General features: G+C 58.2%; 223 protein-coding genes, 7 tRNA genes and 4 other annotated features (2 of these 234 running past the window's edge). Of the genes, 157 read left to right on the top strand and 73 right to left on the bottom strand.

From position 1 onward, the window contains the following. A protein-coding gene (locus KPHS_39360; RefSeq protein ID YP_005228236.1) for an inositol monophosphatase crosses the window boundary here: on the bottom strand, positions 1-217 show its start. 587 nt of this gene lie to the left of the window's left edge; 217 of the gene's 804 nt are visible here — the first part of the coding sequence; its start codon is at positions 215-217; the stop codon falls past the left edge of the window. A gap of 120 nt (positions 218-337) precedes the next feature. Between KPHS_39360 and KPHS_39350 the strand changes: the two genes are divergently transcribed. The 11 genes from KPHS_39350 to KPHS_39250 all read left to right on the top strand — a co-directional run bounded on the left by KPHS_39350 (position 338) and on the right by KPHS_39250 (position 9,172). Next, positions 338-1,072 carry a tRNA/rRNA methyltransferase gene (locus KPHS_39350; RefSeq protein ID YP_005228235.1) on the top strand — a complete coding sequence of 245 codons (735 nt, stop codon included), beginning with the start codon at positions 338-340 and terminating at the stop codon, positions 1,070-1,072. 234 nt (positions 1,073-1,306) lie between these two features. Continuing rightward, complete coding sequence (locus KPHS_39340) at positions 1,307-1,798, top strand: DNA-binding transcriptional regulator IscR (RefSeq protein YP_005228234.1); 492 nt, start codon at positions 1,307-1,309, stop codon at positions 1,796-1,798. Positions 1,799-1,976: 178 nt separating this feature from the next. Continuing rightward, positions 1,977-3,191 (top strand): cysteine desulfurase, encoded by a 1,215-nt coding sequence (locus KPHS_39330; protein ID YP_005228233.1) that lies wholly within the window; start codon positions 1,977-1,979, stop codon positions 3,189-3,191. Positions 3,192-3,217: 26 nt separating this feature from the next. Continuing rightward, on the top strand, positions 3,218-3,604 hold the full coding sequence (locus KPHS_39320; protein YP_005228232.1) for a scaffold protein: 387 nt from the start codon (positions 3,218-3,220) through the stop codon (positions 3,602-3,604). Between the two features lie 17 nt (positions 3,605-3,621). Further along, positions 3,622-3,945 (top strand): iron-sulfur cluster assembly protein, encoded by a 324-nt coding sequence (locus KPHS_39310; protein YP_005228231.1) that lies wholly within the window; start codon positions 3,622-3,624, stop codon positions 3,943-3,945. Positions 3,946-4,019: 74 nt separating this feature from the next. Then, a complete protein-coding gene (locus tag KPHS_39300; RefSeq protein ID YP_005228230.1) occupies positions 4,020-4,535 on the top strand; it encodes a co-chaperone HscB in 516 nt (171 codons plus the stop codon). A gap of 15 nt (positions 4,536-4,550) precedes the next feature. Continuing rightward, positions 4,551-6,401 (top strand): chaperone protein HscA, encoded by a 1,851-nt coding sequence (locus KPHS_39290; RefSeq protein YP_005228229.1) that lies wholly within the window; start codon positions 4,551-4,553, stop codon positions 6,399-6,401. Between the two features lies 1 nt (position 6,402). After that, positions 6,403-6,738, top strand: coding sequence for a [2FE-2S] ferredoxin, electron carrer protein (locus KPHS_39280; protein ID YP_005228228.1), 336 nt, complete (start codon positions 6,403-6,405; stop codon positions 6,736-6,738). Position 6,739: 1 nt separating this feature from the next. After that, a complete protein-coding gene (locus KPHS_39270) occupies positions 6,740-6,940 on the top strand; it encodes a Fe-S cluster assembly protein IscX (RefSeq protein YP_005228227.1) in 201 nt (66 codons plus the stop codon). 70 nt (positions 6,941-7,010) lie between these two features. Then, positions 7,011-8,297, top strand: a complete 1,287-nt coding sequence (locus tag KPHS_39260; protein ID YP_005228226.1) for an aminopeptidase B — start codon at positions 7,011-7,013, stop codon at positions 8,295-8,297. Between the two features lie 98 nt (positions 8,298-8,395). Continuing rightward, positions 8,396-9,172: an enhanced serine sensitivity gene (locus tag KPHS_39250; protein YP_005228225.1), complete on the top strand. Its 777-nt coding sequence runs from the start codon at positions 8,396-8,398 to the stop codon at positions 9,170-9,172. A gap of 70 nt (positions 9,173-9,242) precedes the next feature. Here KPHS_39250 and KPHS_39240 read toward each other — a convergent pair whose 3' ends face one another. Then, the gene (locus tag KPHS_39240; protein ID YP_005228224.1) at positions 9,243-10,085 is read right to left on the bottom strand and encodes a hypothetical protein; all 843 of its coding nucleotides are present in this window, start codon (positions 10,083-10,085) and stop codon (positions 9,243-9,245) included. Between the two features lie 226 nt (positions 10,086-10,311). Then, positions 10,312-11,169 (bottom strand): 3-mercaptopyruvate sulfurtransferase, encoded by an 858-nt coding sequence (locus KPHS_39230; RefSeq protein YP_005228223.1) that lies wholly within the window; start codon positions 11,167-11,169, stop codon positions 10,312-10,314. Positions 11,170-11,374: 205 nt separating this feature from the next. Here KPHS_39230 and KPHS_39220 point away from each other — a divergent pair, with 205 nt between their 5' ends. The 12 genes from KPHS_39220 (at position 11,375) to KPHS_39110 (ending at position 29,578) form a co-directional block, all read left to right on the top strand. Further along, the gene (locus KPHS_39220; RefSeq protein ID YP_005228222.1) at positions 11,375-16,324 is read left to right on the top strand and encodes an alpha-2-macroglobulin family protein; all 4,950 of its coding nucleotides are present in this window, start codon (positions 11,375-11,377) and stop codon (positions 16,322-16,324) included. Next, positions 16,325-18,649: a penicillin binding protein 1C gene (locus KPHS_39210; RefSeq protein YP_005228221.1), complete on the top strand. Its 2,325-nt coding sequence runs from the start codon at positions 16,325-16,327 to the stop codon at positions 18,647-18,649. 160 nt (positions 18,650-18,809) lie between these two features. After that, complete coding sequence (locus KPHS_39200) at positions 18,810-19,241, top strand: nucleoside diphosphate kinase (protein YP_005228220.1); 432 nt, start codon at positions 18,810-18,812, stop codon at positions 19,239-19,241. Between the two features lie 483 nt (positions 19,242-19,724). Next, positions 19,725-20,891, top strand: a complete 1,167-nt coding sequence (locus KPHS_39190) for a bifunctional tRNA (adenosine(37)-C2)-methyltransferase TrmG/ribosomal RNA large subunit methyltransferase RlmN (RefSeq protein ID YP_005228219.1) — start codon at positions 19,725-19,727, stop codon at positions 20,889-20,891. 276 nt (positions 20,892-21,167) lie between these two features. After that, positions 21,168-22,163, top strand: coding sequence for a cytoskeleton protein RodZ (locus KPHS_39180; protein ID YP_005228218.1), 996 nt, complete (start codon positions 21,168-21,170; stop codon positions 22,161-22,163). Between the two features lie 26 nt (positions 22,164-22,189). Next, positions 22,190-23,311, top strand: a complete 1,122-nt coding sequence (locus KPHS_39170) for a 4-hydroxy-3-methylbut-2-en-1-yl diphosphate synthase (RefSeq protein ID YP_005228217.1) — start codon at positions 22,190-22,192, stop codon at positions 23,309-23,311. A gap of 121 nt (positions 23,312-23,432) precedes the next feature. After that, positions 23,433-24,677, top strand: coding sequence for a histidyl-tRNA synthetase (locus tag KPHS_39160; protein ID YP_005228216.1), 1,245 nt, complete (start codon positions 23,433-23,435; stop codon positions 24,675-24,677). A 34-nt stretch (positions 24,678-24,711) separates the two neighbouring features. Further along, positions 24,712-25,332: a YfgM family protein gene (locus KPHS_39150; protein YP_005228215.1), complete on the top strand. Its 621-nt coding sequence runs from the start codon at positions 24,712-24,714 to the stop codon at positions 25,330-25,332. Between the two features lie 10 nt (positions 25,333-25,342). After that, positions 25,343-26,521: a putative dehydrogenase gene (locus KPHS_39140; protein ID YP_005228214.1), complete on the top strand. Its 1,179-nt coding sequence runs from the start codon at positions 25,343-25,345 to the stop codon at positions 26,519-26,521. Between the two features lie 122 nt (positions 26,522-26,643). Beyond that, entirely contained in the window at positions 26,644-28,113 is a 1,470-nt protein-coding gene (locus KPHS_39130; protein ID YP_005228213.1) for a GTP-binding protein EngA, read from the top strand. A gap of 117 nt (positions 28,114-28,230) precedes the next feature. Beyond that, positions 28,231-29,310, top strand: coding sequence for a Gfo/Idh/MocA family oxidoreductase (locus tag KPHS_39120; protein YP_005228212.1), 1,080 nt, complete (start codon positions 28,231-28,233; stop codon positions 29,308-29,310). A gap of 49 nt (positions 29,311-29,359) precedes the next feature. After that, positions 29,360-29,578 (top strand): zinc ribbon domain-containing protein, encoded by a 219-nt coding sequence (locus KPHS_39110; protein YP_005228211.1) that lies wholly within the window; start codon positions 29,360-29,362, stop codon positions 29,576-29,578. Here the strand turns inward: KPHS_39110 and KPHS_39100 are convergent. Then, positions 29,562-30,953, bottom strand: coding sequence for an exodeoxyribonuclease VII large subunit (locus KPHS_39100; RefSeq protein ID YP_005228210.1), 1,392 nt, complete (start codon positions 30,951-30,953; stop codon positions 29,562-29,564). The genes KPHS_39110 and KPHS_39100 overlap by 17 nt on opposite strands. Before the next feature lie 158 nt (positions 30,954-31,111). Here KPHS_39100 and KPHS_39090 point away from each other — a divergent pair, with 158 nt between their 5' ends. The 3 genes from KPHS_39090 to KPHS_39070 all read left to right on the top strand — a co-directional run bounded on the left by KPHS_39090 (position 31,112) and on the right by KPHS_39070 (position 34,225). Continuing rightward, positions 31,112-32,188, top strand: coding sequence for an inosine-5'-monophosphate dehydrogenase (locus KPHS_39090; RefSeq protein YP_005228209.1), 1,077 nt, complete (start codon positions 31,112-31,114; stop codon positions 32,186-32,188). Beyond that, positions 31,112-32,580: a sequence feature (potential frameshift: common BLAST hit: gi|238895962|ref|YP_002920698.1| inosine 5'-monophosphate dehydrogenase), on the top strand. (Overlaps the previous gene by 1,077 nt.) Beyond that, positions 32,188-32,580 (top strand): inositol-5-monophosphate dehydrogenase, encoded by a 393-nt coding sequence (locus tag KPHS_39080; protein ID YP_005228208.1) that lies wholly within the window; start codon positions 32,188-32,190, stop codon positions 32,578-32,580. It overlaps the preceding feature by 393 nt. Before KPHS_39090 ends, KPHS_39080 begins: the two co-directional genes overlap by 1 nt. 67 nt (positions 32,581-32,647) lie before the next feature. Continuing rightward, complete coding sequence (locus KPHS_39070; RefSeq protein YP_005228207.1) at positions 32,648-34,225, top strand: bifunctional GMP synthase/glutamine amidotransferase protein; 1,578 nt, start codon at positions 32,648-32,650, stop codon at positions 34,223-34,225. 94 nt (positions 34,226-34,319) lie between these two features. Here KPHS_39070 and KPHS_39060 read toward each other — a convergent pair whose 3' ends face one another. The 3 genes from KPHS_39060 to KPHS_39040 form a co-directional block, all read right to left on the bottom strand. Next, positions 34,320-36,188 (bottom strand): putative phosphatase/sulfatase, encoded by a 1,869-nt coding sequence (locus KPHS_39060; protein ID YP_005228206.1) that lies wholly within the window; start codon positions 36,186-36,188, stop codon positions 34,320-34,322. Beyond that, positions 36,172-37,239, bottom strand: a complete 1,068-nt coding sequence (locus KPHS_39050) for a putative arylsulfatase regulator (RefSeq protein ID YP_005228205.1) — start codon at positions 37,237-37,239, stop codon at positions 36,172-36,174. The genes KPHS_39060 and KPHS_39050 overlap by 17 nt, the downstream gene beginning before the upstream one ends. 404 nt (positions 37,240-37,643) lie before the next feature. Next, entirely contained in the window at positions 37,644-38,876 is a 1,233-nt protein-coding gene (locus KPHS_39040; protein YP_005228204.1) for a major facilitator superfamily transporter, read from the bottom strand. Between the two features lie 73 nt (positions 38,877-38,949). Between KPHS_39040 and KPHS_39030 the strand changes: the two genes are divergently transcribed. Then, positions 38,950-39,861 (top strand): LysR family transcriptional regulator, encoded by a 912-nt coding sequence (locus KPHS_39030; RefSeq protein ID YP_005228203.1) that lies wholly within the window; start codon positions 38,950-38,952, stop codon positions 39,859-39,861. A gap of 96 nt (positions 39,862-39,957) precedes the next feature. On the opposite strand, the gene KPHS_39020 is transcribed toward KPHS_39030, so the two are convergent. Beyond that, a complete protein-coding gene (locus KPHS_39020) occupies positions 39,958-40,131 on the bottom strand; it encodes a putative inner membrane protein (RefSeq protein ID YP_005228202.1) in 174 nt (57 codons plus the stop codon). A gap of 370 nt (positions 40,132-40,501) precedes the next feature. Here KPHS_39020 and KPHS_39010 point away from each other — a divergent pair, with 370 nt between their 5' ends. Beyond that, the gene (locus tag KPHS_39010; protein YP_005228201.1) at positions 40,502-42,730 is read left to right on the top strand and encodes a putative cytochrome C-type biogenesis protein; all 2,229 of its coding nucleotides are present in this window, start codon (positions 40,502-40,504) and stop codon (positions 42,728-42,730) included. A 53-nt stretch (positions 42,731-42,783) separates the two neighbouring features. On the opposite strand, the gene KPHS_39000 is transcribed toward KPHS_39010, so the two are convergent. The 4 genes from KPHS_39000 to KPHS_38970 all read right to left on the bottom strand — a co-directional run bounded on the left by KPHS_39000 (position 42,784) and on the right by KPHS_38970 (position 48,236). Next, positions 42,784-44,244, bottom strand: coding sequence for an exopolyphosphatase (locus KPHS_39000; protein YP_005228200.1), 1,461 nt, complete (start codon positions 44,242-44,244; stop codon positions 42,784-42,786). Between the two features lie 75 nt (positions 44,245-44,319). Then, positions 44,320-46,380, bottom strand: a complete 2,061-nt coding sequence (locus tag KPHS_38990) for a polyphosphate kinase (protein ID YP_005228199.1) — start codon at positions 46,378-46,380, stop codon at positions 44,320-44,322. A gap of 180 nt (positions 46,381-46,560) precedes the next feature. Further along, positions 46,561-47,202, bottom strand: coding sequence for a phosphoribosylglycinamide formyltransferase (locus KPHS_38980; RefSeq protein ID YP_005228198.1), 642 nt, complete (start codon positions 47,200-47,202; stop codon positions 46,561-46,563). Further along, complete coding sequence (locus KPHS_38970; RefSeq protein YP_005228197.1) at positions 47,199-48,236, bottom strand: phosphoribosylaminoimidazole synthetase; 1,038 nt, start codon at positions 48,234-48,236, stop codon at positions 47,199-47,201. The genes KPHS_38980 and KPHS_38970 overlap by 4 nt, the downstream gene beginning before the upstream one ends. Before the next feature lie 263 nt (positions 48,237-48,499). On the opposite strand from KPHS_38970, the gene KPHS_38960 reads away from it, so the two are divergent. The 5 genes from KPHS_38960 to KPHS_38920 all read left to right on the top strand — a co-directional run bounded on the left by KPHS_38960 (position 48,500) and on the right by KPHS_38920 (position 53,861). Further along, positions 48,500-49,393 (top strand): putative beta-glucoside kinase, encoded by an 894-nt coding sequence (locus KPHS_38960; RefSeq protein YP_005228196.1) that lies wholly within the window; start codon positions 48,500-48,502, stop codon positions 49,391-49,393. A gap of 242 nt (positions 49,394-49,635) precedes the next feature. Next, on the top strand, positions 49,636-50,835 hold the full coding sequence (locus tag KPHS_38950) for a 6-phospho-beta-glucosidase (protein ID YP_005228195.1): 1,200 nt from the start codon (positions 49,636-49,638) through the stop codon (positions 50,833-50,835). Positions 50,836-51,052: 217 nt separating this feature from the next. Beyond that, entirely contained in the window at positions 51,053-51,679 is a 627-nt protein-coding gene (locus KPHS_38940; RefSeq protein ID YP_005228194.1) for a uracil phosphoribosyltransferase, read from the top strand. A 95-nt stretch (positions 51,680-51,774) separates the two neighbouring features. Further along, positions 51,775-53,061, top strand: coding sequence for a uracil transporter (locus KPHS_38930; protein YP_005228193.1), 1,287 nt, complete (start codon positions 51,775-51,777; stop codon positions 53,059-53,061). 122 nt (positions 53,062-53,183) lie between these two features. Next, on the top strand, positions 53,184-53,861 hold the full coding sequence (locus tag KPHS_38920) for a DNA replication initiation factor (RefSeq protein ID YP_005228192.1): 678 nt from the start codon (positions 53,184-53,186) through the stop codon (positions 53,859-53,861). Here KPHS_38920 and KPHS_38910 read toward each other — a convergent pair. The 3 genes from KPHS_38910 to KPHS_38890 all read right to left on the bottom strand — a co-directional run bounded on the left by KPHS_38910 (position 53,858) and on the right by KPHS_38890 (position 56,729). Continuing rightward, positions 53,858-54,769, bottom strand: a complete 912-nt coding sequence (locus KPHS_38910) for a putative transposase, YhgA-like protein (protein YP_005228191.1) — start codon at positions 54,767-54,769, stop codon at positions 53,858-53,860. The genes KPHS_38920 and KPHS_38910 overlap by 4 nt on opposite strands. Before the next feature lie 127 nt (positions 54,770-54,896). After that, the gene (locus tag KPHS_38900) at positions 54,897-55,256 is read right to left on the bottom strand and encodes a putative arsenate reductase (RefSeq protein YP_005228190.1); all 360 of its coding nucleotides are present in this window, start codon (positions 55,254-55,256) and stop codon (positions 54,897-54,899) included. 9 nt (positions 55,257-55,265) lie between these two features. Then, positions 55,266-56,729 (bottom strand): beta-barrel assembly-enhancing protease, encoded by a 1,464-nt coding sequence (locus tag KPHS_38890; RefSeq protein ID YP_005228189.1) that lies wholly within the window; start codon positions 56,727-56,729, stop codon positions 55,266-55,268. A gap of 51 nt (positions 56,730-56,780) precedes the next feature. Between KPHS_38890 and KPHS_38880 the strand changes: the two genes are divergently transcribed. Further along, entirely contained in the window at positions 56,781-56,897 is a 117-nt protein-coding gene (locus KPHS_38880) for a hypothetical protein (protein YP_005228188.1), read from the top strand. A 54-nt stretch (positions 56,898-56,951) separates the two neighbouring features. Beyond that, on the top strand, positions 56,952-58,013 hold the full coding sequence (locus KPHS_38870; RefSeq protein ID YP_005228187.1) for a putative permease: 1,062 nt from the start codon (positions 56,952-56,954) through the stop codon (positions 58,011-58,013). A gap of 61 nt (positions 58,014-58,074) precedes the next feature. Here KPHS_38870 and KPHS_38860 read toward each other — a convergent pair whose 3' ends face one another. Both KPHS_38860 and KPHS_38850 read right to left on the bottom strand, forming a co-directional pair. Then, entirely contained in the window at positions 58,075-58,545 is a 471-nt protein-coding gene (locus KPHS_38860; protein ID YP_005228186.1) for a thioredoxin-dependent thiol peroxidase, read from the bottom strand. A gap of 3 nt (positions 58,546-58,548) precedes the next feature. Continuing rightward, complete coding sequence (locus KPHS_38850; protein YP_005228185.1) at positions 58,549-59,115, bottom strand: transcriptional regulation of gcv operon; 567 nt, start codon at positions 59,113-59,115, stop codon at positions 58,549-58,551. A gap of 153 nt (positions 59,116-59,268) precedes the next feature. Here KPHS_38850 and KPHS_38840 point away from each other — a divergent pair, with 153 nt between their 5' ends. From KPHS_38840 to KPHS_38780, 7 genes are all read left to right on the top strand, one after another. After that, positions 59,269-60,147, top strand: coding sequence for a dihydrodipicolinate synthase (locus KPHS_38840; RefSeq protein ID YP_005228184.1), 879 nt, complete (start codon positions 59,269-59,271; stop codon positions 60,145-60,147). 16 nt (positions 60,148-60,163) lie between these two features. Beyond that, positions 60,164-61,198: a lipoprotein gene (locus KPHS_38830; RefSeq protein YP_005228183.1), complete on the top strand. Its 1,035-nt coding sequence runs from the start codon at positions 60,164-60,166 to the stop codon at positions 61,196-61,198. 215 nt (positions 61,199-61,413) lie between these two features. Then, positions 61,414-62,127: a phosphoribosylaminoimidazole succinocarboxamide synthase gene (locus KPHS_38820; RefSeq protein ID YP_005228182.1), complete on the top strand. Its 714-nt coding sequence runs from the start codon at positions 61,414-61,416 to the stop codon at positions 62,125-62,127. A 119-nt stretch (positions 62,128-62,246) separates the two neighbouring features. Next, the gene (locus tag KPHS_38810; protein ID YP_005228181.1) at positions 62,247-63,122 is read left to right on the top strand and encodes a neutral zinc metallopeptidase; all 876 of its coding nucleotides are present in this window, start codon (positions 62,247-62,249) and stop codon (positions 63,120-63,122) included. A gap of 9 nt (positions 63,123-63,131) precedes the next feature. Next, positions 63,132-64,391, top strand: a complete 1,260-nt coding sequence (locus KPHS_38800) for a putative acyl-CoA N-acyltransferase (protein ID YP_005228180.1) — start codon at positions 63,132-63,134, stop codon at positions 64,389-64,391. Next, positions 63,132-65,136: a sequence feature (potential frameshift: common BLAST hit: gi|238895934|ref|YP_002920670.1| putative acyl-CoA N-acyltransferase), on the top strand. It overlaps the preceding gene by 1,260 nt. Continuing rightward, entirely contained in the window at positions 64,552-65,136 is a 585-nt protein-coding gene (locus KPHS_38790) for a putative acyl-CoA N-acyltransferase (RefSeq protein ID YP_005228179.1), read from the top strand. It overlaps the preceding feature by 585 nt. A gap of 76 nt (positions 65,137-65,212) precedes the next feature. Continuing rightward, positions 65,213-65,908, top strand: a complete 696-nt coding sequence (locus KPHS_38780) for an esterase (protein ID YP_005228178.1) — start codon at positions 65,213-65,215, stop codon at positions 65,906-65,908. A gap of 48 nt (positions 65,909-65,956) precedes the next feature. Here KPHS_38780 and KPHS_38770 read toward each other — a convergent pair whose 3' ends face one another. From KPHS_38770 to KPHS_38740, 4 genes are all read right to left on the bottom strand, one after another. Next, on the bottom strand, positions 65,957-66,160 hold the full coding sequence (locus KPHS_38770; protein YP_005228177.1) for a YpfN family protein: 204 nt from the start codon (positions 66,158-66,160) through the stop codon (positions 65,957-65,959). A gap of 26 nt (positions 66,161-66,186) precedes the next feature. After that, positions 66,187-67,314: a succinyl-diaminopimelate desuccinylase gene (locus KPHS_38760; protein YP_005228176.1), complete on the bottom strand. Its 1,128-nt coding sequence runs from the start codon at positions 67,312-67,314 to the stop codon at positions 66,187-66,189. Positions 67,315-67,317: 3 nt separating this feature from the next. Further along, positions 67,318-67,671 (bottom strand): ArsC family reductase, encoded by a 354-nt coding sequence (locus KPHS_38750; RefSeq protein ID YP_005228175.1) that lies wholly within the window; start codon positions 67,669-67,671, stop codon positions 67,318-67,320. Positions 67,672-68,223: 552 nt separating this feature from the next. Next, positions 68,224-71,337 (bottom strand): aminoglycoside/multidrug efflux system, encoded by a 3,114-nt coding sequence (locus KPHS_38740; protein ID YP_005228174.1) that lies wholly within the window; start codon positions 71,335-71,337, stop codon positions 68,224-68,226. A 372-nt stretch (positions 71,338-71,709) separates the two neighbouring features. On the opposite strand from KPHS_38740, the gene KPHS_38730 reads away from it, so the two are divergent. From KPHS_38730 to KPHS_38700, 4 genes are all read left to right on the top strand, one after another. Continuing rightward, positions 71,710-73,692, top strand: a complete 1,983-nt coding sequence (locus KPHS_38730; protein YP_005228173.1) for a glutamate synthase subunit small chain — start codon at positions 71,710-71,712, stop codon at positions 73,690-73,692. Positions 73,693-73,750: 58 nt separating this feature from the next. Beyond that, positions 73,751-74,347: a MutT-like protein gene (locus KPHS_38720; RefSeq protein ID YP_005228172.1), complete on the top strand. Its 597-nt coding sequence runs from the start codon at positions 73,751-73,753 to the stop codon at positions 74,345-74,347. Between the two features lie 63 nt (positions 74,348-74,410). Further along, on the top strand, positions 74,411-74,887 hold the full coding sequence (locus KPHS_38710; protein ID YP_005228171.1) for a DUF1176 domain-containing protein: 477 nt from the start codon (positions 74,411-74,413) through the stop codon (positions 74,885-74,887). A gap of 74 nt (positions 74,888-74,961) precedes the next feature. Next, positions 74,962-75,456, top strand: a complete 495-nt coding sequence (locus tag KPHS_38700; protein YP_005228170.1) for a DUF1176 domain-containing protein — start codon at positions 74,962-74,964, stop codon at positions 75,454-75,456. Here KPHS_38700 and KPHS_38690 read toward each other — a convergent pair. Further along, complete coding sequence (locus tag KPHS_38690) at positions 75,446-77,440, bottom strand: transketolase (RefSeq protein ID YP_005228169.1); 1,995 nt, start codon at positions 77,438-77,440, stop codon at positions 75,446-75,448. The genes KPHS_38700 and KPHS_38690 overlap by 11 nt on opposite strands. Positions 77,441-77,456: 16 nt before the next feature. Then, a complete protein-coding gene (locus KPHS_38680) occupies positions 77,457-78,413 on the bottom strand; it encodes a transaldolase A (protein ID YP_005228168.1) in 957 nt (318 codons plus the stop codon). A 294-nt stretch (positions 78,414-78,707) separates the two neighbouring features. On the opposite strand from KPHS_38680, the gene KPHS_38670 reads away from it, so the two are divergent. The 18 genes from KPHS_38670 (at position 78,708) to KPHS_38500 (ending at position 96,084) form a co-directional block, all read left to right on the top strand. Then, positions 78,708-80,987 (top strand): malic enzyme, encoded by a 2,280-nt coding sequence (locus KPHS_38670; protein ID YP_005228167.1) that lies wholly within the window; start codon positions 78,708-78,710, stop codon positions 80,985-80,987. A gap of 218 nt (positions 80,988-81,205) precedes the next feature. Beyond that, positions 81,206-81,541 (top strand): putative carboxysome structural protein in ethanol utilization, encoded by a 336-nt coding sequence (locus KPHS_38660; RefSeq protein YP_005228166.1) that lies wholly within the window; start codon positions 81,206-81,208, stop codon positions 81,539-81,541. A gap of 12 nt (positions 81,542-81,553) precedes the next feature. Beyond that, a complete protein-coding gene (locus KPHS_38650) occupies positions 81,554-82,033 on the top strand; it encodes a putative ethanolamine utilization protein (RefSeq protein ID YP_005228165.1) in 480 nt (159 codons plus the stop codon). Beyond that, the gene (locus KPHS_38640; protein YP_005228164.1) at positions 82,011-82,700 is read left to right on the top strand and encodes a putative regulator of ethanolamine utilization; all 690 of its coding nucleotides are present in this window, start codon (positions 82,011-82,013) and stop codon (positions 82,698-82,700) included. Before KPHS_38650 ends, KPHS_38640 begins: the two co-directional genes overlap by 23 nt. Further along, positions 82,697-83,503: a putative cobalamin adenosyltransferase in ethanolamine utilization gene (locus KPHS_38630; protein YP_005228163.1), complete on the top strand. Its 807-nt coding sequence runs from the start codon at positions 82,697-82,699 to the stop codon at positions 83,501-83,503. Before KPHS_38640 ends, KPHS_38630 begins: the two co-directional genes overlap by 4 nt. Next, complete coding sequence (locus KPHS_38620) at positions 83,493-84,509, top strand: phosphotransacetylase (RefSeq protein YP_005228162.1); 1,017 nt, start codon at positions 83,493-83,495, stop codon at positions 84,507-84,509. Before KPHS_38630 ends, KPHS_38620 begins: the two co-directional genes overlap by 11 nt. 38 nt (positions 84,510-84,547) lie before the next feature. Continuing rightward, on the top strand, positions 84,548-84,838 hold the full coding sequence (locus KPHS_38610) for a detox protein (protein ID YP_005228161.1): 291 nt from the start codon (positions 84,548-84,550) through the stop codon (positions 84,836-84,838). Between the two features lie 128 nt (positions 84,839-84,966). After that, positions 84,967-85,254, top strand: a complete 288-nt coding sequence (locus tag KPHS_38600; RefSeq protein ID YP_005228160.1) for a detox protein — start codon at positions 84,967-84,969, stop codon at positions 85,252-85,254. An 11-nt stretch (positions 85,255-85,265) separates the two neighbouring features. Continuing rightward, positions 85,266-86,669 carry an ethanolamine utilization protein gene (locus tag KPHS_38590; RefSeq protein YP_005228159.1) on the top strand — a complete coding sequence of 468 codons (1,404 nt, stop codon included), beginning with the start codon at positions 85,266-85,268 and terminating at the stop codon, positions 86,667-86,669. Between the two features lie 9 nt (positions 86,670-86,678). Further along, complete coding sequence (locus tag KPHS_38580; protein YP_005228158.1) at positions 86,679-87,518, top strand: ethanolamine utilization protein; 840 nt, start codon at positions 86,679-86,681, stop codon at positions 87,516-87,518. Continuing rightward, on the top strand, positions 87,508-88,695 hold the full coding sequence (locus KPHS_38570) for an ethanolamine utilization enzyme (protein ID YP_005228157.1): 1,188 nt from the start codon (positions 87,508-87,510) through the stop codon (positions 88,693-88,695). The genes KPHS_38580 and KPHS_38570 overlap by 11 nt, the downstream gene beginning before the upstream one ends. Before the next feature lie 199 nt (positions 88,696-88,894). Next, positions 88,895-90,127 (top strand): ethanolamine utilization, putative transport protein, encoded by a 1,233-nt coding sequence (locus KPHS_38560; RefSeq protein ID YP_005228156.1) that lies wholly within the window; start codon positions 88,895-88,897, stop codon positions 90,125-90,127. Next, positions 90,124-91,527: a reactivating factor for ethanolamine ammonia lyase gene (locus tag KPHS_38550; protein ID YP_005228155.1), complete on the top strand. Its 1,404-nt coding sequence runs from the start codon at positions 90,124-90,126 to the stop codon at positions 91,525-91,527. The genes KPHS_38560 and KPHS_38550 overlap by 4 nt, the downstream gene beginning before the upstream one ends. Before the next feature lie 11 nt (positions 91,528-91,538). Then, the gene (locus tag KPHS_38540) at positions 91,539-92,900 is read left to right on the top strand and encodes an ethanolamine ammonia-lyase, heavy chain (protein ID YP_005228154.1); all 1,362 of its coding nucleotides are present in this window, start codon (positions 91,539-91,541) and stop codon (positions 92,898-92,900) included. A gap of 20 nt (positions 92,901-92,920) precedes the next feature. Next, the gene (locus tag KPHS_38530; protein YP_005228153.1) at positions 92,921-93,820 is read left to right on the top strand and encodes an ethanolamine ammonia-lyase small subunit; all 900 of its coding nucleotides are present in this window, start codon (positions 92,921-92,923) and stop codon (positions 93,818-93,820) included. A 9-nt stretch (positions 93,821-93,829) separates the two neighbouring features. Beyond that, positions 93,830-94,489: an ethanolamine utilization protein gene (locus KPHS_38520; protein YP_005228152.1), complete on the top strand. Its 660-nt coding sequence runs from the start codon at positions 93,830-93,832 to the stop codon at positions 94,487-94,489. Positions 94,490-94,500: 11 nt separating this feature from the next. Beyond that, complete coding sequence (locus KPHS_38510; RefSeq protein YP_005228151.1) at positions 94,501-94,986, top strand: putative carboxysome structural protein for ethanolamine utilization; 486 nt, start codon at positions 94,501-94,503, stop codon at positions 94,984-94,986. 24 nt (positions 94,987-95,010) lie between these two features. Further along, positions 95,011-96,084 (top strand): transcriptional regulator EutR, encoded by a 1,074-nt coding sequence (locus KPHS_38500; protein ID YP_005228150.1) that lies wholly within the window; start codon positions 95,011-95,013, stop codon positions 96,082-96,084. Positions 96,085-96,127: 43 nt separating this feature from the next. Here the strand turns inward: KPHS_38500 and KPHS_38490 are convergent, their stop codons facing one another. Continuing rightward, on the bottom strand, positions 96,128-97,027 hold the full coding sequence (locus tag KPHS_38490) for a coproporphyrinogen III oxidase (RefSeq protein ID YP_005228149.1): 900 nt from the start codon (positions 97,025-97,027) through the stop codon (positions 96,128-96,130). After that, positions 97,027-97,899, bottom strand: coding sequence for an N-acetylmuramoyl-l-alanine amidase I (locus KPHS_38480; RefSeq protein ID YP_005228148.1), 873 nt, complete (start codon positions 97,897-97,899; stop codon positions 97,027-97,029). Before KPHS_38480 ends, KPHS_38490 begins: the two co-directional genes overlap by 1 nt. 211 nt (positions 97,900-98,110) lie before the next feature. Between KPHS_38480 and KPHS_38470 the strand changes: the two genes are divergently transcribed. The 5 genes from KPHS_38470 to KPHS_38430 all read left to right on the top strand — a co-directional run bounded on the left by KPHS_38470 (position 98,111) and on the right by KPHS_38430 (position 101,000). Beyond that, positions 98,111-98,536, top strand: coding sequence for a putative acetyltransferase (locus KPHS_38470; protein ID YP_005228147.1), 426 nt, complete (start codon positions 98,111-98,113; stop codon positions 98,534-98,536). Then, positions 98,523-98,972, top strand: coding sequence for a DUF2919 domain-containing protein (locus KPHS_38460; protein ID YP_005228146.1), 450 nt, complete (start codon positions 98,523-98,525; stop codon positions 98,970-98,972). Before KPHS_38470 ends, KPHS_38460 begins: the two co-directional genes overlap by 14 nt. Before the next feature lie 61 nt (positions 98,973-99,033). Next, complete coding sequence (locus KPHS_38450; RefSeq protein ID YP_005228145.1) at positions 99,034-99,609, top strand: RpoE-regulated lipoprotein; 576 nt, start codon at positions 99,034-99,036, stop codon at positions 99,607-99,609. Positions 99,610-99,703: 94 nt separating this feature from the next. Next, positions 99,704-100,603, top strand: a complete 900-nt coding sequence (locus KPHS_38440) for a Dyp-type peroxidase (protein ID YP_005228144.1) — start codon at positions 99,704-99,706, stop codon at positions 100,601-100,603. Between the two features lie 244 nt (positions 100,604-100,847). Further along, complete coding sequence (locus tag KPHS_38430) at positions 100,848-101,000, top strand: hypothetical protein (RefSeq protein YP_005228143.1); 153 nt, start codon at positions 100,848-100,850, stop codon at positions 100,998-101,000. Positions 101,001-101,105: 105 nt separating this feature from the next. On the opposite strand, the gene KPHS_38420 is transcribed toward KPHS_38430, so the two are convergent. Next, entirely contained in the window at positions 101,106-101,243 is a 138-nt protein-coding gene (locus KPHS_38420) for a hypothetical protein (protein YP_005228142.1), read from the bottom strand. On the opposite strand from KPHS_38420, the gene KPHS_38410 reads away from it, so the two are divergent. The 5 genes from KPHS_38410 to KPHS_38370 all read left to right on the top strand — a co-directional run bounded on the left by KPHS_38410 (position 101,243) and on the right by KPHS_38370 (position 106,081). Continuing rightward, positions 101,243-102,259 (top strand): sulfate/thiosulfate transport system thiosulfate-binding component, encoded by a 1,017-nt coding sequence (locus KPHS_38410; RefSeq protein YP_005228141.1) that lies wholly within the window; start codon positions 101,243-101,245, stop codon positions 102,257-102,259. The two genes, KPHS_38420 and KPHS_38410, sit on opposite strands and share 1 nt — an antisense overlap. Then, complete coding sequence (locus KPHS_38400; protein ID YP_005228140.1) at positions 102,259-103,092, top strand: sulfate/thiosulfate transporter subunit; 834 nt, start codon at positions 102,259-102,261, stop codon at positions 103,090-103,092. Before KPHS_38410 ends, KPHS_38400 begins: the two co-directional genes overlap by 1 nt. Next, the gene (locus tag KPHS_38390) at positions 103,092-103,967 is read left to right on the top strand and encodes a sulfate/thiosulfate transporter permease subunit (protein YP_005228139.1); all 876 of its coding nucleotides are present in this window, start codon (positions 103,092-103,094) and stop codon (positions 103,965-103,967) included. The genes KPHS_38400 and KPHS_38390 overlap by 1 nt, the downstream gene beginning before the upstream one ends. Continuing rightward, positions 103,957-105,051: a sulfate/thiosulfate transporter subunit gene (locus KPHS_38380; RefSeq protein YP_005228138.1), complete on the top strand. Its 1,095-nt coding sequence runs from the start codon at positions 103,957-103,959 to the stop codon at positions 105,049-105,051. The genes KPHS_38390 and KPHS_38380 overlap by 11 nt, the downstream gene beginning before the upstream one ends. 118 nt (positions 105,052-105,169) lie before the next feature. Next, positions 105,170-106,081 carry a cysteine synthase B gene (locus KPHS_38370; protein YP_005228137.1) on the top strand — a complete coding sequence of 304 codons (912 nt, stop codon included), beginning with the start codon at positions 105,170-105,172 and terminating at the stop codon, positions 106,079-106,081. Here KPHS_38370 and KPHS_38360 read toward each other — a convergent pair. Then, complete coding sequence (locus tag KPHS_38360) at positions 106,078-106,473, bottom strand: DUF4440 domain-containing protein (RefSeq protein ID YP_005228136.1); 396 nt, start codon at positions 106,471-106,473, stop codon at positions 106,078-106,080. The genes KPHS_38370 and KPHS_38360 overlap by 4 nt on opposite strands. A 140-nt stretch (positions 106,474-106,613) precedes the next feature. After that, entirely contained in the window at positions 106,614-107,912 is a 1,299-nt protein-coding gene (locus tag KPHS_38350) for a putative regulatory protein (protein ID YP_005228135.1), read from the bottom strand. 82 nt (positions 107,913-107,994) lie between these two features. Between KPHS_38350 and KPHS_38340 the strand changes: the two genes are divergently transcribed. Both KPHS_38340 and KPHS_38330 read left to right on the top strand, forming a co-directional pair. Continuing rightward, complete coding sequence (locus KPHS_38340; RefSeq protein YP_005228134.1) at positions 107,995-108,861, top strand: pyridoxal kinase; 867 nt, start codon at positions 107,995-107,997, stop codon at positions 108,859-108,861. Continuing rightward, on the top strand, positions 108,858-109,097 hold the full coding sequence (locus KPHS_38330) for a hypothetical protein (RefSeq protein YP_005228133.1): 240 nt from the start codon (positions 108,858-108,860) through the stop codon (positions 109,095-109,097). Before KPHS_38340 ends, KPHS_38330 begins: the two co-directional genes overlap by 4 nt. A gap of 40 nt (positions 109,098-109,137) precedes the next feature. On the opposite strand, the gene KPHS_38320 is transcribed toward KPHS_38330, so the two are convergent. The 6 genes from KPHS_38320 to KPHS_38270 all read right to left on the bottom strand — a co-directional run bounded on the left by KPHS_38320 (position 109,138) and on the right by KPHS_38270 (position 114,009). Continuing rightward, positions 109,138-109,647 carry a glucose-specific PTS system component gene (locus tag KPHS_38320; protein YP_005228132.1) on the bottom strand — a complete coding sequence of 170 codons (510 nt, stop codon included), beginning with the start codon at positions 109,645-109,647 and terminating at the stop codon, positions 109,138-109,140. A gap of 42 nt (positions 109,648-109,689) precedes the next feature. Then, complete coding sequence (locus KPHS_38310) at positions 109,690-111,417, bottom strand: PEP-protein PTS family enzyme I (protein YP_005228131.1); 1,728 nt, start codon at positions 111,415-111,417, stop codon at positions 109,690-109,692. Between the two features lie 44 nt (positions 111,418-111,461). After that, positions 111,462-111,719, bottom strand: coding sequence for a phosphocarrier protein ptsH (locus KPHS_38300; protein YP_005228130.1), 258 nt, complete (start codon positions 111,717-111,719; stop codon positions 111,462-111,464). Between the two features lie 43 nt (positions 111,720-111,762). Beyond that, positions 111,763-111,888, bottom strand: a complete 126-nt coding sequence (locus tag KPHS_38290) for a hypothetical protein (RefSeq protein ID YP_005228129.1) — start codon at positions 111,886-111,888, stop codon at positions 111,763-111,765. Positions 111,889-112,099: 211 nt separating this feature from the next. Next, positions 112,100-113,071: a cysteine synthase A gene (locus KPHS_38280; RefSeq protein YP_005228128.1), complete on the bottom strand. Its 972-nt coding sequence runs from the start codon at positions 113,069-113,071 to the stop codon at positions 112,100-112,102. Positions 113,072-113,247: 176 nt separating this feature from the next. Beyond that, complete coding sequence (locus tag KPHS_38270) at positions 113,248-114,009, bottom strand: CysZ (protein ID YP_005228127.1); 762 nt, start codon at positions 114,007-114,009, stop codon at positions 113,248-113,250. 36 nt (positions 114,010-114,045) lie between these two features. Here KPHS_38270 and KPHS_38260 point away from each other — a divergent pair, with 36 nt between their 5' ends. The 4 genes from KPHS_38260 to KPHS_38230 all read left to right on the top strand — a co-directional run bounded on the left by KPHS_38260 (position 114,046) and on the right by KPHS_38230 (position 117,606). Continuing rightward, entirely contained in the window at positions 114,046-114,189 is a 144-nt protein-coding gene (locus tag KPHS_38260; RefSeq protein ID YP_005228126.1) for a hypothetical protein, read from the top strand. Between the two features lie 50 nt (positions 114,190-114,239). Continuing rightward, the gene (locus tag KPHS_38250; RefSeq protein ID YP_005228125.1) at positions 114,240-115,301 is read left to right on the top strand and encodes a cell division protein ZipA; all 1,062 of its coding nucleotides are present in this window, start codon (positions 114,240-114,242) and stop codon (positions 115,299-115,301) included. A 69-nt stretch (positions 115,302-115,370) separates the two neighbouring features. Then, positions 115,371-117,386, top strand: coding sequence for an NAD-dependent DNA ligase LigA (locus tag KPHS_38240; protein ID YP_005228124.1), 2,016 nt, complete (start codon positions 115,371-115,373; stop codon positions 117,384-117,386). 1 nt (position 117,387) lies between these two features. Next, on the top strand, positions 117,388-117,606 hold the full coding sequence (locus KPHS_38230) for a putative negative regulator (RefSeq protein YP_005228123.1): 219 nt from the start codon (positions 117,388-117,390) through the stop codon (positions 117,604-117,606). Here KPHS_38230 and KPHS_38220 read toward each other — a convergent pair. Further along, positions 117,603-118,601, bottom strand: a complete 999-nt coding sequence (locus KPHS_38220; RefSeq protein YP_005228122.1) for a bile acid/Na+ symporter family transporter — start codon at positions 118,599-118,601, stop codon at positions 117,603-117,605. The genes KPHS_38230 and KPHS_38220 overlap by 4 nt on opposite strands. Before the next feature lie 88 nt (positions 118,602-118,689). Here KPHS_38220 and KPHS_38210 point away from each other — a divergent pair, with 88 nt between their 5' ends. Next, positions 118,690-119,616 (top strand): putative LysR-family transcriptional regulator, encoded by a 927-nt coding sequence (locus tag KPHS_38210; RefSeq protein YP_005228121.1) that lies wholly within the window; start codon positions 118,690-118,692, stop codon positions 119,614-119,616. 84 nt (positions 119,617-119,700) lie between these two features. On the opposite strand, the gene KPHS_t00500 is transcribed toward KPHS_38210, so the two are convergent. From KPHS_t00500 to KPHS_t00470, 4 genes are all read right to left on the bottom strand, one after another. Next, positions 119,701-119,776, bottom strand: a tRNA-Lys gene (locus KPHS_t00500). A 4-nt stretch (positions 119,777-119,780) separates the two neighbouring features. Next, a tRNA-Val gene (locus tag KPHS_t00490) sits at positions 119,781-119,856 on the bottom strand. Positions 119,857-119,902: 46 nt separating this feature from the next. Next, positions 119,903-119,978 (bottom strand) — tRNA-Val (locus KPHS_t00480). Positions 119,979-120,023: 45 nt separating this feature from the next. Next, positions 120,024-120,099: transfer RNA gene (locus KPHS_t00470), tRNA-Val, on the bottom strand. A gap of 259 nt (positions 120,100-120,358) precedes the next feature. Between KPHS_t00470 and KPHS_38200 the strand changes: the two genes are divergently transcribed. After that, positions 120,359-121,777, top strand: coding sequence for a glutamyl-tRNA synthetase (locus tag KPHS_38200; RefSeq protein ID YP_005228120.1), 1,419 nt, complete (start codon positions 120,359-120,361; stop codon positions 121,775-121,777). A 51-nt stretch (positions 121,778-121,828) separates the two neighbouring features. Here the strand turns inward: KPHS_38200 and KPHS_38190 are convergent, their stop codons facing one another. Beyond that, the gene (locus KPHS_38190) at positions 121,829-122,221 is read right to left on the bottom strand and encodes a putative negative regulator (RefSeq protein YP_005228119.1); all 393 of its coding nucleotides are present in this window, start codon (positions 122,219-122,221) and stop codon (positions 121,829-121,831) included. 3 nt (positions 122,222-122,224) lie between these two features. Beyond that, entirely contained in the window at positions 122,225-122,578 is a 354-nt protein-coding gene (locus KPHS_38180; protein ID YP_005228118.1) for a putative negative regulator, read from the bottom strand. A gap of 219 nt (positions 122,579-122,797) precedes the next feature. Between KPHS_38180 and KPHS_t00670 the strand changes: the two genes are divergently transcribed. From KPHS_t00670 to KPHS_38170, 3 genes are all read left to right on the top strand, one after another. Further along, positions 122,798-122,873: transfer RNA gene (locus KPHS_t00670), tRNA-Ala, on the top strand. A 44-nt stretch (positions 122,874-122,917) separates the two neighbouring features. Then, positions 122,918-122,993, top strand: a tRNA-Ala gene (locus KPHS_t00680). Between the two features lie 209 nt (positions 122,994-123,202). Further along, positions 123,203-125,374 carry an EAL domain-containing protein gene (locus KPHS_38170; protein YP_005228117.1) on the top strand — a complete coding sequence of 724 codons (2,172 nt, stop codon included), beginning with the start codon at positions 123,203-123,205 and terminating at the stop codon, positions 125,372-125,374. Between the two features lie 48 nt (positions 125,375-125,422). Here the strand turns inward: KPHS_38170 and KPHS_38160 are convergent, their stop codons facing one another. Continuing rightward, on the bottom strand, positions 125,423-126,625 hold the full coding sequence (locus KPHS_38160) for a nucleoside permease (RefSeq protein YP_005228116.1): 1,203 nt from the start codon (positions 126,623-126,625) through the stop codon (positions 125,423-125,425). Between the two features lie 409 nt (positions 126,626-127,034). Here KPHS_38160 and KPHS_38150 point away from each other — a divergent pair, with 409 nt between their 5' ends. After that, complete coding sequence (locus KPHS_38150; RefSeq protein ID YP_005228115.1) at positions 127,035-128,213, top strand: manganese transport protein MntH; 1,179 nt, start codon at positions 127,035-127,037, stop codon at positions 128,211-128,213. Between the two features lie 57 nt (positions 128,214-128,270). On the opposite strand, the gene KPHS_38140 is transcribed toward KPHS_38150, so the two are convergent. Continuing rightward, entirely contained in the window at positions 128,271-128,630 is a 360-nt protein-coding gene (locus KPHS_38140; RefSeq protein ID YP_005228114.1) for a DUF2502 domain-containing protein, read from the bottom strand. Positions 128,631-128,760: 130 nt separating this feature from the next. Then, entirely contained in the window at positions 128,761-129,753 is a 993-nt protein-coding gene (locus KPHS_38130; protein YP_005228113.1) for a putative oxidoreductase, read from the bottom strand. Between the two features lie 180 nt (positions 129,754-129,933). Between KPHS_38130 and KPHS_38120 the strand changes: the two genes are divergently transcribed. After that, on the top strand, positions 129,934-131,595 hold the full coding sequence (locus KPHS_38120; RefSeq protein YP_005228112.1) for a putative pyruvate decarboxylase: 1,662 nt from the start codon (positions 129,934-129,936) through the stop codon (positions 131,593-131,595). Here KPHS_38120 and KPHS_38110 read toward each other — a convergent pair. Beyond that, positions 131,592-132,827, bottom strand: coding sequence for an ion channel protein (locus tag KPHS_38110; protein YP_005228111.1), 1,236 nt, complete (start codon positions 132,825-132,827; stop codon positions 131,592-131,594). The two genes, KPHS_38120 and KPHS_38110, sit on opposite strands and share 4 nt — an antisense overlap. A gap of 263 nt (positions 132,828-133,090) precedes the next feature. On the opposite strand from KPHS_38110, the gene KPHS_38100 reads away from it, so the two are divergent. Continuing rightward, positions 133,091-134,056, top strand: coding sequence for a glucokinase (locus tag KPHS_38100; RefSeq protein ID YP_005228110.1), 966 nt, complete (start codon positions 133,091-133,093; stop codon positions 134,054-134,056). A 53-nt stretch (positions 134,057-134,109) separates the two neighbouring features. Here KPHS_38100 and KPHS_38090 read toward each other — a convergent pair whose 3' ends face one another. Both KPHS_38090 and KPHS_38080 read right to left on the bottom strand, forming a co-directional pair. Next, the gene (locus KPHS_38090) at positions 134,110-134,862 is read right to left on the bottom strand and encodes a putative 2-component transcriptional regulator (protein YP_005228109.1); all 753 of its coding nucleotides are present in this window, start codon (positions 134,860-134,862) and stop codon (positions 134,110-134,112) included. Next, positions 134,859-136,538 (bottom strand): putative sensor protein, encoded by a 1,680-nt coding sequence (locus tag KPHS_38080; protein YP_005228108.1) that lies wholly within the window; start codon positions 136,536-136,538, stop codon positions 134,859-134,861. Before KPHS_38080 ends, KPHS_38090 begins: the two co-directional genes overlap by 4 nt. Before the next feature lie 16 nt (positions 136,539-136,554). Between KPHS_38080 and KPHS_38070 the strand changes: the two genes are divergently transcribed. Then, positions 136,555-136,668, top strand: a complete 114-nt coding sequence (locus KPHS_38070) for a hypothetical protein (protein YP_005228107.1) — start codon at positions 136,555-136,557, stop codon at positions 136,666-136,668. Here KPHS_38070 and KPHS_38060 read toward each other — a convergent pair. After that, the gene (locus KPHS_38060) at positions 136,665-136,850 is read right to left on the bottom strand and encodes a phytanoyl-CoA dioxygenase (protein ID YP_005228106.1); all 186 of its coding nucleotides are present in this window, start codon (positions 136,848-136,850) and stop codon (positions 136,665-136,667) included. The genes KPHS_38070 and KPHS_38060 overlap by 4 nt on opposite strands. Before the next feature lie 88 nt (positions 136,851-136,938). Here KPHS_38060 and KPHS_38050 point away from each other — a divergent pair, with 88 nt between their 5' ends. Next, positions 136,939-138,153, top strand: a complete 1,215-nt coding sequence (locus KPHS_38050) for an aminotransferase (protein ID YP_005228105.1) — start codon at positions 136,939-136,941, stop codon at positions 138,151-138,153. A gap of 480 nt (positions 138,154-138,633) precedes the next feature. On the opposite strand, the gene KPHS_38040 is transcribed toward KPHS_38050, so the two are convergent. Both KPHS_38040 and KPHS_38030 read right to left on the bottom strand, forming a co-directional pair. Further along, on the bottom strand, positions 138,634-139,830 hold the full coding sequence (locus KPHS_38040; RefSeq protein YP_005228104.1) for a putative cyanate transporter: 1,197 nt from the start codon (positions 139,828-139,830) through the stop codon (positions 138,634-138,636). Next, positions 139,827-140,285: a putative adenosine deaminase gene (locus KPHS_38030; RefSeq protein ID YP_005228103.1), complete on the bottom strand. Its 459-nt coding sequence runs from the start codon at positions 140,283-140,285 to the stop codon at positions 139,827-139,829. The genes KPHS_38040 and KPHS_38030 overlap by 4 nt, the downstream gene beginning before the upstream one ends. Before the next feature lie 132 nt (positions 140,286-140,417). Between KPHS_38030 and KPHS_38020 the strand changes: the two genes are divergently transcribed. Continuing rightward, the gene (locus KPHS_38020) at positions 140,418-141,326 is read left to right on the top strand and encodes a putative LysR family regulatory protein (RefSeq protein YP_005228102.1); all 909 of its coding nucleotides are present in this window, start codon (positions 140,418-140,420) and stop codon (positions 141,324-141,326) included. A 9-nt stretch (positions 141,327-141,335) separates the two neighbouring features. Here the strand turns inward: KPHS_38020 and KPHS_38010 are convergent, their stop codons facing one another. The 5 genes from KPHS_38010 to KPHS_37980 form a co-directional block, all read right to left on the bottom strand. Beyond that, on the bottom strand, positions 141,336-142,217 hold the full coding sequence (locus tag KPHS_38010; RefSeq protein YP_005228101.1) for a hypothetical protein: 882 nt from the start codon (positions 142,215-142,217) through the stop codon (positions 141,336-141,338). Positions 142,218-142,584: 367 nt separating this feature from the next. Next, positions 142,585-143,067 carry a WbuC family cupin fold metalloprotein gene (locus KPHS_38000; protein YP_005228100.1) on the bottom strand — a complete coding sequence of 161 codons (483 nt, stop codon included), beginning with the start codon at positions 143,065-143,067 and terminating at the stop codon, positions 142,585-142,587. 248 nt (positions 143,068-143,315) lie between these two features. Further along, positions 143,316-143,390: transfer RNA gene (locus KPHS_t00460), tRNA-Arg, on the bottom strand. A gap of 89 nt (positions 143,391-143,479) precedes the next feature. Beyond that, positions 143,480-144,082, bottom strand: coding sequence for a putative transport protein (locus tag KPHS_37990; protein ID YP_005228099.1), 603 nt, complete (start codon positions 144,080-144,082; stop codon positions 143,480-143,482). Next, positions 143,480-144,410, bottom strand: a sequence feature (potential frameshift: common BLAST hit: gi|238895859|ref|YP_002920595.1| putative transport protein). (Overlaps the previous gene by 603 nt.) Then, entirely contained in the window at positions 144,057-144,410 is a 354-nt protein-coding gene (locus tag KPHS_37980; protein YP_005228098.1) for a hypothetical protein, read from the bottom strand. (Overlaps the previous feature by 354 nt.) Before KPHS_37980 ends, KPHS_37990 begins: the two co-directional genes overlap by 26 nt. Before the next feature lie 289 nt (positions 144,411-144,699). Here KPHS_37980 and KPHS_37970 point away from each other — a divergent pair, with 289 nt between their 5' ends. After that, on the top strand, positions 144,700-145,461 hold the full coding sequence (locus KPHS_37970) for a lipoprotein (protein YP_005228097.1): 762 nt from the start codon (positions 144,700-144,702) through the stop codon (positions 145,459-145,461). Between the two features lie 61 nt (positions 145,462-145,522). Here the strand turns inward: KPHS_37970 and KPHS_37960 are convergent, their stop codons facing one another. Further along, entirely contained in the window at positions 145,523-145,969 is a 447-nt protein-coding gene (locus KPHS_37960; protein YP_005228096.1) for an OMPP1/FadL/TodX family outer membrane transporter, read from the bottom strand. Then, positions 145,523-146,851 (bottom strand) — a sequence feature (potential frameshift: common BLAST hit: gi|238895857|ref|YP_002920593.1| long-chain fatty acid outer membrane transporter). (Overlaps the previous gene by 447 nt.) Next, entirely contained in the window at positions 146,321-146,851 is a 531-nt protein-coding gene (locus KPHS_37950; protein ID YP_005228095.1) for a long-chain fatty acid outer membrane transporter, read from the bottom strand. (Overlaps the previous feature by 531 nt.) A gap of 367 nt (positions 146,852-147,218) precedes the next feature. Here KPHS_37950 and KPHS_37940 point away from each other — a divergent pair, with 367 nt between their 5' ends. From KPHS_37940 to KPHS_37910, 4 genes are all read left to right on the top strand, one after another. Continuing rightward, a complete protein-coding gene (locus tag KPHS_37940) occupies positions 147,219-147,503 on the top strand; it encodes a YfcZ/YiiS family protein (protein ID YP_005228094.1) in 285 nt (94 codons plus the stop codon). 159 nt (positions 147,504-147,662) lie between these two features. Next, positions 147,663-148,973 (top strand): acetyl-CoA acetyltransferase, encoded by a 1,311-nt coding sequence (locus KPHS_37930; protein YP_005228093.1) that lies wholly within the window; start codon positions 147,663-147,665, stop codon positions 148,971-148,973. After that, positions 148,973-151,117 carry a multifunctional fatty acid oxidation complex subunit alpha gene (locus KPHS_37920; protein ID YP_005228092.1) on the top strand — a complete coding sequence of 715 codons (2,145 nt, stop codon included), beginning with the start codon at positions 148,973-148,975 and terminating at the stop codon, positions 151,115-151,117. The genes KPHS_37930 and KPHS_37920 overlap by 1 nt, the downstream gene beginning before the upstream one ends. Before the next feature lie 308 nt (positions 151,118-151,425). Further along, positions 151,426-151,812 (top strand): phosphohistidine phosphatase, encoded by a 387-nt coding sequence (locus tag KPHS_37910; protein ID YP_005228091.1) that lies wholly within the window; start codon positions 151,426-151,428, stop codon positions 151,810-151,812. Positions 151,813-151,832: 20 nt separating this feature from the next. Here the strand turns inward: KPHS_37910 and KPHS_37900 are convergent, their stop codons facing one another. Continuing rightward, positions 151,833-152,384, bottom strand: a complete 552-nt coding sequence (locus KPHS_37900) for an endonuclease SmrB (protein YP_005228090.1) — start codon at positions 152,382-152,384, stop codon at positions 151,833-151,835. A 167-nt stretch (positions 152,385-152,551) separates the two neighbouring features. Between KPHS_37900 and KPHS_37890 the strand changes: the two genes are divergently transcribed. From KPHS_37890 to KPHS_37840, 6 genes are read left to right on the top strand one after another with little or no spacing between them, the layout of a single operon-like run. Continuing rightward, entirely contained in the window at positions 152,552-153,484 is a 933-nt protein-coding gene (locus tag KPHS_37890; RefSeq protein ID YP_005228089.1) for a protein-(glutamine-N5) methyltransferase, 50S ribosomal protein L3-specific, read from the top strand. Positions 153,485-153,525: 41 nt separating this feature from the next. After that, positions 153,526-154,611, top strand: coding sequence for a chorismate synthase (locus tag KPHS_37880; RefSeq protein ID YP_005228088.1), 1,086 nt, complete (start codon positions 153,526-153,528; stop codon positions 154,609-154,611). 2 nt (positions 154,612-154,613) lie between these two features. Further along, entirely contained in the window at positions 154,614-155,435 is an 822-nt protein-coding gene (locus KPHS_37870; RefSeq protein YP_005228087.1) for a penicillin-insensitive murein endopeptidase, read from the top strand. Further along, on the top strand, positions 155,435-156,244 hold the full coding sequence (locus KPHS_37860; RefSeq protein YP_005228086.1) for a TSUP family transporter: 810 nt from the start codon (positions 155,435-155,437) through the stop codon (positions 156,242-156,244). Before KPHS_37870 ends, KPHS_37860 begins: the two co-directional genes overlap by 1 nt. Then, the gene (locus tag KPHS_37850) at positions 156,244-156,792 is read left to right on the top strand and encodes a putative transporting ATPase (RefSeq protein ID YP_005228085.1); all 549 of its coding nucleotides are present in this window, start codon (positions 156,244-156,246) and stop codon (positions 156,790-156,792) included. The genes KPHS_37860 and KPHS_37850 overlap by 1 nt, the downstream gene beginning before the upstream one ends. Before the next feature lie 31 nt (positions 156,793-156,823). Beyond that, positions 156,824-157,105, top strand: a complete 282-nt coding sequence (locus tag KPHS_37840) for a YfcL family protein (RefSeq protein YP_005228084.1) — start codon at positions 156,824-156,826, stop codon at positions 157,103-157,105. A gap of 61 nt (positions 157,106-157,166) precedes the next feature. Here the strand turns inward: KPHS_37840 and KPHS_37830 are convergent, their stop codons facing one another. Then, positions 157,167-159,155, bottom strand: coding sequence for a bifunctional tRNA (5-methylaminomethyl-2-thiouridine)(34)-methyltransferase MnmD/FAD-dependent 5-carboxymethylaminomethyl-2-thiouridine(34) oxidoreductase MnmC (locus KPHS_37830; protein YP_005228083.1), 1,989 nt, complete (start codon positions 159,153-159,155; stop codon positions 157,167-157,169). A gap of 158 nt (positions 159,156-159,313) precedes the next feature. Here KPHS_37830 and KPHS_37820 point away from each other — a divergent pair, with 158 nt between their 5' ends. Then, on the top strand, positions 159,314-160,534 hold the full coding sequence (locus KPHS_37820) for a 3-oxoacyl-ACP synthase (RefSeq protein YP_005228082.1): 1,221 nt from the start codon (positions 159,314-159,316) through the stop codon (positions 160,532-160,534). 209 nt (positions 160,535-160,743) lie between these two features. Continuing rightward, complete coding sequence (locus KPHS_37810) at positions 160,744-161,919, top strand: MFS transporter (RefSeq protein YP_005228081.1); 1,176 nt, start codon at positions 160,744-160,746, stop codon at positions 161,917-161,919. Between the two features lie 86 nt (positions 161,920-162,005). Here the strand turns inward: KPHS_37810 and KPHS_37800 are convergent, their stop codons facing one another. Then, positions 162,006-162,896 (bottom strand): flagella biosynthesis regulator, encoded by an 891-nt coding sequence (locus KPHS_37800; protein YP_005228080.1) that lies wholly within the window; start codon positions 162,894-162,896, stop codon positions 162,006-162,008. A 197-nt stretch (positions 162,897-163,093) separates the two neighbouring features. Between KPHS_37800 and KPHS_37790 the strand changes: the two genes are divergently transcribed. The 10 genes from KPHS_37790 (at position 163,094) to KPHS_37700 (ending at position 172,895) form a co-directional block, all read left to right on the top strand. Then, positions 163,094-164,230: an erythronate-4-phosphate dehydrogenase gene (locus KPHS_37790; protein YP_005228079.1), complete on the top strand. Its 1,137-nt coding sequence runs from the start codon at positions 163,094-163,096 to the stop codon at positions 164,228-164,230. A gap of 63 nt (positions 164,231-164,293) precedes the next feature. After that, a complete protein-coding gene (locus KPHS_37780; RefSeq protein ID YP_005228078.1) occupies positions 164,294-165,307 on the top strand; it encodes an aspartate-semialdehyde dehydrogenase in 1,014 nt (337 codons plus the stop codon). Next, on the top strand, positions 165,307-166,119 hold the full coding sequence (locus tag KPHS_37770) for a tRNA pseudouridine synthase A (protein YP_005228077.1): 813 nt from the start codon (positions 165,307-165,309) through the stop codon (positions 166,117-166,119). The genes KPHS_37780 and KPHS_37770 overlap by 1 nt, the downstream gene beginning before the upstream one ends. 26 nt (positions 166,120-166,145) lie before the next feature. After that, the gene (locus KPHS_37760; RefSeq protein ID YP_005228076.1) at positions 166,146-166,805 is read left to right on the top strand and encodes a DedA family protein; all 660 of its coding nucleotides are present in this window, start codon (positions 166,146-166,148) and stop codon (positions 166,803-166,805) included. A 185-nt stretch (positions 166,806-166,990) separates the two neighbouring features. Next, complete coding sequence (locus KPHS_37750; RefSeq protein YP_005228075.1) at positions 166,991-167,911, top strand: acetyl-CoA carboxylase subunit beta; 921 nt, start codon at positions 166,991-166,993, stop codon at positions 167,909-167,911. Between the two features lie 75 nt (positions 167,912-167,986). Then, positions 167,987-169,255 (top strand): dihydrofolate:folylpolyglutamate synthetase/dihydrofolate synthetase, encoded by a 1,269-nt coding sequence (locus tag KPHS_37740; protein YP_005228074.1) that lies wholly within the window; start codon positions 167,987-167,989, stop codon positions 169,253-169,255. Between the two features lie 28 nt (positions 169,256-169,283). Continuing rightward, on the top strand, positions 169,284-169,934 hold the full coding sequence (locus tag KPHS_37730) for a cell division protein DedD (protein YP_005228073.1): 651 nt from the start codon (positions 169,284-169,286) through the stop codon (positions 169,932-169,934). A 216-nt stretch (positions 169,935-170,150) separates the two neighbouring features. Then, entirely contained in the window at positions 170,151-170,639 is a 489-nt protein-coding gene (locus KPHS_37720) for a colicin V production protein (RefSeq protein YP_005228072.1), read from the top strand. Positions 170,640-170,672: 33 nt separating this feature from the next. After that, complete coding sequence (locus tag KPHS_37710; protein YP_005228071.1) at positions 170,673-172,190, top strand: amidophosphoribosyltransferase; 1,518 nt, start codon at positions 170,673-170,675, stop codon at positions 172,188-172,190. Positions 172,191-172,325: 135 nt separating this feature from the next. Further along, the gene (locus KPHS_37700) at positions 172,326-172,895 is read left to right on the top strand and encodes a 3-octaprenyl-4-hydroxybenzoate carboxy-lyase (RefSeq protein ID YP_005228070.1); all 570 of its coding nucleotides are present in this window, start codon (positions 172,326-172,328) and stop codon (positions 172,893-172,895) included. A gap of 80 nt (positions 172,896-172,975) precedes the next feature. Here KPHS_37700 and KPHS_37690 read toward each other — a convergent pair whose 3' ends face one another. Then, positions 172,976-173,137: a hypothetical protein gene (locus tag KPHS_37690; RefSeq protein ID YP_005228069.1), complete on the bottom strand. Its 162-nt coding sequence runs from the start codon at positions 173,135-173,137 to the stop codon at positions 172,976-172,978. A gap of 40 nt (positions 173,138-173,177) precedes the next feature. Between KPHS_37690 and KPHS_37680 the strand changes: the two genes are divergently transcribed. From KPHS_37680 to KPHS_37640, 5 genes are all read left to right on the top strand, one after another. Further along, on the top strand, positions 173,178-173,960 hold the full coding sequence (locus KPHS_37680) for a lysine-arginine-ornithine-binding periplasmic protein (RefSeq protein YP_005228068.1): 783 nt from the start codon (positions 173,178-173,180) through the stop codon (positions 173,958-173,960). A gap of 267 nt (positions 173,961-174,227) precedes the next feature. Beyond that, positions 174,228-175,010: a histidine ABC transporter substrate-binding protein gene (locus tag KPHS_37670; protein YP_005228067.1), complete on the top strand. Its 783-nt coding sequence runs from the start codon at positions 174,228-174,230 to the stop codon at positions 175,008-175,010. 64 nt (positions 175,011-175,074) lie between these two features. Beyond that, complete coding sequence (locus KPHS_37660; RefSeq protein ID YP_005228066.1) at positions 175,075-175,761, top strand: histidine and lysine/arginine/ornithine transport system ABC transporter permease; 687 nt, start codon at positions 175,075-175,077, stop codon at positions 175,759-175,761. Continuing rightward, the gene (locus KPHS_37650; RefSeq protein ID YP_005228065.1) at positions 175,758-176,474 is read left to right on the top strand and encodes a histidine and lysine/arginine/ornithine ABC transporter permease; all 717 of its coding nucleotides are present in this window, start codon (positions 175,758-175,760) and stop codon (positions 176,472-176,474) included. The genes KPHS_37660 and KPHS_37650 overlap by 4 nt, the downstream gene beginning before the upstream one ends. A 7-nt stretch (positions 176,475-176,481) precedes the next feature. Next, positions 176,482-177,255 (top strand): histidine/lysine/arginine/ornithine transporter subunit, encoded by a 774-nt coding sequence (locus tag KPHS_37640; protein YP_005228064.1) that lies wholly within the window; start codon positions 176,482-176,484, stop codon positions 177,253-177,255. A 5-nt stretch (positions 177,256-177,260) separates the two neighbouring features. Here KPHS_37640 and KPHS_37630 read toward each other — a convergent pair whose 3' ends face one another. Next, entirely contained in the window at positions 177,261-177,788 is a 528-nt protein-coding gene (locus KPHS_37630) for a putative acetyltransferase (protein ID YP_005228063.1), read from the bottom strand. Positions 177,789-177,907: 119 nt separating this feature from the next. On the opposite strand from KPHS_37630, the gene KPHS_37620 reads away from it, so the two are divergent. Beyond that, entirely contained in the window at positions 177,908-178,024 is a 117-nt protein-coding gene (locus tag KPHS_37620) for a hypothetical protein (protein ID YP_005228062.1), read from the top strand. On the opposite strand, the gene KPHS_37610 is transcribed toward KPHS_37620, so the two are convergent. The 3 genes from KPHS_37610 to KPHS_37590 form a co-directional block, all read right to left on the bottom strand. After that, on the bottom strand, positions 178,004-178,897 hold the full coding sequence (locus tag KPHS_37610) for a putative cell division inhibitor, NAD(P)-binding protein (RefSeq protein YP_005228061.1): 894 nt from the start codon (positions 178,895-178,897) through the stop codon (positions 178,004-178,006). The two genes, KPHS_37620 and KPHS_37610, sit on opposite strands and share 21 nt — an antisense overlap. Before the next feature lie 18 nt (positions 178,898-178,915). Next, complete coding sequence (locus KPHS_37600; RefSeq protein YP_005228060.1) at positions 178,916-179,278, bottom strand: dihydroneopterin aldolase; 363 nt, start codon at positions 179,276-179,278, stop codon at positions 178,916-178,918. A gap of 65 nt (positions 179,279-179,343) precedes the next feature. After that, complete coding sequence (locus KPHS_37590; protein YP_005228059.1) at positions 179,344-179,973, bottom strand: glutathione S-transferase; 630 nt, start codon at positions 179,971-179,973, stop codon at positions 179,344-179,346. A 180-nt stretch (positions 179,974-180,153) separates the two neighbouring features. Here KPHS_37590 and KPHS_37580 point away from each other — a divergent pair, with 180 nt between their 5' ends. From KPHS_37580 to KPHS_37560, 3 genes are all read left to right on the top strand, one after another. Beyond that, a complete protein-coding gene (locus tag KPHS_37580; RefSeq protein ID YP_005228058.1) occupies positions 180,154-180,792 on the top strand; it encodes a putative glutathione S-transferase in 639 nt (212 codons plus the stop codon). A 62-nt stretch (positions 180,793-180,854) separates the two neighbouring features. Next, positions 180,855-181,406 carry a phosphodiesterase gene (locus KPHS_37570; protein YP_005228057.1) on the top strand — a complete coding sequence of 184 codons (552 nt, stop codon included), beginning with the start codon at positions 180,855-180,857 and terminating at the stop codon, positions 181,404-181,406. Between the two features lie 57 nt (positions 181,407-181,463). Further along, a complete protein-coding gene (locus KPHS_37560; RefSeq protein YP_005228056.1) occupies positions 181,464-182,015 on the top strand; it encodes a putative enzyme (Nudix hydrolase) in 552 nt (183 codons plus the stop codon). 92 nt (positions 182,016-182,107) lie between these two features. Here KPHS_37560 and KPHS_37550 read toward each other — a convergent pair whose 3' ends face one another. Next, positions 182,108-184,255, bottom strand: a complete 2,148-nt coding sequence (locus KPHS_37550) for a phosphate acetyltransferase (protein ID YP_005228055.1) — start codon at positions 184,253-184,255, stop codon at positions 182,108-182,110. A 200-nt stretch (positions 184,256-184,455) separates the two neighbouring features. Beyond that, positions 184,456-185,658, bottom strand: coding sequence for an acetate kinase (locus KPHS_37540; protein ID YP_005228054.1), 1,203 nt, complete (start codon positions 185,656-185,658; stop codon positions 184,456-184,458). A 337-nt stretch (positions 185,659-185,995) separates the two neighbouring features. Here KPHS_37540 and KPHS_37530 point away from each other — a divergent pair, with 337 nt between their 5' ends. The 4 genes from KPHS_37530 (at position 185,996) to KPHS_37500 (ending at position 189,613) form a co-directional block, all read left to right on the top strand. After that, a complete protein-coding gene (locus KPHS_37530) occupies positions 185,996-186,451 on the top strand; it encodes a DUF412 domain-containing protein (RefSeq protein ID YP_005228053.1) in 456 nt (151 codons plus the stop codon). Positions 186,452-186,538: 87 nt separating this feature from the next. Next, entirely contained in the window at positions 186,539-187,033 is a 495-nt protein-coding gene (locus tag KPHS_37520; RefSeq protein YP_005228052.1) for a YfbU family protein, read from the top strand. Positions 187,034-187,044: 11 nt separating this feature from the next. After that, positions 187,045-187,704: a putative phosphatase gene (locus tag KPHS_37510; RefSeq protein YP_005228051.1), complete on the top strand. Its 660-nt coding sequence runs from the start codon at positions 187,045-187,047 to the stop codon at positions 187,702-187,704. Between the two features lie 76 nt (positions 187,705-187,780). Beyond that, complete coding sequence (locus KPHS_37500) at positions 187,781-189,613, top strand: sodium/sulfate symporter family transporter (protein YP_005228050.1); 1,833 nt, start codon at positions 187,781-187,783, stop codon at positions 189,611-189,613. A gap of 44 nt (positions 189,614-189,657) precedes the next feature. Here KPHS_37500 and KPHS_37490 read toward each other — a convergent pair whose 3' ends face one another. Together KPHS_37490 and KPHS_37480 are read right to left on the bottom strand one after the other, a co-directional pair. Then, positions 189,658-190,257, bottom strand: a complete 600-nt coding sequence (locus KPHS_37490) for a 5'-deoxynucleotidase (protein YP_005228049.1) — start codon at positions 190,255-190,257, stop codon at positions 189,658-189,660. 81 nt (positions 190,258-190,338) lie between these two features. Beyond that, positions 190,339-191,556 carry an aminotransferase AlaT gene (locus KPHS_37480; protein ID YP_005228048.1) on the bottom strand — a complete coding sequence of 406 codons (1,218 nt, stop codon included), beginning with the start codon at positions 191,554-191,556 and terminating at the stop codon, positions 190,339-190,341. An 872-nt stretch (positions 191,557-192,428) separates the two neighbouring features. Here KPHS_37480 and KPHS_37470 point away from each other — a divergent pair. The 15 genes from KPHS_37470 to KPHS_37330 all read left to right on the top strand — a co-directional run bounded on the left by KPHS_37470 (position 192,429) and on the right by KPHS_37330 (position 209,031). Then, on the top strand, positions 192,429-193,355 hold the full coding sequence (locus KPHS_37470; protein ID YP_005228047.1) for a LysR family NADH dehydrogenase transcriptional regulator: 927 nt from the start codon (positions 192,429-192,431) through the stop codon (positions 193,353-193,355). 464 nt (positions 193,356-193,819) lie between these two features. Continuing rightward, positions 193,820-194,029, top strand: a complete 210-nt coding sequence (locus KPHS_37460) for a hypothetical protein (protein YP_005228046.1) — start codon at positions 193,820-193,822, stop codon at positions 194,027-194,029. Between the two features lie 64 nt (positions 194,030-194,093). Then, positions 194,094-194,453 carry an NADH-quinone oxidoreductase, A subunit gene (locus KPHS_37450; protein ID YP_005228045.1) on the top strand — a complete coding sequence of 120 codons (360 nt, stop codon included), beginning with the start codon at positions 194,094-194,096 and terminating at the stop codon, positions 194,451-194,453. Positions 194,454-194,468: 15 nt separating this feature from the next. Further along, positions 194,469-195,143, top strand: coding sequence for an NADH dehydrogenase subunit B (locus tag KPHS_37440; RefSeq protein YP_005228044.1), 675 nt, complete (start codon positions 194,469-194,471; stop codon positions 195,141-195,143). Positions 195,144-195,229: 86 nt separating this feature from the next. Then, complete coding sequence (locus tag KPHS_37430; protein YP_005228043.1) at positions 195,230-197,038, top strand: bifunctional NADH:ubiquinone oxidoreductase subunit C/D; 1,809 nt, start codon at positions 195,230-195,232, stop codon at positions 197,036-197,038. Positions 197,039-197,040: 2 nt separating this feature from the next. After that, positions 197,041-197,541, top strand: coding sequence for an NADH dehydrogenase subunit E (locus KPHS_37420; protein YP_005228042.1), 501 nt, complete (start codon positions 197,041-197,043; stop codon positions 197,539-197,541). Continuing rightward, the gene (locus tag KPHS_37410; RefSeq protein ID YP_005228041.1) at positions 197,538-198,875 is read left to right on the top strand and encodes an NADH dehydrogenase I subunit F; all 1,338 of its coding nucleotides are present in this window, start codon (positions 197,538-197,540) and stop codon (positions 198,873-198,875) included. Before KPHS_37420 ends, KPHS_37410 begins: the two co-directional genes overlap by 4 nt. Before the next feature lie 179 nt (positions 198,876-199,054). Next, positions 199,055-201,634, top strand: a complete 2,580-nt coding sequence (locus KPHS_37400; RefSeq protein ID YP_005228040.1) for an NADH dehydrogenase subunit G — start codon at positions 199,055-199,057, stop codon at positions 201,632-201,634. Continuing rightward, entirely contained in the window at positions 201,631-202,608 is a 978-nt protein-coding gene (locus KPHS_37390) for an NADH dehydrogenase subunit H (RefSeq protein YP_005228039.1), read from the top strand. The genes KPHS_37400 and KPHS_37390 overlap by 4 nt, the downstream gene beginning before the upstream one ends. A gap of 14 nt (positions 202,609-202,622) precedes the next feature. Beyond that, positions 202,623-203,165: an NADH dehydrogenase subunit I gene (locus tag KPHS_37380; protein YP_005228038.1), complete on the top strand. Its 543-nt coding sequence runs from the start codon at positions 202,623-202,625 to the stop codon at positions 203,163-203,165. An 11-nt stretch (positions 203,166-203,176) separates the two neighbouring features. Further along, complete coding sequence (locus KPHS_37370; protein ID YP_005228037.1) at positions 203,177-203,731, top strand: NADH dehydrogenase subunit J; 555 nt, start codon at positions 203,177-203,179, stop codon at positions 203,729-203,731. Next, positions 203,728-204,030, top strand: coding sequence for an NADH dehydrogenase subunit K (locus KPHS_37360; RefSeq protein YP_005228036.1), 303 nt, complete (start codon positions 203,728-203,730; stop codon positions 204,028-204,030). The genes KPHS_37370 and KPHS_37360 overlap by 4 nt, the downstream gene beginning before the upstream one ends. Then, positions 204,027-205,868 (top strand): NADH dehydrogenase subunit L, encoded by a 1,842-nt coding sequence (locus tag KPHS_37350; protein YP_005228035.1) that lies wholly within the window; start codon positions 204,027-204,029, stop codon positions 205,866-205,868. Before KPHS_37360 ends, KPHS_37350 begins: the two co-directional genes overlap by 4 nt. 169 nt (positions 205,869-206,037) lie before the next feature. Continuing rightward, positions 206,038-207,567, top strand: a complete 1,530-nt coding sequence (locus KPHS_37340; RefSeq protein YP_005228034.1) for an NADH dehydrogenase subunit M — start codon at positions 206,038-206,040, stop codon at positions 207,565-207,567. A 6-nt stretch (positions 207,568-207,573) separates the two neighbouring features. Then, positions 207,574-209,031: an NADH dehydrogenase subunit N gene (locus KPHS_37330; protein YP_005228033.1), complete on the top strand. Its 1,458-nt coding sequence runs from the start codon at positions 207,574-207,576 to the stop codon at positions 209,029-209,031. A gap of 54 nt (positions 209,032-209,085) precedes the next feature. On the opposite strand, the gene KPHS_37320 is transcribed toward KPHS_37330, so the two are convergent. Further along, entirely contained in the window at positions 209,086-210,006 is a 921-nt protein-coding gene (locus tag KPHS_37320; RefSeq protein YP_005228032.1) for a ribonuclease Z, read from the bottom strand. 57 nt (positions 210,007-210,063) lie between these two features. Here KPHS_37320 and KPHS_37310 point away from each other — a divergent pair, with 57 nt between their 5' ends. The 7 genes from KPHS_37310 (at position 210,064) to KPHS_37250 (ending at position 217,668) form a co-directional block, all read left to right on the top strand. Further along, positions 210,064-210,525 (top strand): putative transferase, encoded by a 462-nt coding sequence (locus tag KPHS_37310; protein YP_005228031.1) that lies wholly within the window; start codon positions 210,064-210,066, stop codon positions 210,523-210,525. A gap of 135 nt (positions 210,526-210,660) precedes the next feature. Continuing rightward, positions 210,661-211,950, top strand: coding sequence for a menaquinone-specific isochorismate synthase (locus tag KPHS_37300; RefSeq protein YP_005228030.1), 1,290 nt, complete (start codon positions 210,661-210,663; stop codon positions 211,948-211,950). 82 nt (positions 211,951-212,032) lie between these two features. Continuing rightward, positions 212,033-213,703 (top strand): 2-oxoglutarate decarboxylase, encoded by a 1,671-nt coding sequence (locus tag KPHS_37290; protein YP_005228029.1) that lies wholly within the window; start codon positions 212,033-212,035, stop codon positions 213,701-213,703. Beyond that, entirely contained in the window at positions 213,700-214,458 is a 759-nt protein-coding gene (locus tag KPHS_37280; RefSeq protein ID YP_005228028.1) for a 2-succinyl-6-hydroxy-2,4-cyclohexadiene-1-carboxylante synthase, read from the top strand. The genes KPHS_37290 and KPHS_37280 overlap by 4 nt, the downstream gene beginning before the upstream one ends. A 14-nt stretch (positions 214,459-214,472) precedes the next feature. Beyond that, on the top strand, positions 214,473-215,330 hold the full coding sequence (locus KPHS_37270) for a naphthoate synthase (RefSeq protein ID YP_005228027.1): 858 nt from the start codon (positions 214,473-214,475) through the stop codon (positions 215,328-215,330). Then, positions 215,330-216,295: an O-succinylbenzoic acid synthetase gene (locus tag KPHS_37260; RefSeq protein ID YP_005228026.1), complete on the top strand. Its 966-nt coding sequence runs from the start codon at positions 215,330-215,332 to the stop codon at positions 216,293-216,295. The genes KPHS_37270 and KPHS_37260 overlap by 1 nt, the downstream gene beginning before the upstream one ends. Beyond that, positions 216,292-217,668, top strand: coding sequence for an O-succinylbenzoic acid--CoA ligase (locus tag KPHS_37250; protein ID YP_005228025.1), 1,377 nt, complete (start codon positions 216,292-216,294; stop codon positions 217,666-217,668). The genes KPHS_37260 and KPHS_37250 overlap by 4 nt, the downstream gene beginning before the upstream one ends. 55 nt (positions 217,669-217,723) lie before the next feature. Here KPHS_37250 and KPHS_37240 read toward each other — a convergent pair whose 3' ends face one another. Next, positions 217,724-218,146, bottom strand: coding sequence for a nucleoside triphosphatase nudI (locus KPHS_37240; RefSeq protein ID YP_005228024.1), 423 nt, complete (start codon positions 218,144-218,146; stop codon positions 217,724-217,726). 137 nt (positions 218,147-218,283) lie between these two features. Here KPHS_37240 and KPHS_37230 point away from each other — a divergent pair, with 137 nt between their 5' ends. The 8 genes from KPHS_37230 to KPHS_37160 all read left to right on the top strand — a co-directional run bounded on the left by KPHS_37230 (position 218,284) and on the right by KPHS_37160 (position 225,709). Further along, entirely contained in the window at positions 218,284-219,237 is a 954-nt protein-coding gene (locus tag KPHS_37230) for a putative transposase, YhgA-like protein (protein YP_005228023.1), read from the top strand. Beyond that, on the top strand, positions 219,213-219,347 hold the full coding sequence (locus tag KPHS_37220) for a hypothetical protein (protein ID YP_005228022.1): 135 nt from the start codon (positions 219,213-219,215) through the stop codon (positions 219,345-219,347). Before KPHS_37230 ends, KPHS_37220 begins: the two co-directional genes overlap by 25 nt. 164 nt (positions 219,348-219,511) lie before the next feature. Beyond that, a complete protein-coding gene (locus KPHS_37210) occupies positions 219,512-220,054 on the top strand; it encodes a putative porin (protein YP_005228021.1) in 543 nt (180 codons plus the stop codon). Between the two features lie 102 nt (positions 220,055-220,156). Then, a complete protein-coding gene (locus tag KPHS_37200; RefSeq protein ID YP_005228020.1) occupies positions 220,157-221,353 on the top strand; it encodes a competence damage-inducible protein A in 1,197 nt (398 codons plus the stop codon). A gap of 204 nt (positions 221,354-221,557) precedes the next feature. Beyond that, a complete protein-coding gene (locus KPHS_37190; RefSeq protein ID YP_005228019.1) occupies positions 221,558-222,343 on the top strand; it encodes a putative regulator in 786 nt (261 codons plus the stop codon). A 10-nt stretch (positions 222,344-222,353) separates the two neighbouring features. Beyond that, complete coding sequence (locus KPHS_37180; protein ID YP_005228018.1) at positions 222,354-223,559, top strand: putative dehydratase; 1,206 nt, start codon at positions 222,354-222,356, stop codon at positions 223,557-223,559. Positions 223,560-223,601: 42 nt separating this feature from the next. Further along, positions 223,602-224,891, top strand: coding sequence for a major facilitator family transporter (locus KPHS_37170; protein ID YP_005228017.1), 1,290 nt, complete (start codon positions 223,602-223,604; stop codon positions 224,889-224,891). A 14-nt stretch (positions 224,892-224,905) separates the two neighbouring features. Beyond that, on the top strand, positions 224,906-225,709 hold the full coding sequence (locus KPHS_37160) for a putative aldolase (RefSeq protein YP_005228016.1): 804 nt from the start codon (positions 224,906-224,908) through the stop codon (positions 225,707-225,709). A gap of 21 nt (positions 225,710-225,730) precedes the next feature. Here the strand turns inward: KPHS_37160 and KPHS_37150 are convergent, their stop codons facing one another. Continuing rightward, the gene (locus tag KPHS_37150; RefSeq protein ID YP_005228015.1) at positions 225,731-226,909 is read right to left on the bottom strand and encodes a sn-glycerol-3-phosphate dehydrogenase subunit C; all 1,179 of its coding nucleotides are present in this window, start codon (positions 226,907-226,909) and stop codon (positions 225,731-225,733) included. After that, on the bottom strand, positions 226,906-227,276 hold the 3' portion of the coding sequence (locus KPHS_37140; protein YP_005228014.1) for an anaerobic glycerol-3-phosphate dehydrogenase subunit B. The gene runs 889 nt beyond the window's last position; only the last 371 of its 1,260 coding nucleotides appear in the window; the start codon falls outside the window, past its right edge; its stop codon occupies positions 226,906-226,908. The genes KPHS_37150 and KPHS_37140 overlap by 4 nt, the downstream gene beginning before the upstream one ends.

Below are 227,276 nucleotides of genomic sequence, written 5' to 3'. Positions count from 1 at the left end.
CGTGTTCACCGCTTTCTTCGGTGATAATGGTGTGCTGCGGGTAAGATTTGCGAATGGTTTCGATAATAATCGCTTCGGCGGCTTTATCGACGTTGGTCACAAAATCATTGCTGCCTTTCTGGCTGGTTTCTACGGTGTCTGGCGTTTCGTAGTGTTTGGCAATTAAATTACCCGCCTTGCGCGCGGCGCGCACGGCGATGTTCAGCATCGGATGCATCGGTCTCTCTCACTGGATGTTAAAGAACGGGAAAAAACGGCGCATATAATAGCAGCCAAATCTGCTTATGTCTCCGTTTTATGGTAGCATGCACGAATAATCTTTAGCCGAAGAACCATAATGCTGCAAAATATTCGAATCGTACTGGTAGAAACTTCCCATACCGGCAACATGGGCTCCGTAGCCCGCGCGATGAAAACCATGGGCTTAACTAACCTGTGGCTGGTCAATCCGCTGGTCAAACCCGATTCGCAGGCGATAGCCCTGGCCGCGGGCGCCAGCGACGTGATCGGCAACGCGCAGATTGTCGATACCCTTGATGAAGCGCTGGCAGGCTGTAGCCTGGTGGTTGGCACCAGCGCGCGCTCCCGCACGCTGCCGTGGCCGATGCTCGACCCGCGCGAATGCGGTCTGAAAAGCGTCGCCGAAGGTCAGCATGCGCCGGTGGCGCTGGTCTTTGGCCGCGAGCGCGTTGGTCTGACCAACGATGAACTGCAGAAGTGCCACTATCACGTGGCGATCGCCGCCAACCCGGAGTACAGCTCGCTGAACCTGGCGATGGCGGTGCAGGTTATCGCCTATGAAGTGCGGATGGCCTGGCTGGCGGCGCAGGAGCAAGCGCAGCCGGCGGTTGAGCATGAAGAGGCGCCGTACCCGCTGGTGGACGATCTGGAGCGATTCTACGACCATCTTGAGCAGACGCTGCTGGCGACGGGCTTTATCCGCCCGAATCATCCGGGGCAGGTGATGAACAAGCTGCGTCGTCTGTTCACCCGCGCGCGTCCGGAAAGCCAGGAGTTGAACATCCTGCGCGGCATGCTGGCGTCTATTGAGCAGCAGAATAAAGGTAAGTAACTGCGTTAACGCCGGATGGCGTTTCGCTTATCCGGGCAACGAATCGGGCTCGCCTGGCGGGATGAAGGTATCAGGCTATGCGGAAGTAAAACGGCACGGAAAGCCAAATACCTGACTAAAACAGTCAAGTAAATAGTTGACCAAATTACTCGGGAATGTCAGACTTGGCCCTGCTATGCAATACCCATATTAATAAAAAGCCCGGCCAGGGGCGAGTTTGAGGTTAAGTAAGACATGAGACTGACATCTAAAGGGCGTTATGCCGTGACCGCGATGCTTGACGTTGCGCTCAACTCTGAAACGGGCCCGGTGCCGTTGGCAGATATTTCAGAGCGTCAGGGAATTTCGCTTTCCTATCTGGAACAGCTGTTCTCTCGCCTGCGTAAAAATGGCCTGGTTTCCAGCGTTCGTGGCCCAGGTGGTGGTTATCTGTTAGGTAAAGATGCCGGCAGTATCGCCGTCGGCGAAGTCATTAGCGCCGTGGACGAATCCGTTGACGCCACCCGTTGCCAGGGCAAGGGCGGCTGTCAGGGCGGCGATAAATGCCTGACTCACGCGCTGTGGCGCGACCTGAGCGAGCGCCTGACCGGCTTCCTGAACAATATCACCCTCGGGGAACTGGTGAATAACCAGGAGATCCTCGATGTTTCCGGTCGTCAGCATCAGCACGAAACCCAGCGCAATGCGCGCACCCAGGACGCGATTGACGTTAAACTGCGCGCCTGAGTGACCCGTCCCGTTTCGGGCTGCGGCTGACAGGGCAAGGCGGCGCGAAACGGCGGGACAACGATTATAAAGAGCTTTCAGAATCAGGCCGGGATGCTCCGACATTCCGTGTACTCGGTCGTACATCAAGCCGGTTGCCTGATTCCTTGCATTGAGTGATGTACGGAGTTTAAGAGCAATGAAATTACCGATTTACCTCGATTACTCCGCAACCACGCCGGTGGACCCGCGTGTTGCCGAGAAAATGATGCAGTTCCTGACCATGGACGGGACCTTTGGTAACCCGGCCTCCCGTTCCCACCGTTTTGGCTGGCAGGCTGAAGAGGCGGTTGATATCGCCCGCAATCAGATTGCCGAGCTGGTCGGCGCCGACCCGCGCGAAATCGTCTTTACCTCTGGTGCGACTGAATCCGACAACCTGGCGATCAAGGGTGCAGCCAACTTTTATCAGAAAAAAGGCAAGCACATCATCACCAGCAAAACCGAGCATAAAGCGGTTCTGGATACCTGCCGTCAGCTGGAGCGCGAAGGCTTCGAAGTGACCTACCTGGCGCCGCAGAGCAACGGGATTATCGATCTGAAAGAGCTGGAAGCAGCGATGCGTGACGACACCATCCTGGTTTCCATCATGCATGTGAATAACGAAATCGGCGTGGTGCAGGATATCGCTACCATCGGCGAGATGTGTCGCGCCCGCGGTATCATTTACCACGTAGACGCCACCCAGAGCGTGGGCAAGCTGCCTATCGATCTGAGCCAGCTGAAAGTTGACCTGATGTCCTTCTCCGGTCACAAAATCTACGGTCCGAAAGGCATCGGCGCGCTGTACGTGCGTCGTAAGCCGCGTATTCGTATCGAAGCGCAAATCCACGGCGGCGGCCACGAGCGCGGTATGCGTTCCGGTACTCTGCCTGTTCACCAGATCGTCGGCATGGGTGAAGCTTACCGTATCGCCAAAGAAGAGATGGAAAGCGAGATGGCGCGTCTGCGCACGCTGCGCAACCGTCTGTGGAACGGCGTGAAGGATATGGAAGAAGTGTACCTCAACGGCGACCTCGAGCAGGGCGCGCCGAACATTCTTAACGTCAGCTTCAACTATGTTGAAGGCGAGTCGCTGATTATGGCGCTGAAAGACCTGGCGGTTTCCTCCGGTTCAGCCTGTACTTCGGCGAGCCTTGAGCCATCCTACGTGCTGCGCGCGTTAGGCATGACTGATGAACTGGCGCACAGTTCTATTCGTTTCTCTTTAGGTCGTTTCACTACCGAAGAAGAGATTGACTATGCCATCGATCTGATTCGCAAATCCATTGGCCGTCTGCGCGAGCTTTCTCCGCTGTGGGAAATGTTCAAACAGGGCGTGGATCTGAACAGCATTGAATGGTCACATCACTAATTCGGCACCAATAAGGAGAATTCATCATGGCTTACAGCGAAAAAGTTATCGATCATTACGAGAATCCGCGCAACGTCGGCTCTTTTGACAACAGCGACGAGAACGTCGGCAGCGGCATGGTCGGCGCGCCGGCCTGCGGCGACGTGATGAAGCTGCAGATTAAAGTCAACAATGAAGGTATCATTGAAGACGCGCGCTTCAAGACCTACGGCTGCGGTTCCGCTATCGCTTCCAGCTCCCTGGTTACCGAGTGGGTGAAGGGCAAATCGCTGGACGAAGCGCAGGCGATCAAGAACACCGATATCGCCGATGAACTGGAACTGCCGCCGGTGAAAATCCACTGCTCGATCCTGGCGGAAGACGCGATTAAAGCCGCGATTGCGGATTACAAAAGCAAACGTGAAGCAAAATAATTAGTTGAGGTTTTGTTATGTCGATTACTCTTAGCGACAGTGCAGCAGCGCGAGTCAATGCCTTCCTGGCGAACCGCGGTAAAGGGTTTGGCCTGCGCCTGGGCGTAAGAACCTCCGGCTGCTCGGGTATGGCCTATGTACTGGAGTTTGTTGACGAGCCGGCGGCTGAAGACACCGTGTTTGAAGACAAAGGCGTGAAGGTCGTGATCGACGGCAAAAGTCTGCAATTCCTCGACGGCACTCAGCTGGACTTCGTCAAAGAAGGCCTCAACGAAGGGTTCAAATTCACTAACCCTAACGTCAAAGATGAGTGCGGCTGCGGCGAAAGCTTTAACGTATAATCGGTACTCCTCAACCCCACCGCGGTCACGCCGCGCGTGGGGTTTTAATTTAGATGCATGACCCTGAGGTTACTATGGACTATTTCACCCTCTTCGGGTTACCAGCCAGCTATACCCTCTCGCTTGAACAACTGGCTGTCCGGTATCAGGATCTGCAGCGCCAGTACCATCCGGATAAATTTACCAGCGCGCCTGCGGCGGAACAGCTTGCGGCGGTTCAGCATTCCGCCACTATAAACCAGGCCTGGCAGACGCTGCGCCATCCGCTGACTCGCGCAGAATATCTCCTTTCGCTGCATGGCTTCGATCTGGCCAGCGAGCAGCATACCGTTCGCGATACCGCGTTCCTGATGGAACAGCTGGAATTGCGCGAAGAGCTGGATGAGATCGGCCAGGCGAAAGACGACGCGCGGCTGGAAGGTTTTATCAAACGGGTGAAAGCGCTGTTTGATACCCGTCAGCAGCTGATGGTTGACCAATTGCATAATGAGAGCTGGGAGGCGGCGGCGGACACGGTTCGTAAGCTCCGTTTCCTCGATAAACTGCGCAGCAGTGCTGAAGAACTCGAAGAAAAACTGCTCGATTTTTAATTTTCGGAAGCAATTATGGCCTTATTACAAATTAGTGAGCCCGGCCTGAGCGCCGCGCCGCACCAGCGTCGTCTGGCGGCCGGTATCGACCTGGGCACCACCAATTCTCTGGTGGCTACCGTGCGTAGCGGCCAGGCCGAGACTCTGCCCGATCATCAAGGCCGCTATCTGCTGCCGTCGGTGGTGAACTACCACGCTTCGGGGCTGACCGTCGGCTATGACGCCCGGCTTAACGCCGCTCAGGATCCTGCCAATACCATCAGCTCCGTGAAGCGGATGATGGGGCGCTCTCTCGCCGATATTCAAAACCGTTACCCGCATCTGCCGTATCAGCTGCAGGCCAGTGAAAACGGCCTGCCGATGATCCAGACCGCCGGCGGCCTGCTGAACCCGATTCGCGTCTCCGCCGATATCCTCAAAGCGCTGGCCGTCCGGGCGACCGAAGCGCTGGCCGGCGAACTCGACGGCGTGGTCATTACCGTTCCCGCTTACTTCGATGACGCTCAGCGCCAGGGAACCAAAGACGCGGCGCGTCTGGCGGGCCTGCACGTGCTGCGCCTGCTCAATGAGCCGACCGCGGCGGCTATTGCCTACGGCCTCGACTCCGGCCAGGAAGGGGTCATTGCGGTCTACGATCTCGGCGGCGGCACCTTTGATATCTCCATTCTGCGTTTAAGCCGCGGGGTGTTTGAAGTGCTGGCCACCGGCGGCGACTCGGCTCTCGGCGGCGATGATTTCGATCACCTGCTGGCTGACTACCTGCGCGAGCAAGCGGGCTTCAGCGACCGCAGCGATAACCGTCTGCAGCGTGAGCTGCTGGATGCCGCCATCGCGGCGAAAATCGCCTTGAGCGATGCCGAGGCAGCGCACGTCGAGGTCGGCGGCTGGCAGGGCGATATCACCCGCAGCCAGTTTAACGATCTGATTGCCCCGCTGGTAAAACGTACCCTGATGGCCTGCCGTCGGGCGCTAAAAGACGCTGGCGTTGAAGCGCAAGAAGTGCTGGAAGTGGTGATGGTCGGCGGTTCGACCCGCGTGCCGCTGGTGCGTGAGCGCGTTGGCGAGTTCTTTGGTCGCACTCCGCTGACCTCCATTGACCCGGACAAAGTTGTCGCCATCGGCGCGGCGATCCAGGCCGATATCCTGGTGGGCAACAAGCCGGACAGCGAACTGCTGCTGCTCGACGTTATCCCGCTGTCGTTAGGCCTGGAAACCATGGGCGGCCTGGTGGAGAAAGTGATCCCGCGTAATACCACCATTCCGGTGGCCCGCGCGCAGGAGTTTACCACCTTCAAAGATGGCCAGACGGCGATGTCCATTCACGTGATGCAGGGCGAGCGTGAGCTGGTCCAGGATTGCCGTTCGCTGGCGCGCTTTGCGCTGCGCGGTATCCCGGCGCTGCCGGCGGGCGGGGCGCATATTCGCGTTACCTTCCAGGTGGATGCCGATGGCCTGCTGAGCGTTACGGCGATGGAAAAATCGACCGGCGTGGAAGCCTCCATCCAGGTGAAACCGTCTTACGGTCTGACCGATGGCGAAATCGCCACCATGATTAAAGATTCGATGAGCTACGCCGAACAGGATATTCAGGCGCGCATGCTGGCTGAACAGAAAGTGGAAGCCGCGCGCGTACTGGAGAGCCTGACAAGCGCGCTGGCCGCCGACGCCGCGCTGTTAAGCGCCGCGGAGCGTCAGGCCATCGATGCCGCTGCGGAGCAGGTACGCGCCGCCGCGGCAGGCGACGACGCTGACGCGATTAAAGAAGCGATTAAAAATATCGACACACAAACCCAGGAATTCGCCGCTCGCCGTATGGATCAGTCGGTCCGTATCGCGCTGAAAGGCCAATCCGTGGACGAGGTTTAAAATGCCAAAAATTGTATTTCTGCCCCACCAGGACCTGTGTCCGGATGGCATCGTTGTGGAAGCTGAGACCGGTGAAACCATTCTCGATGCCGCGCTGCGTAGCGGTATCGAAATTGAACACGCCTGCGAAAAATCCTGTGCCTGCACCACCTGCCACTGCATCGTGCGTGAAGGTTTTGACTCGCTGGCGGAAAGTAGCGAAGATGAAGACGACATGCTGGATAAAGCCTGGGGGCTGGAACCTGACAGCCGTCTGAGCTGCCAGGCGCGCGTCACCGACGAAGATCTGGTCGTTGAGATCCCGCGTTACACCATCAACCACGCACGCGAGCACTAATATGGCACTGAAATGGACCGACAGTCGCGAAATCGGCGAAGCCTTGTATGACGCTTACCCGGATCTCGACCCGAAAACCGTTCGCTTTACCGACATGCATCAGTGGATTTGCGATTTGGAAGAGTTTGATGATGATCCAAACGCATCCAATGAAAAAATTCTCGAGGCGATTCTGCTAGTCTGGCTAGACGAGGCCGAATAATTTCGCGTTAAGCGAAAACATTTTAACGGGCTGCCATAGGGTGGCCCGTTTGCTAAGAAGGATAATGATAATGACCGAAGCTATGAAGATTACGCTTTCTACTCAGCCAGCCGATGGACGCTGGGGAGAAAAAGCGACCTGGAGCATCAATAACGACGGCATCGCTCTACATCTCAACGGTAAAGACGACCTCGGGCTTATCCAGCGCGCGGCGCGCAAAATTGACGGCATGGGCATCAAGCACGTCGCCCTGAGCGGCGAAGGCTGGAACACCGATCGCGCCTGGGCCTTTTGGGCCGGCTATAAAGGGCCGAAAGGTCAGCGTCAGGTCGAATGGCCATCCCTTGACGACGCGCAGCGCAGCGAGCTGGATAACCGCCTGACGATCATCGACTGGGTGCGCGACACCATCAATGCGCCGGCGGAAGAGCTGGGTCCGGAGCAGCTGGCGCAGCGCGCTGTCGACCTGCTGTGTGGCGTGGCGGGTGAGAAGATAAGCTATCGCATCACCAAAGGCGAAGATCTGCGCGAGCAGGGCTATCTTGGTCTGCATACCGTGGGCCGCGGCTCCGAGCGTCCGCCGGTCCTGCTGGCGCTGGACTATAACCCGACCGGCGATAAAGAGGCGCCGGTATACGCCTGCCTGGTGGGCAAAGGCATCACCTTTGATTCCGGCGGCTACAGCATCAAGCAAAGCGCCTTTATGGATTCGATGAAATCCGATATGGGCGGTGCGGCGACTATCACCGGCGCGCTGGCTTTCGCCATTACCCGCGGTCTGAACAAACGCGTGAAGCTCTACCTGTGCTGCGCCGACAACCTGATCAGCGGTAACGCCTTCAAACTGGGCGATATTATTCATTATCGCAACGGCAAAACCGTTGAAGTTATGAACACTGACGCGGAAGGCCGCCTGGTGCTGGCGGATGGCCTGATTGACGCCTCGGCGCAGAAGCCAGAGCTGATCATCGACGCCGCCACCCTGACCGGCGCGGCGAAAACCGCGTTGGGCAATGATTACCACGCGCTGTTCAGCTTTGACGATGCGCTGGCGAATCGCCTGCTGGCGAGCGCTCAGGCGGAAAACGAAGCCTTCTGGCGTCTGCCGCTGGCCGAGTTCCACCGCAACCAGCTGCCGTCCAACTTTGCTGACCTGAACAACACCGGCAGCGCGGCCTATCCGGCCGGCGCCAGCACCGCGGCGGGCTTCCTGTCCCACTTCGTGGAAAACTACCATCAGGGTTGGCTGCATATCGACTGTTCGGCAACCTACCGCAAATCTGCCGTTGAGCAGTGGTCGGCGGGCGCCACCGGGCTTGGCGTGCGTACCATTGCTAACCTGCTGACAGCTGAGTAATGGCCTTGCCGGGTGGCGCTGCGCTTACCCGGCCAGGAAAACCATATGCCCGCGTGGACGAATGGCCGCCGGGCAATTCATTGTGAAGTAGCCAAACTATGTCAGATACAAAAAATGAATTAGAAACCCTGCTGGAAAAAGCGGCGACTGAGCCCGCCCATCGTCCGGCATTTTTCAGCGCGCTGCTGGAGGCCACCGTCTGGGTGCCGGGCAGGGCAGCCGATGGCGAGCAGATTGTCGAAGATAGCGCGCTGGATCTGCAGCATTGGGAAAAAGACGACGGTACCTCGGTGATCCCATTCTTTACCTCGCTGGAGGCGCTGCAGCAGGCGGTGGCGGATGAACAGGCTTTCGTGATGATGCCGGCCCGCACGCTGATGGCGATGACGCTGGGCGAATCGTTATTCCTCAACCCGAAGCTGCCGAGCGGCAAAGAGTTCACCCCACGGGAAATCAGCCATCTGTTAGGCGAAGAGGGCAGCCCACTGAGCACCCAGACGGTACTGGAAGGCGGCGAAGCGCTGCTGCTGTCTGAAGTCGCCGAACCGCCGGCGCAGATGGTCGATTCGCTAACCACGTTGTTCAAAACGCTGAAGACCGTCAAGCGGGCGTTTCTGTGCTCGATTAAAGAGCGCGCCGACGCGCCGGCCAACTTATTGATCGGGATTGAAGCGGAAGGGGATATTGAAGCCATTATCCAGACCACCGGCAGCGTGGCCACCGATACCTTGCCAGGCGACGAACCTATCGATATTTGCCAGGTGGTGGAAGGCGAGAAGGGCATCAGCCATTTTATGATTGCCCATATCACGCCGTTCTATGAAAAGCGCTGGGGCAGCTTCCTGCGCGATTTTAAGCAGAACCGCATTATCTGACAGCGGGGGCGGCAGCCCCCGCTGTTTCTTTATGCTTCCAGTTCGAGGCACAAAAGCGGGGTGGCAAAAGCTAATGCAGGGCGGCAAAGATTCGCGGATAGGCAGACACCATGTGATAGAGGAGAAATCCCGTCACGCACAGCGTGACAATGCCGTTGAAGAGCGCCATATCCCCGCGCCAGGCCCGGCACCTCTCTTCGCCCAGCAGAGAACGTAGCGCTGCCACCAGCCCGCCGACCAGCATAAACGCCAGTAACACCCCTGCCATTTGCGCGATAACAATGTACCAGCCCAGCGGCGTATTCACGCCCCGGGCGCTCATCAGCGCGATCTGCGCCGGCAAAATCGTCTGGAACCCGAGGGTAAGTATCATGAGAAGACGCAGGTCCGCCAGCTGAGCGTCGAACGTGCGGGCCAGGCGCCGGGCGTCACGCAGGAGCAGCACCCCTGACGCCACCGCCGCGGCAACGCTGATGTGCTGGAGAATAAAAATATATAACGCCAGGGTTCCGGATAGGACCCGGGACAAAAAGAACAGATTGCAAAAGACAATGACCAGCAGGCCAAATTTTGTGACCCAGGCACGGAATACCTCGCCGGGCCAGCGACGGCTTGACGCTGGGTTATGCATCATCCACGCGGCAAGGGTCGACTTACCGTAACCGGGAGCGAGCAGCACCATCAGAAAACCCAGCAGCGCCTGATGGCAATAGGTGACTAACGGAACGTCTTCGAGAGTGACCCCGAGAAAGCGGGTATACACGGAGACTGGCGCAGGCACCAGGCTTAGCCATGTCCGGTTCCATTGCGGCCAAAAATAAAGGATCGCGCCGCCTGCCAGCAGGCCAGCTATACCTCCCAGCCAGGGAAGGCGCGGTGAATAAGCCGAATGTGGGTTAGAGACTAATGCCATTTTCACTCCTTGTGGTGACATCAGATTGGGATGGACTGGATGCGCTATCAGCCCTGAGGAATTCTGTACCAGTGCTCTGCCTCCCCATCAGGCAAAGCGAACTCGGCAGGAACAAGCCCTGCGGCAGCACAGAGTAACCGGTTTAGCGAGAAGCAGAAGAAAGTGGGAGAGAAAATCAGAAATTATTTAGTGACCGCGGAACGGGAGGCCCGCGGTCACGCTGTGTTTACGGAGCGGCAGGGGCCGGTTCAATCGGCAGATCGCTCCGCGCGCCCCATTCGCTCCAGGAGCCGTCATACAGGCAGACGCCGTTCACGCCAAGCGTGGTGAGCGCCAGCACGACCACCGCCGCCGTCACCCCCGAGCCGCAGCTGGCGATGATCGGCCGTTCAAAATCGACACCCTGACGTAAAAAGATGTCGTTCAGCTCGTCAACGGTTTTCAGTTCGCCGTTAATCACCAGATCCGTCCACGGTACGTTCAGCGCGCCGGGGATATGCCCGCGGCGCAGGCCCGGGCGCGGTTCGTCGGCCTGGCCGTTAAACCGGGCCGCCGGACGGGCATCGACAATCTGCGCCGATCCTTCATGGCTGACCAACAGGACGTCGGTCAGACGCTTAATTTGTTGAGGATCGAACCGCACGTCGAATTCCCCTTCGGCCACCTCCGGCATCCCTTGTTCCAGCGGCAGTTCGTCGCGCCGCCAGCCCTCCAGCCCGCCGGCCAGAATTGACACCTTCTCTACGCCAAAGGTGCGCAGCATCCACCACGCGCGCGGGGCGGAAAACAGATTGCCTTCGTCATAGACCACCAGATGCTTATCGCTGCAGACGCCCAGTTCGCGCATGGCGACGGCAAACGCTTCGGCCCGCGGCATCATATGCGGCAGCGGACTGGTGTGGTCGGATAGCGCCTCGATATCGAAAAACAGCGCGTTCGGCACATGGCCGGCGCGGTATTCCGCGGCCATATCCCGCAGGGCCTCCTGCCCGGCGGGCGCCATGCGGGCGTCGATAATCTGAATTTCCGGGTCATCAATATGTTCTGCCAGCCAGTCGGCAGCGACAAAAAACGAGGTGGACATAGGTGCCTCCGTTTTATTATTCATGACTGAATTGTCGGCGTTTTAGCTGGCGCTGACAAGTTAAGGACGCCAGAGTGGGGACGGCGTCACGGCACTTTTCTGATTAATCGGCAGAAACCCGCTTCGTCACTGTTGAGAAGCGCCGCCATAACGCATAATAAATGTGACAAATTGCATCAGGCTCATCGGCCGAGGGGTTAGAAGGATGAAACCATTTCGTTTAGCGGCGCTATCACTGGCGCTCCTTACCGCATTTTCATTAACCGGGTGTGATGACAGCGGTACACCGCAGGCCTCGGCCCCGGCGCCAGCCGCGGATAGCAACCCAGGCGCGACGGCAAAACCGGACCGCGCCCAGCTGGCGGCGCTGGCGGAAAAAAGCCAGGGTAAAGCGCTGACGCTCCTCGACGCCTCGGAGGTGCAACTGGATGGCGCCGCGACCCTGGTGCTGACGTTTTCCGTCCCGCTGCAGCCGGACCAGGATTTCTCGCGCAGCGTGCATCTGGTCGACAAGAAAAGCGGTAAGGTGGACGGTGCCTGGGAGCTGGCGCCGAATCTGAAAGAGCTGCGTCTGCGTCACCTTGAGCCAAAGCGCGAGCTGATTGTCTCAGTCGACCCGACGCTGACCGCCCTGAACAAGGCGACGCTCGACAAACCGTTTGAGAAGACCCTGACCACCCGCGATATCGCACCGAGCGTTGGGTTTGCCAGCCGCGGCTCGCTGCTGCCGGGCAACGTGGTCGCCGGGCTGCCGGTGATGGCGCTGAACGTCGATAATGTCGACGTTAATTTCTTCCGCATTAAGCCGGAATCGCTCTCCGCCTTTGTCAGTCAGTGGGAATACCGTAACTCGTTAAGCAACTGGGAATCTGATGAACTGCTGAAGATGGCGGATCTGGTCTATACCGGCCGCTTCGATCTCAACCCGGCGCGTAATACTCGCGAAAAGCTGCTGCTGCCGCTGAGCGATATCAAGCCGCTCCAGCAGCCTGGCGTCTACGTGGCGGTCATGAACCCGGCGGGCCGTTATAGCTACAGCAACGCGGCGACGCTGTTTACCCTCAGCGATATCGGCGTCTCGGCGCATCGCTACCATAACCGGCTGGACGTTTTTACCCAGAGTCTGGAAAACGGCGCCGCCCAGTCGGGCATTGAGGTGCAGTTGCTCAATGCCAAAGGGCAGACCCTGGCGGAAGCGAAAAGCGACAGCCAGGGCCACGTCACCCTGCAAACCGATAAAGAAGCCGCGCTGCTGCTGGCGCGCAAAGAGGGGCAGACCACGCTGCTCGACCTCAAGCTGCCGGCGTTGGATCTGGCGGAATTCTCTATCGCAGGCGCGCCCGGCTTTAGCAAACAGTTCTTTATGTTTGGCCCGCGCGATCTCTATCGTCCCGGCGAAACGGTGATCCTTAATGCGCTGTTGCGCGATAGCGACGGCAAGCCGCTGGCGGAGCAGCCGGTGAAACTGGAGGTGGTTCAGCCGGACGGCCAGGTGATCCGCTCGGTGATGAGCAAACCAGTGAATGGCCTGTACCAGTTTACTTATCCGCTCGACAGCGGCGCGGCTACCGGCATGTGGCACATTCGCGCCAGCGCCGGCGACAATCAGCCGCGCGAATGGGATTTCCACGTTGAAGACTTTATGCCGGAACGCATGGCCCTGAACCTGACGCCGCAGGCCGCGCCAGTCGCGCCGGATGCCGACGTCACCTTTGGCGTTAGCGGCGCTTATCTCTACGGCGCGCCGGCCAGCGGCAACCAGCTGCAGGGCAAGCTGTTCCTGCGCCCGCTGCGCGACGCCGTCGCTGCGCTGCCGGGCTTCCAGTTCGGCGATATTGCGGAAGAAAACCTCTCCCGTAGTCTGGATGAAGTCCAGCTGACGCTGGACGAAAAAGGCCATGGCGAAGTGACCACCTCAAGCCAGTGGCAGGATAGCCATTCGCCGCTGCAGGTGGTGTTGCAGGCCAGCCTGCTGGAATCCGGCGGTCGCCCGGTGACCCGTACGGTTAAGCAGCCGATCTGGCCCGCCGAGGCGCTGCCGGGGATCCGCCCGCAATTTACGCTGAAGGACGTTTACGATTACCGCACCGATACCACCGTCAAACAGCCGGTGGTGGATGAAAACAGTAACGCCGCGTTTGATATCGTCTATGCCGACGTCAAAGGCGAGAAAAAAGCGATCTCCGGTCTCCAGGTGCGGCTGATCCGCGAGCGGCGCGACTACTACTGGAACTGGTCCGACAGCGAAGGCTGGCAGTCGCAGTTCGATCAAAAAGATCTGCAGGAGGGCGAGGAGTCGCTGGACCTGCAGGCCGGCCAGATCGGCAAAGTGAGCTTCCCGGTGGAGTGGGGATCCTATCGCCTGGAGGTGAAAGGACCGGACGACGTGGTCAGCAGCGTGCGCTTCTGGGCGGGCTACAGCTGGCAGGATAACAGCGAAGGCGCCGGCGCGGCGCGTCCTGACCGGGTCACCATGAAGCTGGATAAACCGAGCTATAAACCGGGCGACACCATCAGGCTGCACATCGCCGCCCCGGCGGCGGGTAAAGGCTACGCAATGGTGGAATCCAGCGAAGGGCCGCTGTGGTGGCAGGAAATTGACGTCCCGGCGGAGGGGATGGACCTGTCGATCCCGGTGGATAAAACCTGGAATCGCCACGACCTCTACCTCAGCACGCTGGTGGTTCGTCCCGGCGATAAATCGCGCTCGGCAACGCCGAAACGCGCGGTGGGCCTGCTGCATCTGCCGCTGGGCGATGAAAACCGTCGCCTGACGCTGGCGCTGGAGGCCCCGGACAAAATTCGCCCCAACCAGCCGCTGACGGTGAAAGTGAAAGCCAGCGTCAAAGAGGGCGAGGCGCCGAAACAGGTCAATGTCCTGCTCTCGGCGGTGGATAGCGGGGTACTGAATATCACCGATTACGCTACCCCGGATCCGTGGAACGCCTTCTTTGGCCAGAAGCGTTACGGCGCAGATATCTATGACATCTACGGCCAGGTGATCGAAGGGCAGGGACGTGTGGCCAGCCTGCGCTTCGGCGGCGATGGCGACGAGTTAAAACGCGGCGGCAAACCGCCGGTCAACCACGTGACGATCGTCGCCCAGCAGGCGCAGCCGGTGGTATTGAACGATCAGGGCGAAGGCACGGTGACGTTACCCATTGGCGATTTTAACGGCGAGCTGCGGGTGATGGCCCAGGCGTGGACGGCGGATGACTTCGGCAGCAGCGAAGATAAAGTGGTGGTGGCCGCCCCGGTCATCGCCGAACTGAACACCCCGCGCTTCCTCGCCAGCGGCGATACCACACGGCTGGCGCTGGATCTCAGCAATCTGACCGATAAACCGCAAACCCTGCAGGTACATCTTACCGCCAGCGGGCTGGTAACGTTGAGCGAGGGCCAACTGCCGCCGGTGCAACTGGCGCCGGGGGCGCGCAGCACGCTGTTTATACCAGTGAGCGCGCTGGCGGGCTTCGGCGATGGTCAGGTTAATGCCTCCATCAGCGGCCTGAGCCTGCCGGGCGAAACCTTCGCCCCGCTGCAAAAACAGTGGAAAATCGGCGTGCGTCCGGCGTACCCGGCACAGACCGTCAACAGCGGCGCAGTGCTGCAGCCAGGTGAAAGCTGGCAGCCGCCGGCGGCGCAGAGCCAGGGCTTTGCCCCGCAAACGCTGCAGGGCCAACTGCTGCTCAGCGGTAAACCACCGTTGAATCTCGCCCGCTATATCCGCGAGCTGAAAGCCTATCCTTACGGCTGCCTTGAGCAGACCGCCAGCGGCCTGTTCCCGTCCCTGTATACCAGCGCGGCGCAGCTAAAGGCGCTGGGCATTAGCGGGGACAGCGACGAAAAACGCCGCGCGGCCATCGATGTCGGTATTTCACGCCTGCTGCAGATGCAGCTGGAAAACGGCGGCTTTGCGCTATGGGATAGAGAGGGGCCGGAAGAGTACTGGCTGACCGCCTACGCCATGGACTTCCTCGTGCGTGCCAGCGAGCAGGGCTATAGCGTACCGGTCAACGCCATTAATAAAGGCAACGAGCGCCTGCTGCGCTATCTGCAGGAGCCGGGCCTGATGACCGTGCGCTACAGCGACGACGCCCAGGCCAGCCGCTTTGCCGCCCAGGCATACGCCGCGCTGGTGCTGGCGCGTCAGCAAAAAGCGCCGCTCGGCGCCTTGCGTGAAATCTGGAGCCGTCACGACCAGGCGCGATCCGGCTTGCCGCTGCTGCAGCTCGGCATTGCGCTGAAAACTATGGGCGATGCGCCGCGCGGCGACGCCGCCCTGAAGCTGGCGGTTGCCACCCCGCGCCAGGATGAGAATCGTTGGCTGGGCGATTACGGTAGCCCGCTGCGCGACAACGCCCTGAAACTGGCGCTGCTGGAAGAGAATAAGCTGCTGCCGGAGGTGCAAAATCAGCTGTTGAGCACGCTGTCGGAAGAGGCCTATGGCCAGCGCTGGCTGTCGACCCAGGAAACCAACGCCTTGTTCCTTGCCGGACGTACGCTGGCGGACCTGCCGGGCAGCTGGCAGGCGAAAACCTCGCTGCAGGCGGAGCCGTTGGCCGGCGACAAAGCGCAAACCCGCAACCTCGACGGCGATCGGCTGGCGGCGCTGCAGGTGAGTAATACCGGCAGTCAGCCGCTGTGGCTGCGCCTCGATAGCAGCGGTTATCCGCAAAGCGCGCCACAGCCGGGAGGCAACGTGTTGGGGATTGAACGCGCTATTTTCGATACCCACGGCCAGCAGAAATCGCTGACCTCGCTGCGCAGCGGCGAACTGGTGCTGGTCAAGCTGGAGGTGACCGCCAAACGTAACGTTCCTGACGCGCTGGTGGTTGATCTGTTGCCAGCCGGTCTGGAGCTGGAAAACCAGAATCTGGCCAACAGCAGCGCCAGCCTGCAGGAGAATGGCGACGCGGTGCAAAACCTGCTTAACCAGATGCAGCAGGCGGATATTCAGCATATCGAGTTCCGCGATGACCGTTTCGTCGCCGCCGTCGCTGTCAATGAAGGCCAGCCGGTGACGCTGGTCTATCTGGCGCGGGCGGTGACGCCGGGCACTTATCAGGTCCCGCAGCCGCAGGTGGAATCGATGTATGCGCCGCAGTGGCGGGCGACAGGAGCGGCCAGCGGTCCGCTCACCGTGACGCCGTAAATGCGCGTATTGCCTCGGGTAAAACGCCGCTGGCGCTGGCTGGCGGCGTTTATTTTTCTGCTGTGGCTGGCGGTGCTGGCGGCCGATCGCCTGTGGCCGCTGCCGCTGCATGACGTCACGCCTGCCCGTGTGGTGGTGGCGGAAGACGGGACGCCGCTGTGGCGGTTTGCCGACGCGCAGGGCGTCTGGCGTTATCCGGTCACGCTCGCCGACGTGTCGCCGCGCTATCTGCAGGCGCTCATCCAGTATGAAGACCGCTGGTTCTGGCGCCATCCGGGGGTCAATCCCTTCGCGGTGCTGCGCGCCGCCTGGCAGGATCTTACTTCCGGGCGAGTTATCTCGGGCGGCAGCACGCTTACCATGCAGGTGGCACGCCTGCTTGATCCCCATCCACGCACCTTCGGCGGCAAGCTGCGCCAGCTGTGGCGAGCGCTGCAGCTGGAGTGGCATCTGTCAAAAAGCGACATTCTAACCCTCTATCTGAACCGCGCGCCGTTTGGCGGCACCCTGCAGGGGATCGGCGCGGCCAGCTGGGCCTATCTCGGTAAGCCGCCTGCCAGTCTTAGCTACGGCGAGGCGGCGCTGCTGGCGGTACTTCCCCAGGCGCCCAGTCGTTTACGTCCGGACCGCTGGCCGCAGCGGGCCCAGGCGGCGCGTGATAAAGTGCTTACGCGAATGGTCAGCCAGGGCGTCTGGCCGGAACAGGCGGTAAAGGAAGCGATGGAGGAGCCAGTATGGCTGTTTCCGCGCCAGATGCCGCAGCTGGCGCCGCTTTTTTCACGCCGGGCGCTGGCGACCAGTCGTGATGAAAAGGTGGTGACGACTCTGGATGCCGGACTGCAGCGGCAACTGGAAGATCTGGCGCTGAACTGGAAATCGCGCCTGCCGCCGCGCAGTTCGCTGGCGATGGTCGTCGTCGACCACACGGATATGAAAGTTCGCGGCTGGGTGGGCTCGGCGGATATCACCGACGACAGCCGCTTCGGCCATATTGATATGGTCTCGGCGGTACGCTCGCCGGGGTCGGTGCTGAAACCCTTTATCTACGCGATGGCGATGGATGAGGGGCTGATTCACCCGGCATCGCTATTACAGGATGTGCCACGGCGTTTTAGCGATTATCGCCCCGGTAATTTCGACAGCGGGTTTCATGGCCCGGTGAGCGCCAGCGAGGCGCTGGTTCGGTCGCTGAATCTGCCGGCGGTGCAGGTGCTCGAAGCCTATGGACCAAAACGCTTTGCGGCTAATTTACGCAACGCCGGGCTGCCCCTGACGCTGCCCGCTGGCGCAGAGCCGAATCTGTCGCTAATCCTCGGCGGCGCCGGGGCGCGGCTGGAAGATATTGTCGCGGCGTACAGCGCCTTCGCCCGCCATGGCAAGGCGGCGCGGCTGCGCCTGAAGCCGAGCGACCCATTGACCGAGCGCGCGCTGATGTCGCCCGGGGCGGCATGGATCGTCCGGCGTATTTTGGCCGGCGAAGCGCAACCGGTTCCCGATGCCTCGCTGCCGCAGGCGGTGCCGCTGGCGTGGAAAACCGGCACCAGCTACGGCTATCGCGACGCGTGGGCGGTCGGCCTCAATGCGCGATATCTGATAGGCATCTGGACCGGGCGCCCGGACGGTACGCCGGTGGTGGGCCAGTTTGGCTTCGCCAGCGCCGTACCGCTGCTCAACCAGGTCAATAATCTGCTGCTGGCCCGCCCGGCGATGAGCCGCGGCGGGCTGCCGAGCGATCCGCGCCCGGCAACGGTCAGCCAGGGGACAATCTGCTGGCCTGGCGGGCAGGATCTGCCGGCGGGCGACAGCAACTGTCGTCGTCGCCTGGCCAGCTGGCTTTTGGATGCCAGCCAGCCGCCGACTCTGCTGCTGCCGGGGCAGGAGAGCGTACGCGGGATCCGCTTCCCGGTGTGGCGCAATGAACACGGCGAACGGGTGGCGGCGGATTGTCCCGGCGCTCGGGAAAGCCAGGTCGAAGTCTGGCCGCTGCCGCTGGATCCCTGGCTGCCGGCCAGCGAAAGGCGGCGCGCGCGCCTGGGACCGGCATCGGAGTCATGCCCGCCGTTACAGACTCAGGATACCGCGCCGCTGGTGCTGTCCGGCATCCGTGATGGGGCAGTGATAAAACGTCTCCCGGGTGAGGCGCGGGTGATGTTGCCGCTACAAACCAGCGGTGGGGAGGGGCGGCGCTGGTGGTTTATTAATGGCGAACCGTTAGAGGCCGCCGGCGCAAGAACCACGCTAACGCTGGATAAACCCGGCGAGTGGCAGTTGGTGGTGATGGATGAAGCGGGCCAGACGGCAGCCGCCAGCTTTACCCTGCAATAACCAGGGTAAATTTGTTGTTGGCGGTTTGTGTTTTCAATACTCATCTTATTTTAACAAAATGTTACCTTCATCCGTAGGCAGGGGCGGGGATGCTCATTATAATGCGCGCCAGGCCATACAATCGTATGTGCAACAACAGAACATTTAATTAGAGGTAATCATGGCTATTGAACGTACTTTTTCCATCATCAAACCAAACGCGGTGGCAAAAAACGTTATTGGCAGCATCTTTTCCCGCTTTGAAGCTGCAGGGTTCAAAATCGTCGGCACCAAAATGCTGCACCTGACCGTTGAACAGGCTCGTGGTTTCTATGCTGAGCACGAAGGTCGCCCGTTCTTCGACGGTCTGGTTGAGTTCATGACCTCCGGCCCGATCGTGGTTTCCGTTCTGGAAGGCGAAAATGCGGTACAGCGTCACCGTGACCTGCTGGGCGCCACCAATCCGGCAAACGCCCTGGCGGGTACCCTGCGCGCTGACTACGCTGACAGCTTCACCGAGAACGGCACCCACGGTTCCGACTCTGTAGAATCCGCTGCCCGCGAAATCGCGTTCTTCTTTGCTGAAGGCGAGGTTTGCCCGCGCACTCGCTAATCTCCTGCGTCTTTCACGCCACAGCATTGTTGGCTTCCTTCGCGCACCCCGGTCACATAGTTATCTATGCTCCCGGGGATTTGCGAACTCGCCGTCTCGCTGTGACCTGAAATACTTTGGAGATACAAACCTCGTCTTTTCGACCGTCGCGGCGTTGGCTGCGCGCGTTCACCCCGGTCACATAGTTATCTATGCTCCCGGGGATTAATGAGAGGCTCCTGCCTCTCACCGGAGGCCAGCCTACGGCTGGTCAAATTCGTTCCCGACGAATTTGTCACTTGCTTGCCGCCTTGCGACAATCGAAAAGCCTTAGAGGATTGAGCAGTCAGTTACAGATTTTTTTTCATTGCTTTGTGCAAACGTGGCAATGATGCGCCAGAATTTGTAGAATATAGCGCCCCTGGACGAGCAGTCGCTCTCCGGGGCGTTTCTTTTTCAACCCACCTGGGGCCATAACGTGTAATAACGAGGCCGGAAAATATTATGTCTGAACAAATTGTCACGCCTGATACCGCCGCTCTGACGGTGCCGAACAAAGATGCCAAAATCAACCTGCTGGATTTAAACCGTCAGCAGATGCGCGAGTTTTTCAAAAACATGGGCGAGAAGCCTTTCCGCGCCGATCAGGTGATGAAATGGATGTATCACTACTGCTGCGACGACTTTGATGAGATGACCGACATCAACAAAGTCCTGCGCAGTAAACTGAAAGAAGTGGCGGAGATCCGCGCCCCGGAAGTGGTTGAAGAGCAACGCTCAACCGACGGGACCATTAAATGGGCGATTGCCGTTGGCGATCAGCGCGTCGAGACCGTCTATATCCCGGAAGAAGACCGCGCCACCCTGTGCGTCTCCTCCCAGGTAGGCTGCGCGCTGGAGTGCAAATTCTGCTCCACCGCCCAGCAGGGCTTTAACCGCAACCTGCGGGTATCCGAAATTATCGGCCAGGTCTGGCGCGCGGCGAAGATCGTCGGCGCGGTGAAGACCACCGGCGTGCGTCCCATTACCAACGTAGTAATGATGGGCATGGGCGAGCCGCTGCTGAACCTCAACAACGTCGTTCCGGCGATGGAAATCATGCTCGACGATTTCGGCTTTGGCCTTTCCAAGCGTCGTGTGACCTTGTCTACCTCCGGCGTGGTGCCGGCGCTGGATAAACTCGGCGATATGATCGACGTTGCGCTGGCGATCTCCTTGCACGCGCCGAACGACACCATTCGCGACGAAATCGTCCCGATCAACAAAAAGTACAACATCGAGACGTTCCTCAACTCGGTGCGCGGCTATATTTCGAAGTCCAACGCCAACCAGGGCCGGGTGACCATCGAGTACGTGATGCTGGATCACGTCAACGACGGCACCGAGCACGCCCATGAGCTGGCGGCGCTGCTGAAAGATACGCCGTGCAAGATCAACCTGATCCCATGGAACCCGTTCCCGGGCGCGCCGTATGGCCGCAGCTCCAACAGCCGCATCGACCGTTTCTCCAAAGTCCTGATGGAGTACGGCTTTACGACCATCGTGCGTAAAACGCGTGGCGACGATATCGATGCCGCCTGCGGCCAGCTGGCGGGCGACGTCATTGACCGTACCAAGCGTACGCTGCGTAAGCGGATGCAGGGCGAAGCGATTGACGTAAAAGCGGTCTGACAAATGATGACCCGTGCAGCGCAGGCGGCACGGGTCATATTTATGGCCGATAGCCAGGCGAAATACGCTGATTCGGTTAATAATTACGGTGCGTTTTTGTCGACTTTGAGGCAGTATGTAGCGGCACAACAACCGCTTAGCATTCAATTTTGATTCGTCTCTGTGATCGCGCGGCTGACAGTCCTATACTGTGAGGCTGACGTAGCACAGATGTCTCGCGGCGCCGGCTTTTTCCCGCGCTGAACTTTAAATTTCACGTACCAGTAGTTGTAGCGAATGAATACTGAAGCCACTCAAGATCATCAAGAAGCAAACACCACGGGCGCGCGTCTGCGTCACGCCCGCGAACAACTCGGACTTAGCCAGCAAGCGGTGGCCGAACGCTTATGCCTGAAGGTGTCCACGGTTCGTGATATTGAAGACGATAAGGCCCCCGCCGACCTCGCCTCCACCTTCCTGCGCGGGTACATCCGCTCCTACGCTCGCCTCGTACATATTCCAGAAGACGAGCTGCTGCCGATGATGGCCAAGCAGGCGCCCATCCGCGCGGCGAAAGTCGCGCCAATGCAGAGTTTCTCTTTAGGCAAGCGCCGCAAAAAGCGCGACGGCTGGCTGATGAGCTTCACCTGGCTGGTGCTGTTTGTGGTTATCGGTCTGAGCGGCGCCTGGTGGTGGCAAGACCATAAGGCGCAGCAGGAAGAGATTTCGACCATGGCCGATCAGTCTTCCGCTGAGCTGAACGGCGGCGACGCCAACAGCCAGAACGTGCCGCTGGATACCAGCGCCCCTGCAGCCCCGACCGCCGATAGCGCCGCGAACAGCGCGCCAACCGATACCGCCAGCGCACCGACCACCAGCGCGCCGGCCCAGACGCCAGCGGATAATAACGCTGTCGTGGCCCCTTCCCAGGCCAATGTCGATACCGCGGGGACGACGCCGGCAGCTCCGGCTACCACCCCAGCCTCGCCGTTGCCGACCGATCAGGCGAACGTCACGACTCCGGCGGCGTCGGCGCAGGATCTGGTGATGAACTTTTCCGCCGACTGCTGGCTGGAAGTGAGCGATGCCACCGGTAAAAAACTGTTCAGCGGCCTGCAGCGTAAAGGTGGTAACCTGAACCTGAGCGGTCAGGCGCCGTATAAGCTGAAAATTGGCGCCCCGGCCGCGGTACAGATCCAGTATCTGGGCAAGCCTGTCGATTTAAGTCGTTTTATCAGAACTAACCAGGTTGCGCGTCTGACCCTCAATGCCGAATCATCACCGGCGCAGTAACAGACGGGTAACGCGGGAGATTTTTCATGCATAACCAGGCTCCGATTCAACGTAGAAAATCTAAACGTATTTACGTTGGTAATGTGCCAATTGGCGATGGGGCTCCCATCGCCGTTCAGTCAATGACCAATACGCGCACCACCGATGTGGCGGCGACCGTAAATCAAATCAAAGCGTTAGAGCGCGTAGGCGCGGACATTGTCCGTGTCTCTGTTCCGACGATGGACGCTGCTGAGGCGTTCAAACTTATCAAACAGCAGGTTAACGTCCCGCTGGTCGCCGATATCCACTTTGACTACCGTATTGCGCTGAAAGTGGCGGAATATGGCGTCGACTGCCTGCGTATCAACCCGGGCAACATCGGCAACGAAGAGCGCATCCGCATGGTTGTAGATTGCGCTCGCGATAAAAACATCCCGATCCGCATCGGCGTCAACGCCGGCTCGCTGGAAAAAGATCTGCAGGAAAAATATGGCGAGCCGACGCCGCAGGCGCTGCTCGAATCCGCCATGCGTCATGTCGATCATCTCGATCGTCTGAACTTCGATCAGTTTAAAGTCAGCGTTAAAGCCTCCGATGTCTTCCTGGCGGTGGAATCCTATCGTCTGCTGGCGAAACAGATCGATCAGCCGCTGCATCTCGGGATCACCGAAGCGGGCGGCGCGCGCAGCGGCGCGGTAAAATCGGCGATCGGTCTGGGACTCCTGCTGTCCGAGGGGATCGGCGATACGCTGCGCGTCTCGCTGGCGGCGGATCCGGTGGAAGAGATCAAGGTCGGCTTCGATATCCTCAAATCTCTGCGTATTCGTTCCCGCGGCATTAACTTTATCGCCTGCCCGACCTGTTCACGCCAGGAGTTTGACGTTATCGGTACGGTGAATGCTCTGGAGCAGCGTCTGGAAGATATCATCACCCCGATGGATGTTTCGATCATCGGTTGCGTGGTGAACGGCCCGGGCGAAGCGCTGGTCTCCACCCTTGGCGTCACCGGCGGCAACAAGAAAAGCGGCCTGTATGAAGACGGCGTGCGTAAAGATCGCCTGGACAACAACGACATGATCGACCAGCTGGAAGCGCGGATCCGCGCCAAAGCCTCGATGCTCGATGAAGCCCGTCGGATTGACGTTCAACAGGTTGAAGCAAAATAACGTGTTGGGAAGCGATACGCTTCCCGTGTATGATTGAACCTGCGGGCGCGAGGCGCCGGGGTTCATTTTTGTATATATAAAGAGAATAAACGTGGCAAAGAACATTCAAGCCATCCGTGGCATGAACGATTATCTGCCGGGCGAAACCGCTCTCTGGCAGCGCATTGAAGGCTCACTGAAGCAGGTGCTCGGTAGCTACGGTTACAGCGAAATCCGTTTGCCGATTGTAGAGCAGACCCCGTTATTCAAACGCGCGATCGGCGAAGTGACCGACGTGGTTGAAAAAGAGATGTATACCTTCGAAGACCGCAATGGCGACAGCCTGACGCTGCGTCCGGAAGGGACGGCGGGCTGCGTACGTGCCGGCATCGAACATGGTCTGCTGTACAATCAAGAACAGCGTCTGTGGTACGTCGGGCCAATGTTCCGTCACGAGCGCCCGCAGAAAGGTCGCTACCGCCAGTTCCATCAGATCGGCGCCGAAGTGTTTGGCCTGCAGGGCCCGGACATCGACGCGGAGCTGATTATGCTGACCGCGCGCTGGTGGCGTGAGCTGGGCATCTCCGAGCACGTCAGCCTGGAGCTGAACTCCATCGGTTCGCTGGAAGCGCGCGCCAACTACCGCGACGCGCTGGTGGCATACCTGGAGCAGTTTACCGATAAACTGGATGAAGACAGTAAACGCCGGATGTATACCAACCCGCTGCGGGTGCTGGACTCCAAAAACCCGGACGTTCAGGCGCTGCTCAACGACGCGCCGGCGCTCGGCGATTATCTTGACGAAGAGTCGAAAGCCCACTTTGCCGGCCTGTGCGCGCTGCTTGACGATGCCGGGATCCGCTACACCGTCAACCAGCGCCTGGTGCGCGGCCTTGATTACTATAACCGCACCGTGTTCGAGTGGGTGACCACCAGCCTTGGTTCCCAGGGCACCGTCTGCGCCGGCGGTCGTTACGACGGCCTGGTTGAGCAGCTGGGCGGTCGCGCTACCCCGGGCGTGGGTTTTGCCATGGGTCTGGAACGTCTTGTTTTACTGGTCCAGGCAGTGAATCCGGAATTTAAAGCCGATCCTGTTGTCGATATATACCTGGTAGCCTCCGGGACCGATACTCAGTCTGCTGCAATGCGTCTGGCTGAGCAGGTTCGCGATGCGCTGCCCGGCGTGAAGCTGATGACCAACCACGGCGGCGGCAACTTTAAGAAGCAGTTCGCCCGCGCTGACAAGTGGGGGGCGCGCGTCGCGCTGGTGGTCGGTGAATCAGAGATTGCTGACGGAAACGTGGTAGTGAAGGATTTACGCTCAGGTGAGCAAACTACCGTAACGCAGGAGAGCGTTGCCGCGCATTTGCGCACACTTCTGGGTTAATCTCCCGGGAATTATTAGTCAGGAGAAGGACTGCGTGGAAACTTTTAACAACGAGAACGATCAGGTCGATGCGCTGAAGCGTTTCTTTGCCGAAAACGGCAAAGCGCTGGCGGTCGGGGTGATTTTAGGGATTGGCGCGCTGGTTGGCTGGCGCTACTGGACCTCCCATCAGCAGGATACCGCCAGAGACGCGTCGCTGGCTTACGAGAAGGCGACTTCCGCGCTGAAATCGAATACGCCAGAAGTGCTGTCAGGGGCAGAGAAATTCGCGGCTGACAATAAAAATACCTACGGCGCCTTCGCCTCTCTCGAGCTGGCACAGCATTTTGTTGAACAGAACGATCTGCCGAACGCTGAAAAGCAGCTGCAGCAGGGGCTGGCGGCCGCATCTGATGATAATCTGAAATCGGTTATCAGTATGCGTCTGGCCCGCGTTCAGCTGCAAATGAAACAGGCTGATGCGGCGCTGAAAACCCTCGACAGCATCAAAGGTGAGGGCTGGACCGCCATTGTGGCCGATTTGCGCGGCGAAATTCTGTTGAGCAAAGGCGATAAGCAAGGGGCCCGTGCGGCGTGGGAAGCTGGCGTGAAAAGCGATGCTTCTCCTGCGCTCAGCGAAATGATGCGTATGAAAATGAATAATTTGTCCATCTGAGAGGGACTCGATGCAATTGCGTAAATTACTGTTGCCAGGGCTGCTTTCCGTTACCTTGCTGAGCGGGTGTTCGCTGTTTAATAGCGAAGAAGATGTGGTGAAAATGTCACCGCTGCCGACGGTAGAAAACCAGTTTACGCCGTCCACGTCCTGGAGCACCTCGGTTGGCGATGGTATCGGCGAATTTTACTCTAACCTTCATCCGGCCTTTGCCGACGGCGTAGTGTATGCTGCTGACCGTAAAGGCACCGTCAAAGCGCTGAACGCCGACGACGGCAAAGAGGTGTGGTCGGTGAATCTGGCGGAGAAAGATGGCTGGTTCTCGCGCACGCCAGCGCTGCTTTCTGGCGGGGTGACCGTCTCTGGCGGCCATGTTTATATCGGCAGCGAGAAAGCGCAGCTGTATGCGCTGAATACCAGCGATGGTACCGTGGCCTGGCAAACCCGTGTCGCCGGCGAGGCGCTGTCGCGTCCGGTGGTGAGCGATGGCATGGTGCTGGTGCATACCAGTAACGGCCAGCTGCAGGCGCTAAACGAGACCGATGGGGCCGTGAAGTGGACCGTTAACCTCGATATGCCGGCGCTCTCCCTGCGCGGCGAGTCTGCGCCTGCGACCGCCTACGGCGCGGCGATCGTCGGCGGCGACAACGGCCGCGTCAGTGCAGTATTGATGCAGCAGGGGCAGATGATTTGGCAGCAGCGTATTTCTACGGCCACCGGCCCGACGGAAATTGACCGCCTGAACGACGTCGACACGACGCCGATCATCGTTAACGGTGTGGTTTATGCGCTGGCTTATAACGGTAACCTGACCGCGCTGGACCTGCGTAGCGGCCAGATTATGTGGAAACGCGAGCTGGGTTCGGTGAATGATTTCATCGTCGATGGTAACCGTATCTACCTGGTAGACCAGAACGATCGCCTGCTGGCACTGACCACCGACGGCGGTGTAACCCTGTGGACGCAAAGCGATCTGCTGCACCGTTTGCTGACCGCGCCGGTGTTGTATAATGGCAATCTGGTCGTCGGCGATAGCGAAGGCTACATGCACTGGGTTAATCCGGAAGATGGCCATTTTGTGGCGCAGCAGAAAGTGGACAGCTCCGGCTTCCTGACCGACCCGGTGGTTGCCGATGGTCGACTGCTGATCCAGGCGAAAGACGGTACGCTGTACGCGATTACGCGTTAATTACCGCTGTCGTGAGTGATTAAGAAACGGCCCCTGGCAGACAGGGGCCGTTTTGACTTTTTTAAAAACGTCGTTAAGACGATGTTGCTTAGTGATTGTATGAGGCATTTAACATGATACCTGTGGTCGCGCTTGTCGGGCGCCCTAACGTTGGAAAATCCACGCTCTTTAACCGCCTGACGCGCACTCGTGATGCGCTGGTTGCGGATTTCCCGGGGCTGACTCGTGACCGTAAGTACGGTCGGGCCGAAGTCGAAGGCCGCGAATTCATCTGTATCGATACCGGTGGTATTGATGGTACGGAAGAGGGCGTGGAAACCCGGATGGCGGAGCAGTCGCTGCTGGCAATCGAAGAGGCCGATGTGGTGTTGTTTATGGTCGATGCGCGCGCGGGCCTGATGCCGGCGGACATCGCGATCGCTAAACTCCTGCGCTCTCGTGAAAAGCCCACCTTCCTGGTGGCTAACAAAACCGACGGCATCGACGTCGACCAGGCAATGGCGGACTTCTGGTCGCTCGGCTTGGGCGATATCTATCCGATTGCCGCTTCGCACGGCCGCGGCGTGACCAGCCTGCTGGAGCAGGCCCTGCTGCCATGGGTCGATGAGGTTAATCCGCAGGAAGAAGTGGATGAAGACGCCGAATACTGGGCGAAATTCGAAGCCGAGCAGAATGGCGAAGCGGAAGAAGAGCCGGAAGACGACTTCAATCCGCAGGATCTGCCGATCAAGCTGGCGATTGTCGGGCGTCCTAATGTCGGTAAATCAACCCTCACCAACCGCATCCTCGGTGAAGATCGCGTGGTGGTTTACGATATGCCGGGCACCACCCGTGACAGCATTTATATCCCGATGCAGCGTGACGAGCGCGAATACGTGCTCATCGATACCGCCGGGGTGCGCAAGCGCGGGAAAATCACCGACGTCGTGGAAAAGTTCTCGGTGATAAAAACGCTGCAGGCGATTGAAGACGCCAACGTCGTGCTGCTGGTGATCGATGCTCGCGAAGGGATCTCCGACCAGGACCTCTCGCTGCTGGGCTTTATTCTTAACAGTGGCCGTTCGCTGGTGATCGTCGTTAACAAGTGGGATGGCCTGAGTCAGGAAGTGAAGGAGCAGGTGAAGGAGACCCTCGACTATCGTCTGGGCTTTATCGACTTTGCCCGGGTGCACTTCATCTCCGCCCTGCACGGCAGCGGCGTCGGCAACCTGTTTGAATCGGTACGCGAAGCCTACGACAGCGCTACGCGCCGCGTAAGCACCGCGATGCTGACCCGGATCATGAACATGGCGGCGGAAGATCATCAGCCACCGCTGGTGCGTGGCCGTCGCGTGAAGCTGAAATACGCCCACGCCGGGGGCTACAACCCGCCTATCGTGGTGATCCACGGTAACCAGGTCAAGGATCTGCCGGATTCCTACAAGCGCTACCTGATGAACTACTTCCGTAAATCCCTGGACGTGATGGGCACGCCAATCCGGATCCAGTTCAAGGAAGGGGAAAACCCGTTCGCTAACAAGCGTAACACCCTGACGCCGAACCAGATGCGTAAACGTAAGCGCTTGATCAAGCACATCAAGAAAAGCAAATAATCATTAAACCCGCTTCGGCGGGTTTTTTGTGGCCGCCATGCCGGTAAATGTCAAAACCTTCCGCCATAATCCCGAGATACTTCGCCGGGAACAGAGCGGCTCAAAGGTGGACTTACTATGCAGATTGGTTTTATCGGCCTCGGCGCGGTGGTGGAAACCGCCTATTTACCGGCGCTGCGTCGCCTGGGGGACGTCATCGACCGCTGCCAGGGCTATGACCTGGACTGCAGCAGAGCGCTGCCGGGGATCCAGCGCTGTAGTTCGCTGTCGGCGCTGCTGGCCGAACCCCTGGATACGCTCTTCATTACCACCTCATCACTTCAGCATCTGCCCGTACTGGAGAGGGCGTTAGCCAGCGGCATTTCCCGCATCGTGGTGGAAAAGCCGATCGTGGCCAACCTTGAGCAGGCCGCCCGGCTGCGGGCGCTGCTGGCGCCGACTGAGCAGGCCGCGCGGGTGCTGGCTCTTGACCACTGGATGGCGCGAGGCGTTGCGCTGAACGCTCCTGGCCCGCTGTGGCGGGCGGAAGGGGAGGCCAGCGGCCTGCCTCCGCCGCACCTGTCAGCGCAGGATATCGTCTGGATCGAAGGTTATTTGCAGGAGCCAAGCGGCTTTAACAGCGCTGGTGAGCCGGTCGCACTCAATTTTGCCACCGGGGAGCTGGATACCCGGCAGCTGCGTCACCCTGATGGGGTGATCCTCGATATCGGCACCCATGTCCTGGCGATGCTCCGCGAAACCCTGCACGCCAGCGGAGGCGATACGGCGCTGAGCCTTTCCCTTCGGGTGGCGAAAGACCGCCTCGGCCATGACATTGCTCCTGGGGATACGAGCACTGCCGAGGGGGAGGCGCATCTGCAGGGAACCCTGGGCACTATCCCGCTCAATATCTGGCTCAACAAATATGCGGGTCCCGCGGGCGGGCAAAAGGGAATGCGAATAGGACTGCGGGACGGGCGAATAATCACCCTCGATCGCGCCCCTGAGGGCGAAGTGGTGACGCTACAGGACGGCGAGCGGGTGCAGCGCTGGACCCGGCCCGGGGCGATCTATACGCACTGTCTTGATGAGCAGATCCTCGGCGCTGATAATCTGTTTATCCGGGCGCCGGACAGCGTGGCCGGGCTAACGCAGCGTAGGCTTGAGGAAGTGGAATGGCTGCTCAGGTTGCAGCAGCAATTACGCGGCCCGCATTAAACCCGGAACATGATAAAATAGGTGCAGATAAACGTTGAAAGGAATGGTTATGGAACTTGATTGCCCTCTGTGCCACGCGCCGTTAGATGTCAAAGGCAGTAGCGCGCATTGCGCCCAGTGCGAAAGGGTATTTACCCTTGAGGCCCGCTGCCCGGAATGCCACCAGCCGCTGGAGGTGCTGAAGGCGTGCGGCGCGGTGGATTACTTTTGCCAGCATGGGCATGGCCTTATCTCGAAAAAACGGGTGGAATTTATTCCGCTGGTTTAGTGGGCGAAGGCTTTCTGGCCCGCGTTTTTTTCACCGTCGCGATCTGCTTCACTTCGCTTTCGACCCAGCCGTCTTTCAGGCGGGTGGTGAGCAGATCGCCGGTTTTGACCTGTTTTGTCTGCTTCAGCACCGTACCGTCGCTCACCGAGGTGACGCTGTAGCCCCGCGCCAGGGTGGCTAAGGGGCTCACCGCCTCCAGATGGGTCACCGCGTTGCCAAACCGTTCACGCCGCTCGCTGAGGCGGCCACGCATAATTTCCGCCAGCCGGTATTCCAGCTGCTGGATCCGCGACTGCGCGCGGTGGATCCGCGGCTGCGGGTTGTAGTGATTCAGACGCAGAACGGTGCGCTTTTGCCGCTGTTCTGCGCGCTTAAGCTGTGACTCCACGGCGATACGCATCCGCTGGCGCAGGCGTTCCAGGGCGGTCTGCTGGCGGGCCAAGCGCAGCTGTGGATGCTGTTGCTGCAGGCGATGGAACAGCTGGGTAAAACGGCGCTGGCGACTGGCGAGGAAATAGTCCATCGCCATTTCCAGCCGCTGCTGTCCGGACTGCAGCTGGCGCAGCAGCTCCTGCTGGTTGCGGCTGACGATTTCCGCGGCGGCTGAGGGAGTCGGTGCCCGCAGGTCGGCAACAAAATCAGCGATCGTGACGTCGGTTTCATGGCCGACGGCGCTGACGATAGGGATCTGGCTGGCGAAAATAGCCCGCGCCACCCGCTCATCGTTAAAACTCCACAGATCCTCCAGCGAACCGCCGCCGCGTCCGACAATCAGTACGTCACACTCCTGGCGCGCGTTGGCCAGCGCGATGGCGCGCACAATCTGCCCGGGGGCGTCGTCACCCTGGACCGCGGTTGGGTAGATGATCACCGGCAGCCCGGGATCGCGGCGCCTGAGGACATGGAGAATATCGTGCAGCGCGGCACCGGTTTTCGAGGTGATGACGCCGACGCAGTGGGCGGGAGAGGGGAGCGCCTGCTTATGTTTTTGCTCGAAAAGTCCTTCCGCCGTTAACTGTGCTTTCAGCTGCTCATACTTCTGCTGCAGCAACCCTTCGCCGGCGGGCTGCATGCTTTCGACGATAATCTGGTAGTCGCCGCGCGGCTCATACAGCGTAATGTTGGCGCGAACCAGCACCTGCTGCCCGTGCTGCGGGCGAAACGTCACCCGGCGGTTGCTGTTGCGGAACATCGCGCAGCGCACCTGGGCGTTATCGTCTTTTAAGGTGAAGTACCAGTGGCCGGAAGAAGGCTGGCTGAAGTTAGAGATCTCGCCGCTGATCCAAACCTGGCCCATTTCGCGCTCAAGCAGCAGACGCACCGTCTGATTGAGGCGGCTTACGGTAAAAATTGCGGGGGATTGAGAGGGTAACATGTGAGCAAGATCAAACTTTAAATCAGCAGGTTATTCAGTCGATAGTAACGCGCTCAGAGGGGATGGCAAGTATTATTTGCAAAAAAGGGTAGATGCAATCGGTTACGCTCTGTATAATGCCACGGCAATATTTATCCACCCTGGTCGAGATATTGCCCATGCTACGTATCGCTAAAGAAGCCCTGACGTTTGACGACGTCCTCCTCGTTCCCGCTCATTCTACCGTTCTGCCGAATACTGCCGATCTCAGCACTCAGCTGACGAAAACCATTCGTCTGAATATTCCTATGCTCTCCGCAGCCATGGATACCGTAACGGAAGCGCGTCTGGCTATTGCCCTGGCACAGGAAGGCGGCATCGGCTTTATTCACAAAAACATGTCCATCGAGCGCCAGGCGGAAGAAGTTCGTCGCGTGAAGAAACATGAGTCCGGCGTGGTCACCGACCCGCAGACCGTTCTGCCAACCACCACCCTGCGTGAAGTGAAAGAGCTGACCGAGCGCAACGGTTTCGCCGGCTACCCGGTGGTTACCGAAGAAAACGAGCTGGTTGGCATCATCACCGGCCGCGACGTGCGTTTCGTCACCGATCTGAACCAGCCGGTCAGCGTCTACATGACGCCGAAAGAGCGTCTGGTCACCGTTCGTGAAGGCGAAAGCCGTGAAGTGGTCTTCGCTAAGATGCACGAAAAACGCGTTGAGAAAGCGCTGGTCGTGGATGAGAGCTTCCACCTGCGCGGCATGATCACCGTCAAAGACTTCCAGAAAGCAGAACGTAAACCGAACGCCTGTAAAGATGAGCAGGGCCGTCTGCGCGTAGGCGCGGCGGTCGGCGCTGGTGCCGGCAACGAAGAGCGCGTAGACGCGTTGGTAGCGGCAGGCGTTGACGTTCTGCTGATCGACTCCTCGCACGGTCACTCAGAAGGCGTTCTGCAGCGTATCCGTGAAACGCGCGCGAAATATCCTGACCTGCAGATCATCGGCGGCAACGTTGCCACTGGCGCAGGCGCACGCGCGCTGGCGGAAGCCGGCTGCAGCGCGGTGAAAGTGGGCATCGGCCCGGGGCTCCATCTGTACTACCCCGTATCGTCACCGGCGTGGGTGTGCCGCAGATCACTGCTGTTTCCGACGCGGTGGAAGCGCTGGAAGGGACCGGTATTCCGGTTATCGCTGACGGCGGTATCCGTTTCTCCGGCGATATCGCCAAAGCGATCGCCGCCGGTGCGGCGGCGGTGATGGTTGGCTCCATGCTGGCGGGTACCGAAGAGTCCCCGGGTGAAATCGAGCTCTATCAGGGTCGCTCTTACAAATCCTACCGCGGGATGGGCTCCCTTGGCGCGATGTCCAAAGGCTCCTCTGATCGCTATTTCCAGAGCGATAACGCCGCTGACAAACTGGTGCCGGAAGGTATCGAAGGCCGCGTGGCCTATAAAGGCCGCCTGAAAGAGATCATTCACCAGCAGATGGGCGGTCTGCGTTCCTGTATGGGTCTGACCGGCTGTGGTACCATTGACCTGCTGCGTACCAAAGCTGAATTCGTACGCATCAGCGGTGCGGGCATTCAGGAAAGCCACGTTCACGACGTGACCATCACCAAAGAGTCCCCGAACTACCGTCTGGGCTCCTGATTTCTTCGCCCGACCTTGCGTCGGGCGATTTATTTACTCTGTTTCACTTGCCTCGGAATTAGCGTCAATGACGGAAAACATTCATAAACATCGCATCCTCATCCTCGACTTCGGGTCTCAGTATACTCAGCTGGTGGCGCGTCGCGTGCGTGAGCTGGGCGTCTACTGTGAGCTGTGGGCATGGGATGTCACGGAAGCACAGATCCGCGAATTTAATCCAAGCGGCATCATTCTTTCCGGCGGCCCGGAAAGCACCACCGAAGAGAACAGCCCGCGCGCGCCGCAGTATGTGTTCGAAGCCGGCGTGCCGGTATTTGGCGTCTGCTACGGCATGCAGACCATGGCGATGCAGCTGGGCGGCCATGTAGAAGGTTCTAACGAGCGTGAGTTTGGTTACGCACAGGTTGAAGTGGTTAACGACAGCGCGCTGGTGCGCGGTATCGAAGATTCCCTGACCGCAGACGGCAAACCGCTGCTGGACGTGTGGATGAGCCACGGCGACAAAGTGACCGCCATCCCAGCGGACTTCGTAACCGTCGCCAGCACCGACAACTGCCCGTTCGCCATTATGGCCAACGAAGAAAAACGCTTCTACGGCGTGCAGTTCCACCCGGAAGTGACCCACACCCGTCAGGGGATGCGTATGCTGGAGCGCTTCGTGCGCGACATCTGCCAGTGCGAAGCGCTGTGGACCCCGGCGAAAATCATTGACGACGCCGTTGAGCGTATCCGTCAGCAGGTTGGCGACGACAAAGTGATCCTCGGCCTCTCCGGCGGTGTGGACTCTTCGGTGACCGCGATGCTGCTGCACCGCGCTATCGGCAAAAACCTGACCTGCGTATTCGTGGACAACGGTCTGCTGCGCCTGAACGAAGCGCAGCAGGTGATGGAGATGTTCGGCGACCACTTTGGCCTGAACATTGTTCACGTTGAAGGCGAGCAGCGTTTCCTCGACGCGCTGGCGGGTGAAAGCGATCCGGAAGCGAAGCGTAAAATTATCGGTCGCGTTTTCGTGGAAGTGTTCGACGAAGAAGCGCTGAAGCTGGACGACGTCAAATGGCTGGCGCAGGGTACCATCTACCCTGACGTTATCGAGTCTGCCGCTTCCGCCACCGGTAAAGCGCACGTCATCAAATCTCACCACAACGTGGGCGGCCTGCCGAAAGAGATGAAGATGGGCCTGGTTGAGCCGCTGCGTGAGCTGTTCAAAGACGAAGTGCGTAAGATCGGCCTGGAACTGGGCCTGCCGTACGACATGCTCTACCGTCACCCGTTCCCGGGCCCCGGCCTTGGCGTGCGCGTGCTGGGCGAAGTGAAGAAAGAGTACTGCGACCTGCTGCGTCGTGCGGACGCTATCTTCATCGAAGAGCTGCACAAAGCTGACCTGTATAACAAAGTCAGCCAGGCGTTCACCGTGTTCCTGCCGGTTCGTTCCGTCGGCGTGATGGGCGATGGCCGTAAATACGACTGGGTGGTTTCCCTGCGTGCGGTGGAAACCATCGACTTCATGACCGCGCACTGGGCGCACCTGCCGTACGATTTCCTCGGCCGCGTCTCCAACCGTATCATCAATGAAGTGAACGGTATCTCCCGCGTGGTGTATGACATCAGCGGCAAGCCGCCAGCAACGATTGAGTGGGAGTAATCCCCGGCGTTAGCTGAATGAAACGAAACCCTCTGTGTTTACAGAGGGTTTTTTTATAGCTGCTACATTAAGGTCTCCCACCTGACGGCAAGCGCTAATCGCGCATATATTGATGCATCTGGGCCGCCGACATGTCCCACTGGCTTCCTTCAAACGGGGGCATATAGCTGCCATCATCTTCGCCAATCTCAGCGGCAGTGAGCTGATTGAGTTTATCGTTCATTGTCATTAACAGATCCCGGTATTTCTCTGGCTCCCGGGCGAGGTTATGATTTTCTTCGGGGTCGTTAACCAGATCGAAAAGTTCAACATCATTATTCTCCAGCAGCTCGGCCAGGGTAGCAGGAATATGATGCTGCTTGAGCGAAAAGTAGCGGGCAAATTTATAGTGTCCATCGTTGATCATACGGATCCCTGAGCGATGGGAAAAATCAGGATGGAGTGACGCGATCGCTTTTTTAAATTGATCGTGCGGGAGTTTTTCTCCAGCCAGCTTTCTGAATTTTGCCGTGTATTGCGCATCCATATACAGGATCATGCCGTAACAATAAAGCGAACCCGGACGCAGCGCATTTAAGCCCGCTTGCTCAGGATGCGCCAGTAATGGGCTCATATCCCGGCCTTTTCTGCCCTCCAGGACTTTCTCTCGCAGCGAGCGATCGCGTCCAGTCAGACCAATCAGGGTCGGTACTAAATCCAGATGATTAGTCAAACTGTTGCAGCGGATGTTTCCCGGATACGCCGGATGGCGAATGATCATCGGCACATGGATCTGCTCTTTGTACACCGAGGAACCTTTACCATGCATCTGGTGGGAGCCTCCGAGTTCCCCATGGTCGGCGGTAAAGACGATAATCGTATTTTGCGTCAGCTGCAGGTTATCCAGCTCATTGAGAATCGCCTCAAGATGCTGGTCATTATCGCGAATACAGTTGAAATAATAATCCAGTAATTTGCGCCAGCGCCGGTCTTCATCGGGGAACTGTCCCTCCATCACCGCCCTGGCATTCTGGTACTCTTTATGGGCGGCAGGTCTGCCAGGCTCATCGAGCGGCTGGTGGCGGTTTGCAGGCAGCGGATAGTCTGGCCAGCTTTGCTGATAGATTTGGTTGTGCGGGGGTTGGGTTGGCAGCAGGGTGTGGTTTTCTTTATCCATTGGCCCTTTCCACTGCACCTGCTCACCATGCTCATCGGTGTCGATAAACATGACATCGTGGGGGTTAACCAGGTTTACTGCCGCGAACCAGGGCTTATTTTCATCATTCAGCGGGCGGCCGGTGTTACGTAGCCAACTAATGGTCTGCCCCGTGGTGACTGAATCAAAGAAATAGCCGCCCTTACTTTTCCCGATGACATCGCCAATGCCGTGATAATCAGAGAAACCATACTTTTCCATAATTTCATGCAGTCGCGGCGTCGGGATCTCGCCCAGGTCCATTTCTTCTACCGATTTACCAGCGACCGGCTGATCGATCTCCCGGGTAAGATGCCATTTACCTTTATACGCCGTGTAATAACCCAGTTCACGCATCATATGGCCCACGGTACGTAATTCCGGGTCCAGATCGTAATTCATCCAGGGGAAGCCAAGATTATCAAACATCCGGGTGTGCGGCATATGGAGCCCGGTGTACATGACAGAGCGCGATGGCGTACAAACGTTGGCCGTGTTCTGATGATTGGTAAAAGTGATACCCGTTTTCATCAGGCGTTCCCGGCCCGGCACCGGAAAGGGATACCGCTCGAAATAACGTTCCTGATCGCAGGTTATTAGTAAAATATTGTAGCCTTCGGGCAGTGTGTCAGGGATTTCGCCGGTGAAAGGAATATCCCATGCCGCTTTCGGGGCGGCATTATTTTGCGCGGCGTTTCCCGTCTCTGGTAACAGGCTCACGACAGCGGCAATCCCCAGACCTTTGAGGAGATGGCGGCGATTTCCATCTATTTTATTTGGTTCTTTCATCTTCAGACTCCGTTAATTGTAATATATTTTGCCGAATCTCCGGGATAAGACTCATAATGAGCGCGGGCGGCTGGCAATTTAATAAAAGCCTTCGCATGACGTTCATATAGGGCGTGATATGGCCGAAAAAGGCTAAATAGCCGCTGCACAGGTAATTCTGTGCTTCGTCGTCATGGATGGTAAAACGGTGTTTAGGGCATCCCCCATGGCAGGCAAAGCGCCAGTGGCAGCTCTGACAGCGGGCAGAGAGTTGGCCCTTTTGCTTCCCGAACTGTTGCTGAAATGGCGAGCTCGCCATCGCTGCCATAGCATCTTGCTTCAGATTACCCAGTTTATATTCCGCTGAGACAAAGTGATCGCAGCTGTAGACATCGCCGTTTTGCTCCACCAGTAAACTCTGCCCACAGACAGGCTGCATGGTGCAGAGCGTGGCGGGCTGGCCGGCCCATACGCCGAGCAGATTATCAAAGTACTGGATAAACACCCTGCCAACATCGTTTTCCAGCCAGTCGTCGAAAACACTGCACAAAAATTTGCCCCAGCCCTCAGGGGTAACTGACCAGGGAGCAGGGGAGTCAACGAGAGGAATAAACTGGAGATGGTGAAGGTTTAGCTCGCGGCTCAGGCAGCGATAGAGACTTTTCCCCTGGCTTGCAGACTGGCGGCTGACCACCACCATGGCATTTACCGGAACGTCATGCTGCTGCAGGCAGCGTATGGCCTGCACAACTTTTTCCCAGGTGGGTTTTCCGCAGCCCGTCGTACGCCAGGTGTCGTGGAGTGACGCAGGGCCATCAATGGATAATCCGACCAGAAATCCATGACGACGCAAAAAACGAGCCCATTTATCGTTCAGCAAGATGCCGTTGGTTTGCAGGCTGTTGGCGATGATTTTGTTACCACGGTAACGCTGCTGGAGCTCGACCACCTTTGCAAAAAAATCCAGCCCGCATAAGGTAGGCTCACCGCCCTGCCAGCAAAACTCGACGTTTTGCGAGGGGGTCGATGAAATGGTGTTGTGAATGTACGCTTCCAGCGTGAGGTCGTCCATGGTGGCATACCCTGGACGCGGAACCTCGTTTTCCAGATAAAAGCAATACCGACAGGCCAGATTGCATCGATTGCCGCCGGGTTTTGCTACGGTATTAAAATTAGCGCTCATTCTTTGCTATGCTCGAACGTTTTCGATGAGGAAGAGAGTAAAGCTAATTGTGTTACCGGAGGTGTGGCTAATGTTACCGATGGCGACTGGCTTTATTTTTTGGATCATTATGCAAGCGAAAAATACAGGCGGTATCGTTATTTTTCGCAGGTGACAGCATGCCCTGCTATTCTCTTAAAAATTTCATTATTGATTTGGTGAATGTATTTTCATTAAAAATTTATAGTATGAATAATGCCTGCCATATGGCTATAAGCGCAGGCGTAAATTATCAAGGGCGTAGTGATCCACGTTTACTCTTCAGCAAGGTTGTTTTTGGCTATCGGTTGGTCAACGGCCGCTGCCGGATATTCTACATTACGTTCATCCTGCGCCTTACCCGCCTCGCGCACCATCGCCAGCGCCAGTCCGGCAACGATCAACGTTAACCCGGTGGACACCCACATTCCGCCGATAATGCCCAGCCGGTGGTTCAGCCATGCGTAGGCAAAGGGTGAAACAGCTGCCATCAGTTGCCCGGGGATCAGCAGGAGACCCGTGCGGCTGGCGTAGCTTTCTGCGCTAAACAGCGCCAGCGGCAGCGTCGCTTTGACAATCGTCACCAGCCCGTTAATCGCGCCATAGCCCAGCACAAACCCGGCTGCGCATCCGGCAAAGGTCGTGCTGCTCAATCCAAGGAGAAAACAGAGCGGCATGGCGAGCGCAGTAAAACGCGTTAGCGTGAGTGAGGTGACCCGGGGACCGGCCAGCACTTCCCCCAGCCGGGCGCCGGTCTGGCCGAATCCCCACAGCATACCGACGGCAACCGGCAGACCAAAGTGGCTGATAAACTCCGGCAGATGGGTAGAGGTACCGTTAGAGATGAAGGTGATCAGCGCAATAAAGATCGCGTAACGCGCCCCGTTACGCCGGTCGCCCTCTGCTGTCGCTGGCGAGGCTGGTGATTTCGCCGCTGAACTGAGCCGCTGGCGAGGCAGTTGATAACTCAGCCATGCGCTCAGCAGGCCAAACAGCGCATAGATCCGCAGGGCATTCTGCCAGGGCATGATGGTTAATAACGCCTCGCCCAGCGGCCAGAAGAGGGCAGAGGCCAGACCGCCAGCGAGAGTGATATGAGAGATAGTTTTCCGCGCCTGCTGACCGTACAGATTCACCACTGCGGCGAACAGCGCATCATACAGTGAGAGCCGCATGCCGATGCCGGTCAGCAGCCAGGCGCCGTACCAGCCGGCCAGCGAAGGGCGCCAGGCCATCATGGCGCAGCTGGCGGCTATCAGTAAGGTACCGCTGGTGACCACCAGTCTTCCGCCAAAGCGAGCCAGCAGCCTGGCAACGAACGGGGAGACAGCGGCCATCATCAGCATCGCAAGCGTCAGGCCGAGATAGATCTGCGGCAAGGACCATCCTTTGTCGGCGGCGATAGCCCCGGCAAAGGTGCCGGGCATATAAAAAGAGATCCCCCAGTTGATGAGTTGCTGACCGCCCGCGGTGAAGGCAAGGCGTCGGGGAATAGCGTTTATTTCCATGGTTTTTCATTCCGTTAAGACAGTTGTCCTGAGCATACCCGGCAGGCTATTGTTCTGGCAGAGCGGCCACCTTATGCGCGGTATAAGAGAAACTTTTATGACAACACTGAACCTGGGAAATCTGGCGACCTTCCGGCTGGTCGTACAGCGCGGCAGCTTTTCTGCCGCCGCCGACGCGCTGGGGATCTCCCAACCTGCCGTCAGCCTGCAGGTACGTCAGCTGGAGCAGTTTTTACAGACCAGGCTGCTGGAGCGAACCGGACGTGGGATCAAGGCGACGGCGGCAGGAATGGCATTGCTGGCCCACAGCGAGCAGATCGATCGGGCGGTGAATAGCGCGGTGCAGTCGGTCAGCGCATTCAGTCAGGAGGTTAATGGATCGTTGACGCTGGGGACAGGCGCGACGGCCTGCATTCATCTTCTTCCACCGCTGCTGCAGCATCTTCGTCAGCAGCACCCGCTGCTGACGGTGGGGGTGACCACCGGCAACACGCTGGATATCGTCCGCGCGGTGGAAGAAAACCGGCTCGATCTCGGGCTGGTCACGCTGCCCGTGCAGGGGCGCAGTCTGGCGGTGACTGCGATGTTAGATGAGGAGTTCGTGACCATCTATGCCAGCCGCGAGACGGAGATGCCGGCGGTTTATACTCCCGCCGAGCTGCAGGCGCAGCCGCTCATTGCCTTCGAGGCGGGTAGCGGCACGCGGGATCTGATTGACCGCTGGTTCCGCTCGGCGGGACTGGCGGTGACGCCGGTAATGCAGTTGGGGAGCATCGAGGCGATTAAGCGCATGGTGCGGGCAGGGCTGGGCTACAGCATCGTGCCCCGCATGGCGGTGGAGCGGGTGGAGGATCGCGACGGATTACGCGTACACTCGCTGGCGCCGCGGCTATACCGACAGCTGGCGGTAGTCATGCGTCAGGACAAAATTGTGACAAAAGGTATCGCTGAAATGCTGCGCCTGCTGCATACCGTGCGCTTATAAATCGCCGACGGCAAAATTACCGCATCAAAGACAGTACTTCAGCAGCGAGCGGCTCTGCCTGCGGAGTGTGGCGCTTGCAGTATTAGAATCAAAGGATTACTCGCGGGGGGAGGGCTCGACGGTGAGCGATGACTCCTGCGACGCTTTTTTATCCTGATGATGGTACCAGGCGCCGATGGAGGAGTAGACAAAGCGTCCAAAGAAGAAGAGAAAGCTGATAAGCAGTACGATACGGGTCATGCGACGGTTAAATCGATGTCGTTTACGCATACTGGGTGCCTGACTCACAAAAGGATCCTTGAAGTATACCCGAAGATGGGCGATGGGGGTATTAAGGCACAGGAACGAGATGGGGTCAATTGATGCAGATGTAAAAGTGCGGCAGTGAAAACATTAATTAATGTTATATAAGATAATCGTCGTATTTACATGCTCACTTTATTAGCCGTGAAATGTCGGGAAAAATAAGATTTATTAATGTTGGCGTCAGCATTTGTTGATTTATATCAATAGTCTCCTTCTCTTGGCCACTAAAATCAGCGGACGTTACCGTGTCGTTATTATTTACGCGGTCAGCATGGGTGGTTGGATGCCTGCCTGAATATGCCTCGCGGGAGCAGAGGCACTCTGTAGAGCACCTATGAATTTATTAAAATACTATCAACAATATCGCGACAAGTGGTGGGCTTTACCGCTCGTTCTGCCTGCGCTGTTATTACCGGTCGCCAGATGGGCGAATACCTACACCATGCTCAATGGTCATATGGTATTTTTGTATTATCTTCCCCTGGCGCTGGTGCTCAGCCTGATGATGTTTTTTGGCTGGGCGGCGATCCCTGGCATTATTATTGGCCTGCTGTTAACTCTGGCCCACGGCATGATGTTTGAGCAGTCCATCGGTGTACTGTTCCATTTCCTTATCCCCTGCGTGCTCTGCTGGGGCGGCTACCGCATTTTTGTCCCCCAGCGTCAGCAGGTCTCACACGGCAACGTCCGACTGATGCCGCATCGTCTGTTCTGGCAAATGCTGCTCCCCTCGGTCATTTTTCTGATTTTGTCACAGATTGCCGAATATCTTGGACTCCATCCGCGCACAACGGAAATGACCGGCGTTACGCCATTTAGTTTACGTTCATTAATCACCTTTCAGGCGCTAATGGTAGGGTGCCTGACCGGCATGCCGCTGTGTTATTTTGTGTTACGGGTCATTCGTAATCCTTTTCATTTACGCGGCTTTATTTCTCAGGTTCGCTTACAAATTGATCCAAAAATAAAAAAAATTGAAATTATTTGCTGGGCGACGGTATTAATTCTGCTACTGTGGCTATTATTGATGCCGCTTAATGATAGCAGCACCATATTTAGTACGAATTATACGTTGTCATTGCTGATGCCGGTGATGCTCTGGGGTGCCATGCGTTTTGGCTATCGCTTTATCTCACTGATCTGGACGCCGGTGCTGATTGCCGTGATCCATTTTCATTACCGTTACTTACCAATTTACCCAAGCTATAACACCCAGTTGGCGATCACGTCATCAAGCTATCTGGTATTCTCGTTTATTGTCGCCTATACGGCGATGCTGGCGACACAGCAGCGGCTGATCTACGCTCGCGTCCGGCAGATGGCCTTCCTCGACCCGGTGGTTCATATGCCGAACTTGCGGGCGCTGAGCCGGGCGCTCAACGGCACGAGCTGGTCGACGCTCTGTTTTCTGCGCATTCCTGAGCTTGAATTGCTGGGGCGCCACTATGGGGTACTTTTGCGAATCCAGTATAAGCAAATGCTGGCGAACCACCTGAGAACGCTGCTGCAGCCCAACGAAGCGGTATATCATCTTGCCGGTCACGATTTAGTGTTCCGTCTCAATAGCGAAGGGCACCAGGCGCGCATTCACTTAATTGACCGCTCCCTGCGACAGTTCCGTTTCCACTGGGACGGGGTCCCCCTGCAGCCGCGGATCGGCATGAGCTATTGCAACGTTCGCTCGCCGGTCAAGCATCTGTATTTACTGCTTGGCGAGTTGAACACCATTGCCGACATGTCGTTAGCCAGCGGCCATCCGGAAAATTTACAGCGCCGCGGCGCGGGCCATGTTCAGCAGGATCTGAAAGATAAAGTCGTGATGATGAACCGCATTCTCAAAGCGCTGGAACATGACCATTTTGTCCTGATGGCGCAGCCTATCCAGGGCATTCGCGGCGATCGCTATCATGAAGTGCTGGTGAGGATGGAAGGGGAGTCGGGTGAGCTAACGGGGCCAAACGAGTTCTTGCCGGTGGCGCACGAGTTTGGGCTGTCCACGCGGGTGGACCAGTGGGTTATTGAGCATACGCTGGCCTTTATGGACGCCAACCGGCGGGCGCTGCCTGGTCTGCGGCTGGCGATCAATCTTTCTCCGGTGTCGCTGAGCCGCAGCCAGTTTCCTCAGGAGGTCGAAGCGCTGCTGCAGGCCTACAACATTGAGCCATGGCAGATTATTTTCGAGCTGACCGAGAACTACGCGCTCAGCAATCCCGAGCTGGTCTGCCAGACTTTAGAACATCTGCGGGCGCTGGGCTGCCGGGTGGCGATCGATGATTTTGGTACCGGCTACGCCAGCTACGCCCGGTTAAAAACAATGAACGTCGACATTCTTAAAATCGACGGCAGTTTTATTCGCAATCTGCTTGCCAGCAGTCTTGATTACCAGGTCGTGGACTCTATTTGTCGTCTGGCGCGTATGAAGAACATGCAGGTGGTGGCCGAATATGTGGAGTCGCCGGAAATACGTCAGGCGGTCATCACGCTGGGGATCGATTATATGCAGGGCTATGATATCGGGGTACCGGTACCTCTGACGCAGTTGGCGGAGGAGATGACCGGCTGAGCAGCAAAAAGCCGGGCGTAAGCGCCCGGCTCGGTTGATAGCCAGAGATACGATCAGGCGTCTGGCTCTTCTTCAGCAATCTTCAGCATCCATTCCGGCACGCCTTCCCAGTACTGTTGCTCTTTTTCCAGATCCAGCAGCACCAGCGCATTCTGGCTAAACCAGTTGTGCGGAAACGTCAGCGTCCAGTGGTGAGCTTCCGTCTGCAGGCGCAGCGTCGGCGGCGTAGTGGTAGCCTGACGCTGATTATTCAGCAGTACGCCCAGGCGCAGTAGCTGAATTAGCGGCAGAAACTGCTTTTTCCTGAATAGCGTAAAGCGCGGCAGATCGTCGAGCTTGATCGCTTTGCGATGATAGCGTACGAGGGTGGCCATCAGCATCTGCTGCTCCTGATTGAAGCCCGGCAGGTCGCTATTTTGGAGAATGTAGGCCGAGTGACGATGCATGCCGCTGTGGTTGATATTCAGCCCTACCTCATGGAGCATCACCGCCCATTTCAACAGCGCCGCGAGGTGCGGATTGGCCAGCTTGGGATTCTGCTCCTGCCACTGCTCCAGCATCTGGGTGGTAGTTTCCAGTACCCGGCGCGCCTGTTCGCGATCGATGTTGTACTGATTTGCCAGACTCTGTGCCGTGCGGCTACGAATATCCTGGTGGCGGAAGCGGCCTTCCATCTCGTACAGGACACCTTCGCGCAGCGCGCCATCGGACAGACGAAGTTCTTTGATGGCCAGCGCGTCAAACACACCGCAGAGGATCGCCAGCCCAGGCGCAAAGACCGCTTTACGGTCTTCTGAGAGACCGGGCAGACTGAGCGCGTCGAAGTTTTTATGCTTCAACAGCTCATTTACCAGCATCTCGAGGCGCTCCGGCGTAATAAATCCGTCCTTCTCGCCCATCGCCACCAGCACTTCCTGGGCGGCTTTAATGGTGCCGGAGGCGCCCAGCGCCACGGTCCATCCCTGAATACGGAACTGCCAGGCCAGCGTCTCCAGCTTCTGCACCGCCGCCAGGCGCGCGCGCTGGAAGTTTTCTTTATTGATAACGCCGCCAGGGAAATAGGCCTGCGAGAAGCTCACGCAGCCCATGCGGCGGCTTTCCACCAGGCGGGGCTCAAAATCTTCGCCAATGACCAGCTCGGTTGAACCACCGCCGATATCAATCACCAGCTTGCGGCCGCGCTCCGGCTGCGTGTGCTCAACGCCCATAAAAATCAGGCGCGCTTCTTCATTACCGGAGATGATCTCGATCGGGTAGGGGATCACTTTTTCCGCGCGTTTAAGAAACTCCGCCGCGTTGGTCGCCTGACGCAGCGTATGCGTCCCGACGATACAGACGCTGGAGGGGGAGAACCCCTGCAGGCGTTCGGCAAACAGCGACAGGCAGTTCAGCCCACGGGTCATGGCTTCTTCGCTCAACACCGAGTTTTCATCGAGGCCATCGGCCAGATGTACGCGCTGTTTCAGGCGTCCGATGATCTGCATGGCGCCGTCGACGACACGGGCGATCACCATATGAAAACTGTTCGAACCAAGGTCAACCGCAGCGAACTCCTGCGGCCGAGGGGTGTTATCGTTTATTGGCATAGGTTAGTCGGGTTGTTCGAGTGATTTGAGATAATCGTAAATCGCCATTTGCGCGCGCACTTTACGGCGATTGCCGCGCGGCACATAGCGGTTACTCAGTTCTTTATCAAGATAGCGCGCTTTTACCGTATCGTTGAACAGGATATCAAAAATATCCAGCACCCGCTGCTTCAGACGCGGATCGAGCAGCGGAGCGGCAACTTCGATGCGATAATCGATGTTACGCGTCATCCAGTCGGCAGAGGAGAGCCAGACCTGTTTATCGCCACCGTTTTCAAAACAGTAGACCCGGTCGTGCTCGAGGAAACGGTCCACAATACTGATGACGCGGATATTTTCGCTGATACCTTCCAGACCCGGGATCAGCGAGCACATGCCGCGGATCAGCAGATTAACCGGCACGCCGGAGCTGGAGGCGGCATACAGTCGGTCCACCAGACCTTTATCCACCAGGTTGTTCAGCTTCAGCGTAATCCCGGACGGTTGCCCGTTTTGCGCATTGGCGATCTCGCGATCGATCATCTCATACAGCAGACGACGCGAGTTCTGCGGCGACACCAACAGGTAGTCGAAGCTAACCGGACGATAGGGGTTCTCGATAAAGTTAAACACCCGGCGGACTTCATTGGTAATGCGCGCATCGGCGGTTAACAGCGAATAGTCGGTGTAGATCCGCGCCGTCTTCTCGTTAAAGTTACCGGTGCCGATGTGGGCGTAGCGCACCACCTCATCGCCTTCTTTACGCGAGATAAGGAACAGCTTGGCGTGGATCTTCAGACCTGGCGCAGAGAAGATAACGTGGACTCCGGCTTCCGTCAGGCGTTTCGCCCAGTGAATGTTAGCCTCTTCATCGAAGCGCGCCTGCAGCTCCACCACTACGGTGACTTTCTTACCGTTGTGGGCGGCGTGGATCATCGCGTCAATAATGCGCGAATCCTTGGCCACGCGGTAAATGTTGATTTTGATCGCCAATACGCTGGGGTCGAAGGAGGCCTGACGCAGCAGCTCCAGCACGTGCTCAAAGGTGTGATAGGGATAGTAGAGCAGCACGTCGCGTTCGCGAATGGCGTCGAAGCCGTTGCGGAATTTATCAAACCACAGATGACGCAGGCGCGGCATAGGCTTATTGACCAGATTGGCCTTACCCACATTCGGGAAGCCGATAAAGTCTTTAAAGTTGTGGTAGCGGCCGCCCGGCAGCATCGAGTCGTAGTTGGAGATGGAGAGCTTATCGCGCAGCATTTCGACCATCGCATCCGGCATATCGCGCTGGTAGACGAAGCGAACCGGCTCGGCGGTCAGGCGCTGCTTGAGGCTGGAGGACATCAGCTCCATCAGGCTCGACTCCATCTCATGCACCAGATCGTACTCGGCGTCACGGGTCATCTTCATCGAGTAGGCGTTCAGCGCATCGTAATCAAAGAAGCCTTTAAAAATATCGTCCAGGCAATAGCGCAGGATGTTATCCAGGAGGATCATTGGCTTGCGGCGACGCGGCGCTTCCGGCGGCAGGTTCACGAAGCGCGGCACTTTATCCGACGGTATTTCCAGCAGAGCATAGTTGATGTTTTCCCCGCGGATAATCTCCACCGCCAGATAGGTGTAATCATCTTTCAGGAACTGCACGAGGTCCGTTTCGCGGTTGATCAGGATCGGCGAGATATGCTGGCGTAAATACTGCTTGAAGTAGTTGCGCAGCCAGGCCTGCTGATTGACGGACAGCTGGCGCTCGTTGATCAGGAAGATCTGGTTACGCGCCATCTCCAGCAACAGTTCATTATACAGACTATCGAATTCCTGATCGGCCTTCAGAACGCGGGCCTGAATTTTGCCTAACAGGTGGCGAGAATGGGCGGTACTGCCTTGTTCTTCACTGATAATAATCCGGCGCTTCAGCTCAGCGAAGCGCACTTTGTAAAACTCATCCAGGTTGTTGGAGTAAATCCCTAAGAAGCGCATGCGCTCAATCAGCGGGTTACTCTTGTCCGCCGCTTCCTGCAGCACGCGTTCGTTAAAAGACAACCAGCTGAGTTCTTTTTCGATGTATAGCTTTTCCTGGCCCATTACCGCTCACACTCCGTTTTACTCACAGGACGTAGACTATTATGACGAATTTTTCTGCGTAGCGATTTACTGTGTCACAACAATATGACAGTAAGAAGAATTATTTCTGTGAGATGTTTGATTAGTAAACACTTTTAATTAAAAAAAAGCCCCGCGATGTGCTCATGCGGGGCTGGTTGTTCATTCGTCGGCGGCATAGCCCTGCGGGGGAAGCTGTCGCTCATCCAGCCAGGCGTGGTTGCCTGCCATGCGCAGACGTCCATCGACGAACCAGCTGATGACCAGCGGATAAATGGCATGTTCCTGGGCCTGAACCCGCGCCGTGATTTCCTCCTCGCTGTCGCCAACGAAGACCGGCACCTTGGCCTGCAGGATAACCGGCCCACCGTCCAGCTCATCGGTGACGAAGTGCACCGAGGTACCGTGCTCCTCGTCACCGTTCTCCAGCACCTGACGATGAGTATGCAGGCCAGGATACTTCGGCAGTAGCGAGGGATGGATGTTCAGCAGACGTCCCTGATAGTGGCTGACGAACGCCGGGCTAAGGATACGCATATAGCCTGCCAGCACCACCAGATCCGGGGCGTAGGCGTCGATTTCATGCATCAGCTGACGATCGAACGCTTCCCGGTCGGCAAACTGACTTTGCGCCAGCGCATGGGCCGGGATGCCGGCCAGGCGCGCGCGCTCAAGGCCGAACGCATCAGCCTTGTTACTGAATACCGCACGCAGGGTGCCGTTTATCTGTTTCCGGCCGCAGGCGTCGATGATCGCCTGCAAATTGCTGCCGCTACCGGAAATCAGCACCACGATGTTTTTCATGCAATGACCACACGCTGTTCGGAATCGGAGGCTTTGATATACCCGATTTTCCACGCGTTTTCACCTTTGTCATTCAGCAGGGCAATCGCTTTGTCCGCTTCCGCTGCCGGCAGGGCGATAATCATCCCTACGCCGCAGTTAAAGGTACGGTACATTTCATGCTGGCTGACGTTACCGGCGGTTTGCAGCCAGTTGAAGACGGATGGCCACTGCCAGGAGGACTCATCGATGATCGCCTGGGTGTTATCCGGCAGCACGCGCGGAATGTTTTCCCAGAAGCCGCCGCCGGTCAGGTGGGCAATAGCGTGGACGTCAACGCTGGCGATCAGATCAAGCACCGATTTCACATAGATGCGGGTTGGCGCCAGCAGATGGTCGGCCAGCGGTTTACCGTCAAGGTCGGTAGTTTGTGGGTCAACGCCGCTAACCTCAATGATCTTACGCACCAGCGAATAGCCGTTAGAGTGCGGGCCGCTGGACGCCAGCGCCACCAGCACGTCGCCATCGGTCACTTTGCTGCCGTCGATGATTTCTGATTTTTCCACTACCCCGACGCAGAAACCCGCCACGTCGTAATCTTCGCCGTGGTACATCCCGGGCATCTCTGCGGTTTCACCACCGACCAGCGCGCAACCGGACTGCAGGCAGCCTTCGGCGATGCCGTTGATGACGCTGGCTGCGGTATCGACGTCCAGTTTACCGGTGGCGTAATAATCCAGGAAAAACAGCGGCTCAGCGCCCTGAACCACCAGGTCGTTCACGCACATGGCGACCAGGTCGATACCGATGGTGTCGTGACGCTTCAGATCCATTGCCAGACGCAGCTTGGTACCGACGCCGTCGGTGCCGGAGACCAGTACCGGCTCGCGGTATTTCTGCGGCAGTGCGCACAGCGCGCCGAATCCGCCCAGTCCCCCCATCACTTCCGGGCGACGGGTTTTCTTCACCACGCCCTTAATACGGTCGACGAGAGCGTTGCCTGCATCAATATCCACGCCGGCATCTTTATAGCTGAGAGAGGTTTTATCGGTCACTGCGAAGTCTCCACGCGTTTGCGGTAAGCAAGAAAAATCGGCGCAATTCTAACAGGGAAAGCAAACGTTTGCGAGCCTGCTTTACAGTTGGCGTAAAACCGCTGATGAATGGTTAAATTTGATACTGCTCACGAAAATGAAACCGGGTACAGTCTGGTGCTTGCCTCTACGTAAAGGAATCCTCATTATACGACTGAAACCGGTTTCCGTGTTGGTTTGCCACGCATTTTGTCGGTGATTGACGCGGGTCAGGAGAGGGATGAATGAAGATTGCGGCATTTGATATCGGTGGCACCGCGTTAAAGATGGGCGTGATGGCCCGCGACGGCAGGCTGCTGGAAACCGCCAGGCAGTCAATCAATGACAGCGATGGCGATCGGATCTTACAGGCAATGCTGTCGTGGCTGGCGGCCCATCCGTCGTGTGAAGGAATAGCCATCAGCGCGCCGGGCTATATCGATCCGCACAGCGGTCTTATCACCATGGGCGGCGCTATCCGTCGATTTGATAACTTCGCCATGAAATCGTGGCTCGAGACGCGAACCGGGCTGCCGGTCTCGGTGGAAAACGACGCCAACTGTGTGCTGCTGGCCGAGCGCTGGCAGGGCAAAGCGGCGGAGATGGCCAATTTTCTGGTGCTCACTATCGGTACTGGCATCGGTGGGGCGATTTTCTGCCAACACCAGCTGATCAACGGGGCGCGTTTTCGTGCCGGCGAATTCGGCTATATGCTTACCGACCGTCCCGGCGGACGCGATCCTCGTCGCTATTCAATGAATGAGAACTGCACTCTGCGGGTGCTGCGCCATCGCTATGCGCAACATATTGGCGCGCCGCTGGATAGCGTGACAGGCGAACTGATTTTCGACCGCTATGACGCCGGCGACCCGGTTTGTCAGCGTCTGGTCGCCGAGTTCTTCAATGGCCTGGGCCATGGCCTTTATAACCTCGTCCATATCTTCGATCCGCAGACCATTTTTATCGGTGGCGGCGTTGTGGAACGCCCAGGATTTCTGACGCTACTGCGCCAGCATCTGGCCTGGTTCGGCATTGCCGACTATCTCGATACCGTCAGTCACGGTAACGATGCCGGCCTGATTGGTGCGGTTTACCATTTTAATCAGCTGTATCGTTCGCCAGACGACGATCGACATTAGGGAGAGACTATGTCCGGATTTAAAGCAGGTTTTCTGTGGGGCGGCGCGGTCGCAGCGCATCAGTTAGAGGGCGGCTGGCAGGAGGGCGGCAAGGGGATCAGCGTGGCGGATGTGATGACCGCCGGCGCCCACGGCGTGCCGCGGGAAATTACCGACGGCGTGGTGGCCGGGAAAAACTACCCGAACCATGAGGCGATCGATTTTATCATCGTTATCCACAGGACCTGGCGCTGTTTGCCGAGATGGGCTTCAAATGTTTTCGCACCTCGATTGCCTGGACGCGTATTTTCCCGCAGGGCGATGAGCTGGAGCCCAACGAGGCTGGCCTGCAGTTTTATGATGATCTGTTCGACGAATGCCTGAAACACGGCATTGAGCCAGTCATTACGCTGTCGCATTTTGAAATGCCTTATCACCTGGTCACCGAGTACGGCGGCTGGCGCAACCGCAAGCTAATCGACTTTTTCGTGCGCTTTGCCAGGGTCGTCTTCACCCGCTATCAACATAAAGTGAAGTACTGGATGACCTTTAACGAGATCAACAACCAGGCCAACTTCCATGAGGACTTTGCCCCCTTCACCAACTCCGGTTTGAAATATTTGCCGGATGAAGACCGGGAACCGGTGATGTACCAGGCCGCGCACTATGAGCTGGTGGCCAGCGCCCTGGCGGTGAAAGCGGCGCGCGAGATCAACCCGGCGCTGCAGATTGGCTGCATGATCGCTATGTGCCCCATCTATCCGCTGACCTGCGCCCCGGACGATATGATGATGGCGATGAACGCCATGCACCGCCGTTACTGGTTTACCGACGTCCACGTGCGCGGTCGCTATCCGCAGCATCTGCTCAACTATTTTGCCCGCCGCGGCTTTACTCTGGATATCACCGAAGCCGATCGTCAGGCGTTAACCGAGGGCTGTGTCGACTACATTGGCTTTAGCTACTATATGTCGTTCGCTACCAAAGCCACCGAAGACAACCCCTTGCTTGATTATGATGAAACCACCAGCCTGGTCTCCAACCCGTACGTCAAAAAGTCGGACTGGGGCTGGCAGATTGACCCGGTCGGCCTGCGCTATTCGCTGAACTGGTTCTGGGATCACTACCAGCTGCCGCTGTTTATTGTCGAAAACGGCTTTGGCGCGATTGATGTCCGCGAAGCGGACGGCAGCGTCAATGACCAGTATCGTATCGATTATCTCTCCGCCCATATCGCGGAGATGAAAAAGGCGGTGGTCGAGGATGGCGTCGATCTGATGGGCTACACCCCCTGGGGCTGTATCGATCTGGTTTCCGCCGGCACGGGGGAAATGAAAAAACGCTACGGCTTTATTTATGTCGATAAAGATAATGAAGGCAATGGCACGTTGGCACGCAGCCGGAAAAAGTCCTTTGCCTGGTATCAGCAGGTAATTGCCAGCAACGGGGAGAAGCTGTCGTAGTCGGGTGGCGCTAACGCTTAACCGACCTACAATACACGTAGGCCCGCGTAAGCGTATGGACTGCACCCCGCACCCAAGCCGGAGCCTCGCCTCCGGTTTTTTTGTCTCTAAATCACTTTGCTTGATATACGTCAAGCAAGATGGGTATGGCACAATCCGCAAAAAGCGGTATAATCCCGCGATTTTTTTTGTGGCTGCCCCTCAGAGGAGAAAGAGAATGAAGATTGTGGAAGTCAAACACCCACTCGTCAAACACAAGCTGGGCCTGATGCGCGAGCACGACATCAGCACCAAACGCTTCCGTGAACTCGCCTCAGAAGTGGGCAGCTTACTGACTTATGAAGCCACCGCCGATCTGGAGACTGAGAAAGTCACTATTGAAGGCTGGAACGGTCCGGTGGAAGTCGAGCAGATCAAGGGCAAGAAAATTACCGTTGTGCCTATCCTGCGCGCTGGCCTCGGCATGATGGAAGGGGTGCTGGAGCACGTGCCAAGCGCGCGTATCAGCGTAGTCGGTATCTATCGCAATGAAGAAACCCTCGAGCCGGTGCCTTACTTCCAGAAACTGGTGTCTAACATCGATGAACGTATGGCGCTGGTCGTTGACCCGATGCTGGCCACCGGTGGGTCGATGATCGCCACTATCGATCTGCTGAAAAACGCCGGCTGCACCAGCATCAAGGTGCTGGTGCTGGTGGCGGCACCGGAAGGGATTGCCGCGCTGGAGAAAGCCCACCCGGACGTTGAGCTGTACACCGCCTCTGTCGATAAGGGACTGAACGAGCACGGGTATATCATTCCCGGTCTCGGCGATGCCGGCGACAAGATTTTTGGAACGAAATAAAATATACCGCGAAAAAAGCCGACTTTGAGAGTCGGCTTTTTTTTGAATAAAAGTAATCCACAGCAAATAACAGACGACTCTCAGAGGAATACACTATGACGCGCCGTGCCATCGGGGTGAGTGAAAGACCGCCGCTTTTACAGACAATCCCGCTTAGTTTGCAACATCTGTTCGCCATGTTTGGCGCAACGGTACTGGTGCCTATTCTGTTCCACATTAACCCGGCCACCGTCCTGCTGTTCAACGGCATCGGTACGCTGTTGTACCTCTTTATCTGTAAAGGCAAAATTCCCGCTTATCTGGGATCAAGCTTCGCTTTTATCTCCCCGGTGCTGCTGCTGTTGCCGCTGGGCTACGAAGTGGCGCTGGGCGGCTTTATTATGTGCGGCGTGCTGTTCTGCCTCGTCTCCTTTATTGTCAAAAAAGCCGGTACCGGCTGGCTGGATGTGATGTTCCCGCCGGCGGCGATGGGCGCCATCGTGGCGGTTATCGGCCTCGAACTGGCGGGCGTGGCGGCTAATATGGCCGGGCTGCTGCCGGCCGACGGCCAGTCACCGGACAGTAAAACCATTATTATCTCGATGGTGACCCTGGCGGTGACGGTGTTCGGATCCGTGCTGTTCCGCGGCTTCCTGGCGATTATTCCGATCCTGATCGGCGTGCTGGTGGGCTATGCGCTGTCGTTTGTGATGGGCGTGGTCGATACCACCCCGATCGCCGAGGCGCACTGGTTCGCGCTGCCGACTTTCTACACTCCGCGCTTTGAGTGGTTTGCTATCTTCACCATACTGCCCGCCGCGCTGGTGGTGATTGCCGAGCACGTGGGGCATCTGGTGGTGACCGCCAATATCGTTAAGCGCGATCTGATCCGCGACCCGGGCCTGCATCGTTCGATGTTTGCCAACGGCCTGTCGACGATCGTTTCCGGCTTCTTCGGTTCGACGCCCAACACTACCTACGGTGAAAATATCGGCGTGATGGCGATTACCCGGGTCTACAGCACCTGGGTAATCGGCGGCGCGGCGATCATTGCGATTCTGCTCTCCTGCGTCGGCAAACTGGCGGCGGCTATCCAGATCATCCCGGTGCCGGTGATGGGCGGCGTTTCCCTGCTGCTGTACGGGGTGATCGGCGCCTCGGGGATCCGCGTACTGATTGAATCGAAGGTGGATTACAGTAAAGCGCAGAATCTGATCCTCACCTCCGTGATCCTGATCATCGGCGTTAGCGGCGCTAAAGTGCACATTGGCGCCGCCGAGCTGAAAGGGATGGCGCTGGCGACTATCGTGGGCATCGCCCTCAGCCTGATTTTCAAGCTTATCAGCGTCCTGCGTCCGGAAGAGGTGGTCCTCGACGCGGCGGATAGCGAAGAGTTTAAATAACGATCGCCTGACCGGGCGGCGATCCCGCCCGGTTCTCTCCTGACCTAAATCTGTGGTAAACTCTTCGCGTTTTTCTGTAAGCCTATGTTGAGGTCCATCTGAACGCACCGGCACAGCTCTCTTTGCCACTGTATCTTCCTGACGACGAAACCTTCGCGAGTTTCTGGCCGGGTGATAATCCTTCCCTACTTGCCGCCCTCCAGAACGTACTGCGCCAGGAACACAGCGGGTACATTTATATCTGGTCACGTGAAGGGGCAGGTCGTAGCCACCTGTTACACGCCGCCTGCGCGGAGCTTTCCCAGCGCGGGGATGCGGTAGGCTACGTGCCGCTGGATAAACGGACGTGGTTTGTGCCCGAGGTGCTGGAGGGGATGGAACAGCTGGCGCTGGTGTGCATCGATAACATCGAGTGCGTCGCCGGCGATGAGCCCTGGGAGATGGCCATCTTTAATCTCTATAACCGGATCCTGGAATCAGGCAAAACCCGGCTGCTGATCACCGGCGATCGGCCGCCGCGGCAGCTGAATCTTGGCCTGCCGGATCTGGCCTCACGGCTGGACTGGGGGCAGATCTATAAGCTGCAGCCGCTGTCGGATGAAGACAAACTGCAGGCGCTGCAGCTGCGCGCCAGACTGCGCGGCTTCGAGATGCCTGAAGATGTGTGCCGCTTCCTGCTGAAGCGGCTGGATCGCGAGATGCGTTCGCTGTTTATGACCCTCGATCAGCTGGATCATGCCTCGATTACCGCTCAGCGCAAGCTGACGATCCCCTTCGTGAAAGAGATCCTTAAGCTTTAGTCCGCCAGGGGAGTCAGCTCCTGCTCCGTCAGCCCGGTCAACCGGGCGACCAGGTCGCGCGGAAGGCCGCTGTGCAGCATAGCGACAGCGATGCGCTGCGCCTCTTCTTTCCGTCCTTCCTGACGGCCTTGCGCCAGGCCCCGCTCCAGCCCCTGTTGTTCCAGATATTCCGCAATCGTCATCAACGTCTCCTTATGCTGCGGCGTACGTAACGCCAGCTCGCGAATGAATTTAATCGGCTCGCGCGTGTTGCCTGCCTGTACCAGATAGTGCATCAGGGCTTGTACCTGCGATTCCGTCGCCAGTCCAGTCAATAATAATTCGCTCAGCTTGTCGAGGAGCTGCGCCAGATCGCGTTGTCGAATATGTTTTTGCAGTAACTCCAGCGTTGCCATGCGCTGGTGGGTGGCAATCTCGTCATCCGGAATGACGGTTATGTCCGCCAGCGGAAACGCCCCGTGATAAAGGTGGCCGGCCAGCTCCGGAGCGACGAATTCATCGAGCCAGCGCAGAGAGAACGGATAGGGGCTCACCAGACCGTGGTAGAAGAGAACAGGGATCACCAGCGGCAGGCGATCGTGGCCGGCATCGAGATGGCGCTGCATGGCGGCGATGGCGTAGCGCATCAGACGAAAGGCCATATGCCGGTCGGGCGTGCTCTGGTGTTCGATAAGCGCATAAATATAACCGTCGCCCGCCGTGGTTTTCAGGGAATACAAAATGTCGGCGTAAAAGGGACGCAGATCGTCTTCGACAAAATGCCCGGACTCGAGATGCAGTGTACGCAGATCGCACACTTTAAGCAGCGTCTCGGGCAGATACAGCTGCAGGAAATCACGGGCGGTATCGGGATGGGAGAGGTAGGTCTTAAACACGGCGTCATGGGGCGTGGAGGTCGGCTTTTTCATGTTCATCCGTCCAGTGGATTGAGCGATGGATGAACAGTAGCACCGTCCGGCGGGCGGGAGATATTGGCGTGAAAGATCTGGAATCGCCCACGTAAAAAAAGCGCCGCGCAAGCGCGGCGCGGGTGAGTTAGCTTACGATCTCAAGAACCTGTTCCGGCGGGCGGCCAATACGCGCCTGGCCGCGGCTGACGACGATAGGGCGCTCGATGAGTTTCGGATTGTCGACCATCGCCTGTATCAGCGCCGCGTTGCTGAGAGCCGGGTCGGCCAGATTGAGCGATTTATACAGATCCTCTTTCTGGCGCATGAGCTCGCGGGGGCTCTCCATACCCAGCAGCTGCAGCAGCTGGCGCAGCGTCCCGGCATCCGGTGGCGTCTCAAGATAAAGCACCACCTCAGGATCGATGCCGCGGCTCTGCAGCAGGCTCAGCGTTTCGCGGCTCTTGGAGCAGCGTGGGTTATGGTAAATTTTTACCGCGTCGGTCATGGGGTCTCCTTACATTTTTTGATAGGGACGGAAGCGAGCCTGCAGATCGCGTAGCTGATCGATACGGGCATCGTAACGTGCCTGCTGCAGGCTACCGAGTTTCACCTGCGAGCTGGCGCTGCTGAGCAGGGAAATCGCCTGCTCCAGCTGGCCGACCAGCGCCATGCTTTCAGCCCGCGCCGCCAGCTCCTGATCGCGATTGCCCAGCGCGCCTTCCGCCTGGGCCAGCAGGTCCCAGCCGTTGCCATCCTCTTTATAGGTAAAGGTATACCGGTTCAGAATGGTCGCCGCTTCCCCGGGCTGCCCGCCCTGCAGCAGGGCGTTGGCCAGGTTCAGCTGCAGCACCGGATTAGTACGCAGCTCGCGGGCGTTTTTAAGGCGATTGATGGCGTCGCTGGTTTTCTTCTGTCCGAGGTCGATATCGGTGGCCAGATCGAGATACCAGGCATTTTGCGGGTCGGCGTTGAGCAGCGGCTGCAGCGTTTTGCGTGCCTGGTCAAAGTTATTGCTTTCCATCGCCAGCAGAGCGCGACCATACTGGGCGGCATGCTGTTGGCGGATATTGCCTTTATCCCAGGCGTTCAGCAGATCGGTGCCCAGCTTGTTGTCGCCGTTGGTGTACATCCCGAGGGTACGCGCCTTCGCCAGATAGAAGTCCGCCGAGGACTGTACCACCACCGGGCGCATCTGGTTGGCGCGGTTACGGGCATCGGCCAGTCGGCTTTCCGGCAGGGGGTGGGTGAGCAACATTTCCGGCGGTCGCGTCGAGTAGCGCGACTCGTCAAGCAGTTTACCCATAAACATCGGCATAGCCTGCGGGTCGAAACCCGAGCGCTGCAGAACCTGAATGCCAATCCGGTCGGCTTCTTCTTCGTTCTGGCGGGTGAAGCTGATCATACCCTGCTGAGTACCGGCCAGCGTCCCGGTCAGGGCCGCCATTCCGGCCTGCGGGCTGGCCATCGCCAGCAAAATTGAACCCAGCGCGCCGACCCAGGTCAGCGGCGCGTTGCGCTTCTGATCTTCCATCGCGCGGGCGAGATGCCGCTGCGTCACGTGGGAGATTTCGTGCGCCATGACAGAGGCCAGTTCGCTCTCGTTATCAGAGTAGCGGAACAGGGCGGAGTGGAGGACCACATTGCCGCCGAAGAAGGCGAAGGCGTTGATCTGGTCGTTATTAATCAAATAGAAGTGGAACGGGGTACGCACCGAGTTGGCGTGAGCCACCAGACGCATACCCAGCCCGTTGATATATTGCACCAGCAGAGGGTCGTTGATCAGCGGCGCGCTACCGCGCAGTTGGCGGACGTAGTAATCCCCCATCTGCATTTCCTGACCGATTGACAGCGTGCTTCCTGCGGAGGTTCCCATGTCCGGCAGGGTATCTGCGGAGTCAGCAAAAGCAGGACCTATCGAACCCAGCGTCAGCGACGCGATCGCGGTCGCCACCAGCGTTTTCTTCAACTGCCTGAACATAACCTCTGTCCTGTAATGTGGGTGTGCCAGTTTGACCGATTGTGCGGCGTAATGTTCCCTGGCCGCATCCCAGCGAGTTTAGCTGGCGTTGGCCGCCTTGAAAATATGTTCTTCATGGCGGAGAACGGTTTGACTGCGGCGCATCAAAAAGCGAAGTCTTTTTTGTGACATTTCGATACAATTCCCCGGATTGTCGCCGCTTGGCCCTTCAGGGAAGGTTTTATGCTTGAGATGTTAATGCAGTGGTACCGCCGTCGATTCAGCGACCCTGAGGCGATAGCGCTGCTGGTTATTTTGCTTGCCGGTTTCGGCATTATGTTCTTTTTCAGCGGCCTGCTGGCCCCGTTGCTGGTGGCTATCGTGCTGGCCTATCTGCTGGAGTGGCCGACCGTTCGTCTGGAGCGCATCGGTCTGTCGCGCACCTGGGCCACCTCGCTGGTGCTGATCCTCTTTGTGGGCATCCTGCTGTTGCTGGCCTTTGTGGTGCTGCCGGTAGCCTGGCAGCAAGGGATCTACCTCATCCGCGATATGCCGGGCATGCTAAATAAGCTCTCTGATTTCGCCGCCACGCTGCCGCGGCGCTATCCGGCGTTAATGGATGCCGGCATTATCGATGCGATGGCGGAAAATATGCGCACCCGGATGCTGACGGTGGGCGACTCGGTGGTTAAGTACTCTCTGGCCTCGCTGGTGGGGTTACTCACCCTGGCGGTCTATCTGGTGCTGGTGCCGCTGATGGTCTTCTTCCTGCTGAAGGATAAAGAGCAGATGCTCAACGCGGTGCGCCGCGTTCTGCCGCGCAATCGCGGGCTTGCCGGGCAGGTGTGGAAAGAGATGAACCAGCAGATCACCAACTACATTCGCGGCAAGGTGCTGGAGATGATTGTCGTCAGCGTCGCCACCTGGATAGGCTTTATTCTCTTTGGCCTCAACTACTCGTTGCTGCTGGCGGTGCTGGTGGGCTTCTCGGTGCTGATCCCCTATATCGGCGCGTTTGTGGTGACCATTCCGGTGGTGGGGGTGGCGCTGTTTCAGTTTGGCGCTGGCACCGAGTTCTGGAGCCTGTTTGCGGTCTATCTGATTATTCAGGGGCTGGACGGTAACCTGCTGGTTCCGGTGCTATTCTCGGAAGCGGTCAATTTACACCCGCTGGTAATTATCCTGTCGGTGGTGATCTTTGGCGGACTGTGGGGATTCTGGGGCGTCTTCTTCGCCATTCCGCTGGCCACGCTGATTAAAGCAGTGGTGCATGCCTGGCCGGATGGTTTGGCGGTCGACGACTAAGGCAATGAGAATAAAAAAAGACGCCGGGCGAGGGCTTCCTCTCCCGGCGTCTTGCTTTGCATCAGGCGTTTTCTTTCAGCCAGTTCAGCACCACGTCGTGGTGATTGCTGGTTTTAAAATCATCAAAGACGTGTTCGATTTTGCCATCGGCATCAATGAGGAAACTAATCCGGTGGATCCCGTCGTAGGTTTTCCCCATAAAGGATTTTTCGCCCCAGACGCCAAACTGCTCGCAAACCTGATGGTTTTCATCAGACAGCAGCGTAAAGTTCAGCAGCTCTTTTTCGGCGAAACGGGAGAGTTTTTCCGGTTTATCAGTGCTGATGCCCAGCACTTCAACGCCGGCTTTTTTCAGGTCGTCCATATTATCGCGCAAGCCGCACGCCTGGACGGTGCAGCCCGGGGTCATGGCTTTCGGGTAAAAATAAACCAGGACACGTTGTCCCTGGAAGTCGGTTAAATTTACTTCCTCGCCGTCCTGGTCCGGTAAGCTAAATTTCGGTGCGATATCACCGGCTTTCAGTGGGGTCATGGGTTAAACTCCATCCTGTTCATCATGCTGTGAATAATTAACGATGTTAATACTGCCTTGTGCGTTCAGTTCTGTACATAGGGCTTTGAACGCTTGTTCGATATTTGCTGCATTTTGCGTCGCAGGACTGTGGGCAGTTATCTGGATAAAAAGCTGCGCGGAATCGCCGTCTCCCGGCTGCGTGCGGGACACCAGCTCCGCAATATTCATATTCCATGTATCGCACAGGGCAGTAAAGCGCTCGATGATATGCGGTGAGTCCGGCACCTCAACCTGGACCCAAACGGTGTTTGGCATGGCCTGCGGCGGGCGCGCAGTGGTGCGTTTCATCACGATCAACAGCTCCAGCTCCGCGCCTTTCAGCGGCAGAGTTGATTCGATCAGGTTAATCGCATTCCACGACCCGGAAAGCAGCATGATAAACGTAAACTCATCACCGAGCATGGCCAGCCGGCTGTCTTCGATATTACAACCGCAGCTGCTGACGTGGCGAGTGATCGTATTCACGATGCCGGGACGGTCAGCCCCCAGGGCGGTAATAACCAGATAGTGTTGTAATGAGGCTGTCAAACCTGTTCTTCCTTTAAAAAGGTGAGGTAACATTAGGAAAGCATAAAAAAAACCGCCATACAACATCCCTGATGGCGTCGGGTCTCTTGCTTTTATTACAGCTCCAAACGTAACATTGAGAATCTTGTCGCACTTCTGCTCTGAGGATGGCCCATGTTCACGGGAAGTATTGTAGCGCTTGTCACGCCGATGGATGAAAACGGTAATGTCTGCCGGACAAGCCTGAAAAAACTGATTGATTACCATGTCGCCAACGGAACCTCGGCGATCGTTTCGGTAGGGACTACCGGTGAATCCGCAACGCTGAGCCATGAAGAGCATGGCGACGTGGTGATGATGACGCTGGAGCTGGCCGACGGGCGTATTCCGGTTATCGCTGGAACGGGAGCCAATGCAACCGCAGAGGCGATTAGCCTGACCAAACGTTTTAACGATAGCGGTGTTGTTGGCTGCCTGACGGTCACTCCTTATTATAACCGTCCGACCCAGGAAGGCCTGTTCCAGCACTTTAAAGCTATCGCCGAACATACTGACCTGCCGCAAATTCTGTATAATGTGCCGTCCCGTACCGGTTGCGATATGTTGCCGGAAACCGTTGGCCGTCTGGCGGAAATTAAAAATATTGTCGGTATTAAGGAAGCAACAGGGAACTTAAGTCGCGTTCACCAGATCAAAGAGCTGGTTTCAGACGACTTTATTCTGCTGAGCGGTGACGATGCGACCGGTATGGACTTCATGCAGCTCGGCGGCGTAGGCGTGATTTCTGTCACGGCCAACGTGGCGGCGCGCGAAATGGCCGACATGTGCCGTCTGGCGCTGGCGGGTCAATTTGCCGAAGCTCGTGCGATTAACCAGCGTCTGATGCCACTGCATACAAAATTATTTGTCGAACCCAATCCTATCCCGGTGAAATGGGGATGCAAGGCGTTGGGTCTTGTGGCGACCGATACGCTGCGCTTGCCGATGACGCCTATCACCGATCATGGTCGTGAAGCCGTCACTGCCGCGCTGAAGCATGCCGGTTTGCTGTAAAGTTTAGGGAGATTTGATGGCTTACTCAGTACAGAAGTCGCGCCTGGCGAAGGTTGCGGGTGTTTCGCTGGTTCTACTCCTCGCGGCCTGTAGTTCTGACTCGCGCTATAAGCGTCAGGTGAGCGGTGATGAGGCCTATTTACAGGCATCACCGTTGAGCGAACTTCATGCGCCGGCGGGGATGATCCTGCCGATTCAGGTGGGTGATTACAATATTCCGGTGGCTAACAGCACCGGCGCGGTCGGTAAAGCGCTGGACATTCGTCCGCCGGCGCAGCCGCTGGCGCTGGTGAGCGGTGCGCGGACCCAGTTTAACGGCGATACCGCGACGCTGATGGTCGAGAACGGCCGCAGCGGTTCGCTGTGGGCACAGGTCACCAGTATTCTTCAGTCGAAGAACTACGTTATCGCCAAGCGCGATGATGCGAGCCAGACGCTGAACACCGACTGGGTTGAGTGGAACCGTCTTGATGAAGATCAGCAGTATCGCGGTCGTTATCAAATCTCCGTCAAACCGCAGGGTTATCAGCAAGCGGTGGTCGTTAAGCTGGTGAATCTGGAGCAGGCGGGTAAACCGGTTGCCGATCCGGCGTCTCTGCAGCGCTACAGCACCGCTATGCTGAACGTCATTTCGGAAGGCCTTGACATGAATGCCACCAGCGCCCAGAACGCCGCCCAGCGCAGCGCGGGGGCCACCTTCGACGTGCAGAGCGCCGCCGACGATACCGGCCTGCCGATGCTCGTAGTTCGCGCGCCGTTTAACCTGGTGTGGCAGCGTCTGCCTGGCGCCCTCGAGAAAGTGGGGATGAAAGTGACCGACAGCACGCGCTCTCAGGGCAGCATGGCGCTGACCTATAAGCCGCTGTCTGACAGCAGCTGGCAGGAGCTGGGCGCACGTGACCCGCAGCTGGTCTCCGGCGACTACAAACTGCAGGTCGGCGACCTCGATAACCGCAGTAGCCTGCAGTTTATCGACCCGAAAGGCCACACCCTGACGCAGTCGCAAAATGACGCCCTGGTAGCCGTATTCCAGGCCGCATTTAACAAGTAATCAAAAGGGCTGGAGCAATCCGGCCCTTTTAATATATAGTGACGCAAACGTGTGCGTGGCCATATAATCCTGTAAATCGCCGCGTTAAGGCTGCTCCAGTCGCCTGACTGCAGTTCGCCCCGCAAGCGTACAGCATCCGCTCCAACGCCCGTTGCAGGATGTTATGTAAGACCGACACGTCATTTTTTGGCTCAATATCACTGGAGTAGTGAAAGATGAAAAAGCAAGCTGAGTTGTATCGTGGTAAGGCGAAGACAGTATACAGCACCGATAATCCGGACCTGCTGGTACTGGAATTCCGTAACGATACGTCAGCAGGTGATGGCGCGCGCATCGAGCAGTTCGATCGTAAAGGCATGGTGAACAACAAATTCAACCATTTCATTATGAGTAAACTGGCAGAAGCGGGCATCCCTACCCAGATGGAAGCGCTGCTCTCCGATACCGAATGTCTGGTGAAAAAACTGGATATGGTGCCGGTAGAGTGCGTGGTGCGTAACCGTGCGGCAGGCTCGCTGGTAAAACGTTTAGGCATTGAAGAAGGTATCGAGCTGAATCCGCCGCTGTTCGACCTGTTCCTGAAAAACGATGCTATGCACGATCCGATGGTCAACGACTCCTACTGCGAAACCTTCGGCTGGGTGAGTAAAGAGAATCTGGCGCGGATGCGCGAGCTGACCTACAAAGCCAACGACGTGCTGAAAAAACTGTTCGATGACGCCGGTCTGATTCTGGTGGACTTTAAGCTGGAGTTTGGTCTGTTCAAAGGCGAAGTGGTGCTGGGCGACGAGTTTTCGCCGGACGGCAGCCGCCTGTGGGATAAAAACACCCTCGATAAAATGGACAAAGACCGCTTCCGCCAGAGCCTTGGCGGCCTGATCGAAGCCTACGAAGAAGTGGCTCACCGCCTGGGCGTTAAGCTCGACTAACCCGCCCGCCGCCAGAAGATGGCCTCATCTTCTGGCGTCTCTTGCTGTTTCCTGTGGTAATCCTGCGCTGAACCGCCTACGATCTCTGCTATTGATACATAACAGGGAATGAGGTGCTTATGCGCTGGCAAGGGCGTCGCGAAAGCGACAATGTTGAAGATCGACGTGGACAATCAGGCTCGCCGTTTGGCGGCGGCGGGGGCGGCGGCTTCCGTCTGCCGAGCGGGAAGGGCGGCATTGTACTGCTGATTATTGTGCTGGTGGCGGGCTACTACGGCGTGGATTTGACCGGCATGTTGACCGGCGAACCGATGCCGCAGCAGCAGACCTCCACGCAGCGCTCCATCAGTCCGAAAGACGATGAAGCGGCGAAGTTTACTTCCGTCATTCTGGCTACCACCGAAGATACCTGGGGGCCGATCTTTGAAAAGATGGGCCGCCAGTACCCGCAGCCAAAGCTGGTGCTCTACCGCGGCGCGACCCGTACCGGCTGCGGCACCGGTCAGTCGGTGATGGGCCCCTTCTATTGTCCTGCCGACAGTACGGTCTATATTGACCTGTCATTCTACGATGAGATGAAAAATAAACTGGGCGCCGACGGCGACTTTGCCCAGGGGTACGTCATTGCTCATGAAGTGGGTCATCACGTACAAAAACTGCTGGGCATTGAGCCGAAGGTCCGCCAGCAACAGCAGCATGCCACGCAGGCCGAAGCCAACCGCCTGTCGGTTAAGATGGAGCTGCAGGCAGACTGCTTCGCCGGCGTCTGGGGTCATAATATGCAGCAGCAGGATATTCTGGAAACTGGCGATCTGCAGGAGGCGCTGAACGCCGCCGAGGCCATCGGCGACGATCGTCTACAGCAGCAGAGCCAGGGACGCGTGGTGCCGGACAGTTTTACCCACGGCACCTCGAAACAGCGCTACACCTGGTTCAAACGCGGTTTCGATAGCGGCGATCCGGCGCAGTGCAATACCTTCGGCAGCGCGCTGTAATCGTCCCCCATGATGGACGCGCTGCTTAACCTCACCGCGCAAATGGCGCGGGAGGGGATCCGTCGCCTGCTGGTGCTCAGCGGCGATGAGAGCTGGACGCTGCAGCAGGCGCAGGCGCTACGGGAGAGGCTCGGCGGCGATGGCCTGTGGGTTGGCCCCGAGCCGGGTTCTGCGCCCTGCGTGGCGCCCGGCGCGCTGAAAACGCTGCTGGGGCGGGAAGTGATGCACGCCTTTTTCGATGCCCGGCGCGGGTTTGATGTGGCCGCCATGGCGGCCCTGAGCGGCACGCTGCGGGCGGGAAGCTGGCTGGTGCTGCTGACGCCCCCCTTCGCCGACTGGCCGACCCGGGCGGATGAGGACTCTCTGCGCTGGAGCGATACGCCTGACCCTATCGTTACCCCTAACTTTGTTCACCGCTGCTGTCGGCAGTTTATCGCCGATCCGGAGGTGTTGCTCTGGCGGCAGTCGGACCGGCCACGTTTCCCGCTGGCCGCCCCGCGTCCAGACTGGCATCCCGCCGATGGCCGCCCGCAGGCCGAGCAGGCGGCAATCCTTGAGCAACTGATACGCCTGCCGCCCGGTATCGCGGCGGTGACGGCGGAGCGTGGACGGGGGAAGTCCGCGCTGGCGGGCATGCTCTTGCGCCAGCTTGGGGGCGAGGCCATCGTCACCGCCCCAACGCGTAGCGCTGTCGAGGTGCTGGCCAGCTTTGCCGGGGAGACGTTGCGCTTTATGGCGCCCGATGCGCTGCTGGCGTCGAAAGAAAAGGCGGCGTGGCTGATAGTCGATGAGGCCGCGGCTATCCCGGCTCCGCTTCTCCGGCAGCTGGTGAGCCGTTTTCCCCGCACGCTACTCACCACGACGGTGCAAGGGTACGAGGGCACCGGTCGCGGGTTCCTGCTGAAATTTTGCGCCAGTCTGCCCCATCTGCAATCGTTCACCCTGAGCGCCCCGATCCGCTGGGCGGCGGGCTGTCCGCTGGAGTCAGCCATCAGTCAGTTGCTTATCTTTAACGATGAGGCATTTCGCGACGCGCCGATGGGGGAGATAGCCCTGGAGGCGGTCAATCAGTCCTGCTGGCAAACGCAGCCAGCGCTACCGGAGGCGATGTACCAGCTATTGTCCGGGGCGCATTACCGAACTTCCCCGCTCGATCTGCGGCGCATGATGGATGCTCCGGGCCAGGCTTTCCGCTGCGCTCGCGCCGGCGGCGCGGTGGCGGGCGCCCTGTGGCTGGTGGCCGAGGGGGGGACTTTCTCCCGAACTTAGCCGGGCGGTATGGGCGGGTTTTCGCCGGCCGCGCGGGAATCTGGTCGCCCAGTCGCTGGCGGCGCACGGCGGCAGTCCCCTGGCGGCGACGCTGCGCGGGCTGCGGGTCAGTCGGATCGCTGTCCATCCCACCCGCCAGCGGGAAGGCCTCGGGCGGAAGATGATCGCCGATATCGCCGCCGATGCCGCTGGCTATGACTATCTCTCCGTCAGCTTCGGCTATACCGCTGAGCTGTGGCGCTTCTGGCAACGCTGCGGGTTTACCCTCGTACGGCTGGGTACCCATCGCGAGGCCAGCAGCGGCTGCTATACGGCGATGGCCCTCTATCCGTTGACCGCGGCAGGGCGCCAGCTGGCGCAGCGGGAGGCGCAGCGGCTGCAGCGCGATGAATACTGGCTTCGCCCGTGGCGAGAGGAATCCGCGCCGCTGCCGGCCGTCGCAGACGCTATGCTTAGTGATGAGGACTGGCTGGAAGCGGCGAGCTTTGCCTTCGCCCACCGCCCGCTGGCTGCGGCGCTGGGCTGCCTCAACCGCCTGCTGATGCAGGCCGACATGCCGTTGCCGGCCCTGCGGGGACGACTGCAGGGCAAAGAGGAGGCCGCACTCTGCGCCGTGCTGCAGCTGACGGGGCGAAAAGCCTTGCAGGCGAGATGGCGTCGGGAGGCCGCTGACGCCTTGCGCTCCCTTGATGCAGCGCGCGCTGATGCGCTGCGTCAGCAGGTGGCGCATCTGCAATTTTTTTAACTAACTCATTCAGTTAAATGGCATGGTCATATCTGGCGAGCGGCGTACACTGCCCGCAAACACTAAGGAGACAGCCATGAAACACGATCATTTTATTGTTCAAAGTCCTGCGACGCCTGCGCAACAGCTGTTGCTGCTGTTTCATGGCGTAGGGGATAACCCGGTCTCCATGGGGCAAATCGGCAGCTGGTTCGCACCGCAGTTTCCTGATGCGCTGATCGTCAGCATTGGCGGGGTGGAACCTTGCGGCCCCAACGGTCGGCAGTGGTTTTCGCTGCAGGGGGTGACGGAAGAGAATCGTCAGCAGCGCATCGACGCCATTATGCCGACCTTTATTGAAATTGTACGCTACTGGCAGGAAAAGAGCGGCGTCAGTCCACTGGCCACCGCGCTGATCGGTTTCTCTCAGGGGGCGATTATGTCGCTGGAGAGTATCAAAGCGGCGCCGGATCTGGCTTCGCGGGTCATCGCCTTTAATGGCCGCTATGCGACGCTGCCGGAGACGGCAACGACGGCCACTACCATTCACCTGATCCACGGGGGTGAAGATCGGGTTATCGACCTGGCGTGGGCGGTGTCGGCCGAGGAGGCGTTACAGCAGGCGGGCGGCGACGTGACCTTAGATATTGTCGACGATCTCGGGCATGCCATTGACGATCGCAGTATGCAGTTGGCGATCGAGCGTCTGCGTTATACCGTGCCGAAGCACTATTTTGATGAGGCGCTGAGCGGCAGTACGCCAAAAGGGGATGATATCATCGAAATGCTGTAACCCCGGAGAGCGGGGTTACAGGCGGGCGGTACCGCGATAAAGGCAAACTTACGGTTTCTTCGACTGGTCGTGCTTCGGCCAGTCGTCGTCATCGTCCCATTTATCGTTAAAATCACGGTGCGGCGGCAGATCGGGTTTGTTGTTGAGGAATTTTTTGTGGTCAACGCGATTCAGATCTTTAATCACGTTGATAATTACCCCCACCAAAAAGACCAGCACCAGAATCCACCAGTGTTTAATAAGCCATTCCATGCGCGCTTCCTCTTTACGTCAATTCGTCAGGCGACCAGCTGTTCCATGACGCGTTGATACATCCGCGCCAGCAGCTGCAGGTCGGCGGCGTTCACACATTCATTAATTTTGTGAATCGTTGCATTTACGGGGCCCAGCTCAACCACCTGCGCCCCCATGCGCGCGATAAACCGTCCGTCTGAGGTGCCGCCGTTGGTTAACAGCTGCGGTTTGATCTCATTATAGTGCTCAATCGCGTTGACGACCGCATCCACCAGCTTGCCCCGTCCGGTGAGGAACGGCTGGCCGGAGAGCCACCACTCCACGCTGTAACGCAGCTGGTATTTTTCCAGCAGGGCGATCACCCGGGATTTGATCATCTCGTCCGTCAGCTCCGTACTGAAGCGGAAGTTGAACTGGACGAACATATCGCCGGGGATCACGTTATTGCTGCCGGTGCCGGACTGCACGTTGGCGATCTGCATGCTGGTCGGCGGGAAGAACTCATTGCCTTTATCCCACTCGATATTGACCAGTTCCGCCAGCATCGGCGCCGCGCGGTGGACAGGGTTATCGGCAAGGTGCGGATAGGCGACATGGCCCTGCACGCCGTGAATAGTCAGGTTGCAGGTCAGCGAGCCGCGGCGGCCGTTTTTCACCACATCGCCGACCACTTCGGTACTGGAAGGTTCGCCGACCAGACAATAGTCCAGACGCTCGTTACGCGCCATCAGCGTCTCCACCACTTTGACGGTGCCGTTTTTGGCGCTGGCCTCTTCATCAGAGGTGATCAAAAACGCCAGTCGGCCCCTGTGGTTCGGGTACTGCGCGACAAAACGCTCTGCGGCAACCACCATCGCCGCCAGCGAGCCTTTCATATCCGCCGCTCCGCGGCCAAACAGCATCCCGTCGCGGATGGTCGGTTCGAACGGGGGATTGATCCAGCGGTCGGCGTCGCCTGCCGGGACTACGTCGGTGTGGCCGGCGAAGGCCAGCGTCTCGCCGTGGCCGCGCCAGGCCCAGAAATTCTGCGTATCGCCGAAATCCATCGGTTCAACGGTAAAGCCGATCGCACGCAGGCGTTCAATCATTAACGCCTGGCATCCCGCATCATCGGGGCTAAGGGAAGGGCGGCGAATAAGCTGCTGAGCCAGCTCAATGACCGGGCAAGACATAGACTATACCTCGTTAAACTGCTGATAACTTGCTTCACTAAAACCCAGCAGCATAGGACGACCGGGCGCGCAGAGCAATGGGCGTTTGATAATTGCCGGCATTTCCAGCATCAATGCGGCAGCGGCGTCGGCATTATCGATGCTATTGCGCAGCGACTCGTCGAGTTTGCGCCAGGTGGTGCCACGGGTGTTCAGCAGCGCCTGCCAGCCCAGCTCGGCAATAAAGGTATCCAGTTGCGCGCGCTCAAGGCCATCGGCGCGGTAATCATGGAAGCGATACTCAATCTGATGCGCTTCCAGCCAGCGGCGGGCTTTTTTAATGGTATCGCAGTTTTTAATTCCGTACATGGTGAGCATAGATAAACCTTTTACATTCAATTAAGCGGTTAACTCAGATATTTCCGAATATATAAGTCTTACTGAAATAATACGTGATTCAGATGAATAAATATAACTTTTTACCGGGGATCTCATTCGATATATCGGGTGGTTAAATGTTGGCCACCTGTGGGCATGATGTGAGGGCTTTAACATTATTGCAAAAATGTTGTCTGAGGTTGCTCTACGTCACATTATGTTTACATACGAAGCGGCATAGTAGCGACAACCAGAGGTTTTATCTCTGTCAGCGGTCCATAAGACAATCAGAGCAATAGGGGAGCACAACTTCCCATCGGTAATGAAGTTATATAGAATCGACCATAATAATAAGAGAGGCTATTATGATTGAACATGAACTGGGGAACTGGAAAGACTTTATTGAAGGCATGCTTCGTAAATAAATTTCCGCAATGTGAGCAGGGGAATAACGCGAAGTAAATAAGCGCGCTAGGGTTCTGAACACATAAAGAAGGCGACCACCGTGGTCGCCTTTTCTGTTATTACGCCTCGCCGCCGAAGCTCGTCGGTTTATTGCGGACGCTCCTTTAGCGGAAAACGGCGACGCACCAGCACAAAGAACAGCGGCACGAAAAAGATCGCCAGCACGGTGGCGGAGATCATCCCGCCCATCACTCCGGTGCCGACCGCATGCTGGCTGCCGGAACCGGCGCCGGTGCTGGTCGCCATCGGCAGCACGCCGAAGATGAACGCCAGCGAGGTCATCAGGATGGGGCGCAGGCGCTGACGGCAAGCCGACAGCGTGGCGCTGAGCAGATCCTGGCCCTTCTCGTTGAGCTCATTGGCGAACTCGACGATCAGAATGGCGTTTTTCGCCGACAGGCCGATCACCGTCAACAGACCCACCTGGAAGTACACGTCATTCTCCAGCCCGCGCATCCAGGTCGCCAGCAGGGCGCCAATCACCCCCAGCGGCACCACCAGCATCACCGAGAACGGCACTGACCAGCTCTCGTACAGCGCCGCCAGGCACAGGAACACCACCAGCAGAGAAATCGCGTACAGGGCCGGCGCCTGAGCGCCAGAGAGGCGTTCCTGGTAGGACATGGCGGTCCATTCGAGGCCAAAGCCGGTGGGTAACTGCGCGGCCAGCTTCTCCATCATGTCCATCGCGGTACCGGTACTGATACCCGGCGCCGCCTCACCGACGATCTCCACCGCTGAGTAGCCATTGTAGCGCTCCAGCCGCGGCGAGCCGGTCTCCCAGCGCGAGGTGGCGAAGGCCGAGAATGGCACCATCGTGCCGCTGCTGTTGCGCACGTACCAAAGATTGATATCGTCAGGCAGCATCCGGTATTTCGCCGCCGCCTGGACGTAGACTTTCTTTACCCGGCCGCGATCCATAAAGTCGTTGACGTAGCTCGACCCCCACGCGGTTTGCAGCGTATCGTTGATGTCGTCAATGGAGACGCCCAGCGCCTGCGCTTTACGCTGATCGATATCGACCTGCAGCTGCGGACTGTCATCGAGCCCGTTATGCCGGACGCGGGTCAACAGCGGATTTTTCCCGGCCAGCTCAAGTAGCGTATCGCGCGCCGCCATCAGCGCATCGTGCCCCTTCCCGGCATGATCCTCCAGCTCCATATCGAAGCCTGCCGAACTGCCGAGGCCGCTGATCGCCGGCGGGCTGCTGGCGATAACCCGCGCTTCGTTAATCTGATTAAACGCTTTGGTGGCGCGTTCAATAATGGCAAAGGAGGTGCCGGTTTGCGGGTCGCGCTGGTCCCAGTCTTTGAGACGAACGAACATGCGGGCCACGTTCTGCCCATTGCCGCCGGGGCCGGAGCCAACGGTAGCGAACACCGACTCGACGTTCTGCTTCTCGTTATTGAGGAAGTAATCTTCCGCCTTCTGCACCACCTTCAGCGTCTGCTGCTGGGTGCTGCCGCTCGGCAACTGGACCGAGGTGGTGAACATCCCGCGATCCTCCAGCGGCAGGAACGAGGTCGGCAAATGCAGAAACAGGAACACCATCCCGCCGAGCAGGAGGACGTAGATCAGCATCCAGCGCAGCGAGCGGTGCAGTATTTTGCCGACGAAGGTTTCGTAGCGGCTGGCGCTGCGGTTGAAGGTGCGGTTGAACCAGCCGAAGAAGCCTGTTCTTTCATGGGATTCACCTGGCTTAACAGGCTTAAGCAGCGTGGCGCAAAGGGCAGGGGTGAGGATCATGGCCACCAGCACCGAGAGGACCATCGCCGCGACGATAGTGATTGAGAACTGGCGATAGATGGCGCCGGTGGTGCCGCCGAAGAAGGCCATCGGCACAAATACCGCCGACAGCACCATCGCGATCCCCACCAGCGCGCCCTGAATTTGTCCCATCGATTTGCGGGTCGCCTCGCGTGGCGACAGGCCCTCCTCGCTCATGATGCGCTCGACGTTCTCCACCACCACGATGGCGTCATCCACCAGCAGGCCGATCGCCAACACCATCGCGAACATCGTCAGGGTGTTGATGCTGTAGCCACAGGCATACAGCACCGCGAAAGTGCCCATCAGCACCACCGGCACGGCGATGGTCGGGATCAGGGTGGCGCGGAAGTTCTGCAGGAACAGATACATCACGAGGAAGACCAGCAGGATCGCCTCCAGCAGGGTTTTCACCACGTCGGTGATGGAAGCCTTCACGAAGGAGGTGGTCTCGTAGGCGACCTTATATTCCAGACCGTGGGGGAAAAACTGCGCCAGCTCATTGAGGCGATTGATCACGCGCTCCGCGGTGGCCATTTCGTTGGCGCCGGAAGCCAGCTTGATCCCGAGGCCTGAGGCCGGCTGGCGGTTGTAGCGGCTAAGATAGTCGTACTTCTCCGCCCCCATCTCGACGGTGGCGACATCGCCCAGCGTCACCTCTGAACCATCCTGATTGACGCGCAGAGTGATATTGCGGAACTGCTCCGGGGTTTGCAGCAGAGATTGCGAGTTGATGGTGGCGTTCAGCGCTTGCTTATCGACCGAAGGCGTCCCGCCAAGCTGGCCGACGGCAATCTGGGCGTTCTGCGAACTGATGGCGTCGGTAACATCCTTGGTGGTCATCTGGTAGCTGTTGAGCTTCGCCGGGTCGAGCCAGATGCGCATTGAGTATTGCGAACCGTAGGCGTCGATATCCCCCACGCCGTTGACGCGGCTGAGCGGGTCCTGGATGTTACTGGCGACGTAGTCGGCGATATCTTGTTTATCCATACTGCCGTCAGTGGAGACGAAGGCGAGCGTCAGGATATTGGTATCACCGGTCTTGCGCACCGTCACCCCCTGGTTTTGCACCGCCTGCGGCAGCTTACGCATCGCCGACTGTAGCTGGTTCTGAACCTGCTGCACGGCTTCATCCGGGTCGGTACCGGCGGTAAAGCTGAGGGTGATCGTCGCCTGGCCGGTGGCGCTGCTCTGGGAGGACATATACATCAGGTTATCGAGGCCGGTCATATTCTGTTCGATAACCTGAGTGACGGTATTCTCCAGGGTTTGCGCGGAAGCGCCGGGATAGTTGGCGGTGATCCGCACATTCGGCGGGGCGAGGTCGGGATACTGTTCAACCGGCAGCGACAAAATGGCAAGGGCGCCCGTCAGGCATAACAGGATTGCCAGCACCCATGCAAAAATGGGGCGATCGATAAAGAAATTCGCCATCAGAATAAAAACCTCATATGCACATTTTCTTGTTATTGCACAGCCTGTGCCACTTTAGCGCCAGCCTCTCCGGCAATCGTGGAGAAATTAAGGAGATAGTGTAATTTATCATGTTGCTTTTGCCGTATCGTAAAGAAACCTCGAGCTTTCCTGCCAGCAGGTAGCGAGTCTGCTTCGTCACCGCAGACCGGCGCATTATCCCTTGCCGGTGTGAAACCTCATTTCATTTAAGTCAAAAAAATTGATCCAAAACGGATTCTCTCCAGAAAAAGTTCATCCTGGGCAATTGGACATTGTTCCGGCGTCATCTTGTCGGGTAATAAATAGGCATGCGCATTGAGGGGTTATTCACCAAGAAGACAAAAGGAAGCCATGAACCACTTTATTTTGAGCGATAGCCGAAAGTGCATCGGCTGCCAGGCCTGCGAAGTGGCCTGCGTGATGGCGCATAACGAGGAGCAACACGTGCTGACCCCGCAGCGCTTTTTGCCACGTATCACCGTGATCAAAGCGGAGGGCCAGCGTAACGCCATCACCTGCCGCCACTGCGAGGACGCCCCCTGCGTCCGCAGTTGTCCCAACGACGCCATCGCCCAGTCCGGCGACAGCGTTCAGGTCCGTCAGGAGAAATGCATTGGCTGTAAATCCTGCATGGTGGCCTGCCCGTTCGGGGTGATGCAGGTGGTGGTGACGCCGCAGGCCGCAGGCCTGGTGAAAGCCAGCGCGCACAAGTGCGATCTATGCCAGGGCCGCGAGGCGGGGCCGGCCTGTGTGGAAAACTGTCCCGCGCAGGCGCTGACTCTCGCCGACGATGAGACGTTGATCACCCTGGCGAAGCAGCGGCGACTGCGCTCGGCATGCCAGGAGGTGCAGCCGTGGCAGCGCGCTACGCCGCTCTGCAGCCAGCCCAATGCTGGCGCGAAGGTCAGGCAAATGGCGATGACGCCCCCGCGCGGGGAGCCGGATAAGCTGGCGGCGGAGGTGCGTAAGAGCCACTTTGAGGAGATCTATCAGCCGTTCACCCCGCAGCAGGCGCAGCAGCAGGCCGCCCGCTGTCTCACGTGTGGGGAGCACAGTATTTGCGAATGGACCTGCCCGCTGCATAACCATATCCCGCAGTGGATCGAGCTGGTTAAAGCGGGGAATATCGCCGCCGCGGTCGCGCTTTCCCATCAGACCAACTGCCTGCCGGAGATCACCGGCCGCGTCTGTCCCCAGGACCGGCTGTGTGAAGGCGCCTGCACCCTGCGCGATGAAAGCGGGGCAGTCACCATCGGCAATATTGAGCGCTATATTTCCGACCAGGCGCTGGCCAGCGGCTGGCGTCCGGACCTTTCGCAGGTTAAGCCGAGCGGCAAGCGGGTGGCGATTATCGGCGCCGGGCCGGCCGGGCTGGCCTGCGCCGATATGCTGGTGCGCCACGGCGTCCAGCCGGTGGTCTTCGACCGTCATCCGGAGATTGGCGGTCTGCTGACCTTCGGCATTCCGGCGTTCAAGCTGGATAAATCGCTATTGGCCCGGCGGCGGGCGATCTTCAGCGAGATGGGTATCCGCTTTGAGCTCAATTGCGAGGTGGGGAAAGATATCTCCATGGCGACACTGCTGGCCGAGTATGACGCGGTGTTCGTCGGCGCCGGAACCTATCGCTCCATGAAGGCGGGGCTGCCGAACGAAGAGGCCCCCGGGGTCTACGATGCGCTGCCGTTCCTCATCGCCAACACCAAACAGGTGATGGGGCTGGCGGCATCGGCGCAAGAGCCTTATGTCAACACCGCCGGGCTGAACGTGGTGGTGCTGGGCGGCGGCGATACGGCGATGGACTGCGTGCGCACCGCGCTGCGCCACGGCGCCCGCCAGGTGACCTGCGCCTATCGGCGAGATGAAGCCAACATGCCGGGCTCGAAAAAAGAGGTCAAAAACGCCCGCGAAGAGGGGGCGCTCTTTGAGTTTAACGTCCAGCCGGTGACGCTTGAGCTGGACGAGAACGGGCGGGTTAACGGGGTACGCTTTTTGCGCACCGAGCTGGGCGCTCCGGACGCCGGGGGAAGACGCCGTCCGACGCCGATCCCCGGCAGCGAGTTTGTTATGCCGGCAGATGCGGTGATCATGGCCTTTGGCTTCCACCCGCACCGCATGCCCTGGCTGGAAGCGGCGGGGGTGGCGCTGGACAGTCAGGGGCGTATTAAAGCCGGAGTGGAGAGTCGTTACCGTTATCAGACCAGTCAGGAGAAGATCTTTGCCGGCGGCGATGCCGTGCGCGGCGCAGACCTTGTAGTGACGGCGATGGCGGAAGGCCGTCACGCGGCGCAGGGGATCCTGGACTATCTGGCGCGGAAAACGACGCCGCTTCACTGACGACAAACCCGGCTCCGCAGCGTAGTATGAGGGCGTCCTTTTACGCTGTGGGGTCGGTATGTCACTCAATATTCACGTCATTAAAGATAAAATCCTCTCTGAGAACTGGTTCGTACTACGCAACATGACCTATGAGCTGACGCGGGCGGACGGCAGCGTCGTGCGCCACAAGCGCGAGGTCTACGATCGCGGCAATGGCGCCACCGTGCTGCTGTATAACCGCCATAAGCAGACGGTGGTCCTGGTGCGTCAGTTCCGTGTCGCCACCTGGGTCAATGGCAATCATGACGGCATGCTGATTGAAACCTGCGCCGGGCTGCTGGACAACGACGAGCCGGAAGCCTGCATTCGTAAAGAGGCGGTGGAAGAGACCGGCTACGAAGTGGGCGAGGTGAGAAAGCTGTTTGAGCTGTTTATGTCGCCAGGGGGCGTCACCGAGGTAGTGCATTTCTTTATCGCCGAGTACAGCGACGCGCAGCGAACCACCAGCGGCGGCGGGGTGGATGATGAAGCCATCGAGGTGCTGGAGCTGCCTTTTAGCCAGGCGCTGCAGATGGTCGCTGACGGGGAGATCCGCGACGGTAAGGCGGTCATTCTGCTGCAATATCTGCAAACCTCCGGCCTGATGTCGGGGAACTCTGACAAATCCGATTGAGTAACCCGCTGCCGTTGTCCAGGATAGGCGCCGTGGTCGGGTTTATCTGGGGTCGGGCGGTTCATGCTTTTTCGCGTCATCTTTTTCCTTTTTCTGGCGGTGCTGCCTTGCTCGCAGGCATGGTCGGCACCGACGCAGCAGCGCTTCAACGACTGGCTGGTCACCTGTAACAACCAAAATTTCTGCGTCACCCGTAACGTGGGGCTGCATCATGGCCTGGTGATGACCCTCAGCCGCAGCGCTGGGGCAGTCACTGACGCCAGTCTGCGTATCGAGCTGGGCGGCACCGGCAATCCAGTGGCGACGCTCGCGCCGATAGCGCCGCGCCTGCTGCTGGATGGTAAACCGCTGTCCCTGACCGACAAGCGCTGGCACATTGAAGATAAACTCATTAAAACCGCCGACAGCGTGACGATCGATGCGTTTCTCCAGCAGGTTCAGGAGGGTAAAGCGCTCTCGCTGGCCAATGGCCTGCAGACCATCTCCCTGCAGGGGTTGAAAGCGGCTCTGTTTTTATCGACGATCGGCAAAAGCGGGTAGGTAGCGAAACGGCCTGGGTCGGCAAAGGGGAAGAGCCGCCGCTCAGCGTACCGCCGGCGCCGGCGCTGCGCGCGGTGGCGAGCGCGGAAACGGCGCAGTCGCCGCTGGGGCGTGAGGAGCTCAACGATCTGATGGACTATGGTAATGAGCGGATGACCAACAGCCACTGCTCCCTCGATCCCTTCCGCCGCGAAATTCGCGTTACAGCGCTGACGGATGACAAAGTGCTGCTGATGACCAGCTGCGAATCCGGCGCCTACAACACCGTCTGGCTGGCCTGGCTGGTCTCCCGCCAGCGCCCCTATGTCGCCCATCAGGTGCGGCTAACGTTGCCATTTCAGCCGCCGGGCGAGGCGCCGCGGGAGATTGAGCTGATCAACGCCAGCTATGATGACCGCCGCCATGAGCTGGTGACCCTGGATAAAGGCCGCGGGGCCGGCGATTGCGGGATCCAAACCCGCTGGCGTTTTGACGGCCAGCGGTTCAGCCTCTCCCGCTACGCGCAGCAGCCGACGTGCGACAACTGGCAGGGGCCAGATGCCTGGCCCACGCTGTGGATCACCCGTTAAGCACCTGTTCGGCGGTGGCGACGATATGGTCGACCGTAAAGCCAAAGAACGGGAACAACTGCTCTGCCGGGGCGGATTCGCCATAGCCGGTCATGCCGACGATCTTGCCTTTTAAGCCGACATATTTATACCAGTAGTCCGCTATCCCGGCTTCGACCGCCACCCGGGCGCTGACGTCCGACGGCAGCACGGATTCGCGCCAGGCCTCATCCTGGGCGTCAAACACATCAGTGGAAGGGAGCGAGACGACCCGCACATTTACCCCTTTGGCCAACAGTTTTTCCGCGGCCAGGACGGTGATCTCCACTTCCGAGCCGGTGGCGATGAGGATCAGGTCGGGCTTGCCGCCGGCATCCTTAAGCACGTAGCCACCCCGGGCGATATCCTGCACCTGTTCCGGGGTACGCGGCATCTGCGCCAGGTTTTGTCGCGACAGGATCAGCGCCGTCGGCCCGCCCTGTCGCGCGATAGCCGCCTGCCAGGCGACGGCGGTCTCCACCTGGTCGCAGGGGCGCCAGGTGCTGAAGTTGGGCGTCAGCCGCAGACTGGCCAGCTGTTCCACCGCCTGGTGCGTCGGCCCGTCTTCCCCAAGACCGATCGAGTCATGGGTATAGACCATGATCTGCCGGGCCTTCATCAGGGCTGCCATGCGCGCGGCGTTGCGGGCGTACTCCACAAACATCAGGAAGGTCGAGGTATAAGGAATAAAGCCCCCGTGCAGGGCAATGCCGTTGGCCACCGCGGTCATGCCAAACTCGCGCACGCCGTAGTGGATATAATTGCCCGCAGGATCTTCTTTAATCGATGTCGATCCAGACCAGATGGTCAGGTTACTCGGCGCAAGATCCGCAGAACCGCCCAGCAGTTCCGGGAGGTGCGGGCCGTAGGCGTTCAGCGCGTTTTGCGAAGCCTTGCGGCTGGCGATTTTCGCCGGCTCGGCCTGCAGTTTCGCCACGTAGTCGCGGGCGATCGCGGCAAAGTCTTCCGGCAGGGCGCCATTCATACGTCGGGTCAGCTCAGCGGCCAGCTCCGGGAACTGCTGCTGGTAGGCGGCGAATTTCTCGTTCCAGGCGTGCTCCGCTTTTTCCCCGCGCGGACGCGCATCCCAGCCCGCGTAGATCTCTTTCGGGATCTCGAACGGAGGATATTTCCAGCCAAGCTGCTGGCGGGCCAGCGCTACCTCTTTTTCGCCAAGCGCCGCCCCGTGAGACTCCTCTGAGCCGGCTTTGTTGGGCGAACCGAAACCGATGATGGTCCGGCAGATAATCAGTGACGGTTTATCTTTCACCGCCTGCGCTTCCGTTATCGCCTGTTTGATAGCCTGCGGATCGTGGCCGTCGATATCGCCTATGACGTGCCAGTGATAGGCGCGGAAGCGTTCCGCCGTATCATCGGAAAACCAGCCTTCGGTTTTGCCGTCGATGGAGATGCCGTTGTGATCGTAAAAACCGATCAGCTTGCCCAGTCCGAGCGTGCCGGCCAGCGAACAGGCCTCATGGGAGATCCCCTCCATCAAACAGCCATCGCCCATGAACACCCAGGTGTGATGGTCAATGATCTCATGGCCGGGGCGATTAAATTGCGCCGCCAGCGTCCGTTCGGCGATGGCCATCCCGACGGCGTTCGCCAGCCCCTGGCCCAGCGGACCGGTGGTGGTTTCCACCCCAGGGGTATAGCCATGCTCCGGGTGGCCGGGCGTTTTAGAGTGCAGCTGACGGAACTGCTTCAGTTCAGACAGCGGCAGATCGTAGCCGGTCAGGTGCAGCAGACTGTAGAGCAGCATCGACGCGTGGCCGTTGGACAAGATGAAACGGTCGCGGTCCACCCAGTCAGGGTTCTGCGGATTGTGCTTGAGAAAATCGTTCCACAGCACTTCGGCAATATCAGCCATCCCCATCGGCGCACCGGGATGGCCGGAGTTGGCTTTCTGCACGGCGTCCATACTCAGGGCGCGGATGGCGTTGGCAAGCTCTCTTCGGGACATATTTTTCTCCGTGAGACTAAAGTGACAGTTTGGCGGCAAGCAGATCTTCCAGTTTGCGCTGATCGACGGCGAACAGGCGGATCCCCTCCGCTAGCTTTTCGACCGCCATCGGATCCTGATTATGTTCCCAGCGGAACTCCGCTTCACTGAGCGGCACCGGACGCGGCAGGATCTGGCTGGCAGGGATCAGTTTGCGCACCACCGGGGTATCGCTGGCCTGCAGCTCTTTTAATAAAGGCGGGGCGATGGTCAACCGGTCGCAACCGACCAGCGCCAGGATCTGCTCGGTGCGGCGGAAGCTGGCGCCCATCACGATGGTGTTGTATTTATGCTGTTTGAAATAGTCATAGATATTGCGCACCGATTTCACCCCCGGATCTTCCTCCACCACGTAAGGCTCCAGCGGTTTGCGCGCCTGATACCAGTCATAAATACGCCCAACGAACGGGGAGATGAGATAAACCCCGGCCTCGGCGCAGGCCCGGGCCTGGGCGAAGGAAAACAGCAGCGTCAGGTTGCAGTGGATCCCCTCTTTCTCCAGCACCTCCGCGGCGCGGATCCCCTCCCAGGTGGATGCCAGCTTGATCAGGATCCGCGACTTATCAATGCCCATCTCCTGATACAGCGCCACCAGATGGCGAGCCTTCTCGATACTTTTCTCGCGGTTGAAGGAGAGCCGGGCGTCCACCTCGGTGGAGACCCGTCCGGGAATGCTTTTGAGGATCTCCGCGCCAAAATTGACCGCCAGCTTATCGCAGGCGTGAGTCACCTGCGCTTCGCGGCCGCCACCCTGTTTTTTGGCCCAGGCGATAGCGTCGTCGATGAGGCCGCTATAGGACGCCAGGCCGGCGGCCTTCAGCAGCAGAGAGGGGTTGGTGGTGGCGTCTTCCGGATGGTAGTGGCGGATGGATTCGATGTCTCCGCTGTCGGCGACCACCGTGGTGAACTGCTTGATGCTGTCTAACTGATTCATGGATAAGTCCTCCTGGAACAAGGTGTTACATGAGTGCTTGCCGGTATACGGTATAAACATTGATGAGGTACATAACCAAAAAGCATAGCAGACAGGGCTATTATTGGCGGCGAATCCGGGTAACATAACCGCTATAAATTGATAACAACAAAATCATAACGATGGCCAGAGTTTGGCGGTGTTCAAAGTTTATCGCCCCGCCAGGAGGGATACTGTCTGCCACTGAAAGGTGAACGACAGGATGGTCATCACGCTTTTCCCCTACGAACGATACGTGAAAGAAAGGAATAGAAAATGGATGAGCAGTTAAAACAGAGCGCCCTCGATTTCCACGAATTTCCGGTTCCCGGAAAAATCCAGGTCTCGCCGACCAAACCTCTCGCCACCCAGCGCGATCTGGCGCTGGCCTACTCGCCGGGCGTCGCAGCCCCCTGCCTGGAAATCGAAAAAGATCCGCTGGCCGCCTACAAATACACTGCCCGCGGCAACCTGGTGGCGGTCGTCTCCAACGGCACCGCGGTGCTGGGGCTCGGCAACATCGGCGCGCTGGCCGGTAAGCCGGTAATGGAGGGCAAAGGCGTCCTGTTTAAGAAATTTGCCGGTATCGATGTGTTTGATATCGAAGTCGATGAGCTGGATCCGGACAAATTCATTAACGTCGTCGCCGCCCTCGAACCAACCTTCGGCGGTATCAACCTGGAAGATATTAAAGCGCCGGAGTGTTTCTACATCGAGCAGCAGCTGCGCGAGCGGATGAATATCCCGGTCTTCCATGACGATCAGCACGGCACGGCGATCATCAGCACCGCGGCGATCCTCAACGGTCTGCGCGTCGTCGAGAAGAATCTGTCCGACGTGCGGATGGTGGTCTCTGGCGCGGGCGCGGCGGCGATCGCCTGTATGAATCTGCTGGTGGCGCTGGGGATGCAAAAGCACAACATCGTGGTCTGCGATTCGAAAGGCGTTATCTATAAAGACCGTGAGCCGAACATGGCGGAAACCAAAGCCGCCTATGCGGTGGAAGACGATGGCAAACGCACCCTCGATGACGTGATCGACGGCGCCGACATTTTCCTCGGCTGCTCTGGCCCGAAAGTGCTGACTCAGGAGATGGTGAAGAAGATGGCGCGCGCGCCGCTGATCCTCGCCCTGGCCAACCCGGAGCCGGAAATTCTGCCGCCGCTGGCGAAGCAGGTCCGCGATGACGCCATCATCTGTACCGGCCGCTCCGACTACCCTAACCAGGTCAACAACGTACTTTGCTTCCCGTTCATCTTCCGCGGCGCGCTGGACGTCGGCGCGACGGCGATCAACGAAGAGATGAAGCTGGCGGCGGTGCATGCGATTGCCGAGCTGGCCCATGCCGAGCAGAGCGAAGTGGTGGCCTCCGCCTACGGCGATCAGGATTTAAGCTTTGGTCCGGAGTACATCATTCCGAAACCATTCGACCCGCGGCTGATCGTCAAGATCGCCCCCGCGGTGGCGAAGGCGGCGATGGACTCCGGTGTGGCGACGCGCCCGATCGCTGATTTTGACGCCTATATCGAGAAACTGAGCGAGTTCGTCTATAAAACCAACCTGTTTATGAAGCCTATCTTCTCTCAGGCGCGCAAAGAGCCGAAGCGCGTGGTGCTGGCGGAAGGGGAGGAGACTCGGGTGCTGCACGCCACCCAGGAGCTGGTGTCTCTGGGACTGGCCAAACCGATTCTGGTGGGGCGCCCGAGCGTGATTGAAATGCGCATCCAGAAGCTGGGCCTGCAGATCAAGGCCGGCGTTGACTTTGAGATCGTCAATAATGAATCCGACCCGCGGTTTAAAGAGTACTGGAGCGAGTACTACCAGCTGATGAAGCGCCGCGGCATTACCCAGGAGCAGGCGCAGCGGGCGGTGATTAGCAACACCACGGTGATTGGCGCCATCATGGTGCATCGCGGTGAAGCGGATGCGATGATCTGCGGGACTATTGGCGAGTACCACGATCACTACCGCGTGGTGCAGCCGCTGTTTGGCTATCGCGACGGCGTCAGCACCGCCGGGGCGATGAATGCGCTGCTGCTGCCGAGCGGCAACACCTTTATCGCCGATACCTATGTCAATCACGATCCGTCGCCGGAAGAGCTGGCGGAGATCACCCTGATGGCGGCGGAAAGCGTGCGACGCTTTGGTATTGAACCGCGCGTGGCGTTGCTGTCGCACTCCAACTTTGGCTCTGCCGACTGTCCGTCAGCCAGCAAAATGCGTAAAACCCTGGAGCTGGTGAAGGCCCGCGCCCCGGAGCTGATGATCGATGGCGAAATGCATGGCGACGCCGCGCTGGTGGAAAGCATCCGCAACGATCGCATGCCGGACAGCCCGCTGAAGGGGGCGGCCAATATTCTGGTGATGCCGAATATGGAAGCCGCCCGGATCAGCTATAACCTGCTGCGCGTCTCCAGTTCGGAAGGGGTGACCGTCGGGCCGGTGCTGATGGGGGTGGCGAAGCCGGTGCATATCCTGACGCCGATCGCCTCCGTACGTCGGATCGTTAATATGGTGGCGCTGGCGGTTGTTGAAGCGCAAACCGAACCGCTGTAATTTTCTATTTCCCCCGTTAACGCGCGGATCCGTTTCCGCGCGCAATATCAGGCAGGCCGGTGAGTAAAAAACGCTGAGCCTGCCTTTTTAATTCCACCGCAATATTATTTTCTCTCCTGAGTGATCCACTTCACCTTTTAACCCCACTTGCCGAAATTTGTTATTTGCCGCGCTGAAATGTCGTCACCATGAGGACAGATTTCAGGGGGCAATCAGTCATGGATAAAGAACGCATTATTCAGGAATTCGTACCAGGCAAACAGGTCACGCTGGCGCATCTGATTGCCCACCCGGGAGCGGAGCTGGCGAAAAAGATCGGCGTACCCGAATCCGGCGCGATCGGCATTATGACGCTGACGCCGGGAGAAACGGCGATGATCGCCGGCGATCTGGCGATGAAGGCCGCCGACGTGCACATCGGTTTTCTCGACCGGTTTAGCGGCGCGCTGGTGATCTACGGCTCGGTCGGCGCGGTGGAGGAGGCGCTTCTGCAGACCATCGGCGGATTAGGCCGCTTATTAAATTATACCTTGTGCGAATTAACGAAAAGTTAATTGAGAGCGACCATGAAGCGTATTGCGATTGTCGGCGCCGTCGGTGCAGGAAAAACCACGTTATTTAATGCCCTGCAAGGGAATTATTCCCTCGCCAGAAAAACGCAGGCGCTGGAATTTAACGATCGTGGCGACATCGATACACCCGGGGAATATTTCAGCCATCCGCGCTGGTATCACGCCTTAATTACCACCTTGCAGGATGTGGACACCCTGATTTATGTCCATGCGGCCAATGATACCGAAAGTCGCCTGCCACCCGGGTTGCTGGATATTGGCAGCCGAAAGCACCTTATCGTGGCGATCAGCAAAACGGATCTGCCGGATGCCAATGTCGCCGCGGTGCGGCAGCTGCTGGACGGGATGGGGTTTCAGGCGCCGGTTTTCGCCCTCAACGGTTGCGATCCGCAAAGCGTTGCGCCGCTGGAAAATTACTTGAGTGAGCTCAGCCAAAAGGAGGAAGGGCCAGGTGAAGAAACTCATTACCGCTAACGATATTCGTGCCGCCCACGCGCGCGGCGAACAGGCGATGTCAGTAGTTCTGCGCGCCAGCATTATCACCCCGGAAGCGCGCGAAGTCGCCGAGCTGCTGGGATTCACTATCACCGAAGACGATGGCGCCGCGCCGGCGGCGACAGCGGCGGACAGCGACAAAACGGAAAGCCAGCGGATCCGGGAAACCATCCTGGCGCAGCTGCCGGAAGGCCAGTTTACCGAAAGCCTGGTGGCGCAGCTGATGGAAAAGGTGATGAAGGAGAAGCAGTCCCTGGAGCAGGAGGCGATGCAGCCGGGATTTGACTCCGTGACCGGCAAAGGCGGCATCAAAGTGATCGACGGCAGCAGCGTGAAGTTTGGCCGCTTCGACGGCGCCCAGCCGCACTGCGTTGGCTTAACGGACCTGGTGACTGACCAGGATGGCAGCAGCATGGCGGCCGGATTTATGCAGTGGGAGAACGCCTTCTTCCCGTGGACGCTGAACTACGACGAAATCGATATGGTGCTGGAGGGCGAGCTGCATGTGCGCCATCAGGGGGAAACGCTGGTCGCCAAAGCGGGGGACGTCATGTTCATCCCGAAAGGCTCCAGCATCGAATTCGGTACCCCGTCGACGGTGCGCTTCCTGTACGTCGCCTGGCCGGCAAACTGGCAATCGCTATGAACGATTTCATTACCGAAGCGTGGCTCAGAGCGAATCATACGCTCAGCGAAGGCGGTGAAATCCATCTTCCTGCCGATGCCCGCCTGACGCCCTCGGCGAGGGAACTGCTGGAAAGTCGGCATCTGCGGGTCAAATTTCTCGACCGCCAGGGGCGCCTGTTTGTCGAGGATGACGAACAGACGCCGCAGCCGGTGCATGTCCTGACCAGCAGCGACCATCCGCCCCAGGCCTGCTGCGAGCTTTGTCACCAGCCGGTGGGCAAAAAGCCGGACACCTTAACTCATCTGACGGCCGATACCCTGGTGGCGAAAAACGATCCGCGGCTGGCCTTCCGCGCGGTGCTGGACAGCACCATCGCCCTGACGGTGTGGCTGCAAATTGAACTGGCGGAGCCCTGGCAGCCGTGGCTGACGGATATCCGTTCGCGGCTGGGCAACATCATGCGCGCCGATGCGCTGGAGGAACCGCTGGCGGCGCAGTCGATAGCCGGATTCAGCGAGGCGCAGCTGCATCGTCTGTCCCATCAGCCGCTGCGTTACCTGGGTCACGATCACCTGGTGCCGGAGGCCCGCCATGGGCGCGATGTCGCGCTGCTTAATTTGCTGCGCGGCAAAGTGCGCGAGGCGGAGGTGACCGCGGCGCAGGTGTTTATTACGCCGCAATTTGCGGTCCAGCGTGCCGATATTCTACAGGCGCTCAACCGCCTCTCCAGCGCGGTCTACGTGATGATGATCCTGGGCGTGACGGACGCGCCGCCGGCGCTCAGCCAACTGCAGCAGCTGGGAGGTGAAGATGATCATTGACCAGTGTCGCAAACTGGCGCTGCGCGCCCCCGCCAGGGTGGTGTTCCCGGATGCGCTGGACGTCCGCGTGTTGAAGGCGGCGCATTATCTGCAGCAGCAGGGCCTGGCGCATCCGATCCTCGTCGCCAGCCCCTTCGCGCTGCGGCAGTTCGCCCTTGGCGAACGTCTGCCGCTGACCGGGGTGCAGGTCATCGATCCGCACAGCAACCTGGCGATGCGCGAGACGTTTGCCGCCGCCTGGCAGGCGCGCGCCGGCGATAAAGCGCCCGCTGACGCGGTCGACAAGCTGGCCGACCCGCTGATGTTCGCCGCGGCGATGGTCAGCGCCGGGCAGGCCGAGGTGTGTATCGCCGGAAATCTCTCGTCAACCGCCAGCGTGCTGCGCGCTGGTCTGCGCCTTATCGGCCTGCAGCCGGGGTGTAAAACGCTCTCTTCGCTGTTTCTGATGCTGCCGCAGTATACCGGACAGCCGCTGGGGTTTGCCGACTGCAGCGTGGTGCCGCAGCCGACCGCGGCGCAGCTGGCGGATATCGCGATTGCCAGCGCTGAGACCTGGCAAGCGATCGCTGGCGAAGCGCCGCGGGTGGCAATGCTGTCCTTCTCGACACACGGCAGCGCCCGGCATCCCTGTGTGGCTAACGTCCAGCAGGCCACGGAGATCGTGCGTCAGCGGGCGCCGCAGCTGATGGTCGATGGCGAGCTGCAGTTTGACGCCGCCTTTGTACCGGACGTCGCTGCGCACAAAGCGCCCGGCAGCCCGCTGCAGGGCCGGGCCAATGTGCTGGTCTTCCCGTCGCTGGAGGCGGGCAACATCGGCTACAAAATCGCCCAGCGGCTGGGCGGATATCGCGCCATCGGGCCGCTGATCCAGGGCCTGGCCGCCCCGCTTCACGACCTCTCGCGAGGCTGTAGCGTAGAGGAAATTATCGAACTGGCGCTGGTGGCGTCGGTACCGCGCCAGACGGACGCAAGCCGGATCCCCGACTCGTCCACGCTGGTTGAATGAATGGTCCCCTTCAGGACCCCTTATGAGAGGAAAACACAATGGAAGCATTAGGAATGATTGAAACCCGGGGCCTGGTTGCACTGATTGAGGCCTCCGACGCCATGGTCAAAGCGGCCCGCGTCAAGCTGGTGGGAGTGAAACAGATCGGCGGGGGCCTGGTGACCGCCATGGTGCGCGGCGATGTCGCGGCGTGCAAAGCCGCGACGGATGCCGGGGCGGCGGCGGCTCAGCGTATCGGTGAGCTGGTCTCTGTACATGTCATCCCGCGCCCGCATGGCGATCTGGAAGAGGTCTTCCCGATTAGCTTCAAGGGCGACAGTAACATCTAACGGGGGAGGGGGTGCCGGAAAGTTCTGGCCGGATAAGACGCCAGCGCGTCGCTATCCGGCCATGAAAAGGCATGAATGCCGGATGGCGTTGCGCTTTTCCGGCCTGCACATCACACGCGGAGACGGACATGAAGCTGGCTGTGGTAACCGGATATGTGGTCTGCACCGTACGCCATGAAGGTCTGGCCCACGACAAACTGCTGATGGTGGAGATGCTCAATGCCCGCGGCGAGCCCGACGGGCAATGCGCGGTCGCCATCGACAGCATCGGCGCGGGATGCGGAGAGTGGGTACTGCTGGTCAGCGGCAGCTCGGCGCGACAGGCGCACGCACACGGCGCCTCTCCGGTCGATCTGTGCGTGATTGGTATCGTGGATGAGGCCGCGGCCGATGGTCAGGTGCTCTTCCATAAGTAGGGTGAAAAATCATGAATCAACAGGACATTGAACAGGTAGTGAAAGCGGTACTGCTGAAAATGAAAGACAGCAGCCAGCCTGCCGGCACCGTTCATGATATGGGCGTTTTTGCCTCACTGGATGACGCTGTCGCGGCGGCAACGGTGGCCCAGCAGGGATTAAAGCGGGTGGCGATGCGTCAGCAGGTGATTCAGGCCATTCGTGAGGCGGGTGAAAAGTATGCCCGTGAACTGGCGGAGCTTGCGGTGACGGAGACCGGCATGGGACGCGTTGAAGATAAGTTTGCCAAAAACGTGGCGCAGGCGCGCGGCACGCCGGGCGTGGAGTGTCTGACTCCGCAGGTGCTCACCGGCGATAACGGCCTGACGCTGATTGAAAATGCGCCCTGGGGCGTGGTGGCCTCGGTGACGCCGTCCACCAATCCGGCGGCGACGGTGATCAACAACGCCATTAGCCTGATAGCCGCCGGCAACAGCGTGGTCTTCGCCCCCCATCCGGCGGCGAAAAAGGTCTCGCAAAGGGCAATTACCCTGCTTAACCAGGCGGTAGTGGCCGCCGGCGGCCCGGCCAACCTGCTGGTGACCGTGGCGAACCCGGATATCGACACCGCCCAGCGGCTGTTTAAGTACCCTGGCATCGGCCTGCTGGTGGTGACCGGCGGCGAAGCGGTGGTCGAGGCGGCGCGCAAACATACCAACAAACGCCTGATCGCCGCCGGGGCCGGCAACCCGCCGGTGGTGGTGGATGAGACCGCCGATCTGCCGCGCGCCGCGCAGGCGATCGTCAAAGGCGCCTCGTTTGATAACAACATTATCTGCGCCGACGAGAAGGTGCTGATCGTGGTCGATAGCGTCGCCGACGAACTGATGCGCCTGATGGAAGGCCAGCAGGCGGTGAAACTCACGGCGGCGCAGGCCGAACAGCTCCAGCCGCTGCTGCTGAAAAATATCGACGAGCGCGGCAAAGGCACGGTCAGCCGCGACTGGGTCGGCCGCGATGCGGGCAAAATCGCCGCGGCGATTGGCCTGCAGGTGCCGGCGCAAACCCGTCTGCTGTTCGTGGAAACCCCCGCCAGCCATCCGTTTGCGGTGACTGAACTGATGATGCCGGTGCTGCCGGTGGTGCGGGTGGCGAACGTCGAGGAGGCCATCGCCCTGGCGGTGCAACTGGAAGGCGGCTGCCACCATACGGCGGCGATGCACTCGCGCAATATCGACAACATGAACCAGATGGCGAACGCCATCGACACCAGCATCTTCGTCAAAAACGGGCCGTGCATCGCCGGGCTTGGGCTGGGTGGCGAGGGCTGGACCACCATGACCATCACCACCCCAACCGGGGAAGGGGTGACCAGCGCGCGGACCTTCGTTCGTCTGCGCCGCTGCGTGCTGGTGGATGCGTTTCGAATCGTATAAGGGATGAACATGGCGCACGACGAACAACGCTGGCTTTCGCCGAGACTGCAAAAAGCCGCTGCCCTGTGTAACCAGGAGCCCGCCGCCAGCGAGTCGCCGCTGTGGCTGGGCATCGATTTGGGCACCTGCGACGTGGTGTCGATGGTGGTTGACCGTGACGGCCAGCCGGTTGCGGTATGCCTTGACTGGGCCGACGTGGTGCTCGACGGCATCGTCTGGGATTTCTTTGGCGCCGTCACCCTCGTGCGCCGACATCTTGCGACTCTCGAGCAGCAGCTGGGCTGCCGCTTCACCCATGCGGCGACCTCGTTTCCGCCCGGCACCGATCCGCGCATTTCGATCAATGTCCTGGAGTCCGCCGGGCTGGAGATCAGTCATGTGCTGGATGAGCCTACCGCGGTGGCCGATCTGCTGCAGCTCGATAACGCCGGGGTGGTGGATATCGGCGGCGGCACCACCGGGATCGCCATCGTTAAACAGGGCAGGGTGACGTATTCGGCGGATGAAGCCACCGGCGGCCACCATATCTCCCTGACTCTGGCCGGGAATCGCGGCATCGGGCTTGAGGAGGCGGAGCAGTACAAGCGCAGCCACGCCGGGGAGATCTGGCCGGTGGTTAAGCCGGTGTACGAGAAGATGGCCGAAATTGTCGCCCGACATATTGCCGGACAAGGGATTGTCGATTTGTGGCTGGCAGGCGGCGCCTGTATGCAGCCGGGTGTGCATGAGCTGTTTCGTCAGCGCTTCCCGGCATTACCGGTGCATTTGCCGCAGCACAGCCTGTTTATGACCCCGCTGGCAATCGCCAACAGCGGGAGGGAAAAAGCGGAGGGGATGTATGCAAGCTGAACTGCAGACGGCGCTGTTCCATGCCTTTGATACGCTGAATCTTCAGCAAATGAAAAGCTTCAACGTTCCGCCGGTGACGCTGCACGGCGTCGGCGCGCTGGCGGCCTGCGGTCCGCAAGCGCAGTCCCGAGGCCTTAGGCATCTGTTTGTCATGGTTGACAGTTTTCTCCATCAGGCGGGAATGACCGCCGGGCTGGAGCGTAGCCTGGCGATGAAAGGGATTGCTATGACTCTCTGGCCCTGTCCCGCCGGCGAACCCTGCGTCACCGATGTCTGCGCCGCCGTCGCCCAGCTGCGGGACGCGCGCTGCGACGGCGTGGTGGCCTTTGGCGGTGGATCGGTACTGGATGCGGCGAAGGCGGTGGCGCTGCTGGTCGCCAATCCTGAGCAGACGCTGGGGGAGATGACGGAGCACAGCGAGTTGCGTCCACGTCTGCCGCTAATCGCGGTGCCGACCACCGCTGGTACCGGGTCTGAAACCACCAATGTGACGGTGATTATCGATGCGGTGAGTGGACGCAAACAGGTGCTGGCGCATGCCTCGCTGATGCCGGATGTGGCGATCCTCGACGCCGCGCTGACCGAGGGCGTCCCGCCGCATATCACGGCAATGACCGGGATTGATGCGCTGACCCACGCCGTCGAGGCCTACAGCGCCCGCCACGCCACGCCGTTTACCGACAGTCTGGCGATGGGGGCGATAGCCATGATCGGCGAGGCGCTGCCGAAAGCGGTGGGCTGCGGTCAGGATCTGGCGGCGCGGGAGAATATGCTGCTGGCTTCCTGCATGGCGGGGATGGCGTTTTCCAGCGCCGGGCTGGGGCTATGCCATGCCATGGCGCATCAGCCGGGGGCGGCGCTGCATATTCCGCACGGTCTGGCCAACGCCATGCTGCTGCCAACGGTGATGGAGTTTAACCGCATGGTACGCCGGGCGCGCTTCAGCCAGATCGGCCGGGCGTTAACCGGCAAGAAAACCGATGACCGCGAGGCTATCGCCGCCGTGCGCGAGCTGATCGCCGAGGTCGGTCTGACGATGCGGCTGACGGAGGCTGGCGCGACGTCCGCGCACTACGACGCCTGGGCGCAAGCGGCGCAGGAGGACATCTGTTTGCGCACCAATCCACGCACCGCCAGCCGGGAGCAGATTATCGAGCTGTACGCGGCGGCGCGATAAATGCCGATTTTCCCGGAGGCGTGTGGCTGTGGCTTTCCCGGCTCGTGCTGCGCTTAGCCGGGCTACAGGATCACAGCCGTCTGCTATGCCGTAGCCCGGGTAAGGCGTTCACGCCGCGGCCCGGGAAAGTCGCCTGAGTGCGGCTAATGTCCCGGTATTCACAGTATCTACAAATCATAAATGACAGGGAGTAAGGGCTATGGGAATTAACGAAATCATCATGTACATCATGATGTTCTTTATGCTGATTGCCGCCGTGGACAGGATCCTGTCGCAGTTCGGCGGCTCGGCGCGCTTTCTCGGCAAACTGGGGAAAAGCATTGAGGGATCCGGCGGTCAGTTTGAAGAAGGGTTTATGGCGATGGGCGCGCTGGGCCTGGCGATGGTCGGGATGACCGCCCTGGCGCCAGTGCTGGCTCATCTGCTTGGTCCGGTGATTATTCCGCTGTATGAGATGCTCGGCGCCAACCCGTCGATGTTCGCCGGCACGCTGCTGGCGTGCGACATGGGCGGTTTCTTCCTCGCTAAAGAACTCGCGGGCGGCGACGTGGCGGCCTGGATGTACTCAGGCCTGATCCTCGGCTCTATGATGGGTCCGACCATTGTGTTCTCCATTCCGGTGGCGCTCGGCATTATCGAACCTGCCGATCGCCGCTGGCTGGCGCTCGGCGTGCTGGCGGGCATTGTCACCATTCCCATCGGCTGTATCGCCGGCGGTCTGGTGGCGATGTATTCCGGGGTGGAGATCAACGGCCAGCCGGTAGAGTTTACCTTCGCGCTGATCCTGATGAATATGATCCCGGTGATCATCGTCGCCGTGCTGGTGGCGCTGGGGCTGAAGTTTATTCCGGAAAAAATGATCAACGGCTTCCAGATCTTCGCCAAATTCCTCGTGGCGCTGATCACCATCGGCCTGGCGGCGGCGGTGATCAAGTTCCTGCTCGGCTGGGAGCTGATCCCGGGGCTCGATCCGATCTTTATGGCGCCTGGCGACCAGCCCGGCGAGGTGATGCGCGCCATCGAAGTCATTGGCTCTATCTCCTGCGTGCTGCTCGGCGCTTACCCGATGGTGCTCCTGCTGACCCGCTGGTTTGAAAAGCCGCTGATGCGCGTTGGTAATCTGTTAAAAATCAACAATATGGCTGCCGGCGGCATGGTCGCTACCCTGGCGAACAATATCCCGATGTTCGGCATGATGAAGCAGATGGATACCCGCGGAAAAGTGATCAACTGCGCCTTCTCGGTGTCAGCGGCGTTCGCCCTCGGCGACCATCTCGGTTTTGCGGCGGCCAATATGAACGCCATGATCTTTCCGATGATTGTCGGCAAGCTGGTCGGCGGCGTTACCGCGATTGGCGTGGCGATGCTGCTGGTGCCAAAAGATGAAAACGTACCGGCGCCTGCCAACAACGAAGCGGAGGCGCACTCGTGAACACGCGCCAGCTGTTGAGCGTCGGTATTGATATCGGCACCACCACCACGCAAGTGATCTTCTCGCGCCTCGAGCTGGTGAACCGCGCGGCGGTTTCCCAGGTGCCGCGCTACGAATTCATCAAACGCGACATTAGCTGGCAAAGCCCGGTCTTCTTTACGCCGGTTGATAAACAGGGAGAACTGAAAGAGGCCGAGCTTGAGGCGCTGATTCTGGCTCAGTACCGGGCCGCAGGGATCGCTCCACAAGCGGTGGATTCCGGGGCGATCATCATCACCGGCGAAAGCGCGAAAACCCGCAATGCCCGCCCGGCGGTGATGGCGCTCTCGCAGTCGCTAGGCGATTTTGTCGTCGCCAGCGCCGGGCCGCATCTGGAGTCGGTCATTGCCGGACACGGCGCCGGGGCGCAGACCCTGTCCCGGCAGCGGATGTGCCGGGTGCTCAATATCGATATTGGCGGCGGTACCTCGAACTATGCCCTGTTTGACGCCGGAAACGTCAGCGCCACCGCCTGCCTCAACGTCGGCGGCCGCCTGCTGGAAACCGACGCTCAGGGGCGCGTGGTCCACGCGCATCCGCCGGGGCAGCGGATTGTCGATGCGCTGTTTGGCGCCGGCACTAACGCCCAGGCGCTGACCGCCGGGCAGCTGGCGCAGGTGGCGCGCCGGATGGCGGCGCTGATCGTCGAGGTGATCGAGGGCACCCTCTCACCGCTGGCGCAGGGGCTGATGCAAACCGAAGTACTGCCTGCGGGTGTTCAGCCGGAGGTGATTACCCTTTCCGGCGGAGTGGGGGAGTGCTACCGCCATCAGCCCGCCGATCCTTTCTGCTTTTCCGATATCGGGCCGCTGCTGGCCACGGCCCTGCACGAGCATCCGCGCCTGCGTGAGATGAACGTGCAGTTCCCGGCGCAAACCGTGCGCGCCACGGTGATTGGCGCCGGGGCGCATACGCTGTCCCTGTCCGGGAGCACCATCTGGCTGGAGGGGGTTCCATTGCCGCTGCGCAATCTGCCGGTGGCTATCCCGCAGGATGCCGCCGATCTGCCGAACGCCTGGCTCCAGGCGCTAACGCAGCTCGATCTGGCCCCCGAGGCGGACGCTTACGTGCTGGCGCTTCCCGCTTCACTTCCGGTGCGCTACGCCACCTTACTGACCGTAATTGACGCCCTGCTGGCGTTTGTCGCCCGCTTTCCCAATCCCCGTCCGCTGCTGCTGGTGGCCGAGCAGGATTTTGGCAAAGCGCTGGGCATGCTGCTGCGGCCACAGCTTCCACACCTTCCGCTGGCGGTCATCGATGAGGTGAGCATCCGGGCGGGAGACTATATCGACATTGGTACGCCTCTTTTTGGCGGATCGGTTGTGCCGGTGACGGTGAAATCACTCGCATTTCCTTCCTGAGGGAACGACTTATGAAACTAAAGACCACATTGTTCGGCAATGTTTATCAGTTTAAGGATGTAAAAGAGGTGCTGGCGAAAGCCAACGAACTGCGTTCGGGGGATGTGCTGGCGGGGGTAGCGGCGGAGAGTTCGCAGCAGCGCGTGGCCGCCAAGCAGGTGCTCTCCGATATGACGGTGGCCGATATCCGTAATAACCCGGTGATCCCGTATGAGGAGGACTGCGTTACGCGCCTGATCCAGGATGACGTGAACGAAACCGCCTATCAGCGGATTAAACACTGGACCATCAGCGACCTGCGGGAATACGTGCTCAACGACGAGGTCACCAGCGACGATATCGCCTTTGTCCGCAAAGGGCTGACCTCCGAGGTGGTGGCTGCGGTGGCCAAGATCTGCTCCAACGCCGATCTGATCTACGGCGGTAAAAAAATGCCGGTGATCAAAAAAGCCAATACCACCATCGGTCTGCCGGGGACCTTTAGCTGCCGCCTGCAGCCGAACGATACCCGCGACGATGTGCAGAGTATTGCCGCGCAAATCTATGAAGGGCTCTCCTTCGGCGCGGGCGACGCGGTGATTGGCGTCAACCCGGTCACTGACGACGTGGAGAACCTGAGCCGGGTGCTGGATACGGTGTACGGGGTGATCGACAAGTTTAACATCCCGACCCAGGGCTGCGTGCTGGCGCACGTCACCACCCAGATTGAAGCCATCCGCCGCGGCGCGCCGGGGGGGCTTATCTTCCAGAGCATCTGCGGCAGTGAAAAAGGGCTTAAAGAGTTCGGCGTCGAGCTGGCGATGCTCGATGAAGCGCGGGCGGTGGGGGCGGAGTTTAACCGCATCGCCGGGGAGAACTGTCTTTACTTTGAAACCGGGCAGGGCTCGGCGCTTTCCGCTGGCGCTAACTTCGGCGCCGACCAGGTGACCATGGAAGCGCGTAACTATGGCCTGGCGCGGCACTACGATCCGTTCCTCGTCAACACCGTGGTGGGCTTTATCGGGCCGGAGTATCTCTATAACGACCGGCAAATCATTCGCGCCGGACTGGAAGACCACTTTATGGGCAAGCTGAGCGGCATCTCAATGGGCTGCGACTGCTGCTATACCAACCATGCCGATGCCGACCAGAACCTCAACGAAAACCTGATGATCCTGCTGGCGACCGCAGGCTGCAACTACATCATGGGCATGCCGCTCGGCGACGACATCATGCTCAACTACCAGACCACCGCCTTCCACGATACCGCGACCGTGCGCCAGCTGCTGGGCCTGCGGCCGTCGCCGGAGTTTGAACGCTGGCTGGAAACGATGGGCATTATGGCAAATGGTCGCCTGACCAAACGGGCGGGCGATCCGTCACTGTTCTTCTGATGACGCGGGGATGACACATCATGGATCAAAAACAGATTGAAGACATTGTACGCAGCGTAATGGCATCAATGGGACAACCACAGTCGCAGCCGCAGGCCCCCGCAGCGTCGACTCCGGCCTGCCATGCCGCCTGCGCCAGCGAAGCGGTGGTGGAAAGCTGCACGCTGGACCTGGGCTCAGCGGAAGCGAAAGCCTGGATTGGGGTACAACATCCGCACCGCGCCGAAGTACTGACTGAACTGAAACGCAGTACCGCGGCGCGCGTTTGCACCGGCCGCGCCGGCCCGCGTCCGCGCACTCAGGCGCTGCTGCGCTTCCTGGCCGATCACTCGCGCTCGAAAGACACGGTGCTCAAAGAGGTGCCGGAAGCGTGGGTGAAAGCGCAGGGGCTGCTGGAAGTGCGTTCCGAGATTAGCGATAAGAACCTCTACCTGACGCGTCCGGATATGGGCCGTCGCCTCAGTCCGGAAGCGATTGATGCGCTGAAGGCGCAGTGCGTGATGGATCCGGATGTGCAGGTGGTGGTGTCCGATGGCCTGTCGACGGATGCCATCACCGCCAACTACGAAGAGATCCTGCCGCCGCTGCTTACCGGCCTGAAACAGGCGGGTCTGAAGGTCGGGACGCCGTTCTTCGTGCGCTATGGCCGCGTCAAGATTGAAGATCAGATCGGCGAGATCCTCGGCGCGAAGGTGGTGATCCTGCTGGTTGGCGAGCGCCCGGGGCTCGGCCAGTCGGAGAGCCTCTCCTGCTACGCGGTGTACTCCCCGCGGGTGGCGACCACCGTCGAGGCCGACCGAACCTGTATCTCCAATATCCACCAGGGCGGCACCCCGCCGGTAGAAGCCGCCGCGGTGATCGTGGATTTAGCCAAACGCATGCTGGAGCAGAAAGCCTCCGGCATCAACATGAGCCGTTAAGGAGGCATCATGCCAGCATTAGATTTGATTCGCCCCTCGGTCACCGCGATGCGCGTGATTGCCTCGGTGAATGACGGTTTCGCGCGCGAGCTTAAATTACCGTCGCATATACGTAGCCTCGGACTCATCACGGCAGATTCTGACGATGTGACGTATATTGCCGCCGACGAAGCGACAAAGCAGGCGATGGTGGAGGTGGTCTATGGCCGCTCCCTCTACGCCGGTGCGGCCCATGGTCCGTCGCCTACCGCCGGCGAAGTACTGATCATGCTTGGCGGCCCGAACCCGGCGGAAGTTCGCGCCGGGCTGGATGCCATGATGGCGCATATTGAAGGTGGGGCGGCATTCCAGTGGGCTAACGACGCGCAAGATACCGCGTTTCTGGCGCACGTGGTGTCGCGTACCGGCTCTTATCTTTCATCGGCCGCTGGCATCGCGTTGGGCGATCCGATCGCTTATCTGGTGGCGCCGCCGCTGGAGGCGACGTTTGGTATCGATGCGGCGATGAAGTCGGCCGACGTTCAGCTGGTGACCTACGTCCCGCCGCCATCGGAAACCAACTATTCGGCCGCCTTTTTGACGGGAAGCCAGGCCGCCTGTAAAGCCGCCTGCAATGCCTTTACCGATGCCGTTCTCGATATTGCCCGTCATCCTGTACAGCGTGTGTAATGGAGGGAGCGATGATCAATGCGCTGGGATTGCTCGAAGTGGAGGGCATGGTCGCGGCTGTAGACGCTGCGGATGCCATGCTTAAGGCGGCCAATGTGCGCCTGCTCAGTCATGAAGTGCTCGACCCGGGCAGGTTAACGCTGGTGGTGGAGGGCGACCTGGCGGCCTGCCGCGCCGCGCTGGATGCTGGGGCCGCCGCTGCCCGGCGGACCGGCTGCGTGATCAGCCGTCGGGAAATTGGCCGCCCGGAAGAGGATACCCAGCGGCTGATCGGCGGTTTTCAGCCACCGCCGCCAGCGCCCATGCCGCCAGCTGACCCGGCTTCATCGGAAGCCTTACTGACGCTGCTGGCTTCAGTTCGTCAGGGCATGACGGCCGGCGAGGTCGCCGCGCATTTTGCCTGGCCGCTGGATAAGGCCCGCCAGGCGCTGGAGCAGCTCTTTTCCGCAGGGACGCTACGAAAACGCAGTAGCCGCTATCGTCTCAAAAATCCATAACCTGTCGGAGGTGCCGGGAGCGGCTTGCCCCCGGCTTTAACGATTATGAAAAAGCGTCGTTCTGCAAATTTGCACCATCTCTGTTGCGAGGCGTTGCCGGAAGACACCAGGCTGACGCCTCAGGTTGAAATTGACAATATTCATCAACGACACACAACCGATGTGTATGAGCACGCCCTGACCATTACCGCCTGGCAACAGATCTACGATCAGCTGCATCCGGGGCAGTTTCGCGGCGAGTTTACCGAAATCCTGCTCGATGAGATCCAGGTCTTCCGCGAATATACCGGGCTGGCGCTGCGCCAGTCCTGCCTGGTCTGGCCGAACTCCTTCTGGTTTGGCATTCCGGCGACCCGGGGTGAACAGGGGTTTATCGGCTCGCAGTGTCTGGGCCGGGCAGAAATCGCCACCCGTCCCGGCGGTACGGAGTTCGAGCTCAGCACGCCGGATGATTACACCATTCTCGGGGTAGTGATTTCGCAGGAGGTGATTGCGCGTCACGCCAGTTTCCTGCACCACCCGGAGCGAGTGCTACATATGCTACGCAACCAGTCAGCGCTGGCGGTCCGCGAGCCGCATAAGGCCGCGCTGTGGGGGTTTGTCCAGCAGGCGCTGGCCACCTTTAGCGAGCATCCGGATACCCTTCATCAGCCGGCCGTGCGTAAGGTCCTGCGGGATAATCTGTTGCTGGCGATGGGCACGATGCTGGAAGAAGCGCAGCCGATGGTAAGTGCAGAGAGCGTCAGCCACCAGAGCTACCGCCGCCTGCTGGCGCAGGCGCGCGAATATGTGCTGGAAAACAGCGCGGAGCCGTTAACCGTTCTCGATCTGTGCCAGCAGCTGTACGTCAGCCGTCGCACCTTGCAGAACGCCTTCCATGCGATACTGGGGATTGGTCCTAACGCCTGGCTCAAACGGATCCGCCTGAACGCTGTGCGTCGGGAGCTGATAAGCCCCTGGTCAGAGCGCGAGACGGTCAAGGAGGCGGCCATGCAGTGGGGATTCTGGCATTTGGGGCAGTTCGCCACCGACTATCAGCAGCTGTTTGCTGAGAAACCGTCGATGACGCTGCACCATCGCCTGCGCCAGTGGGTGTGAGGGAAGAGACTCCGCTACCGGGTGGCCAGCCGCCATCCGGCCGTTACAGCCAGTCGCGCACCTGAATAAACTCGCTCAGCGCCGCCTCGGGGCTGCCGGGCTCGGGCTGATAATCATATTCCCAGCGCACCAGCGGCGGCATCGACATCAGAATCGACTCCGTACGCCCGCCGGTCTGCAGGCCGAACAGGGTGCCGCGGTCCCAGACCAGATTGAACTCGACATAGCGGCCGCGACGGTAGAGTTGAAAGTGGCGCTCGCGTTCGCCGTACGGCGTGGCTTTCCGGCGTTCGACGATAGGTAAATAGGCGTCAGCATAGCCGTTCCCGACCGCCTGCATAAAGGCGAAGCAGTGGTCAAAATCCGGGGTGTTCAGGTCGTCAAAGAACAGACCGCCGATGCCGCGCTGCTCCTGGCGGTGCTTGAGATAGAAGTAATCATCGCACCATTTTTTATAGCGCGGATAGACTTCCTCGCCGAACGGCAGACACAGATCGCGGGCGGTACGATGCCAGTGGACGGCATCCTCTTCAAAGCCGTAGTAAGGGGTTAAATCAAAGCCGCCGCCGAACCACCACACCGGGTCGGCGCCAGGCTTTTCGGCAATAAAGAACCGCACGTTGGCATGGCTGGTGGGCACGTAGGGGTTCAGCGGATGAACCACCAGCGAGACGCCCATGGCTTCAAAACTGCGTCCGGCCAGCTCCGGGCGGTGCGCGGTGGCGGAGGCAGGCATGGCGTCGCCATGGACGTGGGAAAAGTTGACCCCCGCCTGCTCGAACACCCGGCCTTCGCGCAGCACCCGGCTGCGTCCGCCGCCACCGCCTTCCCGCTGCCAGGCATCTTCAATAAACGGCGCGCCATCCACGGCGCTCAGCTGCTGACAGAGGTTGTCCTGGAGCTGGAGCAGAAAAGTTTTTACCTGCGCGGCATCGGGTTTCATTAACGTCTCTTCGAATGGGCTTTCTGGTTATCGAACCAGTGGAAATAGCTGATAATGCCGTTGGCAATCGCGGTGGCGATTTTCTGCCGGAAGGCGGTGGTGCCGAGCAGTTTCTCCTCGTTCGGGTTGGTGATAAACGAGGTTTCCACCAGCACAGACGGTATGGATGGTGACTTCAGCACCACGAACGCCGCCTGCTCGGTATTGCGGCTGTGTAGCTTATGTACCGGCTTGATCTTTTTCAGGATATGCGAGCCCAGCGTCAGGCTGTTTTTGATGGTGTCGGTCTGCACCAGATCGAACAGTACCTGCTGCAGCAGATGGTCTTTATCCGTCGCTTTCTTACCGGCGACCTCATCGGCGCGGTTTTCGCGATCGGAGAGGTATTTCGCCATGGCGCTACTGGCGCCGCGGTTTGACAGGGCGAACACCGAGGCGCCGGCGGCGCTCGGGTTGGTAAAACCATCGGCGTGGATTGACATAAACAGATCGGCGCCGTGCTGATGGGCGATCTCCACGCGGTCGTACAGCGGGATAAAGGTATCCCCGGTGCGGGTCAGGCGGGCGTCGATGCCGTTGCTGCGCAAAATGCTGCGCACGTTCTTAGCGATCGCCAACACCACATGCTTCTCTTTCGAGCCGTTATGGCCGATAGCGCCGGTATCGATGCCGCCGTGGCCCGGATCTAACATTACAATCCGGCGACCCCCGGCCTTTTTGGCGGCGGGTTTGCTATGTCCATTTGACGTTTTCAGTGGCTGTTCTTTTGCGCTGACCTGTGAGGCGACGCCGCTCAGCGTCATCGCAGCCAGCCCGGCTTTCAGCACCTGACGGCGCGAAGCAAGTATTTTTAAAGGTTTAAAAGTGCTCATTCGGCCTGAATTGTAAACAAGTGATGTCCAATGTTATATCGTATCGCGTTTGCCGTTACGACCATTCAAAATAAGAATTGTTTTACTTTTCATTTCAATACATGACAAAGTCATATTATGCCATTTTTTGTCGCTGATTTCGCCTGATATTGGCTATCAGTTATATTCGCGCCATAATCACTGTTTTTAACCGTCAATGGTGGGGAATACCATGGAGATTCGCGTTTTTCGCCAGCAGGATTTCGAAGAGGTTGTGACGCTGTGGGAGCGCTGCGATCTGCTGCGCCCGTGGAACGATCCGGAGATGGATATTGAGCGCAAGCTGAATCACGACGTCAGCCTGTTTCTGGTGGCGGAAGTGAATGGCGAAGTGGTCGGCACGGTGATGGGCGGATATGACGGTCATCGCGGATCGGCCTATTATCTCGGCGTCCATCCGGAATATCGCGGCCGGGGTATCGCGAACGCGCTGCTCAACCGTCTGGAGAAAAAGCTGATTGCCCGCGGCTGCCCGAAAATCAACATTATGGTCCGTGAAGACAACGACGTGGTGCAGGGAATGTACGAGCGGTTGGGCTATGAGTACGCCGATGTCCTGACCCTGGGCAAGCGCCTGATCGAAGATGAAGAATACTGAGTTTATCCCCGCCGATTTTGATGCCCATGGCCGTCTGCGCCTGCCTTTGCTTTTCTGGTGCGTGCTGTTGTTGCAGGCCCGCACGTGGGTGCTGTTTTTGATGGCCGGCGCATCGCGCCAGCAGGGCGACGCGATTCTTAATCTGTTCTATCCCGATCACGAGCGCTTCTGGCTTGGTTTACTGCCAGGCGTGCCGGCGGTGCTGGCCTTTCTGCTTAGCGGCTATCGTCAGCGCCTGCCGCGCCTGTGGCGGGCGATGCGCTGGCTGCTGGTGCTATCGCAAGTGCTGCTGTTGCTGTGGCAGCCGATGCTATGGCTGAGCGGCGAATCTCCCTCCTCGTTGACCATTGCGCTGCTGGTCGCGGATGGCTATGCCCTGTGGTGGCTGTTAACCAGCCGTCGCCTGGGCGCCTGTTTTCACCAGACCACCTTTTAATGGCACTTTTTGCCGATCGTGAACTCCAACATGCGTTGAATGACTCAGAAAGGATTGAGATATGAAATCGCTACGTGTAATGCTCTGTGCGCTTCCGCTGGCGCTGACCGGCTGCTCCACGATGAGCGCAGTCAACTGGTCGGCGGCCTATCCGTGGAACTGGTTTGGCGCTTCCACCGAGGTGACCGAGCAGGGAGTGGGTAAACTGACGGCTTCCACGCCGCTCAATGAACAGGCGATTAGCGATGCGCTGGGCAGCGACTACCGTTTACGCAGCGGAATGAAGACCGATAAGGGCAATATCGTCCACTACTTTGAAGCGCTGAAAAACAACAGCGTGGCGCTGACCATCAATGGCGACAACGGTGCTATCAGCCGGATTGACGTGCGTGATGCGGATATCAAAACCGCCAGCGGCGTGAAAATCGGCACACCGTTTAGCGACCTGTACAGCAAAGCCTTCGGCAACTGCCAGAAAGGCAGCCATGACAACGGGGCGGTCGTCGAGTGTCAGGCCGAGGGGAGCCAGCATATCAGCTATGCCTTCACTGGCCACTGGAGCGGTCCGGACGAGCTGATGCCCTCCGACGATACGCTGAAAAACTGGAAGGTCAGCAAGATTATCTGGCGTCGCTAAATTGATCTGAAGAGACACGACAGCTCTGAAAAACGGTTACAATGGCGCGTTAGCAACGCGACAGCGTTGTGGTTGCATCATTTCAGGAGGAGCGATGTCTCAGGTTCAGAGCGGCATTTTGCCGGAACATTGCCGCGCGGCGATTTGGATTGAAGCCAATCTCAAAGGGGACGTTAACGCCCTGCGCGAAGCGAGCAAAATTTTTGTCGATAACGTGGCCACCTTCCAGGCTAAATTCCCTGACGCCAAACTCGGTGCGGTGGTGGCGTTCGGCAATAACGTCTGGCGTCAGCTGAGCGGCGGCGAAGGGGCGGATGAGTTAAAAGATTTCCCGGTCTATGGCAAAGGGCTGGCGCCGTCCACCCAGTATGACCTGCTGATTCATATTTTATCCGCCCGTCATGAAGTTAACTTCTCGGTGGCGCAGGCCGCGCTGGCCGCCTTTGGCGACGCTATCGACGTGAAAGAAGAGATCCACGGCTTCCGCTGGGTGGAAGAGCGTGACCTCAGCGGCTTCGTCGATGGCACCGAAAACCCGGCGGGGGAAGAAACCCGCCGCGAAGTGGCGGTCATTAAAGACGGCGTGGATGCGGGCGGCAGCTACGTGTTCGTCCAGCGCTGGGAGCATAATCTCAAACAGCTGAACCGCATGAGCGTGCCGGATCAGGAGATGATGATCGGCCGTACAAAAGACGCTAACGAAGAGATCGATGGCGATGAACGTCCGGTCACGTCGCACCTGAGCCGCGTGGACTTAAAAGAAGATGGCAAAGGGTTGAAAATCGTCCGTCAGAGCCTGCCGTACGGCACCGCCAGCGGCACCCATGGCCTCTATTTCTGCGCCTACTGCGCGCGCCTGTATAACATCGAGCAGCAGCTGCTGAGCATGTTTGGCGATACCGACGGTAAACGCGACGCGATGCTGCGCTTCACCAAACCGGTGACCGGCGGGTATTACTTCGCGCCGTCGCTGGAGCGTATCCAGGCGCTGTAATTTTTCCCCTCACCCTAACCCTCTCCCCAAAGGGGAGAGGGGACGGTAAGGTGCGGCTATGGGATCTGCGTGCGGATTCTTTTACTCCCTCTCCCTCAGTCAGAGGGGAGGGGTGAGGGCATCGGCGACTCAGGCGCTTCAAGTATCCCCTCCATCACCGCATCACCATACTCTTCAAACTCAATATTCCAGAAGCGTAAAACTCGCCATCCCTCGCTCTGTTGCCAGAGGGTGCGGCGTCATCGTGTTGGCCGCCGTCCAGTTCAATCGCCAGCCGTATTGCGCAGCAGGCGAAATCGAGAATATAGGGGGCAACGGGGCGCTGGCGGCGAAACGTATCGCTAGCAAAACGGCGGTTGCCCAGTCAGTACCCTGGTCGACGTTCTGCGGGCGTTAAGCTACGTCTGAGCTGACGAGCAAATATCTGTGTGTTTTTCATATAAACACAGTGCACGCCTGGCTGCCGTTTGTCACAATGACCCGTCTAATCTGCGAGCCGCTTTCAGCTAAGCTTTGCCAGTTGCTTATTCCCTTTTCGACTTCCAAATCGCCAAACGGTATATAAAACTGTTACTCCTTTCGTACCCGTTATAAATATGATGATCATCAGAAAATGTTCAACGTTGATAAGGGTGCGCAATGGCCGTTAAATCACTGAAAAAAGGATATCTGGCGCTGGCGGCTTCCATGCTGCTGGTGGCGCAGGCGCAGGCGACGGAGCTGCTGAACAGCTCCTATGATGTCTCCCGCGAGCTGTTTGCCGCCCTTAACCCGCCTTTTGAGCAGCAGTGGGCGAAAGACAATGGCGGGGACAAGCTGACCATCAAGCAGTCGCATGCCGGTTCATCCAAGCAGGCGCTGGCTATTTTGCAGGGCCTGAAGGCGGACGTGGTCACCTACAACCAGGTGACGGACGTGCAGATCCTGCATGACAAAGGCAACCTGATCCCGGCCGACTGGCAAAGCCGTCTGCCGAACAACAGCTCACCGTTCTATTCGACGATGGGTTTCCTGGTGCGTAAAGGCAATCCGAAAAACATTCATGACTGGAACGACCTGGTTCGCTCTGACGTTAAGCTGATCTTCCCGAATCCGAAAACCTCGGGTAACGCCCGATACACCTACCTGGCGGCATGGGGCGCGGCGGATAAAGCTGATGGCGGCGATAAAGCTAAAACCGAACAGTTTATGACTCAGTTTCTCAAGAACGTCGAAGTCTTTGACACCGGCGGGCGCGGAGCGACCACCACCTTCGCCGAGCGCGGCCTCGGCGATGTGCTGATTAGCTTCGAATCGGAAGTGAACAATATTCGCAAGCAGTATGAGGCGCAGGGATTTGAAGTGGTTATCCCGAAAACCAACATTCTGGCGGAGTTCCCGGTAGCCTGGGTCGATAAAAACGTCAAAGCCAATGGCACGGAAAAGGCGGCGAAAGCCTACCTGAACTGGCTCTATACGCCACAGGCGCAAACTATCATTACCGACTACTACTATCGGGTAAACAACCCGAAAGTGATGGATGCTCTGAAGGATAAATTCCCACAGACCGAGCTGTTCCGCGTGGAAGATAAGTTTGGCTCCTGGCCTGAGGTGATGAAAACCCACTTCGCCAGCGGCGGCGAACTGGACAAACTGCTGGCGGCGGGGCGTAAGTAATGTTTGCTGTGTCGTCCAAGCGCGTGCTGCCGGGTTTTACCCTGAGCCTTGGCACCAGCCTGCTGTTTGTCTGTCTGATTTTGTTATTACCGCTCAGCGCGTTGGTGATGCAGCTGGCGCAGATGAGTTGGGCGCAGTACTGGGATGTGATCACCAACCCGCAGGTGGTGGCTGCCTATAAGGTGACGCTGCTGTCGGCGTTTGTGGCCTCGATTTTTAACGGCGTCTTTGGTCTGCTGATGGCCTGGATCCTGACCCGCTATCGTTTTCCGGGCCGCACGCTGCTGGATGCCTTAATGGACCTGCCGTTTGCGCTGCCGACGGCGGTAGCCGGTCTGACCCTGGCCTCGCTGTTTTCGGTGAACGGTATTTACGGGGAATGGCTGGCGAAGTTCGATATTAAAGTCACCTATACCTGGCTCGGCATCGCCGTGGCGATGGCCTTCACCAGCATCCCGTTTGTGGTACGCACCGTGCAGCCGGTGCTGGAAGAGTTGGGGCCCGAGTATGAGGAAGCGGCGGAAACGCTGGGCGCTACGCGCTGGCAGAGTTTCCGCAAGGTGGTGCTGCCGGAGCTGTCGCCGGCGCTGCTGGCGGGCATTGCTCTGTCGTTTACCCGCAGCCTCGGCGAATTCGGCGCGGTGATTTTTATCGCCGGCAACATCGCGTGGAAGACGGAAGTGACGTCGCTGATGATCTTTATTCGTCTGCAGGAGTTTGACTATCCGGCGGCGAGCGCCATCGCCTCGGTGATCCTGGCCGCCTCACTGCTGCTGCTGTTTTCCATCAATACCCTGCAGAGTCGCTTTGGTCGACGCGTGGTAGGTCACTAATGGCGGAAGTTACTCAATTGAAACGCTACGACGCGCCCCGTATCAACTGGGGAAAATGGTTTCTGATTGGCGTCGGGATGCTGGTCTCCGCCTTCATCCTTGTGGTGCCGATGCTCTACATCTTTATCCAGGCCTTCAGCAAAGGATTGATGCCGGTGCTGGAAAACCTGGCGAACCCGGACATGCTGCATGCCATCTGGCTGACGGTGATGATTGCATTGATTACCGTACCGGTGAACCTGGTGTTCGGTACCTTGCTGGCCTGGCTGGTGACACGTTTTACCTTTCCGGGGCGCCAGCTGCTGCTGACGTTGCTGGATATCCCGTTCGCCGTCTCGCCGGTGGTGGCCGGTCTGGTGTATCTGCTGTTTTACGGCTCTAACGGTCCGCTGGGCGGCTGGCTTGACGCGCATAATCTGCAAATCATGTTCGCCTGGCCAGGCATGGTGCTGGCGACCATCTTTGTTACCTGTCCGTTTGTGGTGCGTGAGCTGGTGCCGGTGATGATGAGTCAGGGCAGTCATGAAGATGAGGCCGCGGTGCTGCTGGGCGCGTCCGGTTGGCAGATGTTCCGCCGGGTGACGTTGCCCAATATTCGCTGGGCGCTGCTGTACGGCGTGGTGCTGACCAACGCCCGCGCCATCGGCGAATTTGGCGCGGTGTCGGTGGTTTCCGGCTCGATCCGCGGCGAAACGCTGTCGCTGCCGCTGCAAATTGAACTACTGGAGCAGGATTACAACACCGTCGGCTCGTTTACCGCCGCCGCCCTGCTGACGTTAATGGCTATTCTGACCCTGTTTTTAAAGAGTATGTTGCAATGGCGTCTGGCCAATCAGAAAGAACGCGCGCAACAGGAGGGAAATCATGAGCATTGAGATTGCCAATATTCAGAAATCGTTTGGTCGCACCCAGGTGCTGAATGATATCTCGTTGGATATCCCTTCCGGACAAATGGTTGCGCTGCTGGGGCCCTCGGGCTCCGGAAAAACCACCCTGCTGCGAATTATCGCCGGTCTGGAGCATCAGACCAGCGGTCATATCCGCTTCCACGGTACCGACGTCAGTCGGATGCACGCTCGCGACCGTAAAGTGGGCTTCGTTTTCCAGCACTATGCGCTGTTCCGCCATATGACGGTGTTCGATAACATCGCCTTTGGCCTGACCGTGCTGCCGCGCCGCGAACGCCCCAATGCGGCGGCGATTAAAGCCAAGGTGACCAAACTGCTGGAGATGGTGCAGCTGGCCCATCTGGCGGATCGCTATCCGGCGCAGCTGTCCGGAGGCCAGAAGCAGCGCGTGGCGCTGGCGCGCGCCCTGGCGGTGGAGCCGCAAATTTTGCTGCTGGATGAACCTTTCGGTGCGCTGGATGCGCAGGTGCGTAAAGAGCTGCGCCGCTGGCTGCGTCAGCTGCATGAAGAGCTGAAATTCACCAGCGTGTTCGTCACCCACGATCAGGAAGAGGCGATGGAAGTTGCCGACCGGGTGGTGGTCATGAGCCAGGGCAACATCGAACAGGCCGATGCCCCGGAGCGCGTATGGCGTGAGCCGTCTACCCGTTTCGTGCTGGAGTTTATGGGGGAAGTGAACCGCCTGCAGGGGGTCATCCGCGGTGGACAGTTCCACGTCGGCGCCCACCGCTGGCCGTTAGGCTATACCCCGGCATACCAGGGGCCAGTGGACCTGTTCCTGCGCCCGTGGGAAGTGGACATCAGCCGGCGGACCAGCCTGGATTCGCCGCTGCCGGTGCAGGTCCTGGAGGCCAGTCCGAAAGGGCACTACACCCAATTAGTCGTCCAGCCTCTGGGGTGGTATGACGAACCGCTGAGCGTGGTGTTAACGGGCGACGAGGCGCCGTCCCGCGGCGAACGGCTGTTCGTCGGGCTGCAAAACGCGCGTTTGTACAACGGTACCGAGCGTATCGAGCCGCGCGGCGAGCTTGCTCTGGCGGAGTCGGCCTGATAGCTTAAATCCATGTGCTTTTGCCGGGTGAGGCTCTGCTTACCCGGTCTGGAATTATGACGCGTCTGCCAGGCCGGGTAAGCGAAGCGCCGCCCGGCTTTTTTATTGAGTAAAAATCGTGAATACACTCGAACAAACCATCGGCAATACCCCTCTGGTCAAACTTCAGCGTCTGGGACCGGACAACGGCAGCGAAGTCTGGGTCAAACTCGAAGGCAATAATCCGGCCGGCTCGGTGAAAGATCGCGCCGCGCTGTCAATGATCGTTGAAGCGGAAAAGCGCGGCGAAATTCAGCCCGGAGACGTGCTGATCGAAGCGACCAGCGGCAACACCGGTATTGCGCTGGCGATGATCGCCGCGCTGAAAGGCTACCGGATGAAGCTGCTGATGCCCGACAACATGAGCCAGGAGCGTCGGGCCGCGATGCGCGCTTACGGCGCCGAGCTTATCCTGGTCAGCAAAGAGCAAGGGATGGAGGGTGCCCGCGACCTGGCTCTGGAGATGGCCCAGCGCGGCGAAGGCAAACTGCTCGATCAGTTTAACAACCCGGATAACCCCTACGCCCACTACACCACCACCGGCCCGGAAATCTGGCAGCAGACCGCGGGGCGTATCACCCACTTTGTCTCCAGTATGGGGACCACTGGCACCATTACCGGCGTGTCACGTTTTCTGCGTGAACAGAGTAGACCGGTGACCATTGTTGGCCTGCAGCCGGAGGAGGGGAGCAGTATTCCCGGGATCCGCCGCTGGCCGGCAGAGTATATGCCGGGGATCTTTAACGCTTCGCTGGTGGATACGGTGCTGGATATTCATCAGCAGGATGCTGAGAACACCATGCGTCAGCTGGCGGTGCGGGAAGGCATTTTCTGCGGCGTCAGTTCGGGCGGCGCGGTAGCGGGCGCGTTACGCATAGCCCGCGAAAATCCTGGCGCGGTGGTGGTGGCGATTGTCTGCGATCGCGGCGATCGTTACCTTTCCACCGGCGTCTTCGGCGAAGAACACTTTAGCCAGGGGGCGGGCATTTAATCATCAAGCAGGTCGGTGCCGTAGGAGTTATCGACGGTGCACAGCCAGCGTTCGCCCTGCTTCTGAAAGACATAGGTGGCGCGTCGCGTAACCTGGGATATCCCGTCCGCCGTCGGGATATCCAGCCGGGTCTCCATAATCACCAGCGCATTGCCGCCGCCTTCAATAACCTCCATTTTCCCCTGAGTCACCACCAGTCGGTGCTGGAAATAGTCGGCAATGGCGATAAAGGCTTTGCGGATATTCTCTTTCCCTCTGACCACCATGCCCGGTTTGACGACCAGCGCGGCGTCTTCTGCGTAATAACTCATCAGGGTATCGTAATCTTCCTGCGAGATAGCGCGATCGCAGGCTTCAATGACTGCTTTCAGTGCCAGGTCAGGGTGACGCATCTCTGGTGCTCCTTGTTGTGAGCGATTTGTCCGCCTCGGCGATCAGGGCATGCAGGTAAGACTAGCCTGCTGTCGTTTATTTTTCATTAATTTGTCGGCAGCTGCCATCACTCCCCGATACGTTCGGTGGACTGCCTGCGTCAGGGGGCGTCTAAGGCCTGCGCAATATCGGCCGCCAGGCGGGAAATCTCAGCGTCACTCAGACGGCCCAGCGACAGGCGTAGCCCGTGGGAGGGCGTACGGATGCCAAACACCTCTCCCTCCCGGACCAGCCAGCCGGCGCGGGCCAGGCGTAAGGCGTAGGGCTGGCTCGCCGCTGGCAGCGGCAGCCAGAAATTGAGGCCATCCCCTGGCGTAGCATGGCTGAAGCCGTGCCGGGCCAGCGCCGCCGCCAGTTTCTCATTCTGCTGGCGATAGTGACGACGAGTCTCCGTCATCGAGGCGATAAACGCCTCGTCGGTCAGGCAGGCCAGCGTCAGGTCCTGCAGCAGATGGCTGACCCACTGGCTGCCGGCGTTAAGCCGCAGGCGCAGCGCCGCTGAAGTAGCGGCATCGCTGGCGATAAAGGCCAGCCGCAGGTCTGGTCCGAGGGTTTTTGACATCGAGCGCACCAGCGCCCAGCGTTGGGTGCTTGCAGGAAGAGGGGAGTGCCATGGCGTGGCCGACAGCAGGGCAAAATGGTCATCAACAATCGCCAGTACCTGCGGATAGCGGGCTAGCACCTCCCGCAGGGCATGCGCCCGGGTTTCCGTCAGGCTACAGCCGGTAGGATTATGCGCGCGCGGGGTTAAGATCACCGCCCGTGCGCCGTTGCGTAACGCCTCCTCCAGGCCGTCAGGATCCATCCCTTCGGCATCCACCGCCACCGGGCAGGGGGTAAAACCGGCGTAACGCACCATATTGATGCTGCTGAGAAAACAGGGATCTTCCACCACAACGCCGTCGCCGGGGAGCAGCAGAGCGCACAGCAGGCGCTCCAGGGCGTCTATCGCCCCGCTGGCGAGATTCACCGCAAAGGGAACGGCTATCTCTCTGGCAAACCACGCCTCGGCCCATTGGCCAAGCCGCGGCTCGATGGGCGCATCGCCATACAGGCGGGGCGTGCGGGCAATCTGGCCCAGATAGCGGGGTAAATCAGGCAGTCTGGCCGGATCCGGATTGCCGCTGGAGATATCGTTCAGCGGGGTCGTTGGGTCACCTCCCTCCAGCGCCGGCAGTGTGTCCCGCGCTTTAATGGCTGTACCGTTGCGTCCCTGACTGACGGCCAGCCCGGAGGTCACCAGCCGTTTATAGGCGGCGGCGACAGTGTTGCGATTCACTGCAAGCTGGCTGGCGAGTTCACGTACCGGCGGCAGAACCTCTCCGGGCTGCAACCCGCCGCTCTGCACCAGATGGCGGATGTTATCGAAGATTTCGCTGGCGGTTTTTCCGGCTAACATTATTGACCTATGACAAAATGGAATTTAGCATAGGACGAATCATAATCAGTGCGTGACCCGCTGTCCAGCGGGGGGAGAAAAGATGGGCCAGCAGGATGATATACAATCAGTGCTCTTTCACGACAAAAGCCGGGCGTCGGAAGTGGATATCGTCGCCGTGCAGTCGCAGGTAGTCTATGGCAGCGTCGGCAACGGCATCGCGGTTCCGGCGATTAAACAGCATGGTCTGCGCGTGCTGGCGGTGCCGACGGTGCTGTTCAGTAATACGCCCCATTATGAGACGTTCTATGGCGGCATTATTCCGGAAGAGTGGTTTGTCGGGTATCTGCAGGCGCTGGAGGAGCGCGACGCGCTGCGCGAACTGCGTGCGGTCACCACCGGCTATATGGGCAGCGCAGTGCAAATCGAACGCCTGGCGCAGTGGCTGACGCGCGTACGGGCCCGCCATCCCGGGTTGTGCATTCTGGTGGATCCGGTCATCGGCGATGTCGACAGCGGCATCTATGTCAAGGCTGAGATCCCGGACGCCTATCGTCAGCACCTGCTGCCGCTGGCGCAAGGGATCACCCCCAATCTGTTCGAACTGGAGACGCTGAGCGGCCAGCGCTGTCGCGATCGGCAGGAGGCGGTCGCCGCGGCGCGAAGCCTGCTGTCGGACACCCTCAAATGGGTGGTGATCACCAGCGCGCCGGGAGAGGCCGATTCGACGATCAATGTGCTGGTGGTGACGGCCGATGCAGTGGAAGTGGTGGTTCACCCGCGGGTGGAGACAGACTTAAAAGGAACCGGCGATCTGTTCTGCGCGGAGCTGGTGAGCGGGTTGCTTTCCGGACTGGCGCTGGGGGCAGCGACGCAGGCTGCTGCCCAGCGCGTGCTGGAGGTGATGAACTGGACTGCCGCCCAGGGGTGTGACGAATTGATCCTACCGCCGCTGGAGCAAAGCAGATGAAAAGCTATCGGTTAGTGATCCGCCAGCAGGGACGCATTGTTGGTCATTTTGATACGACAGGTGAGGCGGCGCTGGAGGATGCCTGCGTGGCGCGGTCGCTGTTCGGCCTGGCCGGTGGATATCAGTGCGAACTGCTGGTCGCTGACAGCGAGCGGCGAATTCTGGAGAGCACCCCGGAGGGATTGCGCGTCTTGTCCCGCGAGAAGTGCTATCGACCGGTAACTTGCGCGGTATAAAAAAATGGCGCCTTTCGGCGCCATTTTTATGCAGCAAGCATTACTTCTTGATGCGGATTACCGGGGTTTCACCCACGGTCACGCTACCGGACAGTTTGATCAGCTCTTTGATCTCGTCCATGTTGGAGATAACCACCGGCGTCAGAGTCGACTTGGCTTTCTCTTCCAGCAGCGGCAGATCAAATTCGATAACCGGATCGCCGACTTTCACGCGCTGACCTTCTTCCGCGATACGCTTGAAGCCTTCGCCTTTCAGTTCAACGGTATCAATACCGAAGTGAACGAACAGCTCGATGCCGCTATCAGATTCAATAGAGAACGCGTGGTTGGTTTCGAAAATTTTACCAATGGTACCGTCTACCGGCGCGACCATTTTGTTGCCAGTCGGTTTGATGGCAATCCCATCGCCCACAATTTTTTCCGCAAAAACCACATCCGGCACGTCTTCAATGTTGACGATCTCACCGGAGAGGGGAGCAACAATCTCAATAGTTCCGGTGTCTTTCTTGTCATCAGAAACCAGAGATTTCAATTTATCAAACAAACCCATGATCTTCTCCTAAGCAGTAATTTGGGCCGCGCATCTCGTGGATTAGCAGATTGTTTTTTCTTCAATGAACTTGTTAACCAGCGTCATTAACTCGTCCGTTGTCGGTTGAGCAAGAGCCTGCTCTGCTAATACTTTCGCATCTTCGAAGTTCGTATTACGAATAATCTTCTTGATGCGCGGGATGGAAATGGCGCTCATAGAGAATTCGTCCAGCCCCATACCCAGCAACAGAAGTGTAGCACGTTCATCGCCCGCAAGCTCACCGCACATGCCAGTCCATTTACCTTCAGCGTGAGAAGCATCAATAACTTGCTTAATCAGATTCAGTACAGACGGTGACATCGGCTGGTAAAGATGTGAAATCATATCATTACCACGGTCAACTGCCAGAGTATATTGCGTTAAATCATTGGTGCCGATACTAAAGAAATCAACTTCTTTGGCCAGATGACGAGCAATAGTCGCCGCAGCCGGTGTTTCCACCATCACGCCGATCTCAATGGATTCGTCAAATGCTTTACCTTCGTCACGCAGTTCCTGTTTGTAGATTTCGATCTCTTTCTTCAGCGCACGCACTTCTTCAACAGAGATGATCATCGGGAACATAATGCGCAGCTTACCGAAAGCGGAGGCACGCAGGATGGCGCGAACCTGGTCGCGCAGGATCTCTTTACGATCCATCGCAATACGCACGGCACGCCAGCCGAGGAACGGGTTCTCTTCTTTCGGGAAGTTCATGTACGGCAGCTCTTTGTCGCCGCCGATATCCATGGTACGGACGATAACGGCCTGAGAGCCACAGGCCTCAGCCACCGCTTTATAAGCCGCAAACTGTTCTTCTTCAGTTGGCAGCGCGTCACGGTCCATGAACAGGAATTCGGTACGATACAGGCCTACGCCTTCGGCGCCGTTGCGCTCAGCACCTTCGACATCGCGAACGGTACCAATGTTGGCGCAGACTTCAACCTGATGGCCGTCGAGGGTAATCGCCGGCAGATCTTTCAGTTTCGCCAGTTCGGCTTTTTCTTCCGCAACCTGAGCCTGCAGACTACGCAGCGCTTCAATTTGCTCGTTAGACGGGTTGATAAGAACCTGGTTGTTCACCGCGTCGAGAATCAGATAGTCGCCGTTCTTCACCTGCGCCGTGATGCTGCCGGTGCCCACGATGGCCGGCAATTCCAGGGAACGCGCCATGATAGAGGTGTGGGAGGTACGACCGCCCGCATCGGTGATGAAACCCAGCACTTTTTTCAGGTTCAGCTGTGCGGTTTCAGACGGGGTCAGATCGGCGGCGACGAGGATGACTTCATCCTGAATCGCACTCAGATCGATGATTGCCAGACCAAGGATGTTGCGCAGCAGGCGCTTACCGATATCACGTACGTCAGCCGCACGTTCTTTCAGGTATTCATCATCCAGCTCTTCCAGGGCAGTGGCCTGACCGTCGATAACTTCATTGGCTGCCGCGTCGGCAGTCATGTGCTTATCTTTAATCAGGGCTATGATTTCCTGCTCAAGCTCCTCATCTTCCAGCAGCATAATATGCCCTTCGAAGATGGCTTCTTTTTCTTCACCGAAAGTTTCACCAGCTTTGGTTTTGATGACCTCCAGCTGGGCGGAGGCCTTGGCGCGGCCGCTCAGGAAACGTTCGACTTCCTGATCAACCTTATCGGCAGAAATTTTCTTCCGGTCGATGACAATTTCATCTTCCTTCAGCAGCAATGCTTTGCCGAAGGCGATACCCGGGGATGCTAAAATGCCTGAAATCATAACCCTACCTTACTTGTGACTGATATGAAAAAGAACCCGTGAACTTACTCGAGTTCAGCCATCAGTTTAACCAGATGCTCAACAGCTTTCTGCTCATCTTCGCCTTCAGCGGAGAGGGTCACTACGGTGCCCTGGGTCAGGCCCAGAGTCTGCAGTTTGAACAGGCTTTTGGCGCTGGCGCTTTTGCCGTTGGAGGTTACAGTGATCTCAGAAGTGAAGCCTTTAGCTTCTTTAACAAACTGAGCAGCAGGGCGGGTGTGCAGACCGTTCGGAGCGGTAATGGTAACTTCTTGCTGGAACATTATATTTCCCCAACTTATAGGTTTAGTGTTGTGGACCTAAAGTCTAGTCTAACGACTCGACTTTAGCCTGTATTGTTAGCGCCGGCGTTACGTTTCCGGCCTTGGCGTCGGCAGCGCCTGGCGCTGCGAAGACCTGCGGGCCATTGACGTCTAGCACGTCATTAAACATTATGCCGCGAAAGGAAGACTTGAACCAAATCATAAAATCGATTCAGCTGGCGGAAATCCTCTTCTGAATAATTTCGCGCATCAAAATAAATGTGCTGGTTAAATACCAGACCCTACGAGGTGAATCAATGCCAGGAGGGGTAAAACTTTGACGTGTGCCACAAAAAAGCACCCGAAAAGGTGCTTTTTTACACATTATTTACAAGCTGGCACTACTGTTGCAGCTCTTTCTCAGTGAAGAGATCGGCGAACAGCGCGGTGCTTAAATAACGCTCACCTGAGGAAGGCAGGATAACCACAATATTCTTATTGGTAAAGGCCTCATCTTCCTGCAGCTTCAGCGCGGCGGCAACGGCGGCCCCGGAAGAGATACCCGCCAGGATGCCTTCTTCTTCCATCAGGCGGCGCGCCGTGGAGATAGCTTCCTCGTTGGTAATGCCGATCACTTTGTCGACCAGCTTCAGATCCAGGTTGCCAGGAATGAAGCCGGCGCCGATACCCTGAATTTTGTGCGGACCCGGCTTGAGTTCTTCCCCCGCCAGCGCCTGGGCGATCACCGGGGAATCGGTCGGTTCAACGGCGACGGTGATCAGATCTTTTTTACCTTTGGTGTTTTTGATATAGCGGCTGACGCCGGTCAGCGTTCCGCCGGTACCTACGCCGGAGATAAACACATCCACCTGACCATCGGTATCTTCCCAGATTTCCGGGCCGGTAGTCTTCTCGTGGATTTCCGGGTTAGCCGGGTTGCTGAACTGCTGCAGCAGCAGGAATTGTTCCGGGTTGCTGGCGACAATCTCTTCCGCTTTCTGGATAGCGCCTTTCATGCCTTTGGCGCCTTCGGTCAGCACCAGGTTGGCGCCCAGGGCTTTCAGCAGCTTACGACGCTCGATGCTCATGGTTTCCGGCATGGTTAGCGTCAGTTTGTAGCCGCGGGCCGCCGCCACGTAGGCGAGGGCGATACCGGTGTTGCCGCTGGTCGGCTCGACCAGTTCCACGCCAGGTTTCAGAACGCCGCGCTTTTCAGCATCCCAGATCATATTGGCGCCGATACGGCATTTTACGCTAAAGCTCGGGTTACGAGATTCTACCTTTGCCAGGATACGGCCATTACCGATGCGGTTCAGTCGTACCAGCGGCGTATGACCGATAGTCAGGGAGTTGTCTTCAAAAATCTTACTCATGGCCCGTCCTTAACTGTATGAAATTTGGGGGTACGGCATCAGCATACCCGCTTAAAGAATATGCGGAAGTAAGGATTTAGCATATCTATATGCGGAAGGGAAATAATGATAAGCAAGAAGGAATAAGCGCGATATAAGGGAGCGGCCTTTGCCGCCCCCAAGTGAAGGTGTTACCGCTATTTCCAGCTGGCGTGTCTATCGCGATAGCAATCGACCCACATGGCGGTGGCGCCGCAGATAGCCACCGGAAGGATCACCAGGTTTAACACCGGGATCATTGTGAACAGGCTGGTGAGCGCCCCAAACTGCATATTCATCACTTTGCGACTGCGCAGCGATTCGCGCATGGTTTTGAAGGGAACCTTGTGATTATCAAAGGGATAATCACAGTATTGAATCGCCAGCATCCATGCGCTGAACAGGAACCAGAGTACCGGGGCTACCGTCTGCCCAACGCCGGGAATAAAGTAGAGCAGCAACAGCACGATGGCGCGCGGCAGATACCAGGCCAGCTTCTGCCACTCACGCTTCATAATCCGCGGAATATCTTTCATGATGCCAAAGACGCCGACGTCCGGCGGGGTAGCGCCGGTCAGGCGCGCTTCCAGCTGTTCCGCCAGCAGGCCGCTGAACGGCGCGGCTATCCAGTTGGCGATCGTCGAAAAGAAGTAGCCAAACACCAGCAGGATTGAGAGCACTACCACCGGCCACAGCAGGTAGTTTAGCCACTGCAGCCAGTCCGGCACATGGCTCATCAGCGAGGGGATCCAGCTGCCGAGACGGGTAAACAGCCACCAGAAGGCAGCGCCCATCAGCAGCACGTTAACCAGTAAAGGCAGGAAGACATAACGCCGTATGCCCGGCAGCCCGATGAGTTTCCAGCCCTGCGAAAAATAATAAACGCCGCTGCGCGGGGTCGGTGCGGATGATGAAACCATAGCCAGGCATTGCTCCTTTTTTAACATCCGGTGTGAATGCTCGCTTATTTTATCGGGTCGTCAGACAATAACCAGTTAGGAAATGTTCGAAAAAACAGCAAAAAGCACGATTTAGTTCATCTTTATGTGGTGAAAGCGACCGACGCACTTGCACTTGAGGTAATCGGCAAATACTCTTAGTGAGTAAATGTTTGCCGTGGTGGCAAGGTGTTAGAACAACAGAGAATATAATGATGCAGGATTTGCGTCTGATATTAATCATTGTTGGCGCGATCGCCATAATCGCTTTACTGGTACATGGTTTCTGGACCAGCCGTAAAGAACGTTCTTCGATGTTTCGCGATCGCCCACTGAAACGTATGAAGTCGCGCGACGATGAGTCGGAAAACGACGACTTTGATGATAATGTTGAAGGCGTAGGAGAAGTCCGCGTTCATCCGGTGACTCACGCCCCGCACGGCGCGCATGGGGAGCATGAAGCCCCTCGTCAGTCGCCGCAGCACCAGTACCAGCCGCCTTACGAGCGCCAGATGCAGCAGCCTGCGCGTCCTGAAGAACCGGTTCGCCAGCCGCCGCAGCCGCCGCGCCAGGCCCCGGTTCCACCGCAGCAACAGCCTGCGCCGCATGCGGCTCCGCAGCCTGGCTGGCAACAGCCGCAACCTGCGCAGCCGCCCGTACAACCGCAACACCAGCCGCAGCCTGTTGTGCAGCAGCCTGTCGCGCCGCAACCGGTGACGCCGACCGTCGCTCAGCCGCAGCCAGCCGCCCCGCAGCAGCCTGCGCCACAGCCTGTTGCCGCGTCGCAGCCCGCCGTCGCGGAACCGCAGCCGGTAGAGCCGCAGCAGCCCGCCGCGCCGCAGCCGAAAGAGCGCAAAGAGACGGTCATTGTGATGAACGTCGCCGCGCATCATGGCGCCCAGCTTAACGGTGAAGTGCTGATCAACAGTATCCAGCAGGCCGGCTTTAAGTTTGGTGAAATGAATATTTTCCACCGCCACCTAAGTCCGGACGGCAGCGGTCCGGTGTTGTTCAGTCTGGCCAACATGGTGAAACCGGGAACCTTCAATCCGGACAGCATGGCGGATATGATGACCCCTGGGGTGACTATCTTTATGCAGGTCCCTTCCTACGGCGATGAACTGCAGAACTTCAAGCTGATGCTGCAGTCTGCGCAGTATATCGCTGACGAAGTGGGCGGCGTGGTGCTTGACGATCAGCGTCGCATGATGACGCCGCAAAAACTGCGTGAATACCAGGATCGTATTCGCGAAGTGAAAGACGCGAACGCCTGACGTTCCGCGTTAACTCAATCCTTTCTCAACCCCCGCCTGTCGGGGGTTTTTTATCATTGATGGTGTGATATGGAACCAATCGAACAACAACTGACTGAACTGCGAACCACGCTTCGCCATCATGAATATCTGTACCACGTTATGGACGCGCCGGAAGTGCCGGATGCGGAATATGACCGCCTGATGCGCAAGCTGCGCGAGCTGGAGAGCCAGCACCCGGAGCTGATTACCCCGGATTCGCCAACTCAGAGGGTGGGGGCGGCGCCACTCACCGCCTTTAGCCAGATCCGCCATGAAGTGCCGATGCTGTCGCTGGATAACGTGTTTGACGAAGAGAGCTTTCTCGCCTTCAACAAGCGGGTACAGGATCGCCTGAAAAGCACAGATCATCTTACCTACTGCTGCGAGCTTAAGCTCGACGGCCTCGCGGTGAGCATTCTCTACGAAAACGGCGTGTTGGTGCAGGCGGCAACCCGCGGCGACGGCACCACTGGCGAAGATATTACCTCTAACGTGCGAACTATTCGCGCCATCCCCCTCAAGCTGCATGGCGAGAATATTCCTGCACGCCTTGAGGTACGTGGGGAAGTGTTCCTCCCGCAGGCCGGGTTTGAAAAAATCAATGAGGAAGCTCGCCGCACCGGCGGGAAAGTGTTTGCTAACCCGCGTAATGCGGCAGCGGGTTCGCTGCGCCAGCTCGATCCGCGCATCACTGCGAAGCGACCGCTTACTTTCTTCTGCTACGGCGTGGGCGTGCTGGAGGGCGGCGAGCTGCCGGCCAGCCACTCGGCTCGGTTGCTGCAGTTCAAAGCATGGGGGCTGCCGGTGAGCGATCGCGTCACCCTGTGCCACACCCCCGAGGAAGTGCTTACTTACTATCGTAAAGTCGAGGAAGAGCGTCCCCACCTGGGCTTTGACATTGATGGCGTGGTGATCAAAGTCGATTCGCTGGCGCTGCAGGAACAGCTGGGTTTCGTCGCCCGCGCGCCGCGCTGGGCCGTGGCCTTTAAGTTCCCGGCACAGGAGCAGATGACCTTCGTCCGGGACGTGGAGTTCCAGGTGGGCCGCACCGGGGCGATTACGCCGGTGGCGCGTCTGGAGCCGGTCCATGTTGCCGGCGTGTTGGTGAGCAATGCCACCCTGCATAATGCCGATGAAATTGAACGCTTAGGCTTGAAAATCGGCGACAAGGTGGTGATTCGCCGGGCAGGCGATGTGATCCCGCAGGTGGTTAACGTGGTGCTTTCCGAGCGTCCGGCGGATGCCCGGGATGTCGTCTTCCCGACCCACTGTCCTGTATGTCAGTCAGACGTTGAACGGGTGGAAGGCGAGGCGGTAGCCCGCTGTACGGGCGGCCTGATCTGCGGCGCGCAGCGCAAAGAGTCGCTCAAGCACTTCGTCTCCCGTCGCGCGCTCGACGTTGACGGCATGGGCGACAAGATCATCGACCAGCTGGTGGAGAAAGAGTACGTCCATACCCCGGCGGATCTGTTCCGGCTGACGGCGGGGAAACTGACCGGGCTGGATCGGATGGGGCCGAAGTCCGCGCAAAACGTAGTCAACGCCCTCGAGAAAGCCAAAGAGACGACCTTCGCACGTTTCCTCTACGCCTTAGGTATTCGCGAGGTAGGAGAAGCGACGGCGGCGGGCCTGGCGGCGCATTTCGGCACTCTCGAAGCCCTTGAGCAGGCTACCATTGAGGAGCTACAGAAAGTCCCTGATGTCGGCATCGTCGTCGCTACCCATACCTTCAACTTCTTTGCCGAAGAGAGCAACCGCGATGTCATTGCGCAACTGCTGGCGGAGGGGGTTCGCTGGCCTGCGCCGGTGGTGGTGAAGGCGGAAGAGATTGATAGCCCGTTTGCAGGCAAAACCGTGGTCCTTACCGGCAGCCTCAGCCAGCTGTCGCGCGATGACGCCAAAGCGCGTCTGGTGGCGCTGGGGGCGAAGGTGGCAGGCAGCGTGTCGAAGAAAACCGACCTGGTGATTGCCGGCGAAGCGGCGGGGTCTAAGCTGGCGAAAGCGCAGGAGCTGGGCATCGAGGTGATTGACGAGGCCGAAATGATGCGTCTGCTGGGAGAATAACGTGGATAAAGCGCAGCTGGTCGAGATAGCCAATACCGAAATGCCGTTCGGTAAATACAAGGGACGTCGCTTAATCGATGTCCCGGAAGAGTATTTATTGTGGTTCGCGCGTAAGGATCAATTCCCTGCCGGGCATCTTGGCGAGCTGATGGCGTTGACCCTGCTGATTAAAACTGAGGGGCTGAGCGATCTGGTCCAGCCCCTGAAGAAAGCGCGTTAGGCTTTGGCCGCGTTGGCCTTTTCCTCAGCGAGACGCGCATCGGTTTGCTGCTTGTAGCGCCGCGCCAGCACCGCGCAGACCATCAGCTGGATTTGGTGGAAGATCATCAACGGCAGCACCATGATGCCGAGGATGGAGGTCGGGAAGAGAATATTGGCCATCGGAATGCCGTTGGCCAGGCTCTTTTTCGAACCGCAGAAGACGATGGTAATCTCATCGGCTTTGTTAAAGCCGCAGCGGCGGGCGACAAAGACGTTGACCGCGATGACGATGGCCAGCAGCACCAGGCTGACCACCACGATAAACAGCAGCGATCCCAGACCGACTTTATGCCAGATGCCATTCACCACCGCCTCGCTAAAGGCGGAGTAAACCACCAGCAGAATCGAGGTCTGGTCGGTCTTACCAATCCACTTCTTATGCTTCGCCACCCAGTCGCCAATCCACGGCCGCGATAAGTGACCGAGCACGAAAGGCAGCAGCAGCTGCAGCATAATTTTACCGACCTGCTCCAGACTGCCGCCTGCGCCGTGAAGGTTCATCAGGACCCCCACCAGTAGCGGGGAAACAAAGATCCCCAGCAGGCTGGAGGCCGAGGCTGAGCAAACCGCAGCCGCGACGTTGCCCCCGGCCAGCGAAGTAAAGGCGATAGCGGATTGCACGGTGGCCGGCAGAATGCACAGATAGATAAAGCCGCTGTAGAGCATCGGATCGACATTCACCGGCGCCCACCAGGCAAACAGAACCCCGAGTAGCGGGAAGAGAATAAAGGTGCTGCACATCACCCAGAGATGCAAACGCCAGTGGCTGCCGCCGGCGATAATCGCCTCCCGGGAGAGTTTAGCGCCATGCATAAAGAACAGTAGCGCGATGGCGGCGGTGGTCAGATGTTCAAAGAAGGGGACGAAAGCGCCACGGGCCGGGAAGAATGAGGCCAGCAGGACAACGGTGATTAGCGTGGCCGTAAACGGATCGAGAATACGGAAAAGTTTCATAAACGCTCCTGAAAAGAGATGCGCTATTGTGCTTTTTTTCATTTGAGAAATAAAATTGATTTATTGCATCTATTCATGAATAAAAAAGATGAATTACTCTCTGCGTCAGTTAAAAGTATTTGTCACCGTCGCCCGGGCCAGAAGCTTCAGCCGGGCAGGGGAGATGATTGGCTTAAGTCAGTCGGCCGTCAGCCATAGCGTCAAGGAGCTGGAGCATCAGACCGGCGTCCGTCTGCTCGACCGTACTACTCGCGAAGTGGTGCTCACCGAGGCGGGTCAGCAGCTGGCGGGCAGGCTGGAACGTTTGCTCGATGAGTTGACGATTACCCTGCGCGACGCCGGGCGGGTAGGCCAGCAGCTGAGCGGCACCGTCAAGGTCGCCGCCAGTCAGACGATTTCCGCCCACCTTATTCCGCAGTGTATTGCTCACAGCAATCGTCGTTATCCCGATATCGATTTTGTGCTGCACGATCGGCCCCAGCAGTGGGTGCTGGAGAGTATCCGCCAGGGGGAAGTGGATTTTGGCATCGTGATTGATCCGGGCCCGGCGGCAGACCTTCAGTGTGAAGTGGTTCTGGCGGAACCATTTTTGCTGCTCTGTCGGGAGGATCATCCTTTTGCCAGCCTGACAGAAGTTCCGTGGCAGGCGCTGCAGGATGAAAGGCTAATCCTGCAGGATTATGCGTCCGGCAGCCGCCCGCTGATCGATGCGGCCCTCAGCAGGCTGGCTATCCGGGCGAACATCGTCCAGGAGATTGGCCACCCGGCAACGCTGTTTCCGATGGTAGAATCGGGAATTGGCATCAGCGTTCTGCCGGCGCTGGCGCTACCGTTACCGCAGGGGAGCCATCTGACGGTGAAACGGCTGACTCCGGTGATGGAGCGGCAGCTGATGCTGGCATGCAGGAAAAATCGCTCGCTGTCGACCGCCGCTCAGGCGTTATGGGAAATTGTGCGTGAAGAAGGGGAGAATTTAACCGCCGCCAGGGTTGAAGATCCGCTATATCAGCGCTGACAGGGGAGATTGCTGCGGAGGGACTCGTGGCAGGGCCATGTTCCGCGCATAGCAAAAAGGCGCCTTTAGGGCGCCTTTTTACATTGGTGGGTCGTGCAGGATTCGAACCTGCGACCAATTGATTAAAAGTCAACTGCTCTACCAACTGAGCTAACGACCCGAAGTGGTGGGTGATGACGGGATCGAACCGCCGACCCCCTCCTTGTAAGGGAGGTGCTCTCCCAGCTGAGCTAATCACCCACTTCGGTACTTCACATTTTGACAGAAAATCCAGCTGGCGAGAAAGTGGTGGGTGATGACGGGATCGAACCGCCGACCCCCTCCTTGTAAGGGAGGTGCTCTCCCAGCTGAGCTAATCACCCACTTCTCAATTTTCTGTTCTACACGGCGGAGACTACGTTAAGTAGTGGTGGGTGATGACGGGATCGAACCGCCGACCCCCTCCTTGTAAGGGAGGTGCTCTCCCAGCTGAGCTAATCACCCCCGCTGTGTGGAGTCGCATTATAGGGAGAGTTGAAAATGAGTCAACGCCTTTTCTAAAGAATTCGTTCGTTCGTCGTAAAATTAAACAAAGCGATCGCGAAACCGGCGCCATAGCATGATTTATAAACAAAAATGGCAAACCGTGACGTTCCGATGGGAACAACATTGAGGAATCAGCCCACGGTGTTAGAATATTGACCCATAATTTCCACCGGACATTGCCGGCTATCGGCATCTTTATTAAACGTAAGGCCAATTCATGAAAATCAAAACTCGCTTCGCGCCAAGCCCAACCGGCTATCTGCACGTTGGCGGTGCGCGTACTGCTCTCTATTCCTGGCTTTTTGCCCGTAACCACGGCGGTGAGTTTGTGCTGCGTATTGAAGACACCGATCTCGAACGCTCCACCCCGGAAGCAATTGAAGCCATCATGGATGGCATGAACTGGCTGAATCTGCAATGGGACGAAGGCCCCTATTTCCAGACCAAACGTTTCGATCGTTATAACAACGTAATCGATGAGATGCTGGAAGCCGGTACCGCTTACAAATGCTATTGCTCGAAAGAACGTCTGGAAGCGCTGCGCGAAGAGCAGATGGCGAAGGGTGAGAAGCCGCGTTACGATGGCCGCTGCCGCCATAGCCACGAGCACCATGCTGACGATGAGCCGTGCGTCGTGCGTTTCGCCAACCCGCAGGAAGGTTCGGTTATTTTTGACGATCAGATCCGCGGACCTATCGAGTTCAGCAACCAGGAACTGGACGATCTGATCATTCGCCGTACCGATGGTTCCCCGACCTATAACTTCTGCGTGGTGGTAGATGACTGGGATATGGCGATCACTCACGTGATCCGCGGCGAAGATCATATCAACAACACGCCGCGCCAGATCAACATCCTCAAAGCGCTGAATGCGCCGGTGCCTGTTTATGCGCACGTGTCGATGATCAACGGCGATGACGGTAAAAAACTTTCCAAGCGCCACGGCGCAGTGAGCGTGATGCAGTATCGCGACGACGGCTACCTGCCGGAAGCGCTACTCAACTATCTGGTGCGCCTGGGCTGGTCTCATGGCGATCAGGAGATTTTCACTCGCGAAGAGATGATTGAGTTCTTCTCGCTGGGCGCGGTGAGCAAATCCGCCAGTGCCTTTAACACCGATAAACTGCTGTGGTTAAACCATCACTATATCAATACCCTGCCGGCGGAGTATGTGGCAACGCATCTGCAGTGGCATATCGAGCAGGAAAATATCGACACTCGCAACGGCCCGCAGCTGGCTGAGCTGGTGAAACTGCTGGGCGAGCGTTGCAAGACGCTGAAAGAGATGGCCCAGAGCTGCCGCTACTTCTATGAAGAGTTCGCTGAATTCGATGCCGACGCCGCGAAAAAACATCTGCGTCCAGTGGCGCGTCAGCCGCTGGAAGTGGTTCGCGATAAGCTGGCGGCGATTAGCGACTGGACGGCGGAAAACGTCCATCACGCGATTCAGGCAACTGCTGATGAGCTGGAGGTGGGGATGGGTAAAGTCGGTATGCCGCTGCGCGTGGCGGTTACCGGGGCAGGGCAATCTCCTGCGCTAGACGTTACTGTCCATGCTATCGGTAAATCCCGTAGCGTAGATCGTATCAATAAAGCGCTGGCTTTTATCGCTGAACGCGAAGGCCCGGCGTCCTGACGGCGACGCAGCTGAAACAACGGCAGGTTACCCTGCCGTTTTTTTTGTCTGTTATTCCGGACTGGCGATGCCGAGGCGGGCAAGAAAACCGCTAATCCCTTCCCGGGCCAGCAGATCGCGGAGCTGCAGCTGTTCTGCCGGAGTCATCAGCTGTAGGGTTTCCGTGATTTGCCGCCAGATCGCGTCTGCCTCATTGACCAGGTATGCACCTGGCGATTCCGCGAGATGATTGTCGGTAAGCAGATGGCGTCTGGCAGGGATGTTGGTCAGAAACTCGCGTACCGGTTGGTCGATAACCACCAGTCGCGCTCGCCCCCCTTTAACGCCGGGTATTGCTTCGGTGCGCCATTGTTTCTCGCGAACCCAGCGATTGATCGTTTGTCTGGCCAGCCCCAGGCAGTCGGCAAGCTCTGCGGGCGTCATTTTATCTTTCAGTTTCATCATGGTTTACCGATCGCGGATCCCTAACCGAAGCAGTAACCCGGTGATCCCCTCGCGCAGCAACAAAGACATAAGCTGCTTCTGCTCGCTGGGGGTGAGTTCTTTACTGAGGGTCAGCAGCAGCGATTCCAGATCGCTATCATGGGGAGAATAGATGCCGGGCGTCTCCGCCACCCGCTGGGCGCTGCGGATAAACTCCCTGACTTGCTCATTGACATGGACCAGGCGCGCTTTGCCGCCCTGGACGCCAGGTCGCGGAGAGGTTTGCCAGCCTTCTTTCCGCACCCACTTATTGATAGTTTGCCGACTGTAGCCGGTTAGATGGGCAATTTCTTCAGGTGTCATTCGTTCCTTGAGCATACTATTTCCTGAGTAAATGTATGGGAATTAGCTGCCCATGTTATAGCATCCTTTTACGTGAAAAGGTGACCTGTTTAACTTCTGACTGCGATAAGGCTCGCAATGTCAGCAAGTTGCCTGCTTTTTCAGCGATTGAATCGGGAAGGATAATTTTGCCGTTGACACCTGAGCGAGGAATTCATATTATGCCGCCCGTCAACACGACACGCTTTACGTTACGGGGCTATAGCTCAGCTGGGAGAGCGCTTGCATGGCATGCAAGAGGTCAGCGGTTCGATCCCGCTTAGCTCCACCAAAATTCTGCACCCAGCGGAGTTTTGGTTCGTAAAGAAGTCCTGTGGGGCTATAGCTCAGCTGGGAGAGCGCTTGCATGGCATGCAAGAGGTCAGCGGTTCGATCCCGCTTAGCTCCACCAAAATTCAGAACCCTCGCTTCGGCGGGGGTTTTTGTTTTTAGCGGGTTTCATGTAAAGCACTTTCTGGTTACGTCAGTTAATCTCCAGCAATTAAAATCGAAAGTAATTTCAGACTTTTTCCTGATAATTCGCCTTGCCTGCCCTAAATAAGCAACATAACATTTCCCCCATTAAACGTGATGAGGTTTCTGGAGTTTTAATTAACAATAATGCTTGATAAAATTAACATTAATATCAAAAAAACTCTATTGGCCTTTATCATTTGTTTAGTCGCTATTCCGCTGGCTCGTTTTATTTCACCGCAAACGATAATTGACGGCAACCTTATTTATATTGCCTGGCTGCCAATCAGCGTGATGTTTTCTGTTATTTTTATCTTTGGCCGCTATGCAATTGCGCCATTAATTCTCGCGTTTGCCATCACCAATAGTTTTCTCATTAAATTAACGCTGCCGCAGGCGTTTATCTTACTTTTTTGTCAACTGTTCGCCGTGTTTGTCTCCTGCGCTATTCTGCGACTGTTGGTGGGGAAGCGCTGGCGCTGCGGTCCAACGGCAAAACATATGGGGGCGCGGATCTTCTGGGGCGGCTTCTTCGCGCCGGTGCTCCTGAAAATCACCATGTATCTCGCCGGACAATATTTTGCGTTTCCATTAGCTATTACCAGTTACTTTGGTAGTATGCCGTTGATTTATACTGTAATAGATATCCAAAGTTTAATCAGTGCGGCATTAATTTTTACGACGTTTCTTTATTATCCAATGCGGATGATTATCAGTCCGCGCTACGCCCGACGTTTCTGGCAGCAGGAATGTTTACCGTGGCTGGCACCGCAATATCGCTCCTTTACCCTATATTGGTTTATCGCGTTGGCGGTGATATTAACGCTATTGTGTGCGCCGTATCAGTCTGAATTTATTGCCGGTTATTTAGTTCCGGTTATTTTTATTGTCTACTTTATCGGTATCAGTCGAATAGGCCATGCGCTATTGCGTATTTCATGGTCTGTCTCGGCCTTTTTGCTGGTGGTATATAACAAAAACTTTCTCCAGGGGGTGCAAAGCGAGTATTCACTCTCCTTTGTGCTGTCGGTTCTGATCTCCTTTACTATCTGTTTGTTTTATATGGCCGACATCTATGCCCGCAGCGACCGCAACAAACGCCGCTGGCGTAGCCAGGCGGAAGAGGATCCGCTGACCGGCTTGCCTAACCTGCGCGCGCTGGAGAGCCATTTACAGAGCTGTCCTCAGCAGGCTATCTGCAGCCTGCGTATTGATAATCTCGACTTTCTCAGTCGGCATTATGGTCTGATGATGGGGGTGGACTGTAAACGGCAGATTATTCGGGCGCTGCAACCGCTGCTGGGAGCGGCGGATAAAGTCTTCCAGGTACCGGGCAGCGAACTGATCCTCGTGCTTGATGGACCGGAGCCGTCGTCCCGCTTGAACCATATGGTCGCGGTCCTCAACCACAAAAAGTTCAGCTGGCACAATCAGCCGCTGGATTTGGAGTTTGGCGCGGCCTGGGGCCGCGATGACGGTCAGGGTGAGGGACTTTACCAGATGCTGGGCCAGCTAAGCTGGCTTTCCGAACAGGCGGGCAGTGAACGTCGGGTGCTGGCGCTGGACGAGGAGCAGGATCTGGTGGTGGATCAAACTACCGAGCAGGTGCGCCTCCTTATGCGCGTCAAGCAAGTGCTCAAAGATCGCGCGCTGATGCTCTATGCGCAACCGATTCAGAATCCGGAGGGGGAGGGTTATCATGAGATCCTCACGCGCATGCGCTGTGGCGATAGCGTCATTATGCCCGACCGATTCATTCCGCTGATTGTGCAGTTTAACCTCAGCCAACGTTTTGACATGCTGGTGCTGGAGACCTTGTTCAGTATGCTCCATAAGCATCCCGGCCAGCGATTCTCGGTCAACCTGCTGCCTGCAACTCTGATGCAAAAGAACAGCGCAGGGCAGATTATCGCGCTGTTTCAACGCTATAGCGTCTCGCCAGAACTTATAACTATTGAGGTGACCGAAGAGCAGGCCTTCTCTAATGCGGACACCAGTCGGCAAAATCTTGAAGCGTTGCGCGCGTTTGGCTGCGCCATCGCTATTGATGACTTTGGCACCGGCTATGCGAACTATGAACGTCTGAAACATCTACAGGCCGATATCATTAAGATTGACGGCTGCTTCGTCCGCGACATCCTCACGGACCCGCTGGACGCCATCATGGTGAAATCGATTGTCGAGATGGCGCGGGCGAAACAGATGAGCGTGGTGGCGGAATATGTCGAAAGCGAACCGCAAAAAGCGCGCTTGCTGGAGCTGGGCGTGAATTATCTGCAGGGTTATCTGATCGGTAAACCACAGCCGCTGGGTGAATGACGGGCAAAAAAAAGCCGGGCATTGCCCGGCTCAGATGACTGACGTCTGTTACAGAACCAGCGCCGCAATCGAGGCGGACAACACGCTAACCAGCGTGGAGCCGTACACCAGCTTCAGACCGAAGCGAGAAACTACGTTGCCCTGTTCTTCGTTCAGACCTTTGATCGCCCCGGCAATAATACCGATAGATGAGAAATTGGCGAAGGAGACCAGGAAGATAGAGATAATGCCTTCCGCGCGCGGGGAGAGCGTCGAGGCAATTTTCTGCAGATCCATCATGGCGACGAATTCATTGGAGACCAGTTTGGTAGCCATAATACTGCCCACCTGCAGCGCTTCGCTTGCCGGCACACCCATCACCCAGGCGACCGGGTAGAAGATATAGCCGAGGATACCCTGGAAGGAAATGCTATAGCCGAACCAACCGGTCACGGTGGCGAACAGGGCATTCAGCGCCGAGATCAGCGCGATGAAGCCGATCAACATCGCCGCCACGATAATCGCGACTTTAAAACCTGCCAGAATATACTCGCCCAGCATCTCGAAGAAGCTCTGACCTTCGTGCAGATTCGACATCTGCAGATTTTCTTCGCTCTCTTCCACGCGGTAAGGGTTAATTAATGACAGAACGATAAAGGTGCTGAACATGTTGAGCACCAGCGCCGCAACGACATACTTTGGCTGCAGCATGGTCATGTAAGCGCCTACGATGGACATGGACACGGTGGACATCGCCGTCGCCGCCATGGTGTACATGCGGTTGCGCGACATTTTGCCGAGAATATCTTTATACGCGATAAAGTTTTCCGACTGGCCGAGGATCAACGAGCTCACGGCGTTGAAGGACTCCAGCTTGCCCATGCCGTTAACTTTCGACAGGACGGTACCGATCGCGCGAATGACAATCGGCAGGATACGAATATGCTGCAAAATGCCGATCAAAGCCGAAATGAAGACGATAGGGCACAAAACTTTGAGGAAGAAGAAGGCCAGGCCTTTATCGTTCATGCCGCCGAACACGAAGTTTGTCCCTTCGTTGGCAAACCCGAGGAGTTTTTCAAACATCTCGGAAAATCCTTTCACAAAACCCAGACCAATATCGGAGTTGAGGAAGAACCAGGCCAGCAGGACTTCAATGACAAGCAGTTGAACAACATAACGAATACGGATCTTTTGGCGGTCATGGCTGACCAACAGGGCCAGTATAGCCACCACAACGATCGCGAGGACAAAATGCAAGACGCGGTCCATAGTTGCTCCAAATATGAGGCAGGTTAAATTTCCGTGCACATTCTATGCAACGGCTTTAAAGAAAACGAGATCAATTGCACACTATTGCAAGGAACTGTGACCAATGGCAAAAATAGTGATCCAACATCCACTTTTGTTATGTTACGTAAAGGTTTTAAAAGTTGCATTCTTGTACTACTCTTAATAGCGGGCTGGATCTCGTTTTCTGACGCCCGTATTCGATTTCCGGCCAGCTATTGTTCCCTTCTATCACAGCAATCATTATCTCCATTCTAAATGAACTTGATAATCATTCGCATTTTGATAGCATGAAACATAGCAAAGGCTATATTTCCAGAGGCAGAAGATGACTAGCAGTCGCGTTGAGAATAGCAGTAGTCGCGCCGCGCGCAAGGTGAAGCTCGCCTTAATGGGCCCGGCTTTCGTCGCTGCCATTGGCTATATCGATCCGGGTAATTTCGCCACTAACATTCAGGCCGGCGCCAGCTTTGGCTACCAGCTGCTGTGGGTCGTGGTGTGGGCTAACCTGATGGCGATGCTGATCCAGGTGCTTTCTGCCAAACTGGGCATTGCCACCGGCAAAAACCTGGCCGAGCAGATCCGCGACCATTACCCGCGTCCTGTTGTCTGGTTTTACTGGGTACAGGCGGAAATTATCGCTATGGCCACCGATCTGGCTGAATTTATCGGCGCCGCAATTGGCTTTAAGCTGGTGCTCGGCGTGTCGCTTCTGCAGGGGGCGGTGCTGACCGGGGTGGCGACTTTTCTGATCCTGATGCTGCAGCGGCGCGGGCAAAAACCACTGGAGAAGGTGATCGGTGGATTGTTGCTGTTTGTCGCCGTGGCCTATGTCGTGGAGTTGATCTTTTCCCAGCCCGCGCTGGCTCCTCTGACGAAAGGGCTGGTGATCCCCACGCTGCCCAACGGGGAGGCGGTATTCTTAGCCGCCGGGGTACTGGGGGCGACAATCATGCCGCACGTCATTTACTTACACTCATCGCTGACTCAGCATCTGCATGGCGGAACGCGAAAAGAACGCTATAACGCGACCCGCTGGGATGTGGCGATCGCCATGACCATTGCCGGGTTCGTCAATCTGGCGATGATGGCGACCGCTGCGGCGGCATTCCACTTTAATGGCCATACCGGCGTCGCCGATCTCGATCAGGCCTACATGACGCTGGAGCCGCTGCTGAGCCACGCGGCGGCGACCATCTTTGGCCTCAGCCTGATTGCCGCCGGTTTATCGTCGACCGTGGTGGGCACTTTGGCAGGTCAGGTCGTTATGCAGGGGTTTATCCGCTTTCATATTCCGCTGTGGTTTCGCCGGGCGATCACCATGCTGCCGTCGTTTGTCGTCATTCTGCTGGGGCTGGATCCTACGCGCATCCTGGTAATGAGTCAGGTGTTGCTCAGCTTTGGCATTGCGCTTGCCCTGGTGCCGCTGCTGATATTTACCAGCAATGCGAAGCTGATGGGGGACCTGGTGAATACCCGTTGGGTGAGAGGCATCGGCTGGGCGATAGTCGCTATTGTGGTGAGCCTGAACGGCTGGTTAATAGTGGGGTCGCTGCTCGGGGTGGATTAATTGATTCCTGATGCTGAATAAAGTAAAGGGGAGCCGATGGGCTCCCCTTTTCGTTTGTTAGTGATGGCCATGTCCATGACCGTGACCGCGCCCACCCGGGCCGCGTCCCCAGCCGCCGCGGTGGTCATCGCGGTCGTTCCAGCCAGCACGATAGCCGCGCTCCCAGGCTTTATCTCTGCCTTTGTACCAGCCTTTGTGCCAGCCGTTGTCATGACGATGCCAACGGTTATCACGCCATTCATAGTGACGACGCCAGTAATCACGGTCGCGCCAGCTGCCACCGTCCCAGTAGTTACCGTAATTGTCACGATCGCCTATTTGTAATTTTACCGACGGCAGCAGGGTGATTTCACCAGCGTTAGCGACCAGTGGCCCTGCGGCCAGCAGTACTGCTGCCAGAATCAGTGACCTGAACATACTCTTCTCCTTCACGATCGGGGCCGTAAGCGGCCTGTTAACCTGATATTACGGGCCGGTAAAGACCCGCCGCATCGGACGAACTCCGAAAGCGCAGGAAAGAGCACTTTTTGCTAAAGTAACATTTGCTTTACAGCGCAAGGATGGCGTCGATGGCCGCGCACTCCTCGGTGGTGAAATGGCGATTCTGCAGCATGCCGACGGCATCATCCAGTTGCGCGGTTTTGCTGGCGCCGATCAGCACCGAGGTGACTTTCTCTTCGCGCAACACCCAGGCCAGCGCCATCTGCGACAGCTTCTGCCCACGCGCTTCCGCCTGCCTGTTAAGCTGACGAATTTTTTCTAATCGGGCAGGAGTCAGTTGTTCCGGCTGCAGAAAACGACTGCTGCTGGCGGCGCGCGAGTCGGCCGGAATGCCGTTGAGATAGCGGTCGGTAAGTTGCCCGCCGGCCAGCGGTGAAAACGCTATGCTTCCAATCCCTTCCGTCTGCAGAAAATCCAGCAGTCCTTCTTCCACGCCGCGTTCGAACATCGAGTAGCGAGGCTGGTGAATGATGCAGGGGGTGCCGAGGTCGTTAAGGATCTTCACCGCCTCCCGCGCCTGGGCCAGAGGATAGTTGGAGATCCCGACATATAGCGCTTTACCCTGATGAACCAGATGATCGAGCGCACGCATCGTTTCCATCAGCGGCGTCTGTGGATCAGGCCGGTGATGGTAAAAAATATCGACGTATTCCAGCCCCATGCGTTTAAGGCTCTGGTTAAGACTGGCTACCAGATATTTTCGCGATCCCCAGTCGCCGTAAGGGCCGTCCCACATCGTGTAGCCTGCTTTAGTGGAGATGATTAACTCATCGCGATAAGGCAGGAGCGACTCTTTCAGGATGCGGCCAAAGTTGCTTTCCGCCGAGCCCGGCGGCGGCCCATAGTTGTTGGCCAAATCGAAATGGGTTATACCGAGGTCAAAAGCGTGCAGGAGCATCTGCCGGCTGGTTTCCACTCGCGTTTCATCGCCAAAGTTATGCCACAGGCCAAGGGAAATAGCCGGTAGCTGCAGACCGCTGCGGCCGCAGCGACGGTACTCCATCGTTTGATATCGCGTGGTGCTTGCCTGGTAAACCATTCTTCCTCCGCCGACAAAACAGGATGTGTATACGTTTACACTAAACAATGTTCTGCGTGGAGTACACTGCTTTTTCTGCGTAATTATTGCTTTACACTGCCATTATCAGCTCCCATCTGGACAGGCGGATCGCTTATTCAATACTCAAATTACACCTGCACCAAAATGAGGATAATGGATATGCAACCGACCTACACTATTGGGGATTATCTGCTGGATCGCCTTGTCGACTGCGGTATTGACCGCTTGTTCGGCGTGCCGGGAGATTACAACTTACAGTTTCTCGATCGCGTCATCGCGCACAGCGCCTTGGGGTGGGTCGGCTGCGCCAACGAGCTGAATGCGGCATATGCCGCTGACGGCTATGCGCGCATCAAAGGGGCCGGTGCGCTGCTGACCACCTACGGCGTCGGCGAATTGAGCGCGCTGAACGGCATTGCGGGTAGCTATGCGGAACATATTCCGGTATTGCATATTGTCGGTGCGCCCTCTACCGGCGCCCAGCAGCGCGGCGAACTGCTGCACCATACCCTCGGCGATGGCGATTTTCGCCATTTCGCCCGCATGAGCGAGCAGATCACCTGTAGCCAGGCGCTGCTGACCGCCGGCAACGCCTGCCATGAAATCGACCGTGTGCTGCGCGATATGTTGACGCATCATCGCCCCGGCTATTTGATGCTGCCAGCCGATGTCGCCAGAGCGGCAGCGATTGCCCCAGCCCAGCGCTTGCTGGTGGAGCCCGCTCCGGCGGATGAAAACCAGCTTGCCGGGTTCTGCGAACATGCCAGCCGCCTGCTGCGGGGCAGCCGACGCATTTCCCTGCTGGCGGACTTCCTGGCGCAACGTTATGGCCTGCAGAAGACGCTCCGGGAGTGGGTGGCGAAAACGCCTGTCGCCCATGCGACGATGCTCATGGGCAAGGGATTGTTCGATGAGCAGCAGAGCGGGTTTGTCGGCACCTACAGCGGGATTGCCAGCGCGCCGCAGACCCGGGAGGCGATTGAAAACGCCGACACCATCATCTGCATTGGCACGCGCTTCACCGACACCATCACCGCAGGATTTACCCAACATCTGGCGCGGGAAAAGACTATTGAGATCCAGCCCTTCGCCGTCAGGGTGGGCGATCACTGGTTCAGCGGGGTGCCGATGGATAAGGCTTTGGCCGCGCTGATGACGCTTTCCGCCCCGCTGGCGGCGGAGTGGGCTACGCCTCAGGTCGTGGCGCCGGAGGCTGAGGAGGGCGCTGAAGGCGAGTTGACCCAGAAAAATTTCTGGGCGACGGTGCAGGGCGCCCTGCGTCCGGGGGATATTATTCTCGCCGATCAGGGGACGGCCGCCTTTGGCATTGCGGCGCTGAAGCTGCCCTCTGAAGCATCGCTGATCGTCCAGCCGCTGTGGGGCTCGATTGGTTTTACTCTCCCGGCCGCCTATGGCGCACAAACCGCGGCGGCGGAGCGGCGGGTGGTGCTAATTGTCGGCGATGGCGCGGCCCAACTGACCATTCAGGAGATGGGCTCCATGCTGCGTGATAAGCAAAAGCCGCTTATTCTGCTGCTGAATAACGAAGGGTATACCGTGGAACGGGCGATTCATGGTCCAGAGCAGCGCTACAATGACATCGCTCTGTGGGACTGGCAGCGGCTGCCGGAAGCCTTCGCCCCTGACGTTGCTTCGCGCTGCCGGCGGGTCACTCAGACGTCTGAACTGCGGGAGGCGATGACGGAGAGCATCACCTCCGATACCCTCACCCTGGTAGAAGTGATGCTGCCGAAAATGGATATCCCCGATTTCCTGCGCGCGGTGACGCAGGCCCTTGAGGAGCGAAACAGCCGCGTTTAATCGGTATGCCGTTTGGCAATCATCAACGGTCTCCCGGCCAGCAGCAGCCAGGCCGGGAGCATCACCATACACAACAGCGGCAGCAAAGTCGTATCCGGGACCACCACGGCGGCCATAAACAGGCTCAACCAGCCGTCGCGAGTGACGACCAGCACCATGCCGAGGATCGCGCAGGAAACGGTGATTGCCGCCGGCACTGCGTCAACATGAGCATGCAGCATCAGCCCCAGCGCTACCCCGACGAACACCGCCGGGAAAATTCGCCCGCCGCGAAAGCCGCTGGCTGAGGCAAGAACCAGGGCCGCCAGTTTGACCAGCGCGATAAGCAGAAAATCCGCGGCGGTTAGCGTCTGGCTGAAGGCCAGCTGCTGCATCTCATCCAGCCCTTTAAAGAGCGTTAAGGGCCCGCCTATCGTCCCCACGATCCCCAGCAGCAGCCCGCCGATACCGAGGGTCAGGATTGGATTTTTCAACCGATGCATCAGGGCATGCAGTCGCGGCAGACACCAGACGGCCACCATGCCGACGGCGATAGCGATCAGGGCGACGATAATGCCGCTGAGAATATCAACGAAGCGCATCTGACCATAGTGCGGGATCGGCAGCGAAAAATGGGGATGGAAAAACAGACCCGTCGTCAACGCGCCGGCGGCGGCGGCGAGGAGGGGAGCAAAGAGGCGATCCCACAGTGGCGTATCGTTGCTGCTATTGAGGGTTTGCGAAAAAATCAGCGCGGCGGCAACCGGGGTACCGAAGAGGGCGCCGATGGTGCCTGAGGCCGCGAGGATGGTCCAGTCCAGCGAGCTGACGCGCGGAAACAGTCGGGAGCCGACAGCGACAGCCAGCGCGATATTCACCACCATAATCGGATGCTCCGGGCCGAGGCTGACGCCGCCGGCGAGGCCGAGGATCAGCGCGGCCAGGAGTCCGGGCAGCGCGCCGGTGGCAATGGGAGCGCCGATTAACGACTCGGTCGCTGGATCCGGCCCGGCGTGCCCGGGGCTGTAACGAATGACCAGACCCACCGCGATGCCTGTCGCCGTCAGCATGGCGATGATCCACAGCGGGCTGTCGGCGCTCACCCCCAACTGCGCGGGCAGATTGCTCCACAGCACGCGCTGCAGCAGCGCGGCAACCTTCATCGCCACGATCAGGATCAGGCTGCAGGCGATGCCTATCAGGATGGCCGGCACCGACAGGATCAGCATTGTTCTGGCGCGAGGATGGAGCATGGAAATGTCCTTGTAAAAGTGCTGGAGCACTACTTTGCCTTCGTCAGCGGAGACCGTCGATGCAAATGGTGCTGAAACGATAAAGTTAAGGTGACATCTGATATCCGGCGCGTCCTTTACAGGCTACCTTGCATAGATTACAAACTAAATGTGACCTGTGTCGCTAAACAAGGGGCGTCTGCGCGTTGGACGTTGTTGTTAAGCCGCCATGAATTTACAGTGTGCCAAAAGATTTATTTTGACTTTAGCGGAGCCGTAACGGAATGACAAAATTTGCTTTAGTAGGAGATGTCGGGGGGACCAACGCCCGCCTGGCGCTATGTGATCTGGCGAGTGGAGAGATCTCTCGCGCAAAGACCTATTCCGGGCTCGATTACCCCAGTCTGGAGGCAGTGGTGCGCGTCTACCTCGAGGAGCACCAGGTAACGGTCAACGAAGGTTGTATCGCCATCGCATGCCCGATTACCGGCGACTGGGTGGCGATGACCAACCATACCTGGGCTTTCTCTATCGCCGAAATGAAGCGCAACCTCGGCTTTGCCCATCTGGAGATAATTAACGATTTTACCGCTGTTTCAATGGCCATTCCGATGCTGAAAGCTGAGCACCTTATTCAGTTTGGCGGCAGTGCGCCGGTAGCGGGCAAACCGATCGCCGTTTATGGCGCCGGGACCGGGCTCGGCGTGGCGCATCTGGTCCACGTTGATAAGCGTTGGGTCAGCCTGCCGGGCGAAGGCGGTCATGTTGATTTTGCCCCGAACAGCGAAGAAGAAGGGATCATTCTGGAAGAGCTACGCGCCGAGCTGGGGCATGTTTCCGCAGAACGCGTGCTCTCAGGTCCCGGGCTGGTCAACCTGTATCGCGCGATTGTCAAATCGGACGGCCGACTGCCGGAGAACCTGCAGCCGCGTGAGGTGACCGAGCGAGCGCTGGCGGACAGCTGCACCGACTGTCGTCGGGCGCTGTCGCTGTTCTGCGTCATTATGGGACGCTTCGGCGGTAACCTGGCGCTGACCCTCGGGACGTTTGGCGGGGTGTATATCGCCGGCGGCATCGTGCCGCGCTTCCTGGAGTTCTTTAAAGCCTCTGGTTTCCGCGGCGGTTTTGAAGACAAAGGCCGTTTTAAAGCTTATGTTCAGGATATCCCGGTTTACCTGATTGTGCATGATAACCCAGGCCTGCTGGGCTCCGGTGCGCATCTGCGTCAGACGCTGGGCCAGGTGCTTTAAGCATTCTTCTCCCGGGCTACCGTCGTAGCCCGGATGGCGGTGCTTTCCGCTCTCTACAGATTCATCAGCTGGCGAAACTCTTTCACTTTACTGCGACTGACCGGAACCTGAAACTCCAGGTCACGCAGGCGCAGCACATAGGTGTTGTTGAACCACGGCTCAATTTCCCGAATTTTGCTGAGATTTACGCAATACGAGCGGTGGCAGCGGAAGAAATGCGCGGTGGGCAGTTTGCTGCAGAATTCAGTAATGTTCATCGGCATGACGAATGACTCCCGGCGGGTATAGACGAATGTCATCTTTTCATGTGCCTCGGCATAATAAATATCATGAATACTGGTGACGATGATCCGCTCATCTTTGATCAGATTGATGGTGTCGTTTTCCCGTGGCGCTGCGCTGGCTAATCCTGAAGCAGCGTTATTTTGCTGCTGCCAGGCGGTGGTCAGCTTTTGCAGCATATTGATGATGCGCGACTCCTGGTAAGGTTTCAGGATGTAGTCAAAGGCTTCCAGCTCAAAGGCTTCCACCGCATGTTCTTTCCACGCGGTGATAAAGACGATAAAAGGTTTATGGGCAAACTGGCTGATGTTTTGCGCCAGCAGAACCCCGTCGAGCGACGGAATATTGATATCGAGAAAGATGGCGTCGACCTTGTTGTGCTGGAGAAATTTCAGCACGTCCAGGCCGTCGTCAAAGCTGCCGACGATCTCCATCTGGCTATGGGTGTTAATAAGCCAGGAGAGCTCCTGCTGGGCCAGAAACTCATCCTCCACAATGATAACTTTCATCTTTTCTCCGCTCATGACAACAGCGACTCCGTCAGCGCCTGCGGCGTAGAGTTATTGGGGACATAAAAGGCGATTTCGGTTCCCGGCGTCAGATTGCGGATATGCAAACCCTCGCCGTAGAGAAGTTTCACCCGATGATGCACATTGAGCAGGCCGATTTTGTTACCCGGCATCTCATCGGCTTCCACGCGGGCGACCACGGCGGGATCGATACCGTTGCCCGTATCGCGAACGCTGATGCGTACCCGATTGCCGCACTCGTTAATGCCGATCGTCACCACGCCTTTGCCTTTACAGGGTTGAATACCGTGAACGATGGCATTTTCCACCAGCGGCTGGATAAGCAGGCTCGGGATCACGCAGCTGACGTCGTCGTCAATATCGTAGATGACCGTCAGCTTGTCGCCGAATCGCGCCTGTTCAATAGCGATATAATCTTTGATCTGATACAGCTCTCGTTTGATATCAATCTGCTCATCGTCTTTTAATTCGATGTTATAGCGCAGGTAGCGCGACAGATTAAAAATGAGCTGGCGCGCGGTGTCCGGATTAAGGCGAATCGAGGAGGAGATCGCGTTCAGCGCATTAAATAAAAAATGCGGGTTAATTTTGCTTTGCAGGGCGCGCAGCTCCGCTTTGTTGGCCATCTCCCGCAACTGTTCGGCGCGGGAGACTTCCAGCTGGGTGGAGATTATTTGCGACAGGCCAATCGCCATCTCCTGCAGCGTCGAAGTGATGCGATGGGCGTGGCAGTAATAGATTTTTAGCGTGCCGGTCACCACCCCTTTTTCCCACAGCGGGATCACCATCAAGGAGTGGATCTCCGGGGTACGGTGGGCTTCGTCATTGTTTTTTATGATGATTTTCCCATAACGAATCGCCTGCCGGGTGGTGGGGCTAATCATATCGTCGTGGCGTTGATAGTTGGCTTCACCGACGCCCACGTAGGCCAGCACGTGCTCGGTATTGGTGATCGCCACCGCGTCGGCGGTAATGTCGCGGCGGATAATCTCGCAAACCTGGCGCAGAGAATCGCTGTTAACGTGTCGAAACAGCGGCAGGGTTTTGTTGGCGATATCGAGCGCCAGTTTCGCCTGCCGCGCCGCGCTGGCCTCCTTTTCCCCTTCAACGCTCTGCACCAGCAGCACGATAAAGCCGATGCAGACGCTGCCGAGGATCATCGGGATACCAATTTTCGAAACAATATCTACGCCGAGACTCAGGGAAGGCGCCCAGACCACCACCAGGATCATGGTCAGAGTTTCACACATCATCCCCGCCAGAATGCCGATTTTCCACCGTTGTTCGCGGGCCACTTTACGATTAATCAACCCCGACAGCAGGCCGGCGACAATGCTGGTGATAAAGCAGGGCACCGCGGTCACGCCGTCGATATCAATCAAATAGCGGTGCACGCCGGCAATCGCCCCGACAATCGCGCCCACCCAGGGACCAAACAGGATCCCACCGGACATCACGGCGATAATGCGGACGTTCACCAGGGACCCCTCAACCGGGACGCCGGACCAGGTACTAAATAGCGCGAACAGCGAGAAAATGGCTGTCACCGCCAGCAGCTCTTTCGGAGTATGGGCCGACTTATGCAACAGTTCGCGGAACAGGCGCAGGCGAATAAGGAAAAAGAGGCAAATAAGCATCAGGGCCGCACGATCATAGACCGCCAGCATCATAGTAAAGATTTCGTGCATGGGTGCGCCGCGTCAGTGGCCAGAAAGGGACATGATAAAAAACCTGACGGCAGAAGACCAGCCGTGGAACCATAAAGCGGAAAAGTCACACTTTTTAAAGGGGATTAATTAAAAAGCATCGCGATAGCGGCGGTCTTCGCCATTAACGATAATATTCTGTGTTAAGAAAGATATCAGTGTGTTACCACTTTTATACAACCCGGGATTATTCCGCCAATGAACTGCCGCATTTAGCGCAGTCGATACCCGTTTTATATGCCAGGGAATATTTTTTAACGGGCCTCTCGACAACATGAATTTTTTCAGGTTATTTTCTAAACGAGCCGCAACAGCGGCAGCGTCGCTCGGACGGTCCGGGCGCTAACGTTAATTAGAGGAACCTATGGCTGAATCCAGTCCTGAACGCCGTTTTACGCGTATCGATCGTCTCCCTCCGTACGTTTTTAACATTACTGCTGAACTGAAAATGGCTGCGCGTCGGCGCGGCGAAGATATTATCGATTTCAGTATGGGTAATCCCGATGGCGCGACGCCGCCGCATATCGTGGAAAAACTCTGCACCGTTGCTCAACGGCCTGACACCCATGGTTACTCTACCTCGCGGGGGATCCCGCGCCTGCGTCGCGCCATTTCACGCTGGTATGAAGAACGCTATAACGTCGATATCGATCCGGAATCGGAGGCGATCGTCACCATTGGTTCGAAAGAGGGGCTGGCGCACCTGATGCTGGCGACGCTGGATCATGGCGACACCGTACTGGTGCCGAACCCCAGCTATCCGATTCATATCTATGGCGCGGTGATTGCCGGGGCGCAGGTGCGCTCAGTGCCGCTGGTGGAAGGGGTGGATTTCTTTAACGAGCTGGAACGCGCCATCCGCGAGAGCTATCCGAAGCCGAAGATGATGATCCTTGGCTTTCCCTCAAATCCGACCGCGCAGTGCGTCGAACTGGATTTCTTTGAAAAGGTTGTCGCTCTGGCGAAGCAGTATGACATTCTGGTCGTCCACGATCTGGCCTATGCCGATATCGTGTATGACGGCTGGAAAGCGCCCTCCATCATGCAGGTGCCCGGCGCGCGAGATGTCGCCGTCGAGTTCTTTACCCTGTCGAAAAGCTATAACATGGCCGGCTGGCGCATTGGCTTTATGGTGGGTAATAAGACTTTGGTGAATGCCCTCGCTCGTATCAAAAGCTATCATGACTACGGGACTTTTACTCCGCTGCAGGTGGCGGCGATAGCTGCGCTGGAGGGCGATCAGCAGTGCGTGCGCGATATTGCCGAACAGTATAAGCGCCGTCGCGATGTGCTGGTCAAAGGGCTTCATGAGGCCGGCTGGATGGTGGAGTGTCCGAAAGCGTCTATGTACGTGTGGGCGAAAATACCGGAACCTTACGCCGCCATGGGGTCGCTGGAGTTTGCGAAAAAGCTGCTTAATGAAGCGAAGGTTTGCGTCTCGCCGGGGATTGGCTTTGGCGACTATGGTGATACCCACGTCCGCTTCGCGCTGATCGAGAACCGGGACCGTACGCGCCAGGCGATCCGCGGTATCAAGGCGATGTTCCGCGCGGATGGTCTGCTGGCCTCCGCGAGCTAGCGCTGCGGGCAGTACGGCAAAATAAAAACGGGAGCATGAAGGCTCCCGTTTTTTTTGACACCGCTGCAGTCTAGATCATCAGGGCAAAAGTACCGGCCCAAACGATGACCATAAAAGAGAGGCCCATAAAGAAGTATTTCACGACTCATCACTCCACGCGCTTGTGCGACGTTCAAATGAATTAATTGTTCTGTTTTTCAAGGGCTGTCGCCAGTGTAACTTCACCCTGCAGCAGCCCGTAATTCTGTGCGTTTAGTGCTCCAGATGGCGCTAATGTACGCCTAAAAAATCAGGGAAACAAGAGGCATTTTTTTATTAATTTTTAGTTACTTACGAGTGTCGTGATTCGGCGACACATTAATTTCACAGGGTAATAAATTTAGCGCCAGCGACGCGAAGGAAACGGGTTTTAGCGATGGGGCGGGCGGAGAAGGCCAACGAGAGCGCGCGGCATTATCTTTGCCACGCGCCGCCGTCGGTTCAGGGCAGGTCTGAGGCGCGCTGTCGCCACTCGGCCGGGTAGTGTGCCGGGATAAAGCGCAGCGTCAGCGCCATGAGTAGCAGGACGCAGATCGCATGCCAGGACCAGTCAAGCGTGTAGTTCCCGCTCAGGCTACGCAGCAGGCCTGAAAGCCAGGGCGACAGACCGGCGATGATAAATCCGATCCCCTGCATAAAGGCTACCAGCCTGCCGGCCACCGCCGGTTGTCCGGCGTGATCCAGCGCCAGCACCAGGCACAGAGGAAACGCGCCGCCCAATCCCACGCCGCAGGCAATGGCCCAGAGCGCAGAGAAATGCTCTGGCAGCCAGATAAAGCCGCAGAAGCCAATCAGCTGTAGCGCCAGCGCTAGCAGAAGAAGCTGGCGCCGATCCTCCTGGCGAGCCAGCGCCGGGAGCAGCAGCGCGCCGGCGGTTTGCCCGACGGTCAGCAGCGCCAGCAGCGAACCGCTGTACTGGGCGCTGTCGCCTAGCTGGATGTAGTAAGGAGGCAGCCAGGCGATCAGGCTGGCGTAACCGGCATTGATCAGTCCGAAATAGAGTCCCAGCGTCCAGGCGCGGCGCTGGCCAATAATCGCGACCCGGGAGGAAGCGCTGGTCTGATGCGGTGCGCGAGGCAAATGCCGACAAATCGCCAGCCAGCTGAGCAGAGCCAGGAGCGCAGGGAGCGCCCACCAGGCTAGCGCATCATGCCAGGCCGCGCTATGTGACGCCAGCCATGGGGTGAACGCGGCGCCTAACCCGCCGCCGCCCATCAGCGCCGCTGACCATAGTCCCATCACCAGCGGCGTCCGTCGGGGAAAGAGGTGCTTAATTACCGCCGGGATGGCGGCCTGAATAATGCCGATGCCAATTCCTCCGGCCAGAGCGCTGGTGAGCAGTAAGCCACTATTCGGGGCGATTTCCCGCAGCAGGGCGCCTGCCGCGATAATCAGCAGGCTCAGCGCAATACTGCGCTTTTGACCGATATAGCGATCGACCCAGCCAGCGGCCAGCGCCAGCACCCCCATCGCGATCACCGGCAGCGCGGTCAGGAGTGCGGCCAGGGTATAGCTCATGCCGCTGGCTGCGCGGATGTCCGGCAGCAAAGGACCAATGGAGGTAAGCAGCGGCCGCATATTGATCCCAGTCAGTACCAGGACTGCCAGCGTCAGGTTCTGTCGCAGCGCTGGTGTCATGACTGCCGTTCCGCCCAGCGCTGATAAAGTTCAGTTCCCTCCGGCTGCGGGCGATGATGGATCGACAGCGTTTGCTGGGCCAGCGGCTGCTGCAGCTGCTGATAAATCGCGGCGGTCGAGAGCTGAAAAGGCTCCCCGTCCTGATTGCTATTGGCGAAAAACACTTCCCGCACGCCGGTTAAATAGAGCGCGCTCAGGCACATAGGGCAAGGTTGTCCGCTGGCATAGATGACGCATTCGCGCAACACCGCGCTTCCCAGTCTGGCGGCAAGATCGCGAACGGCGTTCAGTTCGGCATGCGCCGTTGGGTCACCGCTCAGATGAAAGGTATTGACGCTTTCAGCGACAATCTCATCATTCCGCACCAGCACGGCGCCGAAGGGGCGCCCACCGTCAGCAATGTTTTGTTTTGCCAGCACTAATGCGCGCTGAAGATAACGATCGTGAGCGGACATAGTCACTCCTGCATAAAACGATGTTAAAGGTGAAATATGTTGAGGGTCGTGCGAAGAGGGTACGTCTCTTGTTTTATAAGTTAAAAGACTTATTTATGATAATGCCTATTGGAATTTCTTATAGGTGGGCCGATGCTTCTGCGCCAACTTTCCTACTTTATCGCTGTGGCTGAACATTGTGGCTTTTCCCGCGCCGCCGCGGCGCTGCATGTCTCCCAGCCTGCGCTGTCACAGCAGATACGCCAGCTGGAAGCGATGCTGGAGGTTCAGCTTTTCGACCGCTCTGGCCGACGTATTCGCCTGACCGATGCCGGTGAGATCTGGCTGGAGTATGCCCGTCGCGCGTTACGCGAGCTTGAGGAAGGTCGGCGCGCCTTGCATGACGCAGAAGATCTCCAGCACGGTAAACTCCGCATTGCAATGACGCCAACTTTCACTACCTATATGCTGGGCCCGCTGATGGAGGCGTACTACCGACGCTATCCTGGAGTAAAAGTGCTTATCCAGGAGATGAACCAGGAGCGGATGGAGGCGATGCTGCTGGAGGATGAACTGGATGTGGGGATTGCCTTTGACGATTGCCGGTCACAGGAGATTGTGGTTCAGCCGCTACTGACGGAAACGCTTGCGCTGGTGGTGAGCCGTGCGCATCCGCTGGCAGGAGAGCGCGACTTGCAACTGCAGGCTCTCGACGCCCAGCCGCTAATTTTACTGAGCAGCGAGTTTGCTACCCGCGAGCAGATTGATCGTTATTGCCGCCTTCATCGGCTCGAACCAGACGTGCGGATGGAGGCCAACTCCATCGGGGCCGTTCTGTCGGTTATTCGAAGCACAACGTTAGCAACGCTGCTGCCGGCGGCGATCGCCGGACAGTTTGATGATGTGGTGGCGATTGAGCTAAGACCTGCGCTGCTGCAGCGCACGGCCTGTTTATTGCAGCGGCAGGGCGCCTGGCAGAGCGCCGCAGCGCGCGAATTCATCACCCTGGCCCGAGAGAATGCGATAACGATTGAGCAGGAAAACCGCCAGTCCCTTGCCTGAAGGATTACGTTACTCGCCGGCGAACTGCGACTCACGGCTGGCTTCGCTGCCGATATCGCCTTCATCGGGCTGGGCATTCTCTATAAGCATGCCTTCTTCCTTAAGCCTTTCCAGCACGTGATGAAAGAGCTGAGTCTTGTCTGGCTCAGCCATACTCTGCAACTTCTCATTAAATACAGTATGGGACTGAACAAGATAATGGATAAATTCCAGCAATACCTCACTTTGCGGCAGGACGGTTAATTCCTGCTGGATGTAACGGGTTTGATCCAGTAGCGGATTTTTCGTCACGTCCATAGGCCGGGCGCTAATACTGTGGGCGTATATTTTCTCAATGGCCTGGCTGGTGATATAGATGCGGTTCAATGATATCGAGGGGCGTTCGTCTTCCTCTGGAATGAAATGACAATAAACAAATGGTTTATCCGGCAGCATCATGCTGAGGCGGTTTTCGAAAAGAATATCATCTGGCGCCTCCAGCAGCGCCATTAGGTTCCGACAGTGTGGATGCCAGAGCTCTGAAGCAAATACCTTTACGTTGAACTGGGTTACCGTATTTCCGCGCAGGGTTTCCATCGTCGGAATATCGCCTTCAAGCCGCAGAATGCTGCGGATATGGGAGTGTTGCGACCAGACTGTTTCTCCTGCCTCGACTGAGGTAAATGGATTAAACGCGCTGGTTACCTCTTTTTCCTGATGGGAGAGGACGGCGATTTTTAATATTCCCGGCGTTGGGTTAAGCTTAAGACATAGATTGATTGCGCCTATATCATGCCAGTGAAGAATGTCTTCGAGTTCGCAGTTTAATAATTTTTGCGCCCGCGCCAGAGAGCAATACTCCATTGGCGGTAAATTATTTAGCTTCCAGATATTCCGTTCTGTAATATTCATAAGAATTGTATGTCGATGAAAAAATAAATCGCCATGGTGAGCAAAAGTATCAATGACAATGATTTATTTTTTCTGCTGACTTCCTTTACCTGATTAACAAAATCCATTCACATTGAGAATAATATATCGATAAATTGGCTGTTTTTATTGTTTTGCTGCCGCATATTTACTCTTTCCCGTTATCTTATCATCTCTTATTCGTAGAGAAAAATAGTTTGCTGAATATAAGCGTTTCTTCCTGTTTAGCAGCAATATTTAAGGTGAGTATGAGCGGAGCACGAAAAAAGGGACGGTCAATTTGGCAAACTTTGTGGTCGGCAGGAAGTATCAAACAGACGCCTGCGGCGCCTGTCGAACCTACCTGTGGTTATTGCGGCATAGACAGGAAGCGGTCACCCGGTTGCGCGATGGCATACCAGGCCATCATTTCGGCAGTGCCTGGCTGGCCTTCAGCAGGCGCCCAGGCCATAGTGTCCATTTCGGCAAGCGGTTGATAAGCGCCTTGTTTGACTTCAAATACCATGCCGCCTGCGTCGAGCGAGAGCACCGTATGCCAGGTGCCAGCCTCCATTTCCAGCGCCGTGCAGGTTTCACCCAGCACCACCCGGCGGGTAACCACGCCGTGGTCATCAAAATTCAGTACCACAAATCGGCCTTTCAGCGGCAGTAAAAGTTCGAAGGTATGTCTGTGCCGGTGGGGGCGGATATAGGTGCCGGGTTCCATGGCGATGGCCAGACGCTGTATCGGGTCGCTTAGTTCGGGATGAAAATTGCGATGGGCACGCAGGCGCGGAGCACTGGCTGCCGCTTCGCTCTGCTGCTGCATATCGCTGAGGGTGATCTGTTTCATATCAACGCCTGGCTCCTGTATCGTCCAGAGAAGGTTGTAAAAGGTCGCGGCTAGTGACTGAAAAAGTCAGAAGGTATTGTACGCAGAAATGCGCGTTGCTGTCGGTTTATTGTGTGCGTGATTGACAAAGACACGTTCCTTTCTGGCAGGACTAACCATACTGAAATCGTTGGCTAATTATGATTACGAGAAGAATACGTTCTGGCTGGCGTTTAAGTCATCGTGGTGAATGGCGGGCAACGTTTATATGGTGTCCCCTGCAGGAATCGAACCTGCAACTAGCCCTTAGGAGGGGCTCGTTATATCCATTTAACTAAGGGGACAAGGCGGCACGAGTATAGCGTTTTTTGCCCGCCTGAGTAAGAGCCATACCGTCTGACTGCTTAAACCCTCGCCACTCAGGGCGCTTTTTTTATGCCCGGTCGGCCTTTTTCCCTTTCTCCGCCGCCTGGGCGCGGGCTTCCGCTTTTCGCTTGCTGCTCATATCGTTACGGATCTGCGCATGGCTCAGCAGTGCGAAGATGAAGGTCCCGCCACAGATATTTCCCGCCAGGGTCGGCAGGGCGAACGGCCAGATAAAGTGGCTCCAGGGCAGATTTCCATTAAACACCAGATAAAGGATCTCGACCGAGCCCACCACAATATGGGTGGTATCCGCCAGGGCGATAAGCCAGGTCATGAGAATAATCACCACGATTTTGGCGGCGCCGGCGACAGGAAACATCCAGACCATGGTGGCGACCAGCCAGCCGGAAATAATCGCATTGGCGAACATCTCTGTCGGACTGTTTTTCATTACGTCTTCGGCAATGCTGACAAAGGCCTGACGGGTTGGCTCATCAAAAATAGGCATATAATTGAAGGCCCATGCGGCCACCGCGGTACCGATGAGATTGCCCGCCAGCACCACCGACCATAGCCGCATCAGCAAACCGACGTTACCGAGGGTGGGATTATGCATCACTGGCAGAACGGCGGTGACCGTATTTTCAGTGAACAGCTGCTGACGGGCCATAATTACGATAATAAAGCCGAAGGTGTAGCCGAGGTTTTCCAGCAAAAAAACCTCCCGGGATCCCCTCCAGTTTGACGTGAAAAATTCCCTTCGCCAGCAGGGAGGCCCCCATCGACAGGCCGGCCGCAATCGCTGACCATAGCAGGGCCAGCGCATCGCGCTCCATCTCTTTTTCCCCTTCCTGGCGAATATGTTCATGGATCGCCATCGCCCGCGAGGGAAGGCGATCTTCATTTACTTCGATCTCTTCACCACGCTGATTTTCCTCACTTTCCACTTCTCTTTCGTCATCCTCTGCCTTTAATTTGTTATTGTCTAGTTCATCCATTTCGTGGCCCTCGCTATCAATCTGTATAGTTATAGCGTAGCGGCTTTCCCTGCCGTCTGGCTGGGCATACTCTGAAATCGCAAAAATGGTAACGTCAGATTTTTGTCGCTCCGGTAGAATAGGAGCCCCGCGATTTCGTTATTCCCAGGCTAAGATCAAATCAACAACTTGGGTGATATAGACATCGTTCAACGTGCTGTTACAATCGCTAACATCTTTACGGGCGGAAGCGTTGTCTTTCCGTCATGGATGGCAACTCGCGATAGCCATAAAAACCAGGGAGACATCTATGAATTATCGCCTGTCGGCGCTTGCGCTTGGCGCCACATTGCTGGTGGGATGTGCCAGTTCCAGCTCTGGCGATCGGCCGCAGGGGCGCTCAGACCCGTTAGAAGGGTTTAACCGCACGATGTTTAACTTCAACTTTAACGTGGTTGATCCTTACGTACTTCGCCCCGTCGCGGTGGCATGGCGCGACTACGTCCCACAGCCGGCGCGCAACGGGTTAAGCAATTTTACCAGTAACCTGGAAGAGCCGGCAGTGATGGTGAACTACTTCCTGCAGGGCGACCCCTATAAAGGTATGGTGCATTTTACCCGCTTCTTCCTGAACACCATTCTCGGTATGGGTGGGCTTATCGATGTGGCCGGGATGGCGAATCCGCAGCTACAGCGGGTTGAGCCACATCGTTTCGGCAGTACGCTTGGGCATTATGGCGTTGGCTATGGCCCGTATGTTCAGTTGCCGTTCTATGGAAGCTTTACCTTGCGCGACGAAGGCGGCGATATGGCCGATGGCTTGTATCCGGTGCTCTCCTGGCTGACCTGGCCGATGTCGATCGGTAAATGGGCGGTGGAAGGGATTGAGACACGTGCTCAGCTGCTGGATTCCGACGGCCTGCTGCGCCAGTCTTCCGACCCTTACATTCTGATGCGTGAAGCCTACTTCCAGCGTCATGACTTTATCGCCAACGGCGGTAAGCTGACCCCGGCGGACAACCCGAATGCTCAGGCTATTCAGGATGAGCTGAAGGATATCGATTCACAGTGATCGGCGAATGATAAAAAAAGGGTGAACATAATGTTCACCCTTTTTTGTGGCGCGCTGCTTATCAGAAGCGGTAGTTGAAGTTAGCGCCGTACAGCCAGGCGGTTCCTTCGGAACGGAAGGTATACGGGCCTTCCTTAATTTCAACATGCTGCCCGTGCATGTATGAAACGCCGACGTCAACCGAGGCATCTTTATTGAACGCGTAGGTGGTACCCGCGCTCAGCCACAGGCGATCCTGGTCCGGAATAGAGATAGAGCGGTTATTAGCCGGCACCGGGCTGTCATCGAAGGCGATACCGGTACGGAAGGTCCAGTTATCGTCATAATAATAGGTGGTCCCCAGCGCAAGACGATAGGCGTCCTTGAAGCCTTCCTCTTTATAGAACAGCGTCTGGCCGTTGCTGCCGGTGGCTTTCAGCTCCTGGAACTGACTCCAGCTGGTGTAGGTCAGGCTATAGTGGACCGCCCACTGCGGCGCCACGCGGTTATAGCCGGACAGCTCCCACATTTCCGGCAGGTTAAGGGTTAGCGAACCATTTGTCGTCTGGCCGCTGGTGCCCGCCGGCAGGCCGAAGTTGCCGAGGATCTGGTTATAGGCCGCCGGCAGGCTGCTGCGGTAGTTACCGTCGAAGTCGATCTTGACCTCAGAACGGTAGGTTAAACCGTAGCGGTTATTCTTATCCAGCTCATAGAGGATCCCGGCGTTCCAGCCGAAGCCCCACGCGTTGCCATTAAGATGGGCGATCTGCGTGTCGGCCGGGATCTTCGCTACCTGGCCCGCCAGCGCCGGCGGCAGCGCGCCAGAGCCTGCGACAATCTGCCCCAGATCGCCTGCATAGCGCTCGATCTTCGCCTTGGCTTAGACCGCGTCAAAGCCTAAGCCGAAGCTCCAGTTGCTGTCGAGGCGGTAGGCGCCGCTCAGGTTGAAGTTCGCGGTGGTCAGGTCGGTTTTACCGCCCATGCTGCCGGCCGCATAATCATCGTTATACTCTGTTGCCAGACCATAGTTAGAGGTGATAGACGCCCCCCAACCAAATTGGTCGTTAATCGGCGCGACAAAGTGGAAGTTGGGCACCCACGCCGTCGGGGCGATATTGTCTGCTTTCAGGCTCTTGCCGGTGGGAGAGGTGCCCGAAACATTAACGCCCGGGTCGACAAACACGGCGCCCGCCGACATGGTCGGGCGGTCGAACATCATAATTAATGCCGGGTTACGACTGGCATTACCAGCATCGTCAGCGATCGCCCCTTCACCGGAATAGGCACGACCCAGCCCCGATGCAGAGAATTCGTTGAGCTGGAAGCCTGCTGACCAGGCCTGGGTGGAAACAAGTGCGACAGCCACTGCAAGGGCAGATTGGGTAAAGCGGGTTTTCTGGCTCATGCCCATAACCTCATTGAGTTATTTTTTTTTAAACTATGTTACATGCCGTAACAGAAGCGCGGGAGTGTAGGGTCTGCGGTACAACCAAGAAATCAGACCAGTGCGCTGAGTATAGGTCTGACCAGATGATTTGTTGCAAGTATGTTTATGAAGTTTTTCAATTGTGATAACAGAAACGCGATCCAGCTGGCAAAAATCTCGGAGAGAGCAAGGGGGACAGAAGGGGATTTTTGTTTTAGATCATTTTTAAGTGTGATTTCTGTCACTTAACGCCGGCAGAGCGATTCTCGGCTGGAGGCTCACCGGGGACAGGGCGTAAAATAGGCACATCATTTTTCTGGCACCGAAGGTGCATCTCCAGAGGAAATCTACGATGAGTAAATGTAGCGCTGATGAAACCCCGGTTTGCTGCTGTATGGATGTTGGCACGATTGTTGACAACACCGACTGCACCGCCTCCTACAGCCGCGTATTCGCCAACCGCGCTGAAGCCGAGCAAACGCTCGCCGCGTTAAGCGAAAAAGCCCGCAATGTCGAATCTGAGCCGTGCCAAATTAACCCAACCTTCACTGACGTTGACGGCGGTGTGCAGCTGGATATCGATTTTGTTTTCAGCTGCGAAGCAGAATCCCTGATCTTCCAGCTGGGCTTACGTTAATCCTTCCCCCTCGACGCCCCTGATTAGGGGCGTTTCCTTTTCTTTTCACTGTGTTTTGGCTCGCAATTTTGCGCTTCTCCGATTGGCTTAATGTAAAAAATTAGTTAAGAATGTTATCAGGTCAGACCACTTGGTTGTCTTGGTTAACAGGGGAGTGTTATGAGTCAGGCATTACCGCTTATCACCCGTCAGGGCGATCGCATTGCCATTGTCACGGGGCTACGCACGCCATTTGCTCGTCAGGCTACGGCTTTTCATGGCGTTCCGGCCATTGATTTAGGAAAAATGGTGGTTGGCGAGATGCTGGCGCGCAGCGACATTCCTGCCGAAGTCATCGAGCAACTGGTCTTTGGCCAGGTGGTGCAGATGCCGGAAGCGCCGAACATCGCCCGGGAAATTGTGCTGGGTACCGGCATGAGCGTACATACCGACGCCTATAGCGTCAGCCGCGCCTGCGCCACCAGTTTCCAGGCCGTGGCGAACGTCGCTGAAAGCCTGATGGCCGGTACCATCCGCGCCGGTATTGCCGGCGGCGCCGACTCCTCCTCTGTCCTGCCCATTGGGGTCAGTAAAACGCTGGCCCGCACGCTAGTGGATGCCAATAAGGCACGCACGCTGAGCCAAAAGCTGAAGCTGTTTTCCCGTCTGCGGCCACGCGACCTGCTGCCGGTCCCCCCGGCGGTGGCTGAATATTCAACCGGATTGCGGATGGGCGATACCGCCGAGCAGATGGCGAAAAGCTGGGGGATCTCCCGCGAGCAACAGGATGCCCTGGCGCATCGTTCGCACCAGCTGGCAGCGAAAGCCTGGGAAGAGGGTAAACTGTCCGCAGAGGTGATGACCGCCTATGCTCCCCCTTTCCGCGAACCGCTCGAGCAGGACAACAATATTCGTAAAAATTCAACGCTCGCAGATTATCAGAAGTTACGCCCGGCCTTTGACCGCAAACATGGCACCGTCACCGCCGCCAACAGTACGCCGCTGACGGACGGCGCGGCAGCGGTGATCCTGATGACCGAGTCGCGGGCTAAAGAGCTGGGGCTGAGGCCGCTGGGCTATCTGCGCAGCTACGCCTTTACCGCCATCGACGTCTGGCAGGATATGCTGCTGGGGCCCGCGTGGTCCACGCCGCTGGCGCTGGAGCGCGCTGGCCTGACGCTGGCGGATCTCACGCTTATCGATATGCACGAAGCTTTCGCCGCGCAGACGCTGGCCAATCTCCAGTGTCTGGCAAGCGACCGCTTTGCCCGCGAGGTGCTGGGCCGCTCGCAGGCCACCGGTGAGGTAGATGAAAGCAAGTTTAACGTCCTCGGCGGCTCTATCGCCTACGGTCACCCCTTCGCCGCCACCGGCGCGCGGATGATCACCCAGACGCTGCATGAGCTGCGGCGACGGGGCGGGGGATTTGGTTTGGTGACGGCCTGCGCGGCAGGTGGTCTGGGTGCGGCGATGATCGTGGAGGCTGAATAATGGATACTGTTTCCGCTTTTAAGCTTGAGGTCTGTGCGGACAAAATCGCGGTGATCACCATTGATGCCCCGGGTGAAAAAATGAATACCCTGAAAGCCGAATTTGGCAGTCAGGTACGGGGATTGATACGCCAGTTACGTGACGATAAGTCAGTGCGCGGCGTAGTATTTATCTCCGCCAAAGCGGATAACTTTATCGCCGGCGCTGATATCAACATGATTGCCCGCTGCCGCAGCGCGCAGGAGGCGGAAGCGCTGGCGCGCCAGGGACAGCAGATTATGGCTGAGATCCATGGCCTGTCGATCCCGGTGATTGCCGCTATCCACGGCGCCTGCCTTGGCGGCGGTCTGGAGCTGGCGCTGGCCTGTCATGGCCGTATCTGTAGCGATGACGAAAAAACCCGACTCGGCTTGCCGGAGGTACAGCTTGGCCTGCTGCCGGGTTCCGGCGGGACGCAGCGTTTACCGCGGCTGATCGGGGTCAGCACCGCGCTGGATATGATGCTCACCGGCAAGCAGCTGCGGCCGCGGCAGGCGCTGAAGGCCGGTCTGGTGGACGAGGTGGTGCCGCAGGCGATTTTACTGCAGGCGGCGGTGGAGTTGGCGCTGAAGGGACGACCGACCAGCCGGGAGGTGCCTGTTCGTGAACGCGTACTGGCAGGGCCCCTGGGGCGCCATCTGTTATTCCAGTTTGTCGGTAAACAAACGCAGCGCAAAACGCAGGGAAATTACCCGGCGGTGAAGCGAATCTTGCAGGTCGTCGAGAATGGTCTGGCCCATGGCTGCAGCAGCGGATACGCTGAAGAGGCGCGCGCATTTGGCGAACTGGCAATGAGCCCGCAGTCGCAGGCGCTGCGATCGATCTTCTTTGCCAGTACCGATCTGAAAAAAGACCCTGGCGCCGAGGCGGGCCCCGGTCCGCTGAGAAGCGTTGCAGTACTGGGCGGTGGCTTGATGGGCGGGGGGATCGCCTATGTGACCGCCTGTAAGGGGGGGCTGCCGGTGCGGATTAAAGATATCCAGCCGCGTGGCATCAACCACGCCTTAAAGTACAGCTGGGATCTGCTGAATAAACAGGTTCGTCAGCGTCGACTGCGCCCAGTGGAGCGCGATCGTCAGATGGCGCTGATCTCCGGCACTACCGACTATCAGGGCTTTGCTCATCGCGATGTGGTGATCGAGGCGGTATTTGAAGACCTGGCTCTCAAACAGCGGATGGTCAGCGAAGTGGAACAATACGGCGGGCCGCAGACCATCTTTGCGTCGAATACCTCATCGTTGCCAATCGGCGATATTGCCGCTCACGCCAGCCGCCCGGGGCAGGTAATCGGCCTGCATTTTTTCAGTCCGGTGGAAAAAATGCCGCTGGTTGAGGTGATCCCGCACAAGGGAACCGACCCGCAGACTATCGCCACCGTGGTGCAGCTGGCTAAACGGCAGGGGAAAACGCCGATTGTTGTCGCAGATAAAGCGGGGTTCTATGTGAACCGTATCCTCGCGCCGTATATCAATGAAGCGATGCGCCTGCTGGTGGAAGGCGAACCGATTGAAGTCATTGATAACGCGTTGGTTAAATTCGGTTTCCCGGTGGGGCCGATTCAACTGCTGGATGAGGTGGGTATCGATACCGGCACCAAAATTATCCCCGTGCTGGAGAGCGCGTTTGGAGAACGTTTTAGCCCGCCTGCAAACATCATTGACGCGATTTTGAAGGACGATCGCAAAGGCAGAAAAAATAATCGTGGTTTCTATCTTTATGAGACAAAAGGGCGTAAAAGCAAAAAACGGCCCGACCCGGCAGTCTATCCGCTGCTCGGCATCGGCCGCCCGCAGTCGCGGCTCTACGCGCAGCAGGTGGCGGAGCGCTGTGTGATGATGATGCTTAACGAAGCGGCGCGCTGCTTTGATGAGCAGATTATCCGGAGCGCGCGCGATGGCGATATCGGCGCCGTCTTTGGTATAGGGTTTCCGCCATTTCTTGGCGGCCCGTTCCGGTATATGGATACTATCGGCGCGGGTGAAGTTGCCGCGATCCTGCAGCGCCTGGCCGCCCAGTTCGGCCCACGTTTTACACCCTGTGACACTTTATTACGCATGGCTGAACAGGGGACCACCTTTTGGCCAGCGGATGAACGGCTGACCTAAGTTGTGGTCAAAGAAGGTAAATCCGGCTGCGGACGACGCTGTTGATTGGCTGTTTTGTAAACAATGATTGACTATACTTACGCCATTGAGGTAAAAAACAGCGTTTCATTCGTGGAATGGATCAGGCACAATGCCCGGCCACCGGGTCACCTGCGTATTGTCTTCGCAGGCCAAACTACGGTGCTTCTGGTTAACAAAAGCGGTGCAATATGCAAGTTTTTATTATGCGTCACGGCGACGCTGCCCTCGATGCAGCCAGTGACTCGGTTCGTCCATTAACCGTATGCGGTTGTGATGAGTCTCGTCAGATGGCAACCTGGCTGAAAGGTCAAAAAGTGGATATTGAGCGCGTTCTTGTCAGTCCCTATCTGCGTGCGGAACAGACGCTGGATATTGTTGGGGAGTGCATGAACCTGCCGAAACATGTCGACGTGATGCCGGAGCTCACGCCGTGCGGTGATGTGGGAATGGTGAGCGCCTATCTGCAGGCGCTGGCGAATGAAGGCGTGGCGACGGCGCTGGTTGTCTCCCACCTGCCGCTGGTGGGGTATCTGGTCTCAGAGCTGTGTCCGGGGGAAACGCCCCCGATGTTCACCACCTCGGCTATCGCCTGCGTGACGCTGGATGCCGACGGCAAAGGTGAGTTCCTCTGGCAGAAAAGCCCCTGCAACCTCAAGATGGCCAACGCCATCTGACGGCCCCCCGGAGCCCGCCGTTACGGCAGCTCCGGCGGTTGCCACTCCTCGACCTCAATCAATATCAGCAGTGCGGCGTCACCGCCGTACTCTTTTGGTGCCTGGTGAAACGCCATAATATGCGGATGTTGCGCCAGCCACAGCGGGGTTTGCTGTTTGAGGATGTGTTTCCCGTGCCCGTGCATCACGCAGGCGCAAAACACATGCTCGCGGCGGCAGGCGGCAATTAGCGCGCCCAGCTCCTGTTTGGCCTGCTGCTGGGTAAGCCCATGCAGATCGAGGAACAGCTCCGGCGAATAATCTCCACGGCGCAGCTTTTTCAGCTCGAAATGGCTGACGTCGGGGCGGACATATTTCGTCGAGCCTTCGGTATTCAGTAGCGGTTGAAACTCATCGGAAAAATAGTGGCTGTTATCGACCTGTTCCTGCAGCAAACGCTTAGGAGCAACCTCGGTAATTTTCTTGCGCTGCGGGCGGTGAACAATAGTGTCCTGTTTGATCTTCCGCGTGCCGGTCATCAGCTGACGGAACAGCGCCTGATCCTCCTCGCTAAGCGATGTCTTCTTTTTCATTGTCCGCTCTCATTCATACTTTGCGCTAGTTTACCCGACTCAATATCCCTTCGGGCAAGGAAAACCTGTTTTTTCCCCCGCCCCTTATCGCAAGAATGCTGATTTATCGCCGTCTTCATGGCACACTAGCCGCCGAATTTATAGCAGAGTGTGCCCTGGAGGATGTCGTGGATAAAATTTTTGTTGATGAGGCAGTCAATGAGCTGCATACCATTCAGGACATGCTGCGCTGGGCGGTAAGCCGTTTCAGCGCTGCTAATATCTGGTACGGTCACGGGACTGATAACCCGTGGGACGAGGCGGTACAGCTGGTGCTGCCTTCACTGTATCTGCCGCTGGATATCCCGGAAGACATGCGCACTGCGCGCCTGACCTCCAGCGAGAAACATCGCATTGTAGAGCGGGTGATTCGCCGCGTGAACGAGCGTATTCCCGTCGCCTATCTGACCAACAAAGCGTGGTTCTGCGGCCATGAGTTTTACGTTGATGAGCGGGTGCTGGTGCCGCGCTCCCCGATTGGCGAACTGATCAATAACCAGTTTGCCGGACTGATTAACCATAAGCCGCAGCACATCCTTGATATGTGCACCGGTAGCGGCTGCATCGCCATCGCCTGCGCCTATGCCTTCCCGGAGGCGGAAGTCGATGCGGTAGATATCTCCCCGGACGCGCTGGCCGTCGCCGAGCACAACGTTGAGTCCCACGGCCTGATCCATCACGTGACGCCGATCCGTTCCGACCTGTTCCGCGATCTGCCGAAGCTGCAGTACGATCTGATCGTCACCAATCCGCCGTATGTCGATGAAGAGGACATGGCCGATCTGCCGGAAGAGTATGAGCATGAGCCGGTGCTGGGGCTGGCCTCCGGAAGCGACGGCCTGAAGCTAACGCGCCGTATCCTCGGCAACGCGCCGGATTATCTCAGCGACGACGGGATTCTGATTTGTGAAGTCGGTAACAGCATGGTACATCTGATGGAGCAGTATCCGGATGTGCCGTTTACCTGGCTTGAGTTTGATAACGGCGGCGACGGGGTCTTTATGCTGACCAAACAGCAGCTGATTGACGCCCGTGCGCACTTCGGTATTTATAAAGACTAAAAAAACAACACGCCAACATAACGAAAAAGATTGGAGCCGTGATGGCAGGAAATACAATTGGACAACTCTTTCGCGTCACTACCTTCGGCGAATCGCACGGTCTGGCGCTGGGCTGCATCGTTGACGGCGTGCCGCCGGGCATCCCGCTGACCGAAGCCGACCTGCAGCACGACCTCGATCGTCGTCGCCCGGGTACCTCGCGTTACACCACGCAGCGTCGCGAGCCGGATCAGGTCAAAATCCTCTCCGGCGTCTTCGAAGGCGTTACCACCGGGACCAGTATCGGTCTGCTGATTGAGAACACCGATCAGCGTTCGCAGGATTACGGCGCGATCAAAGATCTGTTCCGTCCGGGCCACGCCGATTACACCTACGAGCAAAAGTATGGTCTGCGCGACTATCGCGGCGGCGGTCGTTCTTCTGCGCGCGAAACCGCGATGCGCGTAGCGGCCGGGGCGATTGCCAAAAAATACCTTGCCGCGAAGTTCGGCATCGTCATTCGCGGCTGCCTGACGCAGATGGGCGATATTCCGCTGGCCATCAAAGATTGGGATCAGGTTGAGCAGAACCCCTTCTTCTGTCCGGACCCGGATAAAATCGACGCCCTGGATGAACTGATGCGCGGCCTGAAAAAAGAGGGCGACTCCATTGGCGCGAAAGTGACGGTAGTGGCTGACGGCGTACCGCCAGGCCTCGGTGAGCCGGTCTTCGACCGCCTGGATGCCGATATCGCCCACGCGCTGATGAGCATCAACGCCGTGAAAGGGGTGGAAATTGGCGACGGCTTCGAGGTGGTGAAGCTGCGCGGCAGCGAAAACCGCGATGAGATCACCAAAGCCGGGTTCCAGAGCAACCACGCCGGCGGCATTCTTGGCGGCATCAGCAGCGGCCAGCAGATCGTTGCCAACATCGCGCTGAAGCCTACCTCCAGTATTACCGTTCCCGGTCATACGATTAACCGCTTTGGCGAAGAAGTGGAGATGATCACCAAAGGGCGTCACGATCCGTGCGTCGGCATCCGCGCCGTACCGATCGCTGAGGCGATGCTGGCGATCGTTCTGATGGATCACTTTATGCGTCAGCGCGCGCAGAATGGCGACGTGACGACGACAATTCCACGCTGGTAACCATGAAAAACACCGTTATCGCACTGCTTGCGCTGTTGGCTAGCGCCGGTAGCCTGGCCGCCACGCCATGGCAGAAAATAACCCAACCGATCGGCGGCAGCGCCCAGTCAATCGGCGCGTTTTCCAATGGCTGTATCGTTGGCGCCGAGGCGCTCCCCCTGAGTGCCCCCGGCTATCAGGTGATGCGTACCGATCAGCGTCGCTACTTCGGTCATCCGGATCTGGTTCAGTTTATTCAGCGCCTGAGTAATCAGGTGCACAATAAAGGAATGGGAACCGTGCTGATTGGCGACATGGGGATGCCGGCGGGCGGGCGCTTTAACGGCGGGCACGCCAGCCACCAGACGGGCCTCGATGTCGATATCTTCCTTCAGCTGCCGCAAACGCGCTGGACATCGTCCCAGCTGTTGAAGCCGCAGGCGCTGGACCTGGTCGCCAGCGATGGCAAGCATGTGGTGCCGTCGCTATGGAGCCCGCAAATCAGCCAGCTTATCAAGCTGGCGGCGGAAGATAGCGAAGTTACCCGCATCTTCGTCAACCCGGCGATTAAACAGCAGCTGTGCCTGGACGCGGGCAGCGACCGCCAGTGGCTGCGTAAAGTCCGTCCCTGGTTCCAGCATCGCGCTCATATGCACGTCCGACTGCGTTGCCCGGCGGGAAGTCTGGAGTGCGAGGATCAGGCGCCGCCGCCGCCCGGCGATGGCTGCGGAGCGGAGCTGCAGAGCTGGTTCGAACCACCTAAACCCGGGTCTACCCCCCCTGTGAAGAAGACGCCGCCGCTGCCGCCTTCCTGCCAGGCGCTACTGGATGAGCATGTGCTGTAATGGATAGTTTTATCGAGTTGTTTGCCGTATCGCCGCTGGTGCTGGTGGTACTCTTCTTTGTCGCCATCCTGGCCGGTTTTATTGACTCACTGGCGGGAGGCGGGGGCTTATTGACTGTCCCTGCGCTGATGGCGGCCGGCATGCCGCCAGCCCAGGCGCTGGCGACCAATAAGCTGCAGGCCTGCGGCGGGTCGCTATCGGCGACCCTCTATTTTGTCCGCCGCAAGGTGGTTAATCTGGCCGATCAGAAGCTGAATATTCTGATGACCTTTATCGGCTCAACCGCCGGAGCGCTGCTGGTGCAGCACGTGCAATCCGATATTCTGAAGCAGATCCTGCCGTTGCTGGTGATTGGCATCGGCCTTTATTTCCTGCTGATGCCGAAACTGGGCGAAGCCGACCGGCAGCGTCGGCTTTACGGTCTGCCGTTTGCGCTGGTCGCCGGCGGTAGCGTAGGGTTTTACGATGGCTTTTTCGGCCCCGGCGCCGGTTCGTTTTACGCCCTGGCTTTTGTCACTCTGGCCGGGTTTAACCTTGCCAAGTCGACGGCCCATGCCAAGCTGCTGAACGCCACCTCAAACGTCGGCGGCCTGCTGCTGTTTATCATCGGTGGAAAGGTTATCTGGGCCACCGGCTTTGTGATGATGGCCGGCCAGTTTATTGGCGCCCGTGCCGGGTCCCGGCTGGTGCTGAGTAAAGGGCAGTCGCTGATCCGGCCGATGATCGTTATCGTCTCGGCGGTGATGAGCGCGAAACTTCTTTATGACAGCCACGGGGCTGAGATTTTGCAGTGGTTGGGAATTCATTAATGCAACAGCAACACCATTATCAGCAGCTGATAGACCTTTTCGACAGCTGCTTTGCCGAAGAATTTAATACCCGCCTGATTAAAGGCGACGATGAGCCGATCTACCTTCCGGCTGACGATGAAACGCCCTATCACCGTATCGTGTTTGCGCACGGATTTTTTGCCAGCGCCCTGCACGAGATCTCTCACTGGTGTGTCGCCGGCAAGGCGCGTCGCGAACAAGTAGATTTTGGCTACTGGTACTGCCCGGACGGCCGCGATGCGATGACCCAAAGCCAGTTTGAGGATGTCGAGGTGAAACCGCAGGCCTTTGAGTGGCTGTTCTGCGTGGCGGCGGGATTTCCGTTTAACGTCAGCTGTGACAATCTGGAAGGGGACGTTGAGCCCGATCGCATCGCCTTCCAGCGCCGGGTGCATGCTCGGGTGATGACTTTACTTGAACAAGGGATCCCCGAACGTCCGGCGCGCTTTATTCGCGCGTTACAACACTATTATCAAACGCCGCCATTGACGGCGAAACACTTTCCGTGGCCGGAAGACCTGCACTAAGGCCGCACATTACATGACAAGAGGTAAGATGATGATCGCGGAGTTTGAATCACGCATTCTGGCGCTGATTGACAACATGGTAGACCACGCCAGTGATGATGAACTGTTTGCCGGCGGTTATCTGCGCGGCCACCTGACGCTGGCGGTGGCTGAGCTGGAAGGTGAGGGCGAGCATTCTGCTGACGCGGTACACAGCAGAGTTAGCCAGAGCCTGGAGAAAGCCATCAGCGCTGGCGAACTGTCGCCGCCGGACCAAATTCTGGTGCAGGGGATGTGGCATAACCTGTATCAACAGGCGAAAAATCAGGCCTGAGCCATGTTGTAGCCCGGGTCAGGCGTCAGCCGTACCCGGGAAATTGCCTGCCCTCATGGTTTTATTTCACCGCTTTTCCCTTCAGCAGTTTTCTCACCCACAGCCGATTCGGATTCAGCGCCGCCAGGGTGTCGCTATCCAGCGGCAGCGGTTCCGTGCTCATTTGCGCCGCCAGCAGCTCAGCGCTTAACGGCGCGGTGCAAAGTCCGCGCGACCCGAGCGCGCCAAGCATAAACAGGTTACGACAGACCGGCGCGCTATCGGCGATATCCGGTTGTTCGTGGAGGCTGGCGTATTGCGTCAATGTTGCCGCGTAGTCCGGCACGTTGCCGACCATCGGTAGATGATCGCGGGTGGCGCAGCGCACGCCGCAGCGAGCGTCGTTGGCGCTGATATCCACGTCCTGTGGCCACTCCGCGCCCGGGAAGCAGTCGATCAGCCGTTGCCGGTTGTGCTGCTGATCTTCTTCGCTGAAGGTGGTGTCGGTTTTCCCGCGGTGGTAGCTGGCGCCAATGCAGTGCTGCTGATTTTGCGGATTCTGTGGCGTCAGGTAGCCGTCGTAGCACAGCACCTGGCGCAGGGCGGCAAGCCGCGGGGTGGTGGGAATATGGCTGACCTGGCCGCCAACCGGGTAGACCGGCAGTTGGGCTGTTTGCGCAAAACCAGTGATGCGGTGGCCGTTCGCCAGAACCACCGCCTGATGATAGCGCTGCTGATTGAGCAGCCAGCCATCGCCCTCCGCGCTGAGCGTTTCGACGGGATAACCATAGTGCACGTGCAGTCCGCGCGTGGCCGCCAGCGCCAGCAGCTCGGCGGTGAGCTGCTGCGGGCACAGCCAGCCGCCGGCCGGATAGGTGATGCCGCCGCAGCCGGTATCGACGCCGGTCAGCCCGGCAACCTGTTCCGCCGTCACCGCGCAGGCGATGTCCGGGGGTAAATTCAGCGCCAGCATCTGGGCGATTTTATGCGTGCTTTTCTCATCCCAGCCGAGCTGGGTAACACCGCACCATTGGTGATCGAACATCACCGGCAGCGCGTCATACATTCGGCGGGCGAAGGTAAAGGCGGCCGGAAAAAAGCGTGCCAGCGCCGGATCGTGCTGACTTAACAGCGGATACAGCGCGCCCTGGCGATTGCCGGAGGCGCCCTGCGCTGGAGCCTCATCGGCGCAGTAAAGGGTCACCTGCCAGCCGCGGCGCAGCAGCGCCAGGGAGAGCAGGGCGCTGGCGATCCCGCCGCCGATGATGGCCGCCTCGCGGGCATCGCTGCTACTGCGAGCGAACCAGGGGACGCGCGCAGGAAAGCTCAGCGTTTGCGCCATCTCGCCGGTCAGCATCTCCCGCTTGCGGCCGAAGCCTTTGCTTTTACGCATGGTAAAGCCGGCCTCCTGCAGGCCACGGCGGACAAAACCGGCGGAGGTAAAGGTGGCCAGCGTCCCGCCGGGTCGCGCCAGGCGCGCCATGGCGCTGAACAGATCCTGAGTCCACATGTCGGGATTTTTCGCCGGGGCAAAGCCGTCAAGAAACCAGGCGTCCACCTGCTGGTTCAGCGAATCATCCAGCTCCCTGGTCAGCTCATTGATATCGCCAAACCACAGATCGAGCGTCACCCGCCCGCCGTCGAGCAGCAGACGATGGCACCCGCCGAAGGCCGACGGCCATTGCGCCTGCAGCTGCTGCGCCCACGGAGCCAGCTCTGGCCAGCGCTGGTGCGCCAGGCGGAGATCCTCAGCCTTCAGCGGATATTTTTCAAAACTGATGAAATGTAACCTTTGCAAGGTAACGTCCGGGTTATCACGAACAAAAACGTCAAACGCCTGCCAGAGGGTGAGGAAATTGAGCCCGGTGCCGAAGCCGCTCTCCGCGACGATCATCAGCGGGCGAGGGTGGCTGGGGAAGCGCTCCGGCAGGCGATTTCCGCCGAGAAAAACGTAGCGAGTCTCTTCCAGACCGTTGTCATTGGAAAAGTAAACATCGTCGAAATCTCGGGAAACAGGTGTACCCTCAGCGTTGAATTCCAGGTTGGCGGGTTGTATGGCGTTTTGTTTCACGTAAGTTACTCGAATCACAAGGCGTAGCACGATCTTAACGATGTGTGCCTGAGGGCGCAAATTTATACACAAAATGTCTGATCGGACTTGTTCGGCGTACAAGTGTACGCTATTGTGCGACACGAAACTTAAAATAGTGCGACTTACAGAGGTATTTAATGAAACGTGCAGTGATTACTGGCTTGGGCATCGTTTCCAGCATCGGTAATAACCAGCAGGAAGTCCTGGCATCTCTGCGTGAAGGACGTTCAGGGATCACTTTCTCTCAGGAGCTTAAAGATTCAGGGATGCGCAGCCACGTATGGGGCAACGTCAAACTGGATACCACTGGCCTCATTGACCGCAAAGTAGTGCGCTTTATGAGCGACGCCTCCATCTATGCTTACCTGTCCATGGAACAGGCTGTTGCCGACGCAGGTCTGGCGCCTGAAGCATATCAGAATAACCCGCGTGTCGGCCTGATCGCAGGCTCCGGCGGCGGTTCCCCGAAATTCCAGGTCTTCGGCGCCGATGCCATGCGTAGCCCGCGTGGTCTGAAAGCCGTGGGCCCGTATGTGGTCACCAAAGCGATGGCTTCCGGCGTTTCCGCCTGCCTCGCTACGCCGTTCAAAATTCACGGCGTTAACTACTCCATCAGCTCGGCCTGCGCCACTTCCGCCCACTGTATTGGTAACGCGGTAGAGCAGATCCAGCTGGGCAAACAGGACATCGTCTTTGCCGGCGGCGGCGAAGAGCTGTGCTGGGAAATGGCCTGCGAATTCGACGCCATGGGCGCGCTGTCCACTAAATACAACGACACCCCGGAAAAAGCGTCCCGTACCTATGATGCTAACCGTGACGGCTTCGTTATCGCCGGCGGCGGCGGTATGGTCGTGGTGGAAGAGCTGGAACACGCCCTGGCGCGTGGCGCGCACATCTACGCCGAAATCGTCGGCTATGGCGCGACCTCCGATGGCGCGGACATGGTCGCCCCGTCTGGTGAAGGCGCAGTGCGCTGCATGCAGATGGCGATGCATGGCGTTGATACGCCGATCGACTATCTGAACTCCCACGGTACCTCCACTCCGGTCGGCGACGTGAAAGAGCTGGGCGCCATCCGCGAAGTATTCGGCGACAACAGCCCGGCTATTTCGGCAACTAAAGCGATGACCGGCCACTCGCTGGGCGCGGCGGGCGTACAGGAAGCCATCTACTCCCTGCTGATGCTGGAGCACGGCTTTATCGCGCCGAGCATCAACGTTGAAGAGCTCGACGAGCAGGCTGCCGGCCTGAACATCGTCACCAAACCGACGGACGCTAAGCTGACCACCGTAATGTCCAACAGCTTCGGCTTCGGCGGCACCAACGCCACGCTGGTGATGCGTAAATACAACGCCTAATCAGCATGTGATGCGCAAAGGGGAGCCACCGGCTCCCCTTTTTTGTCATCTTGACAGGGTAAGAGCCCGCAGGCACACTGCTCGCGGATCCATTAGTCTCTCCACTAATGCGTAAGCGTTTAACGTCAACCAACGCGCCTTAACCCTGATAATCAGGTGGAGGGGGCGTGTCGCTTTGCTCGCCTTACTCTGCGAATCTGGAGTAATGCATGTCCGCAGTTACTGAAACAACATCCAATTCTTCGGCGAATTTTTCGCTTTTCCGTATTACGTTTGCCGTCTTTTTGACCTATATGACCGTTGGTTTGCCGCTGCCGGTGATCCCACTCTTTGTCCATCAGGAGCTGGGATTTGGCAACACCGTGGTTGGCGTGGCGGTAGGGATCCAGTTCCTCGCCACCGTTCTGACCCGGGGGTACGCCGGACGTCTGGCAGACCAGTACGGCGCTAAACGCTCTGTCCTGCAGGGGATGCTGGCCTGCGCCCTGGCGGGCGCGGCATGGCTGGCCGCTGCGCTGCTGCCGCTGCCGGTGCTCGCCAGGCTCGGCCTGCTGCTGCTGGGCCGCTTGATCCTCGGGTTTGGCGAAAGCCAGCTGCTGACCGGAAACCTGAGCTGGGGGATGGGCCTGGTGGGACCGGCCCGTTCCGGCAAAGTGATGTCATGGAACGGCATGGCGATGTACGGCTCGCTGGCGGTGGGCGCCCCGCTGGGATTATTGATCTATAGCCATTTTGGCGTGGCGGTGCTGGCCTGTGTCACCATGGGACTACCGCTCGTCGCCTGGCTTATTAACGGTACCGTGCGCAAAGTGGCGGCCCACGGAGGCGAGCGGCCTTCACTCTGGAGCGTCATCGGCATGATCTGGCGGCCGGGCATTGGCCTGGGCCTGCAGGGTGTCGGCTTTGCGGTGATCGGCACCTTCGTCTCCCTCTATTTCGCCAGCCATAGCTGGCCAATGGCCGGCTTTACCCTGACGGCGTTTGGTGGCGCCTTTGTGCTGATGCGAGTGCTGTTCGGCTGGATGCCGGATCGGTTTGGCGGCGTTAAGGTGGCGATGGTCTCGCTGCTGATAGAGGCGGTTGGTCTGACGCTGCTGGGACTGGCGCCGAATGCCTGGCTGGCGCTGGCCGGTGCGGCGCTGACCGGGTGCGGCTGTTCGCTTATTTTCCCCTCACTTGGCGTGGAAGTAGTGAAGCGCGTCCCGGCGCAGGTGCGCGGCACCGCGCTCGGCGGCTATGCGGCCTTTCAGGACATCTCCTATGGCCTGACCGGGCCGCTGACCGGCCTGCTGGCGACCTCGCTGGGCTACTCGTCGGTGTTCCTTGCCGGCGCCCTCTGCGCGGCGCTGGGGATCCTCGTCACCCTTATCTCATTTCGCCGCTAGGTTATTGTCCGGCCTGAAATCGCTGTAGGAAACACCGCAGCGTTTGGCATGAAGGGGAGCCGTAAACGCCGCCGGTGGCTGCTGGGCTACAGCAGGAGCCACAGCACAAGGAGCAGGACAACCGCGCCCAGCGCCAGCTGCCACGGCTTAGCGCTCCACGTCCGCCTGGCGACAGGCTCCTCCTGCGGGATGGCCAGCGTCTCCTGGGCGCGGGCCACCCGCAGCACAAACACCTTGTTCAGCAGCGCCAGGATCTGCGCCGGGCTCAGCGTGGTCCGCGGCGTGACCTGCCAGCTGCGACTGGCGAAGTCGACAATTGTCTGCCACTCCGCGGCCTCCAGCGGCTGCTTGAGCGCTCCCTGCAGCGAGGTGAGCGTCGGCACGCTTTGCGCACTCAGCGTTTGCCGCGCCTGCAGCCAGTACGAAAGCGGCAGGAAGTGCGTCGCCGGGATCAGCTCCCCGGACTTGACGCCGCAAAGCTCCAGCATGGATTGCCAAATCAGCTTGCTTGGTTCGCCGGTAGCGGCCGCCAGCTTAGTCACCAGCTGATTGAGCGTATTATGCTCGGCTGGCAACAGCGGGCGCAGGGTCGGCGGGCGCTGCTGCGGCTGCGGGATCGACAGCTGGCCATGCTGCAGCAGATGCAGAATGGTCTCCAGCTGCGTCTGGCTAAGGGCATGCAGCGCCGTTTGCCCATAATGCTGACGAATATAATCGCTCACCGCCTGGCGGTTATTGCCCTGACCGAGCAGATCGCTGAGCTGCGCTAAGGTCTGGCGATGATGATGATTATCCTGAGCGGCGGCTAAGCGCTGGTTGAGACTGGCCTCCGCGGCGCTGAAATGGCAGGCCAGCAGGGGCGAGTCGCCTTTCAGTCCGAGGTCATGTTTGACGCAGGCCCACACTTCCGCGTTCTGCTGCGAGGTCAGCGCCACCAGGCGCGTGATCAGTCGCTCCAGAACGGTGCGTTGCTGCATGGAAAGCGAAGGTTCGCCGGTGGCGGCAGTGCCTGATGGGCCTCGCCCTGGAGGACGGTCTGGCATATCAGCAAGGGGGTGCGTCATGATTCATCCTTTCGATATCGCGGTGCTGGAACCAGGTGATGAGTATGCCTGGCGGCCAGATTATGGCACACTTCCCCAGTTAACTCTCGTTCTCAGACAGGTACTGAACTGTGAAAATCCTCGTTGATGAAAATATGCCCTATGCCCGTGAGCTTTTTAGCCGTTTAGGCGACGTGCAGGCGATCCCAGGCCGTCCGGTCCCGGCCGATGCCCTGACCGATGCGGATGCCCTAATGGTGCGCTCGGTCACCCGGGTCAATGAAGCATTGCTCGCCGGCAAGGCCATTAAGTTCGTCGGCACCGCTACCGCCGGCACCGATCACGTCGATCAGGCGTGGCTGCAGCAGGCGGGGATTGGTTTCTCTGCGGCGCCAGGCTGTAACGCCATTGCGGTGGTAGAGTACGTCTTTTCATCGCTGCTGATGCTGGCTGAACGCGACGGCTTTGCGCTGCGCGATCGCACCGTCGGGATCGTCGGCGTCGGTAACGTTGGCGGGCGACTGCAAAAGCGCCTGGAAGCGTTGGGGATCAAAACTCTGCTCTGCGACCCACCGCGCGCCGATCGCGGCGACGAAGGTGACTTCCGCTCCCTCGAGGCGCTGGTCCAGGAAGCCGATGTCATCACCTTCCATACGCCGCTGTATAAAGAAGGGCAATATAAAACCCTGCATCTGGCGGATGAGGCGCTGATAAGCCGCCTGAAGCCTGGAACGATTTTGATCAACGCCTGCCGCGGGCCGGTGGTCGATAACGCCGCACTGCTAAAGCGGCTGGAAGCTGGTCAGCCGCTGAGTGTGGTATTGGACGTCTGGGAGCCGGAGCCGGATCTAAACGTTGAGCTTCTCAAGCGAGTGGATATCGGTACCGCGCATATCGCCGGCTACACCCTCGAAGGGAAAGCGCGCGGGACGACGCAGGTTTTTGAAGCCTACAGCGCCTTTATCGGCCATCCGCAGCAGGTAGCGCTGGACACTCTGCTGCCGGCGCCGGAATTTGGCCGCATTACCCTGCATGGACCGCTCGATCAGCCGACGCTGAAAAGACTGGTCCACTTGGTGTATGATGTGCGCCGCGATGATGCGCCGCTGCGGAAGGTGGCCGGCGTCGCCGGTGAATTCGACAAGCTGCGTAAAAATTATCAGGAACGTCGCGAATGGTCTTCGCTGTATGTGCAGTGCAGCGATGAGCAGGCGGCGACGCTGTTGCGCCAGCTCGGTTTTAACGCCGTGCATCATCCTGTTCGTTAATGTCTTCTTAATGCCCCTGCCGGATACTCCGGCGGGGCCGCTTTATTTCTGGAGTTAACCACCATGTCTGAAGGCTGGAATATTGCCGTACTGGGCGCAACGGGCGCCGTAGGCGAAGCCCTGCTCGAAACTCTTGCTGAACGCCAGTTCCCGGTAGGAGAGATTTTTGCTCTGGCGCGCAACGACAGCGCGGGCGAACATCTGCGTTTTGGTGGCAAGTCGGTGATCGTCAAAGACGCCGCCGAATTTGACTGGACCCAGGCCCAGCTGGCTTTCTTCGCCGCCGGCGTCGAAGCCAGTGCAGCGTATGTCGAAGAAGCGACCAACGCCGGGTGTCTGGTTATCGATCTCAGCGGCCTGTTTGCGCTGGAGCCGGACGTACCGCTGGTGGTGCCGGACGTGAACCCGTTCGTATTAGGCGATTACCGCAACCGCAACCTGATTGCGGTGCCTAATAGCCTGACCAGTCAGCTGTTGACGGCGCTCAAACCGCTGATCGATCAGGGCGGGTTGTCGCGCATTAGCGTCACTAACCTGCTCTCCGCCTCGGGGCAGGGGAAAAAAGCGGTGGATGCGCTGGCGGGTCAGAGCGCTAAGCTGCTGAACGGCATCCCTATCGATGAAGACGATTTCTTTGGTCGCCAGCTGGCGTTCAACATGCTGCCGCTGCTGCCGGATCGTGAAGGTAGCGTGCGCGAAGAGCGCCGGATCGTCGATGAAGCGCGCAAAATTCTTCAGGATGACGGGCTGATGATCTCCGCCAGCGTCGTTCAGTCGCCGGTCTTCTACGGCCATGCGCAGATGGTGAGCTTCGAAGCGATGCGCCCGCTGGCGGCGGAGGAGGCGCGCGACGCTTTTACCCGCGGCGAGGATATCGAACTTTCTGAAGAGGGCGAATTCCCGACTCAGGTTGGTGATGCCTCAGGCAATGCCCGCCTCTCCATCGGCTGCGTGCATAACGATTACGGTATGCCGGAGCAGATCCAGTTCTGGTCGGTAGCGGATAACGTGCGCTTCGGCGGCGCGCTGATGGCGGTGAAGATCGCCGAGAAGCTGATTGAGGAGTACCTGTACTGATGTCTGAGATGGAGCAACAGCCGATCTGTAAAATCGCGCTGGGCATCGAGTACGACGGCAGCAAATATTACGGCTGGCAGCGGCAAAACGAAGTGCGCAGCGTGCAGGAGAAGCTGGAAAAGGCGCTCTCGCAGGTGGCGAACGAACCGATTACCGTCTTTTGCGCCGGCCGCACCGACGCCGGCGTCCATGGCACCGGCCAGGTGGTGCATTTCGAAACCCGGGCGCAGCGGAAAGATGCCGCCTGGACGCTGGGGGTAAATGCGAATTTACCTGGTGACATCGCGGTGCGTTGGGTCAAACATGTACCGGCGGATTTTCACGCCCGGTTCAGCGCCACGGCGCGCCGCTATCGCTACGTCATCTATAATCATCGCCTGCGTCCGGCGGTGTTAAGTCATGGCGTGACGCATTTTCACCAGCCGCTCGACGCCGAGCGTATGCAGCGCGCCGCGCAGTGTCTGCTGGGAGAGAATGACTTTACCTCGTTTCGCGCGGTACAGTGCCAGTCGCGTACCCCGTGGCGCAACGTGATGCATATTAACGTTACCCGCTACGGCGCGTATGTGGTGGTGGATATCAAAGCGAATGCCTTTGTACATCATATGGTCAGGAATATTGTAGGCAGCCTGATGGAGGTCGGGGCCGGAAACCAGCCGGAGAGCTGGATGGCAGAACTGCTGGCAGCAAAAGACAGGACGCTCGCTGCGGCAACGGCAAAAGCGGAAGGGTTGTATCTGGTGTCGGTGGATTACCCGGCCCACTATGATTTACCGGTGCTGCCAATGGGCCCGCTGTTTCTGGCGGACTAATAGGGTCATTAAGGGTAAAGACAAACATGGACTTGATTCACTTTTTAATTGATTTCATCCTGCATATTGATGTGCACCTTGCCGAACTGGTTGCCCAGTATGGCGTCTGGGTTTATGCCATTCTGTTTTTGATTCTGTTCTGCGAAACCGGGCTGGTGGTGACGCCATTCCTGCCGGGCGATTCCCTGCTGTTCGTCGCGGGCGCGCTCTCGGCCTTGCCAACCAACGATCTCAATGTCCACCTGATGGTACTGCTGATGGTCATCGCGGCCATCGTCGGCGATGCGGTCAACTACACCATTGGCCGGCTGTTCGGCGAAAAGCTGTTCAGCAATCCGAACTCAAAGATATTCCGTCGCAGCTATCTGGATAAAACCCACAGCTTTTACGAACGTCACGGCGGGAAAACCATTATCCTGGCGCGCTTTGTGCCGATAGTCCGAACCTTCGCGCCGTTTGTGGCGGGAATGGGGCATATGTCCTATCGTCATTTTGCAGCCTATAACGTGGTTGGGGCGCTGCTGTGGGTGCTGCTGTTCACCTATGCCGGCTATCTGTTTGGCGATTTGCCGGTGGTGCAGGAGAACCTGAAGCTGCTGATCGTGGCGATCATCGTGCTTTCCGTCCTGCCGGGCGTGATTGAGATTATTCGCCACAAGCGGGCGGCGGCGAAGCAGGCGAAGTAGTTTAGCCTGTGTTGCGCGTGGCGGTGCAGAGCGTCACGCGCAGCGGTTTGACCACTTTTTTATCCCATGTTCCGGGATGATATGATTTAATGTGCAACATTCATGGTCTGTAAGAGGCAAAAATGGCATTATGCGCCCCTTACGACAAAACTGGCATCGACCAGGTTCAGGCAGAAAGGTTATCAATGAGCTGGATTGAACGAATTAAAAGCAACATCACTCCCACCCGCAAGGCGAGCATTCCTGAGGGTGTATGGACCAAGTGCGACAGCTGCGGTCAGGTACTCTACCGCGCCGAGCTGGAGCGCAACCTGGAGGTTTGTCCTAAGTGCGATCACCATATGCGCATGTCGGCGCGTAATCGCCTGCATAGCCTGTTGGATGAAGGTTCTCTGGTAGAACTGGGTAGCGAACTTGAGCCAAAAGATGTGCTGAAGTTCCGCGATTCAAAAAAATACAAAGACCGCCTGGCGTCCGCTCAGAAAGAGACGGGCGAGAAAGACGCGCTGGTGGTGATGAAAGGTACGCTCTACGCGATGCCGGTGGTTGCCGCCGCCTTTGAGTTCTCCTTTATGGGGGGCTCGATGGGTTCCGTCGTCGGCGCACGCTTTGTGCGCGCGGTGGAGCAGGCGCTGGAAGATAACTGCCCGCTGATCTGCTTCTCCGCCTCCGGTGGCGCCCGTATGCAGGAAGCGCTGATGTCGCTGATGCAGATGGCGAAAACCTCCGCGGCGCTGGCGAAAATGCAGGAGCGCGGACTGCCGTACATCTCCGTGCTGACCGACCCGACCATGGGCGGCGTATCGGCGAGCTTTGCGATGCTGGGCGATCTGAACATTGCCGAGCCGAAAGCGCTGATCGGCTTTGCCGGTCCTCGCGTTATCGAGCAGACCGTACGCGAGAAGCTGCCGCCGGGATTCCAGCGCAGTGAGTTCCTGATTGAAAAAGGGGCGATCGATATGATCGTTCGCCGTCCGGAAATGCGTCTCAAGCTGGCCAGCATTCTGGCGAAGCTGATGAACCTGCCGGCGCCGGTTGCCGTTTCGGAAGCGCCTCATGAAGGCGTGGTGGTGCCGCCGGCACCGGATCAGGAACCTGAGGCCTGATAAAGCAGAGGGCAGGGCCTGGCGGCGCTGCCCTTTTTTATTCATACGCGTTAACCGTCAATTCTTACGGGCATCATGGAAAAAGATCCTATTCCTCAGGCCACGTCGCCCCTGGCTACGTGGCTTTCTTATCTGGAACATCTGCACAGTAAAACCATCGACCTTGGGCTGGCGCGCGTCAGCGAGGTCGCCGGGCAGATGGATATCGTTAAACCGGCGCCGTTCGTTTTTACCGTTGCGGGCACCAATGGCAAAGGCACCACCTGCCGCACGCTGGAAACCATCCTGATGGCGGCCGGTTATAAAGTGGGGGTCTACAGCTCTCCGCATCTGGTGCGCTACACCGAACGCGTGCGCATTCAGGGGGCTGAACTGCCGGAGGCGGCGCATACAGCTTCGTTTGCTGAAATCGAAGCGGCGCGGGGTGACATCTCGCTGACCTATTTTGAATACGGCACGCTCTCGGCGCTGTGGCTGTTTAAGCAGGCGCAGCTGGATGTGGTGATCCTTGAGGTCGGGCTCGGCGGGCGTCTCGACGCCACCAACATCGTGGATGCCGACGTCGCGGTGGTCACCAGCATCGCCCTCGATCATACCGACTGGCTGGGCCCGGATCGCGAAAGTATCGGCCGGGAAAAAGCGGGCATCTTTCGCGCCGGTAAACCGGCGGTGGTGGGGGAGCCGGATATGCCGCTCACCATCGCGGAAGTGGCTAGCGAGAAGGGCGCGCTGCTCCAGCGCCGCGGCGTCGACTGGCGCTATGAGGTGGAGGGCGAAACGTGGTCCTTCCGCGATACGGCAGGGGCGTTAAGCCACCTGCCTCTGCCTCAGGTGCCGTTGCCGAATGCGGCGACGGCCGTGGCGGCGCTGCGCGCCAGCGGGCTTGCCGTGGATGACGCTATCCTGCGCGCAGGGATCCGCGATGCGATGCTCCCGGGACGCTTTCAGATAATCAGCGACGCCCCGCGAGTGATCCTCGATGTGGCGCACAACCCGCACGCGGCGGCCTATCTCGCCGGGCGTCTCAAAACGTTAGCGAAAACGGGACGCGTGCTGGCGGTTATTGGTATGCTGCATGATAAGGATATCGCCGGCACGTTGGCCAATCTGGCCCCGGAAGTCGATGCCTGGTACTGCGCGCCGCTGGAAGGCCCGCGCGGCGCGACGGCAGAGCAGCTGGTGGAACATTTGCGCTGCGGTACAGTCTATAGCAGCGTGGCGCAGGCGTGGCGTGCGGCCATGGCTGACGCTAAAGTGGAAGATACCGTGCTGGTGTGTGGTTCGTTTCACACCGTAGCGCAGGTTATGGAAGAGATAGACGCGGGGAGAATCGGTGGCGAGTAAGTTTCAGAACCGTTTAGTCGGGACAATCGTGCTGGTGGCGCTGGGGGTGATTATCCTGCCAGGGCTGCTGGACGGGCAGAAAAAGCATTACCAGGATGAGTTTGCCGCGATCCCGCTGGTACCGAAACCAGGCGATCGCGATGAACCGGATATGTTGCCGGCGGCAACCCAGGCGTTGCCTTCGCAACCGCCGGAAGGGGCGGCGGAAGAGGTGCGGGCGGGCGATGCCGCCGCGCCATCGTTAGATCCATCGCGTATTCCGGTGAACAGCAACAGCTTCGATGACGTTCAGGAGCCGGTGGTGGCCGCGAAACCGCAGCCCAAGCCGCAGCCGAAACCGCAGCCGCAACAGCAGGCCGCGACGCCAACGCCGCCGCCGGCTAAGCCACAGCAGCAACAGCCATCGCAGCAGCAGGCGGCCCTGCCGGCGCCGACCGGCAAAGCCTATGTGGTTCAGCTGGGCGCGTTGAAGAACGCCGATAAGGTGAATGAGATTGTCGGTAAACTGCGGGCCTCGGGTTTCAAAGTCTATACGTCGCCTTCGACGCCGGTACAGGGTAAAATTACCCGCATCCTCGTCGGCCCGGATGCGTCAAAAGACAAGCTGAAAGGCCAGCTGGGCGATCTGCAGCAGATTTCCGGGCTTAGCGGGGTGGTGATGGGTTTCACCCCGAACTGATTGTTTTTTCCGCCATGCGGAGAGAACGTGGCGGGGAGAAACGCCCCGCAAACCCTGTCTCAGCCGCCCTGAAGAGGCGAAAGGCAGTCTGGCGTTGAATGTTTTTTCAGCGCCATTTTTATTTCTGTAGGGCATGGAAATCCCTACGCAAACGTTTTCTTTTTCTGTTAGAATGCGCCCCGAACTGGACGACAGGGCGTAAATCGTGGGACGTATATGGTCTGGATTGATTACGCCATTATGGCGGTGCTGGGTCTTTCTTGCCTGGTCAGCCTGATCCGCGGCTTTGTTCGCGAAGCTTTATCGTTAGTCACGTGGGGTTGCGCGTTTTATGTCGCCAGCCATTACTACGCTGACCTGTCTGTCTGGTTTACGGGCTTTGAGGATGAACGGGTTCGAAATGGGATTGCTATTGCGGCGCTGTTTATCGTGACGCTCATCGTTGGCGCTATCGTGAACTATGTGATAGGCCAGCTGGTGGAGAAGACCGGTTTGTCAGGAACCGACAGGGTATTGGGGATCTGCTTCGGCGCGCTACGTGGGGTGCTGATCATCGCCGCTATCCTGTTCTTCCTGGACACCTTTACCGGGATGGCGAAGAGCGATGACTGGCATCAGTCGCAGTTTATTCCCTATTTTACCCCCGTCATCAGATGGTTTTTTGAATACCTGCAAAGCTCGTCAAGTTTCTTGCCTAAAGTATAGACTTTGGGTCGTTGCTGAACGAGGAAAAGACGTATGTGCGGTATTGTCGGTATCGCCGGTGTTATGCCGGTTAACCAGTCGATTTATGATGCGCTAACGGTGCTCCAGCACCGTGGACAGGATGCCGCTGGCATCATCACCATTGATGCCAACAACTGCTTCCGGTTGCGTAAGGCTAACGGGCTGGTAAGCGACGTATTCGAGGCCCGCCACATGCAGCGTATGCAGGGCAATATGGGTATTGGCCACGTGCGTTATCCTACGGCGGGCAGCTCCAGCGCCTCCGAGGCGCAGCCGTTTTACGTTAACTCGCCGTATGGCATCACATTGGCGCATAACGGCAACCTGACCAATGCGCACGAGCTGCGTAAAAAGCTGTTTGAAGAAAAACGCCGCCATATCAATACCACCTCTGATTCCGAAATCCTCCTCAATATTTTCGCCAGTGAGCTGGATAACTTCCGTCACTACCCGCTGGAAGCGGACAACATCTTCGCGGCGATTGCGGCGACCAACCGCCTGATCCGCGGCGCGTACGCGTGCGTGGCGATGATCATCGGGCATGGCATGGTGGCCTTCCGCGACCCTAACGGCATTCGTCCGCTGGTGCTGGGTAAACGTGACGTTGGCGACGGTCGCACCGAGTATATGGTGGCCTCGGAGAGCGTGGCCCTTGATACGCTTGGTTTTGAATTCCTGCGCGATGTGGCGCCGGGCGAAGCGGTCTATATTACCGAGAAGGGCCAGCTCTATACCCGTCAGTGTGCCGATAATCCGGTCAGCAACCCGTGCCTGTTCGAGTACGTCTATTTTGCCCGTCCGGACTCGTTTATTGACAAAATTTCCGTCTACAGCGCCCGCGTCAACATGGGGACTAAGCTGGGCGAAAAGATTGCCCGCGAGTGGGAAGATCTGGATATTGACGTCGTTATTCCGATCCCGGAGACCTCCTGCGACATCGCGCTGGAAATCGCCCGCATTCTCGACAAACCTTATCGTCAGGGCTTCGTGAAGAACCGCTACGTCGGCCGGACGTTTATCATGCCCGGTCAGCAGCTGCGTCGTAAATCTGTTCGCCGTAAGCTCAACGCCAACCGTGCGGAATTCCGCGATAAGAACGTGCTGCTGGTCGATGATTCCATTGTACGCGGCACCACCTCGGAGCAGATCATTGAGATGGCGCGTGAAGCAGGGGCGAAAAAAGTGTATCTCGCCTCCGCTGCGCCGGAAATTCGTTTCCCGAACGTGTACGGTATCGATATGCCGACCGCCAACGAACTGATCGCCCATGGCCGCGAAGTGGATGAGATCCGCCAGATCATTGGCGCCGACGGCCTGATTTTCCAGGATCTCAACGATCTGATCGACGCGGTGCGCGCGGAGAACCCGGATATTCAGCAGTTTGAATGCTCGGTGTTCAACGGCGTATATGTGACCCGGGATGTCGACCAGCAGTACCTCGACTATCTTGACTCCCTGCGTAACGATGATGCCAAAGCGGTCCAGCTGCAAAACGAAGTCGAAAACCTCGAGATGCACAACGAGGGTTAAGCCGTTCACGCGTCGCGGGCCTGCCGTACCTAAAGGACGGCGGGCTTTTTTTCGCCCCTTAACTGTGCGTCAATAGTTGCGCCAGAGGCTATAATCCGGCAAAGTCTGCGGCACACGCGCAAGGGGTAACAGAACGTGAAACGACTGATTATTGGCATTTCCGGCGCCAGCGGCGCCATTTACGGCGTGCGGATGCTGCAGGTGCTAAGAGATGTGCCGGATATTGAAACTCATCTCATCCTCAGCCAGGCGGCGCGCCAGACGTTGGCCATGGAGACCGACTACTCCGTACGTGAGGTGCAGGCGCTAGCCGATGTGGTGCATGACGCCCGCGATATCGCCGCCAGTATCTCTTCCGGTTCTTTTAAAACCGCCGGGATGGTGATTTTACCCTGCTCAATGAAGACGCTCTCGGGCATTGTCCATAGCTATACGGATGGCCTGCTGACCCGGGCGGCGGATGTCGTGCTGAAAGAGCGTCGTCCGCTGGTGCTCTGCGTGCGGGAAACGCCGTTCCATTTGGGCCATCTGCGTCTGCTGGTTCAGGCTGCAGAGCTGGGGGCGGTGATAATGCCGCCGGTACCGGCTTTTTACCACCGGCCACAAAGCCTGGACGATGTCATCAACCAGACCGTCAATCGGGTACTCGATCAATTTGATATTAGTCTGGAGCACGACTTGTTTACCCGCTGGCAGGGGGCCTAGTGTCGCACTATAGTGGTGCATGAAATGTACGCTTGCGCTCCGGTGGTGCAAATTTGTTGCCGCGATCAAATCCTCGACATTTATTTCGTCTTTTTGCGCTCAGGCGCTGCGGTTTCGCCAGTAATGCTGGTATCTTCCCTTTTAAGACAATCCTGCAACTTTATTTTAACAAATTTAACCCTGTTCCCGGCACGCACCGGGAAGATGGCACAAAAACTGCAGGATTGATCGGCAATCACCATAACAAGCAACGCACCACATCACGACACTTAAGGGTACTGTATGAAGAAGACGATTCTGGCTCTCTCTTTACTCGTGGGAATGAGCAGCACGGCCAGCGTGTTTGCTGCTCTGCCGCAGAGCATTCGCATTGGCACTGACGCGACCTATGCGCCATTTTCGTCGAAAGACGCGAAAGGGGACTTTGTTGGTTTTGATATCGATTTAGGCAATGAGTTGTGCTCCCGAATTAAGGTGAAATGTACCTGGGTCGGCAGTGATTTTGACTCCCTGATCCCCTCCCTCAAAGCGAAGAAAATCGACGCCATCATCTCTTCCCTCTCTATTACCGAGAAGCGCCAGCAAGAGATCGCCTTCTCTGACAAGCTATATGCCGCTGACTCGCGTCTGATCGCCGCCAAAGGGTCGCCGATCCAGCCGACGCTGGAGGCGCTGAAAGGCAAGCACGTCGGCGTGCTGCAGGGTTCTACTCAGGAAGCCTATGCTAACGACCGCTGGCGCAGCCAGGGCGTTGACGTGGTGGCTTACCAGAACCAGGATCTGATCTATTCAGACCTCGCAGCTGGCCGTCTGGATGCGGCGCTGCAGGATGAAGTCGCCGCCAGCGAAGGCTTCCTGAAACAGCCTGCCGGGAAAGATTTCGCCTTCGCCGGCCCGTCCGTTAAAGACAAAAAGTACTTTGGCGACGGCACCGGTATCGGCCTGCGTAAGGACGACGCCGAGCTGAAAGCCGCGTTTGATAAAGCGCTGGGCGAGATGCGTAAAGACGGCACCTACGACAAAATGGCGAAGAAATACTTCGATTTTAACGTGTACGGCGACTAAGACTGCTGCAGGCCCGCACAATGGGGTGGGCCTGCCGCCAGGTTCGTATCCATGCCCCAAAAGGGTGCATCTAAACGCGCTGTGGATCATTTCAGTGCAAAAGCAGCCAGTTTTTTGGCTAAAAAATGCATAGTTAAGCGTTTCTGATGCAAAAAATCGGCCTTTCTGGTGCATAAATCTTTGCCCTTAAGGGGCGAATAATGGCACGATAACTGGCGTAAATAGTTCTAATAAACCCGTTAGAATGACAGTCTGTCGAGGATAGTTATGAAAAAACTGGCGTTGTCTCTCTCTTTAGCGCTGGCCCTTTCCAGCGTTTCCACGGTCTTTGCCGCCATCCCGCAAAAAATTCGTATCGGTACCGATCCGACTTATGCTCCCTTCGAATCGAAGAATGCGCAGGGAGAATTGGTCGGTTTTGATATCGATCTGGCAAAAGAGCTGTGTAAGCGTATTAATACGCAATGTACCTTTGTTGAAAACCCGCTGGATGCGCTGATCCCCTCCTTAAAAGCGAAGAAAATCGACGCGATTATGTCTTCGCTGTCGATTACTGAAAAGCGCCAGCAGGAAATTGCCTTCACTGACAAGCTGTATGCGGCAGATTCGCGTCTGGTGGTGAAAAAGGGCAGCCCGGTAACGCCGGATCTCGCCACCCTCAAGGGTAAGCGCGTGGGCGTGCTGCAGGGGACGACTCAGGAAACCTATGGCAATGAGCACTGGGCGCCGAAAGGTATCGAAATTGTCTCCTATCAGGGGCAGGACAATATCTATTCCGACCTGACCGCCGGCCGGATCGACGCCGCGTTCCAGGATGAGGTCGCGGCCAGCGAAGGGTTCCTGAAACAGCCTATTGGTAAAGATTACCAGTTTGGTGGCCCGTCAATCAAAGACGAGAAACTGTTTGGTGTTGGCACCGGTATGGGGCTGCGTAAGGAAGACAACGAACTGCGTGAAGCGCTGAATAAGGCGTTTGCAGAGATGCGTAAGGACGGCACCTACGACAAGCTGGCGAAAAAATATTTCGATTTTAACGTATACGGCGAATAATTCTCACGCCTCGCCATTGCGTGCGTTTCGCGCGCAATGGTGAATGACAGACAGGGTAGGCAGCATGCTGTATGGGTTTTCACAGGTTATTTTGCAGGGTGCGCTCGTCACCCTGGAGCTTGCGCTCAGCTCGGTCGTTCTCGCCGTCCTGATTGGGCTGGCGGGCGCTGGCGCAAAGTTATCGAGCAACCGTCCACTGGCGCTGGTGTTTGAAGGCTATACCACTCTGATCCGCGGCGTGCCCGATCTGGTGCTGATGCTGCTGATTTTCTACGGCCTGCAGATTGCGCTAAACAGCGTTACCGACGCGCTGGGTATGGCCCAGTTTGATATCGATCCGATGATCGCCGGGATTATTACCCTTGGCTTTATCTATGGCGCCTATTTTACGGAAACCTTCCGCGGCGCCTACCTGGCGGTGCCGAAGGGGCATATCGAAGCGGCTACCGCCTTTGGCTTTAGCGGCGGGCAGACGTTCCGGCGTATTCTCTTCCCGGCGATGATGCGCTACGCGCTGCCGGGGATAGGCAACAACTGGCAGGTTATCCTCAAGGCGACGGCGCTGGTCTCGTTGCTGGGGCTGGAGGATGTGGTCAAAGCCACGCAGCTGGCCGGGAAAAGCACCTGGCAGCCGTTCTACTTCGCCATCGTCTGCGGCCTGATTTATCTGGTGTTTACCACCGTTTCTAATGGCGTACTGCTGCTGCTCGAACGCCGCTATACCGTTGGCGTGAAGAGGGCTGACCTGTGATTGAAATTATTCAGGAGTACTGGAAATCACTACTGTGGACCGACGGCTATCGCTTTACCGGCGTGGCGATTACCTTATGGTTGCTGATCTCTTCAGTGGTAATGGGGGGCATCCTGGCGGTGTTTCTGGCCATCGGCCGCGTCTCGAGCAATAAATTTATCCAGTTCCCCATCTGGCTGTTCACTTACATATTTCGCGGCACGCCGCTGTATGTGCAACTGCTGGTTTTTTACTCCGGCATGTATACCCTGGAAATCGTCAAAGGCACGGAGCTGTTGAACGCTTTTTTCCGCAGCGGGCTAAACTGCACGGTACTGGCGTTAACCCTGAATACCTGCGCCTATACCACTGAAATTTTCGCCGGCGCGATCCGCTCAGTACCCGCCGGAGAAATTGAAGCAGCGCGGGCCTACGGCTTCTCTTCGGTCAAACTGTATCGCTGCATTATTCTGCCTTCCGCGCTGCGGATTGCGCTACCGGCCTACAGTAACGAAGTGATCCTCATGCTGCACTCTACCGCGCTGGCGTTTACCGCTACGGTACCGGATCTGCTGAAAATCGCCCGCGATATCAACTCGGCCACCTATCAGCCGTTCACCGCGTTTGGCATCGCCGCGGTGCTCTATTTAATTATCTCGTATGTGCTGATTAGCTTGTTCCGTAAAGCGGAAAAGCGCTGGTTGCAGCATATCAAACCTTCTTCGACGCATTGAGAACGCCATGTCCGACAATAAATTAAACGTTATCGATCTGCATAAACGCTATGGGGAACACGAGGTGCTGAAGGGCGTCTCGCTGCAGGCGAAAGCCGGGGACGTTATCAGCATCATCGGTTCATCGGGTTCCGGAAAAAGTACCTTTTTGCGCTGTATTAACTTCCTTGAAAAACCGAGCGAAGGCACGATCGTCGTCAGCGGCCAAAATATTGGTCTGGTACGGGATAAAGACGGCCAGCTGAAGGTGGCCGACAAGAACCAGTTGCGCCTGCTGCGCACCCGGTTGACCATGGTGTTTCAGCATTTCAATCTGTGGAGCCATATGACGGTGCTGGAGAACGTCATGGAGGCGCCGATTCAGGTGCTGGGCTTAAGCAAACAGGAAGCGCGCGAACGGGCGGTAAAATATCTGGCCAAGGTCGGGATAGACGAACGTCAGCAGGCGAAGTATCCGGTGCATCTTTCCGGTGGCCAGCAGCAGCGTGTCTCTATTGCCCGCGCGCTGGCGATGGAACCGGAAGTGCTGCTGTTTGATGAGCCGACCTCCGCGCTGGATCCGGAACTGGTGGGCGAAGTGTTACGCATTATGCAGCAGCTGGCAGAAGAGGGAAAAACCATGGTGGTGGTGACCCATGAAATGGGCTTTGCCCGCCACGTCTCTTCACATGTCATTTTTCTGCATCAGGGTAAAATTGAAGAAGAAGGGCATCCGGATGCGCTGTTTGGCGCGCCGAAAAGCCCGCGCCTGCAGCAGTTTCTGAAAGGTTCGCTGAAATAATCGGCTCATCCGGCGTCTGCGGACGCCGGATGAGCTTCCCGCTCCAGCCGATAGATCCAGTCATCGTAATCGACGCCGTTCAGATGATAGGCTTTCTCCAGCACCTGGGTGCGCACAAAGCCTTGCTTCTCCAGCAGGCGCGATGAGCCACGGTTTTCACCCAGCACCCAGGCATTGATGGCCTGCACCCCCAGGGTGGTGAAACCATACTCGCAGACCGCCCGCAGCGCTTCGCTGGCATAGCCTTTTCCCTGAGCCTGAGGCAGCAGCGCGTAGCCGACGTCAGCTTCGTGCGGATTTTTCGGACTGATGCGGAGCCCAATATCGCCCAGCGCCTCGCCGAATTTATCGCGCAATACAAACACCCCGGGATCGGCACAGCGACTGACGAAGACGCTGCGCAGCGCCTCCTCGCTTAACACCTCCCCCATAAAACGCATCACCTGCGGATCCTGGCGCAGGCGCAGAAAAAAGGGCCAGTCATCGGTAACAAAGCGGGTAAGCGAAAGGCGTGGTGTGGTGATGGTCGTCATAAAGCAGTCAATACGCAGAAAGAAAAGCCTACCTTAGCACTTTGCTTTGCCAGGTAACACCGGCGAACCGGCCGGCTGGCGGTGAATTCAGGCGATTAAGGGCGCTGGTTGTCCTGAATATGGCGATGCTGCAGCGCCAGGGTGAGGCCATCAAGGCGTGGAGCATGAGCCAGCAGAATGGAATCAGGGGAGCCAATGCTCCCCTGTGTCAGCCATTAACTCAGCACATCCTTTAGCGCTTCGTCCAGATCGTACCAGCGGAAGGCAAAGCCGGCGGCCTCCAGACGCTTTGGCAGCGCGCGCTGGCCGCCGAGCACCAGGACGGCGGATTCCCCCATCAACAGGCGGATAGCGGCGGCGGGAACGCGGAAAATCGCCGGTCGATGGAGCGCATGACCCAGCGCATGGGCGAACTGCTCGTTATGCACCGGGTAGGGAGAAACCATATTGAACGGACCGCGCAGATCGTTATCCAGCAGCCACAGAATGCCGTTAACCATATCGTCGATATGGATCCAGGCCAGGTACTGTCTGCCATTGCCGATAGGCCCGCCGAGGCCGAGCTTAAAGGCGGGTGTCATTTTGCCGAGAATACCGCCCCGCGGAGCCAGTACCACGCCGGTGCGCAGCAGGCAGACGCGGGTGCGCTCGCTTTGCGCTTCGCAGGCAATTTGCTCCCAGCGGGCGCACAGCTTATGGGTAAACTCATTGTGCGGTGGCTCTTCTTCGGTCACCACCACCTCGCCGAGGTCGCCATAGTAGCCGATGGCAGACCCGCTGATCAGCACGGAGGGAGGGGTGTCGCTGGCGTGGATCAGGCCCACCAGCCGCTGCGTGAGATCCCAGCGGCTATGGCACAAGCGTTGTTTCTGCTCGGCCGTCCAGCGTTTATCAGCGATGGGTTCACCCGCCAGATTGATGACGGCATCAATGTCATTGAGGTGGTGATGGCCCTCGAAATCGCGCCACAGGGTGACGCGCGGATCGAGACGGGCGCGGGCGGTATCCGGATGTCGCGTGGAGACCGTGACGCTATGCCCGAGCTCCAGCAATCTGGGTATCAGATGTCGGCCAATCAGGCCGGTACCACCAGTAAGCAGGATCTTCATACCACCTCCCTGACATGGTTAGCGACGCCAGCTCATGGTCATGGACACCGAGTCGGCATAGCGCAGCGCATGAAGTTTATCAATCTCCACTTCAGCATATGTGACCCAGTGATGTTCGCATGCGATATTCAGCACATCCTGAGTTAATTTTTCCAGCAGCGAAAAACGGCCATTCTCAAGATGGCTGATTATGCGCTTGGTAATGGTGCGATAGTTCAGCGCATCATTGATGTCCTCGCTGTCGCGCGCTTTATCGGCAGGGTAGTGAATGGCTACATTCACTACCACGTCCTGGCGGTTGGCGATCTCTTCCTCTTTAATACCAATAAAAGTCCGCAGGCGCAGGTTCTTAATACGAATAATGGCGTCTGGTTGAGACATTGCAGGCTTCCTCCGTGGTGTAAGTCCTGCAATCATACAACAAAGCGCGACGGGCGAGCAGGGGGTTAATAAAGCTGAATTTTTAACATCGCTTCCGACGTTGCCGGCCGCTGCTTAATGCGCTCATACCAGTTGTGCACCGCCGGATAGTTCGCCAGATCGATACGCTGTCGGACATGGCAGTTCACCCAGGGCCAGGCGGCGATGTCGGCGATACTGTAGTGGTCGCCGCCAAGCCACGGGCTGCATCCCAGACGCTGATTTAGCACCCCATACAGTCGTTGGGTTTCCACCTGAAAACGTTCAATAGCGTAGGGCACGGTTTGCGGCGCGGAGTGGGAAAAATGTTGATTTTGCCCCAGCATCGGCCCCAGCCCGCCGACCTGCCAGAACAGCCACTGCAGCGTGACGTAGCGTTCCCGCAGCTCGCCGCTCAGCAGCTTACCGCTTTTTTCCGCCAGATAGAGCAGGATGGCGCCGGACTCGAAAACGCTCAATGGCGCCCCGCCGTCAGCAGGCATGTGGTCGACGATAGCCGGAACTTTATTATTCGGCGAAATCGCCAGAAACTGCGGATGAAATTGTTCCCCTTTGCCGATATCGACCCGAATTAGCCGATAGGCTAGCTCCGCCTCTTCGAGGAACAGGGTGATTTTGTGGCCGTTTGGGGTGGGTGCATAGTAAAGATCGATCATAATATTTCCCGCCGTCGTGGGTCGCAAACTGTTCGAGTATAGGTGAAGCTGCGCCACCCGGGAGAAATTCCGCAAGCGACCCGGCAGCCAGGCGACGAGTCGTCCGCGCTCGAGCAGTGACATCGCCTGTAAGACAGGCTATGTTGGCTTATTGTCCTGTCTACCACCCTTGAGGAAGCTATGAGCCAGCCTGTCATTACCCTGTGGTCCGATGCCGATTTTTTCTCACCGTACGTGATGTCTGTCTATGTCGCTCTGCAGGAAAAAAGCCTGCCTTTTACCCTTAAAACCGTCGACCTGAACCGCGGCGAACATCTGCAGGCGGGCTGGACAGGCTATGCCGCCACCCGTCGCGTACCGCTGCTGGAGGTTGATGATTTCGCGCTAAGTGAGTCTTCGGCGATTACTGAGTATCTGGATGAGCGTTTCGCGCCGCCGGAGTGGGAGCGCATCTACCCGCATGATCTGCAAAAACGAGCCCGCGCCCGGCAGATCCAGGCCTGGCTGCGCAGCGATCTGATGCCAATTCGTGAAGAGCGATCCACCGCCGTGGTGTTTGACGGGGCGAAAATGCCGGACCTCAGCGAGGCCGGCAGGCAATCTGCGGAAAAGCTGTTTGCCACCGCCACCACGCTACTGGCCCACGGCGGGAAAAATTTATTTGGCGAATGGTCTATTGCCGACGCAGACCTGGCGCTGATGCTCAATCGCCTGGTTCTCAATGGCGATAAGGTACCGGAGGCGCTGGCTGATTATGCGTCTTTCCAGTGGCAGCGGGCCTCAATCCAGCGTTACGTGGCGCTTTCCGCCAAACGCTGAGGCTGATAACCCGCCGCGCTTCCGCTATCATAGAGGCATCGTAACCAGTGGAGATGGAACCTATGAAGCTGATGTTTGCCTCCGATATTCATGGTTCGCTGCCCGCCACGGAACGCGTGCTTGAACGGTTCGCGCAAAGCGGCGCCAGGTGGCTGATCATACTCGGCGATGTGCTCAATCACGGTCCGCGTAACGCGCTGCCTGAGGGGTATGCGCCGGGTGAGGTGGCGGAGCGGTTGAACAGCGTGGCGGAACGCATTGTTGCCGTTCGCGGCAACTGCGACAGCGAAGTGGATCAGATGCTGCTTCGTTTTCCAATCACCGCGCCCTGGCAGCAGGTGCTTAGCGAACGCTATCGCCTGTTTCTGACCCACGGGCATCTCTATAGTCCGGATAATCTGCCGCCGCTGGCCGCTGGCGATGTCCTGGCATATGGCCATACTCATATACCGGTCGCGGAAAAACGCGGCGCAATTTACCTCTTTAATCCCGGCTCAGTGAGTATCCCGAAAGGGGGATATTCCGCCAGCTATGGGCTGCTGGATCAGGGGCGGCTGCAGGTTTTAGCACTCAATGATAATCAGGTTATTGCAGAGGTTGCAATTTACCCGTAATTTAGCCCTCAATCATAAAGACGCGCCGCGAGAGCGCATTTAAAGTAAGGTTTCCTGATGGCGGAACAGAATCATTTGGCAAGCACAGAATGGGTCGATATTGTTAATGAAAACAATGAGGTGATAGCACAGTCCAGCCGCGAGCAAATGCGCGCGCAGTGCCTGCGCCACCGGGCGACCTATATCGTCGTTCATGACGGAATGGGGAAAATTCTGGTGCAGCGACGCACCGAGACAAAAGACTTTCATCCGGGCATGCTGGATGCCACCGCTGGCGGCGTCGTGCAGGCTGATGAGCAGCTGCTGGAATCGGCCCGTCGCGAGGCGGAAGAGGAGTTAGGCATCGCCGGGGTGCCGTTTGCCGATCACGGCCAGTTTTATTACGAAGACAAATTCTGCCGCGTCTGGGGAAGTCTGTTTAGCTGCGTCTCCCACGGGCCGTTCGCCCTGCAGGAAGAAGAGGTCAGCGAGGTGTGCTGGTTAACGCCGGAAGAGATCACCGCCCGCTGCGATGAGTTCACGCCGGACTCCCTGAAAGCGCTGGCGCTGTGGATGACCCGCAACGCCGGTAATGAGTATGATGATGCGGAAGAGAGCGAGCGCGAATAAAGATCGCAAACGCGCGACAGCAATCGTCGCTCGCCTCCTGACGACAAAAAGGCAGCCATTCGGCTGCCTTTTGCTTTGACCACAGCGGCAGATTACTTCTGCTGCTGAGCCGATTGGATCGCGGTCAGTGCGATGGTATAGACGATATCGTCTACCAGCGCGCCACGGGACAGGTCGTTGACCGGCTTGCGCATACCCTGCAGCATCGGCCCGATGGAGATCAGGTCGGCAGAGCGCTGTACCGCTTTGTACGTGGTGTTACCGGTGTTCAGATCCGGGAAGATGAACACGGTCGCGCGGCCAGCTACCGGTGAGTTCGGCGCTTTGGACTTCGCTACGTCAGCCATCACCGCGGCGTCATACTGCAGCGGGCCGTCGATCATCAGGTCAGGACGTTTTTCCTGCGCCAGACGGGTCGCTTCGCGGACTTTCTCGACATCGCTACCCGCGCCGGAGGTACCGGTGGAGTAGGAGAGCATCGCTACGCGCGGTTCGATGCCGAAGGCAATCGCGGATTCAGCGGACTGAATAGCGATTTCCGCCAGCTGCTCGGCGGTCGGGTCCGGGTTGATCGCGCAGTCGCCGTAAACGTAAACCTGTTCCGGCAGCAGCATGAAGAACACGGAGGAGACCAGCGAGCTGCCCGGCGCGGTTTTGATCAGCTGCAGCGGCGGACGAATGGTGTTGGCAGTGGTGTGAACCGCGCCGGATACCAGACCGTCGACTTCGTCCTGTTCCAGCATCAGGGTGCCGAGAACCACGTTGTCTTCCAGCTGCTCACGCGCGACCGCTTCGGTCATGCCTTTGTTCTTACGCAGTTCGACCAGGCGACCCACATAGCTTTCGCGAACCACTTCCGGATCGACGATTTCAATGCCGGCGCCAAGCTCCACGCCCTGGGCCGCGGCTACGCGGTTGATCTCATCCGGGTTACCCAGCAGGACGCAGGTGGCGATCCCGCGTTCGGCGCAAATCGCCGCCGCTTTCACGGTACGCGGTTCGTCGCCTTCCGGCAGAACGACACGTTTGCCGGCTTTGCGCGCCAGCTCGGTCAGCTGGTAGCGGAAGGCTGGCGGAGAGAGACGGCGGCTGCGCTCGGAGGTCGCGGTCAGCGATTCGATCCAGTCGGCGTTGATGTAGTTGGCCACGTATTCCTGAACTTTCTCGATACGCTCGTGATCGTCAACCGGTACTTCGAGGTTAAAGCTCTGCAGGCTCAGGGAGGTCTGCCAGGTGTTGGTGTTGACCATAAATACCGGCAGGCCGGTCGCGAAAGCGCGTTCACACAGCTTGCTGATGCGCGCGTCCATTTCATAGCCGCCGGTCAGCAGAATGGCGCCGATTTCCACGCCGTTCATTGCCGCCAGGCAGGCCGCAACCAGCACGTCAGGACGGTCTGCGGAGGTAACCAGCAGAGAACCAGGGCGGAAGTGTTCCAGCATGTGCGGGATGCTGCGCGCGCAGAAAGTCACGGATTTCACGCGGCGGGTATTGATATCGCCTTCGTTGATGATGGTCGCATTCAGATGGTGCGCCATGTCGATCGCGCGGGTCGCGATCAGATCGAAGCTCCATGGCACTGCGCCCAGCACCGGCAGCGTGCTGCCTTTCTGCAGCTGAGCCGGGTCAATCTTCACGATTTTTGCTTTCGACGAGTCGTCGAAAATTTCCGACAGGTCAGGACGGGTACGGCCCTGATCGTCGACAGGGGCATTCAGTTTGTTGACGATAACGCCGGTGATGCTGGTATTTTTGGCGCCGCCAAAGCTGTTACGGGTCAGTTCGATACGCTCGTTCAGCTGTTCTGGCGTGTCGGTGCCCTGAGACATCACGAAGACGATTTCAGCGTTCAGCGTTTTGGCGATTTCAAAGTTCAGCGCCTGGGCGAACTGATGCTTACGGGTCGGTACCAGGCCTTCCACCAGCACCACTTCCGCGTCCTGAGTATTCGCGTGGTAGTTGGCAATGATCTCTTCCATCAGCACATCTTTCTGATTGCTGGAGAGCAGAGACTCAACATGGCTCATCTTCAGCGGTTCAGCGGCGGTGGTGGTGGAGGAGCTGGCGCGAACGATGGTGGTGGTCTGGTCTGGGGCATCGCCACCGGAACGCGGCTGGGCGATAGGTTTAAAGACGCTCAGACGAACGCCTTTGCGTTCCATAGCGCGGATCACACCGAGGCTGACGCTGGTCAGACCTACGCTGGTACCGGTAGGAATTAACATGATAGTACGGGACACGGTATATCCTCTTTCGTTACCGCCAGTATCAGGCGGGATACAAAACAGCACCGCCAGCTATCCGTCATATTTCAAGTTGCACGTGCGTTGGCTCTACTTGCTCACCCCGGTGGCGTACGCGCTGTACGCGGCCGGGGTTTTGCTGTGTCGCCGCCTTCCTGCAGCTCGAATTATTGCGGGTCAGGGCTGGCGATGTGGAATTATGCGGTCAGACGGCTGGCGTCTTGCGCGATGACCAGCTCTTCGTTGGTCGGGATAACCACGGCAGGACGGGTGCCTTCTTTGTTGATGAAGCCAGACTTGCCGAAGCGGGCAGCAAGGTTACGCTCATGGTCAACTTCAAAGCCCAGTACGCCCAGTTTGCCCAGCGACAGCTCACGCACCATCGCGGCGTTTTCACCGATACCACCGGTGAAAATAACGGCGTCAAGACGGCCGTCCATCAGCGCGGTGTAGGAACCGATGTATTTCGCCAGGCGGTGGCAGTAAACGTCCATTGCGCGTTTAGCGTCGGCTTTTTCCTGATAGTTGTCTTCCACGTAGCGGCAGTCGCTGGTGACTTCGGTCAGACCCAGCAGGCCGGACTCTTTGGTCAGCATTTTGTTGATCGCGTCAACGCTCATGCCCAGGGTGTCGTGCAGATGGAAGATGATGGCCGGATCGATGTCACCGGAGCGGGTACCCATCACCAGGCCTTCCAGCGGGGTCAGACCCATGGAGGTGTCAACGCATTTACCGTTACGGATAGCGGAAACAGAACCACCGTTGCCGAGGTGGCAGGTGATGATGTTCAGCTCTTCCACCGGCTTGTTGAGGATCTTAGCGGCTTCCTGAGTCACGTAGAAGTGGCTGGTGCCGTGCGCGCCGTAACGACGAACGCCGTGCTCTTTGTACAGGCTGTACGGCAGGGCGTAGAGATAGGATTCTTCCGGCATGGTCTGATGGAACGCCGTATCGAATACAGCCACGTTTTTGTCTTTCAGGTGCGGGAAGGATTTCAGCGCTTCAGCGATGCCGATCAGGTGTGCCGGGTTGTGCAGCGGTGCGAAAGACGCGGCGTCTTTAATACCCTGAATTACGGACTCGTCGATCACCACGGAGCTGGTGTATTTTTCACCGCCGTGTACGATACGGTGGCCGATTGCGGTCAGCTGAGCAGACAGTTCTGGTTTTTGTGCCAGAATAGTGTTAACGATAAAGTTCAGCGCTTCACTGTGCGCGGCGCCCGCGCCTAACTCGGCTTCTTGTTTGCTGCCGTCCATTTTCCATTTGATACGGGCTTCCGGCAGGTGGAAGCATTCCGCTAAACCGGACAGATATTCGTCGCCGTTCACGGCGTCAAGGATAGCAAATTTCAGAGAGGAGCTACCGCAGTTCAGAACCAGTACTAACTTACTCGACATGGAAGTACCTTTTTATGATACGTGGCTAAAAAAACGTCAGTGTGTCATTAGCGTAGCGCAGGATGACCTCGACATTTATGATTAACATCATGCCTTGTTCTGTTTTCGGGCACGATGAGAGAAGTACATTTGATTTTATGCCATTTTGCATAATTTTCAGCCAATGGCAGAATATGCGATAATTTGACTAGCCTGGCAAAGAGTCTAACCGCCCTTTCAGGCGGGCACAGGATACCTGATTGCGGCATCCTTTGCCAAAATCTTTTGAACGATGTCATGCATAGTTGGTGTTTTGCACGAATTTTTTAAGTTTTATATGTAAAGTTGAGGTAAAGCCATGTCGACCCCTGAGAAACGCCCCGTTAGCTTCTTTAGCTTGTTCAACCGCGGGCAGCATTACGCAAAGACCTGGCCTCTCGACAAGCGCCTCGCGCCGGTGTTTATTGAAAACCGCATTATTCGTGCCACCCGCTATGCCATCCGCATCATGCCGCCAATCGCCATTTTTACCCTCTGCTGGCAGATAGCTCTTGGCGGCCAGCTGGGCCCCGCCGTCGCTACCGCGCTGTTTGCGCTGAGCCTGCCGATGCAGGGACTCTGGTGGTTGGGTAAGCGTTCGGTGACGCCGCTGCCGCCCTCCATTCTTAACTGGTTCTATGAAGTGCGCGGTAAACTGCAGGAGGCGGGGCAGGCGCTGGCACCGGTCGAAGGCAAGCCCGATTATCAGGCGCTGGCTGACACGCTTAAGCGCGCCTTCAAACAACTGGATAAAACTTTCCTTGATGATTTGTAATTCACTACGGAAAACGCATATAAAAGAAGGCGCATGATTTATGCGCCTTCTTTATTTCACGCCCTACCGTGCTACAGGAGTCACAACATGGAAATGACCAATGCGCAGCGTCTGATTTTATCCAATCAGTACAAAATGATGACGATGCTCGACCCGGATAATGCGGAACGCTACCGTCGTCTGCAAACCATCATAGAGCGTGGGTATGGGCTACAGATGCGTGAACTGGACCGCGAGTTTGGCCAGTTGACGGAAGAAACCTGCCGTACCGTTATTGATATCATGGAGATGTACCACGCGCTGCACGTCTCCTGGACCAACCTGAAAGACGCGGCGGGTATCGATGAACGCCGGGTCACCTTCCTCGGATTTGATGCCGCCACCGAAGCGCGTTATCTCGGCTATGTGCGTTTTATGGTCAACGTTGAAGGCCGCTACAGCCATTTTGACGCCGGTACCCATGGCTTTAACTCGCAGACCCCGATGTGGGAGAAATATCAGCGGATGCTGAGCGTCTGGCACGCTTGCCCGCGCCAGTATCATCTGAGCAGTAATGAAATTAATCAAATTATCAACGCCTGAGGGAGGTGCCCGTGCAGTGTAAAGGTTTCCTGTTCGATTTAGACGGGACGCTGGTGGATTCCTTGCCGGTGGTGGAGCGTTCATGGTGCAAGTGGGGGGATCGTTTCGCCATTGACCATGATGAAATTCTCAGTTTTATTCACGGCAAGCAGGCCATTACCTCCATTCGCCATTTTATGCCGGGGCGCAGCGAGGAGGATATCCAGGCCGAATTTCGCTACCTCGAGCAGATAGAAGCCACTGATATTGAGGGTATCGTCGCGCTGCCGGAGGCATTAGCCCTGCTGAATACGCTCAATGAGGCCGGGATCCCGTGGGCGATTGTCACCTCCGGCTCGATTCCGGTTGCCCACGCGCGTCACCGCGCGGCGGGCCTGCCGATGCCTGAGGTGTTCGTCACCGCCGAGCAGGTGAAACACGGCAAACCGGCGCCGGACGCCTATCTGCTGGGCGCCGAGCGGCTGGGTCTGCCTGCCGGGGAGTGCGCGGTGGTGGAAGATGCGCCGGCGGGGCTCCTCTCCGGACTGGCGGCCGGCTGTCGCACTATCGCGGTCAACGTGCCCGCCGATGCCCCTCGCCTGGATGAAGCCGACCTCGTTCTGAGCAGCCTGGAAGATCTGGTGGTTGAACGCCAGACTGACGGCGTGGTAAATGTGCGTCTTAAAGCGTAAACCCATGATTTCGCCCCGCGTCGTCGGGGCTTTTTTATGCCACTATGTCGACTCCCACTTGTGACAAGGAAACGTTGTGAACGGTGAATTGATTTGGGTTTTATCCCTCCTGGCCATCGCGGTTGTGCTGTTTGCTACCGGCAAGGTGCGCATGGATGCTATCGCCCTGATGGTCATTGTCGCCTTTGTCCTCAGCGGAACGCTGACGTTAAATGAAGCTTTTTCCGGATTCAGCGATCCTAACGTGATCCTGATTGCCGCCCTGTTTATTATCGGCGATGGCCTGGTGCGCACCGGAGTCGCCACCAAAATGGGGGCATGGCTGGTGAGCGTGGCGGGGAACAGCGAAACCAAAATGCTGATCTACCTGATGCTCACCGTCGCCGGTCTGGGCGCGTTTATGAGCTCCACCGGGGTGGTCGCCATTTTCATCCCGGTGGTACTTAGCGTCTCGGCGCGGATGAATACCTCGCCATCGCGGCTGATGATGCCGCTGAGCTTCGCCGGGCTTATCAGCGGGATGATGACCCTGGTGGCGACGCCGCCCAACCTGGTGGTCAACAGTGAATTGCTGCGCGAGGGACTGCACGGCTTCAGCTTTTTCAGCGTCACGCCGATTGGCCTGGTGGTGCTGATCCTGGGCATCGTCTATATGCTGGCGGTGCGCTTTATGCTGAAGACGGATAATGGCGACTCCGCACGCGATGGGCGAAAAAGAAGCACCTTCCGCGATTTGATCCGCGAGTATCACCTCACCGGCCGCGCTCGCCGGCTGGCCATCCGCCCGGGTTCGCCGATGATCGGTCAGCGGCTGGATGATTTAAAGCTGCGTGAGCGCTACTGCGCCAACGTGATCGGCGTTGAACGCTGGCGGCGGTTCCGCCGGGTAATTGTCAACGTCAACGGGGTATCGGAATTTCGCGCCCGCGACGTCCTGCTGATCGATATGTCCGCCTCCGATGTCGATTTACGCCAGTTCTGCGGCGAGCAAATGCTTGAGCCGATGGTATTGCGCGGCGAGTATTTTGCCGATCAGGCGCTGGATGTGGGGATGGCGGAGGTGGCGCTGATCCCGGATTCAGAGATGATTGGCAAAACGGTGCGTGAGATAGCCTTCCGCACCCGGTTTGGTCTCAATATCGTCGGCATGAAGCGCGATGGCAAAGCGATGGATGGTTCGGTGGTCGATGAGCCGCTGCAGCTCGGCGATATCCTGCTGGTGGTCGGCAACTGGCGGCAAATTGCCCTGCTGGCGAAGCGCGGCCGGGATTTCGTGGTACTCAATATGCCGGTTGAGGTCGATGACGCTTCGCCGGCCCACAGCCAGGCTCCGCATGCGATTTTCTGCCTGGTGCTGATGGTAGCCCTGATGCTCACCGATGAAATTCCCAACCCGATTGCCGCGATTATCGCCTGTCTGCTGATGGGCAAATTCCGCTGCATCAATGCCGAAAGCGCCTACAAGGCGATCCACTGGCCGAGCATTATTTTGATTGTTGGGATGATGCCGTTTGCCCTGGCGCTGCAAAAAACCGGCGGGGTGGATCTGGTGGTGAAGGGACTGATGGATGTCGCCGGAGGCGAGGGGCCTTATCTGATGCTCGGCTGCCTGTTCATGATGTGCGCGGCGATTGGGCTGTTTATCTCAAACACCGCCACGGCGGTGCTGATGGCGCCTATTGCCTTAGCGGCGGCGAAGTCAATGGGCGTCTCTCCCTATCCTTTTGCCATGGTGGTGGCGATGGCGGCTTCGGCGGCGTTTATGACCCCGGTCTCCTCGCCGGTTAACACCCTGGTGCTTGGCCCTGGCAAGTACTCATTTAGCGATTTTGTCAAAATAGGCGTGCCCTTTACCATACTGGTGATGGTGGTCTGCGTCCTGCTGATCCCGGTACTGTTTCCGTTTTAAGATATTCTGGCCGGGTAGAGCACAACCGCCGCCCGGCCAGAACCTTACAGCGGCGAATCCTGGCTAATTTCGTCCAGCGACAGCTGGAAGCTTGGGACGAACACTTGCATAAAGTAATCCATCTCCGCGCTGCGCCGCGATGCCAGGGTCTTTTCCAGCCGACCTTTGGCCAGCAGAAATTCGTTATTGCCTGCAGATAGCTCTTCGAGGCACTTCAGGTAAGCGCAGAGGGCGTCAGCCTGTTTAACGATCGACTGCTCTTCCTCACTGTAGTGATGCTCATCAATCAGCGGCTCGAAAATATCGCGCAGCTCGTCAGGGACCATATCCACCAGCTTTTGCTGAGCAATTTTTTCAATCGCCTTATATTCCTGGGCAATCTGCGAATTGAAATATTTCACCGGAGTAGGGAGATCGCCAGTTAGTACTTCCGAGGCGTCATGGTACATCGCCAGCAGGGCGATACGCTCGGCGTTGACCTGGCCGCCAAATTTGCGGTTTTTAATCGCCGCCAGCGCATGGGCGACCATCGCCACCTGCAGACTGTGTTCGGAGACATTTTCGGTGCGCACGTTGCGCATCAGCGGCCAGCGGTTAATCAGTTTCAGGCGGGAGAGGTGGGCAAAGAAATGACTCTGACTCATAGGGACCCTTAATCAGTGACAACATCGGGTTCCATTGTGCGCAGGGATCGCCGCCGGATGCAAATGCCGGCGGCGGCGCGATTAAAGCTGATGGTAGCCGGAGAGGAAGCGGCCAAAGCGGGAGATAGCCATCTCCAGGTCGTCTTCGCGCGGCAGGGTCACGATGCGTACGTGATCCGGCCACGGCCAGTTAAAGGCGGTGCCCTGCACCAGCAGGACTTTCTCCTGCAGCAGGAAGTCGAGCACCATTTTCTGGTCGTCATGAATATTGAAGCGTTTGGCATCGATTTTCGGGAACATATACAGCGCGCCTTTTGGCTTCACGCAGGAGACGCCCGGAATATCGTTGATAAGCTCCCAGGCGCGGTTGCGTTGTTCATACAGGCGTCCGCCGGGGATGATGAATTCGCTGATGCTCTGATAGCCGCCCAGCGCCGTCTGGATAGCATGCTGGGCCGGCACGTTGGCGCACAGACGCATTGAAGCCAGCATCTCCAGCCCTTCGATATAGCCCTTCGCGTGTTTTTTCGGGCCATTCAACACCATCCAGCCCTGACGGAAGCCGGCAACGCGGTAGGTTTTCGACAATCCGTTAAAGGTCACCGTCAGCAGGTCCGGCGCCAGGGCGGCAATAGAGTGATGCTGGGCTTCGTCGTAGAGGATCTTGTCGTAAATTTCATCGGCGAAAATGATCAGATTATGCTGACGAGCGATCTCCACGATCTCCTGCAGCAATTCTTTGGAATAGACCGCGCCGGTGGGGTTGTTAGGGTTAATGATCACGATCCCGCGGGTGCGCGGTGTGATTTTTGCGCGGATGTCGTCCAGATCCGGGAACCAGTCAGAGGATTCGTCACACAGATAGTGCACCGCTTTGCCGCTGGAAAGCGACACCGCCGCCGTCCACAGCGGGTAGTCCGGGGCGGGAACCAGCATCTCATCGCCGCTGTTTAACAGCGCCTGCATCGCCTGCACAATCAGCTCGGACACGCCGTTGCCGATATAGATGTCTTCCACCGTGACATCGCGCATACCCCGGGCCTGGTAATGCTGCATGATAGCTTTACGCGCCGAGTACAATCCTTTCGAATCGCAGTAACCCTGGGCGGTAGGCAAATTGCGGATGACGTCGACGAGGATCTCGTCAGGGGCCTCGAAGCCGAATGGCGCCGGGTTGCCGATGTTCAGTTTCAGAACCTTATTGCCTTCTTCTTCAAGACGTTTGGCTTCTTTCAGAACCGGGCCGCGGATGTCATAACAGACGTTCTCTAACTTGCTGGATTTTTCGATGGGGGACATGAATCTTGACCTTTTAGCTGTTATCGCCACTCCCTGCCGTGGAAGTCAGCACGGAACAATGTACTCCCCCTCCCCGCTGTTTTGAAGGCTTTGCAGGAGAAGATTTTGCTAACGCCGGATTTTAAGCGCAATTGATTTATCTACCGATTGCGGATTTGGTCTGTGGCTTATGCCTTTTTATGTCGATTTTTTGGTCGTAAATATAGATTTAGTAGCGATTTTGCCATCATTTATCTCGTTTGTTTGCCCGGTAATATGGGGAGTGAGAAGGGGGAGTCGCTAAAAAACGCTATCCTGCATACAAGCGCGATTGGCTTGTAATTTTGATGTTAAATAATTTTAATAAAAAACAGCGTGCGACCACATTATTATTATTTTTAGCGGGTAATAATCTGAGGTTTGTTAATTAATATAAAATGTTGAAAAAAATTTAAAATTGTCTCAGTTAATCCTTATTAAGGCTTATAAAAAGGAGGGGGATAGGTTAGAATATCACCGTTAATATCCGTGTTAACCGCCAAGAACTGCGGTTGCATTGAGATTTAATATATTGTTATTACAGGATTTTATTGTTCCTTTTCTGCCGGAAAGTTACGCCAGAAGAGCGATTTTCTCAGCATCACTGACCGGGTTCCCGCGGCGACGTATGGCGCCTGGCTGGTCGTGGTAATAAATAATAATGAGAAATACGAACAATATATTACTCCGCAGTTCTGCGCATTTGCCCAGACGAGTACTTTGGCATGTAATAACGTTCGTCCAGTTGTTTATCCGCCGTTAGACGGTGAGCACGAGGCTCAGGGAATAGCCGGAAACCTGGCGTAAAGCATCAACAAGGCAGGTCAGCGTTAGCCACCTGTAAGTGAAGAAAGATGATTAATACAACTCGTCCCATACTCAACCTCGATCTCGATCTGCTGCGTACCTTTGTCGCGGTCGCTGATTTGAACACTTTTGCCGCCGCCGCCGCCGCAGTGTGTCGTACTCAGTCCGCGGTCAGTCAGCAAATGCAACGCCTGGAACAGCTGGTGGGCAAAGAGCTTTTCGCCCGCCACGGCCGCAATAAGCTGCTGACCGAGCAGGGGATCCAGCTGCTGGGCTATGCCCGCAAAATTCTCCGTTTTAACGATGAAGCCTGTATGTCGCTGATGTATGGCAGCCTGCAGGGGGCTCTGAGCATCGGCGCGTCAGAAGAAACGGCTGACACCATCCTGCCGTTTTTGTTAAACCGCATCGGCTGTTTCTATCCCAGAATGACGTTGGAGATCAAAGTTCACCCCCATGCCGCCATCATGGAGATGTTGGCCGAGGGGCTGGTCGATCTGGCGTTGACCACCCATCAGCCTCCCGGCTTTACCTCTTTTACCCTGAGAACATCACCTACTCTCTGGTATTGTGCAGCGGAATATGTGCTGGCGAAGGGGGAATCTATCCCCCTGATCCTGCTCGAAGAGCCAAGCCCATTCCGCCAGGATATTATCGCCGCGCTGGAAACTGCTCGCGTCAGTTGGCATCTGGCCCACGGAGCTTCCTCGCTATCGGGCGTGAAAGCGGCGGTGAAGGCCGGGCTGGGCGTGACGGCGCGCCCGGTCGAAATGATGAGCCCGGATCTACGCGTGGCTGGCATCAGTGAGGGGTTACCGGCGTTGCCGGACACCCGGTACGTCGTCAGCTGCAATCCGCGGACGGTGAGCGAACTGCCGCAGGCGATTTTTCAGTCTCTGAGTCAGGAGATCCATCCCTGGGAAACGGGCACAGCACTTACTCCGGAAGAGGGAGGGAATACCTTGGTTTTGTAAGGGTATTCTTGCTAACAAAGATCACAAAAACTGGTAACAGAATGTAAGTGCCCAAAAAGAGCCTCAGGAGTTGGTTTCCCGCCTGGCGGCTCTTTTTTTTGCACTCTTATTGATGTTTTGAATCTTTTTTGTATTTCTTTGCAGAAAAATCAGCGTATTGGCGTGACAAGGCGCTCAGCTTGTCGACTTTTCCCTGCACTTTCAACACTTCCTGCTAATGTTAAAAAACCGGATGGATTGTTGCCGATTTCCTGGGGTAATTAACAAAACCGTGTCGCAGATCAAGAAAATACCCCTCTTTGGGGGGAGGAATCGAGGCTAAATCCTGTCAAAATAGAAGGGATTTTTGATTTACGACGGAAACGGACACGATTCAACAACACTAAAACCGAACAGTATGCAAGGTTATTTCGCAGAAAAGGGCATTTAATGTTAATGAAAAGATTCCAATGTAAATTAATGTTATGAAAACTTTTGTTAAAGTTGACAAAAGGTTAAAGAAAGGGGTAAAAAGCCACGGCATCTGGGCTTCTCACATCGACCAGGGACGCTTTTTTGCACGGTTATTTTTTATTCCTCCCGTGAAACGCTGTGGCGTTCATCTGCCAGTAAGAGCAGAGGGTTTTGGCGCTACACTTTTTTGGTTAAGCAATGCGTATGTCAACATCCACTGAAGTCATCGCTCATCATTGGGCATTCGCTATATTTCTCATCATCGCTATCGGCCTGTGCTGCCTCATGCTCGTCGGCGGCTGGTACCTTGGCGGTCGCGCGCGCGCGCGTAGTAAAAACACGCCGTTTGAATCGGGGATCGACTCCGTCGGTTCGGCCCGCTTACGTCTTTCTGCGAAGTTTTATCTGGTTGCCATGTTCTTCGTTATCTTCGACGTGGAAGCCCTGTATCTCTACGCATGGTCGACCTCTATCCGCGAGAGCGGCTGGGTCGGCTTTGTGGAAGCCGCAATTTTCATTTTAGTGCTACTGGCTGGTCTGGTTTATCTCGTTCGCATCGGCGCACTGGACTGGACGCCCGCGCGTTCCCGTCGCACGCTGGTTAACCCGGAAACAGACAGTCCCACTAACCGTCATATGCAGTAAAAGCGAGGCAATAAGATGGATTATACGCTCACCCGCATAGATCCTAACGGTGAGAACGACCGTTACCCCCTGCAGAAACAGGAGATCGTTACCGATCCTCTGGAGCAGGAAGTCAATAAAAGCGTGTATATGGGGAAACTCGAACACGCGCTGCATGACATGGTGAACTGGGGCCGTAAGAACTCAATTTGGCCGTACAACTTCGGCCTTTCTTGCTGTTATGTGGAAATGGTGACGTCATTCACTGCGGTGCATGACGTTGCGCGTTTTGGGGCAGAAGTTCTGCGCGCCTCTCCGCGTCAGGCGGACCTGATGGTGGTCGCGGGAACCTGCTTTACCAAAATGGCGCCGGTTATTCAGCGTCTCTACGATCAGATGCTGGAGCCGAAGTGGGTGATCTCCATGGGCGCCTGCGCCAACTCAGGCGGGATGTACGACATCTATTCCGTCGTCCAGGGCGTGGATAAATTCATTCCGGTCGATGTGTACATCCCGGGCTGCCCGCCGCGTCCGGAGGCCTATATGCAGGCGCTGATGCTGCTGCAGGAGTCCATTGGTAAAGAACGTCGTCCGCTCTCATGGGTGGTTGGCGATCAGGGCGTTTATCGCGCCAATATGCAGTCGGAACGCGAGCGTAAACGCGGCGAACGTATTGCAGTGACCAATCTGCGGACGCCGGACGAGATTTAATTTGCGCCTGCGGGCGGGAGAACCACTTCGCAAATCAATCTACAACAGCGCGAAGTCTCGCCGGCAGTCACCACGGACCTTTTGCAATGGTGAACAATATGACCGATTTAACCGCGCATGACGCCGCACCAGCCTGGCAAACCCGCGATCACCTTGATGACCCGGTGATTGGCGAACTGCGCAACCGCTTTGGGCCGGATGCCTTTACCGTTCAGCCAACCCGTACCGGCGTACCGGTGGTATGGGTGAAGCGTGAACAGCTGCTGGAGGTGGGTGATTTCCTGAAGAAATTGCCGAAGCCTTACGTGATGCTGTTTGACCTGCACGGCATGGACGAACGTCTGCGCACGCACCGCGATGGCCTGCCCGCCGCGGATTTTTCCGTTTTCTATCACCTGATCTCCATCGATCGCAACCGCGACATCATGCTCAAGGTGGCGCTGTCGGAAAACGATCTGCATCTGCCGACCTTCACCAAACTGTTCCCCAACGCCAACTGGTATGAGCGTGAAACCTGGGAAATGTTTGGCATTACCTTCGATGGTCACCCGAACCTGCGTCGCATCATGATGCCGCCGACCTGGGAAGGTCACCCGCTGCGTAAAGATTATCCGGCGCGTGCCACCGAGTTCGACCCGTTTGAGCTGACCAAAGCCAAACAGGATCTGGAGATGGAGGCGCTGACCTTTAAACCGGAAGAGTGGGGCATGAAGCGCGGCACCGACAACGAGGACTTCATGTTCCTCAACCTCGGTCCGAACCACCCATCGGCGCATGGTGCGTTCCGCATTATTCTGCAACTGGACGGCGAAGAGATCGTCGACTGCGTACCGGATATCGGTTATCACCACCGCGGCGCCGAGAAGATGGGCGAGCGTCAGTCCTGGCACAGCTACATCCCGTATACCGACCGTATTGAATATCTCGGCGGCTGCGTCAACGAGATGCCGTACGTGCTGGCGGTGGAAAAACTGGCTGGGATCACCGTACCGGATCGCGTGAACGTGATCCGCGTGATGCTCTCCGAGCTGTTCCGCATCAACAGCCACCTGCTGTATATCTCGACCTTTATTCAGGACGTCGGCGCGATGACGCCGGTCTTCTTCGCCTTTACCGATCGGCAGAAAATTTACGATCTGGTGGAAGCGATTACCGGGTTCCGTATGCACCCGGCGTGGTTCCGCATCGGCGGCGTCGCGCACGATCTGCCGCGTGGCTGGGATCGCCTGCTGCGTGAGTTCCTCGAGTGGATGCCGAAGCGTCTGGACTCCTATGAGAAGGCCGCCCTGCGCAACACCATTCTGAAAGGCCGTTCCGTCGGCGTGGCAGCCTATACCGCCAAAGAGGCGCTGGAGTGGGGCACCACCGGCGCAGGCCTGCGCGCCACCGGTATCGACTTCGACGTGCGTAAATGGCGTCCTTACTCTGGCTATGAAAACTTCGACTTCGAAGTCCCGACCGGGGGGGGCGTCTCAGACTGCTACACCCGCGTGATGCTGAAAGTAGAAGAGCTGCGCCAGAGTCTGCGCATTCTTCAGCAGTGCCTCGATAACATGCCGGAAGGCCCGTTCAAAGCGGATCACCCGCTGACCACGCCGCCGCCGAAAGAGCGCACGCTGCAGCATATCGAAACCCTGATCACCCACTTCCTGCAGGTATCGTGGGGCCCGGTGATGCCGGCCAACGAATCTTTCCAGATGATTGAGGCGACCAAAGGGATCAACAGTTACTACCTGACCAGCGACGGCAGCACCATGAGCTACCGTACCCGCGTGCGTACGCCGAGCTTTGCGCACCTGCAGCAGATCCCGTCGGCGATCCGCGGCAGCCTGGTATCCGACCTGATCGTCTATCTGGGTAGTATCGATTTTGTTATGTCAGACGTGGACCGCTAATTATGCACGAGAATCAACAACCACAAACCGAGGCTTTTGAGCTGAGTGCGGCAGAGCGTGAGGCTATTGAGCACGAGAAGCACCACTACGAAGACCCGCGTGCGGCGTCCATCGAAGCGCTGAAAATCGTTCAGAAACAGCGCGGCTGGGTGCCGGATGGCGCGATCTACGCCATCGCCGATGTGCTGGGGATCCCGGCCAGCGACGTGGAAGGCGTGGCGACGTTCTACAGCCAGATTTTCCGCCAGCCGGTTGGCCGTCACGTGATCCGCTACTGCGACAGCGTGGTATGCCACATCACCGGCTATCAGGGTATTCAGGCCGCCATTGAGAAGAAACTGAATATCAAGCCGGGGCAGACCACCTTTGATGGCCGCTTTACCCTGCTGCCGACCTGCTGCCTGGGTAACTGCGACAAGGGACCGACCATGATGATTGATGAGGATACTCACAGCCATCTGACGCCGGAGGCAATTCCTGACCTGCTGGAGCAGTACAAATGAAAACCGTAATTCGTACTGCGGAAACGCATCCGCTCACCTGGCGCCTGCGCGACGACAAGCAGCCGGTGTGGCTGGACGAGTATCGCAGTAAAAATGGCTATGAAGGGGCGCGTAAAGCCCTGACCGGGATGGCCCCGGATGAGATTGTCACGGCGGTAAAAGACGCTGGCCTGAAAGGGCGCGGCGGCGCGGGCTTCTCCACTGGTCTGAAGTGGAGCCTGATGCCGAAAGACGAATCCATGAACATCCGTTACCTGCTGTGTAACGCCGATGAAATGGAGCCGGGCACCTATAAAGACCGCCTGCTGATGGAGCAGCTGCCGCACCTGCTGGTGGAAGGCATGCTGATCTCCGCGTTTGCGCTGAAAGCGTACCGCGGCTACATCTTCCTGCGCGGAGAATATATTGAAGCGGCCCAGCATCTGCGTCGCGCGATTGCCGAAGCCACCGAAGCGGGTCTGTTGGGGAAAAACATCCTCGGCACCGGGTTTGACTTCGAGCTGTTCGTGCACACCGGGGCAGGGCGCTATATCTGCGGCGAAGAGACGGCGCTGATCAACTCCCTGGAAGGCCGCCGCGCCAACCCGCGATCCAAGCCGCCGTTCCCGGCGAGCTCCGGCGTCTGGGGCAAGCCGACCTGCGTCAACAACGTAGAAACCCTGTGCAACGTGCCAGCGATCCTCGCCAACGGCGTCGAGTGGTACCAGAACATTTCCACCAGCAAAGATGCTGGCACCAAGCTGATGGGCTTCTCCGGCCGGGTGAAGAATCCGGGCGTCTGGGAGCTGCCGTTCGGCACCACTGCCCGCGAGATCCTCGAAGATTACGCCGGCGGTATGCGCGATGGCCTGAAGTTTAAAGCCTGGCAACCGGGCGGAGCAGGGACCGACTTCCTCACCGAAGCGCACCTCGATCTGCCGATGGAATTCGAAAGCATTGGTAAAGCGGGCAGCCGTCTGGGCACCTCGCTGGCGATGGCCGTTGACCACGAGATCAACATGGTCTCGCTGGTGCGTAACCTTGAAGAGTTCTTTGCCCGCGAGTCCTGCGGCTGGTGTACGCCGTGCCGCGATGGTCTGCCGTGGAGCGTGAAGATCCTGCGCGCCCTGGAGCGCGGCGAAGGCCAGCCTGGCGATATCGAAACCCTTGAGCAACTGTGTCGATTCCTGGGCCCGGGTAAAACCTTCTGCGCGCACGCGCCGGGCGCGGTCGAGCCGCTACAGAGCGCGATTAAATATTTCCGCGAAGAATTCGAGGCTGGCATTAAGCAGCAGTTCAGCAATACCCATGCAATCAACGGGATTCAGCCGAACCTGCTTAAGACGCGCTGGTAATCTAAAGGTTTTTTATTTTTGGAAGCACGCAAATGGCTACGATTCATGTAGACGGCAAAGAATACGAGGTCAACGGGGCGGACAACCTGCTAGAGGCTTGTCTCTCTCTTGGTCTTGATATTCCCTACTTTTGCTGGCACCCGGCGCTAGGGAGCGTCGGTGCTTGCCGCCAGTGTGCGGTGAAGCAATATCAGAACGCGGAAGACACGCGTGGTCGCCTGGTGATGTCCTGTATGACTCCGGCATCCGACGGCACCTTTATTTCTATCGACGACAGCGAAGCGAAGCAGTTCCGCGAAAGCGTGGTGGAGTGGTTGATGACTAACCACCCGCACGACTGCCCGGTCTGCGAAGAGGGCGGCAACTGCCACCTGCAGGATATGACGGTGATGACCGGTCATAGCTTCCGCCGCTATCGTTTCACCAAGCGTACCCACCGCAATCAGGATCTGGGGCCGTTTATTTCGCACGAAATGAACCGCTGCATCGCCTGCTACCGCTGCGTGCGCTACTACAAAGATTATGCCGACGGCACCGATCTGGGCGTCTATGGCGCGCACGACAACGTCTACTTCGGCCGCCCGGAAGATGGCACCCTGGAGAGCGAGTTCTCCGGCAACCTGGTGGAAGTCTGCCCGACCGGCGTTTTCACCGACAAAACCCACTCCGAGCGCTATAACCGTAAGTGGGACATGCAGTTTGCGCCGAGCATCTGCCAGCAGTGTTCCATCGGCTGTAACATCAGCCCGGGTGAACGCTATGGCGAGTTGCGTCGTATCGAAAACCGCTATAACGGTACCGTGAACCGCTACTTCCTCTGCGACCGCGGTCGTTTCGGCTATGGCTACGTGAACCTGAAAGACCGTCCGCGTCAGCCGGTGCAGCGCCGCGGCGACGATCTGATCACCCTTAACGCCGAGCAGGCGATGCAGGGGGCGGCGGATATCCTGCGCCAGTCGAAGAAAGTGATCGGCATCGGCTCCCCGCGCGCCAGCATTGAAAGCAACTTCGCGCTGCGCGAGCTGGTGGGCGCCGACAACTTCTATACCGGCATCGCCAAAGGCGAACAAGCGCGCCTGCAGATGATGCTGAAAGTGCTGCGCGAGGGCGGGATCCACACGCCAAGCCTGCGCGATATCGAATCCTACGATGCGGTACTGGTGCTGGGCGAAGACATTACCCAGACCGGCGCGCGCGTGGCCCTGGCGGTACGCCAGGCAGTGAAAGGGAAAGCACGCGAAATGGCGGCGGCGCAGAAAGTGGCCGACTGGCAGATCGCCGCGATCCTCAACATCGGCCAGCGCGCCAAGCACCCGCTATTCGTCACCAACGTCGATGACACCCGCCTGGATGACATCGCGGCGTGGACCTACCGCGCGCCGGTAGAAGATCAGGCGCGTCTCGGCTTTGCTATTGCCCATGCGCTGGACGACAGCGCGCCGGCGGTTGACGGCCTGAGCCAGGACCTGCAGGGTAAAGTCGACGTTATCGTTCAGGCGCTGGCCGGGGCGAAAAAACCGCTGATCATCTCCGGGACCAACGCCGGCAGCATGGAGATCATCCAGGCCGCCGCTAACGTGGCGAAAGCTCTGAAAGGCCGCGGCGCCGATGTCGGGGTGACCATGGTCGCCCGGGCGGTTAACAGCGTCGGACTGGGCATGATCGGCGGCGGCTCGCTTGAAGAGGCGCTGGACGAACTGGAAAGCGGCGCCGCAGACGCGGTTATCGTGCTGGAAAACGACCTTCACCGTCATGCTTCCGCCGCGCGCGTTGACGCTGCGCTGGCGAAAGCGCCGCTGGTGATGGTGGTGGATCATCAGCGCACCGCGATTATGGACAAAGCGCACCTGGTGCTCTCCGCGGCAAGCTTTGCGGAAAGCGACGGTACCGTGGTGAACAACGAAGGCCGCGCCCAACGTTTCTTCCAGGTTTACGATCCGGCTTACTACGACGCGAAAACCGTAATGCTGGAAAGCTGGCGCTGGCTGCATTCGCTGCACAGCACCGTCAACAACCGTCAGGTTGACTGGACTCAGCTGGACCACGTCATTGATGCGGCGATTGCCGCGCTGCCGCAGCTGGCGGGCATTAAAGACGCCGCGCCGGATGCGACCTTCCGCATTCGCGGCCAGAAGCTGGCGCGTGAACCGCACCGCTACAGCGGCCGCACGGCGATGCGCGCTAACATCAGCGTGCACGAGCCGCGTCAGCCGCAGGATAAAGACACGATGTTCGCCTTCTCCATGGAAGGGAACAACCAGCCGTCCGCCCCGCGTTCGCAGATCCCGTTCGCCTGGGCGCCGGGCTGGAACTCCCCGCAGGCATGGAACAAGTTCCAGGATGAAGTGGGCGGGAAACTGCGCCACGGCGATCCGGGCGTTCGTCTGTTTGAAGCGTCCGCCAGCGGACTGGAGTACTTCACGGCGGTGCCGGCCAGCTTCCAGGCGGAAGAGGGCAAATGGCGAATTGCGCCGTACTACCATCTGTTCGGCAGCGATGAGCTGTCTCAGCGCGCGCCGGTGTTCCAGAGCCGGATGCCTGAGCCGTACATCAAGCTGAACCCGGCGGATGCCGCGAAGCTTGGCGTCAACCCAGGGGCAATGCTCTCCTTTAGCGTGGAAGGCCAGACCCTGCGTCTGCCGCTGGTTATCTCTGAAGGCCTGACCGCGGGACAGGTTGGCTTACCGATGGGCATGCCGGGCATTGCGCCGGTGCTGACCGGATCGCGTATTGATTCACTGCAGGAGGCGAAAGCATGAGCTGGTTAACGCCGGATCTTATCGACATTCTGTTAAGCATCCTGAAGGCCGTGGTCATTCTGCTGGTGGTTGTCACCTGCGGCGCGTTCATGAGCTTCGGCGAGCGTCGTCTGCTCGGCTTGTTCCAGAACCGCTACGGACCTAACCGCGTCGGCTGGGGCGGTTCGCTGCAGCTGGTCGCCGACATGATCAAGATGTTCTTTAAAGAGGACTGGATCCCGCGCTTCTCCGATCGCGTGATCTTTACTCTGGCGCCGGTTATCGCCTTTACCTCGCTGCTGCTGGCCTTCGCTATCGTGCCGGTTAGCCCGACGTGGGTGGTGGCCGACCTGAACATCGGCATCCTCTTCTTCCTGATGATGGCAGGCCTGGCGGTCTACGCGGTGCTGTTCGCCGGTTGGTCGAGCAATAACAAATACTCGCTGCTGGGGGCGATGCGTGCTTCCGCGCAGACCCTGAGCTACGAAGTGTTTCTCGGTCTCTCCCTGATGGGCGTGGTGGCGCAGGCGGGGTCATTCAATATGACCGATATCGTTAACAACCAGGCGCATCTGTGGAACGTTATCCCGCAGTTCTTCGGTTTCGTGACTTTCGCCATCGCCGGCGTGGCGGTATGTCACCGTCACCCGTTCGACCAGCCGGAAGCGGAGCAGGAACTGGCCGATGGTTACCACATTGAATATTCCGGCATGAAATTCGGTCTGTTCTTCGTCGGGGAATACATCGGTATCGTCACCGTTTCAGCGCTAATCGTCACGCTGTTCTTCGGCGGCTGGAATGGCCCGTGGTTACCTCCTTTCATCTGGTTCGCGCTGAAAACCGCGTTCTTCATGATGATGTTCATTTTGATCCGCGCATCATTACCGCGTCCGCGCTATGACCAGGTAATGTCCTTTGGCTGGAAGGTATGCCTGCCGTTAACGCTGGTCAACTTGTTGGTAACGGCGGCTGTCATTCTCTGGCAGGCGCAATAAGGGGTGAATTGAACATGACCTTAAAAGAATTATTGGTGGGGTTCGGCACCCAGGTCCGTAGTATCTGGATGATTGGCCTGCATGCCTTCGCCAAACGTGAAACCCGGATGTATCCGGAAGAGCCGGTCTACCTGCCGCCGCGCTATCGCGGCCGCATCGTGCTGACCCGCGATCCGGACGGTGCAGAGCGCTGCGTCGCCTGTAACCTGTGTGCGGTAGCCTGCCCGGTGGGCTGTATCTCGCTGCAGAAAGCAGAGACGGTAGACGGCCGCTGGTATCCGGAGTTCTTCCGCATCAACTTCTCACGTTGCATCTTCTGCGGCCTGTGCGAAGAAGCGTGCCCGACCACGGCGATCCAGTTGACCCCGGACTTCGAGCTGGGTGAATACAAGCGTCAGGATCTGGTGTACGAAAAAGAGGATCTGCTGATTTCCGGTCCGGGCAAATACCCGGAATATAACTTCTACCGGATGGCGGGTATGGCAATCGACGGCAAAGATAAGGGCGAAGCGGAAAATGAAGCTAAGCCAATCGACGTCAAGAGCCTGTTACCGTAAGGAGAGGGGCAATGGAATTCGCTTTTTATATCTGTGGCCTGATAGCCATCCTCGCAACCTTGCGGGTCGTCACCCACACCAATCCGGTGCATGCGCTGCTGTACCTGATTATTTCGCTGCTGGCGATTGCCGGGGTGTTCTTCTCGCTGGGCGCGTACTTCGCCGGAGCGCTGGAAATCATCGTCTACGCCGGGGCCATTATGGTGCTGTTCGTCTTCGTGGTGATGATGCTCAACCTGGGCGGCACCGAGATCGAACAGGAGCGCAAGTGGCTGCAGCCGGGGATCTGGATTGGCCCGGCCATCCTCTCCGCGGTGCTGCTGGTGGTTATCGTTTACGCCATCCTGGGCATTAACGACCAGGGTATCGACGGTGCGGCGATTAACGCCAAAGAAGTGGGCATTGCGCTGTTTGGGCCGTACGTCCTGGCGGTGGAGCTGGCCTCCATGCTGCTGCTGGCGGGCCTGGTGGTTGCCTTCCACATTGGCCGCGAAGAGCGCGCCGGCGAGGTGCTGAGCAACCGTCTGAACGACAGCGACAAACGAAAAACGGAGGAACACGCATGATCCCCTTAACACATGGACTGATCCTCGCGGCCATCCTGTTTGTGCTTGGTCTGACGGGGCTGGTGATCCGCCGCAATCTGCTGTTTATGTTGATTAGCCTGGAAATCATGATTAACGCCGCCGCGCTGGCCTTTGTGGTGGCGGGTAGCTACTGGGGTCAGGCAGATGGTCAGATAATGTATATCCTCGCCATCAGCCTCGCGGCTGCGGAAGCGAGTATCGGCCTGGCGCTGCTGCTGCAGCTCCATCGTCGCCGCCAGAACCTGAACATCGATTCAGTAAGTGAGTTGCGTGGATGAACATGCTTGCCTTAACCATTCTTTTGCCATTGATTGGCTTTGTGCTGCTGGCCTTCTCCCGCGGGCGCTGGTCGGAAAATCTTTCCGCCGCCGTTGGCATGGGCTCGGTAGGCCTGGCGGCGCTGGTCACCGCGTACGTTGGCGTCGACTTTTTCGCTAACGGCAAACAGGCGGTCAGCGTGCCGCTGTGGACCTGGATGTCGGTCGGTGATTTCAACATCGGCTTCAACCTGGTGTTGGACGGCCTGTCGCTGACCATGCTCTCCGTAGTTACCGGCGTCGGCTTCCTGATCCACATGTTCGCCTCCTGGTACATGCGCGGTGAAGAGGGATATTCCCGCTTCTTCGCCTATACCAACCTGTTTATCGCCAGCATGGTGGTTCTGGTACTGGCCGATAACCTGCTGCTGATGTACCTCGGTTGGGAAGGCGTGGGCCTCTGTTCTTACCTGCTGATCGGTTTCTACTACACCGATCCGAAGAACGGCGCCGCAGCGATGAAAGCGTTTGTGGTGACCCGCGTCGGCGACGTGTTCCTCGCCTTCGCGCTGTTCATTCTTTATAACGAACTGGGCACCCTGAACTTCCGCGAAATGGTGGAGCTGGCGCCGCAGCACTTCGCTAACGGCAGCACCACGCTGCAGTGGGCGACGCTGATGCTGCTTGGCGGCGCGGTCGGTAAATCCGCCCAGCTGCCGCTGCAAACGTGGCTTGCCGATGCGATGGCGGGTCCGACGCCGGTCTCTGCGCTGATCCACGCCGCGACCATGGTCACCGCGGGCGTCTATCTGATCGCCCGTACCCACGGCCTGTTCCTGATGACGCCGGAAGTGCTGCATCTGGTCGGTATCGTCGGGGCGGTCACCCTGGTGTTGGCGGGCTTCGCCGCGCTGGTGCAGACCGATATCAAACGCGTTCTCGCCTACTCTACCATGAGCCAGATTGGCTACATGTTCCTCGCGCTGGGCGTGCAGGCATGGGACGCGGCGATTTTCCACCTGATGACTCACGCGTTCTTTAAAGCGCTGCTGTTCCTGTCGTCTGGTTCGGTCATTCTGGCCTGCCATCACGAACAGAACATCTTCAAGATGGGCGGCCTGCGCAAATCGATTCCGCTGGTATACGTCTGCTTCCTGGTGGGGGGCGCGGCGCTGTCCGCACTGCCGCTTATCACCGCAGGCTTCTTCAGTAAGGATGAGATTCTGGCAGGCGCGATGGCCAATGGCCATATCAATCTGATGGTGGCAGGCCTGGTCGGCGCCTTTATGACCTCGCTGTACACCTTCCGGATGATTTTCATCGTATTCCACGGTAAAGAGCAAATTCACGCGCACGCAGGGAAGGGGATTACCCATCATCTGCCGTTGATTGTGCTGCTGGTACTATCCACCTTCGTTGGCGCGCTGATTGTGCCGCCGCTGGAAGGCGTACTGCCGCAGACCACTGAGCTCGCCCACGGTAGCGTGATGACGCTGGAGATTGCCTCCGGGATCATCGCCATTGCCGGGATTCTGATCGCTGCATGGCTGTGGCTGGGCAAACGCACGCTGGTGACCTCCATCGCCAACAGTGCGCCTGGCCGCTTCTTCGGTACCTGGTGGTTCCATGCCTGGGGCTTCGACTGGTTATACGACAAGGTGTTCGTAAAACCATTCCTCGGTATTGCCTGGCTGCTGAAACGCGATCCGCTGAACTCGTTGATGAATATCCCGGCGATCCTTTCCCGCTTCGCAGGCAAAGGCCTGCTGGTGAGCGAGAACGGTTATCTGCGCTGGTATGTGGCTTCAATGAGCATCGGCGCGGTGGTGGTGCTGGCGCTGCTGATGGTATTGCGTTGATTTGATCGCGCGGTTTTGCCCGGTGGCGCTTCGCTTACCGGGCCTACGAGACCGTAGGTCGGGTAAGCGAAGCGCCACCCGACACAACAAACCGCACTCAAACGTGAATGTAGTCGAATTCGTTGAAAATCGGTCCTGAACGGGACTTTAACAAGGAATAAAAATCGCCATGTTACTACCCTGGCTAATATTAATTCCCTTTATCGGCGGCTTCCTGTGCTGGCAGACCGAACGCTTTGGCGTGAAAGTGCCGCGCTGGATCGCGCTGATTACCATGGGACTGACGCTGGTGCTTGGCCTGCAGCTGTGGATGCAGGGCGGCTATTCTCTGACGCAATCCGCGGGTATTCCGCAATGGCAGTCGGAATTCGTGCTGCCGTGGATCCCACGCTTCGGCATTAGCATCCATCTGGCGATCGACGGCCTGTCGCTGCTGATGGTGGTGCTGACCGGTCTCCTCGGCGTGCTGGCGGTGCTCTGTTCGTGGCGTGAAATCGAAAAATACCAGGGCTTCTTCCACCTCAACCTGATGTGGATCCTGGGCGGCGTTATCGGCGTGTTCCTCGCCATCGACATGTTCCTGTTCTTCTTCTTCTGGGAAATGATGTTGGTGCCGATGTACTTCCTGATCGCGCTGTGGGGCCACAAAGCCTCGGACGGTAAAACGCGTATCACAGCGGCCACCAAGTTCTTCATCTATACCCAGGCGAGCGGCCTGGTGATGCTGATTGCCATTCTGGCGCTGGCCTTCGTCCACTTCAACGCCACCGGCGTGTGGACCTTCAACTATGAAGATCTGCTGAAAACCCCGATGTCTCACGGCGTGGAATACCTGCTGATGCTCGGCTTCTTCATCGCCTTCGCGGTGAAAATGCCGGTGGTGCCGCTGCACGGCTGGCTGCCGGACGCTCACTCCCAGGCGCCGACCGCCGGCTCTGTCGACCTCGCGGGGATCCTGCTGAAAACCGCCGCCTACGGCCTGCTGCGCTTTGCGCTGCCGCTGTTCCCGAATGCCTCCGCCGAGTTTGCGCCCATCGCCATGTGGCTGGGCGTGATCGGTATCTTCTACGGCGCGTGGATGGCCTTCGCCCAGACCGATATTAAACGCCTGATCGCCTACACCTCCGTGTCCCACATGGGCTTCGTGCTGATTGCTATCTACACCGGCAGCCAGCTGGCCTATCAGGGAGCGGTGATCCAGATGATTGCTCACGGTCTGTCCGCGGCGGGTCTGTTTATTCTCTGCGGCCAGCTGTACGAACGTCTGCATACCCGCGATATGCGCCAAATGGGCGGTCTGTGGAGCAAAATTAAATGGCTGCCGGCGATGTCGATGTTCTTCGCGGTCGCCACTCTGGGGATGCCGGGCACCGGTAACTTCGTCGGCGAATTTATGATCCTGTTCGGCAGCTATAAAGTGGTGCCGACGATCACCGTCATCTCCACCTTTGGTCTGGTATTCGCGTCCGTTTACTCGCTGTCGATGTTACATCGCGCTTACTTCGGTAAAGCGAAGAGCGAAGTGGCGGCGAAAGAGTTGCCGGGGATGTCCCTGCGTGAACTGTCTATCATCCTGCTGCTGGTGGTGCTGCTGGTGCTGTTGGGCTTCTTCCCGCAGCCGATCCTCGACACCTCGCATGCTGCGATGAGCAACATTCAGCAGTGGTTTGTTAATTCTGTTTCTACTACAAGGCCGTAATTCGCCATGACAATAACTCCACAACAACTGATCGCACTGCTACCGCTGCTGATCGTCGGCTTGACGGTGGTGGTTGTGATGCTCTCCATTGCGTGGCGACGCAATCATTTTCTCAATGCCACGCTGTCGGTTCTTGGACTTAACGCCGCGCTGGTCTCGCTCTGGTTCGTCGGCCAGAACGGGGCGATGGACGTCACGCCGCTGATCCGCGTTGACGGCTACGCCATGCTTTACACCGGTCTGGTGCTGCTGGCGAGCCTCGCGACCTGTACTTTCGCCTACCCGTGGCTTGAGGGTTACAAGGACAACAAAGAAGAGTTCTACCTGCTGGTGCTGATCGCCGCCCTGGGCGGCATTCTGCTGGCCGGTGCGAATCATCTGGCGGCGCTGTTCCTCGGTATTGAGCTGATTTCGCTGCCGCTGTTCGGCCTGGTTGGTTACGCCTTCCGCCAGAAGCGTTCGCTGGAAGCGAGCATCAAATACACCATCCTCTCCGCGGCAGCTTCGTCCTTCCTGCTGTTCGGTATGGCGCTGGTGTATGCGAACTCCGGCAATCTGTCCTTCCTCGCGCTGGGCAAAAGCCTGGCGGACAACATGCTGCACGAGCCGCTGCTGCTGGCGGGCCTCGGTCTGATGATCGTCGGTCTTGGCTTTAAACTGTCGCTGGTGCCGTTCCACCTGTGGACGCCGGACGTTTACCAGGGGGCGCCTGCGCCGGTCTCCACCTTCCTGGCGACCGCCAGCAAGATCGCTATCTTCGGCGTAGTGATGCGTCTGTTCCTGTACATGCCGGTGGGCAACAGCGAAGCGGTACGTGTGGTGCTGGGCCTGATCGCCTTCGCCTCTATCATCTTCGGTAACCTGATGGCGCTGAGCCAGACCAACATTAAGCGCCTGCTCGGTTACTCTTCCATCTCCCATCTCGGCTATCTGCTGGTGGCGCTGATTGCCCTGCAGAGCGGTGAAATGTCGATGGAAGCCGTTGGCGTCTACCTGGCCGGTTACCTGTTCAGCAGCCTCGGCGCGTTCGGCGTGGTCAGCCTGATGTCCAGCCCGTACCGCGGTCCGGATGCTGACTCGCTGTTCTCCTACCGCGGCCTGTTCTGGCACCGTCCGATCCTGTCGGCTGTGATGACGGTGATGATGCTCTCCCTGGCCGGCATCCCGATGACCCTCGGCTTTATCGGTAAGTTCTACGTGCTGGCCGTCGGTGTGCATGCGCATCTGTGGTGGCTGGTTGCCGCGGTGGTTGTCGGCTCGGCGATCGGTCTCTACTACTACCTGCGCGTGGCCGTCAGCCTGTATCTGAGCGCGCCGGAGCAGCTAAATCGCGATGCGCCGTCAAACTGGCAGTACAGCGCCGGCGGTATCGTGGTGCTGATCTCCGCGCTGCTGGTGCTGGTGCTCGGTATCTGGCCGCAGCCGCTGATTAGCATCGTGCAGCTGGCGACGCCGCTGATGTAAGTTGATTGACTCAATAAAAAACCGCCGGGATGGCGGTTTTTTTATGCCCGGATTTTACGCCATCTTGTAGACCATAAAGTCTTCCGCCAGCAGCGTGTTAGGGAAAATCTCCCGGCATTCCGCCAGCATACGCAGACAGCCTTCGGCATCGTAGCGCGAGCTAAAGTGGGTGGCGATCAGCGTACCGACCCCCGCTTCTTTGGCAAGCGCCGCGGTCTGCTGACTGGAAGAGTGGCCGCGGCTATTGGCTTTCTCCGCCATCGCCTGCTCAAGGGTGGTTTCGTGGACCATTACATCCGCCCCGCGAGCCATCTCCAGCGCCTGCGGGCAGGGGGCGGTATCGCCGAAGATGGCCAGCGTTTTACCCGGGGTCGCAGGTCCCAGATAGCGGCTGCCGTCGATGACCCGGCCATCTGCCAGCTCGACGCGCTGTCCGCGCTTGAGTTGATGGAACAGCGGCCCGGGAGGTACGCCATCGGCAATCAGCTGGGCGGCGTCGAGGGTGCCGGGCTTGTCATGCTGCGCAATGCGATACCCATAGCACTCCACCGGATGGCTGAGCGGATACGCGGTGACCCGATAGCCCTCTTCGTCGAACACCAGACCAGGGCCGACTTCGATGATGGTGAGCGGATAGTCGGTCCACGAACCGCTCAGGCGCAGCGCGGTCTCAACAAACTCTTTGAGTCCTTTTGGCCCGTAGAGGGTGAGGGGCAGGGAGTTTCCCTGCATCGAGCGGCTGCACAGCAGGCCGGGCAGGCCGAACAGGTGGTCGCCGTGCAGATGGGTAATAAAAATCTTATTCAGTTTGCCGGGATGGTAGGGCGTGTGAAGAAACTGATGCTGGGTCCCTTCGCCGCAGTCAAACAACCACATTTCGGCGCGGGTCGGCTGTTGCAAATTCAGTATTATCGACGTCATATTACGCGTGCGGGTCGGCACCCCGGCGGATGTCCCCAAAAAAGTTAATTCCATCGTCCAGTGTCCTCAGGGCGAGTCGCAAAGTATCAGTATATCAATAAGGAGCAGCAGATGATGACCTGGCAGGATCTCCACCATAGTGAACTCACCGTTCCCCAGCTGTATGCGCTGCTGAAATTGCGCAGTGAAGTCTTTGTCGTAGAGCAGCAGTGCGTCTATCAGGATGTCGACGGCGATGATTTGGTTGGTGAAAATCGCCATCTGCTCGGCTGGCGCGATGGCGAACTGGTGGCCTACGCGCGGATCCTCAAAAGCGAAGAGGAGTTTGCGCCGGTGGTGATTGGCCGGGTCATCGTCAGCCCCGCCGCCCGTGGTGCGAAGCTCGGCTATCAGCTGATGGAGCAGGCGCTGGCCAGCTGTCAGCAGCACTGGCCGCAAAAGGCGATTTACCTCGGGGCGCAGGCGCACCTGCAATCCTTTTACGCCCACTTCGGTTTTACGCCGGTGACCGAGGTCTATGATGAGGATGGCATCCCCCACATTGGCATGGCGCGAGAAAAGCGCACTGTCTGACTCCTCTGCACCCTCGTCCACACGCAGCTCTGACCCGGCGAGCGGGTAAGATAAAACCCGCTCCCTCATCATGGGTACTGCTATTCCGCCGTCGAACCCCTTATAATGTGGGGTTTTACTACCGTGGAGGTTTGCGTGCTGTCTGTTTCCACTGCGCTGGCCCGTTTGCAAGACGGCCTGGGCGAGTCTTTTCCAGACTTGCCCGGCACGCGAATTATCGATGTTGCTTTTCCGCTGAATGATGCCTTCGATCCGCTACTATGGTGCGGCCAGCAGGCGCAATGGCCGCAGTTTTACTGGCAGCAGCGCAATGGCGATGAGGAACTGGCGACGCTGGGGGCGGTAAAAACCTTTACCTCGCTCGACGCGGCGAACCGCTTTTTACGCCAGGTCGGCCGGCAGGATCTGCGTATCTGCGGCCTGAATGCGTTTGAACCGCAGCAGGGCAGCCTGGCGCTGCCGCGTCTGGAGTGGCGCCGGTGCGGCGGCAGGGCCGTGCTGCGGCTGGTGCTGCATAGTGATATCTCCCTGCGTGAGGATGCCGCGACGGCCCGCGCGTTTCTCGCCAGCCTGACAACCACTCAGGCGACTCCCGGCGCCATACCGCCGTTGCTGAGCGAGCGCCACTCATCCGACTATCCTCAATGGCAGGCAATGATTGCGCGGGCGACTAAGGCGATCAGCGCCGGTGAAATGGATAAAGTAGTGCTGGCGCGGGCAACCGACCTGCAGTTTGCCGCCCCGCTGGACGCCGTGAGCATCATGGCGGCTAGCCGGCGCAGCAATCTTAACTGTTTTCATTTCCTGATGGCGTTCAATGCCCGGCAGGCATTTTTCGGCTCCACGCCGGAACGGCTGTGGCGCCGGCGCGGCGCGCTGCTGCGCACCGAAGCGCTGGCGGGGACCGTCGCGAACCATCAGGAAGACGCGAAGGCGCAGCAACTGGCCGACTGGTTGATGAAAGACGACAAAAACCAGCGGGAAAACATGCTGGTGGTAGAGGATATCTGCCAGCGCCTGCAGAGTGAGGCCTCGACGCTGGACGTCCTGCCGCCGCAGGTGGTGAGGCTGCGTAAGGTGCAGCATCTCCGACGCTGCATCTGGACCGAGCTGGCGGCGCCTGACGACAGCCGCTGTCTGCTGCAGCTGCAGCCCACCGCCGCGGTGGCCGGCCTGCCGCGCCGGGCGGCGCTGGCGTTCATTCAGCGTCATGAACCGTTTTCCCGCGAATGGTACGCCGGGTCCGCCGGGTATCTGTCACTGGCGCAAAGCGAGTTTTGCGTGGCGCTGCGTTCGGCGAAAGTGAACCACGACACCCTGCGGCTGTATGCCGGGGCGGGGATCGTCAGCGGCTCTGATGCACAGCAGGAGTGGCAGGAGATAGACAACAAAGCGGCCGGGCTGCGCTCGCTGCTGTGTCCATAAAGCTTGAATGACGATGCATATCAAAACGACGTCACTTTGCCTTATCTATACTTAGCATCAATATTTGATACCGGACAATTTCATGTCAGTAAGCGCATTTAACCGACGCTGGGCGGCGGTGATCCTGGAAGCTTTAACGCGCCATGGCGTGCAGCATATCTGCATCGCGCCGGGCTCGCGCTCGACACCCTTAACCCTGGCGGCGGCGGAAAACCGCGCCTTTATCCATCATACCCATTTCGACGAACGCGGCCTCGGCCACCTGGCGCTCGGCCTGGCGAAGGCCAGCCGGCAGCCGGTGGCGGTGATAGTCACCTCCGGGACCGCCACCGCGAACCTCTATCCGGCGCTGATTGAGGCAGGGCTCACCGGTGAAAAGCTGATCCTGTTGACCGCCGACCGTCCGCCGGAGCTGATCGACTGCGGCGCGAACCAGGCTATCCGCCAGCCGGGGATGTTTGCCTCCCATCCTGCGCAGACGATTTCTTTGCCGCGTCCCTCGCAGGATATTCCTGCCCGCTGGCTGGTCTCAACCATCGACCAGGCGCTGGGCGCGCTGCACGCCGGCGGGGTGCATATTAACTGTCCGTTCGCTGAACCGCTGTATGGTGATATGGATGAGACCGGCGTGGAGTGGCAGCAGCAGCTCGGCAACTGGTGGCAGAGCGACAAACCCTGGCTGCGCCAGGCGCTGCAGTTAGAGAGCGAGAAGCAGCGCGACTGGTTCTTCTGGCGACAAAAACGCGGCGTCGTCGTGGCGGGCAGAATGAGCGCCGCGGAAGGGAAAAAGGTCGCTGAGTGGGCGCAGACCCTCGGCTGGCCGCTGATCGGCGATGTCCTGTCGCAGACCGGGCAGCCGCTGCCGTGCGCCGACCTGTGGCTGGGCAACGGCAAAGCGGTCAGCGAGCTGGCGCAGGCGCAGATCGTCGTGCAACTCGGCAGCAGCCTGACCGGCAAACGCGTGCTCCAGTGGCAGGCGACCTGCGAGCCGGATGAATACTGGCTGGTGGATAATCTGCCCGGTCGCCTCGACCCGGCGCAGCACCGCGGTCGCCGTCTGCTCTCAAGCGTTGAGCGCTGGCTCGAATTACATCCGGCGGAGAAACGCCAGCCGTGGGCGACGGTGATCCCACAGCTTGCCGGGCAGGCGTGGCAGGCTGCAGTCGCCAGCAACGAGCCTTTTGGCGAAGCGCAGCTGGCGCAGCGTATTCGGGGCTATCTGCCGGAGCAGGGCCAATTGTTTGTTGGCAACAGCCTGGTGGTGCGCCTGATCGACGCCCTGGCGCAGCTACCGGCCGGGTATCCGGTCTACAGCAACCGCGGCGCCAGCGGCATCGATGGCCTGATCGCCACTGCGGCCGGCGTGCAGCGCGCCAGCGCCCGACCGACGCTGGCCATCGTTGGCGATCTCTCCGCGCTCTACGATCTCAACTCGCTGGCCCTGCTGCGCCAGGCGTCGGCGCCGCTGGTGCTGATCGTGGTGAATAACAACGGCGGGCAGATTTTTTCTATGCTGCCGACGCCGCAGGACGAACGCCGTCAGTTCTATTTAATGCCGCAGGACGTGGATTTCAGCCACGCGGCGGCGATGTTCGGCCTGGCCTATCATCGCCCTGATGACTGGCCGTCGCTGGATGAGGCGCTGGCCGGCGCCTGGCGCAGGGCAGGGGCGACGGTGATTGAGCTGGCGGTCAATGAGACCGACGGCGCGCAGACCCTCCAGCAGCTGCTGGCGCAGGTAAGTCGCCTGTGATCCTCAGCGCTGCTGTCGACAACGGCCAGCCGGGCTATCCCTGGCTGGTGTTTCTGCACGGTTTTTCCGGCGACCGCAACGAGTGGCGGAAAGTGGGCGACGCCTTTCCCGCCTGGCCGCGGCTGTACCTCGATCTGCCGGGGCACGGCGGCTCCGCGGATATCGCGGTGCAGGACTTTGCCGGGGTCAATACTCTGCTGCAGTCTACGCTTAATAGTTACAACATACATAAGTATTGGCTGATCGGCTACTCGCTGGGCGGCCGGGTGGCAATGAACTTCGCCAGCCAGCCGCGCGCAGGCATGCGCGGGCTGATCGTTGAAGGCGGCCATCCGGGCCTGCAGGATGTAGAGGCGCGGCAGGCGCGGCGCAGCAATGACAGCGCCTGGGCGGAACGTTTTCGCCGCGAGCCGCTTGAGCAGGTCTTTGCCGACTGGTATCAGCAGCCGGTCTTCGCTTCGCTGAATGCCGCGCAGCGTGAGTCATTGGTCGCCTTACGCAGCCGGAACAACGGCGCGACGCTGGCGGCGATGCTGCAGGCAACCTCCCTTGCCGCGCAGGCCGATCTGCTCGCGTCTCTGCAGGCGCGCGATTTTCCTTTTCACTACCTGTGCGGCGAGCACGACGCGAAGTTTCGCGCCATCGCGCAGACGCTCGCGGCGGATCTCCATCTTATTCACCATGCCGGACACAACGCGCACCGGGACAACCCGGCGGCGGTGATTGCCTGTCTGGCGCAGATTCTGGCAAGTTAACTGAAGGACATTCTATGATCTCTCTTGATGAAGCAATGCTCTACGCCCCCGTTGAATGGCACGATTGCTCCGAAGGCTATACCGATATTCGCTATCACAAATCGACTGACGGGATTGCCAAAATCACCATTAATCGTCCGCAGGTGCGCAACGCCTTCCGCCCGCTGACCGTCAAAGAGATGATCCAGGCGCTGGCGGATGCCCGGTATGACGACAATATCGGCGTCATCGTGCTGACCGGTGAAGGTGAGAAAGCCTTCTGCGCCGGCGGCGACCAGAAAGTCCGCGGCGACTACGGCGGCTATCAGGACGACTCCGGCGTTCATCATCTTAACGTGCTCGACTTCCAGCGTCAGATCCGCACCTGCCCGAAACCGGTGGTGGCGATGGTGGCCGGCTACTCTATCGGCGGCGGTCACGTGCTGCATATGATGTGCGATCTGACTATCGCGGCGGAAAACGCCATCTTCGGCCAGACCGGGCCAAAAGTCGGCTCTTTCGACGGCGGCTGGGGCGCCTCCTATATGGCGCGGATCGTCGGGCAGAAAAAAGCGCGCGAAATCTGGTTCCTGTGCCGCCAGTATGACGCTCAGCAGGCGCTGGACATGGGGCTGGTGAATACCGTGGTACCGCTGGCGGATCTGGAAAAAGAGACCGTGCGCTGGTGTCGTGAAATGCTGCAGAACAGCCCGATGGCCTTGCGCTGCCTGAAAGCGGCGCTGAACGCCGACTGCGACGGCCAGGCTGGTCTGCAGGAGCTGGCGGGCAACGCCACCATGCTGTTCTATATGACGGAAGAGGGGCAGGAAGGCCGCAATGCCTTCAACCAGAAACGTCAGCCGGACTTCAGCAAATTTAAACGGAATCCATAATGCGCGTTTCGCAGGTTTACCGCTGGCAGATACCGATGGACGCGGGCGTGGTGCTGCGCGAGCGGCGGTTAAAAACCCGCGACGGGCTGTTCATCCGCCTGCAGGAGGGTGAACGCGAAGGCTGGGGCGAAATTTCTCCCCTGCCGGGATTCAGTGTCGAGACGCTGGAAGAGGCGCAAATGGCGCTGTTAGCGTGGGCACAGGCCTGGCGCGACGGCGCCGAGCCGCCGCTTCCCACGCAGCCCTCCGTCGCGTTTGGCATCAGCTGCGCGCAGGCGGAGCTTAGCGGCGGACTACCGCAGGCCGCGGATTATCGCGCGGCGCCGCTCTGCTCCGGCGATCCGGATGAGCTATTCGCCAGACTGGCGGCGATGCCCGGCGAGAAGGTCGCTAAGGTCAAAGTTGGCCTCTGGGAGGCGGTCCGCGACGGCATGGTGGTGAATCTGCTGCTGGAGGCGATCCCCGACCTGCAGCTGCGGCTCGATGCCAACCGCGCCTGGACGCCGCTCAAAGCGCAACAGTTCGCCAAATACGTTAATCCGGCGTACCGCCAGCGCATTGCTTTTCTTGAAGAACCTTGCAAAACGCGGGAGGATTCTCGGGCCTTTAGCCGCGAGACAGGGATCGCTATCGCCTGGGATGAAAGCCTGCGCGAGGCGGATTTCCGCTTTGTCGCCGAGCCGGGGGTACGTGCGGTGGTGATCAAACCGACGCTAACCGGCAGTTTGCAGAAGGTGCAGCAACAGGTCGCCGCGGCGCATGCGCTGGGGTTGAGCGTAGTGATCAGCTCGTCGATCGAGTCCAGTCTCGGCTTGACCCAGCTGGCGCGGATTGCCGCCTGGCTGACGCCGCAGACTATTCCTGGGTTGGATACGCTGTCGCTGATGGGCGCCCAGCTGGTACGGCCGTGGCCCGAAAGTGTGCTGCCGGTGCTCAACATTGATGCGCTGGAGCCGCTGCTGTGACCTTTAACGACTGGCCCTGGCGGCATTGGCGTCAGCGGCGCGGAGAGGCCCTCGCCTTACGTCTGAATAACCAGCCGCTGACCTGGCGGGAGCTATGCGCGCGGGTTGACGCGCTGGCGTCTGGTTTTGCCGCGCAGGGCGTAATGGAAGGGCAGGGCGTGGCGCTCCGGGCCTATAACCAGCCGGAAACTCTGCTGGCATGGCTGGCGCTGCTACAGTGCGGGGCGCGGGTGCTGCCGCTGAATCCGCAGCTGCCAGCGGTGTTGCTGCAGGAACTGCTGCCTGCGTTAACCGTACAGCATCAACTGGTGCTTAACGGTGATACGCTGCCGGGGAATTTACCGGCGTTAACTCTGCAGGCGGCAGAAGGCGCTTGTGCCGTTTGTTGGCATGGCGATCGGTTGGTGTCGATGACGTTGACCTCCGGTTCAACCGGCCTGCCGAAAGCGGCGGTACATAGCGCCAACGCCCATCTGGCCAGCGCGGCTGGCGTGCTGGCGCTGATGCCGTTTGCCGCAGGAGATGACTGGCTGCTGTCGCTGCCGTTGTTCCATGTCTCCGGTCAGGGGATCGTCTGGCGCTGGCTGCTGGCCGGCGCGCGACTCACGGTACGTGACAAACAGCCGCTGGCGCAGATGCTGCACGGCTGTACCCATGCTTCGCTGGTGCCGACTCAGCTATGGCGCCTGCTGAATGATGATGCTGCGGTTTCCCTCAAGGCGGTGCTGCTCGGCGGCGCGTCGATCCCGGTCGAATTGACTGAACGGGCGCGAAAGCAGGGCATACGCAGCTTCTGCGGCTATGGCCTCACCGAATTCGCCTCCACCGTGTGTGCCAAAGAGGCCGACGGCGCTGCGGATGTTGGCGAAGCGCTGCCGGGGCGAGAGGTGAAAATTGTCGCCGGCGAGATCTGGCTGCGGGCGTCGAGTATGGCCGCAGGCTACTGGCGGGATGGTCAATTGTTGTCATTAACCAACAATGAAGGCTGGTTTGCGACGCGCGATCGCGGAGCATTGCATAACGGTCGGCTGACGGTTGTTGGGCGACTGGATAACCTCTTTTTTAGCGGTGGAGAAGGTATTCAACCGGAAGAGGTCGAGCGTGTGATACTCGCCCATCCACAGGTACAGCAGGTGTTTATCGTGCCGCTGGATGATGCGGAATACGGCCAGCGCCCGGTAGCGGTGGTGGAATGCGATGACGGCTGCGAGTTGAGCGCGCTGGCGGCATGGAGCGCTGAGCGGTTAGCGCGTTTTCAGCAGCCGGTGCGTTGGCTGCGGTTGCCGGAAACGTTAAAAAACGGCGGGATTAAGATTTCGCGCCGGGCGCTGTGCGAGTGGGTCAGGCAGCAGACGCATGCGACCGTATCGTAGCCACCCGCATTATCCCGCGGCATAACGCCGGGTGGGTTGAACGCGGTATGCTGGACTAAAGTAGCCCTTTCAGGCTGAGAGTAACGCGGGTGGCGGCATTAAGATCGTAGTTTTTGAGATCTTCGGCTTTGACCCAGGCGTAATCGTCAAACTCCTCGTTGATCGTCACATCGCGATTGGCGCTCACGCAGTTGAAGATGAGATAGATCATGTAGATCGTTTCCTGATGCCCGTCGGGGTAGGTTTTGACGCGGGTATCGTCGCGAAAGCACCATGGCGCGATATGGGTAAGGATGAGTTTTTCGCCGAGCTCTTCGCGTATTTCCCGCCGCAGCGCCTCTTCAATACGTTCCCCTGGCTCCACGCCGCCGGATAAGGCCCATTGCCCGGGAAAACCCCCTCGGTCGGCGGCCATTTTGCAAAGCAGATAATGGCCTTTATTCTCGATCAGCGGGCAAACAATCGTCCTGTGGCGCATGGGTTTTCTCCTGCAGAGGGATGGGGCGGTATGCTGGTGAAATAGTTTGCGAGCCGCCTCGGTAAACTGCAAGCGAAATACAGTTCAGGTCTTGTTGAGTGCTACGTTAAGCGAAAATGATTGTATGGAGCACCGCCATGGAAAGGGCGACGAATTCCCCCCACGATGCTGTATTTAAACACCTGCTGTCGCATCGGGCGACGGCCAGGGATTTTCTGGACATTCACCTTCCCGCACCGCTGCGCGCGTTATGTAACCTGAACACGCTGCGGCTGGAGTCCGGGAGCTTTATCGACGACGAACTGCGGGCGAGTCATTCCGATATCCTTTACTCGCTGCAAACGCAGGCGGGGGAGGGCTATATCTATCTGTTGATAGAGCACCAAAGCTCGGCGGACCGCCATATGGCATTTCGCCTGATGCGCTATGCGATAGCCGCGATGCAGCGTCATCTGGATAAAGGGCATACGCAGCTGCCGCTGGTGATCCCGCTGCTGTTTTATCATGGTCGCGTTTCTCCCTGGCCTTACCCGATGTGCTGGCTGGCAGGCTTTGCCGATCCGGACATCGCGCGGCGGGTCTATGGTGAAGATTTTCCCTTAATTGATATCACTAGCACCCCGGACGATGAAATCATGCGCCACCGGCGCGTGGCGATGCTGGAGCTGCTGCAGAAGCATATTCGCCAGCGGGATTTGATGGACCTGCATGAGCAACTGGTCAGGCTCCTGGCGCTGGGATACACTAGCCGCAGGCAGCTTAAGACGCTGTTGCACTATTTATTACAGGCAGGAAACGCCGCCGATCCGGTTGCTTTTTTGCGCCATCTTGCGCAAAACGTTCCCCGGCGGCCGCATAAGGAGACGCTAATGAATATTGCCCAGTTTCTGGAACAACGCGGCCATCAGCAAGGATTAAAGCAAGGTCTTGAACAAGGTCTACAGCAAGGTATCGAACAAGGTATCGAGCAAGGTGAGCAGCAGACCGCGGAGCGTATCGCCCGGGCGATGCTTGCTAACGGACTCGACCTGTCGCTGGTGGCGAAACTGACCGGCCTCGCCCCGGAATGTCTGGCCCGGCTGCAGCATTAATTATTCCCTTATCCACCCGCGCCGCGCCGATCGTGCGGCGCCAGCTCTCTGTTTTCGTCAATGTGTCAGCGTTAATCATAATAAACATGAATATTACTGGCGTTGAATAGGCTGTTCGTGGTTCTGGCAACGCTCGATGCCGTAAAAATACGCAACTGGTTACACTCTTGTGAAAATTCATTTCGCCAGGTCATTGATTCCTGATGGGTGCGCAGTAGAATTTTCAGGTTTTTTCGGGACTTCTTTGATTTTAATTTTCTGGATAGAGTAAATAATGAAAAAAAGCATTTTTATGGCGCTGGCGGGCGTGATGATGGTTTCTTCGGCGGCCCATGCGATTAGCGTTACCGGTGAAGCCGGCGAGCATTACACCAACCTTGGCGTCGGCTTCGGCACCGAGTCCACCGGCCTGGCCGTTTCGGGTAACTGGCTGCACAGCGATAACGACGGCGACGCCGCGGGTTTAGGCCTGGGACTCAATATTCCGCTGGGGCCGTTCCTCGCGACCGTGGGTGGTAAAGGTATTTACACCAATCCGAAACAGGGCGATGAAGGTTATGCGGCCGCGGTCGGCGGCGGCCTGCAGTGGAAAATCGGCGACAGCTTCCGCCTGTACGGCGATTATTACTACTCTCCGGATTCGCTCTCCAGCGGCATTGATAGCTACCAGGAAGCCAACGTCGGCGCCAGCTGGACCATTATGCGTCCGCTTAGCATCCAGGCCGGCTACCGTTACCTGAACCTGGCGGGCAAAGATGGCAACCGCGATAACACCATCGCCGACGGCCCATACATCGGCGCCAGCGCCAGCTTCTAATCTCTTCCGGCGCGGCATCTTCTTGCTGCGCCAGATTTTCCTCCTCGTCAGCATCCCGCTTTGCGTTATAGTATTTCTCACCTGGCAGGCAAGGAGTGAGCAATGTTGAATGTGGAAATGCTGTCCACCGGCGATGAAGTGTTGCATGGTCAAATTATTGATACTAATGCGGCATGGCTGGCGGATTTCTTTTTTAATCAGGGTTTACCGTTAACGCGCCGCAATACCGTTGGCGACGATCTCGATGCGCTGGTGGCGATTCTGCGCGAACGCAGCGAACAGGCGGATGTGCTGATCGTCAACGGCGGCCTCGGCCCAACCAGCGACGACCTGAGCGCGCTGGCCGCCGCCACTGCGAAAGGCGAAGGGCTTATTTTGCATCCGGAGTGGCTGGAAACCATGACCCGCTTTTTTGCCGAGCGCGGCAGGCCGATGGCGGAAAGCAACCGTAAGCAGGCGGAAATCCCGGCCAGCGCCGAGATGATCAACAACCCGGTCGGTACGGCCTGTGGCTTTGCCATCCAGCTCAACCGCTGCCTGATGTTTTTCACTCCCGGGGTCCCCTCTGAATTTAAGGTGATGGTCGAGCAGGAAATTTTACCGCGCCTGCGCCAGCGCTTTACGCTGCCGGACCCGCCGGTATGCCTGCGTTTGACCACCTTTGGCCGCTCGGAGAGCGAGCTGGCGCAAAGTCTTAATCCGCTGACGCTGCCTCCGGGCGTGGTGATGGGTTACCGCTCGTCGATGCCGATCATTGAACTCAAGCTAACCGGACCGGCCAACCAGCGCGACGCCATGCTGGCCCTGTGGCCGGAGGTGCGTAAGGTGGCTGGCGACAGCCTGATTTTCGAAGGTACGGAAGGGTTACCCGCGCAAATCGCCCGCTGTCTGCAGGAGCGGCAGCTGAGCCTGACGCTCAGCGAGCAGTTTACCAGCGGCCTGCTGGCGCTCCAGCTGTCCCGCGCCGGCGCGCCGCTGCTGGCCAGCGAAGTCGTTCCGGCGCAGGAGGAGACGCTGGCGCAGGCGGCCCGCTGGGCGGCCGAGCGGCGCATAAACCATTTTGCCGGCCTGGCTCTGGCGGTGAGCGGTCAGGAAAACGATCATCTTAACGTGGCCCTGGCCACCCCGGACGGCACCTTCGCGCTGCGGGTGAAGTTTAGCGCCACCCGCCACAGCCTGGCGGTACGCCAGGAAGTCTGCGCTATGATGGCGTTAAACATGCTGCGTCGCTGGCTGAATGGTCAACCGCTGGCCAGCGAACATGGCTGGATTAACGTGGTGGATTCCCTCTCGCTGTAAGTCATTCCCCCCGGCGCACCGTATCCTCGGGGCGCCGGTCGTCCAACCTGTTGTACTCCTCTGAAAAAATTCTGTGCGTTAAGTCGCAATTTTCTGCTGCGAACGGTCCAGTATACGGGAAAACGATTGCCCCGCGATGTCGCTCACACTTTACCGCCCGGACAATCGCAACACTGATTCCAGTATTCAGGATTGGAGTCCAGTATGTTGGAATCAACGAAAGTCCCGGCGCTGACCCGCGCGATTGAGATCCTCAATTTAATTGGCCGCATCGGCCCCTGCAGCGCGGCGACGATAATAGCGGAGCTGGGGATCCCGAAAAGCACGGTGTATCTGCTGCTGGGCGAGCTGAAAAAGCAGCGCTTCATCAGTATGGATAATCAGGATAACTACTGCCTGTGGACCAAGCTGGTGGAGCTGGCCGGGCAGGCGCTGAGCAAAATGGACCTGCGCGAGCTGGCGCGGCCGCGCCTCACCCGGCTGATGGATGAGTGCGGCCTGCTTTGTCACTTGGGCATTATCGATCAGGGTAACGCCTACTACATTCTGAAAATTGAGTCTCCCGCCACCATCAGCGTGCGCTCGCATGAGGGTAAGAGCCTGTCTCTTTACCGCTCCGGGATCGGCAAATGTTTGCTGGCCTGGCAGCCCGCCAGCGTTCAGGCGTCGATTATCGAAGACCTACAGTGGGAGCGGGCCACGCCAACGACCATCACCGATGCTCAACAGCTGCGGGAGGAGCTGGGGCGGATCCGCGCCCGGGGCTGGAGCTTTGATAATGGCGAGGACTATCCGGATGTGCGCTGCGTGGCTGCCCCGGTATTTAACGCCAATAACGACCTGACCGCCGCCATCTCGGTGGTGGGTACCCGTCTGCAAATCAATGAAGACAATCGCGATTACCTGGCTGGTAAGGCGATTGCCTGCGCGAAAGATATTTCACGTCTGCTGGGGTGGAAAAGCCCCTTCGAACAACTCGCCTCATCATAAGGAGAACATCATGACCCTACCGAAAATTAAACACGTCCGCGCCTGGTTCATCGGCGGCGCCACAGCAGAGCAGGGCGCCGGCGGCGGCGATTACCATGACCAGGGGGCTAACCACTGGATTGACGATCATATCGCCACCCCGATGAGCAAATATAAACAGTATGAGCAGTCCCGGCAGTCGTTTGGCATCAACGTGCTGGGGACGCTGATTGTGGAAGTGGAAGCCGACAACGGACAGACCGGCTTTGCGGTGTCGACGGCCGGGGAGATGGGCTGCTTTATCGTCGAAAAACATCTCAACCGCTTTATCGAAGGCAAATGCGTCAGCGATATCAAACTGATCCATGACCAGATGCTTAACGCCACCCTTTACTACGCGGGATCCGGCGGCCTGGTGATGAATACCATCTCCTGTGTCGACCTGGCGCTGTGGGACCTGTTCGGGAAAGTGGTTGGCCTGCCGGTCTACAAACTGTTGGGTGGGGCGGTGCGCGACGAAATCCAGTTCTATGCCACCGGCGCACGTCCGGACCTGGCGCAGGAGATGGGCTTTATCGGCGGCAAAATGCCTACCCACTGGGGGCCGCACGATGGCGACGCCGGGATCCGCAAAGACGTCGCCATGGTGGCGGATATGCGCGAAAAATGCGGCCCGGATTTCTGGTTAATGCTGGACTGCTGGATGAGCCAGGACGTTAACTATGCCACCAAACTTGCCCATGCCTGCGCCCCTTATAACCTCAAGTGGATCGAAGAGTGCCTGCCGCCGCAGCAGTATGAAGGCTATCGCGAGCTGAAGCGCCAGGCGCCTGCCGGGATGATGGTGACCAGCGGCGAGCACCACGGCACGCTGCAGTCCTTCCGCACCCTGTCGGAAACCGGCATCGATATTATGCAGCCCGACGTCGGCTGGTGCGGCGGCTTAACCACCCTGGTGGAGATCGCGGCCATCGCCAAAGCGCGCGGGCAGCTGGTAGTGCCCCACGGCTCGTCGGTTTACTCACATCATGCGGTGATCACCTTCACCAACACGCCGTTCAGTGAGTTTCTGATGACCAGTCCGGACTGCGCCACGCTGCGCCCGCAGTTCGACCCGATCCTGCTCGGCGAGCCGGTGCCGGAGAGAGGGCGCATTCATAAATCGGTCCTGGATAAACCCGGCTTTGGCGTCGAGCTCAATCGCGACTGCAACCTGAAGCGTCCTTATCAACACTGATTGCGTCAGGCCGCCCGGCGGCCCGCGCCTGAGGATATTATGATGAGCAACACTCTGCTGGAGAGCGTGGTGAAGAAAAACCGCGCCCGCTTAATCCCCTTTATGCTGGCGCTGTACGTGCTGGCGTTTCTTGACCGTTCTAATATCGGTTTCGCCAAAGAGACCTACCAGCTGGATACCGGACTCAGCAATGAGGCCTACGCGCTGGGGGCCGGTATCTTCTTTGTGGTCTATGCCTTCCTCGGGGTGCCGGCCAATCTGCTGATGCGCAAATTTGGCGCCAGGCGATGGATCGGCTGCACCACGCTGCTGTGGGGCGTGCTGTCGGCGGCGATGGCGTGGGCGGATACGGAAGCGAAATTCCTGCTGGTACGTACCCTGCTGGGCGCGGCGGAGGCGGGCTTCTTTCCCGGAATGATCTACCTCACTTCACAGTGGTTTCCCCAGCAAAACCGCGCCAGCATTATGGGGCTGTTTTATATGGGCGCGCCGCTGGCCCTGACGCTGGGATCGCCTTTATCCGGTGCGCTGCTGGAGATGCATGGATTTATGGGCCATCCCGGCTGGTTCTGGATGTTTGTCATTGAAGGCCTGCTCGCCGTCGCCGCGGGAGCGTTCACCTTCTTCTGGCTGGACGATTCGCCGCAGCATGCCCGCTTCCTGAGCGCAGCGGAGAAACAGGCGCTGATAAGCGAGCTGGCGCGCGAGGAGGAGAAAAAGATTGCCTCGCGCCTGTCCGATGCGCTGCGTAACGGGCGGGTCTGGCAGCTGGCGCTGATTTATCTGACCATTCAGGTGGCGGTCTATGGTCTGATTTTCTTCCTGCCCACCCAGGTTGCTGCGCTGCTGGGCACCAAAGTCGGCTTCGTTGCCTCGGTGGTGACGGCCATCCCGTGGGTGGCGGCGCTGTTTGGCACCTGGCTTATCCCTCGCTACTCCGATCGCACCGGCGAGCGACGCAATATTGCCGCCCTGACGCTGCTGGCGGCGGCGGTCGGGATTGCAGTGTCCGGACTGGTGGCGCCGGTGCTGGCTATCATCGCGCTGTGCGTGGCGGCGGTCGGGGTGATCGCCGTGCAGCCGGTCTTCTGGACGATGCCGACGCAGCTGCTGTCCGGCACGGCGCTGGCCGCAGGGATTGGCTTTGTTAACCTGTTTGGCGCCATCGGTGGTTTTCTGGCGCCGATCGTGCGCGTGCAGGCCGAAACGTTGTTCGCCAGCAGCGCCGCCGGACTGTTAACCCTGGCCGGCGTCGCCATTGTCGGGGTGGTCATTATCTTTTCATTGAGCCTTACCCGCGCGGTACCCCAGCGCGGCAGCGTACAGCATTGAATAAAGGAATCGCTATGAACGCACTGTTATCTAACCCCTTCAAACGGGGATTATTACGCGGTGAGACGCAAATCGGCCTGTGGCTGAGCTCCACCTCATCCTACATGGCGGAGATCGCTGCGACGTCGGGATACGACTGGCTGCTGATCGACGGCGAGCATGCCCCGAACACCATTCAGGATCTTTATCATCAGCTGCAGGCGATTGCCCCCTATGCCAGCCAGCCGGTCATTCGCCCGGTCGAGGGCAACCGCAGCCTGATAAAACAGGTGCTGGATATTGGCGCCAGAACCTTGCTGGTGCCGATGGTCGATACCGCCGAGCAGGCTCGGGAGGTGGTCTCAGCGACCCGTTATCCCCCCATCGGGAGCCGCGGCGTTGGCGCCGGCGTGGCGAGAGCGGCGCGCTGGGGAAGGGTGGAGAATTATATGGCGGAGGCGAATGACGAACTCTGTCTGCTGATTCAGGTCGAGAGCCGAACCGCGCTGGAGAACCTGGACGCTATTCTCGAGGTGGACGGCATTGACGGGGTGTTCATCGGTCCGGCGGATCTCTCCGCCTCGCTGGGCTACCCGGACGATGCCGGTCACCCTGACGTGCAGCGGGTGATCGAGCAGAGCATCCGGCGCATTCGCGCGGCGGGGAAAGCGGCCGGATTTCTGGCGGTCGACCCGGCGATGGCGGAAAAATGTCTTGCCTGGGGGGCCAACTTTGTCGCCGTCGGGGTGGATACCATGCTGTATACCCAGGCGCTGGACCGCCGGCTGGCGATGTTTAAATCTGCCAGCGCCCAGCCGCAAGAGAAAACGAGCTATTGACGGCACAGGCTGGCGCTGGGCTCAGACGAGCGCCTGCGCCAGCACCGTCAGCGGATGCTCGCAGCGTTTGCTGGTGGACATCTCAATCTGCCATTTGCAGGTCTCGCAGTCGGTGACGACGAGGTCGGCCCCGCTCTCCTCAATCTGACGGAACAGCGGGGCGCCGATAGCCTGGGATACCGCGTAATTCTCAGTTTTAAACCCGTAGGTGCCTGCGATGCCGCAGCACTGTGAATCCAGCACCTCCAGCTGCAGGCCGGGGATCAGCCGCAGCAGCTCGAGGGTATACAGCGACCAGCCCATCTTTTCCATATGACACGGGGTGTGATAGACCACCTTCAGCGGCAGCGGGCGCAGCGGTAGCGTCCTGCCGGCAGCCAGCTGTTTCCAGATCCAGCGGGTGGCAAGCTCGACGCGATCGCGAAGATCGCTGTTATCGACATCGAGGAGATGGGGGTATTCATCACGTAGCGTAAAGGCGCAGGTCGAGGAGGTGGCAATGATCGGTAGCGTGTTTTCCCGCATCGCGGCGACGTTGCTCTGCGCCTGCTTACGCGCCTTGTCGAAAAAACCGTTGGCGATCAGCGGTACGCCGCAGCATTTTTCTTTTGATAACAACTGCACCCCGGTACCCAGCGCGTTGACGACGCGAATCAGATCTTTACCCAACTGTGGATGGTTATAGTTGACGTAGCAGCCATGAAAGAAAGCCACCTGTTCGCTGTACTGCTTCTGACGGGCGGCGAGCTGGCGGTAAGCGCGGCGGAAGGTGCCGAAACCATATTTCGGCAGCGTACGCCGGTGATCGATGTTGAGCGTCGCGTCGAGCAGACGGCGCACCGGTTTTAAGCCGGTGGCGGCGTTGACCAGGGGGGCAAAGGGGGTGGAAAGGGTACCCATCAGGTCGGTATGGCTGAGGATGGCGTCGCGCAGGGTCGGCTTTTGCTGGCCGTACTGTGCCCGGGCGCGTTGAATGATATCGCCAATTTTCACATCCGACGGGCAGGCGACCTCGCAGCGCTTGCAGTTAATGCAGTACTTCAGCGCCTCGTCGTACAGCGCGCCATCCTTCAGACGCAGGCGTTCGCCGTCCGGCCCCGCTTGTTTCGGGCCGGGATAGCGCGGATTGACCCGACTTACCGGGCAGGTGGTGGTACAGACCGTGCACTTAATGCAGCTTTCAAAACGGGTATCGTTCATGGCCGGCCTCCGGCAAGGGCGTGGATCTGTCTGGCGGCGTGCAGCGCGGTAACGGCGCAGACGCCGCCGCCACAGCCGAGCTGAATGGCATCGAACCCGCCGAGCAATGAGCCGATGGCGAACAGATTATGGAACGGCTGCCCGCCCAGCAGGGGGCGCAGCAGGGCATCGGTTTTCACGCCGAAGCGCTGCCACGGTTGTGAGGCGAAGAAATCGCGCTGGTACCAGCTTTCCCGTGGCAGAGTCTGGTGAAGGTCGAGGCCGAGGATCGGCTCGCGCACGCTATCGCGAGTGGCGACAAGACCGTTGCTGAAAAAGCTGCCGCTGGCCAGCACGGTAAAGCGCGGACGCAGCGCAATATCGCCGT

It is taken from the genome of Klebsiella pneumoniae subsp. pneumoniae HS11286 (assembly GCF_000240185.1).
GTDB classification, from domain to species: Bacteria; Pseudomonadota; Gammaproteobacteria; order Enterobacterales; family Enterobacteriaceae; genus Klebsiella; species Klebsiella pneumoniae.
This window is presented reverse-complemented; position numbering and strand designations above follow the sequence as displayed.

Excerpts from the sequence above, each read along its gene's own strand:
- KPHS_39350 (YP_005228235.1), top strand. The coding sequence starts at position 338 with ATGCTGCAAAATATTCGAATCGTACTGGTAGAAACTTCCCATACCGGC.
- KPHS_39340 (YP_005228234.1), top strand. The coding sequence starts at position 1,307 with ATGAGACTGACATCTAAAGGGCGTTATGCCGTGACCGCGATGCTTGAC.
- KPHS_39330 (YP_005228233.1), top strand. The coding sequence starts at position 1,977 with ATGAAATTACCGATTTACCTCGATTACTCCGCAACCACGCCGGTGGAC.
- KPHS_39320 (YP_005228232.1), top strand. The coding sequence starts at position 3,218 with ATGGCTTACAGCGAAAAAGTTATCGATCATTACGAGAATCCGCGCAAC.
- KPHS_39310 (YP_005228231.1), top strand. The coding sequence starts at position 3,622 with ATGTCGATTACTCTTAGCGACAGTGCAGCAGCGCGAGTCAATGCCTTC.
- KPHS_39300 (YP_005228230.1), top strand. The coding sequence starts at position 4,020 with ATGGACTATTTCACCCTCTTCGGGTTACCAGCCAGCTATACCCTCTCG.
- KPHS_39290 (YP_005228229.1), top strand. The coding sequence starts at position 4,551 with ATGGCCTTATTACAAATTAGTGAGCCCGGCCTGAGCGCCGCGCCGCAC.
- KPHS_39280 (YP_005228228.1), top strand. The coding sequence starts at position 6,403 with ATGCCAAAAATTGTATTTCTGCCCCACCAGGACCTGTGTCCGGATGGC.
- KPHS_39270 (YP_005228227.1), top strand. The coding sequence starts at position 6,740 with ATGGCACTGAAATGGACCGACAGTCGCGAAATCGGCGAAGCCTTGTAT.
- KPHS_39260 (YP_005228226.1), top strand. The coding sequence starts at position 7,011 with ATGACCGAAGCTATGAAGATTACGCTTTCTACTCAGCCAGCCGATGGA.
- KPHS_39250 (YP_005228225.1), top strand. The coding sequence starts at position 8,396 with ATGTCAGATACAAAAAATGAATTAGAAACCCTGCTGGAAAAAGCGGCG.
- KPHS_39240 (YP_005228224.1), bottom strand. The coding sequence starts at position 10,085 with ATGGCATTAGTCTCTAACCCACATTCGGCTTATTCACCGCGCCTTCCC.
- KPHS_39230 (YP_005228223.1), bottom strand. The coding sequence starts at position 11,169 with ATGTCCACCTCGTTTTTTGTCGCTGCCGACTGGCTGGCAGAACATATT.
- KPHS_39220 (YP_005228222.1), top strand. The coding sequence starts at position 11,375 with ATGAAACCATTTCGTTTAGCGGCGCTATCACTGGCGCTCCTTACCGCA.
- KPHS_39210 (YP_005228221.1), top strand. The coding sequence starts at position 16,325 with ATGCGCGTATTGCCTCGGGTAAAACGCCGCTGGCGCTGGCTGGCGGCG.
- KPHS_39200 (YP_005228220.1), top strand. The coding sequence starts at position 18,810 with ATGGCTATTGAACGTACTTTTTCCATCATCAAACCAAACGCGGTGGCA.
- KPHS_39190 (YP_005228219.1), top strand. The coding sequence starts at position 19,725 with ATGTCTGAACAAATTGTCACGCCTGATACCGCCGCTCTGACGGTGCCG.
- KPHS_39180 (YP_005228218.1), top strand. The coding sequence starts at position 21,168 with ATGAATACTGAAGCCACTCAAGATCATCAAGAAGCAAACACCACGGGC.
- KPHS_39170 (YP_005228217.1), top strand. The coding sequence starts at position 22,190 with ATGCATAACCAGGCTCCGATTCAACGTAGAAAATCTAAACGTATTTAC.
- KPHS_39160 (YP_005228216.1), top strand. The coding sequence starts at position 23,433 with ATGAACGATTATCTGCCGGGCGAAACCGCTCTCTGGCAGCGCATTGAA.
- KPHS_39140 (YP_005228214.1), top strand. The coding sequence starts at position 25,343 with ATGCAATTGCGTAAATTACTGTTGCCAGGGCTGCTTTCCGTTACCTTG.
- KPHS_39120 (YP_005228212.1), top strand. The coding sequence starts at position 28,231 with ATGCAGATTGGTTTTATCGGCCTCGGCGCGGTGGTGGAAACCGCCTAT.
- KPHS_39110 (YP_005228211.1), top strand. The coding sequence starts at position 29,360 with ATGGAACTTGATTGCCCTCTGTGCCACGCGCCGTTAGATGTCAAAGGC.
- KPHS_39100 (YP_005228210.1), bottom strand. The coding sequence starts at position 30,953 with ATGTTACCCTCTCAATCCCCCGCAATTTTTACCGTAAGCCGCCTCAAT.
- KPHS_39090 (YP_005228209.1), top strand. The coding sequence starts at position 31,112 with ATGCTACGTATCGCTAAAGAAGCCCTGACGTTTGACGACGTCCTCCTC.
- KPHS_39080 (YP_005228208.1), top strand. The coding sequence starts at position 32,188 with ATGGTTGGCTCCATGCTGGCGGGTACCGAAGAGTCCCCGGGTGAAATC.
- KPHS_39070 (YP_005228207.1), top strand. The coding sequence starts at position 32,648 with ATGACGGAAAACATTCATAAACATCGCATCCTCATCCTCGACTTCGGG.
- KPHS_39060 (YP_005228206.1), bottom strand. The coding sequence starts at position 36,188 with ATGAAAGAACCAAATAAAATAGATGGAAATCGCCGCCATCTCCTCAAA.
- KPHS_39050 (YP_005228205.1), bottom strand. The coding sequence starts at position 37,239 with ATGGACGACCTCACGCTGGAAGCGTACATTCACAACACCATTTCATCG.
- KPHS_39040 (YP_005228204.1), bottom strand. The coding sequence starts at position 38,876 with ATGGAAATAAACGCTATTCCCCGACGCCTTGCCTTCACCGCGGGCGGT.
- KPHS_39030 (YP_005228203.1), top strand. The coding sequence starts at position 38,950 with ATGCGCGGTATAAGAGAAACTTTTATGACAACACTGAACCTGGGAAAT.
- KPHS_39020 (YP_005228202.1), bottom strand. The coding sequence starts at position 40,131 with ATGCGTAAACGACATCGATTTAACCGTCGCATGACCCGTATCGTACTG.
- KPHS_39010 (YP_005228201.1), top strand. The coding sequence starts at position 40,502 with ATGAATTTATTAAAATACTATCAACAATATCGCGACAAGTGGTGGGCT.
- KPHS_39000 (YP_005228200.1), bottom strand. The coding sequence starts at position 44,244 with ATGGTGATCGCCCGTGTCGTCGACGGCGCCATGCAGATCATCGGACGC.
- KPHS_38990 (YP_005228199.1), bottom strand. The coding sequence starts at position 46,380 with ATGGGCCAGGAAAAGCTATACATCGAAAAAGAACTCAGCTGGTTGTCT.
- KPHS_38980 (YP_005228198.1), bottom strand. The coding sequence starts at position 47,202 with ATGAAAAACATCGTGGTGCTGATTTCCGGTAGCGGCAGCAATTTGCAG.
- KPHS_38960 (YP_005228196.1), top strand. The coding sequence starts at position 48,500 with ATGAAGATTGCGGCATTTGATATCGGTGGCACCGCGTTAAAGATGGGC.
- KPHS_38950 (YP_005228195.1), top strand. The coding sequence starts at position 49,636 with ATGGGCTTCAAATGTTTTCGCACCTCGATTGCCTGGACGCGTATTTTC.
- KPHS_38940 (YP_005228194.1), top strand. The coding sequence starts at position 51,053 with ATGAAGATTGTGGAAGTCAAACACCCACTCGTCAAACACAAGCTGGGC.
- KPHS_38930 (YP_005228193.1), top strand. The coding sequence starts at position 51,775 with ATGACGCGCCGTGCCATCGGGGTGAGTGAAAGACCGCCGCTTTTACAG.
- KPHS_38910 (YP_005228191.1), bottom strand. The coding sequence starts at position 54,769 with ATGAAAAAGCCGACCTCCACGCCCCATGACGCCGTGTTTAAGACCTAC.
- KPHS_38900 (YP_005228190.1), bottom strand. The coding sequence starts at position 55,256 with ATGACCGACGCGGTAAAAATTTACCATAACCCACGCTGCTCCAAGAGC.
- KPHS_38890 (YP_005228189.1), bottom strand. The coding sequence starts at position 56,729 with ATGTTCAGGCAGTTGAAGAAAACGCTGGTGGCGACCGCGATCGCGTCG.
- KPHS_38880 (YP_005228188.1), top strand. The coding sequence starts at position 56,781 with ATGTTCCCTGGCCGCATCCCAGCGAGTTTAGCTGGCGTTGGCCGCCTT.
- KPHS_38870 (YP_005228187.1), top strand. The coding sequence starts at position 56,952 with ATGCTTGAGATGTTAATGCAGTGGTACCGCCGTCGATTCAGCGACCCT.
- KPHS_38860 (YP_005228186.1), bottom strand. The coding sequence starts at position 58,545 with ATGACCCCACTGAAAGCCGGTGATATCGCACCGAAATTTAGCTTACCG.
- KPHS_38840 (YP_005228184.1), top strand. The coding sequence starts at position 59,269 with ATGTTCACGGGAAGTATTGTAGCGCTTGTCACGCCGATGGATGAAAAC.
- KPHS_38830 (YP_005228183.1), top strand. The coding sequence starts at position 60,164 with ATGGCTTACTCAGTACAGAAGTCGCGCCTGGCGAAGGTTGCGGGTGTT.
- KPHS_38820 (YP_005228182.1), top strand. The coding sequence starts at position 61,414 with ATGAAAAAGCAAGCTGAGTTGTATCGTGGTAAGGCGAAGACAGTATAC.
- KPHS_38810 (YP_005228181.1), top strand. The coding sequence starts at position 62,247 with ATGCGCTGGCAAGGGCGTCGCGAAAGCGACAATGTTGAAGATCGACGT.
- KPHS_38800 (YP_005228180.1), top strand. The coding sequence starts at position 63,132 with ATGATGGACGCGCTGCTTAACCTCACCGCGCAAATGGCGCGGGAGGGG.
- KPHS_38790 (YP_005228179.1), top strand. The coding sequence starts at position 64,552 with ATGATCGCCGATATCGCCGCCGATGCCGCTGGCTATGACTATCTCTCC.
- KPHS_38780 (YP_005228178.1), top strand. The coding sequence starts at position 65,213 with ATGAAACACGATCATTTTATTGTTCAAAGTCCTGCGACGCCTGCGCAA.
- KPHS_38770 (YP_005228177.1), bottom strand. The coding sequence starts at position 66,160 with ATGGAATGGCTTATTAAACACTGGTGGATTCTGGTGCTGGTCTTTTTG.
- KPHS_38760 (YP_005228176.1), bottom strand. The coding sequence starts at position 67,314 with ATGTCTTGCCCGGTCATTGAGCTGGCTCAGCAGCTTATTCGCCGCCCT.
- KPHS_38750 (YP_005228175.1), bottom strand. The coding sequence starts at position 67,671 with ATGCTCACCATGTACGGAATTAAAAACTGCGATACCATTAAAAAAGCC.
- KPHS_38740 (YP_005228174.1), bottom strand. The coding sequence starts at position 71,337 with ATGGCGAATTTCTTTATCGATCGCCCCATTTTTGCATGGGTGCTGGCA.
- KPHS_38730 (YP_005228173.1), top strand. The coding sequence starts at position 71,710 with ATGAACCACTTTATTTTGAGCGATAGCCGAAAGTGCATCGGCTGCCAG.
- KPHS_38720 (YP_005228172.1), top strand. The coding sequence starts at position 73,751 with ATGTCACTCAATATTCACGTCATTAAAGATAAAATCCTCTCTGAGAAC.
- KPHS_38710 (YP_005228171.1), top strand. The coding sequence starts at position 74,411 with ATGCTTTTTCGCGTCATCTTTTTCCTTTTTCTGGCGGTGCTGCCTTGC.
- KPHS_38690 (YP_005228169.1), bottom strand. The coding sequence starts at position 77,440 with ATGTCCCGAAGAGAGCTTGCCAACGCCATCCGCGCCCTGAGTATGGAC.
- KPHS_38680 (YP_005228168.1), bottom strand. The coding sequence starts at position 78,413 with ATGAATCAGTTAGACAGCATCAAGCAGTTCACCACGGTGGTCGCCGAC.
- KPHS_38670 (YP_005228167.1), top strand. The coding sequence starts at position 78,708 with ATGGATGAGCAGTTAAAACAGAGCGCCCTCGATTTCCACGAATTTCCG.
- KPHS_38660 (YP_005228166.1), top strand. The coding sequence starts at position 81,206 with ATGGATAAAGAACGCATTATTCAGGAATTCGTACCAGGCAAACAGGTC.
- KPHS_38650 (YP_005228165.1), top strand. The coding sequence starts at position 81,554 with ATGAAGCGTATTGCGATTGTCGGCGCCGTCGGTGCAGGAAAAACCACG.
- KPHS_38630 (YP_005228163.1), top strand. The coding sequence starts at position 82,697 with ATGAACGATTTCATTACCGAAGCGTGGCTCAGAGCGAATCATACGCTC.
- KPHS_38620 (YP_005228162.1), top strand. The coding sequence starts at position 83,493 with ATGATCATTGACCAGTGTCGCAAACTGGCGCTGCGCGCCCCCGCCAGG.
- KPHS_38610 (YP_005228161.1), top strand. The coding sequence starts at position 84,548 with ATGGAAGCATTAGGAATGATTGAAACCCGGGGCCTGGTTGCACTGATT.
- KPHS_38600 (YP_005228160.1), top strand. The coding sequence starts at position 84,967 with ATGAAGCTGGCTGTGGTAACCGGATATGTGGTCTGCACCGTACGCCAT.
- KPHS_38590 (YP_005228159.1), top strand. The coding sequence starts at position 85,266 with ATGAATCAACAGGACATTGAACAGGTAGTGAAAGCGGTACTGCTGAAA.
- KPHS_38580 (YP_005228158.1), top strand. The coding sequence starts at position 86,679 with ATGGCGCACGACGAACAACGCTGGCTTTCGCCGAGACTGCAAAAAGCC.
- KPHS_38570 (YP_005228157.1), top strand. The coding sequence starts at position 87,508 with ATGCAAGCTGAACTGCAGACGGCGCTGTTCCATGCCTTTGATACGCTG.
- KPHS_38560 (YP_005228156.1), top strand. The coding sequence starts at position 88,895 with ATGGGAATTAACGAAATCATCATGTACATCATGATGTTCTTTATGCTG.
- KPHS_38540 (YP_005228154.1), top strand. The coding sequence starts at position 91,539 with ATGAAACTAAAGACCACATTGTTCGGCAATGTTTATCAGTTTAAGGAT.
- KPHS_38530 (YP_005228153.1), top strand. The coding sequence starts at position 92,921 with ATGGATCAAAAACAGATTGAAGACATTGTACGCAGCGTAATGGCATCA.
- KPHS_38520 (YP_005228152.1), top strand. The coding sequence starts at position 93,830 with ATGCCAGCATTAGATTTGATTCGCCCCTCGGTCACCGCGATGCGCGTG.
- KPHS_38510 (YP_005228151.1), top strand. The coding sequence starts at position 94,501 with ATGATCAATGCGCTGGGATTGCTCGAAGTGGAGGGCATGGTCGCGGCT.
- KPHS_38490 (YP_005228149.1), bottom strand. The coding sequence starts at position 97,027 with ATGAAACCCGATGCCGCGCAGGTAAAAACTTTTCTGCTCCAGCTCCAG.
- KPHS_38480 (YP_005228148.1), bottom strand. The coding sequence starts at position 97,899 with ATGAGCACTTTTAAACCTTTAAAAATACTTGCTTCGCGCCGTCAGGTG.
- KPHS_38470 (YP_005228147.1), top strand. The coding sequence starts at position 98,111 with ATGGAGATTCGCGTTTTTCGCCAGCAGGATTTCGAAGAGGTTGTGACG.
- KPHS_38460 (YP_005228146.1), top strand. The coding sequence starts at position 98,523 with ATGAAGAATACTGAGTTTATCCCCGCCGATTTTGATGCCCATGGCCGT.
- KPHS_38450 (YP_005228145.1), top strand. The coding sequence starts at position 99,034 with ATGAAATCGCTACGTGTAATGCTCTGTGCGCTTCCGCTGGCGCTGACC.
- KPHS_38440 (YP_005228144.1), top strand. The coding sequence starts at position 99,704 with ATGTCTCAGGTTCAGAGCGGCATTTTGCCGGAACATTGCCGCGCGGCG.
- KPHS_38410 (YP_005228141.1), top strand. The coding sequence starts at position 101,243 with ATGGCCGTTAAATCACTGAAAAAAGGATATCTGGCGCTGGCGGCTTCC.
- KPHS_38400 (YP_005228140.1), top strand. The coding sequence starts at position 102,259 with ATGTTTGCTGTGTCGTCCAAGCGCGTGCTGCCGGGTTTTACCCTGAGC.
- KPHS_38390 (YP_005228139.1), top strand. The coding sequence starts at position 103,092 with ATGGCGGAAGTTACTCAATTGAAACGCTACGACGCGCCCCGTATCAAC.
- KPHS_38380 (YP_005228138.1), top strand. The coding sequence starts at position 103,957 with ATGAGCATTGAGATTGCCAATATTCAGAAATCGTTTGGTCGCACCCAG.
- KPHS_38360 (YP_005228136.1), bottom strand. The coding sequence starts at position 106,473 with ATGCGTCACCCTGACCTGGCACTGAAAGCAGTCATTGAAGCCTGCGAT.
- KPHS_38350 (YP_005228135.1), bottom strand. The coding sequence starts at position 107,912 with ATGTTAGCCGGAAAAACCGCCAGCGAAATCTTCGATAACATCCGCCAT.
- KPHS_38340 (YP_005228134.1), top strand. The coding sequence starts at position 107,995 with ATGGGCCAGCAGGATGATATACAATCAGTGCTCTTTCACGACAAAAGC.
- KPHS_38330 (YP_005228133.1), top strand. The coding sequence starts at position 108,858 with ATGAAAAGCTATCGGTTAGTGATCCGCCAGCAGGGACGCATTGTTGGT.
- KPHS_38320 (YP_005228132.1), bottom strand. The coding sequence starts at position 109,647 with ATGGGTTTGTTTGATAAATTGAAATCTCTGGTTTCTGATGACAAGAAA.
- KPHS_38310 (YP_005228131.1), bottom strand. The coding sequence starts at position 111,417 with ATGATTTCAGGCATTTTAGCATCCCCGGGTATCGCCTTCGGCAAAGCA.
- KPHS_38300 (YP_005228130.1), bottom strand. The coding sequence starts at position 111,719 with ATGTTCCAGCAAGAAGTTACCATTACCGCTCCGAACGGTCTGCACACC.
- KPHS_38290 (YP_005228129.1), bottom strand. The coding sequence starts at position 111,888 with ATGTTTAATGACGTGCTAGACGTCAATGGCCCGCAGGTCTTCGCAGCG.
- KPHS_38280 (YP_005228128.1), bottom strand. The coding sequence starts at position 113,071 with ATGAGTAAGATTTTTGAAGACAACTCCCTGACTATCGGTCATACGCCG.
- KPHS_38270 (YP_005228127.1), bottom strand. The coding sequence starts at position 114,009 with ATGGTTTCATCATCCGCACCGACCCCGCGCAGCGGCGTTTATTATTTT.
- KPHS_38260 (YP_005228126.1), top strand. The coding sequence starts at position 114,046 with ATGCTCGCTTATTTTATCGGGTCGTCAGACAATAACCAGTTAGGAAAT.
- KPHS_38250 (YP_005228125.1), top strand. The coding sequence starts at position 114,240 with ATGATGCAGGATTTGCGTCTGATATTAATCATTGTTGGCGCGATCGCC.
- KPHS_38240 (YP_005228124.1), top strand. The coding sequence starts at position 115,371 with ATGGAACCAATCGAACAACAACTGACTGAACTGCGAACCACGCTTCGC.
- KPHS_38220 (YP_005228122.1), bottom strand. The coding sequence starts at position 118,601 with ATGAAACTTTTCCGTATTCTCGATCCGTTTACGGCCACGCTAATCACC.
- KPHS_38210 (YP_005228121.1), top strand. The coding sequence starts at position 118,690 with ATGAATTACTCTCTGCGTCAGTTAAAAGTATTTGTCACCGTCGCCCGG.
- KPHS_38200 (YP_005228120.1), top strand. The coding sequence starts at position 120,359 with ATGAAAATCAAAACTCGCTTCGCGCCAAGCCCAACCGGCTATCTGCAC.
- KPHS_38190 (YP_005228119.1), bottom strand. The coding sequence starts at position 122,221 with ATGATGAAACTGAAAGATAAAATGACGCCCGCAGAGCTTGCCGACTGC.
- KPHS_38180 (YP_005228118.1), bottom strand. The coding sequence starts at position 122,578 with ATGCTCAAGGAACGAATGACACCTGAAGAAATTGCCCATCTAACCGGC.
- KPHS_38170 (YP_005228117.1), top strand. The coding sequence starts at position 123,203 with ATGCTTGATAAAATTAACATTAATATCAAAAAAACTCTATTGGCCTTT.
- KPHS_38160 (YP_005228116.1), bottom strand. The coding sequence starts at position 126,625 with ATGGACCGCGTCTTGCATTTTGTCCTCGCGATCGTTGTGGTGGCTATA.
- KPHS_38150 (YP_005228115.1), top strand. The coding sequence starts at position 127,035 with ATGGGCCCGGCTTTCGTCGCTGCCATTGGCTATATCGATCCGGGTAAT.
- KPHS_38140 (YP_005228114.1), bottom strand. The coding sequence starts at position 128,630 with ATGTTCAGGTCACTGATTCTGGCAGCAGTACTGCTGGCCGCAGGGCCA.
- KPHS_38130 (YP_005228113.1), bottom strand. The coding sequence starts at position 129,753 with ATGGTTTACCAGGCAAGCACCACGCGATATCAAACGATGGAGTACCGT.
- KPHS_38120 (YP_005228112.1), top strand. The coding sequence starts at position 129,934 with ATGCAACCGACCTACACTATTGGGGATTATCTGCTGGATCGCCTTGTC.
- KPHS_38110 (YP_005228111.1), bottom strand. The coding sequence starts at position 132,827 with ATGCTCCATCCTCGCGCCAGAACAATGCTGATCCTGTCGGTGCCGGCC.
- KPHS_38100 (YP_005228110.1), top strand. The coding sequence starts at position 133,091 with ATGACAAAATTTGCTTTAGTAGGAGATGTCGGGGGGACCAACGCCCGC.
- KPHS_38090 (YP_005228109.1), bottom strand. The coding sequence starts at position 134,862 with ATGAGCGGAGAAAAGATGAAAGTTATCATTGTGGAGGATGAGTTTCTG.
- KPHS_38080 (YP_005228108.1), bottom strand. The coding sequence starts at position 136,538 with ATGATGCTGGCGGTCTATGATCGTGCGGCCCTGATGCTTATTTGCCTC.
- KPHS_38070 (YP_005228107.1), top strand. The coding sequence starts at position 136,555 with ATGGGTGCGCCGCGTCAGTGGCCAGAAAGGGACATGATAAAAAACCTG.
- KPHS_38060 (YP_005228106.1), bottom strand. The coding sequence starts at position 136,850 with ATGTTGTCGAGAGGCCCGTTAAAAAATATTCCCTGGCATATAAAACGG.
- KPHS_38050 (YP_005228105.1), top strand. The coding sequence starts at position 136,939 with ATGGCTGAATCCAGTCCTGAACGCCGTTTTACGCGTATCGATCGTCTC.
- KPHS_38040 (YP_005228104.1), bottom strand. The coding sequence starts at position 139,830 with ATGACACCAGCGCTGCGACAGAACCTGACGCTGGCAGTCCTGGTACTG.
- KPHS_38030 (YP_005228103.1), bottom strand. The coding sequence starts at position 140,285 with ATGTCCGCTCACGATCGTTATCTTCAGCGCGCATTAGTGCTGGCAAAA.
- KPHS_38020 (YP_005228102.1), top strand. The coding sequence starts at position 140,418 with ATGCTTCTGCGCCAACTTTCCTACTTTATCGCTGTGGCTGAACATTGT.
- KPHS_38010 (YP_005228101.1), bottom strand. The coding sequence starts at position 142,217 with ATGAATATTACAGAACGGAATATCTGGAAGCTAAATAATTTACCGCCA.
- KPHS_38000 (YP_005228100.1), bottom strand. The coding sequence starts at position 143,067 with ATGAAACAGATCACCCTCAGCGATATGCAGCAGCAGAGCGAAGCGGCA.
- KPHS_37990 (YP_005228099.1), bottom strand. The coding sequence starts at position 144,082 with ATGGCCCGTCAGCAGCTGTTCACTGAAAATACGGTCACCGCCGTTCTG.
- KPHS_37980 (YP_005228098.1), bottom strand. The coding sequence starts at position 144,410 with ATGGATGAACTAGACAATAACAAATTAAAGGCAGAGGATGACGAAAGA.
- KPHS_37970 (YP_005228097.1), top strand. The coding sequence starts at position 144,700 with ATGAATTATCGCCTGTCGGCGCTTGCGCTTGGCGCCACATTGCTGGTG.
- KPHS_37960 (YP_005228096.1), bottom strand. The coding sequence starts at position 145,969 with ATGTGGGAGCTGTCCGGCTATAACCGCGTGGCGCCGCAGTGGGCGGTC.
- KPHS_37950 (YP_005228095.1), bottom strand. The coding sequence starts at position 146,851 with ATGGGCATGAGCCAGAAAACCCGCTTTACCCAATCTGCCCTTGCAGTG.
- KPHS_37940 (YP_005228094.1), top strand. The coding sequence starts at position 147,219 with ATGAGTAAATGTAGCGCTGATGAAACCCCGGTTTGCTGCTGTATGGAT.
- KPHS_37930 (YP_005228093.1), top strand. The coding sequence starts at position 147,663 with ATGAGTCAGGCATTACCGCTTATCACCCGTCAGGGCGATCGCATTGCC.
- KPHS_37920 (YP_005228092.1), top strand. The coding sequence starts at position 148,973 with ATGGATACTGTTTCCGCTTTTAAGCTTGAGGTCTGTGCGGACAAAATC.
- KPHS_37910 (YP_005228091.1), top strand. The coding sequence starts at position 151,426 with ATGGCAACCTGGCTGAAAGGTCAAAAAGTGGATATTGAGCGCGTTCTT.
- KPHS_37900 (YP_005228090.1), bottom strand. The coding sequence starts at position 152,384 with ATGAAAAAGAAGACATCGCTTAGCGAGGAGGATCAGGCGCTGTTCCGT.
- KPHS_37880 (YP_005228088.1), top strand. The coding sequence starts at position 153,526 with ATGGCAGGAAATACAATTGGACAACTCTTTCGCGTCACTACCTTCGGC.
- KPHS_37870 (YP_005228087.1), top strand. The coding sequence starts at position 154,614 with ATGAAAAACACCGTTATCGCACTGCTTGCGCTGTTGGCTAGCGCCGGT.
- KPHS_37860 (YP_005228086.1), top strand. The coding sequence starts at position 155,435 with ATGGATAGTTTTATCGAGTTGTTTGCCGTATCGCCGCTGGTGCTGGTG.
- KPHS_37850 (YP_005228085.1), top strand. The coding sequence starts at position 156,244 with ATGCAACAGCAACACCATTATCAGCAGCTGATAGACCTTTTCGACAGC.
- KPHS_37840 (YP_005228084.1), top strand. The coding sequence starts at position 156,824 with ATGATCGCGGAGTTTGAATCACGCATTCTGGCGCTGATTGACAACATG.
- KPHS_37820 (YP_005228082.1), top strand. The coding sequence starts at position 159,314 with ATGAAACGTGCAGTGATTACTGGCTTGGGCATCGTTTCCAGCATCGGT.
- KPHS_37810 (YP_005228081.1), top strand. The coding sequence starts at position 160,744 with ATGTCCGCAGTTACTGAAACAACATCCAATTCTTCGGCGAATTTTTCG.
- KPHS_37800 (YP_005228080.1), bottom strand. The coding sequence starts at position 162,896 with ATGCAGCAACGCACCGTTCTGGAGCGACTGATCACGCGCCTGGTGGCG.
- KPHS_37780 (YP_005228078.1), top strand. The coding sequence starts at position 164,294 with ATGTCTGAAGGCTGGAATATTGCCGTACTGGGCGCAACGGGCGCCGTA.
- KPHS_37770 (YP_005228077.1), top strand. The coding sequence starts at position 165,307 with ATGTCTGAGATGGAGCAACAGCCGATCTGTAAAATCGCGCTGGGCATC.
- KPHS_37760 (YP_005228076.1), top strand. The coding sequence starts at position 166,146 with ATGGACTTGATTCACTTTTTAATTGATTTCATCCTGCATATTGATGTG.
- KPHS_37750 (YP_005228075.1), top strand. The coding sequence starts at position 166,991 with ATGAGCTGGATTGAACGAATTAAAAGCAACATCACTCCCACCCGCAAG.
- KPHS_37740 (YP_005228074.1), top strand. The coding sequence starts at position 167,987 with ATGGAAAAAGATCCTATTCCTCAGGCCACGTCGCCCCTGGCTACGTGG.
- KPHS_37720 (YP_005228072.1), top strand. The coding sequence starts at position 170,151 with ATGGTCTGGATTGATTACGCCATTATGGCGGTGCTGGGTCTTTCTTGC.
- KPHS_37710 (YP_005228071.1), top strand. The coding sequence starts at position 170,673 with ATGTGCGGTATTGTCGGTATCGCCGGTGTTATGCCGGTTAACCAGTCG.
- KPHS_37690 (YP_005228069.1), bottom strand. The coding sequence starts at position 173,137 with ATGGTGATTGCCGATCAATCCTGCAGTTTTTGTGCCATCTTCCCGGTG.
- KPHS_37680 (YP_005228068.1), top strand. The coding sequence starts at position 173,178 with ATGAAGAAGACGATTCTGGCTCTCTCTTTACTCGTGGGAATGAGCAGC.
- KPHS_37670 (YP_005228067.1), top strand. The coding sequence starts at position 174,228 with ATGAAAAAACTGGCGTTGTCTCTCTCTTTAGCGCTGGCCCTTTCCAGC.
- KPHS_37660 (YP_005228066.1), top strand. The coding sequence starts at position 175,075 with ATGCTGTATGGGTTTTCACAGGTTATTTTGCAGGGTGCGCTCGTCACC.
- KPHS_37640 (YP_005228064.1), top strand. The coding sequence starts at position 176,482 with ATGTCCGACAATAAATTAAACGTTATCGATCTGCATAAACGCTATGGG.
- KPHS_37630 (YP_005228063.1), bottom strand. The coding sequence starts at position 177,788 with ATGACGACCATCACCACACCACGCCTTTCGCTTACCCGCTTTGTTACC.
- KPHS_37620 (YP_005228062.1), top strand. The coding sequence starts at position 177,908 with ATGGCGATGCTGCAGCGCCAGGGTGAGGCCATCAAGGCGTGGAGCATG.
- KPHS_37610 (YP_005228061.1), bottom strand. The coding sequence starts at position 178,897 with ATGAAGATCCTGCTTACTGGTGGTACCGGCCTGATTGGCCGACATCTG.
- KPHS_37600 (YP_005228060.1), bottom strand. The coding sequence starts at position 179,278 with ATGTCTCAACCAGACGCCATTATTCGTATTAAGAACCTGCGCCTGCGG.
- KPHS_37590 (YP_005228059.1), bottom strand. The coding sequence starts at position 179,973 with ATGATCGATCTTTACTATGCACCCACCCCAAACGGCCACAAAATCACC.
- KPHS_37580 (YP_005228058.1), top strand. The coding sequence starts at position 180,154 with ATGAGCCAGCCTGTCATTACCCTGTGGTCCGATGCCGATTTTTTCTCA.
- KPHS_37570 (YP_005228057.1), top strand. The coding sequence starts at position 180,855 with ATGAAGCTGATGTTTGCCTCCGATATTCATGGTTCGCTGCCCGCCACG.
- KPHS_37560 (YP_005228056.1), top strand. The coding sequence starts at position 181,464 with ATGGCGGAACAGAATCATTTGGCAAGCACAGAATGGGTCGATATTGTT.
- KPHS_37540 (YP_005228054.1), bottom strand. The coding sequence starts at position 185,658 with ATGTCGAGTAAGTTAGTACTGGTTCTGAACTGCGGTAGCTCCTCTCTG.
- KPHS_37530 (YP_005228053.1), top strand. The coding sequence starts at position 185,996 with ATGTCGACCCCTGAGAAACGCCCCGTTAGCTTCTTTAGCTTGTTCAAC.
- KPHS_37520 (YP_005228052.1), top strand. The coding sequence starts at position 186,539 with ATGGAAATGACCAATGCGCAGCGTCTGATTTTATCCAATCAGTACAAA.
- KPHS_37490 (YP_005228049.1), bottom strand. The coding sequence starts at position 190,257 with ATGAGTCAGAGTCATTTCTTTGCCCACCTCTCCCGCCTGAAACTGATT.
- KPHS_37480 (YP_005228048.1), bottom strand. The coding sequence starts at position 191,556 with ATGTCCCCCATCGAAAAATCCAGCAAGTTAGAGAACGTCTGTTATGAC.
- KPHS_37470 (YP_005228047.1), top strand. The coding sequence starts at position 192,429 with ATGATTAATACAACTCGTCCCATACTCAACCTCGATCTCGATCTGCTG.
- KPHS_37460 (YP_005228046.1), top strand. The coding sequence starts at position 193,820 with ATGAAAACTTTTGTTAAAGTTGACAAAAGGTTAAAGAAAGGGGTAAAA.
- KPHS_37450 (YP_005228045.1), top strand. The coding sequence starts at position 194,094 with ATGCTCGTCGGCGGCTGGTACCTTGGCGGTCGCGCGCGCGCGCGTAGT.
- KPHS_37440 (YP_005228044.1), top strand. The coding sequence starts at position 194,469 with ATGGATTATACGCTCACCCGCATAGATCCTAACGGTGAGAACGACCGT.
- KPHS_37430 (YP_005228043.1), top strand. The coding sequence starts at position 195,230 with ATGGTGAACAATATGACCGATTTAACCGCGCATGACGCCGCACCAGCC.
- KPHS_37420 (YP_005228042.1), top strand. The coding sequence starts at position 197,041 with ATGCACGAGAATCAACAACCACAAACCGAGGCTTTTGAGCTGAGTGCG.
- KPHS_37410 (YP_005228041.1), top strand. The coding sequence starts at position 197,538 with ATGAAAACCGTAATTCGTACTGCGGAAACGCATCCGCTCACCTGGCGC.
- KPHS_37390 (YP_005228039.1), top strand. The coding sequence starts at position 201,631 with ATGAGCTGGTTAACGCCGGATCTTATCGACATTCTGTTAAGCATCCTG.
- KPHS_37380 (YP_005228038.1), top strand. The coding sequence starts at position 202,623 with ATGACCTTAAAAGAATTATTGGTGGGGTTCGGCACCCAGGTCCGTAGT.
- KPHS_37370 (YP_005228037.1), top strand. The coding sequence starts at position 203,177 with ATGGAATTCGCTTTTTATATCTGTGGCCTGATAGCCATCCTCGCAACC.
- KPHS_37360 (YP_005228036.1), top strand. The coding sequence starts at position 203,728 with ATGATCCCCTTAACACATGGACTGATCCTCGCGGCCATCCTGTTTGTG.
- KPHS_37350 (YP_005228035.1), top strand. The coding sequence starts at position 204,027 with ATGAACATGCTTGCCTTAACCATTCTTTTGCCATTGATTGGCTTTGTG.
- KPHS_37340 (YP_005228034.1), top strand. The coding sequence starts at position 206,038 with ATGTTACTACCCTGGCTAATATTAATTCCCTTTATCGGCGGCTTCCTG.
- KPHS_37330 (YP_005228033.1), top strand. The coding sequence starts at position 207,574 with ATGACAATAACTCCACAACAACTGATCGCACTGCTACCGCTGCTGATC.
- KPHS_37320 (YP_005228032.1), bottom strand. The coding sequence starts at position 210,006 with ATGGAATTAACTTTTTTGGGGACATCCGCCGGGGTGCCGACCCGCACG.
- KPHS_37310 (YP_005228031.1), top strand. The coding sequence starts at position 210,064 with ATGATGACCTGGCAGGATCTCCACCATAGTGAACTCACCGTTCCCCAG.
- KPHS_37290 (YP_005228029.1), top strand. The coding sequence starts at position 212,033 with ATGTCAGTAAGCGCATTTAACCGACGCTGGGCGGCGGTGATCCTGGAA.
- KPHS_37270 (YP_005228027.1), top strand. The coding sequence starts at position 214,473 with ATGATCTCTCTTGATGAAGCAATGCTCTACGCCCCCGTTGAATGGCAC.
- KPHS_37260 (YP_005228026.1), top strand. The coding sequence starts at position 215,330 with ATGCGCGTTTCGCAGGTTTACCGCTGGCAGATACCGATGGACGCGGGC.
- KPHS_37240 (YP_005228024.1), bottom strand. The coding sequence starts at position 218,146 with ATGCGCCACAGGACGATTGTTTGCCCGCTGATCGAGAATAAAGGCCAT.
- KPHS_37230 (YP_005228023.1), top strand. The coding sequence starts at position 218,284 with ATGGAAAGGGCGACGAATTCCCCCCACGATGCTGTATTTAAACACCTG.
- KPHS_37220 (YP_005228022.1), top strand. The coding sequence starts at position 219,213 with ATGTCTGGCCCGGCTGCAGCATTAATTATTCCCTTATCCACCCGCGCC.
- KPHS_37210 (YP_005228021.1), top strand. The coding sequence starts at position 219,512 with ATGAAAAAAAGCATTTTTATGGCGCTGGCGGGCGTGATGATGGTTTCT.
- KPHS_37200 (YP_005228020.1), top strand. The coding sequence starts at position 220,157 with ATGTTGAATGTGGAAATGCTGTCCACCGGCGATGAAGTGTTGCATGGT.
- KPHS_37190 (YP_005228019.1), top strand. The coding sequence starts at position 221,558 with ATGTTGGAATCAACGAAAGTCCCGGCGCTGACCCGCGCGATTGAGATC.
- KPHS_37180 (YP_005228018.1), top strand. The coding sequence starts at position 222,354 with ATGACCCTACCGAAAATTAAACACGTCCGCGCCTGGTTCATCGGCGGC.
- KPHS_37170 (YP_005228017.1), top strand. The coding sequence starts at position 223,602 with ATGAGCAACACTCTGCTGGAGAGCGTGGTGAAGAAAAACCGCGCCCGC.
- KPHS_37160 (YP_005228016.1), top strand. The coding sequence starts at position 224,906 with ATGAACGCACTGTTATCTAACCCCTTCAAACGGGGATTATTACGCGGT.
- KPHS_37150 (YP_005228015.1), bottom strand. The coding sequence starts at position 226,909 with ATGAACGATACCCGTTTTGAAAGCTGCATTAAGTGCACGGTCTGTACC.